The sequence below is a fragment of the Pseudomonas sp. PDM05 genome, assembly GCF_014851685.1.
Taxonomy (GTDB): Bacteria; Pseudomonadota; Gammaproteobacteria; order Pseudomonadales; family Pseudomonadaceae; genus Aquipseudomonas.
The window spans coordinates 1-228469 of sequence record NZ_JACVAC010000008.1 but is presented as its reverse complement, the minus strand read 5'-3'; the positions used below and the strand labels follow the sequence as shown (position 1 = coordinate 228469).

Sequence of the window (228469 nt, the reverse complement as noted above, 5' to 3'; positions counted from 1 at the left end):
CAGGGCGAAGAGTTGGGCATGACCAACCCGGGCTTCGACCGCATCGAGCAATACCGTGATGTGGAGACCCTGAATATCTTCCGTCTCAAGCGCGATGCGGGCGAGTCCGAAGCCGTGAGCATGGCTGCGATCATGCAGAAGTCGCGGGACAACGGGCGTACGCCGATGCAGTGGAATGCCGGGGCCAACGCCGGTTTCAGCCGCGGCGAGCCGTGGATTGGTATTGCGGCCAATGCCTCGACGATCAACGTCGAATGCCAGCTGGATGACCCGGATTCGGTGCTGCATCACTACCGTGCGCTGATCGCCTTGCGTCGCCACGAGCCGCTGATCCAGCACGGCGTCTATCGCCAACTGCTGCCAGACCATCTCCAGGTCTGGGCCTACCTGCGCGAAGGTCACGGCGAACGCCTGCTGGTGCTGAACAACTTCTACGGCAAACCCTGCGAAATCCAACTGCCTGACAACGTGCTCAACGCGGCGACCGAGCAACGCCTGCTGATCAGCAACTACCCCGACTGCCCGCAGCGAAGCGCGGCGGTGGTGTTGCGCCCCTACGAATCGTTTGTGCTGCACCTCAAGGACTGAGACCCGCTGTAACCCCGTGTGGGAGCACGGGGCGCTGCAAAAACCATAATAAAAATTCGGAGTGCGTCATGAAAACAACAATAAAACTGGGCCTCGTTGCGTCCTGCCTGGGCTTGCCCTTCGGTGCGCAGGCGCTGGAATTTGCCGGTTACCTGCGCAGCGGCGCAGGCACTTCAACGGGCAGCGGTCCGCAACAATGCTTCCAATTGCCGGGGGCGCAATCCAAGTACCGCCTGGGTAACGAATGCGAACAATACGCCGAGCTGGAACTGCGTCAGGACCTGCTGACCCTCGACGACGGCTCGGTGCTCAGCGTTGATGCCATGGCCTCGCTCTATAACAAGTACGACCGCGAGCTCAAGTTCCAGGGCGAGAACAACGGCTCGGCGCGCATGCCGCAGATGTATGCGCAGTGGTCCAACCTGCCCAGCCTCAACGGCGGCTCGATCTGGGCCGGGCGGCGTTACTACAAGCGTAACGACATCCATATCTCCGACTTCTACTACTGGAACCAGAGCGCCACGGGCGGCGGCATCGAGGACGTGCTGATCGGCGACCTCAAGTACAGCTATGCGATTTCCCGCAAGGACAACCTGTACCAGAAGGAATACGCCACCCGTCACGACTTCAACGTTGCCGGCTTCAAGACCAACCCTGGCGGTGAGCTGGAACTGGGCTTGAGCTACATCGAAAAAGCCGGTGGGCGCGACACCAACAGCGGCTGGGCGCTCACCGCGCAGCACGTGCAAAAACCTTTCCTGGGCGGCAAGAACAAGTTCGCCTTGCAGTACGGCGAAGGCCCCGGCACCGGGCTCGGCTACACCGGCAATACATTCCTGGATAACAGCAGCAAGAGTTATCGCGCCGTGGAGTTTTTCGACTGGCAGGTGACTCCGCGTTTCGGCGGGCAGATCGAGGCGGTGTACCAGAAAGACATTCGCCCCGGCAGCCAGGACCAGACCTGGATGTCTGTCGGCGTGCGTCCGGCGTATGCCATCAGCGAGCAGTTCAAGCTGGTCACCGAGCTTGGCCATGATCAGGTCGATGCCAGTGGCGGCACGCGCAAGCTGAGCAAATTTACCTTTGCCCCGACCTGGTCACCCAAAGGCCCGGATTTCTGGGCGCGCCCGGAAGTGCGTTTGTACTACACCTATGCAACCTGGAACGAAGCGGCCAAGCGCGCGGCGAATGAGCTGGCGGCAGGGTCGGCGTTGTCCGATACCGGGTCGTACGGTACGGCGCGGCATGGGTCGAACTTTGGTGTGCAGGTCGAGTACTGGTGGAAGTAAGTATGTGGGTGTACGCGGACTAATAATGTGGGAGCGGGCTTGCTCGCGAATGCGGTGTATCAGCTATGTATTCGGTGACTGACACACTGCATTCGCGAGCAAGCCCGCTCCCACATGTTGATCTCCGCCGCCCCAGGGATTTGTATCCAACCGATGATTTTTACAGAACAAAACAACAGGTGAAGTCATGACCACAACTCAACCCCTGGAACTGCTGGCACCGCTGTCCGGCGTGCTGCTGGCACTGGACTCGGTGCCCGACCCGGTCTTCTCCAGCCGCCTGATCGGCGATGGCCTGTGCATCGACCCGACCTCGCAGACCCTCTGCGCACCGTTGGCCGGGGTGATCAGCAATATCCAGGACAGTGGGCATGCGGTCAGCATCACCGATGACCACGGCGTGCAGGTGCTGATGCATATCGGCCTGGACACCGTGAACCTCGCAGGCAAAGGTTTCACCCGCTTGGTGCAGGAAGGCCAGCGCGTGGAAGCCGGGCAGGCGCTGATCGAATTCGATGCCGATTATGTGGCGCTCAATGCCCGCAGCCTGCTGACCTTGATGCTGGTGGTCAGCGGTGAGCCGTTCACCTTGCTGGCGAACGGCTCGGTCGAGATGGGCCAGCCGCTGTTGCAGTTATCCCCAGCCGCGCCGGTTGACGCAGTGGATGAGGAGGAGGGCGATGCGCTGTTCTCCAAACCGCTGACGCTGCCCAACGCCAACGGCCTGCATGCGCGCCCGGCGGCGGTGCTGGCCCAGGCGGCCAAGGGCTTCAAGGCGAGCATCTACCTGCACAAGCAAACCCAGAGCGCCAACGCCAAGTCGCTGGTGGCGATCATGGCGCTGCAAACCGTGTACGGCGACACCTTGCAAGTGAGCGCCGCGGGCGAGGATGCCGACGCGGCGATCAAGGCATTGGTGGCGCTGTTGGCTGACGGTTGCGGCGAGACGGTCGCGGCAGCGGCCGAAGTGATTGCGCCGGTGTCATCGTCGACACTATTGCGCGGCGTGTGCGCGTCGCCGGGCTCGGCGTTTGGCCAGGTGGTTCAGGTGGCTGAGCCCGAGTTGAGCATCACCGAGCAGGGCGCTGGTGAAGCGGCCGAACGCGCCGCATTGCAGCGTGGCCTGCGGGCCGCCAACGCAGCGCTGCAAGCGTTGCAAGACAAGGCCGCCGGTAGCGCCCAGGCGGAGATTTTCCGTGCTCACCAAGAGTTGCTCGAAGACCCGACATTGCTTGAGCAATCCCACGACCTGCTGGCGCAGGGCAAGAGCGCCGCGTTTGCCTGGAACAGCGCCACGCTCGCCACCGTCCAGTTGTTCCAGGGCCTGGGCAATGCGCTGATCGCCGAACGTGCAGCGGACTTGGCCGACGTTGGCCAACGCGTGCTCAAGTTGATCCTCGGCATTCAAGACAGCGCCTGGGACTTGCCCGAGCGCGCGATCCTGATCGCCGAACAGCTGACGCCCTCGCAAACCGCCAGCCTCGACACGCGCAAGGTGCTGGGGTTTGTCACCGTCGGCGGCGGCGCCACCAGTCACGTCGCGATCCTCGCCCGTGCCCTCGGCCTGCCGGCGATGTGTGGTGTGCCGCTGCAAGTGCTGGCGTTGGCCAATGGCAAGCAGGTGCTGCTGGATGCCGACAAAGGTGAGCTGCACCTGGAGCCGAACCTGGCTGAAATCGAACAGCTGGAGGCCGCGCGCCAACAGCAAGTACTGCGTCGCCAGCGCGAAGTGGCGCAGGCTGGATTAGCTGCCACTACTCGCGATGGGCATCACGTTGAAGTCACTGCCAACGTCGCCTCGTTGCAAGAAGTCGAGCAGTCGTTGACCCTGGGCGGCGAGGGGGTTGGCCTGCTGCGCTCCGAGTTCCTCTACCTGGACCGCAATCGCGCGCCCAGCCCGGAAGAACAGGCGGGCACCTACACCGCCATCGCCCGTGCCCTGGGCACTGAGCGCAATCTGGTGGTGCGTACCCTGGACGTCGGCGGCGACAAACCATTGGCCTACGTGCCGATGGACACCGAGACCAACCCGTTCCTCGGCTTGCGTGGCATTCGCCTGTGCCTGGAGCGCCCGCAGCTGCTGCGCGAGCAGTTCCGTGCAATCCTCGCCAGCGCCGGTTTTGCGCGCCTGCACATCATGTTGCCGATGGTCAGCCTGCTGTCGGAACTGCACCAGGCCCGCACGATTCTTCAGGAAGAAGCGCTGGCGCTCGGGCTCTCTGAACTGCCGAAACTGGGCATCATGATCGAAGTGCCGTCCGCCGCGCTGATGGCCGATGTGTTTGCGCCCCATGTGGATTTCTTCTCCATCGGCACCAATGACCTGACCCAATACACCCTGGCCATGGACCGCGACCACCCGCGCCTGGCCAGCCAGGCCGACAGCTTCCACCCGGCGGTGCTGCGCTTGATCGCCACTACCGTCAAGGCGGCCCATGCCCATGGCAAGTGGGTCGGCGTGTGTGGGGCGTTGGCCTCCGAAGCACTGGCGGTGCCGGTGTTGCTCGGGCTGGGGGTGGATGAATTGTCGGTCAGCGTACCGTTGATCCCGACCATCAAGGCCACCGTGCGCGAGCTGGACCTGGCCGACTGCCAGATCATCGCCCGTCAGGTGCTGGGCCTGGAAGAAGCCGCCCAAGTGCGTGAGGCGTTGCGCCTGTACCACGCGGCCACCGTTGAAACCTCACCTGTCGTGGAGCTTTGAACATGTTCGAGAAATTGCAGCGGGCGTTCTGGAAGGCGTTGACTCCGGATTTGATTGCCGAGACGGTCGCCGCGCCTGGGGTGTTGTCAGCCGAAGTGCTGAATGCGTTGGGTGGGGCGGACAATCTCAAGTCGCAGCAGCGGGTGGCACTGACGCGGGTGAGGGTGCAGTTGTTGGATATGGCGAGGCTGGATGCCGCGGCGTTGAAGGCGGCGGGTGTGCCAGCGGTGATGGTGCTGACGGGGGGCGTGGTTCACCTGCTCACCGGCCTCTGAACCAGATGGAGATTCAAATGTGGGAGCGGGCTTGCCCGCGAATGCGCCGTGTCAGTCTCTACATGTGCCGACTGACCCACCGCTTTCGCGGGCAAGCCCGATCCCACAGGTGATTGGTGTTGCTGGGCTGTCAGCGCTCGGCTGGAGATCCCCCTCACACCGCCAATCCCCTGTGGGAGCTGCCGAGCTTTAGCGAGGCTGCGAAGGCGGCGGCACTGTTGGTAGAGGTGTTGGCTGAACCACCGCTTTCGCGGGCAAGCCCGCTCCCACATTGGTTTGTGGTGTCTGGGAGAGTGCGTGCTTACAGTTGGGGGTTGTCTTCCGGCGGCTTGGTCTTGTTCACGCCCGGCACATGCAGGTTGCCTTCGACCACCTGGTTGCCCTCCAGCTGCGGCTGGGTCACCCAGGTCAGGATGTCGTAATAGCGCCGGATGTTCGCCACAAAGTGCACCGGCTCGCCACCCCGGGCATAACCGTAGCGGGTCTTGCTGTACCACTGCTTCTGCGACAGGCGCGGCAGCATCTTCTTGACGTCCAGCCACTTGTTCGGGTTCAGGCCTTCGCGCTTGGCCAGGGTGCGCGCATCTTCCAGGTGACCGGTGCCGACGTTGTAGGCAGCGAGGGCGAACCACGTACGGTCCGGCTCGGCGATGCTGTCGTCCAGTTCATCCTTGATCTTGGCCAGGTACTTGGCGCCGCCCATGATGCTTTGCTTGGGGTCCAGGCGGTTGGACACGCCCATGGCCTGGGCGGTGTTCTGGGTCAGCATCATCAGGCCGCGCACGCCGGTCTTGGAGGTGACCGCTGGTTGCCACAGCGATTCCTGATAGCCGATAGCCGCCAATAAACGCCAGTCGACCTTTTCTTCCTTGGCATAGGCCCGGAAGTGTTTCTCGTACTTGGGCAAGCGCTGCTGCAAGTGCTGGGCGAAGGTATAGGCGCCGACATAACCGAGTACATCAACGTGCCCGTAGTAGCGGTCTTTGAGCCGTTGCAGAGTGCCGTTCTTCTCGACCTTGTCCAGGTAACTGTTGATCTCGTTGAGCAGGCTGTTGTCTTCACCGGCGGCCACGGCCCAGCTCTGGTTGCTGGCGTTGCCGAGGTCGAACGCCACGCGTACGTTGGGGAAGTAGACTTGGTTCATCGCTACTTCGTTGGAGTCCACCAGGGTCAGGTCGATTTGCCCTTCGTCCACCATGCGTAGCAGGTCGACCACCTCAACGGCGTCGGATTCTTCATATTCGATTGCAGGGTTCTGCTGTTTAAGCGCCGCCAGTTGTTCGGCGTGGGTGCTGCCCTTGAGCACCATGATCTTCTTGCCCACAAGGTCCGCCGCATTCGTCGGGCGGGACTGGCCGTTGCGGTAGATGATCTGCGGGGTCACTTCAAGATAAGGGTGGGAGAAGCGCACCTGCTGCTGGCGCTGCTCGCTGCTGACCAGGCCGGCGGCGGCCAATACCGGGCCGTTGGTCTTGCCCAACTGGCCGAACAGGTCATCGAGGTTGTCGGCGGTCTCGATCTGCAACTTGACGCCCAGGTCATCGGCAAAACGCTTGACCAGTTCGTATTCGAAACCGGTTTCGCCGTTGCGGTCCTGGAAATAGGTCGCCGGGCTGTTCCGGGTAATCACCCGCAATACGCCATCCTCCTTGATTCGCTCGAGCGTGCTGGGTTTATCAACACAGGCGCTGAGCATCAGGAAGAGTCCGGTTGCGATGAGCCATTTGGCGCACCGCGGGCGCAAAGCAGTAGGGGAGAACATCTGCGCAGTATACGCAAACGGCCCACGGCGCCATATCTCGACAGCGCGGGACTTGTCTGCTAGGTGCCGAAAAAGCGTGCTGCAGCCCGCAGAAATGCGGGTTGGCGGGTGATTGTGACGGTTAAAATAACTGCGCCGAATGCCCTGGATAATGCCCCGATAGCGTGCAAACCATGCCAACTGACGTTCGGCAGCGGCCAGCGGTGCCGTTTCGGGTGCCGTTGGCGATGGTTTACGCTAGAATGCACGGCCTCAAAGCACACCCCCTTCCCGAGGCTGTCCCGAAGATGTTGATCCTGCGCGGCGCTCCTGCCCTTTCTGCCTTTCGCCACAGCAAACTCCTTGAGCAACTGAGCCAGAAGGTTCCAGCTGTTACAGGCCTGTACGCTGAATTTGCTCACTTCGCCGAAACCACCGGCGTATTGACCGCCGACGAACAGCAAGTGCTGGCACGCCTTCTGAAGTACGGCCCAAGCGTTCCCGTTCAAGAGCCGACTGGCCGCTTGTTCCTGGTTCTGCCACGGTTCGGCACCATCTCGCCTTGGTCGAGCAAGGCCAGCGACATCGCCCGCAACTGCGGCCTGGAAAAAATCCAGCGCCTGGAGCGTGGTATTGCCTTCTATGTCGCCGGCCAGTTCAGCGACGCCGAAGCCGAGCTGATCGCCAGCAGCCTGCACGACCGCATGACCCAGATCATCGTCGGCCAGCTGGAACAGGCCGCCGGTCTGTTCAGCCACGCCGAACCCAAGCCGCTGACCGCGATTGACGTGCTCGGTGGTGGTCGCGCCGCCCTCGAGAAGGCCAACACCGAACTCGGCCTGGCCCTGGCCGACGACGAGATCGACTACCTGGTCAACGCCTTCAACGGCTTGAAGCGCAACCCGCACGACATCGAACTGATGATGTTCGCCCAGGCCAACTCCGAGCACTGCCGTCACAAGATCTTCAACGCCAGTTGGGACATCGACGGCGAGAGCCAGGAAAAAAGCCTGTTCGGCATGATCAAGAACACCTACGTGATGCACAGCGAAGGCGTTCTGTCGGCTTACAAGGACAACGCCTCGGTCATCGTCGGCTCCGTCGCCGGCCGCTTCTTCCCGGACCCCGAGACCCGCCAGTACGGCGCGGTGCAGGAGCCGGTGCACATCCTGATGAAGGTCGAGACCCACAACCACCCGACCGCGATTGCCCCGTTCCCGGGCGCAGCCACCGGCTCCGGCGGCGAGATCCGCGACGAAGGTGCAACCGGCCGTGGCGCCAAGCCAAAGGCAGGCCTGACCGGTTTCACCGTGTCCAACCTGCAGATCCCGGGCTTCGAACAACCGTGGGAAGTGCCGTACGGCAAGCCTGAGCGCATCGTCACCGCGCTGGACATCATGATCGAAGGCCCGCTGGGCGGCGCTGCGTTCAATAACGAATTCGGCCGTCCGGCGCTGACCGGTTACTTCCGTACGTTCGAGCAGTCCATCACCACCCCGCGTGGCGATGAAGTGCGCGGCTACCACAAGCCGATCATGTTGGCTGGCGGCATGGGCAACATCCGTGAAGAACACGTCAAGAAAGGCGAGATCCTGGTCGGCTCCAAGCTGATCGTGCTCGGCGGCCCGGCAATGTTGATCGGCCTGGGCGGCGGCGCAGCTTCCTCCATGGCCACCGGCACCAGCTCGGCAGACCTGGACTTCGCTTCCGTACAGCGCGAAAACCCAGAGATGGAACGCCGCTGCCAGGAAGTCATCGACCGTTGCTGGCAGTTGGGTGACAAGAACCCGATCAGCTTCATCCACGACGTCGGCGCCGGCGGCTTGTCCAACGCCTTCCCGGAGCTGGTCAACGATGGCGACCGTGGTGGCCGTTTCGAACTGCGCAACATTCCAAACGACGAGCCGGGCATGGCCCCGCACGAAATCTGGAGCAACGAATCCCAGGAACGCTACGTGCTGGCTGTTGGCGCAGAAGACTTCGCGCGCTTCCAGGCCATCTGCGAACGCGAGCGTTGCCCGTTCGCCGTGGTCGGCGAAGCGACTGCCGAACCGCAACTGACGGTCACCGACAGCCACTTCGGCAACAGCCCGGTGGACATGCCGCTGGAAGTGCTGCTGGGCAAAGCCCCGCGCATGCACCGTTCGGCCGTACGTGAAACCGAACTGGGCGACGATTTCGACCCAAGCACGCTGGATCTGTCCGACAGCATCGAACGCGTGCTGCACCACCCGGCCGTGGCGAGCAAAAGCTTCCTGATCACCATCGGCGACCGCACCATCACCGGCCTGGTTGCCCGTGACCAGATGGTCGGTCCGTGGCAGGTCCCGGTGGCTGACGTTGCCGTCACCGCCACCAGCTTCGACGTCTACACAGGTGAAGCCATGGCCATGGGCGAGCGCACGCCGCTGGCCTTGCTGGACGCCCCGGCGTCGGGCCGCATGGCCATCGGTGAGACCCTCACCAACATCGCCGCGTCGCGCATCGGTAAATTGTCTGACATCAAACTGTCGGCCAACTGGATGTCCGCTGCCGGTCACCCGGGTGAAGACGCGCGCCTGTACGACACCGTCAAAGCCGTCGGCATGGAGCTGTGCCCTGAGCTGGGTATCACCATTCCGGTGGGCAAGGACTCCATGTCCATGGCCACCCGTTGGAACGAAGACGGCACCGACAAGAGCGTCACCTCGCCGCTGTCGCTGATCGTGACGGGTTTCGCGCCCGTCACCGACATCCGTCAGACCCTGACCCCGCAACTGCGCATGGACAAGGGCACCACCGACCTGATCCTGATCGACCTGGGCCGTGGCCAGAACCGCATGGGCGCGTCGATCCTCGCGCAAACCCATGGCAAGCTGGGCAAGCAGGCGCCGGACGTCGATGACGCCGAAGACCTCAAGGCCTTCTTCGCGGTGATCCAGGGCCTGAACGCCGACGGCCACCTGCTGGCTTACCATGACCGTTCCGACGGCGGTTTGCTGACCAGCGTCGTCGAAATGGCCTTCGCCGGTCACTGCGGCCTGAACATCGTGCTCGACAGCGTTGCCGAGGATAAGTCCGAGATCAACGGCATCCTGTTCAACGAAGAACTGGGCGCGGTGATCCAGGTTCGCCAGGACGCCACCCCGGACGTACTCGCACAATTCAGCGCCGCTGGCCTGGGTGATTGCGTAGCCGTGATTGGTCAGCCGATCAACAACGGCCAGATCGACATCGTCTTCAATGGCGACACCGTATTTGAAGGCCAGCGCCGTCTGCTGCAACGCCAGTGGGCCGAGACCAGCTACCAGATCCAGCGTCTGCGCGACAACGTGGAGTGCGCCGAGCAGGAATTCGACGTGATCCTGGAAGAAGACAACCCGGGCCTGAGCACCAAGCTCAGCTTCGACGTCAACCAGGACATCGCCGCGCCTTACATCAAGAAAGGCATCCGCCCACAAGTGGCGGTACTGCGTGAGCAGGGCGTCAACGGCCAGGTGGAAATGGCGGCTGCGTTCGATCGTGCCGGCTTCAATGCGATCGACGTGCACATGAGCGACATCCTCGCCGGTCGCGTTGACCTCAACGAGTTCAAAGGCCTGGTAGCCTGTGGCGGTTTCTCCTACGGCGACGTGCTGGGTGCCGGTGAAGGCTGGGCCAAGTCGGCCCTGTTCAACAGCCGTGCGCGCGATGCGTTCCAGGGCTTCTTCGAGCGCAACGACAGCTTCACCCTGGGCGTGTGCAACGGTTGCCAGATGATGTCCAACCTCAGCGAACTGATCCCGGGCAGCGAGTTCTGGCCGCACTTTGTGCGCAACCGTTCCGAGCAGTTCGAAGCCCGTGTCGCCATGGTGCAGGTGCAGGAGTCCAACTCGATCTTCCTGCAAGGCATGGCCGGTTCGCGCATGCCGATCGCCATCGCCCACGGTGAAGGCCATGCCGAGTTCGAAAGCGAAGAAGCGTTGCTGGAAGCCGACCTGTCCGGTTGCGTGGCCATGCGTTTCGTCGACAACCACGGCAAGGTCACCGAGACCTACCCGGCCAACCCGAACGGCTCGCCGCGCGGGATCACCGGCCTTACCAGCCGCGACGGTCGCGTCACCATCATGATGCCGCACCCGGAGCGTGTATTCCGCGCCGTGCAGAACTCGTGGCGCCCGGAAGAGTGGAACGAAGATGGCGCCTGGATGCGCATGTTCCGCAACGCTCGCGTGTGGGTGAACTAAGACGGTGTACAAGCTCGCCTTCTTTGTGCCCGACAGCCATGTGGAGACGGTGAAGACCGCCGTCTTCGCAGCTGGCGGCGGGCGCATCGGCAGCTACGACAGCTGCGCCTGGCAAGTGCTGGGCCGGGGCCAATTCCGCGCGATGGACGGCAGCCAGCCGTTTATCGGGCAAGTGGGCCAGGTTGAAGTGGTTGACGAATGGAAGGTTGAGCTGGTGGTGGCGGATGAGTTGATCGCGGCTGTTGTGGCTGCTTTGAAACTCAGCCACCCGTACGAGACACCCGCGTATGAAGTGTGGCAGTTGGCGGATTTCTGATTCGCATGCTGCAAAAACAACAAACCCGCTGGGCCAGTTTGGTCAGCGGGTTTTTTGTTGTCTGCTAGGGCCTCATCGCAGGCAAGCCCGCTCTCACATTCGACTGTATTCCCACATCAACATGTGGGAGCCGGGCTTGCCCGCGATGGGGCCTGCCCTAGCACCTCAGACCTTTCCGACAAGCCTTTCAGGTTGTCCCTCGGAACCTGCCTCAATAGCCTTTAACGGTCGCTGTCGGTTCAGTGATCGGGATCTGAATTCGAGGCCCGTCCAGCAACATTGCTTACGGGTTTGACATTCAATGATGGCATTTCCAGATACCGTCGTTCCGCGCATCAAGACAAGTACTTCACTAGGACGAGCTTTGGTTGCGATGTTCAAGTCCATCGAAGAGGAATTGATGCTTGAAGGCGCCAAGCCGGGTGCGGTCAAGGTGATTGTTTTCGGCGGCTGCGCTGTTCACTTATATACGCACCATCGTATTTCCACGGATGTGGATGCGGAGATTTATTCCTCGGATTGTCGAAACACACTGCGCCTTCAAACCCTACTGGCAGAGTTTCCTGAACAGTTTTTCGATGAGCACTCTGGCCGTGTCATGGAGCTGAACTATGACCTTCAATACAACACCGGTTTTGGTCCGCTTCACGAAGACTATTGGGAGCGAAGTATCCCATTGGAAGACTTTTCGCTTGAATCCGCGCTGCACCTGCATATTGCGGCACCTATCGATATTGCGATCTCAAAGTTGGGTAGAGCTACAGAGCAGGACGTGAGTGACATCATGGCGTTGCTCCGGGCGGGCTTCATAGTGACCACTGAGCTCCGTCGGCTGGCAATGCAGGCGATTGATATGTATGTTGGCAACAAAGAGCAGCCTAAATCTATTCTGACCAATATCTTGCACGAATATCTGGAGACTGCAGATGGCGAAGCCTATTAATGGTCCCGTCCTCTCGTCCGCCTTGGACACACTGGTCAAATGCCCGTTGAATCAGGCGGATGACGATGCGCTGGTGAGTGCCGCAAAAGCTGTCTGGTACTCGGACGCGAATCTCGTCGGTGAAGTGAAAAACTTTCTAGATGCTCACTCCTGCGAACTGGAACTTCGTCGCGCGGGGTATCTGCTGGAGCGCTTCACACGTTTTTCGTGTGTGACGGATAGCCGAGTTTTAGAAGCAATGCGTGCTATCGAGCTGTTTTCGGCGACTGCTTCCAAACAGGATGTGAAGCCTTTGGGCGTTGTTGCACTGCGCAGCCGTCGTGATGAACTGGCGGTGTCCTGGGGACTGAGTGAGGGGTTGGGTTTGAAGGTCCAAGCGCTGATGCCTTTTCAGACTCGTCATTACGAAGCGGAGCACCGTGGGGCGTCTGCCTAGACGTTCGTTGCGATTAGAGAGCCCGGCTTAGGCCGGGTTTTTATTGTTTGCGATTTTTTCAGCTCGCGAATATTTCCGACAAGCCTTTCAGGTTGTTCCTCGGAACTCGCCTCAATAATTTTCGCCAGTCGCTGCTAATTCAGCGACCGGGACTGCAAGCCTGAAAAATCACCAGAAGCCTATTCCATCTGGAGTTTAATGATGATCAGCGACAACTTGCTAACCGGTTCAATCTCATCTCAAACCGAGTCCCACCACGCTGGTGATTCACCTTCCGACCAAATCTTCACTGTACTACCCAATCTGAACACGAAGCCCTGCTCGCCAATGCTTCCCAGCACCTTGCGTCAGTGCAGGCGCTGATGGGCCATTTGGCTTTTGAAGTCGACGGTGCCCAGCGAGACATCGCACTGGCAGTTCACCGGATGCTCGAAGGTATCCAATTGATGGTGGGTTGGGGTGTTGGACTTGAATGAGATTCCTGGTCTCAACACTCCAATCGCCAGTTAAGGCCAATCGCAGGCAAGCCAGCTCCCACATTTTGAATGTATTCACAGATCATAAATGTGGGAGCCGGGCTTGCCCGCGATGGGGCCTGTTCAGGCAATGATCAATCAAGCACCAGCCCCAACCTGCCGACCACTGACCAACCGTTCCAACGCTTCACCCAACCCCGACGCCTTGTCGCCGATCAGCAAGTGCCAAACACCGCTATCCAATTGGCTCACGCCTTGGCAACCCAGCGCAGTCAGGTCAGCCTCGGACAGCACCGAGTCATCCCCCAGCTCCACCCGCAATCGAGTCATTGCCACCGCTTCCAACTGCCGTACATTCGCCCGGCCACCCAATGCATCCAGCCATTTCTCGGCCTCCTGCACGTTCACCGCGACCGGTTTATCCACAGGCACAACCGTCACCGGCGCACTGGCAACAAACGCAGGCATCGCCAACCGAATCTCATCGGCAATGCTATCGGCCATCGGCCCCACCACCACCTGAAGGCTCCCGCCATTCCCCGGCCGTACAACGGCCATGGCGCCCAACGCTTTCAAGTCCGCATCCACTGCTTTATTGCGATCGACCATGTCCAGGCGCAGACGTGTGGTACAGGCACCCACGCTCAGCAAATTGGCGGCACCGCCCAGCGCCCGGATATAGGCGCTGGCGCGCTGGTTATCGGTCATCACTTCAGCCTGCACTGCCTGGACATCCTCACGCCCCGGTGTCTTCAGGTTGAAACGACGAATGCAGTAGTTGAACACGCTGTAGTAGATCGCCGCGTAAGCCAACCCCACCGGGAACACCAGCCAGCCATTGGTGGACTTGCCCCAACCCAGCACCATGTCGATAAACCCACCGGAGAAGGTAAACCCGAGGTGGATATTCAACATGTTGGTGACCGCCATCGACAGCCCGGTCAACAGCGCATGGATCAAGTACAGGAACGGCGCGAGGAACATGAACGCAAATTCAATCGGCTCGGTCACCCCGGTCAAAAACGAGGTCAGCGCCATCGACAGGAAAATCCCGCCCATCACCTTGCGGCGCTCCGGTAATGCATTGCGGTACATCGCCAGGCACGCCGCGGGCAGGCCGAACAGCATGACCGGGAACATGCCGGTCATGAATTGGCCGCCTTTGGGGTCGCCGGCGAAGTAGCGCGTCAGGTCGCCCGTCACCATGGCGCCGGTCGCGGGGTCGGTAAAACTGCCGAACACAAACCACGCCATATTGTTAAGGATATGGTGCAGCCCGGTAACGATCAGCAGGCGGTTGAACACGCCGAACACAAACGCCCCCAGGCTGCCGCTCTCCATCAGCAACACGCCAAAACTATTGATGCCATGCTGGATCGGCGGCCAGATCAAACCAAAGATCACCCCCAGCCCGACCGCGCTGAACCCGGTGACAATCGGCACAAACCGGCGCCCGCCAAAAAACGCCAGGTACTCTGGCAGCTTGATGTCCTTGAAGCGGTTGTACAGCCCGCCGGCCATCAGGCCGCTGGCGATACCGGCGAGCATGCCCATGTTGATGCTGGTGTCCATCACCTTGAGGGTGGAGATCATCACCAGGTAACCAATCGCCCCGGCCAGACCGGCGGTGCCGTTGTTGTCGCGGGCAAAGCCCACGGCAATACCGATGGCGAAGATCAGCGCGAGGTTGGCGAAAATCGCCTGCCCCGCATCGTGCATCACCGCGATGTTCAACAGGTCGGTGTCGCCCAGGCGCAGCAGCAGGCCGGCGATGGGCAGGATCGCGATCGGCAGCATCAGCGCACGGCCAAGGCGTTGTAGGCCTTCGATGAAATGTTGGTACATGGCGAGTCTCCTTTTTTCTTGTTGTTGTCAGCTCAGCGGCCAGTGGTGTTGACAGGCTTGGCGAACCGCCTTGGCGCTGCTCAGGTCGAGCAGGCCCTGGCTCAGTTGCCGGCATTGCGCCGCGTCCAGGTGGCGGACGCGGTCCTTGATTTCACCGATCTGCGGCGGGCTCACCGACAGCTCGCTGACGCCCAGGCCGATCAGTACCGGCGTGGCCAGCGGGTCGCAGGCGAGGGCGCCGCACACGCCGACCCAGCGCCCATGCCTGGCCGCGCCGGCGCAGGTCTGGGCGATCAGCCGCAGCAACGCCGGGTGCAACGCGTCGACCCGCGCGGCGAGGCCTGCATGGTCGCGGTCCATGGCCAGGGTGTACTGGGACAGGTCATTGGTGCCGATGGACAGGAAGTCCGCATGCTTGGCCAGTTGCTCGGCCAGCAGCGCGGCGGCGGGCACCTCGATCATCACGCCGAGTTCCGGGCGTTGGGTCAGTCCGAGCTCTACGCAGAGTTCGTCCAGGCGCTGGCGGATCTGCAGCAGTTCATCCACTTCGCTGACCATCGGCAGCAGGATGCGGCAGCGCGCCAGCGGCGAGACTTGCAGCAGTGCGCGCAGTTGCTGATCGAGCAGCTCGGGCCGCACCTGGGCCATGCGGATGCCGCGCAAGCCCAACACCGGATTGGCTTCGACCGGCAGCGGCAGGTAGTCGAGCTGCTTGTCGCCGCCCACATCGATGGTGCGGATGATCACCGTCTTGTCGCCCATGGCATCCAGCACGGCTTGATAGGCCTGGCGTTGCTCCAGCTCATCCGGTGCGGTGCGACGCTCGACAAAGAGGAACTCGGTGCGCAGCAGGCCGACGCCATCAGCACCGTTTTCGTACGCCAATTGGGCCTCGGCGCTGGAGGCAACGTTGGCAGCGACTTCGATGCTCACGCCATCGGTGGTGCGTGCCGCTTGTCGGGCCTGGGCCTGTTGCTGTTGGCGGCGCAGTGTCTGCGCGTCGCGCAGCTGGTGCACTTCGGCGTGGCGCGCTGCGCTGGGGGCCAGTTCCAGGCGGCCGTTGGCAGCGTCCAGTACCACGCGTTGGCCGTGGGGCACGTCGAGTAGTTCGGCTCCCAGCGCGACCACGCAGGGCAGGCCTTTGCCTCGGGCGAGGATTGCCACATGGGACGTCGCACCGCCTTCGGCCATGCAGATGCCGACGGCGTGTTGTGCGCTCAACTGCAACAAGTCCGAGGGGGTCAGTTCGTGGGCGCTGACAATGGCGCCGGGCGGCAGTTCGAAATGCCAGGCTTCACCCAGCAAGGCGCGCAACACACGTTGTTGCAGGTCGCGCAGGTCATTGGCGCGCTCGGCAAACAGTGGTTTGCCCAGGCCCAGCAACACCGCGCATTGGGCCTGGATCGCATCGCGCCAGGCGTGGGTGGCGGCGCTGCCGTGTTCGATGGCGCGGGTGGCCGCGTCGAGTAAGGTCGGGTCTTCCAGCAGGGCCAGGTGGGCGGCGAAGATGTCTTCCTCGTCGACGTTCTTGCGCTGGCGGGCGTGGTCGAGGGTGCTGCGGATTTCGCTACGTACCTGTTCCAGTGCCGTGTCCAAGTGTTGCAACTGTTCGTCGGCGGAGTGCTGGCCGGGGTCTTGCGGCAGTTCGATGCCGGTCAGGCGCACCAATGGCCCGCACACCAGACCGGGGGCCGCGCACACGCCTTGCAATACACCGGCTTCGCGGTTCGCGCGGCGCGGCGTGATAGTCACCGGCGCGTGAGGTTCTTCGCCGACCGCCACTGACAACGCCGCGACCAATGCCTGCAACGCCGCCGCCGAATCCTTGCCGCGGCAGGTGACGCGCACCTCATCGCCTTCACCAATCCCCAGCCCCAACAGCCCGATCAGGCTGTCGCACGGCGCCGATTTGCCGGCGAAATGCAGCTGTGCCTGGCTGCTGAAACCCTGGGCCGCCTTGCGGATCAACGCCGCCGGACGCGCATGCAAACCGCCCCGGTGGGTGATGCGCACACTGGCGCTGCTTTCGCTCGCGGCGTTATCCACAGGCGCTTCAACCGCAGCTGCCGAGCGCGCCACGATCTGCAGCAACGGCTCACCGACCTTGACGGATTTTCCTGCGACCGAGCGTAGTTCAAAGTGCTCGCCGTTGGTCAGGATAATCAGGCTGACCAGGCTCCTGCACTGCCGCGCAATGCGGTCCAGATCAAACTGTATCAACGCCTGTCCCTGGCTCACCCGTGCACCGTCCTTGACCAGCAGCGCGAACCCTTCGCCATTCAGCTCCACGGTGTCGATGCCCACATGCATCAACACCTCGGCGCCGTTGTCGGCACGAATCGTCAGGGCATGCCCGGTGCGGGCGACGTGGATGATCACGCCGTCACAGGGCGCATGTAGGCAGTCGTTGAGCGGGTCGATGGCAATGCCGTCGCCGATGGCGCCGCTGGCGAACACTTCGTCGGGAACGTCGCCGAGGGCAAGTATTGGCCCGCTTAACGGGGCGCTGAGGGTCAATTCATTATTGTTGTAGGACATCGGCACGGTACTCATCAGGAAAACGCGGCAATCGACTCAGTGAGTGCGAGTGACTTTGCTCAGGTGGCGCGGCTGGTCCGGGTTCATGCCCCGGGCGACGGCGAGGCCTGCGGCCATCACGTAGAAACTCTGGATCGCCAGGATCGGGTCCAGGCTCGGGTGTTCGGCGCGGTTCAGGGTCAGGTCGCGCTCGGCGATGTCGTCCGGTGCAGCCAGCAGCACGCGGGCGCCGCGTTGGCGCATATCGGCGGCCAGGCTCAACAGGCCGGCTTGCTCGGCGCCGCGTGGGGCGAAGACCAGCAGCGGGTAGTTGTCGCCAATCAACGCCATCGGGCCGTGGCGCACTTCGGCGCTGCTGAAGGCTTCGGCCTGGATCGCCGAGGTTTCCTTGAGTTTGAGTGCGGCTTCCTGGGCGATGGCAAACCCGGCACCACGGCCGATCACCATCAGTTGCTGGCAACCGCGCAGGGCTTCAATGGCTGCGGACCAGTCCTGCCGGGCCGCTTCGCGCAGGCCGTCGGGCAGTGCCTGGCAGGCTTGCAGCAAATCCGCTTCGCCGTTCCAGTGGCCGACCAACTGCGCGCTGGCGCTGAGGGTGGCGATAAAGCTCTTGGTGGCGGCGACACTCTGTTCCGGCCCTGCGCACAGCGGTACGTGAAATTCGCAGGCGGCCTCCAGCGGCGAGTCTTCGGCGTTGACCATCGAGATACTCAGCGCGCCGCGCTTGCGCAGCAGGCGCAGGCTGTTGACCAGATCCGGGCTCTGTCCCGATTGAGAGAAACCGAACGCCACCTGGCCGCTGACCTTCATTGGCGCTTGCAGCAACGTCACCACCGACATCGGCAACGAGGCGACCGGAATGCCCACATGCTGCATTGCCAGGTAGGCAAAGTAGCTGGCGGCGTGGTCCGAGCTGCCGCGCGCGATGGTCATTGCCACTTGCGGCGGCTGGCGCCGCAGGCGCCCGGCGATTTCCTCGAGCAGCGGCTGCAGGCGTTGCAGTTGGGCGGCGACGGCGTCGCAGGAGGCCAGGGCCTCTTCAAGCATTTTTGAAGTCAATGGTTTCTCCTTCGACCATTACGTCGGTGAGTTGCAGGGAGCGGTCCAGGCGCACGCAGTCGGCAAAGCTGCCGGGTTGCAGGCGGCCGCGTTCTTCCAGGCCCAGGTAGTCCGCCGGAAATTGCGACAGGCGTTGTGAGGCTTCGCTGATGGGCAGGCCGATTTTCACCAGGTTGCGCAGCGCCTGATCCATGGTCAGCGTACTGCCGGCCAGGGTGCCGTCGGCCAGGCGCACGCCGCCCAGGCATTTGGTCACGGTGTGGCTGCCCAGCTTGTATTCGCCGTCGGGCATGCCGGCGGCGGCGGTGGAGTCGGTGACGCAGTACAGGCAGGGGATCGCGCGCAGGGCCACGCGCATGGCGCCGGGGTGCACGTGCAGCAAGTCGGGAATCAGCTCGGCGTACTTGGCGTGGGCCAACGCGGCGCCGACGATGCCTGGCTCACGGTGATGCAGCGGGCTCATGGCGTTGTACAAATGGGTGAAGCTGCTGGCGCCGGCGGCGAGGGCGGCGACACCTTCTTCGTAGCTGCCCAGGGTGTGGCCGATCTGCATGCGGATGCCGCGTGCGCTGAGGGCGCGGATCAAGGCGTCATGGCCGGCGATTTCCGGGGCGATGGTGATCACGCGGATCGGCGCCAGGCGCAGGTAGGCTTGCACTTCATCCATCAACGCGGTGTGGGCGAAGTTGGGCTGGGCGCCGAGTTTTCCCGGATTGATGTAGGGCCCTTCCAGGTGAACGCCAAGTACCCGGGCGCAGCCTGTAGGGCGTTGCTCGCAGAAGCTGCCGAGTTGCTCGAGCACACGGGAGATCTCGTCCACCGGCGCGGTCATGGTCGTAGCCAGCATTGACGTGGTGCCAAAGCGCACGTGGGTGCGGGTAATGGTCTGGAAGGCGGCAACGCCTTCCATGATGTCCTTGCCGCCACCGCCGTGCACATGCAGGTCGATAAAGCCCGGCAGCAGGTAGGGCAAATCGTTGCTGGCCGGGTCGCAAGGCGCGCCGTCGATGGCGACCACCTTGCCGTGTTCGTGCACCAGGCGGCCGCGCATCCAGCCGTGGGGCGTGAGGATATTGTCTTCGGACATGGCAGTTCTCTAAGGCCGCAACTCGGCGGCAAAGTCATAGCGGCGCAGCTCTGCGACAAAGTCGTAGTAATCGTTGCGGCAATAGGTGTCGGTGATTTCAATCGGCGTGTTGTCGGCGGTGTAGCCCACCCGGGTCATCAGCAGCATGGCGGTGCCGGGGGCGATGCCGACCAGCTTGGCGAATTCGTCCGAGGCGTTGATCGCCTGGATGTGTTGCAAGGCGCGCACGATGGGTTTGCCAATGCCTTCCAGGTATTCGTACAGCGAGCTGCCGACCACCTGTGGGTTGGGCAAGACGGTGGCGGGCATGGCGGTCATTTCAATGGCCATCACCGTGTCGTCGGCTTTGCGCAGGCGCTTGAGGCGCGCGACTTTGTCGGTGGGCGACAGGCACAGGCGGATCAGTTCTTCGTGGGTCGGCGGGGTGATGTCGCGCTCCAGCCATTGGGAGCTGGGCACGAAGCCCTTGAGGCGCAGCATCTCGCTGAAACCGGACAGGCGTGACAACGGCTGTTCCAGGCGCGGCGTGATAAAGGTGCCCGAGCCTTGGCTGCGGCGGATCAGGCCTTGGGCAAACAGCACTTCCAGGGCTTTGCGGGCGGTGACCCGCGAGATGCTCAACTGCTCGCACAGCGCACGTTCCGAGGGCAGCGCCTGTTCGGACGTCCACTGGCCGGCATGGATCGCCGCTTCCAGTTTGCGCGCCAGTTGCAGGTACAGCGGCGTGGATTGCTTGTCGTCGGGGCGCAGGGCCAGGATGGGGTTCATCGTTCAGGTTTCCGATGCGGTTATTGGAGTGTTGTCGCCCGGTATTGGCCGGAAATTAATACCACTTAAATACCATGTCAATGCAGCCAAAATGGTACAGGCCAGGGTTTTAGAGCCCTGTAGTAGGGCTTATTTTCAAGTGGTATTAGAGAGGTCTTTGTTGCGCGCAGAGCAGCGCAGCCCGGCGCGGTGAACTGGTATTCACCGGCGGGCGTGATCTGAGGTGGGATTTTTTTTGAATTAATTTACGAACGGTCGACGATTACGGACGAATCTCGATCAGGGTGCCGTCCTTGACCAGGTTCCACACTTCCCGCATGTCGACGTTGCGCATGCCGATGCAGCCGTCGGTCCAGTCCAGGGTGTGGAACCACTGCTCCGGGTATTCTTCGGTGTCGGGGGTGCCGTGGATCATGATCATGCTGCCGGGCTTCACGCCTTCGCGGCGGGCGCGTGCGGCGTCACTGATATTGGGGTAGGAAATGTGCATGGCCAGGTTGAAGCGCTCGCTGGTCTTGCGCCAGTCGAGCCAGTACAGGCCCTCCGGCGTGCGGCGGTCGCCCTCGACCAGTTTTTGGCCCTTGGGGTTCTTGCCGAGGGAAATGCGGTAGGTCTTGAGGGGCTTGCCGTCGTTGATCAACTGCAATTGGTGGGCGGACTTGAGGACCAGGACTTTTTCGACGGTTTTGCCGCCGATGGTTTCTACGGTGGAGGCTGATGACAACGTAGCGAACGACAGGCAGATAAGAGCGAGCAACAAACGCATTAAAACGGTTTCCCTGAGAAAAAGTGCTGCCTGGAATTATTTGGGCGACGGCATCATCGGCGGCACCGCTTCGCTGCGCACCGGGAACTGCTGTTGGCGGCGGTCGGCGAAAAAGCATTCTAAGGTACGCCCGACCGTGCGGAAAGCCAGCTCGGACCAAGGGATGTCGGCTTCGTCGAACAGCTGCACTTCAAGGCTTTCGGGGCCTGCGGCGAAATCCAGGTCGACCAGTTCGGCACGGTAGAAGATGTGCACCTGGTTGATGTGGGGCACATCGATCAGGGTGTAGATGCTCAGGTTGCACACACGGGCGCAGGCTTCTTCCAGGGTTTCGCGGGCGGCGGCCTGTTCGACGGTCTCGCCGTTTTCCATGAAGCCGGCGGGCAGGGTCCAGTAACCCAGGCGCGGTTCGATGGCGCGGCGGCACAACAGCACTTTATCGCCCCACACCGGCACGGTGCCGGCCACGATATTGGGGTTCTGATAATGAATGGTCGAACAGTGATCACACACAAAACGCAGGCGGCCGTCGCCGTCGGGGATGCGTTGGGTGACCGGTTTACCGCACTGGCTGCAGAAATTCATGCTGGGGTTCCTGGAAAGTGCGTCTATCTTGGCGTGGAGGGCAGGGCGCTGCAACAAGTTGTCGTTTAGCGACACCGACAGGGTTTTGGGGTTGGGCACCCGCACGCTTTGGTGCATGATGCAAGGTAGCCAACAGACCGAGATGACTCATGCTGGACGAGCTACTTCGCCGGGTAAGCAATCACACCCCCCACACGCTGGAAACTGACGGACGTTTCCCCGAGGCCGCGGTGCTGGTGCCGATTACCCGTAGTGACGAACCTGAGCTGATCCTGACCCTGCGCGCCAGCGGCCTGTCGACCCACGGTGGCGAAGTGGCCTTCCCCGGCGGGCGCCGTGACCCCGAAGACCCGGACCTGATCTTTACCGCCTTGCGCGAGGCCGAAGAAGAAATCGGCCTGCCGCCCGGCCTGGTGGAGGTGATCGGCCCGTTGAGCCCGTTGATTTCCCTGCATGGCATTCGGGTCACGCCTTATGTCGGCGTTATCCCCGATTACGTCGAATACCTGGCCAACGACGCCGAGATTGCCGCCGTTTTCAGCGTGCCTTTGGAGTTCTTCCGACAGGACCCGCGTGAACATACCCACAGGATCGATTACCAGGGCCGCAGTTGGTACGTGCCCAGTTATCGGTTTGGCGAATACAAGATCTGGGGCCTGACGGCGATCATGATCGTCGAGCTGATCAACCTGCTCTATGACGACGCCAAGATCAGCCTGCATCAGCCCCCCAAGAGCTTCATCAATAGCTAAAAGCCATCGTTTGAATGGCATGCCGTGAGGACACACCATGAAATACCGCCTGGGCGACGCCCGCGTCGAGACGCATCCCCACAGCTGGGTGGCCCCCAATGCCACGCTGGTGGGCAAGGTCAAGCTGGAGGAGGGCGCCAACGTCTGGTTCAACGCGGTGTTGCGTGGCGACAACGAGCTGATCCTGATTGGCAAGAACAGCAACGTGCAAGACGGCAGCGTGATGCACACCGACATGGGCTACCCGCTGACCCTGGGCACCGGCGTGACCATCGGCCACAACGCCATGTTGCACGGCTGTACCGTCGACGACTACAGCCTGATTGGCATCAACGCGGTGATCCTCAATGGCGCCAGGATTGGCAAGCATTGCATCATCGGCGCCAATTCGCTGATCGGCGAAGGCAAGGAAATTCCTGACGGCTCGCTGGTGATGGGTTCGCCGGGCAAGGTGGTGCGTGAGTTGACCGAGGCGCAGAAGAAGATGCTGGAAGCCAGCGCCGCGCACTATGTGCACAACTCGCAGCGTTATGCGCGTGACTTGGCTGAGCAGGAAGAATGAACCCGATCGAACGCTCCGTTGCCTCGCCGTGCGTGAGTATTTGTGCGCTGGATGACGACGATATCTGTACCGGCTGCCAGCGTACGGTAGACGAGATCACGCGCTGGGGGCGCATGGACAATGCCGAGCGCCGTGTGGTGTTGGGGTTGTGCCATGAGCGTGCGGTGGCGGGGGGGATGGTGTTTATGGTTTCGGGGAAATCTAGCGCCTGATAGATTGCTTTCGCGAGCAAGTCCGCTCCCACAGTTGACCGCATTCCTACAGAATAAACGCGGTCCAAATGTGGGAGCGGGCTTGCTCGCGAAGGGGCCCGCCCCGACGACATATTTCCAATTGTGAAGTACCCTGTGCGGCATAACCCACAGGTCCACTTTCCCATGCTCTTCCTGATCGCCTACATCAGCAGCGTCGTGCTGATCAACTTCGCCTTCTCCACCGCCCCGCACCTGGATGTCATCTGGTCCGCCTGGGGTGGCCTGGTGTTTATCCTGCGCGACATGGTGCAAACCCGCTTCGGCCACGGTGCAATCGTCGCCATGCTGGCGGCGCTGGTGCTGTCCTATGTCACGTCCGACCCGGCGATCGCGCTGGCCAGCGCCACGGCGTTTGCGGTGTCCGAGTGCATCGACTGGCTGGTGTTCAGCATCACCAAGCGTGCGCTTCACGACCGCCTGTGGATAAGCTCGGCGCTGAGCATTCCCCTCGATACCTTTATCTTTTTCGGCTTGATCGGTGCGCTTACCCCGGCCGTCGCGGGCACGGCGCTGGTGTCGAAATTCGCCGGGGTCACGGTGGTGTGGCTGATCATGGCCTGGCGCGTGCACAAGCGAGCTGTCGCCAACTGAGGCCAATTCTTGCAGTTCATGTAAAATGCCGGCCTTTCTCCCCATGATCCGCTCCCCTGAGGACCTGAGATGACCCGAATCGGAACTCCATTGTCGCCAACCGCGACCCGCGTTTTGCTGTGTGGCTGCGGTGAGCTGGGCAAGGAAGTGGTAATCGAGCTGCAACGCCTGGGCGTTGAAGTGATTGCCGTGGATCGCTACGCCAATGCGCCGGCCATGCAGGTCGCGCACCGCAGCCACGTGATCAATATGCTCGACGGCGCCGCCCTGCGTGCGGTGATCGAGGCCGAGAAGCCGCACTTCATCGTGCCGGAAATCGAAGCCATCGCCACCGCCACCCTGGTAGAGCTGGAAGCCGAAGGCTTCACCGTGATCCCGACTGCACGCGCAACCTCGCTGACCATGAACCGCGAAGGCATCCGTCGCCTGGCCGCTGAAGAGCTGGACCTGCCGACCTCGCCGTATCACTTCGCTGATACCTTCGAAGACTACAGCAAGGCCGTCCAGGACCTGGGCTTCCCGTGCGTGGTCAAGCCGGTGATGAGTTCGTCGGGCAAGGGCCAGAGCCTGCTGCGCAGCACCGACGACGTGCAGAAAGCCTGGGAGTACGCCCAGGAAGGCGGGCGCGCCGGCAAAGGGCGGGTGATCATCGAAGGCTTTATCGACTTCGACTACGAGATCACCTTGCTGACCGTGCGCCACATTGGCGGCACCACCTTCTGCGCGCCGGTTGGTCATCGTCAGGAGAAGGGCGATTACCAGGAGTCCTGGCAGCCACAGGCCATGAGCCCGATTGCCCTGGCCGAATCCGAGCGCGTTGCCAAGGCGGTCACCGAAGCATTGGGTGGCCGTGGTCTGTTTGGCGTGGAGTTGTTTATCAAGGGCGATCAGGTGTGGTTCAGCGAAGTTTCGCCGCGTCCCCATGACACGGGTTTGGTGACGTTGATTTCCCAGGATCTGTCGCAGTTCGCCTTGCACGCGCGGGCAATTCTCGGCCTGCCAATTCCATTGATCCGCCAGTTCGGACCTTCGGCTTCGGCGGTGATTCTGGTGGAGGGGCAGTCGACCCAGACTGCATTCGCCAACCTTGGCGCGGCCTTGAGCGAGCCGGACACGGCGTTGCGTCTGTTTGGTAAACCGGAAGTGAATGGCCAGCGCCGTATGGGCGTGGCGTTGGCGCGGGATGAGTCGATTGAAGCGGCTCGGGCTAAAGCGACCCGTGCTTCCAAGGCTGTTGTAGTAGAGCTGTAAACCGCGTCGCGCCCTTCGCGAGCAAGCCCGCTCCCACATTTGACCGCATTCTCATGCTGGAACTCGGTCAAGTGTGGGAGCGGGCTTGCTCGCGAAGGCGATCTATCAGGCGACTTTATTCAAATCGTTATCCCGCGTCTCTTTCAGGCACAGCACCGCAATCAAGCTAAGCAACGCTGCCGCCGACACATACCCACCGACATAGCTCAGCCCGCCCATCGCCACCAGCTTGGTCGCGAAGAACGGCGCCGCCGAGGCTCCCACAATCCCACCCAGGTTATAGGCCGCCGAAGCGCCGGTATAACGTACGCGGGTCGGGAACAGTTCCGGCAGCATCGCGCCCATCGGCGCAAAGGTCACGCCCATCAGGAACAGCTCTAGCGCCAGGAACAGCGCCACAGCCCAGGTCGAACCGTGGGTCAGCAGTGGTTCCATGGTGAAACCCGACAGGATCGCCAGGATTGCGCCGACGATCAGCACCGGCTTGCGCCCGTAGCGATCACTGGCCAAGGCCGCCAGTGGCGTCGCCAGGCCCATGAACAGCACCGCGAAGCACAGCAAGCCGAGGAACGTCTCGCGGCTGTAGCCCAGGGTGGACACGCCGTAGCTCAGGGAAAACGCCGTGGTGATGTAGAACAGCGCATAACACACCACCATCGATGCGGCGCCCAACAGTACTGGCAGCCAATGCTGGCTGAACAGCTCCACCAACGGCACTTTGACTGGCGCTTCTTTGGCCACGGCATTGGCGAACACCGGGGTCTCGTGCAGTTTGAGGCGCGCATACAGGCCAACCATCACCAGCGCAGCGCTGAGGATGAACGGGATACGCCAGCCCCAGCTGCGGAACTGCTCGTCGCTCAGGCTCATGGCCAGGATCAGGAACAAGCCGTTGGCCGCCAGGAAGCCGATCGACGGGCCCAATTGCGGGAACATGCCGAACCAGGCACGTTTGCCTTTCGGTGCGTTCTCGGTCGCCAGCAAGGCTGCGCCGCCCCATTCCCCGCCCAGGCCAAGGCCCTGGCCGAAACGCAGCACACACAGCAGGATGGGGGCCCAGGCGCCGATGCTGTCATACCCCGGCAGCAAGCCGATCAACGTGGTGCACACGCCCATCAGCAGCAGCGAGGCCACCAGTGTGGATTTGCGCCCGATACGGTCTCCGAAGTGGCCGAACAACGCCGAACCCAGCGGGCGGGCGATGAAGGCGATACCGAAGGTCAGGAACGACGCCAGCATCTGCGCGGTGCCGGAGGTCTGCGGGAAGAACACCGGGCCAATCACCAGTGCAGCGGCAGTGGCATAGATATAGAAGTCGTAGAACTCGATGGCGGTGCCGACGATGCTCGCCGTGGCAACCCGCGCGGTCGAGTTGGTCGGTGCAGCGGTCGCCGCTTCGTTATAGGTGGTGCTCATGAAGGTATCCCTGGCAGTCAGTGCGCGTTTGGACGCGGATTATTATTGGTCGAACACCCATGGATCAGGGTTGTGTGCGGGGCCGCTCGGGATGGGGGCGGACACCGGTCAGACACGGTAATGCGGCGCCTGTCCGCTTGGAGTGCGGGTAGCACGCGGACGGGTGGGGCTCTGGTAGGCCGCAGGGATTATAGGAAGGGGTTTGGAGATACAACAAGAGGGACTGATGCACCGCAAACCAAATGTGTCAGATAGTCAGGCGGCGACCGGCACGCGATTGGTGTGCCAGATCAGCACCTTGCTCACCCGGTTGTCCTCGGTCTCGAGGATCTCCAGGCGATAGCGGCCGATCTTCAGGCACACCGCGCAATCGGGGATGGTTTCCAGTGCTTCAGTGACCAAGCCATTGAGGGTTTTGGGCCCGTCGCTGGGCAGGTGCCAGTTCAGGCTCTTGTTCAACTCGCGGATCGATGCGGCGCCATCGATGATATAGCGACCGTCCGGTTGCGCCTCGATATGCGGGTTGTCCGCGCTCTGCTCGCTTTCGAATTCGCCGACGATCTCTTCGAGGATGTCTTCCAGGGTCACGATGCCCAGCACTTCGCCGTATTCGTCCACCACCATGCCCAGGCGCCGTTGCTGCTTGTGGAAATTCAGCAGTTGCAGTTGCAGCGGTGTGCTCTCCGGGACGAAGTAGGGCTCGTGGCAGGCGGCGAGCAACGCTTCTTTGGTCAGGCTGGCGTCGGGCAGCAGGTGCTGGATCTGGCGGGTGTTGAGCACCGCTTCCACTTGGTTGATGTCGCTGTGGAATACCGGCAGGCGTGTGCGTTGGGAGCTGCGCAGTTGCTCGATGATCGCTTCGATCGGGTCATCCAGGTTGATGCCGTCCACTTCGCTGCGCGGTACCAGGATGTCATTGACCGTGATGTTGTCGAGGGCGTGGATGCCGGGCATGCCAGGGGGACGGTCTGCGTCGGCCTGGGGCTCGGGTTCGTCGTCGTGATCAGGCAGTGGCTCGTCGCTCTTTTTCACCACGCCGGTCTTGCGGGCGAACGGGCGCAGCAACAAGAGGCTGATGCCGTTGAGCAGCCAGGCCAGGGGATAGAGGATTTTCAGCGGCACGCCCAGCAGCGTATTGCCAAAGCCGAGCACCGCCTGCGGGTAGCGGGTGGCGAGGGCGCGGGGCAGGTAGTCGGCGAGGACCAGCAGGAGTGCACAGGAGATCAGCCAGCCCAGCCATGGACCGTTCTGCGCCCAGGCATAGATCGCCAGCAGCGTGCAGAGGATCACCACTGCGGCACGACACAGGCTGTTGCACAGGATCAGGCTATTGCGCGGAAAGTTCAGGCGCGCGGCCGCCTTGTCGCCCTGGCGAGTGCCCGGGCGCAGTGCCAGCAGGTGCTGTTGCGCGGCCTCGATAGCGGTAAACAGCGCCGCCCATAACACCAGCAAGGCGACTACCGCGAGCATCGGCCCCAAGGGCAAGTTGTCCATGATCGCGGTCCGTCAGATATGCAGGATGTATTCACGAACCAGCTTGCTGCCGAAATAGGCCAGCATCAGCAGGCAGAAACCGGCCAGGGTCCAGCGGATCGCCTTGTGCCCGCGCCAGCCGAGACGGTTGCGGCCCCACAGGAGCACGCTGAACACCACCCAGGCCAGGCACGCCAACAGGGTTTTGTGCACCAGGTGCTGGGCGAACAGGTTTTCGAAGAACAGCCAGCCAGAAATCAGCGACATCGACAGCAGCGTCCAGCCGGCCCACAGGAAACCGAACAGCAGGCTTTCCATGGTTTGCAGCGGCGGGAAGTTCTTGATCAGCCCGGACGGATGCTTGTGCTTGAGCTGGTGGTCCTGCAGCAGCAGGAGCAGGGCCTGGAACACCGCGATGGTGAACATGCCGTAGGCCAGGATCGACAGCAGGATATGCGCGAGGATACCCGGCTCCTCATCGATCACCGGTACGGTGCCGGTCGGGGCGAATTGCGCCAGCAGCACCGTCAGCAAGCCGAGGGGGAATAGCAGGACCAGCAGGTTTTCCACCGGGATGCGCGAGCAGGCGATCAGCGTCAAGGCGATCACGGCGGCAGCGATCAGGCTGGCGGCACTGAAAAAATCCAGGCCCAGGCCGACTGGCGTCATCAGGTGGGTAAACAGGCTGGCAGCGTGAGCCAGCAGGGCAAGGACGCCAAGGCCGACCAGCAGGCGTTTGTCCGCCTTGGTGCCTTGGGCCAGACGAGTGCCCTGATAGAGAGTCGCAGCGGCATACAACACGGCGGCGGCGAGGCTGGATAGCAAACTGGGTGACAAAGGGAGCATAAATCCTGTTAGGCAAGCCCGAAAGCCGCTGAGTTTGGCATACCCCCGCGTAACACGAAAGACTCTCAGGCCAGACAGCGGGTGTGCACGGCGACAGTCTTCGCTATAATCCGCGACCTGCCCACGCCGCAGGCTCGCCAAGCGCTGTTTTTAATAGCGATTTATCACAGCCTGGGCCGCCATGACCTCGGTCTACCAATGCACTTCGCTGAATAGGGCCTGAAAGGATCGCGCATGTTTGAAAACTTGACTGACCGTCTCTCGCAGACGCTGCGCCACGTAACCGGCAAGGCCAAGCTGACCGAGGACAATATTAAAGACACCCTGCGCGAAGTGCGCATGGCGTTGCTGGAAGCCGACGTGGCGTTGCCTGTGGTCAAGGACTTCGTCAACTCGGTCAAGGAGCGCGCGGTCGGCACTGAAGTGTCCCGCAGCCTGACTCCGGGCCAGGCGTTTGTAAAAATCGTCCAGGCTGAACTCGAAAGCCTGATGGGCGCGGCCAACGAAGACCTGAACCTCAGCGCCGTGCCACCGGCTGTCGTGCTGATGGCGGGCCTGCAAGGTGCGGGCAAGACCACCACTGCCGGCAAGCTGGCGCGCTTCCTTAAAGAGCGCAAGAAGAAGTCCGTGATGGTCGTGTCGGCCGACGTATACCGTCCGGCGGCGATCAAGCAGCTGGAAATGCTTGCGGGCGAAGTGGGCGTGACCTTCTTCCCGTCCGACCTGAGCCAGAAGCCGGTCGACATCGCCAACGCGGCTATTAAAGAAGCCAGGCTGAAATTCATCGACGTGGTCATCGTCGATACCGCCGGTCGCTTGCACATCGACGAAGAGATGATGGGCGAGATCAAGGCGTTGCACGCTGCGATCAACCCGGTCGAGACGCTGTTCGTGGTCGACGCCATGACCGGCCAGGATGCGGCCAACACCGCCAAGGCCTTCGGTGACGCACTGCCGCTGACCGGCGTGATCCTGACCAAGGTCGACGGCGACGCCCGTGGCGGTGCCGCGCTGTCGGTGCGTGCCATTACTGGCAAGCCGATCAAGTTCATCGGTATGGGCGAGAAGAGCGACGCGCTCGAACCGTTCCATCCGGAGCGTATCGCTTCGCGTATCCTCGGCATGGGCGACGTGCTCAGCCTGATCGAGCAGGCCGAGGCCACGCTCGACAAGGACAAGGCCGACAAACTGGCCAAGAAGCTGAAGAAGGGCAAGGGCTTCGACCTCGAAGACTTCCGCGACCAGCTGCAACAAATGAAGAACATGGGCGGCCTCGGCGGCCTGATGGACAAGCTGCCAAACATCGGCGGTGTGAACCTGGCGCAAATGGGCAATGCCCAGGGCGCGGCAGAGAAGCAGTTCAAGCAGATGGAAGCCATCATCAACTCCATGACCCCGGCCGAGCGCCGCGACCCTGAGCTGATCAGCGGTTCGCGCAAGCGTCGGATCGCCATGGGTTCCGGCACCCAGGTGCAGGACATCGGTCGCTTGATCAAGCAGCACAAGCAGATGCAGAAGATGATGAAGAAATTCTCCGCCAAGGGCGGTATGGCCAAGATGATGCGCGGCATGGGCGGTATGTTGCCCGGTGGCGGCATGCCGAAAATGTAAAGAATTCGAGCGGGGGCCTGGCTCCTGCTCCGACCCACAGGGATGTGGGATCTCCAGCAAACCCGCCGTTGGCGGGGGCTGACTCGCCGTTTTAATCGACGGCTCTATAGCAGATCTGAATGGCACGCCTATAGGCGCCAGAAAAAGACATTTGCAAAAGTCCGGATATTCCTTAGAATATGCGGCCTTTCGGGCACCTATGCCCGCTGTGCATTTAGATTTGCAGCACCGACTACAGGAACGATGTTCACATGCTAACAATCCGTCTTGCCCTTGGCGGCTCCAAAAAGCGCCCGTTTTACCACTTGACCGTAACTGACAGCCGCAACCCACGTGACGGCTCTCACAAGGAACAAGTTGGCTTCTTCAACCCGGTTGCTCGTGGTCAAGAAGTCCGTCTGTCCGTGAACCAAGAGCGCGTAGCCTACTGGCTGAGCGTTGGTGCACAACCATCTGAGCGTGTTGCTCAGCTGCTGAAGGACTCGGCTAAGGCCGCAGCCTGAGCAATATGAACGCGACGCCAGCTGTTGCTGATGATTTGATCGTTATCGGCAAGATTTACTCTGTTCATGGCGTTCGCGGCGAAGTGAAGGTGTATTCCTTTACTGATCCGACTGAAAACCTGTTGCAGTACAAGACCTGGACGCTCAAGCGCGAAGGTAGTGTGAAACAGGTCGAGCTGGTCAGTGGACGCGGGAGCGACAAGTTCCTGGTCGCAAAGCTCAAGGGTCTTGATGATCGTGAAGAAGCTCGTCTTCTGGCCGGTTATGAGATCTGCGTGCCGCGTAACCTGTTCCCTGAATTGACCGACGGCGAGTACTACTGGTACCAGCTGGAAGGTCTGAAGGTTGTTGATCAACTCGGGCAATTGCTCGGGAAAATCGATCATCTTCTGGAAACCGGCGCCAATGATGTAATGGTGGTCAAGCCTTGCGCTGGCAGCCTGGATGATCGCGAACGCCTGTTGCCGTATACCGAGCAATGCGTGTTGGCCGTCGACCTGGCAGCGGGCGAGATGAAGGTGGAATGGGATGCGGACTTCTAAGCGTGGCTAATCTGCGCATTGAAGTGATCAGTTTGTTTCCCGAGATGTTTTCCGCCATCAGCGAGTACGGCATCACCAGTCGGGCGGTGAAACAGGGGCTGTTGCAGCTCACCTGTTGGAACCCGCGAGACTACACGACGGATCGACATCACACTGTGGACGATCGCCCATTTGGCGGTGGCCCGGGCATGGTGATGAAGATCAAGCCCCTGGAAGACGCATTGGCCCAGGCCAAGGCTGCAGCGGGGGAGAAGGCGAAGGTGATTTACCTGTCCCCTCAAGGCCGTCAGCTGAAACAGGCTGCGGTACGCGACATGGCGAATGAGGAAGCACTGATCCTGATTGCCGGTCGCTATGAAGGCATTGACGAGCGCTTTATAGAGGCTCATGTCGATGAAGAGTGGTCGATTGGGGACTATGTCCTGTCTGGCGGCGAGCTGCCGGCGATGGTCCTGATAGATGCGGTTACACGACTGCTGCCTGGAGCTTTAGGGCATGCGGACTCCGCGGAGGAAGATTCCTTCACGGATGGTTTGCTGGATTGCCCGCACTACACCCGACCGGAGGTGTATGCGGATCAGCGTGTTCCCGACGTATTGCTAAGTGGCAATCACGCACACATCCGGCGTTGGCGTTTACAGCAGTCCCTTGGTCGGACCTATGAACGACGCGCCGATCTTCTGGAAAGCCGCTCGCTTTCTGGAGAAGAGAAGAAGCTGCTCGAGGAATACATCCTCGCGCGGGACGATAGTTAACAACGTATCGATGGTAGGTCCATTGACTTACCTTAGGAGCACAGCATGACTAACAAAATCATCCTTGCACTCGAAGCAGAGCAGATGACCAAAGAGATCCCTACCTTTGCCCCGGGCGACACCATTGTCGTTCAGGTGAAAGTGAAGGAAGGCGACCGTTCGCGTCTGCAAGCGTTCGAAGGCGTGGTAATCGCCAAGCGTAACCGTGGTGTGAACAGTGCTTTCACTGTTCGTAAAATCTCCAACGGTGTTGGCGTAGAGCGTACTTTCCAGACCTACAGCCCGCAAATCGACAGCATGGCCGTCAAGCGTCGCGGTGACGTACGTAAAGCCAAGCTGTACTACCTGCGTGACCTGTCCGGTAAAGCAGCTCGCATCAAGGAAAAACTGGCTTAAGTCCAGCTTCCCGATGCAGAAAAAAGCAGCCTACGGGCTGCTTTTTTGTGCCTGAAATTTGTCTATTTGCCGGTATTTGTCCATGACCTCCCGCCTCGAAGAAATCCAGCGCCGCACCGACCTGTCCGTCACCCATGTGACCAAGGCCGTGTTCCCGCCGACCACCAACCACCACAATACGTTGTTCGGTGGCACCGCCTTGGCGTGGATGGATGAAGTGTCGTTCATCACGGCCACCCGTTTCTGCCGTCTCCCACTGGTCACGGTCTCCACCGACCGTATCGACTTCAACCACGCGATCCCGGCGGGTTCCATCGTTGAGTTGATCGGTCGCGTGATCAAAGTCGGTAACACCAGCCTCAAGGTCGAGGTGGAAGTGTTCGTCGAGAGCATGAGTGCTGATGGTCGTGAAAAGGCGATCCAGGGTGTGTTCAGTTTTGTGGCCATTGATGCCGATAAGCGACCAGTGCCAGTGCTGCCTGGGTTTGTAGACTGATCTGGAACCGCGTCGCGGCCTTCGCAGGCAAGCCTGCTCCCACATTTGATCGGTGTTGGATGCAAATCAGTGGCCCAACACAAAACCCTGTGGGAGCTGGCTTGCCTGCGATAGGATCTGACAGACACTCCAGTAATCCACCTGAGCCCCCATGCCCGCCATTGACCACCCCTTGATCGACCGCTTCCTCGATGCCCTTTGGTTGGAAAAAGGCCTGTCGGACAACACCCGCCAGGCTTACCGCAGCGACCTGGCCCTGTTCAATGGCTGGCTACAGGAAAAAAATCTCGAACTGCTCAACGCCGGCCGCGAGCTGATCCTCGACCACCTGGCCTGGCGCCTGGAACAGAACTACAAGCCACGTTCCACTGCACGATTCCTCTCCGGTGTGCGTGGTTTTTATCGCTATCTGCTGCGGGAAAAGCTGATCGCCCTCGACCCCACCCTGCAAGTCGATATGCCCCAACTTGGCAGACCATTGCCCAAATCCCTGTCGGAAGCTGACGTGGAGGCCTTGCTCGCCGCCCCGGACCTGAGTGAAGCCATCGGCCAGCGCGACCGCGCCATGCTCGAAGTGCTGTACGCCTGCGGCCTGCGGGTGACTGAGCTGATCAGCCTGACCCTGGAGCAAGTGAACCTGCGCCAGGGTGTGTTGCGGGTGATGGGCAAGGGCAGTAAGGAGCGGCTGGTGCCGATGGGCGAGGAGGCGATTGTGTGGGTCGAGCGCTATATGCGCGATGCCCGCGGCGAACTGCTCGGCGGGCGCCCCAGCGATGTGCTGTTCCCCAGCCTGCGTGGCGAGCAGATGACCCGCCAGACCTTCTGGCACCGCATCAAGCACCAGGCCAGGGTTGCCGGGATCGGTAAGACGCTGTCGCCCCACACGTTGCGCCATGCATTCGCTACGCATTTGCTCAACCACGGGGCGGATTTGCGTGTGGTCCAGATGCTGCTCGGCCACAGCGACTTATCCACCACCCAGATCTACACCCATGTGGCACGCGCACGTTTGCAGGATATGCACGCCAAGCACCACCCGCGAGGCTGAAAACGTCCAATTTATCCGGCCACGGGCTGCCCTGCGGCCCAACTGTGGTAGGCTTTGCCGGTTAGCAAAGGGGACGACCCAGACCTGTGTTGCCAAGCAGTGTTACTTCCCGTCCCTGCATCTGCCTTCAGGAGTTCCCATGCGCTTGACCCAGATTATTGCCGCCGCAGCCATTGCGTTGGTTTCCACCTTTGCCTTCGCCGATGACGCTGCCGAGCAGACCATCCGCAAGAGCCTGGCCAACCTGCAGCTCGATACCCCGATCGAAAGCATCAGCGCCAGCCCGATGGCAGGCCTGTATGAAGTCAAGCTCAAGGGCAGCCGCGTGCTGTACGCCAGCGCCGACGGCCAGTACATCGTCCAGGGCTACCTGTTCCAGTTGAAGGATGGCAAGCCGGTCAACCTGACGGAAAAAGCCGAACGCCTGGGTGTTTCCAAGCTGATCAATGGTATTCCGGTGGCCGAGACGGTGGTGTACCCGGCCATCGGCGAGACCAAGACCCATATCACCGTGTTCACCGACACGACCTGCCCGTATTGCCACAAGCTGCACGCCGAAGTGCCTGCGCTGAACAAGCTCGGCGTGGAAGTACGCTACGTAGCGTTCCCGCGCCAGGGCCTGGGTTCGCCGGGTGACGAGCAGTTGCAAGCGGTGTGGTGCTCGGCCGACAAGAAAGCCGCCATGGACAAGATGGTCGACGGCAAGGAAATCAAGGCGGCCAAATGTGCCAATCCGGTTTCCAAGCAATTCGCCTTGGGCCAGTCCATCGGTGTGAACGGTACGCCGGCCATCGTTTTGGCCGACGGCCAAGTGATTCCGGGCTACCAGCCAGCACCACAAGTTGCCAAACTGGCGCTCGGTGCCAAATAAATCAGTATCGTCGAAACGTCGACGATCAAGGCGCGCTGACACGTCGGCGGGTCGTTAATTGCAAGCCGCAGTCGTGCGGCTGTTTTCCACGGCCGACCTAGCGTCGGCCGTTTCATGGGGAGTTCTTCAGTGAAACCGGTCAAAGTAGGCATCTGTGGGTTAGGGACCGTCGGTGGCGGCACCTTCAACGTACTTCAGCGTAATGCTGAAGAAATTTCCCGCCGTGCAGGTCGCGGGATTGAAGTGGCGCAAATTGCCACGCGTTCGCCAAAGCCTCAGTTCGAAACGACCGGTATTGCGATTACCAACGATGTCTTCGCCGTTGCCACCAACCCCGAAATCGATATTGTCATTGAGCTGGTCGGCGGCTACACCGTGGCCCGCGAGCTGGTGCTCAAGGCCATCGAGAACGGCAAACACGTGGTCACCGCCAACAAGGCGTTGATCGCCGTGCACGGCAACGAGATCTTCGCCAAGGCGCGCGAGAAGGGCGTGATCGTGGCGTTCGAAGCGGCGGTGGCCGGTGGTATCCCGGTGATCAAGGCGATCCGGGAAGGCCTGTCCGCCAACCGTATCAACTGGGTGGCCGGCATCATCAACGGCACCGGTAACTTCATCCTCACCGAAATGCGCGAGAAGGGCCGCACCTTCGAAGACGTGCTGGCCGAAGCCCAGGCCCTGGGTTACGCCGAAGCCGACCCGACCTTCGACGTGGAAGGCATCGACGCCGCGCACAAGCTGACCATCCTGGCGTCCATCGCCTTTGGTATCCCGCTGCAGTTCGACAAGGCCTACACCGAAGGCATCACCAAGCTGACCACCGCGGATGTGAACTACGCCGAAGCCCTGGGCTACCGCATCAAGCACCTGGGCGTTGCGCGCAGCACCCCGGCCGGTATTGAGCTGCGTGTGCACCCGACGCTGATCCCGGCGGACCGCCTGATCGCCAACGTCAATGGCGTGATGAACGCCGTGATGGTCAACGGTGACGCCGCCGGCTCCACGCTGTTCTACGGCGCCGGTGCCGGTATGGAGCCAACCGCTTCGTCGGTGATCGCCGACCTGGTGGACGTGGTGCGTGCCATGACCAGCGACCCGGAAAACCGCGTACCGCACCTGGCCTTCCAGCCGGATTCGCTGTCGGCCCACCCGATCCTGCCGATCGAAGCCTGCGAAAGCGCCTACTACCTGCGTATCCAGGCCCAGGATCACCCGGGCGTACTGGCTCAGGTCGCGAGCATCCTGTCGGAGCGCGGTATCAATATAGAGTCGATCATGCAGAAGGAAGTCGAGGAGCAAAACGGCCAGGTGCCGATGATCCTGCTGACCCACCGCGTGCTCGAGCAGCACATCAACGATGCCATCACCGCCCTGGAAGCCCTGCAAGGCGTGGTCGGCCCGGTGGTGCGCATCCGCGTCGAACACTTGAACTAACCGATTTGTTCCAGGGGCCCCGTACGTGCGGCGGCCTCTGTTCGAGAATGTTTTAGAGGAGCCAGTCATGCGTTACATCAGCACCCGCGGCCAGGCACCGGCCCTGAATTTCGAAGATGTCCTGCTGGCAGGCCTTGCCACCGACGGCGGCCTGTACGTGCCGGAAAACCTGCCACGCTTCACCCAGGAAGAAATCGCCTCGTGGGCCGGTCTGCCGTACCACGAGCTGGCGTTCCGGGTGATGCGCCCGTTCGTCACCGGCAGCATTCCGGACGCGGATTTCAAGAAGATTCTGGAAGAGACGTACGGCGTGTTTTCCCACAACGCTATCGCCCCTCTGCGCCAGTTGAACGGCAACGAATGGGTCCTGGAGCTGTTCCACGGCCCCACCCTGGCGTTCAAGGACTTCGCACTGCAACTGCTGGGTCGCCTGCTGGACTACGTGCTGCAAAAGCGCGGCGAGCGCGTGGTGATCATCGGCGCCACCTCCGGTGATACCGGTTCGGCGGCCATCGAAGGCTGCAAGCACTGCGAAAACGTCGACATCTTTATCCTGCACCCGCACAAGCGCGTGTCGGAAGTGCAGCGTCGGCAGATGACCACCATCTTCGGCGAGAACATCCATAACATCGCCATCGAAGGCAACTTCGATGACTGCCAGGAAATGGTCAAGAACAGCTTCGCCGACCAGAGCTTCCTGAAGGGCACACGCCTGGTGGCGGTGAACTCGATCAACTGGGCGCGGATCATGGCCCAGATCGTCTATTACTTCCACGCCTCGCTACAGCTGGGTGGCCCGGCCCGTTCCGTGTCGTTCTCGGTGCCGACCGGCAACTTCGGCGACATCTTCGCCGGCTACCTGGCGCGCAACATGGGCCTGCCGATCAACCAGTTGATCGTCGCCACCAACCGAAACGACATCCTGCATCGCTTCATGAGCGGCAATCAGTACGTCAAGGAGACCCTGCACGCCACGCTGTCGCCGTCCATGGACATCATGGTCTCGTCGAACTTCGAACGCCTGCTGTTCGACATGCACGGTCGCAACGGTGCAGCCATTGCCGGCTTGATGGACACCTTCAAGCGCGGCGGCGGTTTCAGTGTGGATGAAGAGCGCTGGACCGAAACCCGCAAGCTGTTCGACTCCCTGGCCGTGGACGACGCGCAGACCTGCGAAACCATCGCAGAAGTCTATGCCCAGACCGGCGAGCTGCTGGACCCGCACACCGCCATTGGTGTGAAGGCCGCCCGCGAATGCCGTCGCAGCCTGGACATTCCGATGGTGATCCTGGGCACCGCGCATCCGGTCAAATTCCCGGAAGCGGTGGAGAAGGCCGGTGTCGGCAAGGCCCTGGAATTGCCGGTGCACTTGGCTGACCTGTTCGAACGTGAAGAACGTTGCACAGTCTTGGCCAATGACCTGAAGGCTGTGCAGACGTTTGTGAGCCAGCACGGAAATCGTGGCAAGCCGCTCTGATTCAATAGCTTTGCGAGGTTGCTCAAGCCCGTCTTCGTGACGGGCTTTTTTATTGGGGCAAGCCATACCCATGGGTTAACGACGTTTTTTGTTTTTGGCAGGCCCGGCCGAGCGCTATGAGAATAGCTTCTGCGCGACCACTATTACGCTGCCGACAGCGGCATAAAAGCCTGTTGCGTAAGTATTTATGTGCGCCGTTTTTTGCCTGTCATGTAGCAAGCGCATGCTGGAATCCGTCACCCGTGACGCCCCCATAAAGACGATAAAGCGAACTTTCCTACGTCACAAACAGTCACTTAGGATAGATGCAGCTCCCGTTGAAACGATTGTTCCCGAACTATTGAGTGGTGATCGAGATGGAAAGTATCAGCCTATTGCTCGAAGAAGCACTGAGCCCTTATCAGGTTACGCTGACCACCTCTGGTGTGCAGGCCGAGTGCCTGGTAACCGTGAAGAACCCTGCTGGCGCCATCGTGGTCGAGCGTGAAGTCGACCGCGCCCAATTGATGGACAAGCGCGTGCTGGTGGATGTGGTGGATTGCCTGCTGCGCGACATCAAGATTGCCGAAGGGCGCCTGGAGCCCTCGGTCATTGCGGCCTTGCGCAACGCAGCCCAGACCCGCAGCGCCGCCGTTGCATGAAGAATTGTTTAATCATGGAAACTTCCTACGGCATGGCCGGTCAGATTTCGTAACAGCAAGAGCAAACATTGTGCTCCGGTGTTTGTGCCTTGCTGTACTGGTCTTTGTAGGCCACGTTTAACCCCGAAGTGTCTCCCCACTCTTCGGGGTTTCTTTTTGCCCGGGATTTGTCACTGCTCCGGGAAGTCCTGGAAAAAGCTCGGGTTGTCCCGCAGGTAACGTTCGCGCATGACCGGGTCCAGCCACGACGCATACGATTGCTGCACCTGCTCCAATGGAATCTCACGCAGCACTTGATTGATTCGCGCTATGGCCTGGCGACCCAGGGGTGTATCCGAGCAGGCAATGTGCGTGTGTTGGTAAGGTGCTGTGCCCTTGATGGGATAGAAGCTCAGGTCGTCGGTGGCAATGCCCTGTTGCTGGGCGTGGTAGCGGATCTCCGGCCAGTAACCCAGTACCGCCTCCAGGCGTCCCAGGCGCTGCATTTGCAACAGGCTGCCCAAGGCATCGTTGCCGTAGTGAAGGGCGAGCGTGTGGGTATCGGCGTGCTTGAGCTGCTCATCGATGACCGGTCCGTAGCTGCGCTCCGCGATCGCGCCCACCCGTGTCTTGTGGGCATCGAGGAAGGCCTGCAGGTCAAACTGGCCCTCGATGATGTAGGGCTTCATCGCGTCCAATTGGCTGTGCCGGATCGCGATGCCATTGCTGGCAACCACAAATGCCTGGCTGGAAAACACGATGTACTTGGCGCGATCTGGCGTCCACAGCAATGACGGGTCGCAGGTGAACGTAGGTTCGCGCAGCATCTGCATGCCACGCGCGCGATTGACGTGCTGCACCTGATGCCGGTACTCCGGCAAGTGTTCGATGAGAATCGGCAGCAACTGGTCCAGCGCGCCCTGGCCTTTGCCCGGCCCCTCGAAAATGGTCAGCGGCGGCAAGTCGCGCAGCAGCCAGATCAAGGTGTCTTCGGCATGCGCCGTTGCAGGCAGCCCACCCAGTATTGCGCAAGCGAGGCACCACTGGATGAACCAGCATCTGCACCGGTGGGCCATCAGATCGCGCCTTCCTCACGCAAACGCACAATGGCGGCAGCGTCGTAGCCCAGTTCAGCGAGTACCACGCTGTTGTGTTCACCCAGTTGCGGCCCGACCCATTCGCAACTGCCTGGGGTGTCCGACAGTTTCGGCACGATGCCTGGCATCTTGAAGTCCTTGCCGCCGGGCAGTTTGGCCTGGAGGAACATTTCCCTGGCGAGAAATTGCGGGTCGCCCAGCATGTCTTCGGCGCTGTAGATGCGACTGGCGGGTACCTCGGCGTTGTTCAATGCTTCGACCACCTGATCCAGCGCAAGCGAATTGACCCAGCGATCAATCACGCCATACAGCTCGTCGCGGCGGCTGTCGCGCCCGTCATTGCTGGCCAGTTGCGGATCATTGGCCAGGTCTTCGCGACCAATGGCCAGCATGAACCGCTTGAAGATCGCATCACCGTTGGCGCCGATCTGTACGTGCTTGCCATCGGCGCTGGTATGGATCGACGACGGTGTAATGCCCGGCATGATGTTGCCGGTGCGCTCGCGGATAAATCCGAAGACATCGAACTCGGGGATCATGCTTTCCATCATGGCGAAGATGGCCTCATACAGCGCCACGTCCACCACCTGGCCCAGCCCGCCATTCACCTCGCGATGACGCAGCGCCATCAACGCGCCGATCACCGCCCACAGCGCGGCAATCGAGTCGCCGATGGAAATCCCCGTACGCACCGGCGGGCGGTCCTCGAAGCCGGTGATGTAGCGCAGGCCGCCCATGGATTCGCCCACCGCGCCAAAACCCGGCTGGTCTTTCATGGGCCCGGTCTGGCCAAACCCCGACAGGCGCACCATCACCAGCTTGGGGTTCAGTGCATGCAAGGTTTCCCAGCTCAGGCCGAGCTTTTCCAGCACGCCGGGGCGGAAGTTTTCGATAAGGATGTCGGCGTCGGCCAGCAGCTGTTTAAGGATCGCCAAACCCTGTGGGTGCTTGAGGTTCAGCGTCAACGACTGCTTGTTGCGCGCCTGCACGAACCACCACAGCGAAGTGCCTTCATACAACTTGCGCCATTTGCGTAACGGGTCGCCGCCGTCCGGGGATTCGACCTTGATCACCTCGGCACCGAACTCGGCACAGATCCGTGACGCAAACGGGCCAGCGATCAGGGTGCCCAGTTCGATGACTTTCAGCCCGGCAAGTGGTTTGGCGGTAAACGACATGAGGATCCTTGCAAACATGAGACGGTGGTGTGATGCCTTTTAACATAGGCGAGCGGCCCAGGGATAAGGATGATGCAGCGCAGTATTCGTTGAATGGCCTCGCCATCGGTTAGACTGGCCGCCTTTCCCTGTCTCTAGAAGTCCGTTCATGGCCCAGCCGTCCACGACCTACAAATTCGAACTCAATCTCACCGATCTCGATCGTTCGGTGTACGAGAGCGTCAAACAGACCATCGCCCGGCATCCTTCGGAAACCGAAGAGCGCATGACCGTGCGCCTGCTGGCCTACGCCCTCTGGTACAACGAACAGTTGTCGTTCGGTCGTGGCCTGTCAGATGTAGACGAACCAGCCCTGTGGGAAAAAAGCCTGGATGACCGGGTTTTGCATTGGATCGAAGTTGGCCAGCCTGATGCCGACCGCCTGACCTGGTGCTCGCGCCGCACCGAGCGCACCAGCCTGCTGGCCTATGGCAGCCTGCGTGTGTGGGAAGGCAAGGTGGTGCCGGTGGCGAACAACCTGAAGAACGTGCACATCGCAGCTGTGCCGCAGGACGTCCTGGAGATCCTGGCCAAGGACATGCCGCGCGTTATCAAGTGGGACGTGATGATCAGCGAAGGCACGATGTTCGTGACTGACGACCGTGGCCAGCACGAAGTGCAGCTGCAATGGCTGGTCGGCGAACGCGGCTGAACCTGCAGCAGCAGGCAGCTCCCACAAAGGGCCTGTGCCGTTTTCACTATTGCTGTTTAACCGTTGTATCGAAGAGAAGCCTTCCTCACCCCATGCGTATCGATCCCCGCCCGTTGCCCGCCGTCCTGCCGTTTCTCGGTGATCTGCCACCGCTGTTGACCCGCCTCTACGCCGCACGCGGGGTACAGTCCGAAGCCGAGCTGGATAAAAGCCTGGCGCGGTTGATTCCCTATCAGCAGCTCAAGGGCATCGACGCGGCGGTGGATTTGCTGGTGACGGCCCTGGAACAGCGCCAGCGCATCCTGATCGTCGGCGACTTTGACGCCGATGGCGCCACTGCCAGCACCGTGGGCACCCTCGGCCTGCGTTTGCTCGGTGCGGCCCATGTCGATTACCTGGTGCCCAACCGCTTCGAATACGGCTACGGCCTGACCCCGGAAATCGTCGCCGTGGCCTTGCAGCGCGAGCCGCAGTTGCTGATCACTGTGGACAACGGCATTTCCAGTGTCGAAGGCGTGGCGGCGGCGAAAGCGGCGGGGCTGCAAGTGTTGGTCACCGACCACCACTTGCCGGGCGATGAGCTGCCGGCGGCGGATGCCATCGTCAACCCGAACCAGCCAGGTTGCGAGTTCCCCAGCAAGGCCCTGGCCGGCGTGGGGGTGATCTTTTACGTGCTGATGGCCCTGCGTGCGCGTTTGCGCAGCCTGGGCTGGTACGAGAACAAACCCCAACCGAACATCGGCGAGTTGCTCGACCTGGTGGCCCTGGGCAGCGTGGCCGACGTGGTGCCGTTGGACGCCAACAACCGCATCCTGGTGCACCAGGGCCTGGAGCGTATCCGCGCCGGGCGTGCGCGGCCAGGGATCAAGGCGATCCTCGAAGTGGCCAAGCGCGACGCGGCGCGCATCACCTCCACCGACCTTGGCTTTATCCTCGGGCCACGCCTCAACGCAGCCGGACGCCTGGATGACATGAGCCTGGGCATCGAGTGCCTGCTTACCACCGACTTCGCCGCCGCGCGGGAAATGGCGGTGCAACTGGATGGCATGAACCAGGACCGCAAATCCATCGAACAAGGCATGCAGCGCGAGGCCCTGGCCCAGCTCAAGGACTTGCCGGTGGAGTCGATGCCGTACGGTTTGTGCCTGTTCGACCCGGAATGGCACCAGGGCGTGATTGGCATCCTGGCGTCGCGCATGAAGGAGCGCTACTTCCGCCCGACCATCGCCTTCGCCGATGCCGGTGATGGCTTGCTCAAGGGCTCAGGGCGCTCTGTACCGGGCTTTCACATCCGCGACGCGCTAGCGGTGGTCGCGAGCCAGCATCCCAACCTGATCGCTAAATACGGCGGCCACGCCATGGCGGCGGGGCTGACATTGCCCGAGGAAAATTTCCCACTGTTTGCCGAAGCCTTTGATGCTGAAGTGCGTCGGCAACTGCGCGAAGAAGACCTCACCGGGCGCCTGCTGTCCGATGGCACCCTGGCAGTCGAAGAGTTTCACCTGGAACTGGCCCGCGCCTTGCGCCACGCCGGCCCGTGGGGGCAGCACTTTCCCGAGCCGTTGTTTCACGGGGTGTTTCAGTTGGTGGAACAGCGCGTGGTAGGGGAGCGGCACCTGAAGGTGGTGCTCAAGAGCGAATGCGGGTCGGTGAAGCTCGATGGCATTGCGTTTGGGGTGGACCGCGAGGTGTGGCCGAATCCGACGGTGAAGTGGGTGGAGCTGGCCTACAAGCTGGATGTGAATGAATTTCGGGGCAATGAAACGGTGCAACTGATGATTGCGCACATCGAGCCACGCTAGACCTTAATCACACCACGAAACAAATGTGGGAGCGGGCTTGCTCGCGAATACGGAGTGTCAGTCAAAGTTGCTGTGACTGATCTACCGCTTTCGCGAGCAAGCCCGCTCCCACATTGGGTTTTGCGTATGGCGCAGGATTACTCGGCCTTGGCCTGGTGCTTGACGATGATGTCCACCAAGCGCTTGGCCAGCGCCGGGTAGTTCTCATCAAAGTGATGCCCACCGGGTAGCTTCAAGGCTTCGCCTACAGCGGTTTTGTCGGTGCAGCCACTCTCGTCGACTTCTTCCGCACCGTAGATGCACACCACCTTCTCCGGCGGCAGCTTGGCCATTTCCGGGCCGGTCGCGGCTTCCTTGCCGGCGTTGCCCAGCCAGCCTTCCACTTCGATTTCAAAGCTGCCGGTACGGGCGAATGCCAGCAGGATGATCGCATCTACCCGTTGCTGTTCGTTTTCCGGCATGCGGTTGTAGATCGCTGGCAGCACGTCGGCACCGAACGAGTAACCGGTCAGCACGAAGCGCTTGGTGCCCCATTTTTGCCGGTAGTGCTGCATCAGCTCGGTGAGGTCCTTGGCGCTTTGTTCCGGGGTCTTGTGCTGCCAGTAGTAGCGCAGGGTGTCGATGCCGACCACCGGGTAGCCGATCTTGGCCATTTCACCGGCCACGTCACGGTCCAGGTCGCGCCAGCCGCCGTCACCGGAGAGGAACAGGGTCACGGTGTCCTTGGCCTGGCCAGCGGGCACTTCGACCACCGGGATCGCCAGGCCGCCGTTGTCCGAGCCCACCAGTTGCTTACGCAGCTCGTTGTTCAGCACTTGCGGGTAATGAATGTCGTAGTCGCTGATGCTGGTGGTGGCGCGCGGTGTGTCGCGTACGAAACTGGCGCTTTCATCGTCAGGGTTATCGTTCCAGGCCACCAGCCAGTTGCCGTGGGCCGAAGTTTTCGGCAGTGGGTCCTTGCAGCCTTCCTGCACCAGGGCGAAACCGACGGAGATGGCATTGGCCTTGTCGTCGTTCTGTGTCGCCAGCCAGCGCCAGGCGAGGGCTGCGCCAGGGCCGATGCCGCTGACCAGGGTGGCCGGGCCTTTGAGCTGGGCCAGGGCGCCTTGCAGCGCTTGTTCCTGCAACTTGCAGTCATCCTTTGGCAGGATCACTTGGACGATTTGTGCTTTGCCGCCCTGGCTCAGGGCAATCAGTTGGCTGTCGGTCAGGGTTTCTTCGGCCATCACGGCCACCGCTACGCGAGCTTTTGGCGTGCCGTTCGGGGTTACGCGGGTGATCGCCGAACCGTCGGCCTGGGGCAATTGCTCCAGGGTCGGCTGCGGGGCAGGGCGGCTCCAGTACCAAAAGCCAGCGCCCGCGACCAGGGCGAGCAGCACTACCAGGGCCAATACATACCGCCAGGAACGTCGAATCATCAGCGTTTCACCAATCCAGTCAAGCCGCCCGCGATCAGGGCGGCGGTATCGGCCAGTGCCACCAGCGGATCAAGTCCTGCGGGCACGGCCATGTAACGGGGTTCCCAGTCTGGCTGGAACTTGTCTTTGAAGCGGCGCAAACCTTGGAAGTTATACAGTTGCTCGCCACGGCGGAACACCATCGAACCCAGGCGCTGGGTCAGCGGTGCGCCGCGACGTGGCTGCAGGCCCGACAACGGCACCATGCCGAGGCTGAAGCGGGCGTAGCCATGACTCTTATAGTGTTGAATCAGGCCGACCATCATGAACTCCATGGTCAACTTGGGTGCGTCCGGGTGGGCACGCATCAGGTCGAGGCTGGCCAGGTCATGGTTGTACGTCTCGAGCAGGTTGGCGAAGGCCACCGGGCGCCCTTCGAAGCGAATGATCGCAATGCGAAAGTGCTTGAGGTAGTCGTCGCTGAAACGGCCCAGGGAAAAACCCTTTTCCCGCACGTTCTTGCCGGTCAGCCAGGCGTCGGAAATGACTTTGAGCTCATCCATCGGCGCGGTGCCCGGTTCATGGATCTCCAGGGACAGGCCGTCCCGGGTGCCACGGTTCCAGGTGTAGCGCAGGTCCTTCATCTCTTTGCCCTTGGCTTCCAGGTCAAAGCGTTTCAGGTCGACGCGGGCTTCCTCGCCCAGTTTGATCGCGGTCAGGCCGATGTCCATGTAGTACGGCAGGTTTTCCGCACGCACCTGATAGAACACCGGGCGGGCGTGGTGGATGTCGCATAGGTCACGGAATTGCCAGATCATTTCGGCGCGAGGTTGGGTCGGGCCGATCGGATCGTACAAGGCTACCAGGCTGCGGCCACGACGGGCGTACATGAGGAAAGCTTCATCATTGGGATGAAACAGCAGCGCCTTGTCGCCGGTCAGCGCCAGGCCGCCGTCGGGCTGGGACGAGGCCATCAGGATCTTGCTGGCGCGCTCCAGTTCGTCAGGTGTCGGCAGGTGGATCACCGGGCGCGCAGTACGCAGCAGCCAGGTCAGGGACACAATCACCAGCAACACGGCGGCGCCCAGCAGCGAGCGCAGGCCGCGGGGGGCGTTGGCGTCCAGGGTGAACTGCCACCACAGCTGATGGCTGTACGGTACGTCCTGGTAAGCGAACAGCAGCAGCCAGATCGACGCCCCGAGCACACAGACGCTGGCCACCAGGTACAGCGGCGAGAACGGCAGTTCGGTGAGGCGGCTGGCGCGATAGAACGAGCGTCGGAAGATCGCCAGCAGGATCGCGGTCATGGTCATCAAGCTGGCTTCTTCCCAATCGAAGCCTTTGAGCAGCGAGAGCAGGGCGCCCGCCAGCAACAGCACCATGGTCAGCATCCAGGCGGCCGACAGGCGTCGACGCAGGCCCTGGGCCAACAGCAGGCACAACACGCCGATCAGGCTGGCGCCAAAGTGCGAGGCGTCAATCAGGCGGTGGGGAATCAGGAAGCCGATGTTTTCCAGGCGTGAGTCGATTTCTGGCGTGGCGCCGGAAAACAGCAGGACCACGCCGGACAAAAAAACCAGCACGGCCAACACCGGTGCCGCGAGGCCTGAGGCAACCCGCAGGCTTTGCTGGGTCTGGAACAGGCGCTGGGCTTCGTTGACCAGCAGGAATACGCAGGCGATCAGCAGCGGCAGCACCACGTAGATCATGCGGTACAGCAGCAGAGCGGCGGCCAGCGGCGCGGCGCCGAGCTTATCGGCAAAGGCCGCGAGCAGGATGGCTTCGAAAACCCCCACACCCCCCGGCACATGGCTGAGCACACCGGCGGCCAGGGCCAGCAGGTACACCAGCAGGAACGGACCAAACGGTGGCGCTTCCGGCAGCAGCATATAAAGGACGGTGGCGGCAGCGGCGACGTCGAGTGCGGTGATGACCAGTTGCAGGAAGGTCAGACGCGCGCCGGGCAGGCGCAGGGTGCGACGGCCGATCTTGACCAGCAGGTTGTCGGCAAACGGTTGCTCCGGCAGGCGGCGGCGATAGAGGCCGACGCACAGTGCGATCGACAGCAGCAGCACCGCACCGGCGACACCGCCGAGCAAACCTTGCGACAAATTCAGTGCCGTGGCCGCGGCGGGCAGGTTGCTCAAGGTGGCCAGGGCGGCGAGAGGGGGCAGGGCACAACCGAGCGCCAGGCTGGCGAACACGGTCATGCGGGCGACTTCCGAAGCGCCAATACCGTGGCGAGCATACAGGCGGTAACGCACCGAGCCGCCGGAGAGCATCGACAGGCCAATCGCGTTGCCAATGGCAAAGGCGGTGAAACCGCCATGGGCCAGGGTCTTGGCCGGTAACTTCACCCCGGCATAGCGTGCGCCGGAGAATTCGTAGCCCAGCAGAATGACGAACCCGGCCACCGCTGCGGCAAACGCACCCATCAGGGCAGGCTTGGGCACTTCCAGGATCGAGTCGTGGAGAGCGTAGAGATCCAGTTCCAGCAGCAAGTGTCGGCAAGCGATCAGGGCGATAGCAAACAGCAACAGGGTGACGGCCAATCCGATGGGTTGGCGGTATTTGCTCAACAGATCCAGCCAGCGCAAACGGGTGGGAGTGATCGGTTGTTCTGCTGTGACGGTGTCTTGTGGTTCAGACGAGTTGGCGCGCATCAATCACCTCGTGGATTGTGCGCGACAGGATGGAGGTATCCAGCCAAGTTACCAATCCCTATGGACAAAATAATTACAAATATTAACGCGTATCGCCGGGGGCGGCGACTGCGGCCATTGGTCGTAGAGGATTAAGCATAGCGTGCGATGAAATGGACTCTACAAACCGTGTACGGTTTCATGAAAGATGCCATGTCATTGTTTCAGAAGAACTTTTTCACCGGATACAAAAAAGGCCACTCTTTCGAGTAGCCTTTTTTGATGTTTGGTTGCGGGAGCCGGATTTGAACCGACGACCTTCGGGTTATGAGCCCGACGAGCTACCAGACTGCTCCATCCCGCGTCTGTGGGCGGCATTCTACAGCCAAGCGGCGGGGTGTCAACCGTTAATCAACTAATGGGTCAAATAAGTGTGAATTGACGGTCATCGGTTGGCCGTGCGCGGTAAGTGCGCGATGGGGAAAGACTTTTTTGTCTTACAATTTTCATACATACCCAAAACAGGCGCGCACAAAAAAGGCCACTCTTTCGAGTAGCCTTTTTTGATGTTTGGTTGCGGGAGCCGGATTTGAACCGACGACCTTCGGGTTATGAGCCCGACGAGCTACCAGACTGCTCCATCCCGCGTCTGTGTGTCGGCATTCTACAGAGGATCGCTGGGGTGTCAACCGCTGAATTGAAGAAAAGCGCTTGTGGTTCAATCGCTTAGTTCTCCATGAAGGCCTCTGGAAGCGCTCCAGGCCAGTGTGGCCGAGGGTTTCAGCTCTATTGGGATGCCGAATTCGATTGAGAAAATAAATTCATCTGGGATATTTCCTACCGCTTAAGCGGAAGATTCAAACTACTGGTGCTATATACAGGGGTGAGTGCGATACTGGCGATCCGTTGAATCAACCCTCTGTTTATATGACGCAACGCAAAATCATCCACGTCGACTGTGATTGCTTCTACGCTGCCATCGAGATGCGTGATGACCCGAGCCTGGCGCAAAAGCCGCTGGCGGTCGGTGGCTCGGCAGACAGGCGAGGGGTGATCGCCACCTGCAACTACGAAGCCCGGGCCTATGGCGTGCGTTCGGCCATGTCTTCACGCCACGCCCTGAAGCTCTGCCCGGACCTGACCATCGTCAAGCCGCGCATGGACGCCTATAAGGAAGCGTCGAAGGAAATCCAGACGATCTTTCGTGACTACACCGACCTGATCGAACCGCTGTCGCTGGATGAGGCCTACCTGGATGTCTCTGATAGCCCACACTTTGGCGGCAGTGCCACGCGTATCGCCCAGGACATTCGCCGCCGGGTTTCCAACCAGCTGCACATCACCGTGTCCGCAGGCGTAGCGCCGAACAAATTCCTGGCCAAGATCGCCAGTGACTGGAAGAAGCCCAACGGCCTGTTTGTGATTACCCCCGACCAGGTCGAAGACTTTGTCTCGCAGCTACGGGTGAGCAAGTTGCACGGTGTGGGCAAGGTCACCGCCGACAAGCTGGCACGCCTGGGTATCGAGGATTGTCTGCAACTGCGGGAATGGAACAAGCTGGCACTGGTGCGCGAATTCGGCAGTTTTGGCGAGCGGCTCTGGAGCCTGGCCCGTGGGATTGATGACCGGGCAGTGCAGAACGACAGTCGCCGGCAATCGATCAGTGTGGAAAACACCTACGATGTGGACCTGCCGGATCTCTCAAGCTGCCTGGCAAAACTGCCTGAACTGATGGAAACCCTGGCTGGGCGCATGGCGCGTATCGACAGCAGTTATCGTGCGGGCAAGCCGTTCGTCAAGGTGAAGTTTCATGACTTTACCCAGACTACTTTGGAGCAGGCGGGGGCAGGGCGGGATCTGGAGAGTTATCAACAGCTGCTGACGCAGGCGTTTAATCGGGGTGGGAAGCCGGTGCGGTTGTTGGGGATTGGGGTGCGCTTGCTGGATCTGAGCAGCGGCAATGAACAACTCGAATTTTCCTGGTAAAAACCGGATAGAACTGTGGGAGCTGGCTTGCCTGCGATAGCGGTGGATCAGCCAGTTATATGCAAGCTGGCTCACCGCAATCGCGGGCAAGCCCGCTCCCACATTTTTGATATTTAGCTGTCTTAAAGTTTTAGCGAGCCCCAGGGTCCGCCACCAACCGCCCCGCATCCTTGGTCAACGCCTGCAAAAACTCCTGCTGCAACTCGGGGTCATTGCGCGTCAGTTCGATCAGGCTTTGTTCCAGCTCGCTGGCTTCTTCCTCCAGGCCCAACTCCGACAGGCGTTTGACTCGGTGCACCCACTGGTTCACTTCGTCATCCTCCAGGTCGTCATAGATCAGGCCGTGGGCTTCGAGCAACTTGCCGCGCAGGTTGCTGCTGATCGCCAGGGTCGAGTCCGAATGCACGTCGTCCTGGCCATCTTCCACACTGATTTTCAGGGTGGTGACGCGGTTCAGGTCTTGCTCGGCAAATGGGCTGTCCAGCAGGTTCAGGCGCAGGACGCCGTTACGGTCGGTGGTCAACTCATGGGTTTGCTTGCCAGCGGTAACCTGTACCGGACGTTCGCTCCAGGGCAGGCTCGAATACTCCACGCGCTTGTCGCGCTGGACTTCATCGATACCCGCCAGGTTCTGTTGCGCACGGCCGTGGGATTGCACGTTCATGAACGGGTTGAGGCCGTCCACGCCGTAGGTGAGCCAGTCGCGGGTCACGCTGGCCGGCAAGTTGCCAAGGGCGAAGATATTCACCACGTTGGCGCCCGCGCCGGCCACCAGGGCGACGGCACCCAAAGGCATCTCATAGAGTTTGCGCCAGGGCTGGTAGGGGGTGTAGCGGTCATAACGACGGGTGACTTCGAACTCGGTGACCTCAAAGGTCTTCTGCTCGTGAATCCGGACCCGGCGTTGCGGCAGCTCCAGCACTTTGGGTTCGCCTACATCAATCTGCAGGCTGTGGTCGAGCAACTTACGCTCGACCCGCTCCTCGTGCTCACTGCGTTGCGACATCTGGTTGGCGCAGCCGCTGACCAGCAGGGCGCCGCACAAGGCGGCGCCCCCCAGGGCTCTGGTGTTTCGCTTGAACATGACTTCTCTTGATCTGGTTTTCAGCGACGAATACGCGCCTGAAGGAAAGACAGCACGTCAGCCACCGGCAACGGTTGGGCTTCGGCTTCGGTCCGGCTCTTGTATTCCAGATTGCCATCGGCCAGGCCACGGTCACTGACCACGATCCGGTGCGGGATGCCAATCAGTTCCATGTCGGCGAACTTGATGCCCGGGCTGGTTTTCTTGTCCCGGTCATCCAGCAATACTTCAAAACCGGCGGCCGTCAGCTCGGCATACAGTTTGTCGGTGGCTTCGCGTACCAGCTCGGTCTCATAACGCAGGGGGACCAGGGCGATCTGGAACGGCGCCAGGGTGTCGCTCCAGATGATGCCGTTTTCGTCGTTGTTCTGCTCGATGGCAGCGGCAACCACGCGGGAAACGCCGATGCCATAGCAGCCCATTTCCAGGATCACCGGCTTGCCGTTCTCGCCCAGCACTTTGCAGTTCATCGCCTGGCTGTATTTGTTGCCCAGCTGGAAGATGTGCCCGACTTCGATGCCGCGCTTGATTTCCAGGGTGCCCTTGCCATCCGGGCTCGGGTCGCCGGCGACGACATTACGCAGGTCGGCCACGGTCGGAACCGGCAGGTCACGTTCCCAGTTCACGCCGAAGTAGTGCTTGTCGTCGATGTTCGCGCCGATACCGAAGTCGCTCATCAGCTCGACCGAACGGTCGATGATGATCGGCAGCGGCAGGTTCAGCGGCCCCAGGGAGCCGGCACCGGCGCCGATGGCGTCGCGCAGTTCGGCATCGGTGGCCATGACCAGCGGGCTGGCCACGCCAGGTTGCTGGGCAGCCTTGATTTCGTTGAGTTCGTGGTCGCCACGGATCACCAGGGCGATCAGCTTGCCTTCTTCTTCGGCGCGCACGATCAGGGTCTTGATGGTCTTTTCAATCGGCAGATTGAATTTCTCCACCAGGGCCGCGATGGTCTTGGTATCCGGGGTGTCCACCAGGCGCAGTTCTTCGGCCGGCGCCGGGCGGGACGTTTCCCGTGGCACGGCTTCGGCTTTCTCGATGTTCGCCGCGTAGTCGGAACCGTTGCTGAACACGATGTCGTCTTCGCCGGATTCGGCCAGCACGTGGAACTCGTGGGAACCAGCGCCGCCGATGGAACCGTTGTCCGCTTCAACCGGGCGGAATTTCAGGCCCAGGCGCGTGAACACGTTGCAGTAGGCCTGGTGCATGCGGTCGTAGGTGACCTGCAAGGACGCCTGGTCAGCGTGGAACGAATAGGCGTCCTTCATGATGAATTCGCGGCCGCGCATCAAGCCGAAGCGTGGGCGGATCTCATCACGGAACTTGGTCTGGATCTGATACAGGTTCAGCGGCAGCTGCTTGTAGCTGCTCAGCTCGTTGCGCATCAGGTCGGTGATCACTTCTTCGTGGGTCGGGCCGGCGCAGAAGTCGCGGCCGTGACGATCCTTGAAGCGCAGCAACTCAGGGCCGTACTCTTCCCAGCGCCCGGATTCCTGCCACAACTCAGCCGGTTGGGTGCTCGGCATCAACACTTCCAGAGAGCCGGCGGCGTTCATTTCTTCGCGAACGATGGCTTCGACCTTGCGCATCACCTTCAAGCCCATGGGCAACCAGGTGTACAGGCCGGAGGCCAGTTTGCGGATCATACCGGCACGCAGCATCAGTTGATGGCTGATCACGACCGCGTCGGAAGGCGTTTCTTTCTGTGTGGCGAGCAAATATTGACTGGTACGCATGGTAGGCCGTTGTCGGTTGCTTGGACTTGAAATGACTTGGGATTGTACGGGCGCAAGCTGTCGGAGTACAGGCATCCGAACGCAGAGGGGGATGTGGGAGCGGGCTTGCCCGCGAATGCGCAGTGTCAGGCGCTAAATCCGTTACTGACCCACCCCATTCGCGAGCAAGCCCGCTCCCACAGGTTCAGTCTTCTACCGGCGGGTTCAACCGAATCCGTCGATTCTCCTGGAACCAGTGCAACGCGATCAGAAACAGCGTTGGCACGCCCAGCATGCAGGTAATCAGGAAGAAGTTGTGATAGCCGAACTTCTCCACCATCACCCCCGAGTACCCGCCGATCAGGCGTGGCAGCAGCAGCATGATCGAGCTGAGCAGCGCATATTGTGTGGCGGAGAACTTGAGGTTGGTCAGGCTCGACAGATAGGCCACGAACGCCGAAGTGGCGAGGCCGGAACTGAAGTTATCCAGGGAGATGGTGAAGATCAGCATCTGCAGGTCCGGGCCCATGTCGGCAAGCATCACGAACAGCAGGTTGGTGCCGGCCGAGGCGATCCCGCCGATGAACAGGATCGGCAGGATACCGAACCGCACAATCAGCAAGCCGCCCATACCGGCGCCGAGCAGGGTCATGATCAGGCCGAAGATCTTGCTGACTCCGGCGATCTGGTCCTTGGTGAAGCCCTGGTCGATGTAGAACACGTTGGCCATCACGCCCATCACCGTGTCGGACATGCGATAGGTGGCAATCAGCCCGAGCAGCAGCAGCGCCTGCCAGCGGTAACGCAGGATAAAGTCGTTGACCGGCGTCAGCACCGGCGCCAGGCCGCGACGGCCCATGGCTGACAGGCACAAGGCGGTGAGGGTGATATAGAGGATGGCGCGCAGGAACGCGCGGTCGTCCATCAGCAGGTCCCACACGCTCATGCCGTGGAACAGCACGCTGTCGAAATCGGTGTTGTACAGCTGGGTGAACATCGCCGGCACCGACACCAACAGCACGATCAGCACGAATACCGAGACCAGCTGGTGCACAAAACTGTAGCGTCCGGCTTGCAACTGTGTGCGCAGTGGCACGTTCGGTTCACGCATGAACAGGGTGGTCAGCAGCGCAGGCACCATCAGCACGCCAAACAGCACATAGGTGCCGAGCCACGCCGAGTGTTGATAGTTGAACCCGGTAGAGCCGAAACCTTCGGCAAAGAACAGTGCGCCGGCCGTGGCCAGCAGGGCGGCGATGCGGTAGCCGGACATGTAGCTGGCGGCCAGGGCGGCCTGGCGGGTGTCGTCGGCGATTTCCAGGCGGTAGGCGTCGACGGCAATGTCTTGGGTGGCGGACGCGAAGGCCACCACGACCGCGATGGCGATCAGCCAGGACAAGTGTTTCTGCGGGTCGCAGAAACCCATGCCGATCAATCCGAGGATCACCAGCGACTGGGCCAATACCAGCCAGGAACGACGACGTCCGAGTTTGCCCAGCAGCGGCAGGCGCCATTGGTCGAGCAGTGGCGACCAGACCCATTTAAAGGCGTAGGCCAAACCGATCAGGCTCGCATAGCCGATGGTTTCGCGAGCCACTCCGGCCTCACGCAACCACACAGAAAGCGTCGAGAACACCAACATGTAAGGCAGGCCGGCGGCAAAGCCGAGCAACAACAGGACCAACGTCGAGGGGCTGGCATAGGCAGCGAGCGCGGCGCGCCAGGTTTTACGGGGCATGGGCTGGAGTCTGCCTCAGGTTTGCGGAAACAAAGCGCGCACTCTAACCGCTGTGCTCTACCGGGCGCCAGCCATGACGCTGAATATCCACGCGATTGTTCAGGATACTGACACCTTCGCTGCGTAAACGCGCACGTTGTTCGTCGCCCGAGGCGCTGCCCACCGGCAGACTTATCCGACCGCCGGCACCCAACACCCGATGCCAGGGCAGGCGCGTGTCTTCGGGCAACTGGCTGAGGGTGCGTCCGACCCAGCGTGCGGCGCGGCCCAAACCCGCCAGATGGGCCAGCTCACCGTAGCTCACCACGCAACCTTCAGGCACTTGGGCCAGCGTCAGGTATAGCGCGGTACGGCGCATTTCGGCAGGGCTTTGCGGCGTATCGGCGGGTTGATTCACTGTGGCGCATCCGTTGAAAACATCGGTCTTATTGTAAGAAACGTCTGTAAACGTGCCGATGAGAATTGAACTCAATATAAATCCTTGAGTCAGTCCTAGCTATCTAACACGATAACGCGCCCTTTTCGCCAATCCTGAGCTCCGAATCCGCTTATGTTGTCCAGAACCCTGCTGTGCCTTGCTGTTTTCAGTGCTTCCACGCCCTTGCTGGCTGACACCGTCTGGTTGAAGAACGGTGACCGCCTGAGCGGCAAGATCAAAGTCTTCGACGGTGGCAAGCTGCTGATTCAGACCGACTACGCAGGCGCCATCCCGGTGGACTGGAAGCAGGTGAAGACCCTGGAGAGCGACCAGGAGTTGCTGGTCAAGCAGGATGCCTACACGGGCGAGAAGGCCAAGTCCCTGAGGGCGGCAGAGGATGGCAAGGTGGTGCTGGCCAACGGCGAGGCGCCGAAGACGGTCGATTTGGCCAGCATCCAGCAGATCATCAAGCCCAAGCCGGTCATCGAAGACCTGGTATGGAAGGGCAATGTCGACCTGGCGCTGGACTACAAGCGCGCCGAGAAAGACACCAATGACTACGACATCGACTTCAAGACCAGCGCGCGGCATGGCCAATGGCGCCACACCGGGCAGGGCGAGTACAACCGCGAGTTCCAGGACGACGTGACCACCACCGACAACTGGGCGCTGGAATATGACCTGGACCGCTTCCTCACCGAACACTGGTTCTGGCAGGGCCGTTTAACCTACAAGCGCGACAAGGTTGAAGACCTGTCCCGCCAGCGCACCGTCGGTACAGGCCCGGGCTACCAGTTCTGGGATGATGAACTGGGCGCGTTCTCCCTCGGCTCGCTGATCAACCGCACCGATTATGAATATGCCGAGGGCGGCAAGGACCATTTCTACTCGGCAGCGATGAAGTGGAACTACAACCGCTACCTGGTGGGCAAGACCGTCGAGTTCTTCACCATGGGCGAATTGGGCAAGCCGATCGACGGGCCGATCGATTATTCCCTGGATGCGGAAATGGGCCTGCGCTACAAAGTCACCGAATGGGCGTCCCTCAACCTCAAGGCCGAGCGCGACATCATCAGCGGCGACTCCGACAGCAGCCTGAGCAAGACCCGCTATACCGCCGGCTTCGGCGTGGCCTGGTAATAAGGCTGCACAAAACCCGCTTGGCAACCTTCGCCGATATTGATTACCTTGTGTTGAGATCCATTCCCATATGCCATGGGCGGCTGAATACCCGAGGAGTCATACGTTGAGCGCACAGGTTGCCAAGAACGCCCGAGAGCTGTTGCTCAAGGAATACCGTGGGGCTCTCGCCACACAATCGAAGGCCATGCCCGGTTTTCCCTTCGGCTCCGTGGTGCCGTACTGCCTGGACGAGCAGGGCCGCCCGCTGATCCTGATCAGCCGCATTGCCCAGCACACTCATAACCTGCAAAAAGACCCCAAGTGCTCGCTGCTGGTCGGCGAGCGCGAGGCGGACGACGTGCAAGCAGTGGGGCGCCTGACCTACCTGGCCGAGGCCGAAAAGATCGACGACCCGGCGGCGATCGAAGCGGCGGCAGAGCGTTATTACCGTTACTTTCCCGACTCGGCCAACTACCACAAGGCTCACGACTTCGACTTCTGGGTGCTCAAGCCCGTGCGTCATCGCTACATCGGCGGATTTGGCGCGATTCATTGGGTTGATCAACTCACCCTGGCCAACCCGTTCGCCGGCAAGGCCGAGCGCAGCATGATCGAGCACATGAACAGCGACCACGCCAAGGCCATCGCCCACTATGTCGCCTTGGCCGGCTTGCCTACCTCCGAACCTGCGCAACTGGCCGGCATCGACAGCGAAGGCATGCACCTGCGTATCGGCCAGTCGTTGCATTGGTTGCCCTTCGCGGAGTCTTGCAATACGCCGACACAAGTGCGCGAAGCCTTGGTTTCATTGGCTCACGCCGAGGTCTGGCCGAAAAAAACAGTGGCCAGCGCTTGAATTCACGAAACGGCGACGTCATCTAAGGTGGACTAGCAAGGCATTCTTGCGTTGAGGAACCATTTGATGCGCCCTTTTTTATTGCTCTTTCTGCTATTTCCAGTGTTGGAGCTGTTCGTCTTCGTTCAGGTCAGCGGAGCCATCGGGTTTTTCCCGGCGCTGCTGCTGATCATTCTCGGCTCGATGCTTGGCGTGCTGGTGCTGCGCGTCGCCGGCCTGGCCACTGCGCTGCGTGCCCGTGAGAGCTTGAACCGTGGCGAGCTGCCAGCCCAGACCATGCTTGAAGGCCTGATGATGGCCCTGGCCGGCGGCTTGTTGATCCTGCCGGGTTTCGTCAGCGACGTCGTTGGCCTGGTGTTGCTGTTGCCGTTCTCGCGCAAGTTGCTTGCCGGCAAGATGCGCCAGCGCGCCGAAGAGGCAGCGCTGCGCCAGCGGGCTTTCGCCGACGACCTGCAACCCCGTGGCGGCCCGGCCCCGCGCCAACCGCTGGGGCGTGAAGGGGATGTGATCGAAGGCGAGTTCGAACATCGCGACAGCAAATAACCGCTTCTTTGGCACGGCACCTTCGGGTGCCGTGTTGCTTTCAGCCGTCGGCACACGTAAAAAATTTCCGCCGAGGCCCCTTGTAATCGGCTTGTACGCCCTTATGTAACGGTCACCGCAAGGTTTCTGGTGGCAACACCAGACAGACTTCCGCGTCTTGCTTGGCGAGACGCGACCGGCACAGCCGGAATACAACCCGCCGGTACTGATACCGGCCGATGAAAAACACAATTAGGAGAGATCGACAATGAGCAAGCTTCGTCCTCTGCACGACCGCGTCGTTATCAAGCGCAGCGAAGAAGAAAAGAAAACCGCCGGCGGTATCGTTCTGCCAGGTTCGGCTGCTGAAAAAGCCAACCACGGTGTGATCGTCGCTGCAGGCCCAGGCAAGACTCTGGAAAACGGTGATGTTCGTGCGCTGGCAGTTAAAGTCGGTGACAAGGTTGTATTCGGTCCTTACTCCGGCAGCAACACTGTGAAAGTCGACGGCGAAGACCTGCTGGTTATGGCTGAGAACGAGATTCTCGCCGTTCTGGAAGACTGATTTCCCCGCTCATTTTCCCGTTACTACAAAGTATTTAAGGAATATCGATCATGGCTGCTAAAGAAGTTAAATTCGGCGACTCCGCCCGTAAGAAAATGCTCACCGGTGTCAACATCCTGGCTGACGCAGTAAAAGCGACCCTGGGCCCTAAAGGCCGTAACGTGATCATCGAGAAGAGCTTCGGCGCTCCGACCATCACCAAGGACGGCGTTTCCGTCGCCAAAGAAATCGAACTGGAAGACCGTTTCGAAAACATGGGCGCGCAGCTGGTCAAAGACGTTGCCTCCCGTGCCAACGATGACGCAGGCGACGGCACCACCACCGCCACCGTACTGGCTCAGTCGATCGTCAACGAAGGCCTGAAAGCCGTCGCTGCCGGCATGAACCCGATGGACCTCAAGCGCGGTATCGACAAGGCGACCATCGCCGTTGTTGCCGAGCTGAAAAACCTGTCCAAGCCATGCGCTGACACCAAGGCTATCGCTCAGGTAGGTACTATCTCTGCCAACTCCGACAGCTCCATCGGCGACATCATTGCCGAAGCCATGGAAAAAGTCGGTAAAGAAGGCGTGATCACCGTTGAAGAAGGCACTGGCCTGGAAAACGAACTGTCGGTTGTAGAAGGCATGCAGTTCGACCGTGGCTACCTGTCCCCGTACTTCGTCAACAAGCCAGACACCATGGTTGCCGAGCTGGAAAGCCCGCTGATCCTGCTGGTCGACAAAAAGATCTCGAACATCCGCGAAATGCTGCCAGTGCTGGAAGCCGTTGCCAAAGCCGGCCGTCCACTGCTGATCGTTTCCGAAGACGTTGAAGGCGAAGCCCTGGCGACTCTGGTTGTGAACAACATGCGTGGCATCGTTAAAGTCGCAGCCGTCAAGGCTCCAGGCTTCGGCGACCGTCGCAAGGCCATGCTGCAGGACATCGCCGTTCTGACCGGCGGTACCGTTATCTCCGAAGAGATCGGCCTGAGCCTGGAAAGCGCCACCCTGGAAAACCTGGGCAGCGCCAAGCGCGTGACCATCTCCAAGGAAGCCACCATCATCGTTGACGGTGCTGGCGTTGAGCAGGACATCCAGTCGCGCATCACCCAGATCCGCGCCCAGGTTGCCGAAACTTCGTCCGACTACGACCGTGAAAAACTGCAAGAGCGTCTGGCCAAGCTGTCCGGCGGCGTTGCAGTGATCAAGGTTGGCGCTGGTTCCGAAGTTGAAATGAAAGAGAAGAAAGCCCGCGTTGAAGACGCCCTGCACGCTACCCGTGCAGCCGTTGAAGAAGGCGTGGTACCTGGCGGTGGCGTTGCGCTGATCCGTGCTCTGGAAGCCCTGGTTGACCTCAAAGGCGACAACGCTGACCAGAACGTCGGTATCGCTGTTCTGCGTCGTGCCGTTGAATCTCCACTGCGTCAGATCGCTTCCAACAGCGGCGACGAGCCAAGTGTTGTGGTCAACGAAGTGAAGAACGGTAAAGGTAACTACGGTTACAACGCTGCGACCAGCGAATACGGTGACATGGTTGAGATGGGTATCCTGGACCCAACCAAAGTAACCCGTTCGGCGTTGCAGGCTGCTGCTTCTATCGCTGGTCTGCTGCTGACCACCGAAGTTGCGATTGCTGACAAGCCAAAGGCTGAAGGCGCTGGTGGCGGTATGCCAGACATGGGCGGCATGGGTGGCATGGGCGGCATGATGTAAGCCAGCCTTACCCCCGCACTGAAAAAGCCCCGCCTGCAGTGATGCAGGCGGGGCTTTTTTGTGGCTTGTGGCCAGTGTCTAGACTGTATGCACACATCAAACTGTGGGAGCTGGCTTGCCTGCGATAGCATCGCCTCGGTATCTACTGATACACCGAGTTGCCTTTATCGCAGGCAAGCCAGCTCCCACACAAGCCAGCCCCCCCACAAGCCAGCCTTAGCGTTCGCTCAACTGCGGGGTCGCATCCTTGGGGCCCTTCCAGCTCAACAACTGCTGCTTGAACCCATAACTGGCTGCCTGGTAGTAGGTGATCGCTCGCTGGATCAACGGATCATCGCTGCCCACCCGCGACTCCTGGCTCTCACCCAGGGCCTGGTCGTGGCGGCGCAAGCCCTGGCGTGGGCTGAGGATCGCCAGGTCCTTACCGTCAAACAAGCCCAGGTGCTGATAGTTGCCGACCACCACGCGCGGTGGCAGTGGGTTGTCCTGCAACAGGTTGCGGCCAAAGAAGGTCGATTCGTAGCTCAGGTTGATCAACCCCAACAACGTCGGCGCAAGGTCGATCTGGCTGGCCAGTTGCGCGGACTCCCGAGGGTCGATCAGCTTGGGTGCATAGACGAACAGCGGAATCTGGTAGTTGGTGATGGGCAGGTCTTCCTTGCCCGCGCTGCCGGCGGTGTGGTCGGCGACGAACACGAAGATCGTGTTATCGAACCAGGGTTTCTGGCGCGCCGCCTGCAGGAATTCGCCGATGGCGTGGTCGGTGTATTTCACTGCGCCGTCACGACCGTTGCCGGACTTGATGTCGATGCGCCCGTCCGGGTAGGTGTAGGGGCGGTGGTTGGAGGTGGTCATCAGTTGCAGCAAGAACGGTTGCTGCCTGGCGTAGTCGGCATCGGCCAGTTTCAGGGTTTGTTTGTAGAGATCTTCGTCGGCCATGCCCCAGGCGTTTTTAAACGAGATTTCCGCTTCCGGCACGCTGCTCTGGTCCACTACCCGATAACCGTTGCCGCTGAAAAACGCGTTCATGTTGTCGAAGTAACCGCGCCCGCCATAGACGAACACGCTGTCGTAGCCAATGGCACTGAGTTGCTGGCCGAGGCTGGCGAAACCGCTTTCGCGGCCAATGCGCTTGACGATCGAGCGGCCGGGCGTCGGAGGGATCGCCAGGGTGATCGCTTCCAGGCCGCGGTCGGTGCGAGTGCCGGTGGCGTAGAAGTTGTTGAAGTACAGGCTTTGCTTGCGCAGGGCGTCGAGGTTGGGCGTCAGGTTGCGTTCATCGCCGTTGCTGCCCATGTACTTGGCGCTGAAGCTTTCGATGGTCACCAGCACGATGTTGGGTTTGCGCAGCGTGCCGGGGTTGTCGATGGCGCGGCGAATATCCAGCGGGTCTTTGCCGATGAAGCGTGCATTGGGCTCGCTGAGTTCGGCCCGCAATTGCTGGGCGACTACATCTGCCGGCAGTGTTTTGTAGAACTGCGGGTAGTCCAGCTCGTTGTTGCGGAAGGCGGCGAAAAACTGATACGGGCCGTTGCTGGCCAGTTCGTTGTTGTAGGCATTGCCGCCTTGGGTGCGCGGGCTGTCCTGGCTGATCAATTGCAGGCTCAGGCCCGTGATGACCAGCAGGCTCAACGCAGTCACCAGGCGCCCACGCAGTGGCGGCAGCGGCGCGTTCATCGCCGCGTTGAACGGCTTGCGCAGGACCAGGCTCAACACAATCGCGAGCATCGCCAGCAGGCTGAGCAGTTTGCCGATCGGGTAGGACTCCAGCAGGTTGTTCAAGACCTCGTCGGAATACACCAGGTAATCGACGGCAATAAAGTTGAAGCGCACGCCGAATTCATCCCAGAACAGCCACTCGGCCACCGAGGTAAACAGCATCGCGAACAGGCTGACGCTGAGCACCGCTTGCAGGAACCAGCGATGGCCACGGCGGCGCCACAGCGCAGGCGGGCAGAGCAGCAGATACAGGCCCAGCGGCAGGGCGGCGTAGGCGAGGAAACCCAGGTCGTACAGCAGGCCCACACCAAACACCGGCAGCAGGTTGCCGCTGACTTCATCGAGGTGAGTGATGAGCAACACGCCACGCGTGAGCAGGAAAACCAGGAGCCAGGCCCCGGTTACAAGCAGCAAATAGCGCATAGGCGCGGTTTTGAGAAACCCCATGTCCAAATTCCTTATATCGATGGGCGGCGATCTTCGTGCTGACACTGTAGTCAGTTTGTGAAGCTATAGTGAAAAACTCGTTGTAAGGTTAAATCAGTTGAAATCCTTTATCGACCGGTCTTTCAGGTCTATCCCTGAACCACACTTGGCCTTAAGCTGCGCGAGCCAACACGGCCGTTACCGCGTACGGAGACACTGCCCATGCGAATTCTATTGGTTGAAGACAACCGCGATATTCTGGCCAACCTGGCCGATTACCTGGGGCTCAAAGGCTATACCGTTGACTGTGCGCAGGACGGCTTGTCGGGCCTGCACCTGGCCGCCACCGAGCATTACGACCTGATCGTGCTCGACATCATGCTGCCCGGTATCGATGGCTACACCCTGTGCAAACGCCTGCGCGAAGACGCCCGTCGCGACACGCCAGTGATCATGCTCACCGCGCGCGACCAACTGGATGACCGGCTGCAGGGCTTCAAGTCCGGCGCCGATGACTACTTGCTCAAACCCTTTGCCCTGTCGGAGTTGGCCGCGCGCATCGAAGCCGTACTGCGCCGCGCCCAGGGTGGCGGGCGGCGTGCCCTGCAAGTGGCCGACCTGCATTACGATCTCGACACCCTGGAAGTCACCCGCGAAGGGCGCCTGCTCAAGCTCAACCCGGTCGGCCTGAAGCTGCTGGCGGTGCTGATGCAAAAAAGCCCGCATGTACTGCGCCGCGAAATCCTTGAAGAAGCCCTGTGGGGTGATGACTGCCCTGATAGCGACAGCCTGCGTAGCCACGTCCACCAATTGCGCCAAGTAATCGATAAACCGTTCGCCAAGCCATTGCTGCAAACGGTGCACGGTGTCGGTTATCGCCTGGCCGAGGGGCGTGATGGAGTTTAAGCAAAGCCTTGCCCAACGGATCATCATCGCCTTTGCCTTGATGAGCGCGTTGGTCGCGGGGGCCTTCGCCATGGGCATCGTTGCGACCGTGCACCTGGTGGAAGAGAAATTGATCTCGGCGGGCCTCGGCGGTGACTTGCAACGTCTGCTGCTGATGGACAGCGTCGAGGACTGGAACCACCGCCCCGAGCCGGACCAGCTGTTTTATTTCAGCGGCGGCCCCGGTGATTTCGACCTGCCCAAGGATCTGCGTCACCTTGAGCCCGGCTTCCATGAAGTGTTCCGTGAGTCGCTGTCGTACCACGCCATGGTCGAAGTGGTGGACGGTCGGCGCTACGTATTGCTGCAGGATCAAAGCGATTTCGAAGAGCGTGAGCGCGTACTGTTTGCCGTCGTGTTGGTGGGCTTTGTGCTCAGCCTGGCCCTGGCGGTATTCCTCGGCTGGGTGCTGGCGCGCAAAGTGATGGCGCCGGTGGTGCGTCTGGCCCGCCAGGTGCGTCATCGCGACCAGTTGCTGGGCCTTGCACCGCCCCTGGCGCCGGACTACGCGGCCGATGAAGTGGGCGAACTGGCCGTGGCGTTCGATGCCACGCTGGGGCGTTTGCGGCAGGCGTTGTCTCGCGAGCAGTTGTTTACCAGCGATGTCAGTCACGAATTGCGCACGCCGCTGATGGTGCTGGCCAGCTCCTGTGAATTGCTGCTGGAAAACCCCGCCATCGACCAGCGTGGGCGTAACCAGGTGGAGCGGATCGCTCGCGCCTGCGCGGAAATGCGCGAACTGGTGCAGACCTTCCTGATGCTGGCCCGGGCCCAGCATGACGATGGCAGCATGTCGCCTCGGGTGACCCTCAAACAGGTGGCCGACGACTTGCTCGGCCTCTGGCGCGAACCTATCGAGTGCAAGGGCCTGGAGTTGATCTACCAACCGGGCAACCCGCTGGATACCCGCTACAACGCGACCTTCCTGCACGCGGTGATGGGCAACCTGCTGCGCAATGCCTTGCACTACACCGAGCACGGCTTTATCCGCCTGACGCTGGAGCCCGAAGGCTTCGTGGTGGAAGACTCGGGCGTCGGTATCCCGGAAGACAAACGCGAAGCCATGTTCGAGCCCTTCGTGCGTGGCAGCGAGAAGCGCGGCGAAGGCCTCGGCCTGGGCTTGTCGCTGGTGCAACGGATCTGTGAGAACCAGGGCTGGAGCGTCAGCTTGAGCACCATGGAACCCAACGGCTGCCGCTTTCATGTTGAGCTGAGCCAGGTCAAGTCCTGAGGGCCAGGCTTGCCGTTATGCTGCGGCAAGCTTGCGTCGAATTTCGGCGAACATGGCCCAATGATACTGAATGTGTCTGTAAAGTCTTGAAATGTATGGGATTCGACAGGACAACTTTTTCACAAACAGTTGACCTGATGATCACAGTAGGGTGCTTAAGGTTGTAGGCATCAGCTACTGGAGATCCGTTGATGTCTTCCCCGATCAAGCTCGAATTTTCCGATAAGTACGACGATCAGCACGCCCAAGAATATTTGCTCAAGCATCAGGACAATCTGGCTCGCCGGTTGTCCCACAAACGCGACGAGCAATTGGCCCGTGGTGCGTTGGCCATGGCTGGTGAGCCTGGGCTGGTGCTGGACCTGCCTTGTGGCGCCGGGCGTTTCTGGCCGCTGTTGGCCGAAAAACCCAACCGCGTGATCATTGGTGCGGACAATTCCGAATCGATGTTGAAGGTCGCAATGGCCGCCCAACCCGCCGATGTGGTGAAACGGGTACGACCCTTGCAGACATCTGCCTTTGATATCGATTTGCCGGATAACTCGGTCGACAGCATTTTCTGTATGCGTCTGCTACACCATATTGGTGATCCGGCGCATCGGGTCGCGATACTGCGCGAGTTTCAGCGGGTTACGCGCGACAGCGTGATCCTTTCATTGTGGGTCGATGGCAATTTCAAGGCCTGGAAGCGTAAGCGTCTCGAAGAAAAACGGCGTGGCGAAGGTGAGCAAGAAGGTTACCAAAACCGCTTTGTGTTACCAGCTGCTACTGTTGAAGACGAATTCGAACAGGCCGGTTTCCGCGTTCAGGAATCTCTGGACTTCATGCCGCTCTACGCCATGTGGCGAGTGTATGTACTGAGAAAGAGGTAACAGGATGGCAGTTGAGTGCGTAGCGGGCAGTCACGTAGCTCCGGAGGAGAGATTTGATTTTTTCTGGCGCCAGCAGGGCGAATGGGTCGAGGAACCCAATCGTCGGCGCGGCGGTGAAAGTGGCGTGCAACGGGTGACCGGTCCTAACGGCCACTTGCTCTACAGCAAGCGCCAGACCGGCCACATCTACCGCAGTTGGCTGCATCCCTTCGGACGGCCCACCGTGCTGCGTGAGCGTGATGCGCTCAAGGGCCTGCGCTCCCTCGATGTGCGCGTGCCGGACCTGGTGTTTTGCGGGGCGCGTCGCGACCCCGAGCACCAATGGAAAGCACTGTTGGTGACGGCCGCCCTGGATGGCTTCGATGAAATCGAAAACTGGTATGCCGCCGGTGGCCGCGAACAGTACGGCGAATTGGTTCACGAACGTGTGCTCAAGGAGTTGGCCGGCACGCTGGTGCGTATGCACAAGGGGCGCTGGCAGCATGGCTGCCTGTACATCAAGCACATCTTTATTCGTGTCACCGGCGAAGGCGACTCGGCCAATGTGGAGATTGCCTTGCTGGACTTCGAAAAATGCCGACAGCGGCTGACCGCTTATCGCGCGGCTTCCCACGACATGCAGCAGTTGCGGCGCCATTCGTCGTGGAGCAGCGCTGACTGGAACAAACTCAGCTACTTTTACGAGACGGCGTTTGGCAGCGCTATCAAGGGTTTAACCAGATGAAGCTAGAAATAGCACGAGGTCTGTTCCTGGTTGGGGCGCTGGGCGTTGCGGCGCTCGCCCTGGCGGCGTGGGAACAACCTCGCACACAAGTGCTCAGTGCCACGCAGGGTGGCGCGCAATGCCTGTTGCCGCGCGTTGCCAAGGCGAGCACGGCGGTCAAGCCTGATCATGAATTGTTGCTGTTCATGTTTGGGATGTCTCAAGGCATGAGGCCGCAAAGTTGAAACGATTCAACCCCCCCCCGAATAAGGCCTCGCACTGCGAGGCCTTTTTTTTGCCTGTAGTGAGCGGGCTTGCCCGCGCCGGGTGGCGAAGCCGCCCCAAATCCCGGCACCTCGGTCTTTCTGATGCACCGCGGCGTACCGTTTAGGGCGGCTTCGCCACCCAGCGCGGGGCAAGCCCGCTCACTACAAGGTTCGGGTCAGGGGGATTGGCCCGCAGGACAAGGTTCAGGGCTTATCAGGTCTGGCCAGCAGGGTGTAGACGCACGGCAGCACAAACAGCGTAAACAACGTGCCAATCGACATCCCCGTCGCAATCACCATGCCGATGTCAAACCGGCTCACTGCCCCGGCGCCAGTGGCGAGGATCAGCGGCACCATGCCGAACACCATGGCGGCGGTGGTCATCAGCACTGGGCGCAAGCGAATCGCCGCGGCTTCTTCCACGGCCTGGCGAGGTGTCAGGCCCTTGTCCTTGCGCAGTTGGTTGGCAAACTCGACGATCAGAATCCCGTGCTTGCTGATCAGCCCGATCAAGGTGACCAACCCCACCTGGGTATAGATGTTCATGCTCGACCAGCCGAGGAACAGGGGAATCAACGCCCCGCAGATCGACAACGGCACCGTTACCAGGATCACCAGCGGGTCGCGAAAGCTTTCGAACTGCGCCGCCAGCACCAGGAAGATAATCGCCAAGGCCAGGCCAAAGGTCACCCACAGCGCCGTGCCTTCCTGGATAAATTGCCGGGATGCGCCGCTGTAGTCGAACGCGTAGCCGGGCGGTGTTTCTTCGATGGCAATCTGGCGCACCGTGTCTATCGCTTCACCCATGCTGACAATCGGGAAACCCGAGATCAGCGCCGAGTTGAGCTGCTGGAACTGGTTCAACTGCCGAGGTCGGGCGCGGTCGGAGAGTGTAATCAGCGTCGACAATGGCAGCAGCTCACCCTTGTTATTTTTCACGTAGTAATTGTTCAACCAATCGGGATTGTCACGGTAGGCGCGTTCGACCTGGGCTATCACCTTATAACTGCGCCCGTCCAGGGTGAACCGGTTGATCTCCGCCTCCGCCAGCAACGTCGCCAGGGTGCCGCCAAGGTCCTGCATCGACACGCCCATCTGCGCCGCCTTGGCGCGGTCGATGTCGACCACGATTTCAGGTTTGTCGAACGCCAGGTCGATGTCGACAAACGCGAACTTGCCCGACTCCATCGCGCGCTTTTTCACCCGGTTGGCCACCTCCAGCAACGACTCGTAATCGTTGGCAGTGTTGATCACAAAGCCGAACGGCAAGCCTTCGCCCGTGCCCGGCAGGGACGGCAGGTTGAAGCCGAACACTTGCAGGCCGGGAATCTGCTCCAGGCGGTGCTGCACCTCGGGGAGGATTTGCATCTGGGTGCGGCTGCGCTCGTTCCATGGCTTGAGCAGAAAACCGCCGATGCCCGATTGCACGCCGTTGAAGCCGTTGATCTGGAACGACGAGTAGTACTCCGGGAACTCCTTGAAGATTTTTACGAACTCGTCGGTGTAGGTGTTGAGGTAGTCCAGGTTGGCCGGTTGCGGCGCGCTGGCCATCATGAAAATGATGCCCTGGTCTTCATCCGGGGCCAGTTGCGACTGGGTGAACTTGAGGAACACCGGGATCAGGCCCAGCACGATCAACGCAAACACGATCACCACCGGGCGCGTGTTCAGGGTGCCGTGCAGCAGGCTTTGGTAGCGACGCTTGAGGCCGTCGAAAATGCGGTCGAGGCGATGGGCGAGGCCGGATGGGTTTTCGTCATGGCGCAACAACAGCGCGCACATCATCGGCGACAAGGTCAGGGCAATGATGCCGGAGATGATCACCGCGCCGGCCAATGTCAGCGCGAACTCCTTGAACAGCGCCCCGGTGAGTCCTTCAAGAAAACCGATGGGCGCATACACCGCCGCCAGGGTGATGGTCATCGACACCACCGGCAGGGCAATTTCCCGCGCACCTTCGAGCGCCGCATCCAGGGGCGTCTTGCCTTCCTCGATATGCCGGTGGATGTTTTCCACCACCACGATCGCATCGTCCACCACCAGGCCGATGGCCAAGACCATCGCCAGCAGCGTCAGCAGGTTGATCGAGTAGCCCATCAACTGCATGAAAAACAGCACGCCGATCATCGACAACGGGATGGTGATCACCGGAATCACCACCGAGCGCAGGGCGCCGAGGAACAGAAACACCACCACGATCACGATCAGCACCGCTTCGAACAGGGTCTTGACCACCTCGTTGATGGACGCCTGGATAAACAGCGTGGCGTCGTAGGCAATTTCTGCCTTGAGGTTGGGCGGCAGCTGGGATTCCAACTGCGGCATGATCTTGCGCACTTCCTTGATCACCTCCAGCGGGTTGGCGCTGGGCGTCGCCTTGATGCCGATGTACACCGACGGCGTGCCGCCGAACGAGCTGATGGCGTTGTAGTTTTCCGCGCCCATTTCCACCCGTGCCACATCCCGCAGCAGTACGCGGCTGTCGCCGTCGGCCTTGACAGTAATGGCGCCAAACGCTTCGGCGGACTTGAGGTCGGTGTTGGCGTTGATGCTGGTGACCACGAACTCGCCCTTTACCTCGCCAGCGGCGGAGAGAAAGTTGTAGTGGCGCACCGCATCGGTGATGTCGCTGGCGCTGAGGCCGAAACCGGCGAGTTTCACCGGGTCGAGCCAGATGCGCATGGCGAACACCTGGTTGCCGAGGATCTCCGCTTCGGCCATGCCCGGCAGGGTCGCGAGCTTGGGCTGGATCACCCGCGACAGGTAGTCGGTGATCTGCGGGTTGCTCAATTGCTCGCTGGAGAAACTGATGTACATCAGCGCCGAGGCGTCAGCGGCCTCTTTGCTCAGCACCGGGTCTTCGGCGTCCTGGGGCAGCTTGTTCTTTACCTCGTTGGCCTTGGCCAGCAGCTCGGTGAACAAGCGGTCGCTGTTGGAGCCGATGCGCGCGTAGATCGAGATCACCGAGAAATTCTGCCGACTGACCGAGGTCATGTAGTCGATGCCCTCGGCGCTCGCCAGGCTTTGCTGCAACGGTTGGGTGATGTAGCCCTGGATCGTTTCGGCGTTGGCACCGGGGTAGGCGGTGGTCACCGTGATCAGGGCGTTTTCCATGCTCGGGTATTGGCGCAGCGGCAACTTGCTGTAGGCCTGCATGCCCAGTAATACGATCAGCAGGCTGACCACCATGGCCAGCACCGGACGGCGGATAAAGGCGTCTGTGAACTTCATGGCTCAGTGCCCTGCCGGCAGGTTTTTGTCCGGGCTGATGGCGATGGGCGTGCCATTGTCCAGCTTGAGCTGGCCGGCGCTGACCACCTGCTCGCCGGCTTTGAGGCCCTTGCTCACCAACACCAGGCCAGCGCGGCGCTCACCGGTCTCGACAAAGCGCCGCTCGGCGATCAGCACGGGCTGGCCGTTGGCGTCTTTTTCCGGCGTGCCGTCTTCGGCCTTTTTCTCGGCCACGGCGTACACCGAATTGCCGTAGAGGGTGTAGGTGATCGCGCCCTCCGGCACCACGACTTGCGCGGTCGGATCTGGCAGCAACACGTCCAGGCTGGTGAACATACCGGGCAGCAACTTGCCGTCCGGGTTGGCCAGGGTGGCGCGCACCAGCACGTTGCGCGTGGTGTTTTCCACCTTGGGGTTGATCGCGCTGATATTGCCGGGGAACTGCTGGCCTGGCCAGGCCGAGACTTGCACCTGCACGGCCTGGCCGAGGGCGATTTTGGGCACCGATTGTTCGGGGACGTAGAAGTCGACGTAGAGGCTGCTGAGGTCCTGCAAGGTGGCGATCACCGTGCCGCTGGCCAGGTAGTCGCCGACGTCCACCTGGCGAATGCCGATGGTGCCGCTGAACGGCGCGACGATGTGTTTCTTCGCCAGTGACGCCTTGAGCTGATTGACCGTGGCCTTGTTCTTTTGCAGTTGTGCAGAGAGGCGATCGAACTCGCCCTTGGAGATTGCCTGGCTGCCCACCAGTTGGCTGCCGCGTCCGTAATCGAGCTGTGCCAGGCCCAGGTCGGCCTGGGCGGTTTCCAGCAGCGCGCTTTCCACCGCGCTGTCGAGTTGCACCAGGGGCTGCCCGGCCTTGACCTTCTGCCCGGATTCGAACTGGATGTCCTTGACCGTACCGGCCACCTCCAGGCTGAGGTTGACCCCTTGCAAGGCCTTGAGCGTGCCCACCGACGGCAGGCGTTGCTGCCATGGCTGCTCGGTCGCGGTGGCAACGGCCACGCTTACGGCGGGCTTGGGCTTGGCAAAGACCTGGATCTGCTGGTAGATGGAAAAGGCTTTATAGCCCCCCAGCAGCAGGACAATGAACAGCACGACAGCAAACATGATCAGCATGCGACGGCGCAGCATATTCCGATTCCTTGGAAAAACTGGGACAGACGAAGACAGACAAGTCCGGAACATTACTCCAGGTATTGAGGGGTTTCCAGCCGGTAAACCTGACAGGTAATGGGGCCAGTGCTGGCCCCTTCCAGGCTGCGCGGGTCAGACCAGATGCAGATGGTTATCCCAGAGCCCTGCCGGCAATTCCAAGGGTTTTGCGACCAATTGCGTCTGGCGGCAATCGTAGAAGCGGCAACGTCCCTGGCCGGAGGTGACGACAAAGCCGTCGGCCACCGCACCCACGCCGGCACAGTCCGGCAACGGCCCGTCCAGGCGCAGTGCACCGCTGTCCATGTCCCAGATAAAGAAGCGATTGCCACGCGGTGCGGTCAGCGCCACCAGGCGCAATTCACTGTGCACGGCAACGCTGGCGGTGTAGTGCCCCATGGCCTGCAACTGCTCGTCGGCCACCGGGAACGCCACGAACGGCTGTCCCGGCCGCTTGATCGCGAGCAGCTCGGAACGCTCCTGGGATGGCCCCATGAACTGCTGGCCGGTGAGGATGGTGCCGTCGCTGGCGATCCCCATGTGGCGCACGCTGTTCATCTGCTGGCCGAGGGTTTCCTTGCTGATCAGCGTGCCGTCGCGCTGCATCAGCACCAGGCTGGGCTCCATGGCGTTGAGGTTCATTTCCACACGGCTTTCGGCTTCGGTGCGGATGCCACCGTTGGCCACCACCAGGGTTTCACCGTCGGGCATCCACGACACCTGGTGCGGGCCGATGCCGTGGGTGGATATCTCGCCGCTGTGCACCAGGCGCTCGCCTTCGAATTTGTACACACCGAGCAAGCCACGGCCGGGGTCGGACGTGTCGTTCTCGGTGGCATACAGCCAGTCGCCGCTCTTGTGGATCACCGCGTGGCCATAGAAGTGACGATTGGCATGGGAGGTGATGGTCTGCAGCAGCGTGCCATCGCGCAAATCGATCAGGTAACTCTCGGTGCCCGGGCGACGGGCGACGAACAGTGCAATCGGCAGTGTCGGGTGGTTGATGATGTCGTGGCAGCGCTGGCCGACCTGGGTGGCAAACACCTGCTTGCCGTCCAGGCGAAATCCTACGGCGTAGTGCTTGCCGTCGCCATCATCCCGCGCTGACAAGAGCAGCGGGCCCTTGTCCTTGCTTTTGAACAGCGTCCAGCCCCCTAGCGTGAGAGCACTGAGCAGCACACTGCCAATGGCCAAAGCCTGTCGCCTGAGCATCATCAGTCACCGTCGTTGGCGTTAAAGCCCAGTTGGATACCCAACGCCTTGGCCAGATCCCCCTCGTGCAGGCGGTGCACGACGTTGAGGCTGTCATAGAGGTCGTTGAGCTGCTGGCGCCCGGCGTCATCGCCCAACAGCTCGTTGAGGCTGCGCTGGTTGCTGGCGAACAGTTTCAGGGACGCGGCGTAGGCGGCGTCGATCTTGTCGGCCAATGGCTTCTGGTCGGACGGCAGCAGGCCACGCAGGCCTTTATTGTCGACGCCGACCCAGACGGTCTGGGCCGCCGCGAGGCTGGCTTCGAGGCTTTGCAGGGACGACTGGCTGCGCCACGCATCGGCCTGGAACGGCTGCGGGATGCCCTTGGTCTGGCGGCCCATCGGCGTGCCGAGTTTCTTCTTCAGGGTGTCGAGTGCGGTCACTTGGACGCGCAGCAGGTCGGCGATGGCTTCGTGGGAATCAGCGTAACGCTGGTTCGGAAACTTGCTCATCTGCGCGAGCATGCCGTCGGTGCTGTTCCAGCTCGCCAGGATCTCCTCGGCGAGGGCTTTCTGGCGCTCGCCGATGGCCACCAGCAGCGGGCAGTAACGGGCCTTTTGCGCTTCGTCGGCGAGGTCGGTCTTGGCGTCATAGAGGATGTATTCGTAGGCCGACAGGCCTTGCACCACCACGCTGGACTTGGCCAGGGCGGCGCCGTCGATCTGCGGCTGGGCGGTCACGAGTTGTTCAACCTGACGGCCGACCAGGTTCTTTTTGTCTGGCCAGAACTGCACCTGCCACGAACGGTTGCCCTCGGCCAGCGGGCCGATCAGCAGCGGTTGCAACTCGGCCCAGGCTTTTTGCGCGTGGAGGAAATCGGCGCGGGCGGTGTCCAGGCTCTCTTTGCCCTGGCAGTAGGCGAGGGCGCTGACGGCCAACTGGCGGTCGGCTTCGACCCAACGGCTGTAGGTCGGCAGGATCACTTGCTTGGCGATGGCCGCCGAGGTCACGGCTTGCGGGTCTTGCGGCGAGCAGGCGCCCAGGGCGAGGGCGGCCAGGCTGGTGAACAACAACTTGGGACGGAACATGTCGAGCTCCCTTCTGTAATTGGGGCGAAGCTTATAAAGAATTCAGGAACGCCAGCAACGCAGCGCGCTGCTCGGCATTAAAGGACAACACATGCTGCTGCGCCGCTTGTGCTTCACCGCCGTGCCACAGCACGGCTTCCAGCAGGTTGCGGGCGCGGCCGTCATGCAAGAACTGGGTATGGCCACTCACGGTCTGCGTGAGGCCGATGCCCCACAACGGCGCGGTGCGCCAGTCGCGGCCACCGGCTTTGAATTCGCTGCGGTTGTCGGCAAGGCCTTCGCCCATGTCGTGCAGTAGCAGGTCGCTGTAGGGGCGGATCACCTGGTTGGCCAGTTCAGGTTCGGCGGCATTGGCGGCCGTGGTGAACACGGGTTTGTGGCAACCCTGGCAACCGGCGCTGTAGAACAGGTTCTTGCCGGCGAGCACTTGCGGCGTGTCGACGTCGCGACGCACCGGCACGGCGAGGTTGCGGGTGTAGAACAGCACCAGGCGCAGGATGTTGTCGCTGACTTCCGGCTCGCCATCCGGGCCATCGCCGTTGGGCGCCTGTTTGCAGGCCACTTGGGCATCGGTGCAGTCATCAAAGGGTCTCAGGGACGTGGTGAGGCCCATATCACCAGAAAACGCGTGAACATTTTGTTGATTGAGGTTCGGTTGCCCGGCTTTCCAGCCAAAACGCCCGAGCACGGTTTTTTGTTGCGCGTCATCCCAGACCTGATTGGCACGGCCGACGATGGTGTCTGCGTCGGCGGTGTCCGCGCTGGTGTTGCGCAGGATGTCGGCGTCGCTGATGGCTTCGAGCAGGCCCAGGCCGATCATCGGCGGGGCGATACGCGCGGAAAAACGTGTGTCCGGGTGCATCGGGCCGTAGCCGAGCTGGGTGATCTGCAGGTTTGGCTTGCGCAACTCGACCACCGTGCCGTCGTTGAACGTCACGTTGACCGGCGTGTAGTCGACTCGCACCTTGCCTTCCGGCACGACGCCGGGCACTGCCATGTCCTGCAATTGGCCGCCGTAGACGGGCTCGGGCACCACGCCGGCTTGCTCGATCAGCTTGGCGTAGGCTGGCGCATCGGGGATCGACAGGCGCACCAGCATCGACACCGCGTTGGCCGCGTCGGGCAACGGCGGATGGCCGCGACCGTCCTTGATATGGCAGTTCTGGCAGGCATTGGTGTTGAACAGCGGGCCCAGGCCATCACGCGCGGTGGTGGTGGACGGCGCGATTACCCAGGGGCTGCGAAAGAAGCTGTTGCCGACGCTGAAATCCAGGCGACGTGTAGGCGACAGGTTGGCCGAGGGTAGGGAAAACGCGTTCTGGTCGCGCTTGTTCACGGTCGCAGCGCCGCCCGCCCGTGATTCACCCGGCTCGGCCTTGGTAAACCTGGGCGCGTCGTCGCAGGCGGTCAGGCTCAAGGCCAACCAAGCAGCGGACACGGGAAAAAGCCAACGGGACATCGAATTTCCTGAACGGCGGGCAAAAATAAGGTCGCAAAGTCTAACAGGGCAGGGCCGAATGAATAAGAGCAATTATCGTTTGGTGGGTGGTGCCGCATTCCCGCTAGAATGACCGCACATTTTTTTCTGGAGGTGGCCAATGCAGGCTCTCGACGCTTTGCTCAACCGTGTTTCCGTGCCGCGATTGTTGGAACCTGCGCCGACCCAGGAGCAGCGCGACGTGTTGTTCGCCGCCGCCATGCGCGCGCCGGACCACGGCCAGTTGCGCCCTTGGCGGTTCCTCACCGTCGAAGGCGCCGCTCGCGAGCAGATGGGCACGTTGCTGGCCGAAGCGGCACGCCTGCAAGACGCCGACGCCCCGCAAGCACTGATCGACAAGGCCCAGAACGGCCCGCTGCGTGCGCCGTTGGTGGTGGTGGTGATTGCGCGTTTGCAGGAGCACTTCAAGGTGCCCAAGTCTGAACAACTGCTGGCGGCGGCCTGCGCGGCCCATGGCATTTTGCTGGCGGCGTACGCCCAGGGGATTGGCGCGGTGTGGCGCACCGGCGAATTGTCCTACTCGGCGCATGTGGCCAAAGGCTTGGGGCTGACGGCGGATGAGGAAGTGATTGGCTTCCTGTACCTGGGTACGCCGCAGAATCCGCCGCGTACGGCGGCGAAGGAAGATGTGGCGGCGTTTGTCCAAGCCTGGCCCGGTCATTAAGACCAACGTGATCTAAATGTGGGAGCGGGCTTGTGTGGGAGCGGGCTTGCTCGCGAAGGCGGTGGATCAGTCAGAGATGAATTGACTGACACGCCGCCTTCGCGAGCAAGCCCGCTCCCACAAAAGCCCCGCACCCACAGGGGGGGCCATTGTTCTTGGGGTTGGGGACTAAACCCTGAACTGATCCATCAATTTCATCTGCTGGCTGGCCAATGCATTCAGTTGGCTGCTGATCGCCGCCGACTCGGTGGCCTGGCCGGTGAGTGTCTCGGTCACCGTACGGATCGCCGAGACGTTGCGGTTGACCTCTTCGGCCACCGCGCTCTGTTGCTCGGCGGCGCTGGCGATTTGCAGGTTCATGTCGCTGATCACCGTCACCGCATCACTGATCTTGCCCAGCGCCTGCACCGCCTGATGGATTTGCCCGGCATTGCTCTGGGCCTGGTTCTGGCTCGAGTGCATGGTTGCCACCACGCCACGTGTGCCGCTCTGGATACGTTCGATCACCAGGCGGATTTCCTCCACCGAGTCCTGGGTGCGCTTGGCCAGGTTGCGCACTTCGTCGGCCACCACCGCAAAACCACGCCCGCTTTCGCCGGCGCGTGCCGCTTCAATCGCCGCGTTGAGCGCCAGCAGGTTGGTCTGTTCGGCAATGCTGCGGATCACTTCCAGCACTGAACCAATCTGCTCGCTGTTGAGCGCCAGGGCTTCAACTTCACCCACGGCCTTGCTGACCTCTTCGGCCAGGGTGGTGATGTCGCGGGTGCTCTGCTCGATGATCGACAGGCCTTCCCGCGCCGACTGGTCCGCACCGCGTGCCGCGCTGGCGGCATTGGAGGCGCTGTTGGCGACGTCATGGGCGGTGGCGCTCATTTCATTCGAGGCGGTGGCTACCTGGTCGATTTCGCGGAACTGCACCTGCATGCCTTCGCTGGTCTGGCGCGCGATGGCCGAGGATTGGTCGGCCGTACCGCGTGCCTCGGTGATGCTTTGCTTGATCTGCGCGATGGTCGGTTGCAGCTTGTCGAGGAAGCGGTTGAACCAGTTCGCCAACTCGCCCAATTCGTCTTTTTTGCTATAGGTCAGGCGTTGGGTGAGGTCGCCGTCGCCGCTGGCGATGTCCTTGAGCATGGCGGCCACGCTGTTGATCGGGCGGGTCACGCCGGTGGCGGTCAGCCAGATCAGCAGCAAGCCCAGCAGGCCAGCGGCGGCGGCCACCAGCAGGGCCTTGAGCGTACCGGCTGCCTGGGCGTTGTCGAGTACCCCCTGCAACTTGACGCTATCGGCGAGCATCACCGCTTTTGGCAGCTTGATCACCACGCCCCAGGCTTTGGCGTCGGCAACCGGCTTGACCGGGTACACGGCGCGGATGGTGTCAGCCTGTTCGCGGATCATGGGTTTATCACTGGCCAGCAACTGCACGATTTCCTTGCCCTCGGCGCCGAGGGTGTCGACCAGGTTCTTGCCGACCTTGGCCGGCTCGCCGCTGTAGGCGGCAATCAGGCCGGTGCTGGAGAGAATCTCCAGGTGCGCTGCGCCGTTGAACAGGTCCTTCTGCGCGGCGTCGGCGGTTGCTTGCAGGGCGGTGAGGGCGATGTCGACACCGATGACGCCGATGAGTTTGCCCTCCACGATCAGCGGCGAGGCGATGGTGGTCATGAGTACCTTTTTGCCGGCCACCGTATCCTCATACGGGTCCAGCAAGCAGGTATTGCGGGTGTCCCGTGGGCAGGTGTACCAGATGTTGTAGGGCGTACCGTTGAGGGTGAGGGTGGTCTTGTTCAGGTCTTCTTCGACCATGATGGTGTTCAAGCCTTCACCGCCGGCACGGCTCCAATAGCTGGAGAAGCGTCCTTTTTCGTTGGAGACACGCGCCTTGTCATCGACGAATTCGCTGTCTTTGCCGTCGAGGCCGTTGGGTTCGAATGACAGCCAGAAACCCAGCACTTTGCTGTTGCGATCGAAGGTGGTTTTCAGGCTCTGGTTGATTTCTTCGCGCAGTGCGCCGGCTTCCAGGCCACGCTTGCTGGCCATGCTGCGCAAATCCTTGATTTGGTCGGCCAGCGCGGTCAGCGCCATCAGGCTGTCGCCGAAGGTTCTTTGCAACTGCACCGCTTGCTCGGCGGCCCTGGCTTGCAGCAGTTGTTCCACGCTGGCGGTGAGCATGCGCGAGCTTGAATCGCTGACCAACAGATCATTCTGGTTGGTGTTGTAGATATTGATGCTGACGACCAGCGCTATCACCCCCAACAGGCAAAGGCCGGACAGCAGCACGATTTTCAGGCGGATGGAGAGGGTGTTGAACATAGGCTCACTCGCGAGTGGAGTTGTTGGAAGGCACGCAGTGCAGGCCAAATCCCTTCAGCGCTATGTCTGAAACATCGGCGTAACAAATTTAATCATGAGCAGCAGGCGATGAGCGGTAGGCAAACGCCTACAGCCTGCGTTACGCAGGCTGTGCGAGTCGTTCGGGGCGTGACCAGATCCACAGGTTGCCCAGGCTCATTCCGGCAATCGCCAGGTAGATCGGCCAGCCGTGATCGAGTATCACCAGCATCAGGCCGGCGCACAGCAGCATGCTCACGGTGGCGCTGACCTTGGCGCGCCGGGCGATGATCTTGCCGTTGCGCCAATTGAACAGGATCGGCCCGAACAGGCGGTGGTTCTCCAGCCAGGCGCTGAGGCGTGGCGAGCTTTTGGTGGCGGCCCAGGCGGCCAGCAGGATGAATTCGGTGGTGGGCAAACCCGGCACGACAATCGCGATCAACCCAATGCCCAGGCTGACGTAGGCCAGCAGGCCGAAGAGGAGCCGGGCGATTTTCGAGGTGGATTGGGTTTTGCCGGTCATGGGGGGGTCACAGGGATTCAATATGAAATGAGACCAGAATGTGGGGGCGGGCTTGTGTGGGAGCGGGCTTGCTCGCGAAGGCGGTGTGCCAGTCGACATCTTTATCAACTGACAGACTGTATTCGCGAGCAAGCCCGCTCCCACACAAGCCCGCTCTCACATTTTTGATTGCATCCCAACCAAGGGTCAGGCCAGTTCAGGGGCGCTAGCGTACGCCTGTTCCAGCAATACGGTGAAGCGTACAAACGCATCCACAGCACCTTTTTCCACCGCGGCTTCTTCTTCAGCACTGAACTGCAGCGCGTCGAGGGTGCGGGTGAAGCGCTTCCAGCCTTCGGCGCGACCACCGGCGGGCTCGCCCAGGTGACGGGCACCGAAGGTTTCGCTCAGGCCCAGGCCTACCGCGCGCTTGATCAGGAACGCGGCGCCCAGCTTGGAGCCTTCGGACACGAACAGCCAGCCCAGGGCTTCGGCCTTGCTCGGGTTGCTCACCGCACCGGCCACGGGTGCGGGCACTTCCGTGTCGAGGTCGGCCAGGTCCAGCTTGGCGGCGTCGGCACGGCAGCGCTCGGCCAGGTCCGGGATGAGCTTGATCAGTTCGGCATCGGTGTACAGGGCCACCAGTTCCGACTGGAACAGGTACTGCGCGACCACGAAACGGGCGAAGTTGGCCTGGGTTTCGAACGGAGCGTGGGCTTTGACGAGGGCATCAAGCTGGGCGTGTGGCGCGTGGGTGATCTGGTTCAGGCGCTGGGAGCGCAGGTGTGGGCGTTCTGCGGTAGCTGTAGCGGTCATGGAAAAGTCCTTGAGAAGGGGAGCGCCTTGTTGCTCTTAAAGAGAGCCGTTATCAAATAGACGAACAGGAAGACGCGGCACAGTAAAAAAACCTCACCCCGTCGATGAAATTTCGACGAGGTGAGGCGGGTGCTATCAGATGTCCCAGATCAGGTTGATCGCAAAGTTGCGGCCAGGCTGGGTCAGGCGGTCGATGTTGGCGGGCGCGGTCACGCCGGCTTCGCCGATGCTGTCGAAGCTGCGCACGTCATCCCAGTTCCAGTATTTCTTGTCGGTCACGTTGTACAGGCCACCATTGATGGTCACGTCGTTTGTGACTTTGTAGAAACCGGTCAGGTCGACGATGCCAAAGCCTGGGGTCTTGAACGGGGCCTTGGTGGTGTCGCCATCGGGTGAGAAGAAGGTCGCGCTGTCGACACGGTTCTGTTTCTTGACCAGGGTCCAGCTGACCAGCGCACCGTAGTTCTGTTGCTCGTAGCCCAGGCCGAACACGCCCTTGAGCGGGTTGACGCTATTGATCGGCTCGCCGGTGTCTTCGTTGCGGCCGTAGGCATAGGCCACCGAACCCAGGGAGTACAGGCCCTGCGGCGCGCCGAAGGCGTCGAGGTTCAGGCGCCCCTTGGCTTCCACGCCCTTGATGGTGGCGCGCTTGATGTTGCTGGCCTTGAAGGCGGTGCCGGTGGGGGACAGCAACGCGGCGTCTTCGTTGATGAAGTCGCGGTACTTGTTATAGAACACCGCCACGTCGAAGTTGCCCGATTCGAAATTGCCACGCAGGCCGGTTTCGAAGCTCTTGCTGCTTTCCGGCTTGAGGTCCGAGTTCGGTTCGACCACGTAGCCTTGCTGGATATTCTCGAAGCGCCCGTACAGGGCCTTGGCCGACGGGGTGCGGAAGCCTTCGGCGTACTGGCCGAACCAGGTGTAGTTATCGGTCAGGGCGTAGGTCAGGCCGAATTTGGGCGATACGCGGTGCCAGGTCTTGTCGCTGTCGTCGTGGGCGTAGATGCGGTTCGGGTCGGTGGCGTTGAGGAAATCCTCGGTCAGCTTGGGCTTGAGCTGGGTGTAGTCATAACGCACGCTCGGCAGGAAGGTCCAGTCGCCCCAGCTGATCTGGTCCTGGGCGAACAGCGCGTAGGTGTTGATGGTCGGGTCCGGGAAGTCGCTGGCCGGCGTGACTTTGTCCGAGGCGAAGCTGCTGGGGCCACCGACGGTCGCGCAGTAGGTGCTGACGGTCAGGCAGGTGGCGCTGCCGGTACGCGAGCCGGTGACTTTGGCCTGTTTGAGGGTGGTGCCGTAGGTCACCACGTGGTCGGTGTCACCGATGGCGAAGGCTTTGTCCAGCTGGGCGTCGAAGATCCATTGTTTTTCCTGGTAGAGCGTCTCGCGCTCACGCAGCAGGTTGCGCGCACCCGACACGTAGTGTTCGGCGGTGCTCTGGTCGGTCTTGGCGATCTGGTAGTTGAGGCTGGTCTTGATGTGATCGGCAAACGGCGCGTCGAGGGCGAAGGTGTTTTCCAGGCCGAAGCGTTCACGGCTGATGGTGTCGTTGCCCGAGCGTGCGCGGTACAGGTTGCTGTTGAAGCCGGTGTTGAACGGGCCGCCTACCGCACTTTTCTGGTTTGTATCGCGGTCGTCCTTGTACTTCTCGTAGGTCAGCACCAGGCGGTTTTCGTCGCCGTAGTTCCAGCCCAGCTTGGCCAGGACGTTGGTGGTGCGCGCGTCTTCCGGGTTGGCGCCGGTGCGGGCCAGGCCGGTGGCATTGTTGCCGTCGTAGGATTCGGTCTCGTGGCCGTTGCGCTGGCTCAGGTGCAGCAACCCGTCGAAGTCCTGCACGCGGCCGGCGACGGTGCCGGAGGTCAGCCAGCTCTCGTCGGCGGAACTGTAGCCGGTCTTGAGGCGGGCGCCGACGTCCTGGCCGGGCTTGATGATGTCGTCCGGGTCGAGGGTGAAGTAGCTCACTGCGCCGCCGATGGCGCTGCTGCCGTACAGGGCTGACGCCGGGCCGCGCAGGATCTCGACGCGCTTGACGATTTCCGGGTCGACGTAGTTGCGACGGGTTTGCGCGTAGGGGCCGTTGGAGAAGTGATCGGGCACTTCAACGCCGTCGACCTGGGTGAGGATGCGGTCGCCGTCGATGCCACGGATGTTGAAGCCGGCATTGCCGGAGCGGGTACCTGCGCCGCCGACGGAGACGCCGGGCTCGTAGCGCACCAGGTCGCGGCTGTTGCCGACGTTGAGGCGGTCCAGCTCCTGGCGATCATGCACGCTGACGGTGCTGGGTACGCTGTTCACATCCTGTTCGTGGCGGGTGGCGCTGATGGTCACTTGTTGCAGGTTGAGGGTACTGCCGGCGGCGCGCTTTTCCAGGACGATATTGTTGTTGCCCAGTTTGCGGTAGCTCAGGTTGGTCCCCACCAACAGCTGGTCCAGGGCCTTTTCCGCTGACAGCGGGCCGCGTACGCCGGGGGACGAGACACCCTGGCCCAGTTCCGCCGGCAGGCCGACTTGCCAGCCGGTGACGCCGGTGAAGGCATTCAGCGCCGAGACCAGCGGTTGCTGGGCGATGCTGAAGTTGTAGTTGCCGTGGCTGCGTGGCGCCGGTTCGGCGGCGCTGGCGCTCATCACCGGCGCGCCGGCCAGCAGAATGGCGGCGGTCAGCAAGGACAAGACGGGCGAAGAAGACCGGCGATTGAAACGAGAGGACATCGAGAGCGCTCCGGAGTACGAATCTTATAGTTGCGAACCGAACCAAATAGGAATCAGTTGCATTGGCTAAGACGAGACGTACCGTCGCGGGCTATCGAGTAAAAATAATTCTCATTTAGTTCAGGATCACCAGCGCGGGGTATTCCGAGAGCTTGGCCGAAGTGATGTGTGCCAGGGAGCGCACCACATCCAAGGGCTGGTCGAGGCGGTAGTTGCCGGTCACGGCGACGCTGGCGAGCTGCTCGTTGTTATTGACGATCCAGCCGGGGTAGTAGCGGCGCAGCTCGGCGAGCACTTCGCCCATCGGGCAGTTTTCAAAGATCAGCCGGCCCTCGACCCACGCCAGGTCCTTGTCTGCATCCAGCTTGGCCGGTGGACCGAAGCCCTTGGGGCCGATGCGGATGCTCTGCCCGGCGCTCAGGCGCACACGGGCGTCGTCGACGGTGTTGCTCAGGTCCACGTCGCCGCGTTGTACTTGCACCTGGGCCTCGCCGTTGAGGTAGCGCACGGCGAAGGCCGTGTCGCGCACGCTGGCGCGCACCGGGCCGGCGTCGATCTCCAGGGGCAGGCCACGGTTGGGCGCGATCTCGAAAAACGCTTCGCCCTGATACAGGCGGGCAACGCGTTGGTGGTCCTTGATGCTGCTGGAAAACGCCGAGTTGGTGTTCAGCAGCACTTTCGCGCCGTCGTCGAGTTGCAGGCGCTGGCGTTCGCCGACCACGGTCAGGTGGTCGGCTTGCAGGCGCACCGGCAGATTGCTGAAGCTGAACAGGCCGATCAGCAGCACGGCGGCGGTGGCCAGGGGTTTCCAATGCGGTTTGAGCCGGCGCCAGGCACTCGGCTTGCGCGGCGCGGCGAGGGCGACGGCAGCGCTGTGCACCGGCGCGCCCCCCCAGGCGGCCTGGGCCTTGGCGAAGGCGTGGACGTGGGCCGGATCGCTGGCCAGCCAGGCCTGGAACTCGGCCTGCTGCCCAGGCTGCGGGCACTGCAAGGTGATCAGCCAGTCGAGGGCCTGGTCCATAGCCGTGTCTTGCAACACCTCATGAGCCAGCTCATGGGGGCGCAGTTTATTCGGGTCCGTCACGGTGTTCCTCGGGTCTTCGCCACGTTTTATTGATCTTTCCTACAGCTGAATCGGGTGAAGCTTAAGGCCGATCCAGCCTTTCGGCCACACCTACACAGATGGCCATGATCAACTTCAGTTCCTTTTGCACGGTGCTCAAGGACACGTCCAACTGATCGGCAATCTCCTGGTAGCTGCAACCGTGCAGGCGGCTGAGGATGAAGATCTGCTGCTGGCGGGTGCTCAACTGGCCGAGGCTGACGCTCAGGTGTTCCAGCAGTTGCTCGGCCTGGGTCGCGTCTTCGGGCGTACTGATGGGGGCGGCGACGCTTTGCAGGACATCCAGCGGGACATCTTCCTGCAACGTACGGGCCTGGATCCTGCGTGAGCGCAGATGGTCCAGCGCCAGATTGCGCGCGGTTTGATAGACGAAGGGTTCGAGGTGGTCGATCGGCCGCTCGCTGAGGGCGCGGGTGACACGCAGGTAGGTTTCCTGCAAGAGGTCCTCGGCGGTGCTGTGGTTATTCACCATCCGCTGCAAGGTGCGTAGCAGAATCACCCGTTGGGTGAGAAAGACTTGGTTGAAGCGAGATTGGCTCACAGGGGTACCAGACCGATTTGCAGTTAATGATAATGCTTATCATCAACTTAAATGGCAAGTAGCACTTTCTGCGGGTTTGCGCCGAAGCAAGGAGGTTGCACACAACCCATGTGGGAGCGGGCTTGCTCGCGAATACAATCTGTCAGTTGATAAAGATGTCGACTGACCCACCGCCTTCGCGAGCAAGCCCGCTCCCACACAAGCCCCACACAAGCCAACTCCCGTGGGGATTTCTACTGGGCCGTTATTCGGCGTTGCACAGCGCCAGGCAGTTATCCAGCATACGGTTGGAGAACCCCCACTCGTTGTCATACCAGGCCAGCACTTTCAGCAATTTGCCAGTGGACTTGGTGTGATTGGCATCGAAAATCGACGACAACGGGTTGTGGTTGAAGTCGCTCGAAACCAGCGGCAGGGTGTTGTAACCGAGGATTTTCGAGTGCTGGCTGGCTTCCTTGAGCAGCGCGTTGACTTCTTCGGCCGTGGCTTCCTTCTTCAACTGCACGGTGAGGTCGACCAGCGACACGTTGATCACCGGCACACGCACGGCCATGCCGGTCAGCTTGCCTGCCAGTTCCGGCAGCACCAGGCCGACGGCTTCGGCGGCGCCGGTCTTGCTCGGGATCATGTTCTGGGTGGCCGACCGCGCGCGGTACGGGTCGGTGTGGTAGACGTCGGTCAGGTTCTGGTCGTTGGTGTAGGCATGAATGGTGGTCATCAGGCCGCTTTCGATGCCCAGTTCGCGGTGCAATACCTGGGCAACTGGCGCCAGGCAGTTGGTGGTGCACGAGGCGTTGGAGATGATCTGGTGGGATTGGCGCAGAATGTCGTGGTTCACCCCGTAGACGACGGTGGCGTCCGCGCCCTTGGCCGGTGCGGAAATGATCACCTTGCGTGCGCCGGCGGTAATATGGGCGGCAGCCTTGGCGCGGTCGGTGAACAGGCCGGTGCATTCGAACACCACGTCGATATTCAGCGCGGCCCACGGCAGTTCGGCCGGGTTGCGAATGGCACTGACAGCGATCCGGTCACCATTGACGGTCAGGCTTTCCTGATCGTGGGCGACCTCTGCTTCGAAAGTGCCATGTACGGTGTCGAATTTGAGCAGGTGGGCGTTGATCGAACTGTCGCCCAGATCGTTGATGGCGACGATCTGCAAATCCTGGCGGTAGCCTTGGGTATACAGTGCGCGCAGGACATTACGGCCGATACGGCCAAAACCATTGATTGCGATACGAAGAGTCATTGGAAAGTGCCTGTCGTCGATTTGTTGTAAGAATTACAAGATTATTCGCATAAAAATAGAAAACAAGCCTTTTTAGTGGCAATATTTTGTTCAATCTACAACGAGTGACCTGAATCAACTGGTCCGATGATTCAAACGACACCCTGCCATCCCATGGTTAGCGGGCGTTTGATCAGCATAGACACTCAGGTCGCCACATCCGTTAGCCTGGAGTTCTACACATGCATCCCCGCGTTCTTGAGGTCACCGAACGGCTTATCGCCCGTAGCCGCGCCACCCGCGAGGCTTACCTTGCGCTCATTCGCGGCGCAGCCAGCGACGGTCCGATGCGCGGCAAGCTGCAATGCGCCAACTTCGCCCACGGCGTGGCCGGTTGCGGCACTGAAGATAAAAATAGTCTGCGCATGATGAATGCCGCCAACGTGGCAATTGTTTCGTCATATAACGACATGCTCTCGGCGCACCAGCCGTACGAACATTTCCCTGAACAGATCAAGAAAGCCCTGCGCGAAGTGGGCTCGGTCGGCCAGTTCGCCGGCGGCACCCCCGCCATGTGCGACGGCGTGACCCAGGGCGAGCCCGGCATGGAGCTGAGCCTGCTCAGCCGCGAAGTGATTGCGATGTCCACGGCGGTAGCGCTGTCCCACAACATGTTCGACGCCGCGCTGATGCTGGGCATCTGCGACAAGATCGTCCCCGGCCTGATGATGGGCGCGCTGCGCTACGGTCACCTGCCGATGATTTTCGTGCCCGGCGGGCCGATGCCGTCCGGTATCTCCAACAAGCAGAAAGCCGACGTGCGCCAGCGCTACGCCGAAGGCAAGGCGACCCGCGAAGAACTGCTGGAATCGGAGATGAAGTCCTATCACAGCCCCGGCACCTGCACCTTCTACGGCACCGCCAACACCAACCAATTGCTGATGGAAGTGATGGGCCTGCACCTGCCCGGCGCCTCGTTCGTCAACCCGTACACGCCGCTGCGTGACGCGCTGACCCGCGAAGCCGCGCACCAGGTCACGCGCCTGACCAAGGCCAACGGCAACTTCATGCCGATTGGCGAGATCGTCGACGAGAAGTCCATCGTCAACTCGATCATTGCCCTCAACGCCACTGGTGGCTCGACCAACCACACCCTGCACATGCCGGCGATCGCCATGTCGGCGGGCATCATCCTGACCTGGGACGACATGGCCGACCTCTCCGAGGTGGTGCCGACCCTGTCCCACGTGTATCCAAACGGCAAGGCCGACATCAACCACTTCCAGGCGGCTGGCGGCATGTCCTTCCTGATCCGCGAACTGCTCGAAGCCGGCCTGCTCCACGAAGACGTCAACACCGTGGCGGGCAAGGGCCTGAGCCGCTACACCCAGGAACCGTTCCTGGTCGACGGCGAGCTGATCTGGCGCGACGGCCCGATCGAGAGCCTCGACGAAAGCATCCTGCGCCCCGTGGCCCGCGCGTTCTCGCCGGAAGGTGGCTTGCGCGTGATGGAAGGCAACCTCGGCCGTGGCGTGATGAAAGTCTCGGCCGTGGCCCCTGAGCACCAGATCGTTGAAGCGCCGGCGGTGGTGTTCCAGGATCAGCAAGACCTCGCCGATGCCTTCAAGGCCGGCCAGTTGGAAAAAGACTTCGTCGCAGTGATGCGCTTCCAGGGCCCGCGCTCCAACGGCATGCCCGAACTGCACAAGATGACCCCGTTCCTCGGCGTCTTGCAGGACCGTGGTTTCAAGGTTGCGTTGGTGACAGACGGGCGCATGTCCGGCGCCTCGGGTAAGATTCCCGCCGCGATCCACGTCAACCCCGAAGCCCAGAGCGGCGGGCCACTGGCGCGGGTGCGTGATGGCGATATTATTCGCGTGGATGGCGTCAAAGGCACCTTGGAGCTCAAGGTGGACGCCGAAGAATTTGCAGCGCGCGCGCCGGCCACGGGCCTTCTGGGCAATAACGTGGGAGCCGGTCGCGAGCTGTTTGCATTTATGCGCTTGGCCGCAAGCTCCGCAGAGCAGGGCGCCAGCGCCTTTACCTCTGCCCTGGAGACGCTTAAGTGAAGCTTGCGCTGGTCGGTGATATTGGTGGAACCAACGCGCGTTTTGCGTTGTGGCGCGATCAGGAGCTGCATTCGATCCGCGTGCATGCAACGGCGGACTATGCCAGCCCTGAGGATGCGATCAAGGTTTACCTCAAGGAAGAAGGCCTGCACATCGGCGACATCGGCGCGGTGTGCCTGTCTGTGGCCGGTCCCGTGAGTGGCGATGAATTCAAGTTCACCAACAACCATTGGCGCTTGAGCAGGGCGGCTTTCTGCAAGGCCTTGCAGGTAGACGAACTGCTGCTGGTCAATGACTTCTCGGCCATGGCCCTCGGCATGACCCGCCTCAAACCCGGCGAATTCCGCGTGGTCTGCGAAGGCACGCCGGAACCGTTGCGCCCGGCGGTAGTGATCGGCCCGGGCACCGGCCTGGGCGTCGGCACGCTGCTGGACCTGGGGGGCGGGCGTTTTGCGGCGCTGCCGGGGGAGGGCGGCCATGTCGACCTGCCATTGAGCAGCCCGCGAGAGACCCAGCTGTGGCAGCACATCTACTCTGAAATCGGCCATGTCAGCGCCGAAACCGCCTTGAGCGGCGGCGGCTTGCCGCGTCTGTACCGGGCGATTTGTGCCGTCGACGGGCATACCCCGGTGCTGGAAACCCCCGAAGCCATCACGGCCGCAGGCCTGGCCGGCGACCCGGTGGCGATGGAAGTGTTGGACCAGTTCAGCATCTGGCTGGGCCGCGTGGCCGGCAACAACGTGCTGACCACGGGCGGGCGCGGTGGTGTGTATATCGTGGGCGGGGTGATACCGAGGTTTGCCGACTTCTTTATCGCCAGCGGTTTCGCCGAGAGCTTTCGCGACAAAGGCTGCATGAGTGACTATTTCAAAGGTATTCCGGTGTGGTTGGTGACGGCGCCTTATTCCGGGTTGACTGGCGCGGGCGTGGCGCTTGAACAGGCATTTGCGTAGGCCGCGATGGCCTCTTCGCGAGCAAGCCCGCTCCCACATTCTGGTGTGTGAACACCTTCAAGTCTGGGAGCGGGCTTGCCCGCGAAGGGGGCCTCAAGGGCAACAAATGACTTAAGCTTGGCCATAACAACAAGGAGGCCCCCGTGAGCGTAATCAGTAAATCCATTCTCCTCGTCGACGACGACCAGGAAATCCGCGAATTGCTGCAGACCTACCTCAGTCGCGCCGGCTTCCAGGTGCGTGGCGTGCCGGATGGCGCGGGGTTCCGCCAGGCGATGAACGAGGCGCCGTGCGACCTGGTCATCCTCGATGTGATGCTGCCGGACGAAGACGGTTTCAGCCTTTGCCGCTGGATCCGCCAGCACCCGCGCCAGGCGCAGGTGCCGATCATCATGCTCACCGCCAGCTCAGACGAAACCGACCGTGTGATCGGTCTGGAGCTGGGCGCCGACGATTACATCGGCAAGCCGTTCAGCCCCCGCGAGCTGCAAGCGCGGATCAAGGCGCTGTTGCGCCGTGCGCAGTTCGGCCAGGAACAACGCGGCAGCAGCGATGTGCTGGCGTTCGATGAGTGGCGCCTGGACATGATCAGCCACCGGCTGTTCCACGTAGACGGCGAAGAAGTGATCCTCTCCGGCGCCGACTTTGCGCTGCTCAAATTGTTTCTCGATCACCCGCAACAGATCCTCGACCGCGACACCATCGGCAACGCCACCCGTGGCCGCGACCTGATGCCGTTGGACCGTATCGTCGACATGGCCGTCAGCCGCCTGCGCCAACGCCTGCGCGATACCGAAAAACCGCCGAGGCTGATCCGTACCGTGCGTGGCAGCGGTTATCAACTGGCAGCCAGCGTGGTTGCCGGCAATGCCCACTGAACATCTGAGCGAACGCCGTCGCCGCTTCCCGGTACCGCGCTCGCTGCTGGGGCGCATGCTGCTGCTGACCTTGCTGGTGGTGTTGTTTGCCCAGGCGCTGTCGAGCGTGATCTGGGTCTCGCAACTGCGCGCCACCCAGCTTGAAGGCCTGGTCACCAGTGCCCGCAGCCTGGCGCACTCGATGACGGCCAGCGTGAGTTATTTCCGTTCGTTGCCGGTGGCCTATCGCCCGTTGGTCCTCGACCAATTGCGCAGCATGGGCGGCACACGGTTCGTGGTGACGCTCAATGATCGGCCGCTGGACATGCAGGTCTTGCCGCAAACTCCGCGCAAACAGGCGGTACTGGAGGCGGTGGATGAAGTGCTGCGCCAGACCCTGGGCGCCGACGTGCACATCTCGGTGGAATTCGTCAGCGCCGAAGACTTGCGCATCTTCAACGCCGGTTTGAAACTCGACGAGTTGCCACGCTCATGGGCGCATTACGCGCTGACCCTGGAGCCGGTGAACCCGCCGGTGCTGGTCACCCAGATCCAGCTCGCCCCTGGCGAGTGGTTGTACATCGCCTCGCTGCTGCCCGAGCCCTACACCAGCCTTGAAGAACAGGGCCTGCCGTCCCAGCAAGTGTGGTTTATCGTGCTCACCAGCGGCTTCTTGCTGCTGTTTATCGGCCTGCTGGTGCACTGGCAAAGCCGGCCGCTCAAGCGCCTGGCGCGGGCGGCGCGGGACATGTCCCTGGGCGCCGACGTCGAACCCGTGGCCGAAGGCGGCGGCAGTGAAGTGGTCGAAGTGGGCCGCGCCTTCAACGCCATGCGCGAGCGCATCAGCCGTTACCTGACCGAGCGCAGCCAGTTGTTCAGCGCTATTTCCCACGACTTGCGCACCCCGATCACACGCCTGCGCCTGCGTGTGGAGTTGCTTGAGGACGAAAACCTGCAAGCCAAGTTCGGCCGCGACCTGGATGAATTGGAGTTGCTGGTCAAAGGTGCGCTGCAATGCGTGAAAGACACCGACATCCACGAAAACATCGAGCCGGTGGACCTCAACCACGTGCTCGACTGCCTGGTCGAGCCGTACCTGGCGCCGAACGGCAACGGCCGCGTGACCCAGCACGGTCGTGCGCTGAGTACCTATCCGGGCAAGCCGCTGGCGCTCAAGCGTTGCATCGGCAACCTGATCGACAATGCGTTGAAGTACGGGCAGAACGCGCATTTGCACATCGAAGACGATGGCGCGCAGTTCATCCTGCATGTGGATGATGAAGGGCCGGGCGTGCCGGAGCAGCGCTTGGAGCAGGTGTTTGAGCCGCACTTCCGCTTGGCTGGGCAGCAGCAGGGGTACGGGCTGGGGTTGGGGATTGCGCGCAATATTGCCCACAGTCATGGCGGCGAGGTGAGTCTGCAGAATCTGCGCGAGGGGGGGCTGCGCGTGACCCTCCAGCTGCCTCGTGGCCTGGATTAAAAAACGCCGCAGCTCAAAATGTGGGAGCGGGCTTGCTCGCGAATGCAGTGGATCAGTGAATATATTTTTGACTGACACACCGCATTCGCGAGCAAGCCCGCTCCCACATTTTTGATCTCTATTGAATCAGATGCTTTGGCGCAGTCTGGCCAGGTCTCTCAAAGGCGGCGCGCCGAATAACCGGCTGTATTCGCGGCTGAACTGCGACGGGCTTTCATACCCCACCCGATACCCCGCCGCCGAGGCTTCCAGCCCTTCGGCAATCATCAGTCGGCGCGCCTCCTGTAACCGCAGCTGCTTCTGATATTGCAGCGGGCTCATGGCGGTAATCGCCTTGAACCGATGGTGCAAGGTCGAGACGCTGAGGTTCACTTCCTTGGCCAGGTCATCGATGCGCAGCGGCTGTTCATAGTTGCTGTTCAACCAGGTGATCGCCTGGCTGACCCGATGACTCTGACTGTTGGCCACGGCGATTTCATACAGGCGATAGCCCTGCGGCCCACGCAACAAACGGTAGAGGATTTCCCGGTTGATCAGCGGCGCGAGCATGGCGATGTCTTTGGGCGTATCCAGCAGGCGCGCCAGGCGCAGCACCGCGTCGAGCAACGGGTTGTCGATGCGGTCGACGTACATGCCGCGGGCGGTCGGACGCGACGGCACACCCATCGGCCCGGCTTCGGCGATCAGCGCGGTGAGTTGCGCCGGGTCGATATTGATGCGCACCGACAGGTTCGGGTCTTCGGGCGTGGCATCGATGATCCGCCCGGCGACCGGCATGGCGACCGAGAACACCAGGTAATTGAGCGGGTCATAGGCAAAGATTTCATCGGCCAGGCGCACTTCCTTGCTGCCACTGGCGAGGATGCACAACGCGGGCTCCACCAGCACCGGCATAAAGTCGCGTGGGGTGTTGTGGCGGTTCAGGTAGAGCGAAGTGATCGCGGTGCCGTAGGAACCGTCCTCCCAGGTGTGCCGGTGGACGATGCTGGCCAGTTCGGCACGCTGTTTTTCCATCTCGGCATCGAGGGGCGTGGACTGATGTTCAGCTGACGACATGGGGCGTCCTCTACAGGCTTTTTTGATGGGCTCAGCTTAGCGGCGACTTTTCAAAAAGTGTTACGTCGATTCTGCACAATCCTTGCCTGATCCTGCGATACGTCACGAATCAGGCAAGCAGCGGGGCTGTCATCTGCCTGAAACACTGAGTCTGCGGTGCTCATCTCTCCAGCGCCCCGGACCTGCGCACTACGCTTCTCGCAGGATTGTGCAATAAGCCGGCAGGAATAGACTAACCGCGCCGAGCGCCGCGCCGTTATCTTTGATCCTGTGGCAACACGCCCTCACCGTGCTTGCCGAGCATCACTTCTCAACGGGAGAGTCGAACATGTCCACCCCCATTCCCGCGAGCCATATGGCCTTTATCCGCGCCCGCAGCGGGTGCAGCACCGAACTCGGTGCACGCTTGAGCAGTTTGATCGAACCGGGCCGCCAGGCTCAGGGTTGCCTGCAATTCTCGTTGCAGCAGTCCCAGGTTGACGCCGATGTGTGGCTGGTCTCGGGCTTCTGGAGCAGCGAGCAGGCGATGAGCCTCTACTTCAACTCACCGGCCTTGATGATCTTCACTGAGCTGTTGAACGACATGGTGATCCGCAGTATGGATTTCCAGACATTCACCGATGCATCCGCCGCCAACGCCTATGGCGAGTACCTGCAACTTGCCGGCTAAATCAGGTTTAGAATGGCCGACTTTCCATTGGCCAGGACCTGCAACATGGCACGTAAAGAGTTTGCCCACCACGAAGCCGTTTCCGCCGTAGTGCCGGGAGAGGGTGGCTACAGCGCCGCCGTCGCCGTGAAGGCACTGGATGGCATGGGCGCACCGCGCTTTCACAAGATCCTTGATGGACAGAAGTTCAAGACGGCGTCCGATGCTGACGATGCGGCGGCACTGCAGCTTGAGCGGTTGATTGCTGTGGATGAAGAAGGTCAGCTGTCCTGGGCGCCTGCCACAGTCTAAATAACACTGCTGATCCAAAGGTGGGAGAGGGTTTGTGTGGGAGCGGGCTTGCTCGCGAATGCAGTCTGTCAGTTGATAAAGATGTCGACTGATACACCGCCTTCGCGAGCAAGCCCGCTCCCACACAAGCCCTCTCCCACAGTTTTGATCGCATTTCAGTCAGGGTTTGGTGGCCCCTGGGCGGTACATCTTGAACAGGGCTTCCGGGCCCAACTGGAAGTAATCTGCCGGCCCACCGCCACGCAAGATCGGCTCGGCGGCGGCCGTGTCGTAGACGCCATCCTTGAGCAACCACTTGGCAATATGCACCGCGACCACCTCGCCGAGCACCAGCCAGCTCGGCACCCGTTCCTTGTCGGCCCGTTGCAGCTGAATAATCTGCGTCACCTTGCATTCAAACGACACCGGGCTCTCGCCGACCCGTGGCACGGCAACGATTTTCGAAGCCACCGGCGTCAGCCCGGACAACTCGAATTCATTCACCTCAGGCGATACCGCTGCGCAACTCTGGTTCATCTGCTCGGCCAGCGGGCGGGTCGCCAGGTTCCACACGAACTCGCCGGTCTGCTCGATATTGTTCAGGCTGTCTTTGCGCCCGACGCTGGAAAACCCAATGATCGGCGGAATGTAGTTGAACGCATTGAAGAAGCTGTAAGGCGCCAGGTTCAAGCGGCCTTCACGGTCCTGGGAGGAAATCCAGCCGATGGGCCGTGGGCCGACGATGGCATTGAACGGGTCATGGGGCAGGCCGTGGCCGTTGGCGGGTTCGTAGAAGTGGATGTCGTCGGGCATGGCCGGGGTTCCTGCGATTGAGTGCGGTGAGGTGGCCATACTGCAAGGCATGGCGGTGAATTTCCATCGGCGATATGGAATTTTCATACAGCGCCCACCTATTTTTCACAGCTACACGTTCAGTCTGCGCGGCAGGTCGACGCCCCCTCATAAGTCGGCCAGTTCAAAGACTGAGCATTGGAGCTTTTTACCCCCCATGAACAAACTTCCTCAGATCACCCTGGCGTTCTGGGTCATGAAAATCTGCGCAACCACCCTGGGCGAAACCGCCGGGGATTTGCTCTCGATGACCCTGAATGTCGGCTACGCCCTCAGTTCGATGATCTTGATCAGCGTGTTCCTTGTCACCCTGGTGACGCAACTCTGGTCGAAAACCTACAACCCGGTGCTGTACTGGATCGTGATTCTGTCCACCAGCACGGCCGGCACCACCATGTCGGACTTTATGGACCGTACCTTGGGCCTGGGCTACGCAACGGGGTCGATGATCCTGATTGTGATCCTGATGATCATCTTCGCGATGTGGCACCTGAGCGGCGATTCGCTGAACGTGAACAAGGTGCAGACGTTCCGTGGCGAGTTGTTCTACTGGATGGCGATTCTGTTTTCCAACACCCTGGGCACCGCACTGGGCGACTTCCTGGCGGACGATTCGGGGCTGGGTTTTGCCGGCGGTGCGTTGTTGATCGGCTCGACCATTGCGGCCGTGGTGGCGCTCAAGTACTTCACGCGGATCTCGTCGGTATTGTTGTTCTGGGTGGCGTTTGTGTTGACCCGCCCGTTTGGCGCGACACTGGGCGACTTCCTCACCAAACCCCATGAAAAGGGCGGGCTGGATTTCGGCACGATTGGCTCGTCGGCGGTGCTGGCGGCGGTGTTGGTGGTGATGATTGTCGGGGCGTCGTATGCGCAACGCCGGTATGGACGTGACCGCATTAGCCCGGCGATACAAAACTAAAATGTGGGAGCGGGCTTGCTCGCGAATGCGGTGGATCAGTCAAAATATCTGTGTCTGATACACCGCATTCGCGAGCAAGCCCGCTCCCACACAAGCCCGCTCCCACATTTAGAACTGCATTCAGCTGTTAGTCAGTGGTAATCCGCGAATGCTTGCGCGTGTCCTTCATGGTCACGTAGACCACCAGCGACACCGCGATGCACGCAGTCACATACCAGTAGTAACCGGTTTCCATGCCGATGCTCTTGAACCACAGCGCAATGTATTCAGCCGTACCGCCGAAGATCGACACCGTCAGCGCATACGGCAGGCCCACGCCCAATGCACGGATTTCAGTAGGGAACAGTTCGGCCTTCACCACCGCGTTGATCGAGGTGTAGCCGCTGACGATGATCAGCGCGGCCATGATCAGGAAGAACGCGCCCCACCAGGTCTGGATGGTGTGCAGGGTTGTGAGGATCGGTACGGTACACAGGGTGCCGAGGATACCGAAGGCGATCAGGATCGGCCGCCGGCCAACCTTGTCCGACAGGGCGCCGACCAGGGGTTGGATGCACATGAACAGAAACAGCGTCGCCGCCGAAATGGTGGTGGAGTCGGAAATGCTCATGCCGACGGTGTTCACCAGGTATTTCTGCATGTAGGTGGTGTAGGTGTAGAACGCCAGCGTGCCGCCCATGGTCAGGCCGACCACGGTCAATACTTCCTTGGGGTGACGCAGCAAGGTGCGCATCGCGCTTTCCTTGGCTTTTTCCTTCTTGGTGAACGACTCGGTTTCTTCCATGCCGCGACGCAGGTACAGCGCAACGACCGCGCACAGCGCGCCGATGGCGAACGGGATGCGCCAGCCCCAGGCGTACAGCTGCTCGGTGGTGAGCACTTGTTGCAGCACGATCAATACCGCCAGGGCAATGAGCTGGCCGGAAATCAGGGTCACGTACTGGAAGCTGGAGAAGAAACCGCGACGTTCCTTGGTCGCCATTTCACTCAGGTAGGTCGCGGAGGTGCCGTACTCGCCACCCACGGACAGGCCTTGCAGCAAGCGCGCGAGCACCAACAGGATGGGGGCGCCGATGCCGATGGTGTCATAGCCCGGCGTCAGGGCGATCAGCAGCGAACCGAAGCACATCAACAGTACCGAGGCCATCAACGCGGCCTTGCGGCCTTTGTAGTCGGCGTACATGCCCATCAACCAGCCGCCGATCGGCCGCATGATGAAGCCCACGGCAAAGATCGCGGCGGTGTTCATCAGTTGCGCGGTGGAGGAACCGGCGGGAAAAAAGGCTTTGGCGAAGTACAGCGAGAATGCCGCGTAGACGTACCAGTCGTACCACTCGACCATGTTGCCGACCGAGCCGCTGAAGATCGATTTGATCCGGCTGGAGGTGGTGCGTTCTTTTGCCGGCGCGGCCGCCGACCCCAGAGGCAGGGCGTTGGAGTTATCCATTGAAGGATCCTTCATCTAGTTGTTTTTATGGAGCGTGCCTGGGCACAGCCTGGTTGGGGCTATAGCAGGAGCTGTGCCAGGTGGATGAAGGCCCGGTCTAGAAGGGTTTGGTGGATTTTTTGAGCGGAAAGTCGCTGATGTTTTGTGAGGGGTGAGCGGAAATCCGCTTATGGCGGCTGGCCTTTTCGCGGGCAAGCCCGCTCCCACAGTTGACCGAGTTCAAAATTTGGAATGCAGTCAGTGTGGGAGCGGGCTTGCCCGCGAAAAGGCCTACAGGTCGCTAGAGAAACATCTCCCGCACCAACCCATGGCGCTGCATCTTTTCATTGAAGGTGCGCCGCGGCAGTTGCAGCTCCGCCAGCACCGCCTTGATGTCACCTTTGTGCCGCGTCAACGCCGCCTTCAAGCAATGGGCTTCGAACGCTTCCTGCTGCGCCGCCAACGATTGCCCGGCCTCGATGCCTTCCGGCTCCGGCTCGCCCAACCCCAGCACCTGGCGTTCGGCGACGTTGGCCAGCTCGCGCACATTGCCCGGCCAGTCGTGGCTGAGCAGGCGCCCCAACTGCGCGCCGCTCAAGGGCTCGATACTGCGGCCGAGGCGCTCGGCGGCACTGTGTGCAAAGTGGTCGAACAACAGCGGAATATCTTCACGCCGCTCACGCAACGGTGGCAGGCGCAGTTGCGCGACGTTCAACCGATAGGCCAGGTCTTCACGGAAACGCCCGGCGCGCGCTTCTTCCAGCAGATCGGGTTTGGTCGCGGCAATAATGCGCAAATCCACGTGGATGCTCTGGTTGGAGCCCAAGCGCTCCAGCTTCTGCTCCTGCAACACCCGCAGCAGCTTGACCTGCTGGGCCAGGGGCATGCTTTCGATTTCATCCAGGAACAGCGTGCCGCCGTGGGCGTATTCCAGTTTGCCGATGCGTTTGCCCTGAGCGCCGGTAAACGCGCCGCTTTCATGGCCGAACAGCTCGGCCTCAAACAGTTGCTCGGGGATCGCCGCGCAGTTGAGCGCCACAAACGGCTTTTTCGCGCGCGGGCCGAAATCATGCAGGCAGCGCGCAACCAGCTCCTTGCCGCTGCCGGTCTCGCCGCGAATCAGCACATTGACCGGCAAGCCTGCCAGGTCCAACACCTGGCGCCGCAGGTTCTGCAACCCCCGGGACACGCCGAGCAGGCTCGATTCAAGCTGGGCCTTGTGGTCAGCCTGTTGATGCAGGCGCCGGTTTTCCAGGATCAGCCCGCGCTTGTCCAACGCCCGGCGCAGGCTGTTGAGCAGGGCGTCGGGGCTGAAGGGTTTTTCCAGAAAGTCGTAGGCACCGTCGCGCATGGCTTCCACCGCCATCGGCACATCGCCGTGGCCGGTGAGCAGGATCACCGGCAGGTCGGCATCGCGGCGTTGCACTTCGGCGAGCAACTCCAGGCCGCTGAGGCCGGGCATGCGCACATCGCTGAGGATCACGCCGGGGAAGTCCCTGGGCAACTGCGCCAGGCATGCCTCGGCGCGGCTGAACAGCTGCACCTCAAAGCCCGACAGGCTCAACCACTGCTCCACGGCCGTGCGGATGCTGGCTTCGTCATCGACCACAATCACCGCGTTCAACATAGGTCGGGCGTCTCCAGCGCGATTGGCAGCGTCAGGGTAAACACCGCGCCGTCGCCACGGTTGCCGGCGATCAGGCGCCCGCCCAATTCGTGCACGATGGCGTAGGACACCGCCAGCCCCAGGCCCAGCCCATCACCCACCGGCTTGGTGGTGAAGAAGGGGTCGAACACGCTGTTCAGGTGCTCTTCGGCGATCCCGCCGCCGCTGTCGCTGACGGTCAGTTGCCACAGCTGCTGGTCGGCGTGCAGGCGGATTTCCAGGCGTTTGCGCGGCTTGTCGGCCATGGCGTCGAGGGCATTGCGCAGCAGGTTGATCAGCACCTGTTCCAGGCGGATCGCGTCGCCGCGGACCCAGGCCGGGCGGGTCAGGTCGAGTACCACGCCGATGCCTTCATCACGCAGGCGTGCGTCGAGCAGGTGCAGGGATTGGTCGACCACCATCGCCAGGTCCAGGCGTTCGCGCAGGCCGCTGGGGCTCTTGCGGGCGAAGGTCTTGAGGTGGCCGGTGAGCGCGGCCATGCGTGTGAGCATTTCGTCCAGCGGGGTCAGGGCCTTGTAGGCATCGTCCACACGGCCGTGGTCGAGCAGCAGGCGCAGGGTGGCCAACTGCATGCGCTGGGCGGTCAGCGGCTGGTTGATCTCATGGGCGAGGGCGGCGGACATCTGCCCCAGCGCCGCCAGCTTGGCCGATTGCACCAGGCCATCCTGGGCGGTGCGCAGCGCCTGGGTGCGTTCTTCCACCAGGCGCTCCAGCTCTTCGCGGCTGCGCTGGCGCAACCGGGCCAGGCGCCAGCGCTGCGTGAGGAACAACACCAGGAACACCAGGGCCAGCCAGGAGCCCGCGGCGGCCAGGCCGGCGTTGCGCTGGTCTTCAAAGGCGAATTGCGGTTTGCGCAGCAGGTGCAGGGTCCAGCCTTCGGCTTTGAGCGGCAGGGATTCCCAGATGTAATTGGCGTTGCCATCGGGGCCGTTGACGCGCATCAGGTGGCTGTTGTCGTCAAAGCGCTGCAAGGGCTGGGTGTCCAGCGGTTCCAGGTGTTTCTTGTCGTATTGGCGGGTGGCCTTGAGTTCGGCCAGGTCGGTTTCCGACAGCGGTCGCAGGTTGCGGTAACGCCAGCCTGGCTGATTGGCGATAAACACGATGCCGCGCGCGTCACTGACCAACAACAGGTCATTGCCCTGGGCCCATTCGCGCTCGAGCTCGGGGAATTCCAGCTTGACCACCATGGCGCCGAGGAACTGCTCGTGTTCATCCACCACCGCGCTGGAAAGGAAGTAGCCCGGCACGCCTGTGGTCACCCCCACCGCGTAGAAGCGTCCCGTGCCCTGGCTTTTGGTCTGGCTGAAATACGGCCGGAACGCGTAGTTGTGCCCGACATAACTGCTCGGCAGGTTCCAGTTGCTGGCAGCCACCGCGAGGCCGTTGCGGTCCATCAACTCCAGGGTCGATGACTGTGCGGCGCCGTTGATGCGTTCCAGTTTGCGGTTGAGCACATCCTGGGTTGCGGGCTCCAGCGGGCCTTTCAACGCGCTGATCATTTCCGAGTCCAGCGCCAGCACGGCGGGCAGGGCGCGGTAGCGTTCGATCAAGGTGTGCAGGGAATTGGCGTACAGCGCGAGTTGCTGATTCGCACGAGCCGCATCGTCCACCAGGGCTTGGCGTTCGGCGTGGCGGGTGGCCAAGGCGGCGGCCAACAGCGCACCGGCGATGATCAACAGGGAATAGAAGGTCAGGCGCAGGGGGCGAGGGATCACGATCATACGGTGATGAACAGGCGCAGTGAGGGGAGTGCACCATATCATGCGTGCCTTGAATCTTGTGACGAATGGGTTTGTGTGGCAGCGTGCCAGCCATAAAAAAGGCGACTGGGCCGTGTAGCCGCAGTCGCCATTTTTTAGGGCAGGGAAGTGCTTATTGCACTTCTACCGCCAGGCTTTCACTGATCTTTTTCTGCCAGATGGCAGGACCGGTGATGTGCACGGATTCGCCCTTGCTGTCGACTGCAACGGTGACCGGCATGTCTTTGACGTCGAACTCGTAGATCGCTTCCATACCCAGTTCGGCGAACGCAACCACGCGCGACTTCTTGATGGCTTGCGCCACCAGGTAGGCAGCACCGCCGACGGCCATCAGGTACACGGCCTTGTGGTCCTTGATCGCTTCGATCGCAGTCGGGCCGCGCTCGGATTTGCCGATCATGCCCAACAGGCCGGTTTGCTCGAGGATCTGACGGGTGAACTTGTCCATCCGCGTCGCGGTGGTCGGGCCAGCCGGGCCAACCACTTCTTCGCGCACCGGATCAACCGGGCCGACGTAGTAGATGAAACGACCCTTGAGGTCCACCGGCAGGGTTTCGCCCTTGTTCAGCATCTCGACCATGCGCTTGTGCGCGGCGTCGCGGCCGGTGAGCATTTTGCCGTTGAGCAACACGGTTTCGCCCGGCTGCCAGCTCTGCACTTCTTCCGGGGTCAGGGTGTCGAGGTTGACGCGACGGGCCGATGGGCCGGCTTCCCAGACGATTTCCGGGTAGGCGTCCAGCGGTGGCGCTTCCAGCGACGCCGGGCCCGAACCGTCGAGCACGAAGTGCGCGTGACGGGTGGCGGCGCAGTTGGGGATCATGCACACCGGCAGGGAGGCAGCGTGGGTCGGGTAGTCCATGATCTTCACGTCGAGCACGGTGGTCAGGCCACCCAGGCCCTGGGCGCCGATGCCCAGTTGGTTGACCTTCTCGAACAGCTCCAGGCGCATCTCTTCGATACGGTTCTGCGGGCCGCGCTTTTTCAGCTCGTGGATGTCGATGGATTCCATCAACACTTCCTTGGCCATCACCGCGGCTTTCTCGGCGGTGCCGCCGATGCCGATACCGAGCATGCCCGGTGGGCACCAGCCGGCGCCCATGGTCGGAACGGTCTTGAGCACCCAGTCGACGATCGAGTCGGACGGGTTGAGCATGGCCATTTTCGACTTGTTCTCGGAACCGCCACCCTTGGCCGCCACGTCCACTTCCACGGTGTTACCCGGGACGATGGAGTAGTGGATGACCGCAGGGGTGTTGTCCTTGGTGTTTTTACGCGCGCCTGCCGGGTCGGCGAGGATCGATGCACGCAGGACGTTTTCCGGCAGGTTGTAGGCGCGACGCACGCCTTCGTTGATCATGTCGTCCAGGCCCATGGTGGCGCCATCCCAACGTACGTCCATGCCTACGCGCACGAACACGGTAACGATACCGGTGTCCTGGCAGATCGGGCGATGGCCGGTGGCGCACATGCGCGAGTTGATCAGGATCTGGGCGATGGAGTCACGGGCCGCTGGCGATTCTTCGCGCAGGTAGGCTTCGTGCATGGCCTGGATGAAATCAACGGGGTGGTAGTAGGAAATGAATTGCAGGGCGTCGGCAACGCTCTGAATCAGGTCGTCTTGCTTGATCACGGTCATGAGTCGCGCTCCTCTATAAGGGAACATTCAATAAAGGTGGCTTCAGTGGGGTGCATCGGTCGGCTGAAGCCACCTTTCCAAGGCACGCCAATGGTGCAGGCGCGACGCTAAAAAGGCGCGGCAGTATAACCCGGCACGGTGGCCGATACACCCGACTATGGTCAAACTGTCGCAGGCATGATTCCCTGTGCCCATCCCCTGTGATTGAGACCTTTATATGCCTGAACTGCACGTCGGCGAACGCCACTGGTCGGTCGCCACCGGCAGCAATCTGTTGGATGCGTTGAATCAGGCGGGTGTGGCGGTGCCCTACAGTTGCCGCGCCGGCAGTTGCCATGCGTGTCTGGTGCGGTGTACCGGCGAGGTTTCCGATCGGCAGCCGGATGCCTTGAGCCCGGCCCAACGCCTGGAGGGTTGGCGGTTGGCCTGTCAGTGCCAAGTCAGCGCGGATCTGCGTGTCGAAACCTTTGATCCGGTGCGTGACGGTTTGGCGGCGCAGGTCGTGGGCGTCGATTGGTTGAGCTCGACGGTGCTGCGCCTGCGTCTGCAACCGGAACGTGGGCTGCGCTATCGCGCCGGCCAGCATCTGGTGGTGTGGGCGGGGCAGGTGGCGCGGCCTTACTCGCTGGCGAGTTTGCCGCAGGAGGACCCGTTCCTGGAGTTTCACCTCGACTGCCGTCAGCCTGGGGAATTCACCGATATTGCCCGTCAGTTGCAACTCGGCGACGGTTTGCGTCTGGGCGAGTTGCGTGGCGGCGCGTTGCAATATGATCCGGACTGGCAAGCCCGACCGTTGTGGCTGCTGGCGTCGGGCACGGGCCTGGGCCCATTGTGGGGGGTATTGCGTGAGGCGCTGCGCCAGGATCACCAGGGCGCCATCCGCGTGATTCACCAGGCCCATGATGTCGCCGGGCATTACCTGGCCGAACCCCTGGCAGCGCTGGCCGCGCAGCATCCGAACTTGACGGTGGAGCTGTGGACGGCGGCGCAGGCGACCCAGGCATTGGCGCAACTGCGGCTTGTTTCGCGGCAAACCTTGGCCTTACTCTGCGGACACCCCGCCCATGTCGACGCGTTCTCCAAGCGCCTGTTCCTGGCGGGCCTGCCGCGCAATCAACTGCTGGCCGACGTGTTCCTGCCCCGTGGTTGAGCGCTGAACTCCACAGCCGCGAGAATCGCCATGACCGACGCCATCCTGCAGCACCGCGAACGTGGGCTGCTGACCTTGCAGCTCAATCGCCCCGACAAGAAAAACGCCCTGACCCGTGGGATGTACACACAGTTGGCCAAGGCGCTGGAGTTGGCCGATGCAGATCCAGCCATTCATGCGGTGCTGATCCAGGGCAGCAGCGAGTGTTTTACCGCCGGCAATGACATCGGTGACTTCCTCGAGCAACCGCCTGCCGACCTCGACAGTCCGCCGTTTCACTTCATGCAAAGCCTGCTCAACTGCCGCAAACCGGTGATCGCCGCAGTGGCGGGCGCGGCGGTGGGGATCGGCACCACGCTATTGCTGCATTGCGACCTGGTCTATGTCAGCCGGGATGCGCGGTTGCGCATGCCGTTCGTCAACCTGGGGCTGTGTCCGGAGTTTGGCTCGAGCCTGATCCTGCCGCGACTGCTGGGGCATGCGAAGGCGGCAGAACTGTTGCTGTTGGGTGAGGGGTTCAGCGGTGAGCAGGCGGCGGCGTGGGGGATTGCGACCGAGGCGCTGGGCAGTGGCGAAGCGGCGTTGGCCAAGGCGCGGGAAGTGGCTGCGCGTTTCGAGACGCTGGCGCCGGGGGCGGTGCAGGTGACCAAGCAGTTGATGAAAAGCGTGGATCGCGAGCAGTTGCGGCGGGTGATTGAGGAGGAGGGCGCGTTGTTTACCCAGCGGTTGAGGTCGCCGGAGGCGGTTGCGGCGTTGTCGGCCTTTATCACTGGGCGATGATGCTTGGGTGATTGGTCTGGCCTCAAGGGGATCGCGGTCAAACTGTGGGAGCGGGCTTGCCCGCGATGAGGTCCTCTGTCGCCACACAAAAACCCAGGCATAAAAAAGCCCCGAACCAGTCGGGGCTTTTTCATTCAGCAGTCACTCAGACCATTGGGTCGCCAACGTGCAGAATCTTCATGCCGTTGGTGCCGCCAGTGGTGTGGTAGCTGTCGCCCTTGGTCAGGATGACCCAGTCGCCTTTTTCCACGACGCCGCGCTTGACCAACTCGTCGATGGCCGCCTGGCTGACTTCGTGCGGCGGCAGCGATGCCGGGTCGAACGGCACGGTGTACACACCACGGAACATCGCCGCGCGGGCCTGGGCTTCGCGGTGTGGGGTGAACGCGTAGATCGGCACCGAAGAACGGATGCGCGACATGATCAACGGCGTGTAGCCACTTTCGGTCAAGGCGATGATCGCCTTCACGCCCGGGAAGTGGTTGGCGGTGTACATGGCCGCCAGGGCGATGCTCTGGTCGCAGCTTTCAAACTCTTTGCCGATGCGGTGGCTGGAGGTCTTGCTGGTCGGGTGCTTTTCAGCGCCGACGCAGATACGCGCCATCGCTTGCACGGCTTCCAGTGGGTACGGGCCGGCGGCACTTTCAGCCGAGAGCATCACGGCGTCGGTGTAGTCGAGCACGGCGTTGGCCACGTCGGACACTTCGGCGCGGGTCGGCATCGGGTTCTGGATCATCGACTCCATCATCTGGGTCGCCACGATCACCGCTTTGTTGTGGCGGCGTGCGTGCAGGATGATCTTCTTCTGGATACCGATCAGCTCGGCGTCACCGATTTCCACACCGAGGTCGCCACGGGCAACCATCACGGCGTCGGAAGCCTTGATCAGGCCATCGAGGGTTTCGTCATCGGCCACGGCTTCGGCGCGTTCGATCTTCGCCACCAGCCAGGCGGTGCCGCCGGCTTCGTCGCGCAGTTTACGGGCGTATTCCATGTCGGCTGCGTCGCGCGGGAAGGACACGGCGAGGTAGTCCACTTCCATTTCAGCGGCGAGCTTGATGTCGGCCTTGTCTTTTTCAGTCAGGGCAGGAGCGGTCAGACCACCGCCGCGCCGGTTGATGCCTTTGTGGTCCGACAGCGGGCCGCCGATAATCACGGTGCAGTGCAGTTCGGTCGGGGTAGCGGTGTCGACGCGCATGACCACGCGGCCGTCATCCAGCAGCAGTTCGTCGCCGACGCCGCAATCCTTGACCAGGTCCGGGTAATCGATACCCACGACTTGCTGGTTGCCTTCGGTCAGCGGGTGGCTGGTGGAGAAGGTGAACTGGTCACCGATCTTCAGCTCGATGCGCTTGTTGGCGAATTTGGCGATACGGATTTTCGGGCCTTGCAGGTCACCCAGCAACGCCACGAAACGGCCATGCTTGGCCGCGAGGTCACGCACCAGCTTGGCACGAGCCTTGTGCTCGTCCGGGGTGCCGTGGGAGAAGTTCAGACGGGCGACGTCCAAACCAGCCAGAATCAGCTGTTCGAGGACTTCCGGCGAGTTGCTGGCCGGGCCAAGGGTGGCGACGATTTTGGTACGACGGACGGACATGCACAGACTCCTGAGTTCAAGCGCTGAGGAAGGCTACTATGCTCTTTCGTTGTAGTCATTGTTCGTTTGCACTACTTATCGACGATTGACTTGTTTTCGCGGCGGCTGATTACGAACAACCTTGAAGATTTTCGACGAGGGGTCGATACATTGCACAAGACAGGAGAACCCCCATGCGAATTTTGCTCGTTGCCGCCCTGGCCGTCAGTGTTGTCGGCTGCACCCGCTGGTCGATGGACCACCACTTGAACAACGCTTATCGCGCCTACAAGGTCGGCGATTGCGAGCGCGTCACCCTGGAATTGTCCCAGGTCGACCGCGAGAGCCGTACCCGGCGTTATGTGCAGCCGGAGGTCTCGATGTTGCGTGGGCAGTGCCTGGAGCGCCAGAAATTGTTTGTCGACGCCGTGCAGACCTATCAGTTCATCATCAATCAGTATCCGTCGAGTGAGTACGCCTACCGTGCCCGCGCGCGGCTCGATACCTTGCAACAGCTAGGGCACTACCCTGGAGCAAGCACCGCCCAGACGCGCCCGGCCTCGCTATGATGACATTCGTCATTTAATAACTGGCCCGTTGCCAGTCTTGGGCTATCCTTCGGATGTTCGTTTGTACAAGTTTCTATTCGAACGAATGAGGGACCCGGATTCGGCAGTTGTCTGGTGACACAAGGTTGTATGTTGTCACTCCGATATCCAGGGAGAGCGAGAGATACGCGCTCGTTCCGAATCACTGGCACGGCCAGATTAATGGCCATTGGATGGCGAGCTCACCATGTTTACCGACCGACGGATCGAGCGGCATCAGCTACCTTGTTTTCTGCAAGTATTCAACCGCCTCACTGACAAGCCCATCGGCTTTTTGGGTAACGTCTCGGCAGACGGGCTTATGTTGATCAGCCTGCTGCCCATGATGGTCGACGCGGACTTCGAGTTGCGCTTGAAGATTCCCGTGCCTGGCGACACCTTTGAGGCTATTGACCTGACGGCGACCTGCTTGTGGAGTCATGAAGACATCAACCCGCAGCATTACGATTCCGGGTTCAGGGTGCTCCAGGCGCCCGAGGAATATGGGCAACTGATCAGCGTATTGATGCATTACTTCAGTTTCGATCCTTTGCAGGCTTCAGCCTAGCTATCGCGTGCTGTCGGCCCGGTTGGGGACTGCCCCTTGCCGAGGCCGTGCGCTCTGTTCTCAGAGTACGCCCGCTTTCTTCCAGCCCAGGTAGCGTGTCACCAGGGCTGGGCCAAGCTCCGATGGTGGAGTGTCCAATACCGACAGGCCATGGGCGCTCAAGCGGTCATGCAGTTCATCCCGGGTATTGAGGTAGTCGACGGTGCCGCTGTAGGCCAGGGCTTCGGGCAAGGTTTGCACGGGGACCTGGCGCAGTTGGTCGAGTACTTCCTCGCGCAGACTGGCCACCAGCACCCGGTGTTGGCGGCCGATGCGCTTGGCCGCGGTCAACAAAGCCTCATCGTCCTCATCCCGAAGGTTGGTGACCACAATCACCAGGGCGCGGCGTTTTTGTCGGGCCAGCAGTTGGCTGGCCGCGGCCTCGTAGTCGGCTGTGCGTCGTGTCGTGTCCAGGTCGTAGACTGCGTTGAGCAGCAGGTTCAACTGGCTGCTGCCCTTGACCGGTGCCAGGTAGCGCGACTGTTCACCGGCAAAGGTGCATAAGCCCACCGCATCGCCCTGGCGCAAGGCTACATAGCTGAGCAGCAGGCAGGCATTCAGCGCATGGTCGAAGTGCGACAGCTCGTCGTCCTGGCTGCGCATGCGTCGGCCGCAATCAAGCAAGAACACGATTTGTTGGTCGCGCTCATCCTGATATTCCCGGGCGATTGGTGTGCGTTGCCGTGCAGTCGCCTTCCAGTCGATCTGGCGCAGGCTGTCGCCCTCGCGAAATTCGCGCAGTTGATGAAACTCCAGCCCCAATCCGCGTCGCTGATGCTGCCGAACGCCCAACTGGCTCAGCCAGTTGTCCACTCCCAGGAGCTGTGCACCATAGAGTCGGGCGAAATCCGGGTAGACACGTGTGGCGTCGTTGACGTCGATCAAGCGCCGCACCGCCCATAGCCCGAGGTGGCTCGGCAGGTGCACCTCGCAACGAGTGAAAGTGAAATGCCCGCGTCGCAAGGGGCGCAGACGATACCCCAGCTCACTGCGTTCACCCGGTCGCAGCGCGATGGACTGCGGCATGTTCTCTACGCTCAGGCCGTCGGGAGCATGGTCGAATACCTGCACGGTCAGGGGCTGTGGCGAGTCGTGTTCCAGCGTCAGGCGCACCTCGCCCCAGCGGCCCAGCGCCAGGCTGCCGGGCATCTGCCGTTGCACGCGTGGGGAAGGGCGACGGCGCAGGCGCGCGGCATCCAGCAACGCCAGCAGCAAAAGCGCCAGCAGCAGGCCCCAGGCTATCGAGTACAGGGTGTCGGGCACCTTGAACTGCAACGCGGTCGCCGCGCCGAGCAGGGTGTTCAGGCCAAGCAGCACTGCGAGCCAGGTCAACAGCAGGCGGGTCGGTTTCATGGGCGGTTCATTGCCGAGGTGCCGGGATCTGGTCGAGCATTTGCTTTAGCACCTGGTCCACGTCCAATCCGTCGATGTCCAGTTCGGGGGCGATACGCACCCGATGGCGCAATACCGCCAGGGCGCAGCCCTTGATGTCATCCGGGGTGACAAACTCACCGCCGCGCAACAGGGCCCTGGCCCGGGCGCCGCGTACCAGGGCGATGGACGCCCGGGGGCCGGCGCCAATGGTCAATCCTGGCCAACTGCGGGTGGCGCGTGCCAGGCGCACGGCATAGTCGAGTACCTGCTCGTCGAGGGGCAGTTCGCTGGCGATCTGTTGCAATTGCAGCACATCTTCAGCCTGCAACACGGTACGCAGGGGCTGTACATCAAGCATGTCGGCGCGGGATGAGCGCGTCACTTCGCGCACCATGTCCAGCTCTTGTTGTGCATCGGGATAGTCCATGCGGACTTTCAGCATGAAGCGGTCCAGCTCGGCTTCGGGCAGGGGGTAGGTGCCTTCCTGTTCGATCGGGTTCTGGGTCGCCAGCACCATGAAGGGTTGGCCGATGGGCAGCGCTTCGCCTTCAAGAGTGACCTGACGTTCTTGCATGGCTTCGAGCAGCGCCGCCTGGGTCTTGGCCGGGGCGCGGTTGATCTCGTCAGCCAGCAGCAGATGGGTAAACAACGGCCCCTTTCGCAACTTGAACTGCTCGGTGTGCAGGTCGTACACGGCATGGCCGGTGACGTCGCTGGGCATCAGGTCCGGGGTGAACTGGATACGCGCGAATTCTCCACCGAAACACCGCGCAAGGGCGCGCACCAGCAAGGTCTTGCCCAGGCCGGGAACGCCTTCGAGCAAGACATGGCCGCCGGCGATCAGCGATGTGAGGACATCATCGATCACCTGATCCTGGCCAATGACCGCTTTACGTAGTTCGACACGCAGGGCCTGTGCCTGCCGACTGGCCTTTTGCAGGCTTTCGGTCGTCAGGGCAGTTGCCGGGGAATATTCGCTCATCCATTCCGGAGCCTTGCTAACTGTTAGTAATGAATTATCTTCCATAAATCAATCACTTACTCAATCTAACGGTTTTAGATGACCTTCTAGCCAGTACGCATTCATGGTATCTGTGCTCCACCGAATGAGCAGAAGCTATATGGCCGGAAGCTTCATTGTTAGAAGTGGCGGATCTATTAGTGCAGGATCCTGGCAGAGCCAATCTCTAACGTATCATCTCGAACCAGTGATGGTAGATGACCGGTGTCCTTCTGCATCGTACCTCCATGCTAATTCATCCCGCCGGCTGCAGGAGTTGCCAGAGGCTGGGTGAGCATAATTTCGGTACGGGCTTTTGGCCGCAGCTGCAGCCACTTGCACCTAGGGTGGATCAGTACCACAACTGCGTCTAGCATGGTTGGACGAGTACGACACGCTGATCCCGGCTCCTCATCGTTCCGCCGTACCGTATGGGGCCAAGCGCTCGCTAAACTCTGACTCACCCAATCTCGGCTACTGGCTCAAACCTCCTTTAGAGTGCTAGCGGTAAACCCGCTCCATCCTCTTCATTCATCCCACCCCCCAGACTCGGTAGCATTAATCCTCTTCCAGTACCGATGTACGGTCGATAGAGCCAGGCCGGTCTCCCGTGCAATCTGCGATTGATTCATTCCTGCCGTCTTAAGCGTGCGAACGACGCTTTCGCTCCCCTTGTTCTGAGGTTTTCCAGGCTTACGGTGGGCGACCTCTCCATCAGCTAGCTGTTCAGCGAGAACTCCAAGACCTCCTTCTTTCTCAAACGCTCGCAGCTGATTCAAAGCAGCATCCATGAGGATGGGGTAGGGGATATTTTGCTGTTGGGACATACATAGAGCTAGGAGGGCTAGAGGGCTTATTCGAAGGCCCTCAGAAAGGCTTTCGAACTTCTCAAGAGTAATGCTTGTTTCGCCTCGCTCGAGGGCGCTGAGTTTGGATTTCACGGAGGCGTCAGAAAGGTCTTCGTGCCGAAGTTGACGCTGCTTACGCAGTGCTCGGATGGCGCCCGCGAGTGCGATTCTAAGCTGCATGGCTCACTCAAAAGTCAGGATATAGCCACACAGGAGGGTTTCCGTTAAATACCAAAATGAGGTAGTATTGCGCATATAGCGGCCCAATACGGCCCATAGCGAGGCTTCCGTAAGTTCATTTTGGCAATTTATGGAAATTAGATGAGAGCGTTTCGCTAGCCAGGAAGACCAGCGCGCGTACTTTCCAGCAAGCCTCTTTTGCGCAGGCGTACTACTCGTAAATGATTTCGGAGGCAGCACATGGTTGGAGTGGTCGAGGCGGGGCTTTTGGGAGACCCCGAGGTTTCTCTAGTTGGCTCAGAACTTAGCCTCGAAGAGGCGATGTCTGCAGCTAGAAAGCGCTACAAATGGATGCCCCTCTGCGCCGTAGAAGAATGGACAATCCTAGACGCCATCGTCACCGACGACGAGCGAGCTAAAGTAGCCGCCGCAGGCTGCCAACCAATCTTCATGTTTGCCCACAAAGTTGTCGACGATGAGCAGCGCCGTTTCGAACCAGGTCATTGGGTGCGCTCAAGCATGGGCACCGCTTTCAAAGAAGGCTACCTATTCGAAACACGCAACTCCGTCTACGTTTTGCTCGGGCCAGGCCACCGTAAGTCTGCTTCTATCGAAGCGATATTTTCCCTTTTCTGATTACCCACCGGTTCTGCTGGGCAACTGACATGCTCCAGCAGCTTGAGGCGACACATGTTCAGAACCTTAGACAACGACCTGATAGGCGTCCCAGGAATGTTCGGGGAAGGCGTGTCCCATTGGCGCGGAGTCTCAAGGCTGCTCCGAACGCCTTGGTATCACTTAACCCTTAGCGTCGAAAACGAGGGGCGGCTCAGCGAGTGCGCGGTGATGATTGACGACACCCACCAGCTTCAAAAAATGTTGGTAAGCCAAGGTGCGGATTTAGCTATCACCGAGATTATGGCTGTGACGCCATCTTGGATGAATAAGTCCGGGGGCTGGCAGATGGAGCGGTTAACCAGAATAACCGTAGGTGAGGACAGGTCTGGTTCTGAGGTTTGCTTGTTGGAAGTGGCTAAGGGCGCGGTGTATCACACCTCACACCAGCGAGACTTCAAGATTGAAGCACTGTCCAATCTGAGGCCCGTCTTTCTCTCAAGCATGATTCAGGGACATTGAGATTACCAGCAATACTGCACGGTACCAACGCGTCTGGTTCCGTGCCAAATTCCTGATAACGACTTGCGAAATAGCACCGGAGCGCAATGATGCTCGACACCATAGATGTAAATTTCCACGGAAAGCGCCATACAGATTTTGATCTCAAGCGAATTGTAAAAGCTCAGGAGCAAGGCTTCGAGGTGCCAGTGACCGCCTATCTCTGCGGTGTCTCCATCAGGGCTAGAGCAGGCATAGGTGTTGTTTTTGGCCACAAGAGAAAAGACCAGTATGGGCGGTTTGGGGATGGTCATTTGATCCGCACTTCTGATGTGGTCAAGATCGAGCGTGAAGGCCGGTTCTGGGTGATGACAACCGTAAATTCGCGGTACGTGCTAGCTACGTTCCAGCGTGACAATGGGCGTGCGAGCCTTCGCCAGTTTCTGCGGTTGTCCAGGGGGCATCACCATCTGTCCCCGCACGTGTTGCAGTAGGGGAGTGGTTGTCCGGGACAGTCGAGGACTGAAGGAGTCGATGGGTATATGTCCGCCATGGTCTTGAAAGCGGGCGAGGTGATCTCTATCGCATCTGGTATCTATGAAGCGTACGACAGAGACAGCCCTTTCACGGTCATGCGAGACTTCGTTCTCGAGCTATTTGTAGACAAGACTAAGGATGCATTTAAGGTGACATGGAGGTGCCTGGACTCGTGTATGAAGTCCCTGGATGCTTCCCGCCCAAGTCGTGACTTCCGTAATGCCGTGCCCAAAAATCTACTTAGGCGGCTTAAGTGAGTTCGGGCTGGGAGAGGAGAAAGACGACCATTTAAGGTGTCCTACCGTACCCCTGCTCGCAGTTGTTAGCTACCACTATGGCTGCAGTGCTCTGTAGATTGTTTTTAGTCTCAACAAAAGCTCATCGAACGTAATAATTAATACGTCACGCAGGCTGTTTCGGTAACATTCAAAGGAGATTTTCTTTGAATCTTCAACCGGATTTCGTCCTATAATTATGACTATGGGGACAGATACTGCATTGACACGTTCTGTAAGTTTGTTAGCCAATGAAAAGAAATTTTGTTGAAGAGACATTTTTTGGCTTAGTGCCTGACTCACAGAGCCGCTTAGCTCCCTTGATGGTGCATATACGGACGCGCGGTATTCAGTCGAAGATAAAAGTTCTTTCGAAGGAGCCTTGATTTCGATAATTGCTAGACTGGAGGTAGATTCTGATGCCATTACGAAATCGCTAAACTGGCCGCCTTGTCCATTAAATCCTTTGCCACCAACATACGGTTTTTCTCCAATGATTTTGACTGGGTAGCCGAAAGCTAAGTCCAGTATAAAAATATTTTCGGCCAGGAATTGCTGCCAGCGTTCCTCATTGCTATTCGCATCAAGTAGCTTTTCAAAAACCGTGATTAGCTCACTCAAGGTAACGAGTTCAATATCGGCTTTTAGTTTATAGAGGGCTCTCCGTTCATCCTTGGCAAGTGGGGGAAGATTTTTTTCCACCAGATCAACCACTGTTTTTCGGTCACGCTGGGTTAGAGAAGGGCTAGTGCTTCCCAACGCCACCAGTTCGGCCAAGAGATCAGGGGGGAGCTTTCTTGCTTTTGCAGGATATTTATTGGGCATGGATTCATGGAGCAACGATGAATAGCAAAGCAGTTGCATATCGCTCCTGCGCTCGCGACTGTATTTACCATCAAGCTGATCTATTTTTGCCCTGAGAGTTTCAAACCGTTTCTCACTGAGGAAAAACACATCCCCCTCAGCCTCCGGCGCGCAAGGCTCATTGCCACTTATGACCATGATGGTGGTGATTTCGTCAATATCTTCAATAGCGTAGGGTATGTATCTATAGTCGTAGAGGATGCCTAATCCAAATCTCCAGTCTTTGATGAAACCCTTAGGAAGTTTTTTAAGTAGCTCTTCAAGTCCATCTTCTTCGAAAGGTAAGTTTCCGGAAACGTTATCGTCGAAAACAATTTTGGTTATGGTGTTATACTTCGGCTCTCCGTAGTTTTGTTTTCCTATCCTGGCTTGTAGTGGGTATGTTATAACTATGTCTCTGTGTGCTTCGATAATAAGCAACCAGGTGAGATCTCTCCCGTTATAGTTCGGCACGTCGCGATAATAGATTTTAGAAGACTCGGCGTGCTCTAGGTCTTTCTCGGATCGCCCAGTAATAATGTTTTCGTTAGCGTCCAGTAGCTCAAATTTAACGAACGGGCCACCGTCATTTCGAAGCTGCATTGCGTATTCAGAGGGCGTCATTGAAGGCATAAAAGATCCATTGTTGAGGTTCTCAGTTTTTTTTGCGCTCTGCGAAAAAATGTTCTGGTGAGAAATAGATTTTTCCGCGCGCACGAGTACACGCCACATAGAGCTTGTTTTTAGTTCTGGGCTTCATTTTATATAGCTGCCCATTTAGGTATTGCTGCCACTGAGTTTCGCTCAGGATAATGCAAACGTCCTCGTAGTGATCTAGACCCTTGCATGCTCCCCAGTTATTTGAATGACATTCGTAGCGGTGGTGCGTATCGTAGAATAGTTTTACAGTGCTGTTGTCGCTGCGAATAAAATCAGCAGAAGTCTGATCTTGAATATTTATTATTTCAGTATGCTTTTGATTGGCCGGGTAAATCTCGATCTTGAGGTTTTCCCTGATGAAATCGCAAACTGTTGTTCCGCATCTCCAGCTTTCCTTGAGTGTTTCCTTGTCGACCTCGTATCCCGCTGTCGTAAATCGTTTTTCATATTTTTCTATGTCTTTATGAAGACTGCAGTTGATGTTTCCATCTCGACTGGTGTCAAAGGTGTGTTGGTAAAAGTCACCAACTAAAAGCATTTCTATCTTGGCAGGAGATAGGGCCATCAAAAAATTAAAGTCGTTTGCAGCAAAGTCCTGAACTTCATCGACAAAGATTTGATCGTAGAACCGCTCCAAGCGTTTTATGACGTCCTCGTATGACCTGGTTTGATCGAGAAATTTCGCAAGTCTGTTGTAGTAGAGCCGTCCACTGGAGTGGCGGTAGTGAGACATTTTGTCTCTGGCCCGAGTTACCGACTCTGCAGGCAGCTTGAGATAGAGGCCTTTGGTTTTCATTTTCTGCTGGAGCATTGGGCGGTAACAGAAACCATGCAGAAATGAAAAATAGGTCATAACACTGATGTGGCTTGGAATATACCCAAATTTTTCCATCACCTTGTTTCGGAGATGCTTGTAGTTGTTTTCAGTGTAGGTTATGAGGATGGCGCGTTTGCCTGCGTTCAGTCTGTTGATAATCTCGCTAGTTTTCCCAGATCCAGCGACCGCAAAAATTACTCTCTTATCCATGATACTGCCTCCTTGATGTAGTCGGGAGCAGTTAGGTTTTGATGATTATCTTCGAGCAGCGCGAAGGCCGCCTCTGCCTTGTTCTTCAACATGTAGTCCTGAACGCTTAGCGTCTTTCGATCCTTGCCGAAGAGCTTGTCGCAGATTTCTTTGTTGTCTAGGTACAGACCGACCTCGAAGGTATAGCGCTGGCCATCCTTGTCAGAGAACATTTTGGCGTTGTCGGATGTGTGCCCTTCGTAATTTTCTACGCAGTTCTGTTCATAGTTTCTGTCGTTGTCCCTGATCGCTGCGACCTTGATGTTTAAAAGTCTCGCGAGTTCCAGATAGCGCTTGAAGCTAGTGCCGCCAATCGAAATGATGTGGACTTGGTCGGCTTGGGGTGTGCAGCCACCAGAGATGCGTTTGTATAGTTCCTCCATCAGGATGAACTCAGCGTCACCTTCGACCAAGATGACCTTCTTTGAAAGGGCAAACTCCAGCACATTATTATCTGGCGCTTTCATAAAGAACCCTGCGGTCTTAGGAGAAAGCGCTTTTAGTCGGCCTGTATTTTGAAGAGTCCCGAGCAGTAGTGCGTTACGGAGATCGAGCCTGGAGCAGATGTGGCTGCTGTGAGTGGCGATGAAAAGCTGTGTTGATCCGGTATGAGATAGCTGTTCGACCAACCTTTTCATGTTGGAATGGCTGAGGTGATTCTCAGGCTCCTCAAGCAGCAACACATCAAGGCCTCCTTGCACATCGCGTCGACCTAAAGCGAACTCAGTTTTGATAAAACATTGTGCGCCCTTGCCTCGATTTTCAATCGATATCCCGTCTTGGGTAATGACTAAATCCGTTTCCAAACTCGCCCGTATGCTGCTGCGGATCCCAAACGCATAAGGAGGGAATTTTTTATTGAGTTCAGCTAGCTGTTTGTCCCGGAAGCCTTCCTTGCCTCTCCTGTAAAGGTTCTCAAGTCTGTGTCTCTCGGGAATTTCTGTATTGAGGCCGAAGACCGCTCTTGTGTACTCTCTGGCGGCATATTCACTATCGATCCGAGAACTGTCCAAGTGAAGGTGCTTGAACGGGCGCCGATAGCTGTTGAACGGCTCTCCGGAAAAGGTATGGAAACTGACGGAGTAATATTCAAAAGGAAAGTTTTGGGGGTCGTCCTCTAACATCTGTTTGATCGCAAGATGGTAGTCATCTAATACTGCTATTTTCATCCGTATGCCATCGTAATCGTCACCTGCCTGGTTCTGTCGACCATTCCAATAAGGTTGATCACCCTCTTGCAGGAAAACGTCGACTATCACCACTGGCAAGTCCGAGACTTTCCTCTCGCTATTGAGGAAAGCTAGGACTGCCTGGCGGTTGATGAGTGCTTCAAGTCCTAGTGTCTCTACCCGGCTTCGACTAGCGCCATTCACTAAATCGATTGCGAGCAATACGGTACTTTTGCCTGTTTCGTTATCACCGATGAGCACATTCGTCCCAGGGTCAAAGTCCATCAGGAGAGAAGAAAACTGCTTGAAATTTTGAAGCATCAGTTTGGTGATCGCCGGCATCTCTAATCCTTGTTCGGAGCTTCAATAGTCTGGACACTTGATCGCCCAGGTTGATGCGGGCTTCTGTGATCTGCTCGAGGTGGCATCGCTCGACGAGGCGGAATCTGAAGCTGATAGCCTATTGATACCTAATTTCTCGACTGGGATCGAGTGCTGAAAACCAAAAGACGTTACAAAGTTATAGAGGCGCTAGGGTGGAGGTGAGGGAAACCATTGAGCGAACTGGTTTAGCGCTTTGCTTCTATACGTCCGGCGTTTGATTAGCGCAGGGGCTGCTGTGCCCCATTGCGATGCTTCGCTAGGCGCCTGCGCAAGCCTAGAGGCACCTTGGCTGTCGATTGGTTTCCCTAGGCAGGGTCAGCTAACCTGACTCAGCTCCTTCTCCCGTCTAAGGGGCGTTGGCCGCTATCAACCCAAGGAAGAATTATGTCAAAGGCAAAGCTCCCCCCAGAGTCCGAGGTAGTTTCCTGGCTAAAACAGATCATCGAGAATGAGGAGTTGCTCGAGTCGATCACAGGGCAAGAAGTGATCACATCCTTGACGGACACTGTTATTCAGGAGCATTTCCTTCCGTGCTTTGGCATCGATTACATCTCTCGACGAGCCTCAGCGGAGGCAGCAGACTTTGTGCTGAGTCGCTTGAGTTTGCTGGAAATCATATCGATCAACACCAGCATTTCATTGACCACTGGAGAGGTGCTACGCCCGGACATTCTTTGTTTCAATCCTGAAACCAAAACGCTGGTGGTATTTGAGGTCAAGCGAGCGAGCGAAACCGAGCGTCAAACTGTCACTGAGCTTGCAGGGTACGAACAGGAGCTTCGAAACATGCTTCCGTTCCTAGGCGGTTTCGACGTGTGCTTTGTAGTCGTAGCGGCTGACTGGTCGACACTTCTTGTTCATGCCGTTGGCAGCATGAACGCCTGGTCTGGTAAACAATGCTTGGCACTCAAACTGACCAATGATGACGCGGGATTCGGCTTGGTAGCTCATCTTCCTGAGGCCTGGCACCTAACCGGTAGTACAAATCTCCCGGTAGAGGCACTTCCCTCAATCGATCTTTATCTCGCTTACAAAGGTATCGACGATGGTTTTGAAGCCGACCAAGACGATGTCGATTCCGTCAGGGAAGATGACGATGACGTAGCATCGCCCCCGAGGGTTGTTCTTACCGCCATGGATGTGATCTCACGGGCTGGGGATAGGGCTGGATCGCATGGTTTTATGATGCTTTGGCGTGACGTAAATGGCTTTGGCCGTGGTCGCTGGTGCATCACCCTTGCGGCCATTGATCCTTACACAATGCACGCCTGGTGCCGAGACAATGGTCTGCCGCAGAGAGAATCGGAAGCAGCAGCTTTTCTTCATGAGCGCAGAGGTGACCTATTGGGGCAAACGCCCACGACTGTCTATGACATTGCTAAAGCTGCATTTCCGATACTCAAGGAACACTTTGATCCCGAGTTTGGCGGGGATTTCCATTGGCACCTGAAGACACGCCAGTATCGCCATAGAGCTGTACCAACGAGGTTTGATTTCTGGGGTAGCCTCGGACAGCACGCCCGCGAATTTGTGTGCAATCCTGCTGTTCGGAACAATTACATGCCCTTTGTAGGATTCAACCAGTTGGATTGGACGGATCCCGCAGTTGCGATGACGCTAGTGACGAACCTATCACAGGGAAATCCGTTTCCAAGAGGGGTAATCAAGTGCAGCGACGCGTTTTTGGTCGGACGCGTGCTCGGGGATCTCCTAGGTGCAGCCTTCAACACTGCTCCTGATAAGGAGCTAGCGGCGAAATTTGAGCCCTTGGTGGAGTGGGCTCAGTTGGAGGCGCTGCGGTTCGCGATAGAGATGAAGCAAATGTACGACATCACGGAAGAAATAATTACGCCAATGCCCATGCTTTCTAGAGATCCAGCTAAGCGCATGCAGGCCACGGTAGAGCTAGCCCAATGGGTTAGCACGGATCTCATCAGTAATCGGCATCCGTTCCACCAAGCATGCTTTGATCTCGGTTACCGACACGCTTGGCTATTTAACCTGCTGGCGGCGCAACACGCCGATCAGGCTGACCCGAGCGAGTATGAGGCAGCAGCATCAATCATCCGCAATATTGTCATGGGGCTGCTTTCTCGTGCGGAGGGTAGTCAAGGGCAAATGTTCCAATCCTCCGGGTTCGTAGATTTTATGGCTTTCCTTGATCCGTATTTTGCCACTGGGGTCAACCTGAGCAATGCGCGAGAAATGAATGAAGTGATTGAGGCTATCCCAACTGATGAGCTGCTGGCGAGGTTCCCAAAAGCTCTCGTGAATGGCGCAGATTCCATAATCCCCGTAGTCCTACACAGGACTCGTGCGCCTTTCCCCGTCCGAGTTGATTGGGAATGGCTGAAGGGCGGTATCAGGGCGTTGTTTGAAAGTGGGGATCATTGCCCCGCTATCATTTTTAGTCAGGATGGAATGGTAGGCAGTTGTCGTCTGATGGAGCCTTTCAGGCTACTTTCTCCTATCAGTGATCCCGACGTGGAGGTGTATGTCCTTGATGAGTCGTCTGCAGTGAATATCGCGATCAAGATGACGTGGAGTGAGGTGAAGGATTTTCACGACAAGCGTAGTCAGGACTATGCCCAGCGTGATTGGGCCTTATCAAAAAGCTCTTTCCAGTGACATAGCCGCCAGCGCAATCCGTAGTCGTATCACCAAAGCGAATATCCTGGCCCATCATGTGCTCAGACCGGATGAGTCCCATGATCGCAAACATCGGTTATGCTGCGTAGCGATCCGGCGAACAACCATCTTAAGCACCCTGGTGCCCATAGACCAATCCGGTTCTCAACCTGATTATTGTCTATGGACACAAGCTAAATGTGCTTCCAACCCTCTCTGGTTAAGATAAGTGCATACTCCATAAGTTTTTTCGAGCGGGATGGATTACTTTCAAAGCATCTCAGCGCTAGGTGTTGTGCTTTAGCGATCCGGTCTAGCACTAACTTTTTTCCGGCCTCAATCGTCTGAATCTGATCAAGCTTGCAATCTATGATCATATTTTTTGCGCGGTCGGCTTTAGGGGCGTTGGCCTTTATTATGTATATCCAAGACTCCATGATTTCAATGTTTTCGAAGTAGTCATCGAAATATGGATGGATCCAGCGAAATTCACCTGCATGAGCAGTTAAGCCTAGGGCCGTAGCAGTTGTAGCGTCACCCATATCTTTTGTAGATTTTTGCATATTACATGGGTGACATGCTATGGCTAAGTTTACCGGGGAAAAAGTCCATTTACGGTATTTTTCTTTAGACTTGTCGAGGTAGTGCTCGATGTCTTCTGCAGTATTTCGTCTCTCTACTGATATTTTTCTTCTGCAGTATACGCATCTTCCCTGTTGCTGCCTTCTGAGTAATACTCTGAGAGATTGCTTAAGTGGCGCAAAGTTTGTATTGCTCCATTCGATTTTTCCTTCAATGTACTTTGTTATTTCAGTAGCGTGCCTCTTTATCACGTATCGATGATGTGGGTATAGCTTTCCAGGGCCAAATATCATGAATATCTTTCCCTAAGTTCATGGATGCGAGTCAGGGTGCTGAAAAGTGGGTCGTCTTGGTCAAGTTTGATATTTTGATTTAAAAGGGTGTCAGCTGCCTTGATGAAAGGTGCCGGATTTATGTTTGCATCCATTAACGTGCTCAAACATTCCTGTATCAACACTGCTACGGATAGCGATCTAGGCGAATTTAGACCGAACTGTTCTGAAAGGACAGTGTCTGTATTTCTACCATATAGTTCGGATTTTATCCAAGGGTCGTCAGAAGGTAAGTTGCATATAAGGCTGGAGTCGTTTGGAGCGCTGGAGACAATTAGTGGAGAGTGGGTGGCGATAACAGTGGTGCACTCATCAGCCATTTTTCCTATGATTGTCACCATGTCCTGTATTATTTTAGCCTGCCATTGTGGGTGAAGTGAGTTTTCTGGCTCATCGAACAAAACAAGTGTCCCGTCTCGTACGCAAAAACACAGTGCAAGAGTGGTGAGTAGGTATAGTCGCTCGCCTGAACTCAGGTTGGACAAGTTCAGCTCTTCACCATTTTTTTGGAGCACTAAATCAAATAGAGATACCTCGCCATTAGACATGCTGACGAGCCGGTCTTCGGTTTCGTATGTTTGTTCTAGCGTGCTTGATAACTCTATGATGATATCTAATTCGGGTGCGCGGGCATTGTATTTTATTCGTGCCCCTCGTTTGTAGGCAGTTCGAGAGAAGCGGAGTCCTAACTTCCTGCTAAATCCAATTTCTTCTAAAACATTTCCAGCTAGTTCGCCGGAAATGCCGTTGCAACCCTCGCCGATTATGTAGTGTGCTAGTAACCTAAATGGAGCTTTTTCCGAAAGTATATTCCCTTTTGCTTTGTTGCCAAAGTAAAGATAGCTACATTTTAGATTGTCAGCATCCCCTTGAAGCGGGAACCGATCATATGCAGTTCCAGAAAGGCAAATTATACGCCTGCAGTATTCTTCGGCTGATCCGTATTTGATCAATGATCTGAGGTATCTTGATTTGCCTGTGCCGTTTACGCCGGTTATTATATGGAAGCTTCCTCGGTGCGGAGGATGGCGGTAGTTTTTCTTGTTGTTTTTTTCTGCTGACTGTAACAGGTCTTCTTCGTTTAGCGAGGGTGTGTATAGAACCTCATCATGTATGTACAGTGAGGTAGGGATCTCATGTGTTAGTCGGTTTCTTTCAGACTGAATGTGTTTGTAGCGCTCCTGAGTCAGAGCGGTATTCAGGATTTTGGATGCTTTTGTATATTCTAAATGGGCGCGAGCTATCTTTGAATCAAGCTTTACGATATCGGAATTTATTTTGGCCTGCAGTAACGAATAGCGGGTCGCTGCTTTCTGTCCTGACGCAACCCCTGAAGGTGTCGCGGCTCGAGATGCATTCGACATCGAAGCTAATCTTTTTTGCTCTGCTTCGGCTGCTTGAAATGCCAGCTTTGTCCTTTGTACTTGTAGATCGGCGATTTCTTTTCGGCGCCTAACCACCTCATCACGGTAATGCTCTGAATTCATCTTTTGATATCCCCCCTCTACACGCCGCCCAATTGTTCATATAGAAAAGCTAGGTATTAGCTTTCGGCTAAATCTTTTGGTCTTAGGTGACGTTAAATTCGCCACCCCTGATGCCCCAAAACATCTTGATTGTTATCGACGTTTATTTCGCTCCTGCTGACTCAATGGCGGCTCCTTGTCGCGTCTTTGGTACTCTGTGGTTGGTGGCGGGCTTGGTATTTTCTGCTCGCTACTTTGTGGCTTTTTTTCATTTGTCATGCGATTAACTCCCTGATGATTGTAAGCACGGCGAGTAGAGCAAATGCGCCCGCTCCGATTGTGATTTCCTGGTAGGCCAAATCTAGCGGCTTCGACTTTTCGTCGATAGCCGTCTTGAGGATCTCGAGGGTATCGACATAGCAATTATAGATGTGTGCTTTTTGCGCCTCGTCATCAACGGCCTTCAAATATTCTGCCGTTTCGCGACTCGAGGGCAGGCTTGGATAGGCCTTGATACTTAGGGCGCTGAGTGCGTGGCCCCAAGCACAGGCAATAGCGAACGCTGCCACGGCAAATGCTACGAACGCACTCACGGCCAGCGGAGTCTGTACCTGAAAGATAATCCCATTTTTCAACGCCGCTAAAGCGCTAAGCCCAGCAACCAAAACTGACACTGCGGTGAAAAATTTAGCGCTTTTATTCTCTACCTGATCGAAGCGACTTTGCTCTTCTTTGAATCTGTCTTTCAGGTACGAAATCGTTTCATCCATTGAAGCGCTAACCTCATGTTAAGCGGCTCATAGACGCCATCGCCCATGGGCATAATCACGGTATAGTAGCGATATGGAAGCATCCGCAGAAAGGGATTTGTTATGAGCACCGATCAGTACCGTACGCAGGTAGCCAATATTCAGAAAAGCATTGCCAAGCTTCAAGGCGAAAAAGCCCAGAAGGTCGATGCCGCTGCGAAAGCAGGTAAGAAAAAACATGACGCCTTGGCGGCAGCAGCACGCACATCTTCGGCGTCGACCGCCACGTCTAAACTCCGGGAAGCGACTAGGTACGCCAGTGAGCAGGCCAAAGCCGAGACAGAGGTTGGCAAAATTGAAAAGAAGGTTGCCGATGAGCATAAGAAACTCGTCGCCGCACAGAAGCGTCTTGAGGATGAGCTGAAGCGAGAGCGCAAGCGTCAAGATACTGCGCACGCTAGGCGAATCACGGAAGAAAAGAAACTTATGGCTGAACAGAAACGCACCGCCGTCCAGCAAGAGCGTGTACTTCGCGACCTAAGCGAAGGCCTTTCAAGGCACGAAAATCTGCACGTTCAAACCGCTCTGGAGATCGAGCGCCTGAAGGCTCTCCCAGAGAAGATCACCGTCGTTTTCTTCGCCGCTGATCCTGGCAGCGACTCCACAACCAAGCTTGGACTTGATGAAGAGGCCCGCCTAATCGGTGAGCGGATCCGTGCATCAGAACATAGAGATGTTCTGGTTTTTCACACAAGGTGGGCGGTGCGACCGCGAGATGTGCTTCAAGCCATTAATGAATTGCAGCCAACCGTGGTTCATTTCAGTGGCCATGGAACAAGAGCAGATACGCTTGTGCTACAGGACGATCAAGGAAATGAAAAACACGTCACCAAAGAGGCCATCGTCAGTGCCATCGCACTTGGTGCGGAGAGTGTAAAGCTAGTGTTCTTTAATACCTGTTTCTCCTTCAACCAAGCTCAAGGTTGTTTACATCACGTACCCGCGACCATCGGCATGAACAGAGATGTCGGGGATTTACCTGCACGGGTTTTCTCTGCGCAGTTTTATTCGGCGATTGGTTTCGGGCTTTCCATCACCAAGGCATTCGAGCAGGCTAAAGCATTGGTGGCAATGGAGACGCCTGGTGAGGAATCGATACCTGAACTTTATGTCCAAGAAGGTTTGACTGAAGAGATGCTGACGCTCGTTAGGCCGCCTTCACTTTAAACAGTGGGCCAGCTGTTCTGATTTGACCATCACGCTGCGTTGGTATGACCGGTAGAGAGCGACCCGAGGCCGCCCTTCAGAGAGGCCTGCAATCGTCCAGAACCGTTCACTCAAAGTACAAACTGCTACCTACCAAGCACGGAAATTGTGGCATTAAAAAAGGCTACGTAGCCAATTTCTCCCTTTACCTGTCTATAACTTCATAGTTTATGGTTTACGCCATGGGACGAGGGAAAGGTCATGTATCGCATTTCTGAATTGGCGCTGAAAGTGGGATTGAGTCGCTCTACGCTGCTCTATTACGAAAAGTTGGGTTTGATCTCATCCAAGCGGCAGGCCAATGGTTACCGCGCATCCTCAGAGCATGATCTTCAACAGCTGAAGTTGCTGCAGCAGCTTCAGGCTGGTGGACTGACTCTAAAAGAGTGCCAAGCGTGCTTGGACACCCGTTAGACAGGTCGTTGTTGCTTGAGCGTTTGCAGACCTTGGAGCAAGAAATTGCGGAAAAACAACAATCCAGAGATCTGCTCGCCGCGATGCTGGGAAAGTCGTCAATGCGTGGCTGTCCTCGATGCCCTGGTGTAGTCTGAACAGTCCAGAGGGAGTCCCAATTTTATGATCGAACAGCTCTTCAAAGCGCTACATCACTACAACGAAGCATACCGTGAACTGATCAACGAAAAAGCGATGCGGCACACGCCTGATCACGGCGACTTCGAGGTCTTTATTCAATCTGCGCTCAAGCTTACAAAGTCTGAAGACTGGGGCTTCATTTGCTCATCGATGGACATTATCAACGACAGCCTTTTAGGCATTGAGCATTTTTGCAAGTATGGCCTTGATGGCCCCACGAAGTATGACGACTTCGGAGAAAAATACATCCGCTTGTATGGCGTCTTGAACGCCACGTACATCCAGCAACAAGCCCTGCTCAACCTACACCGGATTGCAAACGTCATGAACCTTCGTGACATTGAGAGCAAAGTGGCAAACCTTCAGGTACGTGAAGTCAGGAATAAACTTGGCGCGCATAGTGTCGATTATGCTAATCGCGAAGCTGGAAGCACTGAAAGCTTTGTTCCAGTTCGATTTACCCTTTCAGGTATGCGCTGTGATTACTACAACAATACAACGCTACAACACACCGAAGTAGATCTAAAAGTAATTCTCGGTGAGCATATCGAACTGATGAATGATATGTATGACGCCATATATCGGAAGTCAGTTAACACAATATATAAATCCAACAAAGATAAAATTGAAGAACTTCTAGAGAAAATCGACGATGCCAAGGTACTACTAAATGGCGGCATCGTCATGAGAACACCGGACGGGAAAAGAATCTTTATTACAGCATTCGAGTCAGATAAATAGGAGTAAGGCTCACAATCACCTAGACGTAATAGAGGTAAACCTATCCAGGAGAAGGGTTAGCTCTCCATCATATGATGTATCTTCTGTCGCCTCCAAGAATCCAACCATGATTGCTAAAGTAGGCTGCGTACAAAAGTTAGCTGCACTAAATACCTCATCTTTAGTGCCAGGCCCAAACCTGTAGCCACTCCACGTGTTATTTTCCTTGTCGGAAACTATATAGCGCTTAAGAGAAGATGCTGAATAGTGCATGGCATCGTCGGAAAGATGCTTGTACATTAGGTAATGGTTAGAGAGCGACGACATTTCGGCAATGTCTTTCCAGTTAAGATGGCGGCCCTTTTCCCCAGATATTCGTTCATCCATCGCGGCTTCAACGTCAGCAGTTAGGGAATAACTGCCATTTTTTAAAGCTACCGCCTGACCCCGTTTGGCTGCTAGGTTGTCGTGTTTCAGTAATGGGATGAACTTATCCGGATTATCTATCAGGGCACCGATACAAAATGAATTCTCATATAGACACCTGGCCATGATTCTTGCTTCTACTACCATGCCGCGCTCAAGATTCATGACTGCCGACTGAAAATTGCTCAGTGACCTAATGGCAGAGAACATGGTTAGCACCTTTACGTCCATGGTTTTACCGTGATGCTTTTCAAATCCTGAGATGACTATCTTTTGCAGGAGCTGGTTGATATCCCTGAGCAGAGAAAACCACTCAGGATTTTCACCAGTAACATGATCAATAGTTTCTTGTATGTCGCCATTCAGAAATCCATGGATATTAAATCCGGTATGCCCTGTCGCATCGGTGCTCAAATCGATCTCCATTCCTGATGATTGCATAATCAGCTTAGGGTAGCAAAAGCTAAGGAATTCGTGGCCTGCATTCAAGCATTACTAGGCAGATGCTCCATTCTTCCTGCGGATCAAGCGCAATGTCGGAACCTAGCCCCCCGGTTGAGCCGGGGGGGGGGGATTAACAGTGGGGATAGGTGGTGAGGATGATCGGGATTGGTTGAGTTGTTGGCGCGGTAGGTGGAACGATGGCTACAGTGATGTTAACGGCCAGAAGAATGACAGCCTGAAAGCCTCCAGGCATTGTTAGGAAGCATCCTTTCGTTCAGTATCTTCAGATTTAGTCTTAAAACTATTCAGCTAATGTCGCTGAAGTCACAAAATTCAAATGCACGGAATAATTTTTGCTGACTGAGATGTGTTGTGTAAAATGATTTTAATGCGGTGAATATGTCGTAATCAGGCTCGCTTATACGCCAGTTTAGTACAAGGTATTTGTCGTAAAATATGTAGACGTCCTCCCCATGTTCTACGTGTTTAGGGTTCTTATCAACTAGCTGAGCAAGATTCTTGCTTTCCAATAGGGTAATAATACTTTCGAAGGAGGAGCGTTCGTCTGCAGTGAGGTAAAGCTCGAGCTCTTGGATGTTTATTTCAACTTGCCAGCTCTGCCATCCTGGTTGAGATGCGTACTGGATCGTTTTTGCAATAACGTTCCTGGCTATCAATGGTAATTGTGAGTAGTGTTGCGTAAACTCATGTATTTGCTTCAAAACTATGTTGCCGACAATCGTTGGGTCGCCTAGGCTATTCCAAAGATTAAGATGGGTGATAAAGTTGGATGGTTCACTCTGGGGTATCGAATAGGAATTGTAAGCGTAGCTGCTAGCTGGTTGTTCACGTGTCTGGGGGAACCAAGCGCTTAAATTTGATTGGACTTCATTTTTTATGTATGTAATTGCTTCATTATTTAGAGATGAGATATCTCTTAAGAGTTTAGGGGTTGCAATTGTCTTTATGGTATATTCGCGATAGCTATTTTGCTTTGGTGTATAGATTTCTGTTGATATGAATAGAAACCAAATCTCTTTGTTGGTTGAGATTTCGTTTGTTATTACTTTGTCAATTGTTGTGGTGATCTTTTGCCAGTTTTGAGTTGTGGTCACCTGAACGCCGATTCCACCGCTTCCTTCTTGCCAATCAATAGCGGGGAAGTTTTTGTGTGTGTGGTTCAAGTTTGTGAAGTTTTTACCGTAGGTTATGTTTACGATGCGTAGTAAAGAGTCTTCGGCACCTTTTGCTTCGTCGAGTAAATTGTTCTGCGCCTGAAAAGTTACATATGATGCATATGATAATAGAGTGCTGGAAATAAGCTCTAGGTTACGACCCCGATCTGTAAGCATTACGATAGCTCCGTTAGTCAGGCCCGAATAGTACCAAAGGTAAAATCTTAGATAAATGGCATAGTGCTACTTCGCGGGAGCGAAAGATTATCGGCTGGTTGCCTTTTGGACGGTTTGTGGCATAGATGAGTTGAACCGTCACACTGCCGCGAAAGGTGGGGATTCAGCCGAGTCTCTCTAGCATCCTAAGCCGCAGGCTTTGCCGCCAGGGAGGTTTGGTGCCCCTCTACATCACAGACTTCATCGACGGCTGAATCTGCGGCGTTGAATGATGGACTTTACTCCATCGAGCCATCACCTGCCTGAGAGGATGCGCCTGCCAGCGATATGGGCTCATGCTTACACAGTCTGGAGGTAACGATTGTCAGCCAGAAAGCAACCACTGGATGACTTGAATACAATTGTCATGATGCCAGATTGGCATAACTATTGGCAGCGAAGATATTAGCTTGCCCAAAGTTTGGCAATATTGGGTGCAAGATTACAATTGCGGGGATTTTGTATGGCTAAGAAGCCTGCAGTACCCGAACCCGAAATTCTTACTCTGGTCGAATAAGGTTACCCTCGCCCACGACTGCACAAACTCATAATCCAAAACTTTAGGTAAATTGCGTCAGTCCCGGTAGAGATTGAACTGGATGACATTGTTGTATTAGTTGGCGCCAATAATGCATGCAAAATTAATATCTTGCGAGCTTATGAAATTGTCGCTTCTGGTCAAAGCTTAGAGATGAATTGCAATAACCTGCTTAACTCAATACGGAATCAAGCAGGTATTCTGGGTGTTTGTCAAAGAAACGGCTCTGGGTTTCTATAAAGTCGGCAGGAATAGCGCACTTCGAAATAATATGGAGTGTATTTTTCTCGAACTCGGTACCGTTGTAATCCATGGAGGCGAATCGATTCCACTCTTCGCCGTTTGAGCAGAGTAGATCGAACAAAACAATTTCTTTGCTAGAGTGGCACGTGTTACGCATCTCACTAGCAATTATAGGAAGACTAGCAAGGGGGTTCTCATAACTGGTAGCGGTGACTACCGTCATGGTTCCTGTCCTAGTTTCTAGTCTTCGTATGTCAAACATTTGGTGTACCAATATTTAGCTATACAGATTCTTGATGTGGACGTAAGCCTCATCACACAATGCCACGGCGTGAGTGATGTTGCTAATCACCCGGCTCGCGGAAGCCATTTCTTCCATGTGGAACAAGCCGTGGCGTTGCTTGTTGAAAAACGTATAAGCATTGCCAAAATCTCCCGTCAGTTTAGCATCATCCACGTGACCATGGTATTCCTGCTTGAGGTTGAACTGGTTACCGGTCTTGGCGAAGAAACCGCCAAAGCTATCTTCCTGATGTGAAAGGTTTTTCTCGGAAAGTCTCTGTTTGATTGCACCTTCAAGGCTGCGGAGCTCTGGGTAGACCAGCATGCAGTAGTCCGGCAGCGTTGGGCTCGCCAGCCTCACGCAGAGGCTTGCGAGCAGGAGCTTGCGGGTGGTTATTGGCAGACTGGCGAAGCAGGTACCAAAGCTAGCCTTGAGCACACTCTCCGCGACCTCGGCGCAGACGAACTCGGAGCGATTTTCGTCCTTTTTGAACAGGATGCTCTCGAGGGCGTTGATCTCCAGGATCTCGGTGAGCAAATAGCTCAACTGCTGATAGCAACTGAGTGGACGGCCTTGGATCTGCAGCTTGTTGGTGGTCTCATGCTGGGTGACGGTCAGCTCGTCGGAGTGCTTCTTGGACTTGAGCTTCCAAATATGCCGCCGGTCAAGGCCTGTATACGAGTCGATCCCAATGTCCGCTTCGGCTGATTCGGTGAGTTCTTTGATCAGTGCCTCGGCATCAGACAGATCGATGCCTTTGATAGCAAGGTTGATCGTCACGAATTCATCAGGGTGGATCGTTTCGTAAAGAGCGTCCGCTAGCTTCTGGCCGAGCTCTTGGTTCTTCCCCACCTTGTATTGCAGGGTGGACGCACCGTTGTTCGTGAAGAAGATGTCAAGCGTTGCGTCTTCAATCCCTGTACTTCCAACGACTACACGCAGGCCGGAAGTCCCAGGTTTATCGCCATACGCCCTGAGCTTCAGTCCATTTTCTCCGAGGAAGCGGTGAGTCGTTTCTTCAATGATGCACCGTTTCAGGTTGATGTTTTTGTAGTCGCGTTCGGTCACGTCACAGTCCTTTGCAAGGGTTCGGTAGAGCAGGGAGACCGGAAATATGGCACGACGAGAACCAGGCGTCCAATAGGCAGCCAGCCTGATGCGAGCGCATCACTGTCGTAGATCAACAGGATGGGGAAGCACAGAACGTTCAGCATTTCGTCCACTGGGGCGTTGCGGTGTAAGGCTTTTTTTAAGACTTCGGCATTAAGCTCGTGATGGTGCGGCTCACACAAATTGATGACAATCTCGCACTCCTTCGAAAGCGCTGTCTCCGAAATGGTGGAGTGCGGTTCACCGACAAACTTACCTTATTCTGTCGATGCTTCGCGGGATGAGCGAGCATTTAATGAACGTTGGAATTTTTGTAGTGAACGATAATGTTGTTGAGATGATAATCAGATTTTATTTTTAGCAGTTGTTCTTTGATTTTGGCGTCAATTATTTTATTGATAATTGGGTGTGTGTTAAAGTTCTGGCGAATAAAAATTAGATAACTTGAATCCAGCTCTTCAATAATCTTGACCAAGGTCGGAAGATTGTGAAGTTCTGGTGCCTCTCCGAGAAGGCAGCTCTTGAAGGTATGAGTGTGCATGTCGGCCTCTAAGCTAATAAATAAAGTTGGCCGAATTAGTAGCGTCTTGAGGTAACAGTCAGCGTCACTTGTCGCTACTGTTCGGCTGAATTGTTGAAGCGGTTTTCAGCAGTTTCATTAATTGCTTAGGCCTGAGCAATTTGGTAAGCCTAGGGCTAGGTATAGCCTATTTTTTTCACCTTGACAAATTCCATTGTGCTCCAGGCTGGCATCGCCGACGTTGGCAGCGCTTTCTTCATGGCGGATCAGTCTGATATGTCTCATTGACCAAATACCCTCCAGTTTTGTCCCGCCTGTACGTGACGAAATGCGGCTTCTGCTAACACAGCCCCGGCATTTTCAGAGTTCCGCTATGATGGCTTTCTGTCCGACCTCTAGATTTTGCTGCAAGGATCGAATGCTCATGACGCCCCCAAAATACGAACTTCATCTCTTAGGTTGGCATGGTTTTCAGCAACTTTGCATGGCAGTAGCCTCAACAGTTTTGGGCCAAACAGTCGAGACGTTTCTTGAAGGAAATGACGGAGGCCGCGATGGTGGGTTCAAGGGGACGTGGTCTCCTCAGCCAAACGAAGTGTATGCAGGCGAATTCGTCATCCAGTGCAAGTTCACATCGCGCCGTGATCACAATCTCACTCTATCTGACGTGACTGGTGAGCTTGAAAAGGTGCGCAGACTCGTCGCCAAAGGAAAGTGTGATGTCTATGTCCTGATGACAAACGCAAGCTGGACAGGGGATAGCAATCTCAAAATACGGTTGGCGTTTGAGGATGCTGGGGCCAAGCACGTGCTTTTGCTGGGTTCTACCTGGATCTGCGAGAAGATCCAGCTGAACAGTGATCTGCGCATGAACGTGCCCCGACTCTATGGTCTTGGCGACCTTAGTCAGATATTGGATGAGAGACGGTACAAGCAGACGAAGGCGTTGCTGACGGAGCTTCCCGACCTTTCAAAGCTCGTGGTGACGGGCACCTATCGCAAAGCGCTTCAAGCCCTTCAGCAGCATGGCTTTGTTCTGTTGGTTGGAGAGCCCGCAGCAGGTAAGACAACGATTGCCTCACTCATGGCCATGTGTGCGATGGACAAATGGGAAAGCCTAGTATTGAAGCTGGAGAGACCTGAGCAGATAAGAGATCACTGGAATACTGAAGAAGCATCGCAGTTCGTATGGGTTGATGACGCTTTCGGAGCGATGCAGTACGAAGCAGACTTGGTGATGGAGTGGAACCGGATTCTTCCCGCTCTCACGACCATGATCCGAGGTGGGCATCGGATAGTTCTGACCAGCCGTGACTACATTTACAACAGCGCACGACGTGACCTCAAGAAAACAGCATTTCCCCTGATGGAAGAGAGCCAGGTTGTCATCGACGTGAAAGAGCTGACCTCCCAGGAAAAGTCAGAAATCCTCTACAACCATGTGAAGCTTGGAAACCAACCACAGCGGGTTCGGACGGTCTTGAAGGAGTTTCTTCCTGCAGTGGCAGCTCACAGCCGGTTCGCTCCCGAGACTGCTCGGCGCTTGGGGAGCATTGAATTCACAAAAGCGCTAAAAATTGACCAGAAAAATATCGACGAATTTGTCGCGAAGCAGGAGCGATGGCTCGTCGAGACGATGCAGGGAATGGATGACGAGAGCCAGGCCGCACTTGCTCTTCTCTACATGAAGCATGGAGCAATCGAAAGCCCGGTGAGTCTGTCTAACGGCGAGATGCAGACAATTGAGAGGTTGGGCGGTAGCCAGGCGGGGTGTATCCGAGCTCTTGAGAGCCTCCGAGGTAGTTTTCTTCAGATGGCAGATACAGCTGATGGACGTTTCTGGCGATATAAGCATCCTACGATTGGGGATGCGTTTGCGTTGATACTCGCTCAGAGTCCTGAACATCTGCAGATCTTTGTGGATGGAACACCGATTGAGCGGTTGATGGAACTGGTGACATGCGGCAACGCAGGGGTTCAAAACGCTACGATTTTGCCTTCAAGTATGTTCGCAGAAATCGCGAATCGGTGCTGTGAATACGTTGCATGCGAGGGCGACATGGAGCGCACGAGGCGGGGAAGGCTGTATTCTTTTCTGCAGCGCAGGACAAACGACGTGTTCTTGGACATCTACTCGAAAAATGATGGAAAGCTGCACTCCAGCTTGGTTCGTGACTTCGCGATAAACCTGTTCACGAGGTCGTCTGATCTAGCTCTCCGCCTGCTACGGCAAGGGCTTTTACCTGAGTCAGCAAGAGAAGCGATTTCCACCAAGATTCGGGACTTTGTCTTTGATCATGATGAGCTCGGGCACATCTACGATAACGAGATGCATGAGTTCTTCACTAACCACGAGCGTGAAGACTTCTACAGCGATGTACAGAAATATGTGCTGCCTGACCTGGACAGGGTTCGCAAGTCCCTGCAGGAATCGTATTGCTACGAAAATGATCCTGATAACCATTTTTCTGATTTTATTGGTGAGCTAGAGGGTATTTACGCGGCCTTTCCGGGATGGCCCGGTATCGAGGATGTGGTCGATACCCAGCGGCGTCGAGTTGACGATTGGGTGAGTGAGGTCTCGCAAGAGCGGTATGAGGAACCAGCAGTCGGACGGAGCGATTTGATTCGGCCCACTGCAACGGGGGGAGGACGTGACATCTTTGACGATGTAGATCTTTAAACCAAAACCAGGTAATCAAGGGTAAAGACACCCGATGGTTTGACAGGCGCATGCACGACGCTAAGAACGGGGTGGTTATCGCGAAGTAGCCCGACAGATATCGCAGACCTTTTCAGCCCTATAAGGAAGTCACTCGTACTGTCGTTCGGATCGACGACCCAGCAAAATGTAATTCTTGGACGTGCCCAGTTTCTTCGCCTCAGAAGTCGCAAGGCAAATGTTCAATAGTTCCGCCCTGAGCCACATCTCGATCTCGACGTCAATTTACGCTTTATCGCGGGAGCCTCGGGGGCCTCCAGTGCGGTCGTACTCAGCTGCCAGCAGATACCCTGCTGGTTCGCAGCGGCGATTACCTTGTGGAGGATATTCACAACTTCCAAGAATTCACCATCGAGCCTTAAGGTTAACGGAGACGACTGGGGTAGGATTCTAGGCGAGCAAAGGCTCGGCAATGAGCTTGATCGTGCCATCATCGACCGGTGGAAAGTGGTGGCGCGAGCAGCAACATTCGGAGCACCCAGAGTCGCCCGTCTGCTGGCGATTTCTCCAGAAATACAACTGCACAAGGAATGATCAGGTGCTGAAGCCCATCCGCAAAGAGCCGAGCGTGAATGAGAGCGAGCGCATTCTCTCATCCATTGTCCAGAATAAGTTTTTCAGTCTTTGGTGCTACCCCAGCCTGTTTCGTTCGGTAGGGAACGGCAAGGAGCTGGCTGACCTTACGATTTACTTCAACAACCATCTCATCCTTTTCTCAGACAAGGGCCATGTCAAATTCCAAGACGATAGGGATGTTCATATCGCTTGGAAACGATGGTATCGGGGCGCAGTCAAGGAATCGGCCAAACAGCTGCATGGCGCTGAGAGTTTCATTAGGAACTACCCTCACAGAGTCTTTCTCAACAACAAGCTTGAAGATCCTTTTCCATACGATTTGGCGAATCCCGACTTGAAGATCCACTTGGTCGCAGTCACTCGTGGAATTGGCGACCATGCCAAGAGCTTTTTTGATTCGATAGCGCTTGGTAGTAGTGGAACGTTAGGGTATGCGTATCAGGTCGCTGAAGATGTGTTGATCGAAAAGCCTTTCTTCGTGGGGGATGTCGACCAAGCCAAGACTTTCGTGCACGTGCTCGACGAGAGTGGAATTCACCTGCTTCTCGAGGAGCTGTGTACGCCGCCAGATTTTATTCATTATCTGGAAACCAAAGAGAAGACAATTCGCAGTCGACGCTTTTTGTTGAGCGCTGGTGAAGAGGAAACGCTCGCGTCTTACCTTCAGGAGGACGGCGGTAACGGCTTTGGGGATCTGCGGCTTCCTCTTGTCCACCAAGGGCATTGCTTCCAAATTCCGGAAGGCGAGTGGCGACATTACAGGCAGACCGTAGCCTATGCGCTGCGCCATGGACACAAACAGAAAGCAAAGCTATGGAACGAGATAATCGCTCGTTTTGCCAATGCCATCACGGATGCGTGTGTTGGAGAGGCTAGCGACCTCCCTTTCATCGACCATGCTAATGCGGTTCAGGTTCTTGCCTCTGAAAATATGTATTCCAGCAGCTTTCTAGCGTCTGCTTTATTTGAAAAATTTAGCAGCGTACCTGAAGGTGCTCGCTCTGCTCGAACAGTCCCGTCCATTAGCACTCCAGGTCGAATGTATGTTTTCGTATTTTTTCCTTGGGATGATGATTATGTTTCATACGATGAGTATAGGCAGGAGCGGACAGCGTGTATGCAACTGTACGCACATGTTGCTCGGTACAAGTTTCAGAAAGCTAAGGAAATTCTGATTTTCGGTGCGGACACAAGAGGCCGACCAGGTGGCTCTGAGACGATTTTCGCTATAGATGCGACGGTGCCGATGACGGGCAATGAGCGGATGATGGCCCAACAGATTATGAAAAACCATCAAGTTCTGGACAATGTTTCAGAGAGGATGATCAAAGTTTCAGATTTTTCTGAAGGTGTTAGGCGAAATGACATTTGCCCATGCGGGTCTAAGAAAAAATACAAAAAATGCTGCATGAGTTCTGGCTTGTCTTAAAAATCCGTATGCGTCCGGCCAAGTCATCTACCCAGCCCTTCAAGGCCAAGACATGGTGTCCACTTAAAATTAGGTGGACACCATCACCTTTGGCGTTGGGGTCAGGAAGGTAAGGTGGCCGGACGCTTACTTCGCGTCGGTCTCATCCCAGCCCTGAACACCTACAGTCACCATCACACCTTGTCGCTTGCGTACATTTCCAAAGCCCGGCGCAATGAATTTTTGATGTGGTCGCGAAGGTAAGGCGGTTCTAGGACTTCAATCTCGTCTGCATTGCTAAGCAAAAACAGTCTCAGCCCTTGGGTATCTTGAATTGAGCATTTCAAGATTGTACCGATAGGGGTGTGTTCGATTTTTTGAGTCTCACTTAGCTGGTTTTCAGTGAGGCGGTTCAGGAGATTCGCTTCAAGACGCAGCCTCAGCTCAACAGGAGCTTCCTCATGAATGGTATTTAGATCTCTCTGCACTACGAATGCGCCGACGCTGTATCCCTCTGGCTCAGGGGTATCTTGCCAATAGGTCTTGATGTTAACCATCCTATGAAGCATGAGCACGCACTGCTTGCCTGGCCCATTGCTGCTGTACTTCCCGCGCAGGGCATCCCGCTTAGGCATCTTACCGTCAGACCACTGCTCAGATTCGACGTAGGCCGACAGATAAACATTGGAGTCTTGGAAGGAGAGCGCTAGCGGCCTCAAAATATATGTGCATTCGAGATCACCAACATCGCGTGGCTTATAGACGACCTCTAACGTCTGGCCATCGAGCATGGCCGCTTGGATGAGCTCAAGGTGCGCCGGATCGTAAGCACCAGGCAGTAGGGTGATGAAGCGAGTGCCCGTAGTGATTCTGCCCTGGCCGATCAGGTCGTGTTTTGAGTTTCGGCTTATTACCCCTAGCGCGTAATCTCGAAGCTCCACGAGCTGGTCGGTTACCACTTTGAACCCGAAGCGCTCGGCATGCTGCAGTATGGCCACCAGCGTCATCGATTCAGCGGGTGTCAGCACGAGATCTAAGCGAGCTTTTCGCAGTTTCCACCGGTAGGATTTTTGACCTACTGGTTTTTCACAGGTGATCAGTCCCTCCAAAGCAAGGATCTGCAGGTCGCGCAATGTGGTTTTAAGGTGGGGAACCTGTTCAATCCAATGTGTCAGCTGAGCGTGAAGCTCCTCAGTAAGCAGGAAGCGACGCTCCCGCAGCAGCATACCTAAGAGTGCCTTGCGTCTATCTTCCTTGGAAATTTTCTTAACCATAGCGAACTCACAGACAAAATCTGTCCTTATTGTGAGTCAGTATCACTTTGCCAGCAAGAAAACCCATCGAACTTAATGGAGCATTGCATGAAGATTAAGGTCTCGCACCGGAAGTACCCCGCTTACAAAGACCGCGCTGAGGTCAATGCTTTCATTGAATGGCTGGCTGATCAGTTGGGGTCTAACAAGCCTTTAGAGCATCATTACACCAACCGCCAGACCAGCAAGATCTGGCAGTTCTCCAGTCTTCATGACGCTTTTGAGCAGTACGAATGGAATCACCCAGGGGTGGCCCATCTCAATGTCAGTGCGGGCAGTTGTGGTAATAGCAACGCTAAAGCCCTTGAGGCTCTAGCCGCTGACCTCAGCGCGGCTGCATGCGACGACTCAATGCTGCGGGGAACCCAGGCCACCATGTCTTGGGGTGGTGTTTCTGCTAAGAACAACCGCTGGCTTGGAGAGAATCAAGTGGGTTTGGCAGCGATGATCGAGCAGGTTGCGGAGGTTCTGCGACATGGAGATCTGGATAGCCCTAAATTCTTCAGCGATCTGCGCTTCAATGCAGGCATGACTAAGGTCTATTCGTTGATCTGCGAGAATTTCATCATCTACGACAGCCGAGTCGCTGCTGCTATGGGCTGGCTCGTCATGAAATACTGCTGTGACAGAAAACTGACCTCTCTCCCTGACGGGCTTCGTTTCCCTTGGGCGCCGGCAAAGGAGGCTCAGAACACTGTTGCGCCTAAGAACCGTGATCCGAGTTTGGAATGTGACTTTAAATTTCCCCGGCTGCGGCGAGGTCATCACCACGCACTCTGGAACATGCGGGCGAGTTGGGTGCTCAGCGAAGCCTTGGCTCATCCATCGGCGCGCGCGAGCCGCTTCCATGAGGGGTTCGGGAATCCTCTTCGTAAACTTGAAATGGGCCTTTTCATGATCGGGTACGACCTAGGCCACCGAGTCGGGTGAGCGAGGGGATGGGGGCATGAACGACCAACTTAATCTGGAGGCGCTGATCCTGGCATCGGTTGGATCGGGGATTTCCAAGTCCTTGTTGAGGAGCCGAATAGCCGAGCAGGTACCACACGTATCTTGTCGAGAGCTTGATGATGCGCTGGTGGAGCTCCAATTATCCGGCGCACTGCATCAGTTTTACACTGAGGCGGAAGATGTTTGGGCTGTTGGCCCGGGCGAGGAGGACGTCTTCGAAGACTTCAGTCCCGAAGTGATTGAGCAGATCCTCAACCCCGGAGAGTTTGTTGAAATAGATGTCGATCAGCTACTCGCTGAGCTGGACGCCATGATCGCTAGGGCCCGGACGAAATAGTTCCAGGGTTAGGCTGGGGAATGGTATGGAGTGTCCGGTCGAACTGGTTCCAGTCAATGCTCAGCAGCCGTTGGACTGCCGGGATAACGCTCAGAGATTAACCGCCTAGGGCGGTTCAATGAGTGGCTCAGGTTATCCGGGCCCCTCGCTCCGGTTTATGCGCACCGTGCTGTCAGTGGTAAAGGCTCGATGTTCCAGTTACTGCGAACCGCATCCCGGCGATCTCGAGCTTTTCGACGATGGCCGTCTTGTCGAAGTCCATGGCTTTAAGCTCTCTAATGACGTCCGCATTTCGAGGTCGCGTGGGCGGTCGCGGCAGGGAGGTTCACCTTCGCGGCTGTGAGGTACGATAGATTATTATGCGAACGAGGGGGCTAAGGTGGCGCAGGTCATCACAGTAAACGCCCGGCTGCGTAGGCGTATTTGATCCTTTCAAAAGGCTCTGATCGATCAGGCAGGGTCACGTGGGACGGAAGTGTCCAGCTTTTGAGGCATCCGGAGGCGGATGATATCGGCAACGTGACGCTCCCGGAACTTCCCCATCACGCGCTGCTTGATGCCCGCATCTTAGCCGACCTTTATCGTCGAATTACTGACGGTTCGAATCGAGGCACTGAACATGGCTGATGATCTTCGTACGCGTGAGTCTGTTAGGCGCAAAGCCCTCTGGACACTTTTGCACCTGGTGCCGGGCGACCCACAAGCTGTCGCTATTTTGAATGTGCTTGACGACATTGAAGACCAAGAGCGCGTTAACTTAAACCAGAGTCATCCACATCTCGATATTGATGCTGTCCGCAAAGCAGTCCTGATTGAGCGCCACAGTTCCGGTATCAACATCGTTGACGAGGCCAGTATTCCACAGCCGTGGCGTGAGCGTTTTCTACAAGCGAGCATCGGCTCGACGCGCTTGGTCGATGGCCCGTACGCCCATGACTGGGACAAATTTCTGACTCAATGGCAGGCTGAAATGAAGCACTTGGATGCTCACATCTCTGCAAGGCGTGAGCGTCAGCGTTAAGCGTCGGAGGGCACCTTCGATTGTCTACTTTGGACAGTGCTGACTATACTGGCAACACTAAATATCTGAGGTGTTACATGTCCCGTCTCGCTGAATTCCGCGCGCTTGAACAGCAGCTTGCTGCCCAATTGGCAGAGCTTGAAACACTGAAAAACGATGATGGCCTGAAGCGTGAGATCGAGTTCGAGAAGAAGCTCCGCGATCTTCTGGGCGAGTATGGCTACAGCCTGCGCAACATCGTCGCGATTCTCGATCCGCAATCTTCTAGCCGCCGCGCTCCTGCAGTCGCTGAGACCAAGGGTGTCCGCAAGGCTCGCGCCGTCAAGGTTTACAAGAACCCTCACTCAGGTGAAGTGGTTGAGACCAAGGGTGGCAATCACAAAGTGCTGAAGGAATGGAAAGCCGAACATGGCTCCGATACGGTCGAGAGCTGGCTGGCCCAGTAAAATCTGTTGAGTACAAATGGAGGGCCCTGCGGGGCCCTTCTTTATGGGGATAGGAAATGCTTCAGCGCTTGAGTTGGCAAGGAGCTTCAGGACTGCAGTCGACTACTACTACTTCCGATCATCTCCTTTCGGAGTACATAGAGAGGATTGCCCTTACCTCTGCTGACTTCGCGTTGCCTTGAAGTCCAGGGTAAATTCTTGAATGGCTAAGCCCCATAGCATCAAGATCCGCCATCGCGAAACCCGACTCACTCACCGGGACGAGGTATTTTTTCAACCCCCATTCATCCCCTTCGCATTGGGCTACATAGTCCTCAATCGAACGAGCAGGGCTTTTCAAGTGAGTAAATCTGCCATGTTGGTTTCGGATGCGCTCGTTTCCGAAACTTGGGACTTTTACAATCGCGCATCCATTGCTGTCCTCCCATATGTGATGTGTCGAGTCCAATACCCAAATCGCCACATTAGACTCTATTGGCTTGCCGTGTCTAATGTGTCCGCTAAAGGCAAAGAAAGCTGCTACGTAGGGGCTCTCGCTCCAGTCCAATAGCCGCGTAGGTAGCCCGTTATGTTGGCCTAAACTTAGCATCATCAGTCGGTCATTTCGAACGTCTACAGGAAGGTCTTCAAGTTCACACTCCCGAATAAATCCATCCAAAACTCTCTCTGCAACTGCGACTTTATTAGCTCGCAGACCGTTGTAGTCTTCAAACCAGCGGTCAAAAGTAGATGCTAGCTTCCAGCTTTCGCCGCCTTGTCCTCGAAACAGAAATTGGCCTTTTTGGAAGGTGCCTAGCGGAAACAAATCACCAATTATCTTATTTTTGAAATCAGACCAGCCTGAGCATTCCACTGTTGTTACTATCATTTCAATCCTTGAAGAATGGTGTCGGAGCGATGAAGGTAGCCAAGTGACAATCCCCTGTCCATAACCGAATGGATCAACGACGCAAGCGGAGCGCGCAGGCGTGCGGTGTGGAAGCTCGAAGGGCCGAGACGCTGGCTTTGCCAAGGCTCGGTTTACGACAACCTTTCCCCTTAGGGGCACGCATAACATCGCTGCAGTGAAACGCACAATCGACGAGCTTTCGTGGAGAAAATCCGATAGGGATGACGGACGATGACGACACAGTTTATTGCGACATTCAAATGCCCTTGGCGCAGGGCAGAGAGCTTCTGAAGTTGGTGAACACACTCAGGGAGTCGAAAGCCTACCCGACCTTAGATAGAGTCTTTGAGCGCATGCAGGATGAGCTCAGCACCTCAATCGATATCATCGAGAACCCACCGAGCTGGGGGCCATGGCGTCAGTGAATAGACCTCCATTGAGCAGCATTTTAACATTTCTGAACCCCTGTGAATGGGCTGTGGCTGCAAGCAGGTTGCCTGCTCACTGCCGTTATTTTTGAACCAGGTCTTTGTATAACTCTCGCGCCGCAAGGATCTGATCCCTGATTTCCTCGGGGTGAATGCGCATGCCACCGCGAGGCGTTACCTGAAGCGTCTTTAGGCGGTTCGCAGCTTTAATGAACTCACGTTCTTCCGCCTGAATCCACGCGGGGCGCTTGTCTTTCCAAAATAGCCAACCCATTTGCCCGGCCTCATCTTTGATCGGATGCTCAGCAGTATGTGGGAGCGGTAGCCAATGTCCAAGCAAGAAGGTGAGTCGGATCGCTCTGCAAGCGGAGCGCGCAGACCATGATGGTCGAAGAGCGTAAGGATGGAAGCCCGAAGGGCTGAGGCCCAGCGTAGCGGGGCTCGGTTTACGACAGCCGCTCCCGAAGGGATACGCCCGACCGCCTTGATTAAAGTTTACCGAAAAGCCCGTTGATCAAATGACCGAGGCATTACGCCCTGCGCGCAAAGATCGTATGTCCCGCGCAATGCCACCTCGTCACCAGACGACACCCTGGCATGGGTAAAAATTGTCGACAGAAAGCGTTTCCTTTCGCCGTTCCCGAGCTCAGACCAAATCCTTGGCTGCCCTTGTGCATCAGGGATCGCCAGCCGGTTGAGGAGATACTCTTCCAGGCTGTGAAGCCGTTGCTCTCCATCGACCAGAATCTCGCTGTTCTCCGCCAATGCCCTGCCAGTGCTCGCAGGCTCGCACCAGTCGTTTGTAAGATAGCTTCCCAGGTCTAGCCCCGCCCAAACAGCGGTAATGAAACGAGCCTGCTGGCCGACGTTCCACTGCACGCAGCGCGCCCATGTTGGTACGGGTGTGCCCATGACAAATCGTGCAGCCCATGGAAACCTATCGCGAGCGGAGGAGGGGTCTACCAAATACTTTTCCCAGTGACCTACCAGAACATCAATTGGGTAATGACTGACGGTTGTAGCCAGAACCCGCAGCGGCATCTGGATGCGTAATTCAGACGGTTCGTCGTCGGCATAGCGTTGAAAAATAGAAGTCATGGTACTCACTGGTGGCTACAAATAGGTGGAGGTGCTGGAGTCAAAACGGGCGCATCGCCAAGCGTCGACAGTCGCGATGATCAACACCTCTCGTTCGATGGAAATGTCGATCTGGTCGCTGTCGACCAGTGCATGTGCGTAGCCCTCTACATAAGCTGCTGCTTTATCAAATGCAGAAAGGGTTTCTGAAGACTTGATGACGCGGATCAGACGTTGCCAGGCATTGCGCTGGCGGTTGCCCAGGATCGTCTTGGGAAACGAAATGGCGGCACCCAAACGCTGTGCGTAGTCGTCGGTTGGTGGGATCAAAGCGATTCGCTCGAAGGGATACATACCTATGACAAACGGTTGGTTTTAGAAAACCTTGAGCCTGATGCGACATTTTTTTGCAGGCGGGGGGGCATCCAAGCCAAGTCTGATCACTAAAAGCAAGCGGAGCGCGCAGGCGTGAGGATGGAAGCCCGGCAGGGCCAGGACAACGGCGAGTATCGCCGGGCCTGGTTCACGACAGCCGGCCCGCTAGGGCACGGCATAAATTAAACGTGGCCCCTGCCAAATCATCACTTCTGAGTGCTTGATTTCGGAATGCGCAGATACTTCATCGTCATCCCGCTAACCTGATGTCCCATGTTTTGCGCTATCCGCTCGCGAATATGTTTCGCAGCAACGTGGAGCATGGATTGGCGAATGGAGGATGCACGCCTCTGAGATGGATTAGCTATGGCCTCTCGCAGATAGACTCCAATAATCCGATGCATTTGCTCGAGCGACATAGGGACATTGCTGTCTTTCGGAGAAGGAAAGAGGTAACCGATTGGAGGAATCTTCGCTTGGCGCACGTACTGATCAATAAGGGTACTGAATACGGGAGGCATAAATAGCTGACCACTACGACTGCGCGTTTTAAAATTCTTGATCCGTAGGAGAGAGTGCTGGTCAGTAGTGTAAACGTCATGAGCTTTCACGTTTAACAGTTCAAGCGGGCGAATACCTTGCAGCAAACCCAGGCACAAACATTGGTCATGAAGACTACCCTTGCGCTCTACAACCTCCCAAAAGCTTTTCAGTTCTTCTTGGCTGATGGGATCTGCTGGTGGCTTCAGAAGCTCTGCACTCAGATCGTCGCGTAAGTGTGCGGGACGCTTCGACTTCCCCTGATTGGCAGCCACAGCCAGGTCATTGGCTGGCCCTGTGATTAACTCAAAGACGGACTGAGAAGCGAGAGTACCGGCCTGTTGTGAGCGTGAAGTCTGGAACACGGTAAGCTCGTGTAGGGGCAGCAAACTTACCAAGTGGTTGACGTCGCGCTCGCTCATGTCAGTTACTTTCTTCGACTGACAGAAATCGGTAATAGAGTTACTGATCCCGTCCCTGACTTCATCCTGAGTAGGCACGGCGACAGTCTTGGCGTGCTCATTAGCCGATTTTTGCAGATCATGAAGATCCTGATAGCCAAGACCCTTCGAGAGGATTTCTTGCGAGGATGCGAGGGATAGGGAAAAAGTGCTCCGCCAATTGCGCTGGAGCTTTTTGGCGATACGGTTGAAGCCGTATTTGACACGAAGGTCGGCAAGAGAGATTGGTACGCGCATAGCATCCTCCAATTCGCCAGCGGTGTCGGCTGCCCTCTGACTATTGTCGGAATGCATGTGAAGCAGAAGAGGTGAAGCACCCTGTGGCTATACCGCCTTGGCGAACCGACCGCCCGATCTCGACTAGGGAACCGAGGCGGTCAAGTTAGCATATTCGTAGCGCTTGTCTATTGGATCAAATGGACAACCTAGATGCGTCCACGTGACTGATAAGGCAAGCGGAGCGCGCAGAGCATGAGGATGGAAGCCCGCAGGGCTAAGACTCGTCGTAGACAGCGTTGGTTAACGACAGCCGTCCGATCAGGGGTATGCCACGGCAACAGTAGCTTCGATGACTATTCGGATTCGTTTGATGTCAATGAACGGAGGACTTCGTCAGATGCGAGATTTATCCATGCGGGTGGACGAAACCAGTTCAACCACGTTTCGCTCTTTCACCTTAGCCTTTAGGGTATCGTTCTCGTACAGCAGCACCTCATTGATGGATGCGAGTCTGGCGAGCTTGGCCTGAAGCTCCTCAATCTCATGACGGTAGCCCTTAGACTTCTGACGCTCGGCAATCAGATCCTGATGTTTTACATCTCGCATGGCACGACTAGATCGCCCCTGGATCTGTCGTATCTCCTCAGCGATTGCTGGGTAATGATTATGGATGAGCGCCGTCGATACTCCGGCCTCACGGGCCACAGCGGCGATGGTCACCTTAGTTTCACCGGTACGAGCCCGACCTTTTTGGATGGCATAGATGGCTAGCTTCAGATCCTTCGCTCGATCCTCAGCAGGCTTGTAATTGGATGATTTATCCTTGCTCTTCATGCACTCAGATCCTCAGGAGGTATACCCAGTTGTACTAACACCTCCCGGCAGCGGTTCAGGTCGCGCTCCACGCGTAGCCGACCTCCTTCACCAATGTCCTTGCAGAGCAGCAGCTCTTTCAGATCATCGTAGAGTCGCTGGTAGATGGGGGCGTGGATACTCCCGATCACCGAGTGGTCGCAGCCAGTGCAGCGGGTGCGTTCAAGGGTATTGCCAACGCAGCCGTCATTGTCCGCTGTACACCAGGCGTGGCCATTGCTGCGTATGGCTGTACTCCCGGAAATGGATTTCAGCATAGAGGCGCGATCTTTGAAGATCAGCAGGTTCTCCGGCTCCCGCTTCCACCCCTTGATGGAGCGTCCATAGCCTCCTGCCAACGATTCATCGCCCATCCAGTTGTCGACGACGCCGAGTTTGATGTCCTCCAGCTCATCTTGGATTTCCGAGTACAGTTCAAGATCCAGATGCTGTCCCCAGCTGTCGTCCATGGCGTAACCAAGTGTCATGTCCAGTGACCAGTGCGCGTAATGCTCCTTGAGGTAGCGTAGGTCGCCGAAGCGGCTGTGCGCTGCATAATTGGCGAATTTACGCCGGAATTGGTGGCTGGCGAGCTTCCAGTTAAATCCGCAATCTGTGGCGAAATCTCTAAGGTAGCCGTTCCAGCTATCAGTGCTCAGTGTTCGAACGGTGTTGTCATTTTTCGTCGGTAGACCCAGAAAAAGGGAATGAGCGTGCTTTTTCGCTTCTGTAATTTGCGGATCTTGCGTGTTGATGCGGCGACGATGATTTATTTCGGCGGCTATCTTCGCTTGGTACGGCGCTGCCCAGTGTTCCATGACGCGAATAGCGCGCACAGCGGCCTCCGGGATCATCCAGTCATGCATTCCCTCATCTGTCTTCTCTGACTTAGAACGCATCCAGTGATAGATCGTCCCCTCATCGTCTTCGGTGCGGTGATGAGCACCGGATTGCAGGTTGGCCAGCTCATGGTTACGACAACCAGATGTGCTTGCCAAGACGATGTAGCAGGCGGTGCGCAGGCTTATTAGTGACCTATTGAATTTCCTCAAGCCGCCTTTCCAGCCCATAGAGTTCAAGTACCGGGTTTTGGCATCGTAGATACCTCTATCACTCAGACTTTTATGCTTTTCTGCGGTAGTTTGGAGGCCATCCCGCAGTTCGAACATCGACATGCCACGCTCCACTTGCTGGTGAGCCTGTTCGAATAAGGTGCAAAAAATGTCATCAGGGATCAAAGGAGTTCCAGCTCCGGGTATAAACCCGATCCTTCCAGCTATTGCTCTTGAGGACGAGTCCGGCCACGGGTGCTGTAGAATTTTATCATCAGTGAATTGGCTGAGCTCGTAGATCGTCTCCACCGCATCAAAGCGAGCCTGCAAAGCTCGCTTTGACAGCGGCTTTTTCTTGTAAATTTGCATATGGGCCCTGCAGGCCGCGACATAAGTAGCCGCAATCGTGGGGCTTACTGCACCTAAGTGATCAAGCTTTAAAGCTTCTAAGTGCCGTAGGAACGGTGATGAACCATTGAAAAGATCGGTTATCGTCGATCCCTTAGGCCGCTCAGACCCGCTACGACCTCGTCTTAGATAACGATAAAACATTGCCTTCACAACGGCGCGGAATGCTGGTGGCACTGAGCTGAAAGTGATTCGTCTCTGTTGAAACGAAACATTGTTGGGAAAACCGGTAAGCTGCCAGATATCGTCACCGTATCTGCTGACAATGACCCAGTGTCCATCCACCAGGGTGGTGGCAACGATCAATTTGTCACGCTCTGCGTTGGAAAGCCCACGTATATCGTCAGGCTGAGAGGTGATGTCCGGCCAGGGTATTTCTTCTGAGATGTTGTCGCTCATGAAAATACCTCCAGGCTGGAAATGATATCTACTGACCAGAACGGGTGTGGTTGGGTACGAGCGCGCTCACGGGCGGCTTCCACGGTTGCAGCCTTAAAGGTGCCACGGCGCAGTCCCTCAGCTACGATGTAACGGTCAACTAGGCGAGGGATGTGCGCGAGTTCACGTGCCCAGCGCCGCTTGTCCATGCGGGTGCGCTCACTCAACACTCGGAAGTAGAAGCTGAACAGCTTGTAGAGGTCTTCGGCGGTCACCGCGTAGTGCTTACAGCGCAGGCAGTTCATGAAATTCATGCACGTCGCTCCCTCACGTTTCGGGGCGAACTGGCCGTTGACAGGATCTCCGCAGCGGCCCAATGGACTTTCTTTGTAGGTTGCCCCAATAGTCGCGGTTAGCAGCTCATCCACCAATAACTCACCCATGAACCGCCAGTTTCGACGGGCATCTTCACTGGGTGCTAGGTAGTTTTGGTCGGCTACTCGCGGAGTGTTACCAAGAGCATACGCAGTGGTTGCGAGATCTCCATTGGTTAGCTCAAAGATGCGGTTTGCAAAGGTCTTCCGCAGTCTGGAAATGTTAATACGCAGAGGCTTTCCATCGCAGTCCTTCAGATCATATTCGGCGACAAGCTTACCAATACCGCGATGCAGCATTGCCATCTGCAGTCCCGTAACGTGTTGCCCTGTTTTAGAAGTCCGGCTCCGGTACAGCCATACACGCCCTTTGATATCGTCAGGGGCCTCTGAATCCAACGACTCGGTTAATGCCATGACTCGCCGAATCAGTAGTTCCACGTTGACTCTGACGCTAGGCATTGCCTCCAGCATACGCTCAGCTTTTGATTGGGCTCGCAGTGCTACCTTGTTGGTGTTGTAGCCACGCCGCTTCCATAGCACCAGGAAGACGGTGCCGTCTTTTGGATGTGGACGCAAGCAATTGCGATCCATCTCTAGCAACGGAGTAGCATTCCGTCCTGTGTGAAGTGCTACGACTAGCACCGCATAGATCAACAGGTCGCTGGTTGGCGTTATGCCGTCACTCCATATCGGCTTAATGGCCTGCCGCAATGCAGCTGTAAACTCTTTTCGCTCACGCTTGGATAGAGCTGTCTCGCCTTTGGTCTTGCGGTTGGAGTTTGGAAATGGATTGCGCGGAAAGGTGGCATCATCACCAGACACTACTAATGGAAAAATGCCGCGTCTCCCGATGGCAAGAAGCACCGGCTTGGTCTGCGTGTAGTAAGACTTCTGCCCAGTGCTAGTAAGATCTTGGTCAGAAATATGCCTAAGAAAACCGTCGATTAGGTTTCGATTTATGTCGTTCAGCGTCAACTCACGCTCGATAGCAAGCGCCAGGAGCGCACAGTAATTCAGAAAGCGAGCTAGCCCATTTGTGCAGTAAGTCACGATAGTTGAAGTAGAAAGGTTGCCATCCTGCCCTGCTAGGAAACGTTCAATTTGACGTTGACAGACGTAGGTGATCGCATCAAATCCAGAACCGTACCACCGTGCAAAATCGAAGTTCCGGCTGGTGGTCGAGTTGGGCCCGAACGTGATTAGCGTGATCGCTGGAGGGATGGCCTCAGGGAGAATGACTACATGACCTGCCGCGTCGATCTTGTGCTCGACTTGGGGGACGCTGAGGTCAGTTTTGGTAAATACCTTCCTCCTACCCATCAGAGTTCTTCCGTCACTTCGTTCAACTCGTCGTCATACGCCAGCACCGCTTCGTCCGCCAATTCATTAATCAGGTGCAGGTACACCATTGTGGTCTGAGCAGAGCTGTGGCCAAGCTGCCGCTGAAGGAATACTAGGGGATCAAGGCCTTTCTGTGGGTTGCGTTGGAGGTTCACTAGGGTGTGAGTCGCGTAAGTGTGTCGCAGCATGTGCGAATGGACTTCGATACCAACCCGTTTCCCAGTCTTGACAATGATCCGATTCAGGCTTTTTCCGGAGCTCCCGTAAGGCTCCCCAAAATGATTGAGGAGGAGTGCCTTCTGACTTTTACCCAAAGACGCGCGCTCGCCACGCAGTTTGGTCACATAGCGGTAGAGTTCGGCCATAAGCTTACGACTCATCCAGATATCTCGCTCTTTGCTGCCTTTGGTTTCCATACCAGAGCCGTCGACAGGATCAAGTCGAATGCGGAGATTGCGTTCGGTTCCTCCAGCCTTATCAGGGTCGAAAACATACGCCACCGGGAAAGTCGCCAGTTCGTTACGGCGCAAGCCTGTGCGCAGTGCCAATTGAATCATGATTCGGTGGTGTGGATTCTCCGCTTTGGTGAGAAGCGACTTGGTCTGGGACATGCTTAGGAACTTGGGAAGAGGCTTGTGACGACGCGGCATTACATCGTTTGCCAAGGCTTTGCCGCCACTGGCATCAACATGCTCAAGGAGGCTCGTGTCGCGCGGAACGGTGCGTTCTTCGTGACCAAACGGTAGGCGCCTCACCCAGCCTTTATCCAAAGCGAATTCGTAGAACTCGCAGATGTACGTCAGTCGTTGACGGGTAGTGTTGCGCGCCAGTTCGCACGTCACTAGGCAGTAGTCCCTGTAAGCAGCCACGAGGCTTTTGGCCTCACCACGGTCTACGTCTCGCCAATCAAGATCGTGGGCTTGTAGGAAGCTGAAGTAGTCGTACAGCGCTCGCCCTGTACTCGGCCAAGATTCCTTGGAGCCGATGTCTCCGCGAAGGAGGTAGTAGCGGAAGAATTGATTGGCTTGGCTGCAGCTCTCCATGGAGTCCCACAGCAGAATCGGAAACCCTTGGTAAGGTTGTCCAGCTATCATGAAATCCTTCGTGCCCCACACAAGCTCCATCTTTCATCCTGTCGTCGACCAATCAATCTGTGGCTCTGTCTACGTGGACTGTGTGACGGCTTCTAGAGCAAAGCCCCCCACTCCCCATCCTGCAGAGCTAAGATTGTAATCACATAGATCTAACGATGGCAACGCTCCGGATCATAGGGCGTTCCTGAGGGTTTGCAGGCTGGCCACCTGACGGCTGAAATCGGCGCTGGTGAGCCGTTTTGCCGGGAGGGGGCCGAGGGCCTGGCTGATGACGTGAGAAGGTTGGCGCGTCAGGTGTTCGAGCACCTGCTGCTGTTCTGCGGAGTCGAGGTGTTCAAAACCTGGGTGACGCCGCCTTGCGGCGCGCAGGATGTCGCGCTGCAACGCACGCAGCAAAGCACCCTGGCCGCCGCGGCGGAGCAGGAAGTCGGCGCTCGCGTTCAGGTGTTCTTGCAGTTGCCGGCGTGCCTTGGGGGCCGGCGCTTGTATCGGACCTTGGCGCATGCCGACGTGCCAGAGTGCCAGGGCGAGCAGCGCAGCGAGCGCGACCAACGCCTGGGGGAAGTAGCGGAGCAACAGGGTGAACAGGTTGTCCACGTCGCTGTTGAACAGCAGGGTCACCGCGGTGCCTTGGTTGAGATACCACAGCAGCCAAGCGTTGTCGTACTTGCCGATGTTCGGGTTTTTCCACAGGTCACTGTCAGTGATCACCGTCACACGACCATGCCCGAGATTGAGTTGCATCAGGTGGCTGGACTGGGCGCTATTGGCAGAAAACTGTGCCAGATGCTTGGGGTCGGTGAGGTTGAAGTCGGTATCGAAACTGAAATAGGCCGGTGCGGTTTCGTTGTCGACATAGAGCTTGGTCAGGTCTGGCGATTTCTGTTTTCGCGCAGGTATGGGCTCGTCAGGTTCGTCGCTCAATGCCTGGTGAATCTGCAGGTGATCCAGCAGCAAGTCGCCGCTGTTGCCGGTTTCTTCATCCCAGAGCGCTTCAGCCACCAATAGCAGATGGCCGCCGGACCTGGCCCAGTCCAACAGCTGCTCGGCCTGGCGTGGTGTCATGTTGCTGCGCTCGCCCAGCAACAGCAGGCTGTTGTTTTTGGCTGGCAGGGTCTTCAGCCTCTCAAGGCTATTGGCGTGTTCGACGCCCAGGCCTTGCTGGCGTAAAAAGTGTTCCGCTGCCAGGTAGGGGTTGGCTGCGGCCTCGGGTGAGGGGCCGCGGTCTATGACTTCATCGTAGGGGATCGCTTTGTTTCCGACATAGACAAGGCCTGCCCCCAGCAGGCACGTCAGCAGCGCTACGATGACCCACAATAAAGTCCGTTTCATCGGGCTGCCCCCGCGTTGAACAAGGTGCGCCAATCACTGCACAGTTGCTGTTGAGCCTGGGCCGGGGGCAAGCGGTGGCCGTAGGCGAGGTTTTGCCAGTGCCGGGTCAGCTCATCGCTGAATGCCAGCAAGTGCGGCTGTTGCAGACGATGGATGCGTTCCAGGACCTGGCCTTCCGTATCGGCGCTTTTCAGTGGCAGGTTGAAGTCATGCAGCAACCGGCTAAGCAAACCTCGATAGAGCAGGCCGAGTGCTTCCCGTGGCTGTGTGGGCCAAAGTTGCTCGGCCGTGCTGGCGATGTCGTCGGGCAAGGTCTCGACGCCCAGTTCCAGGCCGAACAGTTGCGTGGGTATCGGTTTGGCGGGTTTTGATTGGCGTGAGCGGCGCCGGCTGACAAAGGCGTGCAGCCAATCGCGATAGCGCCAGATGAGCAGGGCAATACCGGCGGCCAACAGGCTCCACAGCAGCACTTCCATGCCCAAGGCGACGTGTTTGAGGGTATCGCCGTTGAGGTTGTCCAGCCATGCCCGCAACCAGGCCGGCAGTTTGCCGTCGCCGTGTGCCTTGCTCTTAGTGGCGGGTTTCTCATCGCCGAAACGATAGCGCGTGACGGTTTCCGGATTTTTGAACGGTGGCTTCTCCAGCAATGTCTTGATCGACTGGCTGGCGGCCTGGGTTGTCACTGGTTTGGGCGGGGAGACGTCCTCGGCCATGGCGGGGCGGCTGAATGGGCTCAGGGCCAGCACCGTCACCAGTACCAACAACGGCACTACGCTGCTCAGGCGTTCGCGCAGGCGGCGGAATACCAGCTCCAGGTCCCAAGCCTCCAGCACGGTACGGCGGTTGAGGTACAGGCTGAAGCCGCACGCGACATACATCGGTTCCCAGAACACCAGGATCAGGGCATAGAAGGCATTGCCCAGGTGTTCCAGCCAGAGCCCCTCGGAACCCGTGGCCAGTGCCATTCGCTGCCAGTCCCAATCCAGTTCGAGCTGCTGGGGGATGAGTAGATAGAACAGGGCCATGCAGCCGAACCACAGGCCTATTTCCAGATGCACCCCAATAATGGTCAGCCAGCGTCCGGCCCAGGCGCTGCGTTGCTGCAAGACGCCCAGGCGTTTTTGGCGGTCGGGACCATCCAGGCCTTCGAGTTGACTGACCGGCATCAAAAAGCTGCGACTCAGGCTGAGTCGCCGCCAGGTCAGGCTGGCCAATAGCTGGCCTTTGAGCAGTCGCGGCCATTGGCTGACGGCCTGCCTGGCGCTGGGTGTCTCTGCGAACAGGGCTTTCGACAAGATATACAGCGGCAGACGATCAAAGGCCGGCTTCAGCCACCAGAACACCAACACAGCCGTGGAGGGATACTTCCAGAACAGTGCGGTCAGCAACGCGAAAACCGGCAAGGTCACCATCGCCCAACTGCCCATCAGCAGCCAGCGATGTTCCTGGGCCATCCGTACTCCAAGGTCCATGGCTTCCCATGGTGTGCGGGGGCGGATCACCACGCTGGCATTACTCAGGCGCATGGCGAGTCCGTCCGGCAAAGATCAGGTAAGCGGCCACCAGCAACCAGAGCAGGGTGCCCACCAGGTATTTGAGCCATGGCGCAACGCTGGTGGTGGAAGACCAATAGGCTTCGATGAACGCGGCGATCAGCAGGAACACCATCACGCCGCACAGCATCTGCACGCTTTGATGCGCCGCCAGCCGCAGGGATTCGCCTCGCGTCAGTTGACCCGGGGCGATCAATGCCCAGCCCAGTTGCAGCCCCGCCGCGCCGGCCAGGGCGATGGCGCTGAGTTCGAAGGCGCCATGACCGATCACAAAGGACCAGAACGTCTGGCCAAAGCCTATTTCGGTGAGGTGGCCGGAGATCGCACCGATGATCAGGCCGTTGAAGATCAGGAAGAACACACTGCCCAGCCCCAGCAACAAACCGGCGGCGAAGGTCTGGAACGCGATACCGATGTTATGCATCACGTAGTAGCCAAACATCATCCAGTCCTCGCTGGAAGCACGTTCGGCCGCGCGCCCGAGGCGGCTGGCCTCGGGGTTGTACATGCTGTGCATCTCGGCTACCTGCTGGGGGCCGACGATGCTGTAGATCAGGTCGGGAAACAGGTACACCAGCAGTGCTACACCGGCCAGGCTGCCGAAGAACAGCAGGCTGGCAACCAATACAAAGCGCCACTGCGCGCGAACCAGGCGTGGGAAGTCGGCCAGGATAAAACTCAGGACCTTTGCGCCCAATTGGCTGCGATGGCGGTAGAGCTGTTGATGGCCACGCAAGGCCAGTTGTTGCAGGGGGTCCACCAGATAACTGCTGTAGCCGCGCTCCTGAGCCAGGGCGAGGTGTTGGCACAGGCGCCGATACTGGTGGGGGAAGTCGGTCACGTCAGCGGCCTTGGCCTTGCCTTGTTCCAGCTGGGTCAGTTGTTCGGCGAAGGCATGCCATTGCGGCTGGTAACGGCTTTCGAACAGGCTCTGTTTCATGTTGGCCCCAACAGGCCGCGAGCCACGCCGTTGAGTTGTTCGGCGGCACGTGCCGGCGACACTTGCAGGGGCGTGGCGAGAATGGAGGCCAGTTCGTGGACCCGCTCGGCCGACAACTCACCCTGGCGTTCGGCAAAGCCAAGGATGGCGCGTTGCTCGCTGAGGTCCAAGGCAAAGGGCAGGCGCAAGGCCGCAGCCGCGGGGACATTGGGACGGGGCAGGGGATGCTCGCGGTAGATCACCAGCGTACCGGCGGCGAGGTCGCCGAGTCGTTTGAAATGGGGGTGCTGCAGGCAACTGATGGCCCCGAGAAAGTAGCCGAAAGGCAGCATGTCGACAAAGCGCAGCAGGTTGCGGATCAACGAGGCGGACCAGCCGATGGGCGTGCCGTCATCCTGTACCACGCGCAAGCCCATCACCTGCTTGCCGGGGGAGCAGCCCTGGTTGAGCACTTCGAACAGCACCATGTACCACCAGCTGACCAGGAACAGCAGCAGCGAACCGATGCCGATGCCGATATTGCCGAGCAGCGCCAGGGGCACGACGAGGATTCCCATGACCAGCCCACGCAGGCCCAGGTCGAACCCGAAGGCCAATGCACGGGGTACCAGGCCGGCTGGGCGCAACGGCAGGTCGATGCCTTCCGGGGTCTCGATCTGGTAACGGGTGTCCAATGGGGCTGATGGCATCGCGATCCTTGGCAGTGCAGTGTGGCTGAGAGAGACGGATGCTAGCAGTGTCGGCGCTGGAAGCAACCATTCAAGGTTTTACTGGATGTTTGTACAGGGTCGATGGCGCTGGCTTCGAATGCCTTGCAGCGCCTAGACTTTGCCGATCTTCAGCACAGGAACAGCCCGTGACCTCCATTTTCTGGTACGACTATGAAACCACCGGCATCAATCCGCGCAGCGATCGCCCCCTTCAGGTCGCCGGTATCCGCACCGATCTTGAACTGAACGAGATCGGGCCGCCGGTCAACCTATACTGCCAACCCAGCGACGACATCCTGCCGCATCCTGCTGCATGTGCGATTACCGGCATCACCCCCGGCATCCTGGCGCAAAAAGGCTTGGCCGAGGCCGACTTCATGACGCGGGTGCACGCCGAACTGGCTGCCCCCGGTACTTGCGGGGCCGGTTACAACACCTTGCGGTTCGACGATGAAATGACGCGCTACAGCCTGTATCGCAACTTCTTCGACCCTTATGCCCGCGAGTGGCAAGGCGGCAACAGTCGCTGGGACTTGATCGACGTGGTGCGCACCGCCTACGCCCTGCGTCCGGAAGGTATCGAATGGCCGCAGCAGGACGGCCGTGTCACGCTCAAGCTTGAACGCCTGACCGCCGCCAACGGGATTGATCATGGCCAGGCCCACGATGCCTTGTCCGACGTGCGTGCCACCATCGCGCTGGCCCGGTTGGTACGGGAGAAACAGCCCAAGCTGTATGACTGGCTGTTCCAGTTGCGCAGCAAACAGCGGGTGATGGACCAGGTGCGCCTGCTGCAGCCGATGGTGCATATCTCCGGACGTTTTTCGGCCGAGCGTCATTACCTGGGCGTTGTGTTGCCATTGGCTTGGCACCCACGCAATCGCAATGCGTTGATCGTCTGTGACCTGGGTCTCGACCCTCAAGACTTGCTTGACCTTGATGCCGAAACCTTGCGTCAGCGCCTCTACACGCGGCGTGACGAACTCGCTGACGGGGAACTGCCTGTGCCCCTCAAATTGCTGCACATCAATCGCTGCCCGGTGGTGGCTCCGTTGAATGTGTTGCGGGCGCAAGATCGTGAACGCTTGCACTTGGATATGGACAGTTACCAGGCGCGCGCGCTGCGGCTAACTGACGCACAGGAAGTTTGGCGCGACAAGTTGGCGAGCATTTATGCCGAGGAAGAATTCGCGCCGACAACAGACCCGGAGCAGCAGCTTTATGATGGTTTTATCGGCGATCGCGATCGGCGCTTATGTGAACAAGTACGCAACGCTGAACCTGCGCAACTAGCACATCAGCAGTGGCCGTTCGACGATCATCGCCTGCCCGAATTATTATTTCGCTACCGTGCTCGCAACTTTCCCGAGACCTTGAATAACGAGGAGCAACAACGCTGGAAATTATTTTGCCAGCAGCGTTTGTCGGACGCTGAGCTGGGCGCGCCGATTACCCTTGAGGGATTTAATCAGGCACGCCTGGAGTTGGCGGCAAGTGCCACGCCGTATCAGTTGCAGGTGTTGGCGCAGTGGCAGGAATATGCCGACGCTTTAGCGGCCCGGTTCAATTTGTAATCGGGGCCCTAGAGTATTTTCAGGCAATAAAAAACGCCAGCGAGCTGGCGTTTTCAAAGTGTCGCGTATCAGGCCGCAGCCCGATGGGGCTTAGCCCAGCAGGGTAGCCCAACCTTCAACCACGTCACCGCCCCACTTGGCTTTCCACTCTTTCAGAGTCTTGTGGTTGCCACCTTTGGTTTCAATCACTTCGCCGTTGTGTGGGTTCTTGTATTGCTTGACCTTGCGAGCACGTTTGGTGCCGGTAGTTTTCACGGCGCCACGTGGAGCCTTAACTTTCGACTCTGGGTCCAGCAGCGCGATGATGTCACGCAGGGACTTGGAGTATTCACCCATCAGGGTGCGCAGTTTGCCTTCGAATTCCAGCTCAGTTTGCAGCTTGTCGTCTTGGGACAGGTTCTTCAAACGGGCTTGCAGCTCTTTGATAGCTTCTTCGGTGGCACGGTATTCGTTGATCAGGGACATGTGGACTACCTTATGTAGAGCGCTGATTGACAGGAAGTGGGGCAATAATAGTCAGGCCAAATCCTCAAGTAAACATTTAAGGGTGTATTTATGTGAATTGCGTTGAATGTTTGTGGCAATGCAATGCGTTGGAGTTAATTGATAGGGCATACGCGGCAAAGATAATCTACGTAAGAAAAGCATAATTGCCCGATTTTGCGCGTGAGCGTTCATATAGCGCTGGTAAAACCTTACGCTATTAAGGGGCGTATCGGTGCCAGGCCACCAGAATAAGCCTCGACGGATACTGCAGTTTTTCTGCGTAGTGGCTAGAATGGCGGCCTTTGCGAAGTTCTGGAGTTTTCCCCTAATGCGCACTTTTCGGCTGGTGATTGCTTGCCCGGACCGGGTTGGTATCGTTGCCAAAGTCAGTAATTTTCTGGCCTCCCACAACGGCTGGATCACCGAGGCGAGCCATCACTCGGACAATCTCAGCGGTTGGTTCTTCATGCGTCACGAGATTCGTGCCGACTCGCTGCCCTTTGGCCTTGATGCCTTCCGCGAGGCGTTTGCGCCGATTGCCGAAGAGTTTTCGATGAGCTGGCACATCACCGACACCGAGCAGAAAAAACGCGTGGTGCTGATGGCCAGCCGCGAATCCCACTGCCTGGCGGACTTGCTGCACCGCTGGCACAGCGATGAGCTGGACTGCGAGATCGCCTGCGTGATTTCCAACCACGACGACCTGCGCAGCATGGTTGAGTGGCATGGCATTCCGTACTACCACGTGCCGGTCAACCCGCAGGACAAGGAACCGGCGTTCGCCGAGGTGTCCCGCCTGGTCAAGCAGCACGAAGCCGACGTCGTGGTGCTGGCGCGCTACATGCAGATCCTGCCGCCGGAGCTGTGCAGTGCCTACGCTGGCAAGGTGATCAATATCCATCACAGCTTCCTGCCGTCGTTTGTCGGCGCCAAGCCTTATCACCAGGCATCGCTGCGTGGTGTGAAGTTGATTGGTGCGACCTGCCACTACGTGACCGAAGAGCTGGACGCCGGCCCGATCATCGAGCAGGACGTGGTCCGCGTGAGCCACAGCGACAGCATCGAAGACATGGTGCGTTTCGGCCGTGACGTCGAGAAGATGGTGTTGGCCCGTGGCCTGCGTTACCACTTGGAAGACCGCGTGCTGGTTCACGGTAACAAGACTGTGGTGTTCTGATCACCGAGTGGTGATTGAAGAATGAAGGGCCTGGGCGTTAAATCGTCCCAGGCCCTTTTTTTTGCCTGCCCTCAAGGAGTGGACCATGAGCGATCCGTTGGACAAAGCCACATCCAAAGCCCCGGCTACGCTGGGGGAGGGTTGTTTGAGCCGCTATGACCCGGATGACCTCGACAGCGAGGACGGCACCGATTTTCCCGGTGCCGCCGAACTGTGGGCGCGTGAGCAGGGCAAGCCTGCACACGGGTCAGATGCGGAAGCTGCCGACCAACTGCTTGAGCCGCCCGGCCTGTTGCTCAAGGTCGGCACAGGCACGCAAGGTTGACTGCAGGTTTTCCACACCTTCCTGGTTGAGGGTGTTGATTTCGGTGATGTCCATGTTGATCGACTCCACCACCGAGGTCTGTTCCTCGGTGGCGGTGGCGACCGACTGGTTCATGCCGTCGATTTCGCCGATACGTTGGGTCACGCTGTTCAGGCGTTCGCCGGCGAGGTTGGCAATCTCCACGCTGTCCTGGCTGTGACGCTGGCTTTCGCTCATGGTGCTGACCGAGTCCCGCGCACCGACTTGCAGCTCTTCGATCATGGTTTGCACCTGTTGCGCCGATTCCTGGGTGCGATGGGCCAGGTTGCGCACTTCATCGGCGACCACGGCAAAGCCACGGCCAGCTTCCCCGGCGCGGGCGGCTTCGATGGCGGCGTTGAGCGCCAGCAGGTTGGTTTGCTGGGAGATGCTGGTGATGACTTCGAGAATTTGCCCGATGTTCACCGTTTTGCTGTTAAGTGCTTCGATATTGGTGCTCGAAGCGCTGATCATCGCCGATAGTTGCGTCATCGCCTTGATGTTGCGCTCCACCACTTGCTGACCATCTTCCGCCAGGCTGCGCGCATCGCTGGCCTGGCTGGAGGCCTGCGCGGCGTTACGGGCGATTTCCTGGGCGGCGGCCCCCAGTTGATTGATGGCGGCAGCCACGCTGTTGGTGCGGCTGGCCTGTTCGTCGGAATTGACCATGGATGAGTTGGACGCGCTGACCACACGCAGGGCCACTTCATTGACCTGCCCGGTGGCCGAGGACACTTCGCGGATCGACGTATGAATACGCTCGACGAAGCGGTTGAACGCGTTGCCCAGGGTGCCGAATTCGTCGTGGTTCTGGATGGTCAGTCGGCGCGTCAGGTCGCCTTCGCCATCGGCGATGTCCTGCATGGCGCGGGTCATCAGGTGCAACGGTTGCAGCAGCACACGGATCAGCATGCCAAGCAGGGCGATGATGATCACCACGGCAATGAGGGTGGCGATCACCGCCGAGGTGCGAAATTCGCTGAGCATGGCGAAGGCTTTGTCTTTATCCACCGAAATGCCGAGATACCAGTTCACCGACGGCAAGCCTTTGATCGGTGTGAAGGTGACGATGTTGTCCTTGCCGTTGGCCTCGACCTCGCTGAAGTCGCTGCTGATTTTCGGGGTGTTTTTGGGGTAGACGTCGGCCAGGGTCTTCATCACCAGGTTTTTGTCCGGGTGCACCAGAACCTTGCCGTCGGCACTGACCAGGAAGGCGTAGCCCATGCCGCCCAGGTCCAGCGCGCCAATGTTATCCACCAGGGTTTGCAGGCTCAGGTCACCGCCCACGACGCCGATGCTTTGGCCGGACTTGATGCTGGGGGTGGCGATGGAAATGATCAATTTGCCAGTAGCGGCGTCGATGTAGGGTTCGGTCAGGGTCGAACCGTTACTGCTCTGGGCGCCCTTGTACCAGGGGCGAACGCGGGGGTCGAAGCCGTCCGGCATTTTGGTGTCGGGGCGGATGGTGAAGGCGCCCGTGCTGTCGCCTACGTAGGTTGCCATGAACGAGGAGGTCAGGGTTTTCTGATCCAGCAGGCTGCCGACCACACTCGGCTCGGGGTTGATGGCGATGTTCTGTGCGGCGTTTTCCACCAGGGCAATGCGCCCGGTGAGCCAGGTTTGAATGTTGCCTGCGGTGACGTCGCCCATTTCATTCAGGTAGCTGTTGAGGTCGTTGCGAATGGCGTTGCGTTGCAGGTAGTCGTTGTAGAGGGTAAACAGCGCGAATGCGGCGACGACGATAAGGGAGGCTGCAAGCAGGATTTTGTGGCTGAAGCGTAGATTTTTATTCATGGCTTGTAGGGTCCGCTAAGGTCTTAATATCCGATGCGCGTCCTTGTGGGAGGCGCAGAATGGCAGCGTCAAAAAAGGTGTGATATTGCTTGTGATAGCTCCGCTGGCTCCTGTGGGAATTATCTGACCTATTTTTAGACTTTGTGGGTCTCACATCTGTCTGTATCGACCTCGCGCTATTAAAGCTTAATCATGGGAGACAAAATGTCTGACTCCACGCAACTCCTGATCGGCGCAGACCTTGAAGGCCAGCCCATCGCCCAGGCCATGCGCCTGGGCAATCGCCACGGGCTTATCGCCGGCGCCACCGGCACGGGCAAGACCGTCACCTTGCAGCGTCTGGCCGAGGCGTTCAGCGATGCCGGTGTGGCGGTGTTTGCCGCTGACATCAAGGGCGATCTGTGTGGCCTGGGTGCCGCCGCCAACCCCCAGGGCAAAGTGGCCGAGCGCATTGCCGGCATGCCTTTCCTTAACTACACCGCCAAGGCTTATCCGGTCACGTTGTGGGATATACACGGGCAGTCCGGTCATCCGTTGCGCACCACCATCAGCGAAATGGGCCCGTTGTTGCTTGGCGCCCTGTTGGAGCTGACGGACAGCCAACAATCGGCGCTCTACGCGACATTCAAGGTGGCCGACCGCGAAGGTCTGTTGTTGCTGGACTTGAAGGACCTCAAGGCGCTGCTCAACCACTTGCGTTATCACCCGGAGTTGCTGGGCGACGATGCCGCGTTGATGACCACCGGCTCCAGCCAGGCGCTGTTACGGCGCCTGGCGGTGTTGGAGCAGCAGGGCGCCGAAGCCTTGTTTGGCGAACCGGCCCTGCAACTTGAAGATATTCTGCAACCCGCCAGCGACGGACGGGGGCGCATCCACCTGCTGGACGCCAGCCGCCTGGTACACGAGGCGCCGAAGGTCTACGCGACATTCCTGTTGTGGCTGCTGGCGGAGTTGTTCGAACAACTGCCAGAGCGTGGCGATGCAGACAAACCGCTGCTGGCGCTGTTTTTCGATGAGGCGCACTTGTTGTTCGCCGACACGCCCAGGGCCCTGCAAGAGCGCTTGGAACAGGTGGTGCGGCTGATTCGTTCGAAAGGGGTGGGGGTGTACTTCGTCACCCAGTCCCCGGGTGACCTGCCGGACACGGTGCTCGCGCAGCTCGGCCTGCGTATCCAGCACGGCCTGCGCGCGTTCACCACCAAAGAGCAGAAGTCTCTGCGGGCGGTGGCAGATGGTTTCCGACCGAACCCCGCGTTCGATGCTCTGGCGGTGCTGACCGAGTTGGGCACGGGTGAGGCGTTGGTGGGCACCTTGCAGGAAAAAGGCACGCCGGAAGTCGTCCAGCGCGTGTTGGTTGCGCCGCCGCAATCGCGTATCGGGCCGTTGAGCGAGGTTGAACGCGTGGCATTGATCGCCAGTTCGCCGTTGCAGGGGCGCTATGACAAGCCGATCGATCGCGAATCAGCCTACGAAGTGCTGATGGCGCGCAAGGAGCTGGGGCCGACCGAGGAGGCCAAGCCGGCCGAAGAAGAGCCGAGTTTTACCGACAAGGCCGGAGCGTTTCTGGGAACGGCAGCGGGCAAGGCGTTGAAATCCGCCATGCAGCAGGCTGCCAATCAGATGGGGCGGCAGCTGGTGCGGGGGTTGCTGGGGTCGTTGCTTGGCGGCAGCAAGCGCAAGTAACGGCTCAGGCCTTGGGCTTGGCGTGGGCGGCGAGCCGCTCAAGCGCTGCGCGCAGGCCTGGATCGCTGATCCCGTCGGCCGTTGCCTGAATGGTTTCGGCCGCGTTTTCCGACAGATCCATGGTGTGCCCCACCGCGCCCTGCTGGACGGTGGGCGGTTGCACCTTGAACTGGATGCGCGTCAGGCTGGCGAATTCATCAAATGCCATCAATTGACGTTGCAGGCGCTTCTGTTGATAGCGCAGGCGGGTGGCCCAATGGCCATCTGTGACAATGAGTAGCAGGTTGCCCTCGCGCCACGACGCCACATGACAATGTTCCCGTGCGGCCGGTTGCAGTTGGCTTTCGACCAGGCGCTGCAGATGGCCCAGGCGTTGTGCATGGCCAAAGATGGCTTTCAACGGCTTGGCTTCGCGAAGCAACGCGCCGGGAGCGCGGGCTGTAAGGGGGCGAAATGCCATTATTGGACACCTAAAGTAACAGAGCGGCCATCTTAGCAGAAAGCGCCTGTACGCCCCCAAGCCATGCGCTGAAGGGGTAAAGCCCGTGAAATCAATAGTTAACTTCTGTGCTCCATGGGTTGAAGTTCCGGTAAAAGCCCTTATTTTAAACAAGCCCTCTCACCGCCCCATGCCTGCATCAGGGAACAACGCCACTTTCCTCACCCACGATTCCGGGTAGAATGCGCGTTCGCATGCGGCCGTGAGGGCTGCTCGGGCCACTCACGGTGCGCCCTCCATCCCTATGTGTGGAAGAACCTGCCGATATGTTTGCGCCTTTGTTAAAGAAACTTTTTGGAAGCAAGAATGAGCGCGAAGTCAAACGCATGCTCAAGACGGTGCAGCTGGTCAATGCCTTCGAAGAGCAGATGGTTGCCCTTTCGGACGAGCAATTGCGCGCCAAGACCGAAGAGTTCAAGGCCCGCATAGCCAAAGGTGAAACCCTCGACAAGCTGCTTCCCGAAGCCTTTGCGGTCGCCCGTGAAGCCGGCAAGCGTGTCATGGGCATGCGCCACTTCGACGTCCAGTTGATCGGCGGCATGACCTTGCATGAAGGCATGATTGCCGAAATGCGTACCGGTGAAGGCAAGACCCTGGTGGCAACCCTGGGTGTTTACCTCAACGCACTGTCCGGCAAGGGCGTGCACGTTGTGACGGTGAACGACTACCTGGCTCGCCGGGACGCCAACTGGATGCGCCCGCTGTATGAATTCCTCGGCCTGACCGTCGGCGTTGTCACGCCGTTCCAGCCGCCGGAAGAGAAACGCGCCGCCTACGCCGCCGACATCACCTACGGCACCAACAACGAATTCGGTTTCGACTACCTGCGCGACAACATGGCGTTCAGCATGGAAGAAAAATTCCAGCGCGAACTCAACTTTGCCGTGATCGACGAAGTCGACTCCATCCTCATCGACGAAGCCCGTACCCCGCTGATCATCTCTGGCCAGGCCGAAGACAGCTCGCGCCTGTACACCGAGATCAACAAGTTGATCCCGCGCCTGGAGCAGCACATCGAGGAAGTCGAAGGCGTGGTGACCAAAGAAGGTCATTTCACCATCGACGAGAAGACCCGCCAGGTCGAACTCAACGAAGCCGGTCACCAGTTCGTCGAAGAAATGCTGACCCAGATCGGCGAGCTGGCCGAGGGTGAAAGCCTGTACTCGGCGCACAACCTGGGCCTGCTGACCCACGTGTATGCCGGCCTGCGTGCCCACAAGCTGTTCCATCGCAACGTTGAATACATCGTGCAGGACGGCCAGGTTGTGCTGGTCGACGAGCACACCGGCCGTACCATGCCGGGCCGCCGTCTGTCCGAGGGCCTGCACCAGGCCATCGAAGCGAAGGAACACCTCAACATCCAGGCTGAAAGCCAGACGTTGGCGTCCACTACCTTCCAGAACTACTTCCGTCTGTACAACAAACTGTCCGGCATGACCGGTACGGCCGACACCGAAGCGTTCGAATTCCACCAGATCTACGGTCTGTCGGTGGTGGTTATCCCGCCGAACAAGCCACTGGCGCGTAAGGACTACAACGACCTGGTGTTCCTGACCGCCGAAGAGAAGTACGCGGCGATCATCAACGACATCAAGGACGGCATGGCCAAGGGCCGCCCGATCCTGGTGGGTACCGCCACCATCGAGACTTCCGAGCACGTATCGAACCTGCTCAACAAGGAAGGCATCGAGCACAAGGTCCTCAACGCCAAGTTCCACGAAAAAGAAGCCGAGATCATCGCCCAGGCCGGTCGTCCGGGCGCACTGACCATCGCCACCAACATGGCGGGTCGTGGTACCGACATCCTGTTGGGCGGCAACTGGGAAGTGGAAGTCGCGGCCCTGGACAACCCGAGCCCCGAGCAGATCGCCCAGATCAAGGCCGACTGGCAGAAACGCCACCAGGCCGTGCTGGAATCCGGTGGCTTGCAGGTGATCGCTTCCGAGCGTCACGAATCGCGCCGTATCGACAACCAGCTGCGTGGCCGTGCCGGTCGCCAGGGTGACGCCGGCTCCAGCCGCTTCTACCTGTCCCTGGAAGACAGCCTGATGCGCATCTTCGCCTCGGACCGCGTGAAGAACTTCATGAAGGCCCTGGGCATGCAGTCCGGTGAAGCGATCGAGCACCGTATGGTGACCAACGCCATCGAGAAGGCGCAGCGCAAGGTTGAAGGGCGCAACTTCGACATTCGTAAACAACTGCTTGAGTTCGATGACGTCAACAACGAACAGCGTAAAGTGATCTATCACATGCGTAACACGTTGCTGGCCGCCGACAACATTGGCGAGACCATCGCCGATTTCCGTCAGGACGTGCTCAACGCCACTGTCAGCGCGCACATTCCGCCGCAGTCGCTGCCTGAGCAGTGGGATGTGGCCGGTCTGGAAGCAGCGTTGAAGAGCGATTTCGGCGTGGATCTTCCGGTTCAGCAATGGCTGGACGAAGACGACCACCTGTACGAAGAAACCCTGCGCGAAAAACTGATGGCCGAATTGCTGGCCGCGTACAACGAGAAAGAAGAGCAGGCGAGTGCCGAAGCACTGCGCACCTTCGAGAAGCAAATCGTACTGCGCGTGCTGGACGACCTGTGGAAAGACCACCTGTCGACCATGGACCACTTGCGTCACGGCATCCACCTGCGTGGCTACGCCCAGAAGAACCCGAAGCAGGAGTACAAGCGCGAGTCGTTCACGCTGTTCTCCGAACTGTTGGATTCGATCAAGCGCGATTCGATTCGCGTGCTGTCCCACGTTCAGGTGCGTCGCGAAGACCCGATCGAGGAAGAAGCTCGCCTGCGCCAGGAAGCCGAGGCACTGGCTGCGCGCATGCAGTTCCAGCACGACGAAGCGCCGGGCCTGGACGCCCCTGAGGTGTTGGGCGAAGAGGTCGATGTGGCCTTGGCTCAAACCCCGGTTCGCAACGACCAGAAACTGGGCCGCAACGAGCTGTGCTACTGCGGTTCGGGCAAGAAGTTCAAACACTGCCACGGCCAGATCGAATAAGATTTCGCCCTGACGCTGCAACACCTTGCGCCGCGACCGGCCTGTGCCGTCGCGGCGTTTTGCCATTAATTTCACCGTCGCTTACGACGGCACAGACATCACCTATTTTTTAAGGAGCGCATTCATGGCTGTTGGTCTTGGTCCTTTGCCCACTTTGCACCCGGTTGCCGGTTTTGAACTCGGTATCGCTTCGGCCGGCATCAAACGCCCAGGGCGCAAGGATGTGGTGGTGATGCGCTGTGCCGAAGGCTCGACCGTCGCCGGTGTGTTCACCCTCAACGCGTTCTGTGCCGCGCCGGTGATCCTGGCCAAGCAGCGTGTTGCCGGGACTATCCGTTACCTGCTGACCAACACTGGCAACGCCAACGCCGGCACCGGCGAGCCTGGCCTGGTAGCGGCTGCGCGTACCTGCGCCAAGCTGGCCCAACTGACTGGCGTGGACGCCAGCCAAGTGCTGCCGTACTCCACCGGCGTGATCGGCGAGCCGCTGCCCGTCGAGAAGATCGAAGGCGCACTGCAAGCCGCGCTGGACGACCTGTCTGTGGATAACTGGGCCGCCGCCGCCACCGGCATCATGACCACCGACACCCTGCCAAAAGGCGCCAGCCGCCAGTTCGTGCATGATGGCGTGACCGTCACCGTGACCGGCATCAGTAAGGGCGCGGGCATGATCCGTCCGAACATGGCCACCATGCTCGGCTACATCGCCACCGACGCCAAAGTCTCCCGCGACGTGTTGCATAGCCTGATCCTCGACGGCGCCAACAAGTCGTTCAACCGCATCACCATCGATGGCGACACCTCGACCAACGACTGCTGCATGCTGATCGCCACCGGCCAGGCCAACCTGCCGGAGATCACCGAGGCCAGCGGCCCGCTGTTCGCGGCGTTGAAGCAGGCGGTGTTCGAAGTGTGCATGGACGTGGCCCAGGCCATCGTGCGTGACGGCGAAGGCGCAACCAAGTTCGTCACCGTAGAAGTCAACGGCGGCGGCAATCACCAGGAATGCCTGGACGTGGGCTACACCGTGGCGCACTCGCCGCTGATCAAGACCGCCCTGTTTGCTTCCGACCCGAACTGGGGCCGTATCCTTGCGGCCGTCGGTCGTGCCGGCGTGCCAGACCTGGACGTGAGCAAGATCGACGTGTTCCTCGGTGACGTCTGCATCGCCAGCCGTGGCGCGCGTGCCGAAACCTACACCGAAGCCCAGGGCTCGGCCGTGATGCAGCAGGAAGAAATCACCATCCGCATCGAGCTGGGTCGCGGCGATTGCAGCGAAACCATCTGGACCACTGACCTGTCCCACGAGTACGTGAAGATCAACGCGGAATACCGCACCTGATCGCAGAGAGGATGAACGCGGTGAAACGAGTGCATGTAGCAGCAGCGGTGATCCGCGGTGTCGATGGCAGGATTTTGCTGGCGCGCCGCGCAGACACTCAGCATCAGGGCGGCCTTTGGGAGTTTCCCGGTGGCAAGGTGGAGGCCGATGAGTCGGTCGCCACCGCGCTGTCCCGCGAATTGCAGGAAGAACTGGGTATCCAGGTCACCACGGCGCGGCCGCTGATCCAGGTGCAGCATGACTACCCGGACAAGCAGGTGTTGCTGGATGTCTGGGAAGTCTCGGCCTTTACCGGCGAGCCCCATGGTGTGGAAGGGCAACCGCTGGAATGGGTGGCGCCCCGGGACCTGCCGAACTATGAGTTCCCGGCGGCCAATGCGCCGATTGTGGCTGCGGCGCGTTTGCCTGCCGAGTACCTGATCACTCCTGGTGAGCTGGAAACACCGACACTGTTGCGTGGCCTTCAGAAAGCCATTGCCGGGGGCATCAAGCTGGTTCAACTGCGTGCGCCCAACGGCTACGACCCCAAGTATCGTGACCTGGCGGTGGATGCGGTTGGCCTGTGTGCCGGCAAGGCGCAATTGATGCTCAAGGGCCCGTTCGAATGGTTGGGGGATTTTCCTTCAGCCGGCTGGCACATGACCTCGGCGCAATTGCGTAAATACGCCAGCAAAGGTCGACCGCTGCCTAAAGATCGTTGGTTGGCGGCGTCGTGCCACAACGCTGAAGAGCTGGCGCTGGCGGAATTGATGGATGTGGATTTTGTCACGCTGTCGCCGGTGCAACCGACCCAGACTCATCCTGACGCGCAGCCGTTGGGTTGGGAGCAGGCCGCGCAGTTGATCAGCGGCTTCAGCAAGCCGGTGTTTCTGTTGGGTGGGGTTGGGCCGGCCGAGCGGGAAAAGGCTTGGGGTGCTGGGGCTCAGGGTGTGGCCGGGATCCGGGCATTCTGGCCTGAGGTTTGATGCTGTTCTGACTGGCCTCTTCGCGAGCAAGCCCGCTCCCACACTTGACCGAGTTCCGACATGAGAATGCGGTCGAATGTGGGAGCGGGCTTGCTCGCGAAGGCGTCAGATCCGGCACTGATTAATCAATGGGGTTTAGCGGCTGCCTGCCACAAAACCTCAGCAACACCCTGGCGTTTGGCAATAATCCGCGCCGCCACGAACAACAAATCCGACAACCGATTGATATACGCCAACCCCACGCCTTCCAGTGGCTCAATCCCATTCAACTGCTGACACCGCCGCTCTGCACTACGCGCCAGGCTGCGGCACACGTGTGCCTGGGCGATCAACGCCGAGCCACCGGGCAGGATGAAGTTTTCCAGCGGCCCGACCTCCTCGTTCCAACGATCAATCGCCGCTTCCAATCGGTCCACTTCCGCCGCATTCAGCACCTTGTACACCGGCATGGCCAGTTCACCGCCGAGGTCAAACAAGCGATGCTGGCACGGCGTAAGCACTTCGATCACATCTTTGAGTTGTGGGTGTTTGCCGCTCTGTTCTTCCAGATTGGCCAGCAATAGCCCCAGTTGACTATTGAGCGTATCCACCTCGCCAATCGCCTCCACGCGCGGGTGGTCCTTGGGCACGCGGCGGCCGTCACCGAGGCCGGTTTCGCCCTTGTCGCCGGTGCGGGTGTAGATCTTCGACAGGCGAAAGCCCATGGTCATTGCTCCAGTTGGGTGAGTTCGTAAGGCGGCAGTTGGCTGCCCGCCAGGGGCAGGCGCAAGGTGAAGCAAGTGCCTTGGCCGAGGGTCGATTGCACTTCCATCTGGCCCTTGTGGTTGTTGGTGATGATGAAGTACGACACCGATAGCCCAAGCCCGGTGCCCTGGCCGATTTCCTTGGTGGTGAAGAACGGCTCGAATGTGCGTTTGCGCACGTTTTCGCTCATGCCGATGCCGTTGTCTTCCACCTGGATCTCCGCCCACGGTGGGTTGAGGCGCGTGCGCAGGATGATGCGTCCGGGCTCGCGGTCGTCTTCACGCAGGTGAATGGCCTGGGCGGCGTTCTTGAGCAGGTTGAGCAACACTTGCTCAAGCTCGTTGGCTGTGCCGGGCACGGGGCCCAGTTGCGGGTCGAACTGGCGGACGATGGCCTGGCCCTTGAAGTCGAAGCCGATGGTCAGGTCGAAATCATTGCCAGCGATTTCCACGGCTTGATCGATCAGCGCGGGCAGGTCGCAGGGCGCCATCTGCCGGTTGCTGCGGCGACTGAAACTGAGCATGTGGGTCACGATTTTCGCTGCGCGCGCGCCGGCCTGCTGGATGCCGTCGAGTAGTTGCGGCACTTCACGGCTTTGCAGGTAGCGGTTCACCGTGTCCAACTCGACGCCGACCTGTTCGGCGTGTTCGAGGTTCTTGGGCAGGTCCGGTGACAAGCGGCGGCGGATGTTCTGCACGTTATGCAGGATCGCCCCCAGTGGGTTGTTGATCTCATGGGCCATACCGGCGGCCAGCCCGCCGACCGAAAGCATCTTCTCCGACTGCACCATCATTTCTTCCAGGGACAGGCGCTGGGTGATGTCGTCGATGCGGATCACCACCCCGCGCCCGGCGCCGCCCATCAGCGGGTAGAAGGTCAGGGCGTAGTGTTTGGGCTCGTCGTCCTTGATCCAGGTAACGCGCTCGATGCGTTCCACGGTGTGCTGTTCCACTGTGGCCTTGATCTGCGGCAGGTATGGCTTGAGCGGCTGGAACGCAAGGAAGATCGGTTGGTTCAGCGCTTCATCCAGGCGTGTGCCGGAGAGCGCGCTGGCCTCCTGGTTCCACTGGGTGACGTAGAGCTGTTCGTCGAGGGCGATCAGGGCCGACGGCATGGAGTCGATGATGCTGTTGAGGTAGTTCTGGAAACCCGTGAGCTTTTTCTCGATCTTGCTGCGCACCTGTACTTCGAGTTCCAGCTTGCGGTTGGTGTGGCGGGTTTCTTCGGCCAGGCCCTGGGCTTGGGCGTAGGCTTCCTGGGAGTCGTCCCGCGCGCGCTTGAGCTGCTGCTCGCGGGCTTCGATGCGCGACAGCATGGTGTTGAAGGCTTCGGCCAGGCTGCCGATTTCATCGTGGTTGCCGCGCCCGGCACGCAAGGCGTAGTTCTCTTCGCGGGTAACCTGGCGCGACAGTTCTTCCAATTCATGGATCGGCCGGGTGATCAGGCGTTTGATCTGCCGGGCGATGACCAGCCACAACAGCACACTGAAAATCAGGATGCCCAGGCTCGCGGTCAAGGTGCCGGTATAGAACGCTACCGGCAGCTCGCTGCTGGCGACCAGCAGCAAATGCCCGGATGGCTGGCCCGGACGGGGCAGGGTAATGACTTGGTTGCTGCGAAACTCGGTGGCGCGCCAGGCCTCGATATGCCGGTAGTTGTCCGGCAGGTGCAGGCGGTCGCCATGTTGCAATTGCGCCAGGCGGTTGCCTTCGCTGTCATACAGGGCGGCGGCGCGCAGCGGTGAGTAGCTGGTCAGCTCGTTGAGCAGGGCGTCGGCTTTGGCCGGGGATTCCAGGGCTTCGGCGGCCAGGGCCGGGTTGGAGACCAACCGACCGATGGCTTGGAGTGCCTGGGGGGCCATGCTCTCCTGGGAGATCCAGTAGGCGGCGCTGATAAACGTGAGGTTGGCCACCAGCAATACAGTGGTCAGCAGCACCAGCAGGGCGGCGAGCAGTTTCTGCCCGACCGGTAGATTTTCAAGACGCTGGCGCAGCGGCATCAGGGTTTTCCCAGGTGATAGACAGGCGGGCAGGGTAGCGCGTGGTTCAGTCGCGGGGCAATCCGCGTGCATGCAACTGCTCGACCAGGCGCATTTGCACTTGTTGCAGGTGCGGCAGATTCAATTGGTGACGGGACGCCGCCTGGCAAGCATAGCCCAACAGGTAGCTGATTTCGGTGCGCCGGGCGTTGGCCACGTCTTGGTACATCGAGGAGTAATTGGCTGCAGTCGCCTGGATCACCCGTACCACTTCGCTGTGCAGGTCTTGTGCGGCGACGGGCTGGCCGCAGCACTCGAGCAACTCGCTCAATTCCGCGCAGAGGGTCGCGACCTCACAGGCGTGGGCCTGCAAGCCGCCGTTGCGGCATTGGTAAAGCACCGTCAGCGGATTTATCGCGCAGTTGAGTGCGAGCTTGCGCCACAGGCGGGTGAGGATGTCGGTGCTCCATTCGTGAGGGATTCCTGCAGCCTGTAGGTCTTCCAGCCACAGCGGCGGGGTGGGATGCCTGGCGTCACCCAGCCAGGTGTAGCCGTGGCCGGCGAACACCACGCGCCAGTCGCCGTCGCGAAACGCGCCTTCGGTACTGGAGGCATAGATGCAGCGGGCCTGGGGTAACTGGGTGGCAACGGCGTCCTGGCTGCCGAGGCCGTTCTGCAGCAGGATCAGTTCGGCGTCTGGCGCGAGCCGATGTTGCAGCTGTGCGACGGCGCTTTGTGCGTCGTAGGCTTTGCACGCCACCAGCAGGCGACGGATTGGCTCTAGGTTGTCGGGCGTTTCGGCGATCACCGGGTAGGTGTGTGCCACATCATGCTCCACCAGGGTCAGACCAGGTGTCGCCTGATAGCTGGCCAGGCGTGCCGCATCGCGCAGGATCAACCGCACGGGCACGCCCGCACGGGCCAGCCGCGTGGCCCAGAGGGTGCCAAGGCTGCCGGCGCCGAGAATATGCCAGGTGGTCGACATCAGATTTTGCTCCGTAGGGTCGCCCGCAGTGAACGAGGCGAAAGAACCGCTATAATGCTCCGGCATTTTAGCTCGGGCGCGCTCCATCTCTACTGAGCCCGCCCCTTATATTGGAGAAATGACATGCCTTCGTTCGACGTGGTATCCGAACTGGACAAACACGAAGTCACCAACGCCGTCGAGAACGCCGTCAAGGAACTGGACCGTCGCTATGACTTGAAAGGCAAGGGCAGCTTCGAATTCAAGGAAAAGGAACTGACCGTCAACCTGACCGCTGAAGCCGATTTCCAGCTGGAAGCGATGATCGAGATCCTCAAGCTGTCGCTGGTCAAGCGCAAGATCGATGCGCAGTGCCTTGAAATCAAGGATGCCTACGCCTCCGGCAAGCTGATGAAACAGGAAGCCGTGCTCAAGGAAGGCATCGACAAGGAGCTGGCGAAGAAGATCGTTGCTCATATCAAGGATGCCAAGCTCAAGGTCCAGGCTGCCATCCAGGGCGAGCAGGTGCGTGTTACCGGCAAGAAGCGTGACGACCTGCAAGAGGCCATCGCGGCCCTGCGCGCCAAGACCTTCGACATGCCGCTGCAGTTCAATAACTTCCGCGACTGATGGCACCTCGCGGAACCTGGGGGCGTTTTTGACGTCCCACGCCCCAGAATCCGTGCCTACACTTGAGCCCTACGGGGCTCATTTGCGTTTTTAGGCAGTCAATAAAGCCGCACATCCGCCACACAGGAGAAGCTACATGGATTTGAACGCTGAAATGGATCACTTGATCAAGACCTCGCAGTCGTGGGTCCCGATGATCATGGAATACGGCAGCCGGGTGCTGCTGGCCGTCCTCACCCTGGCCATCGGCTGGTGGCTGATCAACATATTGACCCACCGTGTGGGGCGCCTGCTGGCCCTGCGCAATGCGGACCTGGCCCTGCAACACTTCATCACCAACCTGGCCAACATCGCGCTGAAAGTCATGCTGATGGTCAACGTGGCGTCGATGATCGGCGTGGCAACCACCTCGTTCGTCGCCGCGATTGGTGCCGCGACCCTGGCCATCGGCCTGGCACTGCAGGGCAGCCTGGCGAACTTCGCCGGCGGCGTGCTGATTCTGCTGTTCCGCCCGTTCCGCATTGGTGACTGGATTGAAGCCCAGGGTACTTCGGGTACGGTCGACAGCATCCAGATCTTCCACACCGTGCTGCGCACCGGCGACAACAAGACGGTGATCATCCCGAACGGCAGCCTGTCCAACGGCATCATCACCAACACCAACCGTCAGCCGACCCGCAAGGTGGTGTTTGATGTGGGTGTGGATTATGACGCCGACCTGCAGAAGGCCCGTGAGGTACTGCTGGATCTGGCGAAAGACCCGCGCGTGCTGGCAGACCCGGCCGCGGTAGCGGTGGTTTCGACCTTGGGCGACAGCTCTATCACTGTGTCCCTGCGTTGCTGGACCAAGACAGCGGACTATTGGGATGTGATGTTCATGTTCAATGAACTTGCCCGTGACCGCTTGAAAGCGGCGGGGATTGATATTCCGTTTCCACAGCGGGTTATTCGTGTGATGCAGGAAACTGCAGCTAAATAATACCAGGTCAATTGCGCCGAACTTGGCTGACAGGTCAGGTTCGAAGCAGCGAGTTTAATCTCGTTAGTTAGCTTGCTAGTTATTTATTCGCTGAAACAATACTGCAATAAAAAAGCCGCTCCCTTGTTTGCAGGGGAGCGGCTTTTTATTTAAGGCCGAAGCCTTACGTCATCGTTGTAATCAAGCAATCAATTACAGGATGTTCAGCGGGTATTGCGCGATCAGACGCAGTTCGTCGAGCGAACCCGAGTAAACCTGATCAGACGAGCGATAGGTCGCTTGACGTACGCGCAGGCTCAGGTCTTTGGCTGGACCGCTCTGGATCACGTATTTGGCTTCGATGTCGCGTTCCCACTCTTTACCGTTGCTGGTGCTGGCGATGTTGGCGCCGGTACCTTTCACGTAACGGGTCATGAAGCTCAGGCCAGGAATACCGAAGGTAGCCATGTTGAGGTCATAACGAGCCTGGTAGGACTTCTCGCCTTCGGCGTTGAAGTCGGAACGGGCGATGGAGTTGGCCAGGAAGATCGTGCCGCCGCCGTCTACGCCGTAGGCGTATTGGCCGTCGCCGGTGACTTTCTGGGCTGCCAGGGTGAAGGTGTGAGCGCCGAGGGTGTAAGCACCCTGCAAGCTGAACGCACGGTTGTCGAGCTTGCTGCCGTCCTTGTCGGAACGTACCAGGCCAGCACCTTCGCTCTTGGTGTCGTAGATGTTGAAGTCTACGGCTACGGATTGGTCATCGCTCAGGGCGTGGGTCCAGTTCACGTTGGCGTAGATCTTCTTCCAGTAATCTTCCACTTTCGAGTAGTAGAGGCTGGTGGTGAACTCTGGGGTCCAGGAGTAAACGCCGCCGACGAAGTTGGCATCACGCAGGCCACGCTTGGAGCCAGGCTCGGAGCTGCTGATACTGTCCTTGTAGGTCTGGTCCTGGGCAACGATCGAGGTGAAGTGACCGGCTTCCAGTTTCAGATCTTTGATGTCGGTGCTGGTGATGGAAACGCCTTGCGGCAGTTCCGGCAGCAAGCGGCTGTCATCGGAGGCGAATACTGGAGCGGTGGTGTACTGATCGCCGACCTTCAGGACCGTGTTGGAGATACGGAACTTAACGGCAGCGCCGCCTTTGGAATAGTCGTCTTCCGAACGGCCGTCGGAGCCTTGAGGGAACAGGCCGGTACCGGCGCGACCCTTGCCGCTGTCGAGTTTGACGCCCAGCAGGCCGATCACGTCTACACCGACACCGATGGTGCCTTGGGTGTAACCCGAGCTGAACAGACCGTGGAAACCAAGACCGGTTTCTTCGATACGGCTTTGAGTTGCATCGTGGTTACGGCGGTCACGGCTGAAGTACAGGGCCCGGGTCAGAATGCTGGCCGTGCTGTCTTCGATAAAGCCCTTGGAGTCGTCCTGGGCGGACGCCATTGCGAACTGCGAGGTGCCTGCTGAAACAGCCAGGGCGATCATGCTCCACTTCATCACGCGCATCGTGATTTGCTCCTTTGGTTTTTAGGAAGAGTACTGCCGTCCCACCTGTATTTTTGTCTGGGCGGCTCTTTCTTTTTGTGTCGGCGCAAAGTTATATCACGCTGACAATACTTGGCGATACTTGCCTATCTTTCCTTTCAGCTTCTTTACGAGGCTGTCGCAAATTGCTAGATCCATGTCGCAAATTCACAGTCCTGAATGTAGCGGGACTGACAACTTCAATGCTGTTTCCAAGCTTTTTAAAAGTTTGGATTCTTCCTGGTTATACATTGAAACGCTGCTGTTCTTATCGCGTAACACCTGCTTCCAGGCGGGTGTCGTTGTCGACGATGTGAGGTTGAATGCAACAAGCGTGCACAAACCGGTAACCGAATGTCATTTTTTCGTGAAAGCCGTTATCTCAATGTAAAAACCGCATAAGCACGGGGTTTTTACGCCGTTTGGTTTGGGCTTGACGCCGGGCCATTACACCTGAACGGGGCCGCGCAAAACTTGCTCCAGAGCAAAACGTTACCGGTTCACCCCGAGAGTGGGTAATCGGCGGATCGCTTTGAGGCACAGGTGGGTCATTTTGGTGCGTCCCGCTGAGGCCCGACCTAGCGTAGTTGAAATATCCGCCTGCATCGAAAAGGTGCAGTTGTTTTTCTCGGGTTGCATCGCCTCTTCTGCATGGCGGGCCATTCGAAGGTATGCTGGGCGCCTGAAACTGACCTGCCAATACGGAGTGCCCGCGGTGTTCGCCTTAGACCAACGCCTGCAACAAGATACGCTGACCCTCGGGGATTTCCCCTTGTGCCGCCTGCTGCTGTCCAATGATTCGAATTACCCGTGGTTCATTCTTGTGCCGCGTATCAACGGTATCAGTGAAGTGTTTCAACTGGGTGTCGCCGATCAGCAGACGCTGTGGCAAGAGACCACAGCCCTGGCACAACTTCTCAATGAAGGTCTGGCGGCGGACAAGATGAATATCGGCGCCCTTGGTAACGTGGTCAGTCAGTTGCACGTGCATGTGATCGTGCGCAAGCGCGATGACGCTGCCTGGCCTGCGCCGGTGTGGGGCAAACACCCCGCCGTGCCATACACCGCGGAGCAGGTTGCGGCCATTCGCGCCAGGTTGCGCACGCTGTTGCCGGCCGACTTCATCTTTACCCAGGGCTGAACCATGGATCTGCAAGACCGCGTCAACGACCTGGAAAGCCGCCTGGCGTTTCAGGACGATACTATCGAAACCCTCAATGACATCCTTGTCACCCAGCAACGGGCGGTCGAGCGTTTGCAATTGCAGATGACGGCACTGCTCAAGCGCCAGGAAGAAATGGGCGGCCAGTTCGAGACCTCCGAAGAAGAAGCGCCGCCGCCTCATTACTAAACAGGCGCGCAATAAAAAACCGCGATCCAGTGTGCACTGGATCGCGGTTTTTTTTTGCTGCGAAGGCGTGGATCAGCGACGCGGCAGGGCCGCAATCACGTCTTCGGCTTGCAGGCCTTTGTCGCGGTTCATCACGGAGAACTCCACGCGCTGGCCTTCCACCAGGACACGATGGCCTTCGCCGCGAATGGCCCGGAAGTGGACGAAGATGTCGTCGCCCGAATCACGAGAAATAAAGCCGAAGCCCTTGGACGTGTTGAACCACTTGACCGTCCCGGTATCGCGGTTGGTCATGTCGTAGTTTTGCGAAGCGGCTGCAGGCGACGAACGGTAGAAACTGATTGCCAGGTGCAGAACGATGGCAACCACGGCAATTACCAGGCTGAGCAGGATGGCCGGGTGGCCACCGACTTCAGGCATGGGTGCCAGGAGGGTGAGGGTTTGTACGACAACGGTCAGTACCAGCAGTGCGCTGACCAGGTTTTGCAGTTGATGACGTGTGCCTTTGTTCCAGTAAGGGATCACCGGTGCCAGCGTCAGGTTAAGAAGGCCGAACAAGGCCAGGTACAGAGCGTCATATTGTTGCAGGTAGGGCAGGCTTTCAGGCTGCAGGCTCGGGATAAAGGACAGCAGCAAAGCTGCAACGCCCGTTAGCAGGTGGACGATTTTCAACATTTTGATTAACTCACGTTAAGACGGATCACAAGGAAGAGCTGACTGGCACGGTTCGCTTCTGAACAATGGGAGGCGTTGAGCACGTGCGCGGGTATCAGCCTATGTAACGTGCCGCAAACATTAACGGCAGCCACACGCCGCCTATTTAACAGCAAAGGCTGTGCCTACTCAAATCAAGCATTTGCGGGTGTTGCAGGAGGCGCGGCGTTTATGCGGCAAACGCTTGTCCTAGACAGGTTTGGGTGTTTTGAGGGGTATTTCAAGAGTCTGCCTGCGCGCTGTAGCGCTTGCCCCACGCCGCCTGGCGAGCGGCAGAGGGGCGATTTGCCGCAGGTCACCGGGGTGTGTCGGGCTGCACAACACCGGGTCTCTTGCTAGAGTGGTCCTGCACCTGATCAATGAACGCTCGTCAATTGAAGGGGAAAAACATGGCAATCGATATTGGTATCAGTGAAGCAGACCGTAAATCCATCGTCGATGGGCTTTCGCGTCTGCTGTCCGATACCTACGTACTGTATCTGAAGACCCACAACTTCCACTGGAACGTCACGGGCCCCATGTTTCGTACGCTGCACTTGATGTTTGAGGAGCAGTACAACGAACTGGCGCTGGCGGTGGATTCCATTGCCGAACGTATCCGTGCCCTGGGTTTCCCGGCGCCGGGTGCCTATTCGATCTATGCTCGCCTGTCTTCCATCAAGGAGGAGGAAGGCGTGCCCAGCGCTGAAGAGATGATCAAGCAGCTGGTGGCGGGCCAGGAGGCGGTCACTCGTACCGCGCGTGGCATTTTTCCATTGCTCGACAAGGTCAGCGATGAGCCGACTGCCGACCTGCTGACCCAGCGCATGCAGGTCCACGAGAAGACCGCGTGGATGTTGCGTTCCCTGCTCGAAAACCAGTAGATACCTGCTTCGAGCGGCGCCACCCTGGCGCCGCTCGCTTGTTTCCCTGCGCTTCCTGGCGTTGTCCTACGACTATCAACTCCGCGTCTTCTGGCCGCTCTGCTCGTCCTGCTGTTTTATAGGCCCACTGTCCAACGGGAGTACCCCGTGGGCTGTTGTTTGGCAATGGAGTGTCAGGTGTATGTCACGCGGAGTGGGTAATGGAGTGATGGAGGCCTGTGGTTTCCATAAGATAAAGGTCGATCCCTTTGCAAAGGGATTCGACATGGGGCTGTCCAAGCCCTTGTCCCGATCGGTCAGGCTCAATGGGTTTTCCACGTGCCTGCGGCTTGAGCAGATCTATTGGAATATCCTCACGGAAATTGCCAGGATCAATGCCTGTTCGGTCAGTGCGTTGCTGTCGTATGTCGATCGGGAAGTGCATTTGCGTTACGGGGGGGTGAAGAACTTCAGTGGTCTGGTCCGTGTGGTGTGTGTGGTTCACGCATTGAAGGGCCATGTTGTGCCGCCGAACCCCGAGTAGCACGGCGGCCCCGAGGACGACCCGCTGCCCTGGCGGGCCGTGCTTAGGGCAGAAAGCCGGCTGCGCTGCCTTGATTTACCATATATAATCCCGCGCTTTGCTGCGCAGGCCGGGGCTGTTCTCCAAGGGCCAGGCGTGGCGCAGTAATGATCTGATCGCCGAGACATCGCCATGCCCATGTACGACTATCAATGTGCTTCCTGTGGTCATCAGTTGGAAGCCATTCAGAAGATCAGCGCAGCACCGTTGGTCGATTGCCCAGCCTGCCAGGCGCCGGAACTCAAGAAGATGTTGTCCATGCCGGGCTTCCGCCTGAGTGGCAGCGGCTGGTACGAGACCGATTTCAAGACCGGCTCGAAGAAGAATCTGGCGGGCGGCGACAAAGCAGACTGAGTTGAACTCTACGCGCAGGCTCCTGCATTATCCGTCCCCTGCTTTAATGTACGGTGACGAGGCAGGCCTCCACCGAATTTCGAATTACGAGAAGTGAAACCACTACCATGATGCGCAGCCACTATTGCGGCCAACTGAACGAGACCCTGGATGGTCAGGAAATCACCCTTTGCGGATGGGTTCACCGTCGCCGCGACCACGGCGGGGTGATCTTCCTCGATATCCGTGATCGTGATGGTCTGGCCCAGGTGGTGTTCGACCCGGACCGCGCCGAAAGCTTCGCCGCCGCCGACCGCGTGCGCAGCGAATACGTCGTGAAGATCACCGGCAAGGTTCGCCTGCGTCCGGCCGGTGCCGTGAACGCGAACATGGCCTCCGGTGCGATTGAAGTGCTGGGCTATGAACTGGAAGTGCTGAACGAGTCGGAAACCCCGCCGTTCCCACTCAACGAATACTCCGACGTGGGCGAAGAAACCCGCCTGCGCTACCGCTTCCTGGACCTGCGTCGTCCGGAAATGGCCGAGAAGCTGCGCCTGCGTTCGCGCATGACCACCAGCATCCGCCGTTTCCTCGACGAGAACGGCTTCCTGGACGTGGAAACGCCGATCCTGACCCGGGCCACCCCGGAAGGCGCGCGCGACTACCTGGTGCCGAGCCGTACCCATGCCGGTTCGTTCTTCGCCCTGCCGCAATCGCCACAGCTGTTCAAGCAACTGCTGATGGTCGCTGGCTTCGACCGTTACTACCAGATCGCCAAGTGCTTCCGCGACGAAGACCTGCGCGCCGACCGCCAGCCCGAATTCACCCAGATCGACATCGAGACCAGCTTCCTCGATGAAAACGAGATCATGGGCCTGACCGAAAAAATGATCCGCAACCTGTTCAAGGAAGTGCTGGATCTGGAATTCGGCGATTTCCCGCACATGACCTTCGAAGAAGCCATGCGCCGCTACGGTTCCGACAAGCCAGACCTGCGCAACCCGCTGGAACTGGTAGACGTGGCCGACCAGCTGAAGGAAGTCGACTTCAAGGTGTTCAGCGGCCCGGCCAATGACCCTAAATGCCGTATCGCCGCCCTGCGCGTACCTGGCGGCGCAAGCATGCCGCGCAAGCAGATCGACGACTACACCAAGTTTGTCGGCATCTACGGTGCCAAGGGCCTGGCTTACATCAAGGTCAACGAGCGTGCTAACGGTGTTGACGGTCTGCAATCGCCGATCGTGAAAAACATCCCGTTGGACAACCTGAACGCGATCCTCGATCGCGTTGGTGCAGTCGATGGCGACATCGTGTTCTTCGGCGCCGACAAGGCCAAGATCGTCAGCGAAGCCCTGGGCGCGCTGCGGATCAAGCTGGGTCACGACCTGAACCTGCTGACTTGCGAGTGGGCCCCGATGTGGGTCGTTGACTTCCCGATGTTCGAAGAGAACGACGACGGCAGCTTCAGCGCCTTGCACCACCCGTTCACCGCGCCGAAGTGCTCGCCGGCCGAGCTGGAAGCCAACCCGGCTGGCGCGCTGTCCCGCGCCTACGACATGGTTCTGAACGGTACTGAGCTGGGTGGCGGTTCGATCCGTATCCACCGCAAGGAAATGCAGCAAGCGGTGTTCCGCCTGTTGGGCATCAACGAAGCGGAACAGGAAGAGAAGTTCGGCTTCCTGCTCGACGCCCTGAAATACGGTGCGCCGCCCCACGGTGGCCTGGCGTTCGGCCTGGACCGTCTGGTGATGCTGATGACCGGCGCCCAGTCGATCCGTGAAGTGATCGCCTTCCCGAAAACCCAGAGCGCTGCGGACGTCATGACCCAGGCTCCGGGTGTGGTGGATGCCAAGGCACTGCGCGAACTGCACATCCGCCTGCGTGAGACACCGAAGGCTGAGTAAGGCTGCGGCGTGAAAGCGCATTGAGTTCTACGCAGTCTAAAAAAGGCGCATCTTCGGATGCGCCTTTGCGTTACAAGGGTTGCATCCTGCCTGGGGCAGGGTTGACAAGGTTTCTACAGAATTTCGGAGTTGTGTTATGGCTGGCCATTCCAAGTGGGCGAACATCAAGCACCGCAAAGAGCGTCAGGATGCCAAGAAAGGCAAGATCTTCACCAAGTGGATTCGCGAGCTGACTGTCGCCGCCCGCCAGGGCGGTGGTGACCCGGGCTCCAACCCGCGCCTGCGCCTCGCGCTGGACAAGGCCCTCGGCGCCAACATGAGCCGCGACATCATCGACCGCGCCGTGGCCCGTGGTGCCGGCGCTGCCGATACCGACGACATGGTCGAGCTGACCTACGAAGGCTACGGCCCGGGCGGTGTGGCGGTGATGGTCGAGTGCATGACCGACAACCGCAACCGCACTGCGGCGGCCGTGCGCCATGCGTTCAGCAAGTGCGGCGGCAACCTGGGCACCGATGGTTCAGTGGCTTACCTGTTCGAGCGTAAAGGGCAGATCACGTTCGCGCCGGGTACGGATGAAGACGCGCTGATGGAAGCGGCGATGGAAGCGGATGCGGACGACGTGGTCACCAACGACGATGGTTCCATCGACGTGTTCACCTCGTTTGCCAGTTTCTACTCCGTGCGTAACGCCCTGGAAACCGCCGGTTTCAAAGGTACCGACGCGGAAATCGTGATGCTGCCGACCACCAGCGCCGAACTGGACCTGGATGGCGCACAGAAAGTGCTGAAGCTGCTGGATATGCTCGAAGACCTGGATGATGTGCAGAACGTCTATTCCAACGCCGACATCCCGGAGGATGTGGCTGCACAGCTAGTCTGAGGTATGACGTCGATCAAAATGTGGGAGCGGGCTTGCCCGCGAATGCGGTGTACCAGTCGCTGAAAATGTTGACTGATCCACCGTCTTCGCGGGCAAGCCCGCTCCCACATTGGATCTCCTTAGTATCAAAAATTGTTTTACCCAAACCGCAGGCGTTATGACTTTAATCCTAGGTATCGACCCCGGTTCGCGCATCACCGGTTTTGGCGTGGTGCAACAGACCCCGCGTGGCTGCATCTATGTCGCCTCGGGCTGTATCCGCACCGGGGCGGGCGAGCTGGCCGAGCGCCTGCAGATTGTTTATCGCGGCGTGCGTGAAGTGATCCAGACCTATGGTCCGGTGACCATGGGCATCGAAAAGGTGTTCATGGCCAAAAACGCCGATTCGGCACTGAAGCTCGGCCAGGCCCGTGGTGCTGCCATCGTCGCGGGTGCCGAAGAGGGCATGGAGATCGCCGAATACACCGCGACCCAGGTCAAGCAGGCCGTGGTCGGCACCGGCGCGGCGAACAAGGAACAAGTGCAGATGATGGTCATGCACATGCTCAAGCTCACCGCAAAGCCACAAATCGACGCCTCCGACGCACTGGCCATCGCCATTTGCCACGCGCACACCCGTTCCAGCCTATTGCCTCACGGCCTGGGTACTGCACGCAGTCGTGGCGGGCGGCTGCGTCTCTGATAGCATCAGCGCAATCGTTTTTCCCGGTCAGGCCTTTTATCTGACCTCAAGCTTTAAGGATTTGAACCGTGATTGGACGCTTGCGCGGCACCCTGGCTGAAAAACAGCCGCCGCACCTGATTCTGGATGTAAACGGGTTGGGGTATGAGCTGGAAGTGCCCATGACCACCCTGTATCGCCTGCCGTCGGTCGGCGAGCCGATTACGCTGCACACCCACTTGGTGGTGCGCGAAGATGCGCAATTGCTCTATGGTTTCATTGGCAAGCGCGACCGTGATTTCTTCCGCGAGCTGATTCGCCTCAATGGTGTCGGGCCGAAGCTGGCGCTGGCGTTGATGTCGAGCCTGGAAGTGGATGAGCTGGTGCGCGCCGTCTCGGCCCAGGACACGTCGGCGCTGACCAAGGTGCCGGGGGTTGGCAAGAAGACCGCCGAGCGCTTGCTGGTCGAACTCAAGGACCGCTTCAAGGCCTGGGAAGTCGTACCGAGCATGTTCGCCCTGGTGCCGAACCAGCCGGATATGCCGGCGGCCCAGGTCGCCAGCGCCGAGAGCGACGCTGTCAACGCGCTGATTTCCCTGGGCTACAAGCCCCAGGAAGCCAGCAAGGCCGTGTCGGCCATCAAGGACAAGAACCTGAGTGCCGAAGATATGATCCGCCGCGCCCTGAAGGGAATGATTTAAGTGATTGAAGCTGATCGTCTGATTGCGGCCACCGGTCCGCGTGACCGTGAAGAAGTCCAGGACCGCGCCATCCGCCCGTTGAGCCTGGCCGACTACATTGGCCAGCCCACCGTGCGCGAGCAGATGGAGCTGTTTATCCAGGCGGCGCGCGGGCGCAGTGAGTCCTTGGACCACACGCTGATCTTCGGCCCGCCGGGCTTGGGTAAAACCACGCTGGCCAACATCATTGCCCAGGAAATGGGCGTGTCGATCAAGTCCACGTCCGGCCCCGTGCTGGAGCGTCCGGGTGATCTGGCGGCGTTGTTGACCAATCTTGAGCCCCACGACGTGCTGTTTATCGACGAGATTCATCGTCTGTCACCCATCGTCGAGGAAGTGCTGTACCCGGCGATGGAGGATTTCCAGCTCGACATCATGATCGGCGAAGGCCCGGCGGCCCGCTCGATCAAGCTCGACCTGCCACCCTTCACCCTGGTCGGCGCCACCACTCGCGCGGGCATGCTGACCAACCCGTTGCGAGACCGTTTCGGCATTGTTCAACGTCTAGAGTTCTATAGCACCGCAGACCTGGCGACCATCGTCAGCCGTTCGGCGGGCATTCTCGGTTTGCCCCTGGACCCGGAAGGTGCGTTTGAAATCGCCCGTCGTGCCCGCGGTACGCCACGAATCGCCAACCGTCTGCTGCGTCGCGTGCGTGACTTCGCCGAAGTGCGGGCCAAGGGGCATATCACCAAGGCCGTCGCCGACCTGGCCTTGAACCTGCTGGATGTGGACGAGCACGGCTTCGATCACCAGGACCGACGTCTACTCTTGACCATGATCGAGAAGTTCGACGGCGGCCCGGTGGGCGTTGACAGCCTGGCGGCTGCCATCAGTGAAGAGCGTCATACCATCGAGGATGTGTTGGAGCCTTACCTGATCCAGCAGGGCTATATCATGCGCACGCCGCGGGGGCGCGTGGTGACGCGCCACGCCTATCTGCACTTCGGGCTAAACATTCCGTCACGATTGGGTGAGATGCCCGTGGTAGACGAATTCCTTGATGCAGTGGACGATTAAAAAGGTCACACCAGTCGATTTATCTGAGGTTTGTGCTGTCCTAGTGGCTGGTGTCGTCATTCAGTCGTTAGAAATGTTTCATAGAATGAAAAAACAGTTGCCCAGCCAATTGGCAACCTGAGGAGTAAGCACTAGAGTATGCGCGCGCAAAACGGGGATCAGTCGTTCGCACATCGCTGTCGCGTTTATTACGAGGACACCGATGCGGGCGGCATCGTGTATTACGTCAACTATCTCAAGTTCATGGAGCGGGCTCGCACCGAGCGGCTGCGGGAGCTGGGCTTTGCCCAATCCCAGCTGGCAGGGGAGGACCTGTTGTTTGTCGTGCATTCCAGCGAGGCGCGCTATTACGCGCCGGCGCGGCTCGACGACGAACTGCTGGTCAGCGCTGAAGTAATCGAATTGAACCGTGTCAGCCTGCGCTTCAAACAGCAGGTCAGGCGGGCAACGGATGCAACGCTGCTCTGTGAGGGGCAGTTCCTGGTGGCCTGTGTGCGCACCAATAGTTTGAAACCCCGGGCCATTCCCGAAGCTCTACGTGCGGCCTTTGCCGACGTAAGCGGCGCGGGTAAACAATCAAAGCAGGAGATTTAGCGTGGAACCTACCGTCGTCGACCATTCCTCCATGTGGAGCCTGGTCAGCAATGCCAGTGTCGTGGTTCAACTGGTGATGCTGATCCTGGTAGCCGCATCGGTTACCTCTTGGGTCATGATTTTTCAGCGCAGCAACCTGCTGCGTGCCGGTCGACGTGCCCTGGAGAGCTTTGAAGAGCGCTTCTGGTCGGGTATCGACCTGTCCAAGCTGTACCGCCAGGCGGGCAGCAACCCGGACCCGGATTCGGGTGTCGAGCAGATCTTCCGCGCTGGCTTCAAGGAATTCTCCCGTCTGCGCCAGCAGCCAGGCGTCGACCCGGAAGCGGTGATGGAAGGCGTGGCCCGTGCCATGCGCGTCGCCATCTCCCGCGAAGAAGAGAAACTGGAGCAGAGCCTGCCGTTCCTCGCCACCGTGGGTTCCGTGAGCCCGTACATCGGTCTGTTCGGTACCGTGTGGGGCATCATGAACTCCTTCCGTGGCCTGGCCCAGGCTCAGCAAGCGACCCTGGCCACCGTGGCCCCGGGTATCGCCGAAGCCTTGATCGCCACTGCGATCGGCCTGTTCGCTGCGATCCCGGCAGTCATCGCCTACAACCGTTTTGCCGCCCGCGGCGAAAACCTGATTGGCCGTTACTACACCTTCGCCGATGAATTCCAGGCGATCCTGCACCGTAAAGTGCACACCAGCGAAGAATAAGCAGGTACCTCCCGATGGCTTTAATCACTCGAGCTCGAACCAAGCGCAAGCCGGTCGCCGAGATGAACGTAGTGCCTTACATCGACGTGATGCTGGTGCTGCTGGTGATCTTCATGGTGACCGCGCCGATGCTCAACCAGGGTGTGAAGGTTGACCTGCCCAAGGTTTCCAGCGAAGCCTTGCCCCAGGACAACAACACCCAGGTGCTGACCATTTCGATCAAGTCCGACAAGACCTATTACTGGAACCTTGGCAGCGAAGTCGACACTCAGAAGCAACAGGACAAGGCCATGACCTTGCCGGCGATGACCGATGCGGTGACCAAGATCATTCGCGCCGGCAACGAAGGCGGCAAGCACACCCAGGTGTTTATCCGGGGTGACAAGGCAGTCGACTACGGATCCGTCATGGGTGCCATGGGCGGGCTGCAGAAGGCCGGCGTCGGTAACGTTGGCTTGATTACCGAGGCGCCCTGATGCAGCAACAGCGAGAGCCGTCCGCCTCGGAAAGCTACTTCTGGCCTAGCGTCTGGGCAATTGCCCTGCACGTCCTGGTGTTTGGCATGCTGTTCGTAAGCTTTGCCATGACCCCGGACTTGCCGCCAGCCAAGCCGATCGTGCAGGCGACCCTGTATCAGCTGAAATCGAAAAGCCAGGCCACCACCCAGACCAATCAGAAGATTGCAGGTGAGGCCCAGAAGTCGGCTGCGCGCCAGACTGAAGTCGAACAGATGGAACAGAAGAAGGTCGAGCAGGAAGCGGTGAAGGCTGCTGCGGAACAAAAGAAAGAAGAGGCGGCTCAAAAGGCCGAGGAATCGAAAAAGGCTGACGAAGCGAAGAAGGCCGACGAGGCGAAAAAGGCTGATGAAGCCAAAAAAGCCGAGAAAGCTGCCGAAGCTAAAAAAGCCGAAGAGAAACAATTGGCTGATATAGCCAAGAAGAAATCTGAAGAAGAAGCCAAGAAAGCTGCCGAAGAAGAGGCCAAGAAAAAGGCCGCTGAAGAAGCCAAGAAGAAAATAGTCGAAGACGCGAAGAAGAAAGCCGCCGAAGACGCCAAGAAAAAAGCTGAAGCAGACGAGGCGAAGAAAAAAGTCGCCGACGACGCGAAGAAGAAAGCTGCCGCCGATGCCTCCAAGAAAAAGGCCCAGGAAGCAGCACGTAAATCCGCCGAAGAGAAAAAGGCCCAGGCCCTGGCAGATTTGCTTTCCGACACGCCGCAGCGTCAGCAAGCCTTGGCCGATGAACGTGGTGACGAAGTCGCGGGCAGTTTCGACGACCTGATTCGGGCACGGGCAGCGGAAGGCTGGACACGTCCACCTTCGGCACGCAAAGGCATGACAGTAGTGCTGCAGATCGGCATGTTGCCGGACGGCACGGTGACTTCGGTCAGCGTGGCCAAGTCCAGTGGCGATGGTTCGTTCGACAGTTCGGCGGTTGCAGCGGTCAAGAACATTGGCCGGTTGACCGAGATGCAGGGAATGAAACCAAGCGACTTCGCTCCCTATCGTTCATTCAAGATGACATTCACACCTGAGGATCTAGCCTTGTGAGAAACCTTCTTCGAGGAATGCTTGTCGTTATTTGCTGTATGGCAGGGATAGCGGCGGCGGATGAAAAGAACATCCTGGTCACCAGCGGTAGCGATCGGGCCACCCCGATTGCGGTAGTACCGTTCGGCTGGCAGGGCGGCAGCGTGCTGCCGGACGACATGGCCCAGATCGTCAGCGACGACCTGCGCAACTCCGGCTACTACGCGCCGATTCCGAAAGGCAACATGATCAGCCAGCCGAACCAGGCCAGCGAAGTCGTGTTCCGTGACTGGAAAGCCGTGGGCGCGCAGTACCTGATGGTCGGTAATATCACGCCGGCCGGCGGTCGCCTGCAAATCACCTACACCTTGTTCAACGTGGCCACCGAGCAGCAGGTCCTGACCGGCAGCGTGTCGGGCACAGCCGAGCAAATCCGCGACATGGCCCACTACATCTCGGACCAGTCGTTTGAAAAGCTCACCGGCATCAAAGGTGCTTTCTCGACGCGTCTGCTTTATGTAACGGCTGAGCGTTTCTCGGTAGACAACACCCGCTACACCTTGCAGCGTTCGGACTACGACGGTGCTCGTGCAGTGACCTTGCTGCAATCGCGTGAGCCCATCCTGTCGCCGCGTTTTGCGCCGGACGGCAAGCGTATTGCCTACGTGTCCTTTGAACAGAAGCGTCCGCGTATCTTCGTCCAGCACATCGATACTGGCCGTCGTGAGCAGATCACCAACTTCGAAGGCCTCAACGGTGCGCCAGCCTGGTCGCCGGATGGTTCGCGCCTGGCGTTCGTGCTGTCCAAGGACGGCAACCCGGACATCTACGTGATGAACATGGCTTCGCGTGCGATTACTCGCGTGACCAGCGGCCCGGGTATCAACACCGAACCGTTCTGGGGTAAGGATGGCTCGACCATCTTCTTCACCTCCGACCGTGGCGGCAAACCACAAATCTACAAGGCGAGTGTTGGTGGCGGTGGCGCGGAACGCGTGACTTTTATCGGCAACTACAACGCCAACCCTAAACTTTCGGCTGATGAAAAGACGTTGGTGATGATTCACCGTCAGGATGGTTTCACTAATTTCCGGGTTGCGGCCCAGGATTTGCAGCGCGGAACCGTAAAAATCCTCACAGATACCAACCTTGATGAGTCAGCCACTGTTGCGCCCAACGGCACCATGGTAATCTACGCCACCCGCCAGCAGGGCCGGGGAGTCTTGATGCTCGTGTCCATTAATGGACGCGTAAGGCTCCCACTTCCTACCGCTCAAGGCGAAGTCAGAGAACCATCCTGGTCCCCTTACCTGAACTGACGCGGCGCTACAAGATTTGCTTAACACACTGGGGTTCATTAGGAGTTTCACGATGGAAATGCTGAAGTTTGGTAAGTTTGCTGCTCTGGCTCTGGCTCTGTCCGTAGCCGTTGGTTGCTCGTCTAAAGGCGGCGACAATGCCGGTGAAGGCGCAGCTGTTGATCCAAACGCTGGTTACGGCGCTAACACTGGTGCAGTTGACGGCTCCCTGAGCGAAGAAGCTGCTCTGCGCGCTATCACCACTTTCTACTTCGAATACGACAGTTCGGACCTGAAACCAGAAGCCATGCGCGCTCTGGACGTTCACGCGAAGGACCTGAAAGCTAACGGCGCTCGCGTTGTTCTGGAAGGTAACACCGACGAACGTGGTACTCGTGAGTACAACATGGCACTGGGCGAGCGTCGTGCGAAAGCCGTTCAGCGCTACCTGGTACTGCAAGGTGTTGCTCCAGGCCAACTGGAACTGGTTTCCTACGGTAAAGAGCGTCCAGTTGCTACTGGCCACGACGAGCAGTCCTGGGCTCAAAACCGTCGCGTCGAACTGCGTAAGTAATTCGTCATGCGAACGTGCCGTCGTGCTCTGACTGTATTGGCTCTCAGCCTCGCACCGCTTGCGGTGTGGGCTGCGGTTCCTGTGGAAGATAGCAACTCTGGCTATAACAATAGCGGGAGCAGTTATCCGCCAGCAGGTTATGGCACGAACGGCGCCTATGCGGGGGGAGCGGCTACGTCCGCTCCCTCGGCACAGGGCGAACTGTTCAACCAGCTGCAACGCATGCAGGATCAATTGGCGCAGCAACAAGGCACCATTGAAATTCTGCAGAACGAAGTGCGCCAGCTGAAGCAAGAAGGCCTGGAACGTTACCAGGATCTTGATCGACGCATTGGAGCCGGTGTTACACCTGCCGCAACTCCTGATAATTCTTCCGCCGGTGGTGCACCTAGTGCTGCCATCGGTGGTGCAGCAGCGGGGGCGGCTGCCAGCCAAGCCCCTGCCGCGAGCAGCGAACCGGGTGATCCGGCGAAGGAAAAGCTGTATTACGATGCGGCGTTCGACCTGATCAAAGCCAAGGATTTCGATAAGGCCAGCCAGGCATTCAGCGCTTTCCTGCGCAAATACCCAAACAGCCAGTACGCGGGCAACGCCCAATACTGGTTGGGCGAGGTCAACCTGGCCAAGGGTGACTTGCAGGGCGCAGGCCAGGCATTTGCCAAGGTCAGCCAGCTCTATCCCAAGCATGCCAAGGTGCCGGATTCGCTGTACAAACTCGCTGACGTAGAACGCCGCCTGGGTCATACCGACAAGGTCAAAGGCATTCTGCAGCAAGTGGTTGCCCAGTATCCGGGGACTTCCGCTGCCCAGTTGGCCCAACGGGATCTGCAACGCTTGTAGGCAAAGCAGCCCGTTCAGAAGAAACCCGCGCCTGGCGCGGGTTTTTTCGTTAGAATCCACGCCCTTTTATGAAACACGCTTCTTGGGGTCTACGCGTTGGCGGGGTCTCATGAAGTGCCTGACGGAGGCGGACAGCCTGTTTAGCTGTTACGCCCGTGGCGACTATGCAAGACACATTACGTATCACCGAAGTTTTTTACTCTTTGCAGGGTGAAACGCGCACCGCTGGCCTGCCCACAGTATTTGTGCGCCTGACCGGTTGCCCGTTGCGCTGCCAATACTGCGACAGCGCCTACGCTTTCAGTGGTGGCACCGTGCGTACCCTCGACGACATCCTCGAACAGGTTGCCGGTTACCGGCCGCGCTACGTCTGCGTGACGGGCGGCGAGCCGTTGGCGCAACCCAATGCCATCCCTTTGCTCAAGCAGCTGTGCGATGCCGGTTACGAGGTGTCCCTGGAAACCAGCGGCGCCCTGGATATTTCCGCGGTCGACCCGCGGGTAAGCCGGGTAGTCGACCTCAAGACCCCGGACTCCAAGGAATCGCACCGCAACCGCTACGAGAACATCGACTTGCTGACGGCCAACGATCAGGTCAAGTTCGTTATCTGTTCCCGTGATGATTACGATTGGGCGAACTCCAAGCTGATCCAGTATGGCCTGGACCGTCGCGCGGGCGAGGTGCTGTTCTCTCCAAGCCACCACGACCTGAACGCACGCGACCTCGCCGATTGGGTGGTGGCGGACAATCTACCGGTGCGCCTGCAATTGCAGTTGCACAAATACCTTTGGAACGACGAGCCAGGACGCTGACATGACTGAGCACACCAACGATCAAAAACGCGCCGTGATTCTCCTGTCCGGCGGCCTCGACTCCGCTACCGTGGTCGCGATGGCGCAGGCGCAAGGCTACAGCTGCTACACCATGAGCTTCGACTACGGCCAGCGTCATCGCGCCGAACTGAACGCTGCCGCCCGCGTCGCCCGCGACATGGGCGTGGTCGAGCACAAGGTGATCGGCTTGAACCTCAATGGCATCGGCGGCTCGGCGCTCACTGACAGCAGCATCGACGTACCGGAAACACCCGGCGAAGGCATCCCGGTCACTTACGTACCGGCCCGCAACACCGTCTTCCTGTCCCTGGCCCTGGGCTGGGCTGAAGTGCTCAACGCCCGCGACATCTTTATCGGCGTCAACGCGGTGGACTACTCCGGTTACCCGGACTGCCGCCCAGAGTTCGTCGAATCGTTTGAACGCATGGCCAACCTGGCGACCAAAGCCGGTGTAGAAGGGCAGGGCTTCCGCATCCTGGCGCCGCTGCAAAATCTCAGCAAAGCCGATATCGTCAAGGCTGGCGTAGGACTTGGCGTCGACTATTCGCTGACAGTTTCCTGCTACCAGGCAGACGATGACGGCCGTGCTTGTGGGAAATGCGACAGCTGCCGACTGCGTGCAGAAGGCTTCCAAGCGGCCGGAATTACTGACCCAACGCGTTATTTCTGATTTTTTTAAAATAAGGTGTTGAATAATCCTTAGAAATCAGTATTATACGCGCCACCACACAGCGGGTCGTTAGCTCAGTTGGTAGAGCAGTTGGCTTTTAACCAATTGGTCGTAGGTTCGAATCCCACACGACCCACCATTTTTGGCGGTTTAGAAAATCCGGAAGGCCCACGCAAGTGAGGATTTCCGGGTTTTTTTTTGCTTGCGATTTAGGTAAGCCTGCGTAGCTGGACGATTTAGCCAAAGCCGATAGCCCATGTGAGGAAGGCCCAATGCGTCACCTAAACCGCATGACCCGCGCATTCCAAACCACGCCCCTCGGCGACCTAATCTTCTATTTCGACCCCCGCTATCAGCCTGAACTCTCCACGCTGGTCCAGCGCTTCCTCGCCGCACCGGAACAACACACCACCCTCGACATACCCGAGGCCACGCGCGGGGTGTTCCTGCTGGAGGGCGAGCGCCGGTGGGTGTTGAAGCACAACAAGCTTGAGCACTGGAAAAAACAGCTGCAGAACTACCTGGGGCTAAAACGTGCATTTGGCCTGCATGACCTGACCAACGAGTTCATCAACCTGTCCGTGGTGTCCACCAAGTCAGCCAGCGTGCCGCGCGTCGCCGGGTTCGGCTATAAAGCGCGCTTTCCGTTCCTGAAAGAGGAGTACCTGCTGGTGGGCTTTTTTGATGATCATTGCAGTGTGGATGATCGTCTTGTCGCGCAACCTGAACAGGCCGCTGCACTACTGCCACAGGTGTTCCGACTGTTTGCGCAGATGCTCGCCGAAGGGTTTGTGCACATGGACCCCCACCCCAAGAACATCTTGATCGCGCCGGACGGTCAGCTGCGCCTAATCGATTTTGAGTGCTGCGCGCATTCGGTTATCGATCATGACTTCAGCCTGGGTTTCTCCATGGGTTACTTCTATCACTTCTGGATCAAGCGCTTCGTCAGCCTCGAAGCCTATCGTGCGCTCTGTGAGCGTTACCTGGTGGACGAGCAGCCGAATCTGCAACGGTCCATCTTCGACCCCGTATTCGAACGCTTCCTTACCCGGAAAGTCTCGCGCACCACGCGCTACAGCATCCTGACCAACCCCAAGGCCCAGGCAGCCTTCAAACGGACTCCCGCCACGCACCCTTGACGGGCTCAGCGCCGTTTGCCAAACACCGACTTGGGCGGTTTGCCAAAAAACCGCGTAAACGCTGCGCTGAAGTTATTCGGAAATTTGTACCCCACCTGATAAGCCGCCTGGGCCACCTGACAGCCACTTTCCAGCAAGGTGTAGGCCTTGCGCATGCGGATCTCGTTGAGCATGCGGTGCGCAGTGGAGTTGAAGCGGTAGTGCAAACCTTCCTTGAGCTTGAACTCGTTGAGCCCGACCGCCGCGCAGAGATAGGGGATGGTCAGCGGCTGGTCCATCTGCTCGATCATGATGTCGCGCGCGCGCTCGAGTTTCTCGATGTCGGTCGCGCTGAATTGCAGGCTTTGCGAGAGCGCGTCGGGGCTCAGTAGCTTGAGCTGTTCGCAGAGCAGGCTCAGGGTGTGAATGTGCATGTCCAGGGTGCCGGTCACGCCGTGGTTGAGGTAGCGGGTCAGGGCGCTGGCATGGCTGGCGCTGGCGGCCGAGGTTTTCTGGAATGCCAGTTGGCGCACGTTGCCGTTGCCGAGGATTTGCTGGGTGCGCTGCTCGCCGATGTATTTGTTGAGCATGCTCTCGCCAATCAACAGGCGCAGTTGACCGGCAATCCGCAGCGGCCGCTCATTTGATCCTCAGTTTGATTGAAATAGGGAGACGTTCATGAAGGCAACGTTAGGCATTTGCTTGATTACCCTGGCGCAGCCGTTGATTGAGGACGTGACGTTTGTCATCGAGCACTTGCAGGCCGGTTTGCAACCGCTGCCGCGCACCGGCCCGGGCTTTTCCGGCGGGTACGGGCGCGCCTTGATGGGCGGCGGAGATTGATCCACGGGTGGTCTGAGGGCCGCGTCATGGGACAAAAAAAGGGAAGCTCCGCTGCTGGGGCTTCCCTTTTTTTGCCCGACAGACGCACGTGCAAACGCCAGATTGGGCTTTTGAATCGATTGGATATTCTGTAGCCTTGCGCGGCTTCTGTTTCAACCGTGCTTGATGAGCAAAAACACTTCGTCCGGCGGCGCCCGATGGGCTCCAGAGCCGGTGGTACACTCGACTTTCGCGCTACTGCGCCTGCAGGTCTTGCGAACATGACGCAAATTTCCGAACGCCTACTGGTTCAAGCCCACCTCGACGCCAAGCAGCCCAAGGCCCTCAGCGCCGATGAAGAGGCGAGCCTGCGCGCCGCCATTGCCGCCGAGCTCAAAGCCCAGGACGCGGTGCTGGTTGCCCACTTCTATTGCGACCCGGTGATTCAGGCCCTGGCCGAAGAAACCGGCGGCTGTGTCTCCGACTCCCTGGAAATGGCCCGCTTCGGCGCCGCCCACCCGGCCAAGACCGTACTGGTCGCCGGCGTGCGGTTCATGGGCGAGACCGCCAAGATCCTCACCCCCGAAAAACGTATCCTCATGCCGACCCTGGAAGCCACGTGCTCCCTGGATCTGGGCTGCCCGGTGGACGAGTTTTCCGCGTTTTGCGACCAGCATCCCGAGCGCACGGTGGTGGTCTACGCCAACACCTCGGCGGCGGTCAAAGCCCGCGCCGATTGGGTGGTGACGTCCAGCTGCGCGCTGGAAATCGTCGAGAGCCTGATGGACAACGGCGAGACCATCATCTGGGGCCCGGACAAGCACCTGGGCACCTACATCCAGCGCCAGACCGGTGCCGACATGCTGCTGTGGGACGGTGCATGCATCGTCCATGAGGAGTTCAAGTCCAAGCAGCTGGAGGACATGAAGGCGCTGTACCCGGACGCCGCGATCCTGGTGCACCCGGAATCGCCGACGGCGGTGATCGAACTGGCCGACGCGGTGGGTTCCACCAGCCAACTGATTGCCGCCGCCCAGCGTTTGCCGAACAAGACATTTATCGTGGCGACCGACCGCGGCATCTTCTACAAGATGCAGCAGCTGTGCCCGGACAAGGTGTTTGTCGAAGCGCCCACCGCCGGTAACGGCGCGGCATGCCGCAGTTGCGCGCATTGCCCGTGGATGGCGATGAACACGCTGGAGCGCACATTGCAGTGCCTGCGTGAGGGCAGCAACGAGATCTTCGTTGAGCCGTCGGTGATTCCGCATGCGGTAAGGCCGCTCAAGCGCATGCTGGATTTCACCCAGGCGGCGCGGTTGAAGCTTGCCGGTAACGCCTGACCTGAGGCGAACTCGGCCAAAAATGTGGGAGCGGGCTTGCTCGCGAAGGCGGAGTGTCAGTCGATATATTGATTGACTGATACACCGCCTTCGCGAGCAAGCCCGCTCCCACATTTGGATCTTCATTTGGTCGGGGTTATTTCTTCTGCTTCGGTATCCGCACCAACTGCGTGTCCGAATAGATGTCATGCCAGCTGCGCTTTTGCTTATCAAACAGCGACCAGACAAACCCCAGCCCCACGCACAGCCACGACGCAATCGACACCACAAACCGCAGCAGCGCCTGCCACAGGCTGATCCGCGAGCCGTCGGCGTTCTGCACGCGCACGCCCCACACCTGCATGCCCAGGGTCTGCCCGGAATGGGTCCAGAACTTGGCGAAGAAGCCAAACAGCACAAAAAACAGAATCGTCGACAGCAACGGATCGCCGTCCAGCGCACCGGATTCGGTCAGGGTGCGCATCTTGGCTTCGCCGATAAACGCCATCCACACCAGCTTGTAGATAAACGCGGTGACGATCAGCAGCGCGGTGCACAACAGGAAGTCATAGAACATCGCTGCCAGACGACGGCCCAGGCCAACGGCGGGAAATTCGCCCTGGGGGCTCAGCAGGGATTTGGACATGGCAGGGCTCTCTGGAGAAAAAAGCCATAGTACGGAATAACGCCCATAAAAAAGCCCCTGATGTCATATCAGGGGCTTTTTGTCGCAGGAAGGATCAGCCTTCTGCTTGTACTTCGTCTGCTTGCAGGCCTTTTTGGCCCTGGATCGAGACGAAGGTCACTTTCTGGCCTTCTTTCAGGCTCTTGAAGCCGTTGCCCTGAATAGCGCGGAAATGCACGAACAGATCCGGGCCGCTTTCTGGAGTGATAAAACCAAACCCTTTTTCGTCGTTAAACCACTTGACGGTGCCGCTCTGACGTTTGCTATCCGACATTTTCTTATTTCCTTGACGCTAAAAATTAATGACAGCCTCTTTCGCATGAAAGAGTACTGGACTGGATTGCAGGAAAGTAAGACGTCGAACGGGTTGTAGCGCAACTACTTCAGCTACTGCCCAGGTCCAGGTTCAAAGCGACCCATGCAAACACAGTGGGCAAACTCTACGCCAACTAATAAGTAAAATACAAGCCCTGACAAAACCCCAGCGTTTGCTCGGTTTTATGACACTTTGGTGGCTGTTCGGGACTGGCCTTATTCGATAGAGTTGATCACTTGTTATAGGATATTCCTTAATGTATTGACTATCGTCAATGCACTGTTTTATGGCGGTTGCGTTACAAATTAGTGCGCATTAACGCAACCGCGTTACTTATAGGAACAGTTACTCAGCCACGATAGTAACGCTGTGGGACGAATGGCGTTTTACTTACACGAAGAGGCACCTTTTTCCCACGTACCAACGCAGAGACTTCAGTGTCCAGCGCGATGAATGCGCTGTCCAGGTAACCCATGGCGAGCGGGCCGCCGAGGGTCGGACCAAAACCGCCGCTGCACACGCTGCCGATCACGGTGCCGTGTTCGTCGACGATCTCTGCGCCTTCACGTACCGGCGTGCGTTCTTGCGGCAGCAGGCCCACACGCTTGCGGCTCACACCGGCTTGCTGTTGGGTGAAGATGCGGTCGGCACCCGGGAAGCCACCGGCACGCGCGCCGTCGGCGCGGCGGACCTTGGAGATCGCCCACAGCAGGCTGGCTTCGATCGGCGTGGTGTCGGCGTTCATGTCATGGCCGTACAGGCACAGGCCGGCTTCCAGGCGCAGGGAGTCGCGGGCGCCCAGGCCGATGGGCTGGACTTCGGTCTCGGCCAGCAGGCTGCGGGCCAGGCTTTCGGCGCTGGCAGCGGGTACGGAGATTTCAAAACCGTCTTCACCGGTGTAGCCCGAACGGCTGACATAGCAGTCCACCCCCAGCAGGCGCAGGGAGGCGAACTGCATGAAGGTCATCTTGGTGACTTCCGGCGCCAGGCGCGCCAGCACCTTTACCGCCGCCGGACCTTGCAGGGCGAGCAGGGCGCGTTCTTCGAACAGCGGTTCGATGCTGCATTGTTCGCCAATGTGTTTGCGCAGGTGCGCCAGGTCCTGGTCCTTGCAGGCCGCGTTGACCACCAGGAACAGTTCGTCGTTACCCAGGTTGGCCACCATCAGGTCGTCGAGGATGCCGCCCTGCTCGTTGGTGAACATCGCGTAGCGCTGCATGCCGACCGGCAGGTCGATGATGTCGACCGGTACCAGGGTTTCCAGGGCCTTGGCGGCATTCGCGCCGGTGAGGCGGATCTGGCCCATGTGGGACACGTCGAACAACCCGGCCTGTTCACGGGTGTGCAGGTGTTCCTTCATCACGCCCAGTGGGTATTGCACCGGCATGTCGTAGCCGGCAAAGGGCACCATGCGCGCGCCGAGTTCGATGTGCAGGGCATGCAGTGGGGTTTTCAACAGGGTTTCGGTGGACATGTTCAGCTCCTGAAAAACGTGCTGGCGCGCCTTGAGGCGTCAGCACTCGATAATGTTGACCGCCAAACCGCCACGGGCGGTTTCCTTGTATTTGCTTTTCATATCGGCGCCGGTCTGGCGCATGGTGCGGATGACCTTGTCGAGGGACACAAAGTGCTGCCCGTCGCCGCGCAAGGCCATGCGTACCGCATTGATGGCTTTCACCGAGCCCATCGCATTGCGCTCGATGCACGGCACCTGCACCAGCCCACCAATCGGGTCGCAGGTCAGGCCGAGGTTGTGTTCCATGCCGATTTCGGCGGCGTTTTCCACCTGGGACACCGTGCCGCCCAACACCTCACACAGGGCGCCGGCTGCCATTGAACAGGCCACGCCGACTTCGCCCTGGCAGCCGACTTCGGCGCCGGAAATCGAGGCGTTTTCCTTGTACAGAATGCCGATGGCGGCAGCGGTGAGCAGAAAGCGCACCACGCCGTCTTCGTTCGCGCCGGGGATAAAGCGCATGTAGTAATGCAGCACCGCCGGCACGATTCCGGCCGCACCGTTGGTGGGCGCCGTCACGACGCGTCCGCCATTGGCGTTTTCTTCGTTGACGGCCAGGGCGTAGAGGTTGACCCAGTCCAGTACCGACAGCGGATCACGCAGCGCCGATTCCGGGTTTTTGCACAGCTGGCGATGCAACGCCGCCGCGCGGCGCTTGACCTTCAAACCGCCGGGCAAGATGCCTTCATTGCGACAGCCCGCAGCCACACAATCTTGCATCACCTGCCAGATCTTCAGCAGCCCGGCGCGGGTTTCGGCTTCGGGGCGCCAGGCACTTTCGTTGGTCAGCATGACCTGGCTGATGGACAGCCCGTAGGTCGTGCAATGCTGCAGCAAGTCTTTACCGTGTTTGAACGGGAAGGTCAGCGGGGTGGCATCTTCGACGATACGGTCGGCGCCGGCCGCGTCTTCATCCACCACAAAACCACCACCGACCGAGTAGTACTCGCGGCTGCGGATCTGGATATGGGCGGCGTCGAAGGCACGAAAAATCATGCCGTTGGGATGGTAGGCGAGGGGTTTGCGAATCATCGCCAGGTGTTCTTTCTCGTTGAACACGATGCTGTGTTCGCCGAGCAGATTGAGGCGGCCGTCCTTGCGCATCTGCGCCAGGCGCGTGGCCACGGTTTCGGTGTTGACGGTGTCCGGGTGTTCGCCTTCCAGGCCCAGCAACACGGCCTTGTCGCTGCCGTGGCCTTTGCCGGTGGCGCCCAGCGAGCCGTAGAGTTCCACCTTGACGCAAGTGGTGGCGCTCAGCAGGTCGTCACGCTTGAGCCCCTCGACGAATCGAGCGGCGGCGCGCATCGGTCCGACGGTGTGGGAGCTGGAGGGGCCGATGCCAATCTTGAACAGGTCGAACACGCTTAAAGACATGGTTGTTCTCCGGTTTCTTATTATTTTCTGAAGGCCCACTCGGTTAAATGTGGGAGCGGGCTTGCTCGCGAAAGCGGTGGGTCAATCACAGTTGTATCAACTGATAGACCGCATTCGCGAGCAAGCCCGCTCCCACATTTTTGACCGAGTACAGCCTCAGGTTACGCGTAGCTCTCGATGGAAGGGCAGGCGCACACCAGATTGCGATCACCAAACACGTTGTCCACGCGCCCAACCGGCGGCCAGTACTTGCCTTCGATCAACGACGGCACCGGGTACACCGCTTGCTCGCGGGTGTACGGGTGCGTCCATTCACCGACCAGTTCAGCGGCGGTGTGCGGGGCGTTTTTCAGTGGGTTGTCGTCCTTGTCCAGGGTGCCGTTTTCCACTGCGCGGATTTCTTCGCGGATGGCGATCATGGCGTTGCAGAAGCGGTCCAGTTCTTCCTTGGATTCGCTCTCGGTCGGCTCGATCATCAAGGTGCCGGCCACCGGGAACGACATGGTTGGCGCATGGAAACCGAAGTCGATCAGGCGCTTGGCCACGTCATCCACGCTGATGCCGCTGCTGTCTTTCAATGGGCGCAGATCCAGGATGCATTCGTGGGCGACCAGGCCGTTGCTGCCGGTGTAGAGGACCGGGTAGTGCTCTTCCAGGCGACGGGAAATGTAGTTGGCATTCAGGATTGCCAGCTGCGAAGCGCGCTTGAGGCCCGCACCGCCCATCATGCTGATGTACATCCAGGTGATCGGCAAAATGCTCGCGCTGCCGAACGGCGCCGCGCACACCGCGCCTTCCTTGCGTTCCATGGCCGCGTGGCCCGGCAGGAACGGCGTGAGGTGCGCTTTGACGCCAATCGGGCCGACGCCCGGGCCGCCACCGCCGTGGGGAATGCAAAAGGTCTTGTGCAGGTTCAGGTGGGACACGTCGCCGCCGAACTTGCCCGGTGCGCACAGGCCGACCATGGCGTTCATGTTGGCGCCGTCGATGTACACCTGGCCGCCGTTGTCGTGGATGATCCCGCAGATTTCGCGGATACCTTCTTCGAACACGCCGTGGGTGGACGGGTAGGTGATCATCATTGCGGCGAGCTGATCGCGGTGCTCGATGGCCTTGGCGCGCAGGTCTTCGATGTCGACGTTGCCGCGGGCATCGCAGGCGGTCACCACCACACGCATGCCGGCCATGTTGGCGGTGGCCGGGTTGGTGCCGTGGGCCGACGACGGGATCAGGCAGATGTCGCGGCGCGCATCGCCACGGCTCTGGTGATAGGCGCGGATCGCCAGGAGGCCGGCGTACTCACCCTGGGAACCGGCGTTCGGTTGCAGGGAGATCGCGTCGTAACCTGTGGCCGCGCAGAGCATGGCTTCCAGGTCGGAGGTCAGCTCCAGGTAGCCGGCGCTCTGCTCGGCCGGGGCGAACGGGTGCAGGGCGCCGAACTCGGCCCAGGTCACCGGGATCATTTCGCTGGCGGCGTTGAGCTTCATGGTGCACGAGCCCAGCGGGATCATGGTGCGGTCCAGCGCCAGGTCCTTGTCGGCCAGTTTGCGCAGGTAGCGCATCAGCTCGGTTTCCGAGTGATAGCGGTTGAACACCGGGTGGCTGAGCACCGGCGATTGGCGCAGCAGCGCGGCGGGCAGGGTGCTGTCGACGCTGGCGTTGAAGTCCGGCAGGGCCTTGCCGTCGGCGAAGATCGCCCACAGCGTTTCGATGTCGGCCTGGGTGGTGGTTTCATCCACGGAAACGCCAAGACGCTCAGCGTCTACCACACGCAGGTTGATGCGCTGGGCGCGGGCCTTGTCATGCAGGGCCGCGGTGTGGGCGCCGGTGTTGAGGGTGAGGGTGTCGAAGAAGTTTTGCTGCTCGGCCTTGAAACCCAGGGTAGCCAGGCCGTTGGCCAGGATCGCGGCCAGCTGGTGCACACGCTGGGCAATCTGGGTCAGGCCTTTGGGGCCGTGGTACACGGCGTACATGCTGGCGATGTTGGCCAGCAGCACCTGGGCGGTGCAGATGTTCGATGTGGCTTTCTCGCGGCGGATATGTTGCTCGCGGGTCTGCATGGCCAGGCGCAGGGCCGGCTTGCCGAAACGGTCGACGGACACACCGACCAGGCGGCCGGGCATGTCGCGCTTGAACGCATCCTTGGTGGAGAAGTACGCCGCGTGCGGGCCACCAAAGCCCAGCGGCACGCCGAAGCGTTGTGCGCTGCCGATGGCCACGTCGGCGCCGAACTCGCCCGGCGGGGCCAGCAGGGTCAGGGCCAGCAGGTCGGCGGCCACGGCCACCAGGGCGTTGGCGGCGTGGAAGCGCTCGGTCAGTGCGCGGTAGTCGAACACGTCGCCATTGCTGGCCGGGTATTGCAGCAGGGCGCCGAAGAACGGGCTGACATCGGTCAGTTCGCGTTCGTCGCCCACCACCACGTCGATGCCCAGTGGCTCGGCACGGGTGCGCAGCACGTCGAGGGTTTGCGGGTGGCTGTGGATCGAGGCGAAGAAGGCGTTGCTGCCCTTGTTCTTGCTCAGGCGCTTGCAGAAGGTCATGGCTTCTGCAGCGGCGGTGGCTTCGTCCAGCAGGGAGGCGTTGGCGATCGGCAGGCCGGTAAGGTCGCTGATCAGGGTCTGGAAGTTCAGCAGCGCTTCCAGGCGGCCTTGGGAGATTTCCGGCTGGTACGGCGTGTAGGCGGTGTACCAGGCCGGGTTTTCCAGGAGGTTGCGCAGGATCGGCGCCGGCGTGTGGCAGTTGTAGTAGCCCTGGCCGATGTAGGTCTTGAACAGTTGGTTCTTGCCGGCGATGGCCTTGATCTTGGCCAGGGCCGCGGCTTCGCTCAGGCCGTCTTCCAGGCCGAGTACGCTGGTGCCCTTGATGCTTTCCGGGATCACGCTGGCGCTCAGGGCTTCGAGGGAGTCGAAACCGAGGCTGGCGAGCATGTGTTGCTCGTCTTGCGCGCGCGGGCCGATGTGGCGGGCGATGAATTCGTTGGCGGTGCTGATGTTAACGGTCATTGCGCGCTCCTCAAGCTTCGGCGTTGGCTTTGATCAGGCGGTCGTACGCGTCCTGATCCAACAGTTTAGCTACCGCGTCGGCATCGGCCGGTTTAAAGCGGAAGAACCAGCCTTCGCCCAGCGGGTCTTCGTTGACCAGTTCCGGGCTGTCGCTCAGTTTGTCGTTCACTTCCAGCACTTCGCCGGTCAGGGGCATGTACACGCCGCTGGCGGCCTTGACCGATTCCACGGTGGACGCTTCGGCGCCTTGCTCGTAGGCCTGCAACTCCGGCAGTTGCACGAAAACCACGTCACCCAGCGCGTTCTGCGCAAAAGCCGTGATACCCACGGTGACGCTGCCGTCAGCTTCGGCGCGCAGCCATTCGTGATCTTCGGTGAAACGCAACTCGCTCATGAAAACTCCTCAGGGCCAGAATCGTCTGGTGGACGGGATTGGAATAATGAGGAGTTGCTTAGCAAGAACGCGGCCAAAGTTATTAAATTGTTATAAAACAACGACTTAGTGAATTTGGTTATAGCGTTATGCATTTCGCCTGTAGCGATTTCGATACAGCTGGACCCGTTAAAAAAAGCCTATGTGGATCAAAGCCTTGCATGGCACGCAAAAAACAGGGTTGTAGCGAAATCGTTACGCTGTAGCGCTTTCAGTACACGGAATGTCGTTCCTGGACCAAAAATGGGCAGGCATTCCAAATGTGGGAGCATTCCACATTTGGATTTTGTGGGTTCAGGGCTTGTTGGGAATGCCGTACTTGCGCAAGCGATGGGCAATCGCCGTATGGGAGGTCTGCAAACGGCTGGCCAGTTGGCGGGTCGAGGGGTAGCTGGTGTAGAGCGTTTCCAGCAGGTTGCGTTCGAAGTCTTCCATCGCCTGCTCCAGGCTGTCGACTTCGTTGTCATTCTGGCGGGCCACCGAGGTGCCGGCGATGTCGAGGTCGCCGATGTCCACCAGGCTGCTTTCGCAGATGGCGGCGGCGCGGAAGATCACGTTTTGCAACTGGCGCACATTGCCCGGCCAGCGGTTGCCCAGCAGCGCCGGATAGGTGCCGGGGGCCAGGCGGCAGACCGGGCGCTGGATCTGCGCGCAGGCCTGCTGCATGAAGTAGCGCGCCAGCAGCAGGATGTCCTGGCCCCGTTGGCGCAGCGGCGGCACTTCGACGTTGAGCACGTTGAGGCGGTAGAACAGGTCTTCGCGGAAGGTGCCTTCGCTGACCATCTTTTCCAGGTCGCGGTGGGTGGCGCTGAGGATGCGCACGTTGACCTTCACCTCACGGTCACCCCCCACGCGACGGAAACTGCCGTCATTGAGAAAACGCAGAAGCTTGGCCTGCAGATACGGCGACATCTCGCCGATTTCATCGAGAAACACCGTGCCCTGGTTGGCCAGCTCCATCAGCCCCGGCTTGCCACCGCGCTGGGCGCCGGTAAACGCGCCCGGTGCGTAGCCGAACAACTCGCTCTCGGCGAGGTTTTCCGGCAACGCCGCGCAGTTCAGTGCCAGGAACGGTGCACTGTGCCGCGCACTGATGGCGTGGCAGGCCCGCGCCACCAGTTCCTTGCCCGTGCCGGTTTCGCCCTGGATCAACAGCGGCGCATCCAGCGCCGCCACCCGCTGTGCGCGGGCCTTGAGGGTGCGGATCACCGGGGACTCGCCGAGCAGCGCATCAAAGCCTTCGGCGTGGTCGTGGTGCAGTGCCGACAGTTGTTCGCCGATGCGGTTGGGTTGGTACAACGTCAGCAGGGCGCCGGCGTCTGTGATCGGCGTGGCGTCCAGCAGCAGGGTCTGGCCGTTGACGCTGATTTCGCGCAAGGGCAAACGAAAGCCCTGCTCCAGCAAGGTCTCCAGCAGCTTGGGGTCGTTGAACAGTGCGCTGATGCTTTCCCCGGCCGGTTCGCGGCCGTACAGGGCGATCAGTGCCGGGTTGGCCAGCAGGATCGTGCCCGCGCTGTCCAGCGCCAGCACCGGGTCGGTCATGGCGGCCAGCAGGGCGTCGAGTTGCAGATGGCGACGTTGGCCGGGAAGGATGTCTACCACGGTGACGGCTTGCACGCCATGCACGCTGAACAACGCATCACGCAGTTCTTCGAGCACATCAGCGCTGAGGGTCGGCGCGTCGATATAGACGTTGGGCGGCACCATCTCCACCGCATCCAGGTTGAGATTGCGCCCACCGAGCAGGGCCAGGACTTCCTGGGTGATGCCGACGCGGTCGATGAAGCTGACGTGGATACGCATGGGATGGCGCTTGGTTCTGGGATGCGAAGGGTGCCAAGTATGCCTTGGAGCGAGGGTAGAGGTGAAATCTCACATGGGATGAAGATCCAAATGTGGGAGCGGGCTTGCTCGCGAATGCGGTGTATCAGTCACTGATGTGCTAACTGATCGACCGCATTCGCGAGCAAGCCCGCTCCCACAGGGGATTTACGCTGTGCTTACTCTAAGTGCTCAGGTTTGACCGGATCACCTGGCTTCACATCCAGTTGACGGCGCACATCCTCGAACATCAAGTCGTACTGCTTGTGCATCGAGCCGTTGAGCACCGCCACCTTTGGCATGCCGTACTTCTGCGCAATGTTCATCGCATGCCGGGCAAAGTCGAATGCCTGGTCCTTGGGCAGGAAAAACTCCTCTTTGATGTCCTTGCCCTGCACCGAGCCATGCAGCTTGAAGAGCATGCCCTTGCCTTCCTTGGGGTCCTGGCTGACTTCATAGTCGATGCACAGGTTGTAGCTGTAGTCATTGGCATTGAGTGCATGACGTTCAACGTGCAAGTGACCCGGTTCAAAGGTGGCCATCGGCGTTTCTCCTCAACTTCACAGGTAGGTAATGCCAGGCTTTGCCGTGCTGATGCGTGTACCGGCGCTGCCCTGGACGATCGCTTCGATGTCCGAGAGTGAACCGATGACTGCGGTTTTGCCAGTCTTGCGGGCGAACTCGCAGGCCGCTTGCACCTTGGGCCCCATGGAGCCGGCGGCGAAGCCGAGTTTCTCGATTTCGTCGGGGTGGGCATGGCCGATGGCTTTCTGGGTCGGCTTGCCGTAGTCGATAAAGGCCGCGTTGACGTCGGTGGCGATCACCAGCAGATCGGCGTCCAGTTGCGAGGCCAACAGCGACGAACACAGGTCTTTGTCGATCACCGCCTCAATGCCACGCAGTTTGCCGTCTTCGCCATACATGGTCGGGATGCCGCCGCCGCCAGCGCAGATCACGATGGCGCTTTTTTCCAGCAGCCACTTGATCGGGCGGATTTCAAAGATGCGTTTGGGCCGCGGGCTGGCGACCACACGGCGGTACTTGTCGCCATCCGGCGCAATGGCCCAGCCTTTTTCGGCGGCGAGCTTCTGCGCTTCGGCCTTGGAATACACCGGGCCAATCGGTTTGGTCGGGTTCTGGAAGGCCGGGTCCTTGGCGTCGACTTCGACCTGGGTGAGCAGGGTGGCGAACGGCACCTCGAAGTCCAGCAGGTTGCCCAGTTCCTGTTCGATGATGTAGCCGATCATGCCTTCGGTCTCGGCGCCCAGCACATCCAGCGGGTAAGGCGAAACCTGGGTGTAGGCCGCCGCCTGCAACGACAGCAGGCCGACTTGCGGACCATTGCCGTGGGCGATCACCAGTTCGTTGCCAGAATGGATCTTGGCGATCTGTTCGGTGGCGATCCGGATATTGGCGCGTTGGTTGTCCGCGGTCATGGGTTCACCACGGCGGAGCAGGGCGTTGCCGCCCAGTGCAACGACGATACGCATACAGAGTGTCCTTCTGAAATTCATCGTTGTGAACACGGTGCAAAAAATGTGGGAGCAAGCCCGCTCCCACAGTTGACCGCATTCCTTCAGTTACAGGTCGGCGAGGGTGGAGACCAGGATCGCCTTGATGGTGTGCATGCGGTTTTCCGCCTGCTCGAAGGCAATGCACGCCGGCGACTCGAACACGTCATCCGTCACTTCAATGCCATTGGCCAGGTGCGGATACTGTTCGGCAATCTGCTTGCCGATCTTGGTATCGCTGTTGTGGAACGCCGGCAGGCAGTGCATGAACTTGGTGCGTGGGTTGCCGGTGGCTTTCATCAACTGGGCGTTCACCTGGTACGGCAGCAGTTGCTCGATGCGTTCAGCCCAGGCTTCCACTGGCTCGCCCATGGACACCCAGACGTCGGTGTGGATGAAGTCCACGCCTTTGACCGCAGCTTTCGGGTCGTCGGTGAGGGTGAGGCGTGCGCCGCTTTCTTCCGCGTATTTTTTGCAGCGGCTGACCAGGTCATCGTGGGGCCACAGCGCTTTCGGTGCGCAGATGCGTACGTCCATGCCGAGTTTGGAACCTACCAGCAGCAGCGAGTTGCCCATGTTGTTGCGTGCGTCACCCAGGTAGGCGTAGCTGATCTCGTGAATCGGCTTGTCGGCGTGTTCACGCATGGTCAGCACGTCGGCGATCATCTGGGTCGGGTGGTATTCGTCGGTCAGGCCGTTGAATACGGGCACCCCGGCGAACTTGGCCAGTTCCTCGACGATTTCCTGCTTGAAGCCACGGTATTCGATGGCGTCATACATGCGCCCGAGCACGCGGGCGGTGTCTTTCATGCTTTCTTTGTGGCCGATCTGCGACGAGCCCGGGTCGATGTAGGTGACGTTGGCGCCCTGGTCATAGGCCGCCACTTCGAAGGCGCATCGGGTGCGGGTCGAGGTTTTTTCGAAGATCAGCGCAATGTTGTTGCCCTTGAGGTGCTGCTGTTCGGTGCCGGTGTACTTGGCGCGCTTGAGGTCGCGGGACAGGTCCAGCAGGTAGCGCAGCTCGCGCGGGGTGTGGTGTTCCAGGCTGAGCAGGCTGCGGTTGTGGATGTTGAACGCCATGATGATTCTCCTTGGATTCGGTAATCGGCCCGGTCGGCGCGGGATATGCGCCGCCGGGTGGATGGTCGTTTAGTAGTCGATAGGGTCGCGGATGATCGGGCAGGTCATGCAGTGGCCGCCGCCACGGCCCCGGCCGAGTTCACCGGCGCTGATGGTGATGACTTCCACGCCGGCCTTGCGCAGCAGGGTGTTGGTGTAGGTGTTGCGGTCGTAGCCGATGACCACGCCGGGCTCCACGGCGACCACGTTGTTGCCGTCGTCCCACTGCTCGCGCTCGGCGGCGAAGGCGTTGCCGCCGGTTTCCACTACCCGCAGGGCCTTGAGGCCAAGGGCAGCGGCAACGGTGTCGAGGAAGTTGGTTTTTTCGCGTTGGATGTCGATACCGTGCGGCTTGCTTTCGTCAGGGCGCAGGGTGAAGGCGACGATCTGGTTGACCACTTCGGGGAAGATGGTCACGAGGTCGCGGTCGCAGAAGCTGAACACGGTGTCCAGGTGCATCGCGGCGCGGGATTTCGGCAGACCGGCAACGATCACCTTCTCCACCGCCTTGTTCTTGAACAGGTTGCGCGCCAGCTGGCCGATCGCCTGGTGGGACGAGCGCTCGCCCATGCCGATCAACACCACCCCGTTGCCGATCGGCATCACGTCGCCGCCTTCCAGGGTGGACGCGCCATGATCCTTGTCGGGGTCGCCATACCAGACCTGGAAGTCGGCGTTGGTGAACTCGGGGTGGAATTTGTAGATGGCCGAAGCCAGCAGGGTCTCCTGACGTCGCGCCGGCCAGTACATCGGGTTCAGCGTCACGCCGCCATAGATCCAGCAAGTGGTGTCACGGGTGAACTGGGTGTTGGGCAGTGGCGGCAGGATGAAGCTGGCGTGGCCGAGGAAGTCGCGGAACATTTCGATGGTCTTGCCGCCGAACTGGCTCGGCAGGTCATCGGCCGAGACGCCACCGATGAGGAACTCGGCGACCTTGCGTGGTTCCAGGCTGCGCAGCCAGGAGCCGACTTCATTGACCAGGCCCAGGCCGACCGTATCGGCAGTGATCTTGCGTTCCAGGATCCAGTCCAGCGCTTCAGGGATGGCAACGATGTCGGTGAGCAGGTTGTGCATTTCCAGCACATCAATATCCCGCTCGCGCATCTTGGTCACGAAGTCGAAATGGTCGCGCTTGGCCTGGGCCACCCACAGCACATCATCGAACAGCAGTTCATCGCAGTTGTTGGGCGTCAGCCGCTGGTGGGCCAGGCCTGGGGAGCACACCATGACTTTGCGCAGTTTGCCGGCTTCGGAATGTACGCCGTACTTCACTTTTTCCGTGGTCATTACAGATCCTCCAGTTATCAACAATTACAAGGTCAGGAAACCGTCGTAGAGCCCATAGGCCGCCACCAGGGCGCCAATGACTACTGCGGCGAAGATCAGCTTCTCGACGTTGGTGAAAATCGGTTTGCCCAGTTCACGCTTGGCCTTGGCGAACAGGATTGCGCCGGGGGCGTAGAGCAGGGCGGAGAGCAGCAGGTATTTGGTACCGCCGGCGTAAAGCAGCCAGATCGCATAGATCAGGGCGACGGCGCCGATGAACAGGTCTTTCTGGCGCTCCTTCAGGGCGTTTTCGTAGGTCTCGCCGCGCACCGCCAGCAGCAGGGCGTAGGCCGCCGACCACAGGTACGGCACCAGGATCATCGAGGTGGCGAGGTAGATCAGCGACAAGTAGGTGCTGGCGGAGAACAGCGTGATCACCAGGAACACCTGCACCATCGCGTTGGTCAGCCACAGGGAGTTGACCGGCACGTGATTGGCGTTTTCCTTGCGCAGGAACTCCGGCATGGTGTGGTCCTTGGCGGCGGCGAACATGATCTCCGCACACAACAGCACCCACGACAGCAGCGCACCCAACAGCGAGATGATCAAGCCGACGCTGATCAGCACCGCGCCCCAGTGGCCCACCACGTGTTCCAGCACGGCGGCCATCGACGGGTTCTGCAGCTTGGCCAGTTCCGGTTGGGTCATGATCCCCAGGGACAGCACGTTCACCAGCATCAGGAACAGCAGCACGGTGATAAAGCCGATGACAGTGGCCTTACCCACGTCCGAGCGTTTCTCCGCGCGGGACGAGAAGATGCTCGCGCCCTCGATACCGATGAACACCCACACGGTGACCAGCATCATGTTGCGCACCTGGTTCATCACGCTGCCCAGGCTCGGGTTTTTCACGCCCCAGATGTCGGCGGTGAAGATGTCCAGCTTGAACGCGAACAGTGCGATCAACACGAACAGCACCAGCGGCACGACCTTGGCGACGGTGGTCACCAGGTTGATGAACGCTGCTTCCTTGATCCCGCGCAGCACCAGGAAGTGCACGGCCCATAGCAGCACCGATGCGCCGATCACGGCTGCGGGGGTGTTGCCTTCGCCGAAGATCGGAAAGAAGTAACCGAGGGTGCTGAACAAGAGTACGAAGTACCCCACGTTGCCTAGCCAGGCACTGATCCAGTAGCCCCAGGCCGACGAGAAGCCCATGTAGTCGCCGAAACCGGCCTTGGCGTAGGCGTACACGCCGCCGTCGAGGTCGGGCTTGCGATTGGCAAGGGTTTGAAAGACGAACGCGAGGGTCAACATGCCAATGGCGGTAATGACCCAACCGATCAACACCGCGCCCACATCAGCACTGGCGGCCATGTTTTGCGGCAGTGAGAAGATCCCGCCACCAATCATCGAACCCACGACAAGTGCAACCAGTGCGCCAAGCCTAAGTTTTCCAGGAGTTTCAGACATTGCGTGACTCCAATGCAGGAGAAGAGAGACCACAGAATAAATCCGTGAGCTATTCAAACAGCTGACTCAGATCACTTCATTGGCACATTCCATTGTGAATTAATGACTTAGGATGGAATCCCATTGGCAATGAAAAGCTCCGAAAGGTGCTTTCCAGAGCGGCTCCTCCGTTATTGTTAATTAATAAGTCAGGGGGTTGGACGTTTGAAGCTAGACCGTTTTCACGGATGTGCAAAATTTTTGTACGATGTTTTGCAAATCTTTCAGAATTGTAAAAGTTGATGGTGTATTTAAAATTAAAATAAGACTAAATGTGTCTTTTTTTGACATGCCATTGCGTTATGAACAGCCGAGTTTTATTTGCTATCGCTATTAAGCGCTACACTCATTTGCGCCCGTAGTTGAGTGCACAGTTGTCAGCTGATTTTTGTTTTAGCTAGGAGTCTGCATGTCCCAACCGGCCCAGAAGCTTCGACTCAGTGCCCTCATCGCCCTGGTGGTGGGGTCAATGATCGGCGGCGGAATTTTTTCCCTGCCACAAAATATGGCCGCCCGTGCCGAGGTGGGTGCGGTGTTGATCGGCTGGGGAATTACCGCCATCGGTATGTTGACCCTGGCGTTTGTGTTCCAGACCCTGGCCAATCGCAAGCCTGAACTGGATTCAGGCGTGTATGCCTATGCCAAGGCGGGGTTTGGCGACTACATGGGGTTTTCGTCGGCCTGGGGCTACTGGATCAGCGCATGGATGGGCAACGTCGGTTACTTCGTGTTGCTGTTCAGCACCCTCGGTTACTTTTTTCCGGTGTTTGGCCAGGGCAATACGCCGGTGGCCATCGGCTGTGCGTCGCTGCTGCTGTGGGCCGTGCATTTCCTGGTGATGCGCGGGATCAAGGAGGCGGCGTTCATCAATCAGATCACCACCGTGGCGAAGATCGTACCGTTGGTGATGTTTATCGTGATCGCCGTGGTGGCGTTCGAGGCCGACATTTTCACCCGTGACGTCTGGGGCCTGGGCAATCCGAAACTTGGCACGGTGGTGGATCAGGTGCGCAACATGATGCTGGTCACCGTGTTTGTGTTCATCGGCATCGAAGGTGCCAGCGTGTACTCGGCGCGCGCCGAAAAACGCTCGGACGTGGGCCGCGCCACCTTGATCGGTTTTCTCGGTGTGCTGGCGCTGTTGGTGCTGGTGAATGTGTTGTCATTGGGGATCATGAGCCAGTCGCAGCTCTCGCAACTGCAAAACCCCTCCCTGGCGGGCGTGCTGGAACATATCGTCGGGCCTTGGGGGGCAATGGCGATCAGCATCGGCCTGGCCGTGTCGTTGCTCGGCGCATTGCTGTCGTGGGCGCTGCTGTGTGCCGAAATCCTCTATGCCACGGCCCATGACAAGACGATGCCGGCGTTTTTGAAGAAGGAAAACACCAATCAGGTGCCGGTCAACGCGCTGTGGCTGACCAACGTGATGATCCAACTCTTCCTGGTGATCACGCTGTTTTCCCACAGCACCTACACCACGTTGATCTATCTGGCTTCGTCGATGATCCTGGTGCCGTATTTGTGGTCGGCGGCGTATGCGGTGCTGTTGAGTGGGCGCGGGGAAACCTATGAAGGTGAACAGGGCCGACGCATGAAGGATCTGCTGGTGGGCTTGATCGCGCTGGGGTATGCGGTGTGGCTGCTCTATGCCGGCGGGTTGAAATACCTGCTGCTGTCGGCGCTGTTGTATGCGCCGGGGGTGATTCTGTTTGCCCTGGCCAAGCGCGAGCAGGGGCAGCCGTTGTTCACCCACATGGAGAAAGGCATTTTCAGCTGCGTGATTGCGGGGGCGGGGTTGGCGGCGTATGGGTTGTACAGCGGAGTGTTGAGTTTGTGAGGGGGTGACGGTAATGGCCTCTTCGCGGGCAAGCCCGCTCTCACATGTTGACTGCGCCGCCTATCCAATGTGAGAGCAGGCTTGCCTGCGAAGGCGACCTTCAGGTCACCACTGCGCCCGATGTGAACCCAGTTCCCCCGCCGGCAAATCCCACTGCAACGGTGAGCCGCTGATACTCAGCGGCGCCAGCAACCGATGGGCCTGGCCCCACGCCGTCTGCTCCACCAGCAAACCCTGATCGCCCGGCGTTTCGGCACGCAACGCCGGTTGTTCCGGCACCTGTCCAGCTTCCATCAATAACCTCGCCGTGCGTGCCAGTGACAACCGCGCCGAGCCACCGCGTCGGGTCTTCAATCGTTCACTCAAGGCTTGGATGGCCGCGGCCGCCATCAAATACCCCGTGGCGTGATCCAGCGCCTGCACCGGCAGTGGCACCGGTTTGTCCGTGTGTTTCCAGGCCATGCCGGCGTCTGCGATGCCGCTGCTCATCTGTACCAGGCTGTCGAAGCCCCGGCGGTTGCGCCATGGGCCGCTCCAGCCGTAGGCGTTGAGGCTCACGTCGATCAGGCCGGGGGCGAGGGTCTGCCACTCGCTGGCGGTGTAGCCCAGGTGTTCAAGGGCATCGGCGCGGTAGCCGTGAAACAGGATGTCGGCGTCCTTGAGCAAGGCTTCGAAAACCTGTCGGCCTTGCGCGGTTTTCAGGTCCAGGCGGGCGCAGCGTTTGCCCAAGGTCATCTCCGGGACGACACCGGGTTCGTTCCAGGTGGGCGCGTCGATGCGCAACACATCGGCACCCAGGCCGGCAAGAAAACGACTGGCCACGGGACCGGCCAGCACGCGGGTCAGGTCCAGCACCCTGATGCCCGCCAGCGGGCGCGCCACCGAACCGAGCCAGGGCTGGTCGGTGGTGGTGTCGAAGGTCTGGCGCTGCACCAGCGCTTCGGCGTTGACGGCCAGCCCCTGGGGATGTGCCTGCCAGGCCTGCCAAGTGCGCATCTGCGCGGCGCACCCGCCCTCATCGACAATCGCCTGCTCCAATTCTGCGGCGTTCCACGCGGCGACTTTGGCGGCCATCGCCTTGCGCTCGGCAACCTGGCCCAACACGCGTTCGGCGGCGGCACGGTGATGGGGGGCGTTGGTGTGCAAGCGTATCCAGCCATCGGCGCTGGGGTAGTCGCCGGCCACCGGGTCCCACAGCGGCGGCACTTGCCAGCCCAGCGGGCGGAGCGAGGACGCGAACCAGAAGGAGGCGAGGCGTCGGTCCACACTGACGTTGGGCAGGCGCCCGGTCTGTTGCTGGATCAACTGGGCCACGGCCTGGCCAGCGGCGCCGAGGCTGGCGGCAGCCAGTTCGGTGACAGCGAAGGTCGAGGGCAGGGCACCGGCCTCGGTCAAGGTCAGTGGGGTGTGCGGCAGATCGAGTGCGGCTTGGATGGGTGTCAGCAAGTCAGTCATCAAAGGCCCTCCGTAAGAGAAGGGCCACTATAAGAGATGATCAGGCCGGTGTGACAACTCCAGGTTCCAACGGCAGGTCGATGCTGGCGATAAAGCCGCCGTCAGGGTGATTGGCCAGGGTCAGGCTGCCACCATGGCGCTCGGCGGCGCGGCGCGCAATCGCCAGGCCCAGGCCATGGCCTTGGGCGGTCTGGCCGGGGGCGCGGTAGAACGGTTCGCCCAACTGGCTGAGGTGTTCGGCATCGACGCCGGGACCGTGGTCGCGCACGCTGATCAGGATGCGTTCGCCCTGGCGTTGCGCAGCCAGCTCGATGGGCTGTCCCTGCGGATTGAAGCGCTGGGCATTGCGCAGCAGGTTGTCCACGGCGCGTTCGATCATGGTCGGCCAGCCTTTGAGCTGCAGGTCGGGCGCTGCACTCAGTTGTACGAGCTGATCCGGCGCGCCGAGTTGGGCGTCCTTTTGCAGGGTCTTGAGCAATGCACTGAGGTCGATGTCTTCGGCGCTGGCGTTGTCGGCATCGACGCGCGCCAGCACCAGGATTTCGCTGATCAAGGCTTCGAGGCGATCACATTCGCGGGTCAGGCGAGGCCAGAGCTTTTCTCGTTCTTCGGGGCTGGCGCGTTCGGCCAGGGCCAGGGCGATACGCAGACGGGCCAGGGGCGAGCGCAGTTCGTGGGATACGTCGCGCAGCAATTGGCGCTGACTGCCGATCAGGCTTTGCAGGCGCGCGCCCATGCGGTTGAAGTCGGTGGCGAGTACACCGAACTCATCGCGGCGGTTGGCCAGTTGCGCCAGGCTGTTCTGCTGGTAGGTGGCTTGGCCGAGGTCGTGCACCGCACCGCGCAGGCGGCTGAGGGGGCGAGTGATGGACAGCGTCACCAGCAGGCTGAACAGCGTCAGTACCACCAGCGCAATCGCCAGCGCGCTGAGCGGCCACAGCAGGCTGTTGCGGTGCCAGGCATCCAGTTCCGGGTGGGGAATGCGGTAGATCAGCAGGTAGGTGTCGCCGGTTTTTTCGCTGGTGTATTCGGCCGTCAGGCGGCGCCAGGGCAGGTGGCCGTCCTGGCTGTCGTTCTGGCGGGCCTCGAAGGCGGCGGCGCGGCGCGGGAAGGTGCCGCGTACCACCGGGTCGCCGCTTTCGTTCAGCACTTGCACGTCGATGTGGTACTGGCGCTTGCGCTGTTGCAGCAAGTCCTGGGCGGCGTCTTCGCCTTGGGATTCGTAGAGCTCGGTCCACTCTTGCGCCAGGTTGTTGAGGCCAGGGTGGCGGCTGAGAATCCAGGCATCTTGATTGAGCATATGCCCAAGCAGGATCGACAACCCGGCAACCAGGGCGATGGCCAGCCAGAAACTGGCCAGGATCCGCCAGAACAATGAACGCACAGGAAACCCTCAAACAGGAAAAGCCCAGTGGCGGTGGCCACTGGGCTGGGAGCGTTAACGCGTGGGCATTATTGCGCTTTTTGCGGCTGTTGCGCTTTCCAGGCCTGGAATTCCTTCCACTCGGCACGACGCTCGGCTTGTTTCTTGACGATCTCGTCGAACTTCTTCTGCTGGTCAGGCTTGAGTACCGCGCGGATGTCCGCCTGGGTTTTCTGCTTGCTGGCGGCAATTTCGTCCTGCATGGCTTTCTGGTCAGCGGCTGGCAGTTTGTCCAGGTACTTCTTGGTCAGGTCTTTGCGAGCGTGCCATTGGTCGCCCATCAACTTGCCGATCTGCTGGCGCTGTTCCTTGCTCAGGTCCAGTTGGCTGAAGGGGCCGCCTTTGCCACGCGGACCGTGTTCACCGCCGTGGCCCGGGCCGCCCATCATGTGGCCTTCCGGACCGCCCATCGGGCCTGGGCCTTCAGGCATTGCTGCCATGGCGACGGTTGGCAGGGCTGCGGCGAACATCAAAGCGATAAGGGTCTTGCGCATGGTGATTCTCCTGTCTCTATTCCGGTGAGTCCGGATGTGAGTAGATTACGGAGATCAAGGTCAGCGGCGGTCAGGGGAGCGTAAAGCTTGGGTAAAGAGGGTTTTGGTCGGGTCTGACAAAAACTAGCGCGTCAGAACACCGCGTGTGGGAGCGGGCCTGCTCCCACAGGGACAGCGGATGGCTTAAAGGCTGTAGTAGTAGCCGCGGCTACGCAGCGCCATGATCCGTGGCCGGCCATCGGGGTGCGGGCCGATCTTCTTGCGCAGGTTGCTGACGTGCATGTCCAGGCTGCGATCGTAAAGGGTCAGCTTGCGGCCCAGGGCAATCTGCGCCAGTTCCTGTTTATCCAGCGGTTCGCCGGGCTGACGCAGCAAGGCTTCGAGCAGGCGGCTTTCGGAGACGGTGAGGGTGAATTCCTGTTCGTCGATGCTGACTACACCGCGCACCGGGCTGAAGCACAGGTCGCCCAGTTCCATCTGCGTGGAGACCGCGGCCGGGTGGCTGCGGCGCAGCACGGCGCGCAGGCGGGCGGTGAGTTCGCGGGGGTCGCAGGGCTTGGCCAGGTAATCGTCGGCGCCGAGTTCCAGGCCGAGGATGCGGTCCAGCGGTTCGCCACGGGCCGACAGCATCAGCACTGGCAGCTCGGGGTGGTCGGTGCGCAATTGCTTGAGCAGCTCGAGGCCGCTGCCGTCGGGCAGCATTACGTCGAGCACCACGGCGGCGGGCGCACTGTCGGCCAGGGCTTTGCGCGCACTAGAGCCGTCATGGCAGGCGCGCACCTGGAAACCTTCCTGGCTCAACCAACTGCTCAGCAGCTCACAGAGCTCCTGGTCATCATCTATCAGTAACAGCTCGCTCATGACTCACTCAATTTAGCCATTGTCGACGGCGACGGTGCCCACCACTGGCGAAGATCCCGCACAGCAAGGCGATCAATGCGACGGCCCCGCCGGTGACAAACCACTGTTGTTGCTCGGTCAGCCAGCGGGTCAAGGCGCCGCCCTGTGTCTCTTTGAGTTGCTGGGCCAGGCGTTGGTTCTCTTGGCGAAGACGACTCAATTGCGCGCTTTCGCGGGCGGCGTCCGCGTTTTGCAGTTGCTTGCTCAGTTCATCGCGCTGGCGTTCGCTTTCTTTCAAGCGTTGCTGCAACTCGGTGATCTGGCTGCCGGCACTCAACGACAGAGGCGTCGAATTGCCGGTGTTAGGGGTTTCTTCAGCGTGGGCCGTAGCCCCGATCGTTAACACTACCAACAGACACAACTGACGTAAGCGCATCGGAACTCCTGATTCCACACGAATATTCAGAACGTTGTCGGCAGGTTACCGAGAATAATGAGCCATTGGGAGTGTGCCGAACGCAATAGGTTCGGCACGGACCCCGGTCAAGGCAGGACTTGCTTGAACGGCTTGATCACCACGTCGGCATAAACGCCGGCCGCGACATACGGATCAGCCTTGGCCCAGGCTTGGGCATCGGCGAGGGAGGCGAACTCGGCAACGATCAGGCTGCCGGTGAAACCGGCTTCGCCCGGGTCGTTGCTGTCTACCGCCGGGTGCGGGCCGGCCAGTACGATGCGGCCTTCGGCTTGCAGCTGCTTGAGGCGCTCGACGTGGGCCGGGCGGACGCTCAGGCGTTTTTCCAGCGAGTTGGCAACGTCGGTGGCAATGATGGCGTAGAGCATGTCAGTCCTCGGTTTTTGGCGTGGTGGGGGCGGCGTCATGCAGGTGGCGCGACAGGTAGATGCCCTGGCCGACCAGGAACAGCACGGTCATGCCCAGGCTGCCGAAGACCTTGAAGTCGACCCAGTAGTCCTGGAATGTAAACGCGACGAACAGGTTGGCGGCGCCGCAGAAGATGAAGAACACGATCCAGGCGATGTTCAGGCGTGTCCACACCGGCTCCGGCAGGGTCAGCGCGTGGCCCATGATCCGCTTGATCAGCAGGCGGTCACCGATGAAGTGGCTGCCGATAAACACCAGGGCGAACAGCCAGTTGACCACCGGCGCTTTCCATTTGAGGAAGGTTTCGCTGTGGAAGGCCAGGGTCAGGCCGCCGAATACCAGGCAGGCGACCAGGGTCAGCCATTGGCTTTTTTCCAGCTTGCGCTGGGAGATGAAGATGGCGCCGTAGACGACGATAGAGCTGATGATCAGTACGGCGGTGGCGCTGTAGATGCCTCCGAACGAGAGCTGGTGACCGGCGATATCGATGACCCTGGGGTCGAGCTTGGTAACGATGAAAAACAGCAACAGCGGGATGAAGTCGATGAATTGTTTCACAGTAAGAGCCAGAAGCTGGATGTGGCGGCATAATAACAAACATCCTTGGTAGCGAAAGCGCCAGCTGACTTGAGGTTACACACTCCCGTGAATGTTGATTTGCACTGCCACAGCACGGCCTCCGACGGCGCCCTGGCGCCCGCGGTACTGGTTGCGCGTGCGTTTGAAAAAGGCGTGCGAGTCCTGGCGTTGACCGACCACGACACCCTCGAGGGCCTCGATGAAGCCCGCACGGCGGCGCAGGCGCTGGGCATGCAACTGGTCAACGGCGTGGAATTGTCCTGCACCTGGGGCGGCGCCACCATTCACGTGCTCGGCTACGGTTTCGATCAAACAGCCGCGCCGCTGGTGGCCGCCATTGCGGCGTTGCATGATGGCCGCTGGCTGCGCTCCGAAGAAATCAGTCGCAAACTCGGCCTCAAAGGCATGCCCAACGCCCTCGACGGCGCCCGTGCCATCCAGCAGGAGCTGGGGGACAGTGGCAACGCCCCGGCCCGGCCGCATTTCGCCGACTGGATGGTGCGCGAAGGGTTTGTCAAAGACCGCGCCGAAGCTTTCCGCAAATGGTTGGGCGCCGGCAAGCTGGGCGACGTCAAACAACACTGGCCGACCCTGGAAGACACGGTCGAGACCCTGCGCGCCTCCGGCGCCTGGGTCAGCCTGGCACATCCATGGCATTACGATTTCACCCGCAGCAAGCGCCGCAAGCTGATCAGCGACTATATTGGAGCAGGCGGCCACGCAATCGAAGTGGTCAACGGGCACCAACCCGCCGAACAGGTGGGCAGCCTGGCGATCCTTGCCCGCGAATTTGGTCTGCTGGTCAGCGCCGGCAGTGACTTTCATGGCCCAGGTGGTTGGTCCGAAATCGGCGAGTATCGCCAGGTACCTGATGACCTGCCGCTCTTGTCGGGGCGATTCAAGCATGACCCCATTACTGCCACCGTCTGAACAGGTAGAACACGTGAGTCAATTCTTCCAGATTCATCCGGAAAACCCCCAGGCGCGCCTGATCAAACAGGCCGTGGAGATCATTCGCGCCGGCGGCGTGGTGATCTATCCGACGGACTCGTCCTACGCCATCGGTTGCCAGATCGGCGACAAGGGCGCGGTCGAACGTGTACGCCGCCTGCGCCAGTTGGATGACAAACACAACTTCGCGCTGATCTGCAGCGACTTGTCCCAACTCGGGCTGTTCGCCAAGGTCGACACCGGCACGTTCCGCCTGCTCAAGGCCCACACGCCGGGGCCCTACACCTTCATTCTCAACGCCACCCGCGAAGTGCCGCGCCTGTTGCTGCACCCGAAGAAGCGCACCATCGGCCTGCGCGTACCCGAGCACCCCATCGCCCTGGCGCTGCTGGCCGAGCTGGGTGAGCCGTTGATGAGCGTGTCGCTGATCATGCCCGGTGAAACCGAGCCGCTGGAAGATCCGTACGAAATGCGCCAACTCCTGGAAAAACAGGTCGACCTGATCATCGACGGTGGCTTCGGCGGCAACAAAGCCTCCACCGTGATCAACCTGGCCGATGGCGAGCCGGAAGTGATCCGCGTCGGTTGCGGCGATCCGGCGCCGTTCATGGTCGAGGCCTGAATGTCCGCTGTGCAAACCGTTGATCCCCAGGCCGGCGCCCAGCAGGAACTGCCATTTGCCATGGTCTATGGCCAGGCGGTCATGGAAATGCCCCTGGACCTGTACATCCCGCCGGACGCCCTGGAAGTCTTCCTGGAAGCCTTCGAGGGCCCGCTGGACCTGCTGCTGTACTTGATTCGCAAGCAGAACATCAACATCCTCGACATCCCGGTGGCGGAAATCACCCGCCAGTACATGGGCTATGTCGAGCTGATGCAGTCGGTGCGCCTGGAGTTGGCCGCCGAGTACCTGGTGATGGCCGCGATGCTCGCCGAGATCAAGTCGCGCATGCTGCTGCCGCGTTCGGAGACAGTGGAAGCCGAAGAAGACGACCCGCGTGCCGAACTGATCCGTCGCCTGCAAGAGTACGAGCGTTTCAAGGCTGCTGCCGAAGGTATCGACGGTCTGAGCCGTGTCGGTCGTGACGTGGTGGTGCCCAAACTGGATGCGCCCGAGGCCCGCGCCCGAAAGCTGTTGCCGGATGTAAGCCTGGAAGAATTGTTGATGTCCATGGCCGAGGTGCTGCGCCGTGGCGATATGTTCGAGAGTCATCAGGTCAGCCGCGAGGCGCTGTCCACCCGCGAACGCATGAGTGATGTGCTCGAGCGCCTCAAGGGCGGCGGGTTTGTGCCGTTCGTCGAGCTGTTCACGAAAGAAGAAGGGCGTTTGGGGGTAGTGGTGACCTTCATGGCGGTCCTTGAATTGGTCAAGGAATCCTTGGTCGAGCTGGTCCAGAATGAGCCTTTTGCGGCTATCCACGTGCGGGCGCGAGCCGAATAAAGAGCTGAATCGATGAATCTGACTGAACCCCGCGAACTGGCCCCGCTCCTGGAGGCTTTTCTACTGGCCTCGGGTAAGCCCCAATCGTTGGAGCGCCTGTTCGAACTGTTTGAAGAAGCCGAGCGCCCTGAGCCGCCGGTGTTCAAGAAGGCGCTGGAGATTCTGCGCAAATCCTGCGATGGCCGAGCCTTTGAATTGCGCGAAGTTGCGTCAGGCTATCGCTTGCAGATCCGTGAGAAGTTTTCCCCGTGGGTCGGCCGACTCTGGGAAGAGCGCCCGCAGCGTTATTCGCGGGCGATGCTGGAGACCATGGCGCTGATCGCCTATCGCCAACCGATTACCCGGGGCGAGATCGAGGACGTACGGGGCGTGGCGGTCAACAGCCATATCGTCAAGACCCTGCTGGAGCGCGAGTGGATTCGCATCGTCGGCTACCGCGACGTGCCCGGCAAACCGGCGATGTTTGCCACCACCAAGGTGTTTCTCGACCACTTCAACCTGAAAAACCTCGATGACTTGCCGCCGTTGGCCGAACTGCGCGAGATGGAAGCCGAGCCGGTGCTCGACTTCGACGACGCGCCGGTGCCGGCTGGCTTGCAGGAGCTGGCCGATGCCAGCGCCGAGCCGGAAGAGCCGAAGGATGAAACCAGCTTCCATACGCTGTTGCTGGAACTGGATGACATGGAGCAGGGCATCAAGACTGACTTTGACGACCTGCTGCGTGATGGTGCCGTTGAGCCTGAGGCCCTGGAAAATACTGAGCCTGAGCCCGAAACCGAACCCGAACCCGAGGAAGACATCCTGGGCGTTGCCCAAGCCCGTGAAAAACTCCTGGCCGCCGTCGCCGCCCTCGAACAGCCGGCCTTGAGCGACGAAGAAGCCGAAGCCCGCGCGCTGGCCGAAGCCATCGAAGCGGAACGCCGCGAACTCGAAGACTGATTCAATCTCACAAACACTGCTGAACCCCCTGTGGGAGCGGGCTTGCTCGCGAAAGCGTTCTATCAGTTGGCTTATGTGGTAACTGACACACCGCATTCGCGAGCAAGCTCGCTCCCACATGTTGATCTGCTGTGGGCCACTGGTCGGTGCAAGGCAGGCGACTTTGCCTTTATCGACTAGTCTCTGATGCGCAACCCGCGCCATACGCGTATGATTCGCGACCCTTCGCCGACCTCTTCGGCCAAGACCCCGCTTTCAACACTCTTCAGGCCACGCCTGAATCGACCCACCGGGAGGTGCTTAAGATGAACGACAAAGACCAGAACGACAGCCAGGAAATCGGCCCAGCAGGCGAAAAACTGCAAAAGGTGCTGGCGCGTATCGGCGTGGGCTCGCGCCGCGACGTCGAAGCCTGGATTACCCAGAAGCGCATCAAGGTCAACGGCGTCGAGGCCACCCTCGGCCAGCGCGTCGACCTGCACGATGCAATCACCATTGATGGCAAGGTCATCAAGCGTGAAGAGGCCGCCGAATCGGTGCGCCGCGTGATCATGTACAACAAGCCCGATGGCGAGATCTGCACCCGTGACGACCCGGAAGGCCGTCCGACCGTGTTCGACAAGATGCCCAAGCCTAAAGAAGGCCGTTGGATCAACATCGGGCGCCTGGACATCAACACCACTGGTTTGCTGATGTTCACCACCGACGGTGAACTGGCCAACCGCCTGATGCACCCGTCCTATGAGATGGACCGCGAATACGCCGTGCGTGTACGTGGCGAAGTCGATGACGAGATGATCGAGCGCTTGAAAGCTGGTGTGGTCCTCGAAGACGGCCCGGCCAAGTTCACCGACATCAAGCAGGCTCCAGGCGGCGAAGGTTTCAACCACTGGTACCACTGCGTGGTGATGGAAGGCCGTAACCGTGAAGTCCGTCGCCTGTGGGAATCCCAGGGCCTGGTGGTCAGCCGCCTGAAGCGCGTGCGTTTCGGCCCGGTGTTCCTGAACTCCGACCTGCCGATGGGCCGCTGGCGCGAAATGAGCCAGTACGAAGTCGACATCCTCAGCGCCGAAGTCGGCCTGACGCCGGTCGCCATGCCGCAGATGAACGCCAAGAGCAAAGACAAGCTTGAGCGTATGCAGCGTAAATCGTCGCGTCCTGTGGCGCGTACCGAGCGTGTTGCGCGCACGCTGCGCCCAGCGTTGAATGCACCGGCCACCGGCGGTCGTATCTCCCGTGAGCCGCACATCGAAGGCGAGCGCCGCCCAACCGCGCCATCGCGTCAGGAAGGCGAGCGCGCTCCACGTGCACCGCGTCCGGCTCCGACGGGTGGTCGCAGCAACCGTGGTGAAGCCGAGCGCCCGGCCGACAACGCCAGCACCAAGCGTCCAGCCAAGCCGGCGGCGAACAAGCGCCCTGGCCCGAAACTGGTCGCGGACGAGCCGTCGGGCAAGCGCCGTGGCGCGCCGGCCGGTTCGGGCCAGCGTCCTGGTTTTGGTCGCAAGAAGCCGCAGTGATGTTTTAAGCGCGGCCTGAAAACGCCAACCCTCGGGTTGGCGTTTTTTTTTGCCATTCAAAAAATGTGTGTGGGGGCTCCCCAGCGCTGCTGATAGCGGGATTCAGAAGGCAAAGCTGCCATCAAACACCGGCTTGTCATCCAGTGCCAACACCCCGCTGGCGAAGATCAGGTCCAGATGGTGGCTGCCTTTCTGCCCGCCGCCCAAGCCCAAGTGCAAGCCGCAGTGGCGCTCCTCGAAGCCCGCATTGCGCGCATACAGATCCTTGACCCCTTCATTGGTGCCAATCCCCAATTCCTCCACGCGCCGGTTCGACGGGTTGGCGTTCAGGTACTTGTTGAAATCCTCCACCAGCCCCGGCACATCACTGGCCACGCTGCACACCGTCGAATTTTCGATCCACAACTGCAGTGGCGATTGCAGCACGCCGTACTTGCGCGCAAACGGGATGGTGCTCAGGAAAGTACCGACAAACCGTACCTGGCCATTGATGGCTTCGCTGTGGGTGGCGATTTCGCCGGGCGCCAGGTCGTGGTTGCCGACGCCGTTGATATTGGTCCACTTGCGCACGCTGCTCAGCGGCGCCTGAAGGCGTGAACCGTGCTTGTCGGTAAAGCTCAGCACCTGGGCCTGGGACAGGCGCCGGATCAGCGTGGCGTTGAGGTCGGCGATGCGCTGGGGCTCGACGCTGAAGGTGTCGTAGAAGTAGTCGCCGTAATCCTTGAACAGCAGGGACTTCTGCCAGTGCTCCGCCATCACCCCTTGCAGGTCGCGGATAAACGCCGGGCCTTGGGCGCTGGGGTTGGGCAGTGTCGACGAGTCGTACAGGAACAGGTACAGGTCGCAGGTTTCGATGGCCTGGGCCAGGGTCTCGCTGCTGGCCAGATCCAGGCGCTGCACCTGGAAGTTGAAACGCGCGGCGCTGGCGTGGGTGATGGCCAGGGCAATCGCCTCATATCGCGCAGTGTGGCCCAGCAGTACGGTGGGGCAGCTCAGGCCGGCGAGGGCCGGGTGGTGGGCGAGGTAGTAAAGAAAGTGTTCGACAGCGCGGGCCTTGTCCATGACGGGTGTCCTTGTGTGCCTTGGGTAAGGGGAGGGCAGGTGCCGTGCACAGCACCTGCCGGGAGCCTGTCGGGCGTTACGGCCACATCGCGGTGCCAAACGGCACCACGGCGTCGGCTTGCATCATTTCCACGGCGGCCTCATGGGTAGGGGCTTCAAACCAATCGTCGAGTTGCAGTTCGGTTTCCAGAGCGTTTTCCAGTGTGTGCATGCTGTCTCTCCTTGAAGGCATTTTCAGAATGGCTTGCCGACCGGCAAGTGGTTTGAACCTAGGAGAGAGTGTTTCAGAAAGCAAAAAATTTAATGACACGGTTCCATTGGCGATTTTTGTTGTGGTTTTCCAAGGGGATTTTTTCCTGAGGAAATACAGCAGGCTGGGGGGGCTGATTTTGAACGAATCGGCGACCGCCAATTTTTCTAAAACTGACAGCCGTAACGTAGGTTTTCCGCGCTGTAACGATAAATTTACGAGTCTGTGGCGGGTTCATTGGCGTAGCGGTTGCCGTAAGGAATACCTGACAGTTCGTCGCACGCACCATTCGAGAGCGGCCCCAAGCAGTCGAGCGGTGTACAATGCGCCGCGTTTTACTGTGACCCCTCCTTGCGCAACCACGCGAAAGGCCAAGACCTCAGGGTTTGCCTACCCTGATCACTCCGTTTGGCTACGAGCCGGACGGGTTCGATTTCGTCACAGATAAAAACAAACAGGTGACGCATGACCCTTAGAACGACGCTGTACTCCTGGTGCCTGCGCTGGGGTTTGAGCGGGGCTGCTTGAGTCGAGATTCACGGCAGCTACGTGTATTCAACATCATCAAACCTTGCGTGAGACCCTTTTCATGAGTGGACCCCATTCCTCTTCAGGCGAGCTGAAACGCGGCCTGAAAAATCGTCATATCCAGCTGATCGCCCTCGGTGGCGCCATCGGTACCGGCCTGTTCCTCGGCTCGGCCGGGGTGCTCAAATCCGCCGGCCCGTCGATGATCCTGGGCTATGCCATCTGCGGCTTCATCGCCTTCATGATCATGCGCCAGCTTGGCGAAATGATCGTCGAAGAGCCGGTCGCCGGTTCCTTCAGCCACTTTGCCCACAAGTACTGGGGCGGTTTCGCCGGCTTCCTGTCGGGCTGGAACTGCTGGATCCTGTACATCCTGGTGGGCATGTCGGAGCTGACGGCCGTCGGCAAATACGTGCATTACTGGTGGCCGGAGATTCCGACCTGGGTCTCGGCGGCGGCGTTCTTCGTGTTGATCAACCTGATCAACCTGGCCAACGTCAAAGTCTTCGGTGAGGCCGAGTTCTGGTTCGCGATCATCAAGGTGGTGGCCATTGTCGGCATGATCGCCCTGGGCAGCTACCTGCTGGTCAGCGGCAGCGGCGGCCCGCAAGCTTCGGTGAGCAACCTGTGGGAACACGGCGGCTTCTTCCCCCACGGCGTTGGCGGCCTGGTGATGGCCATGGCGATCATCATGTTCTCCTTCGGCGGCCTGGAAATGCTCGGTTTCACCGCTGCCGAAGCCGACCAGCCACGCACCGTGATCCCGAAAGCGATCAACCAGGTGATCTACCGCATCCTGATTTTCTACATCGGCGCGCTGGTTGTGCTGCTGTCGCTGACCCCGTGGGACAGCCTGTTGACCACCCTCAACGCGTCCGGCGATGCCTATAGCGGCAGCCCGTTCGTGCAAGTGTTCTCGATGCTCGGCAGCAACACCGCTGCGCACATCCTCAACTTCGTGGTCCTGACCGCGGCACTGTCGGTGTACAACAGCGGCACGTACTGCAACAGCCGTATGCTGCTGGGCATGGCCGAGCAGGGCGATGCGCCTAAAGCGCTGGCCAAGATCGACAAGCGCGGCGTGCCGGTGCGTTCGATCCTCGCCTCGGCGGCAGTGACGCTGGTGGCGGTGCTGATGAACTACCTGATCCCGCAGCACGCGCTGGAACTGCTGATGTCGTTGGTCGTGGCCACGCTGGTGATCAACTGGGCGATGATCAGCTTCTCGCACTTCAAGTTCCGCCAGCACATGAACCGCACCGGCCAGGTGCCGTTGTTCAAGGCGCTGTGGTACCCGTACGGCAACTACATCTGCCTGGCGTTCGTGGCGTTTATCCTGGTGGTGATGCTGATGATCCCGGGCATCCAGGTGTCGGTGTACGCGATCCCGGTGTGGGTGGCGTTTATGGCGGTGTGTTATGGCATCAAGAACAAGCGCAGTGCCGAAGCGGTGCAAGCCTCGGCGAATGCGGCGTTGAAATAAGCCAACGCCCGAAAACACGGAACCCGGCGCTTTGCCGGGTTTTTTGTGGGCGCTGGCGGGTTAGACTCGCGCCTCGTTTTAATGCGTGACCGGCACAGCGGTCCTTTACGCCTGATCGGCTTGGATTTGAGCGGTTTTCGCCTCAATGATGCCAAACTGTTCAAAGGCGCCGTGATTTCCAAAGCCCAGGCGTCGATGTTGTTGTCCGAGTGGGGCTTGTCCGTTGCTTAGGGTTTTTGATTGATGCTGGTGATTTCCAACAATGTGCACTTGCCCGATGCCGAGATCGAGCTGACCGCCATTCGCGCCCAGGGCGCCGGTGGGCAGAACGTCAACAAGGTGTCGAGCGCGGTGCACCTGCGTTTTGACATCCCGGCGTCGTCGTTGCCGGAGTTCTACAAGGAGCGGCTGCTGGCGCTGCGTGACAGCCGCATCACCAGTGACGGCGTGCTGGTGTTGAAAGCCCAGCAGTATCGGACCCAGGAGCAGAACCGCGCGGATGCGCTGGAGCGTCTGGTGGAGTTGATCCTCAGTGCCACCAAGGTCGAGAAGAAGCGCCGCCCGACCAAGCCGACGCTGGGCTCGAAAAAGCGTCGCCTCGAATCCAAGACCAAGCGCGGCAACATCAAGGCCGGGCGCGGCAAGGTCGACTTTTAGTCGCCGCGCGTTTCGCGGGCCTTGGGCGCCTGGCGGTACAGGTAAACGCTGAGCAGCAAGCCACAGAGGGCAGCGAGGGCGGCGAACAGGAAGATCGATGCAAAGCCAAAGCCGGCCGCGACCGCCCCAGCCAGCGGTCCGGTGATCCCCAGGGACAAGTCGATGAACAACGAGTAGGCGCCCACCGCCGAGCCACGGCTGGAGGCGGGTACCAGGTTGACCGCCTCCACGCCCAGCGCCGGAAACACCAGGGAAAAACCGAAGCCGCTCAATGCCGCGCCCGCCAGGGCCAGGTTGGCGTCCGGCGCCAGCCATAACAACAGCAGGCCAAGGATCTCCACCGACAGGCAGGCAATCGCCACGCGAAAGCCGCCGATGCGGTTGATCAAGTTGCCAAACAACAGGCGCGCACCGATAAAGCTCGCGCCGAACAGGCTCAGGGCCCACACCGCGTTGTCCCAGTGCTGGGTGGTGTAATACAGGGTGATAAAGGTGGCGATGGTGCCGAATCCGATCGAGCCCAGCGCCAGCGCGCAACCGTGGGGCAGCACGCGGCCCAGCACGTTCATGAACGGCAGCCGCACGCCTGCGACGATGGGCGCGGCTTCCTTCTTCCAGGCCAGCAGCAGGCCGATGACGGCGAGCAGGATGATGCTGACGCCCATGCTCCACAGGCCCAGGCTTTTCACCAGCAACACGCCCAACGGTGCGCCGACGGCCAGGGCGCCATAACTGGCGATACCATTCCACGAAATGACCTTGGCCGTATTGGCCGCGCCGACACGGCCGATGCCCCAGCCGATGGCGCCAGAGCCCACCAGGCTTTCCGCGCTGCCCAGCACTAGGCGCCCGATGAGCAGGCTGCCCAGGCTGATCGCCGGCAGGCTGGAAAACCACGCGGCCAGCAGCATGAACACACCGCTCAGGCCACAGCCGACCAACCCGATCAATACCGCGCGCTTGCTGCCCAGGTTGTCGATGATTTTGCCGGCATACGGGCGGCTCAGCAGGGTGGCCAGGTATTGCAAGCTGATCACCAGGCCGGCGATAACGGCGCCGTAGCCCAGTTCACTGTGGACATAGCCGGGCAATACGGCGAGGGGGATGCCGATATTCAGGTAGCCGATAAAGGTAAACAACACGATGGAAACAACTTGCAGCGTGACCGCCATGGGGCGCTGGGTATCTGGCATGGGAGAGGTCCACAGTCGCAGCAGGTAAAGATAGGCTGCTAATGATACCGATGGTTTGGCCCACGCAGGGCGGTAAATTCCAAAAACGTCAGATCAGAAAGACGTCAGGACTTGGACGGGGCGAGCAATTGGGTGGTGACCAGGGCGGCCAAGGCGTTTTCCTGGGTGCCAAAGCGCTTGAGCAGCAGGGCTTGTTTGTCCGCGCTGAGGCGGTTCCAGACGTCGACCATCTGCAAGGCAGCGTCGAGGACGGCGGTATCCGGGTTATCTGTCATGGTGTCTATCCAGGTCTATTCAGGCAGTGTGGAAAGCGCGCAAAGCTGCGCTTTCCACACGGTCTGTTACGGCGTCAGCCCTGGCTTTTGCCGTCGACTGGTTTTGCTTCTTTGGCCTCAGGCTGCTTTGGGCTGGCCTGCTGCGGTGTTGGCTGCTCAGTTTCGTGCAGGCTTGGGAAGGGGAGATTAGGTATCTCGTGCATCGTCGTCGCTCCTCGCAAGGTCTGTTTTTTCAATCGCAGGTGATTCCGCGCTCTCAAAAAGCCTTGGCAGGATACAGCACTGCAAATGACAAAAAGATTTTTCTGTCGGCGGATGTCGGAACTTTGATCATTTAACGCAAGTGACATGGGGTCACACGTCTAGAACGGGACTTTGCCGAGGATCATGTCGCGATACATCACGAAATCCCCCAATAAGCTGTAGAACGGGTGCTTGAAGGTCGCCGGGCGGTTCCTTTCGAAGAAGAAGTGGCCGATCCAGGCAAAGCTGTAGCCGGCAATCGGTATGGCCAGCAGCAACGCCAATGAGCCCCGACCAATGGCATAGGCCAGGATGCCGATCACCAGGGTGGTGCCGATGAAATGCAGGCGCCGGCAGGTACTGTTGGCATGCTCGCCCAGGTAATACGGGTAGAACTCAGCAAAGCTATTGAATTGCTTGATATTTTCCACGATTGCCGGCCCTTTGATTGTTGTGCCGCCCAACAGATGTTCGGCGGGGAGCTTATTTGAGTCTAGAGTGATCAGTGGTAACGGCCAGTGACAATAGATGCCACTTTAGTATCCTTGGCTTTCCTGGCTGCCGTTTAAGCCTGCTTTATTAAGAAGACGCCATGAGCGAACGAACAACTTCTGCAAGCTGGGCGATGGGGATAGTCAAGGCATTGGAAATGGATGGCCTGGACTGCCGGACGCTGTTCAAGCAACTGGGCCTGGATTACGCCGCCCTGAATGACCCCGATGCACGGTTTGCGCAAGACTCCATGACCCGCCTGTGGCAGCGCGCGGTGGAACTGTCCGGCAACCCGGCAATTGGTCTGAACATGGGCAAGGTGGTGCGCCCGGCCTCGTTTCATGTGGCCGGGTATGCGTTGATGTCGAGCAACACGCTGGCCGAGGGTTTTATGCGCCTGGTGCGTTACCAGCGGATCATTGCCGAAAGTGCCGACCTGAGTTTCCGCCTGCTACCTGAAGGCTATGCGCTGATTCTGACGGTGCATGGCGATCACTTGCCGCCCACCCGGCAAAGCGCCGAAGCCTCGCTGGCCAGTGCTCTGGCGCTGTGCGGCTGGCTCAGCGGCCGCACCCTGCAGCCGCGTAAAGTGCTGTTGCAAGGCGATCACCCGGTGGACCTGGGGCCGTACAAACAAGCCTTCCATGCCCCGCTGGAATTCAACGCGGCCTACGATGCACTGATTTTCGAGCAGGCCGACATGGAGGCGCCGCTGCCCACCGCCAACGAGGCCATGGCGCTGCTGCATGATCGGTTTGCCGGTGAGTACCTGGCGCGCTTCTCGGAAAGCCGCGTGACCCACAAGGCCCGGCAGGTGCTGTGCCGCCTGTTGCCCCAGGGCGAGCCCAAGCGCGAAGTGGTGGCGCAGACGCTGCACCTGTCCCAGCGCACCCTGCAACGGCGATTGCAGGAGGAGGGCACCAGTTTTCAGACCCTGCTTGATGACACCCGTCGCGAACTGGCCGAGCAATACCTGGCGCAACCGAGCATGACCCTGCTGGAAATTGCCTACCTGTTGGGGTTTGCCGACCCGAGCAATTTCTTCCGCGCCTTCCGTCGCTGGTTCGATGCCACGCCCGGTGAATACCGGACGCGGTTGCTCGAAGCGTCGACGGTCAGTGGCGCCAAAACGCCGGAATACACAGAACAAAGACCGTAATGATCTCCAGTCGGCCGAGCAGCATGCCGAGCGACAGGATCCACTTGGCCGCATCCGGCAGGCTGGCGAAGTTGCCGGCCGGGCCGATGGTTTCCCCCAGGCCCGGGCCGACGCCGGACACCGTGCTGGCCGCGCCGGTCAGCGCGGTCATCCAGTCCAGGCCGAGCAGCGACAGTGCAAGGGCGATGGCGCAGATGGTGATGGCGAAGAAGAACGAAAAAGTCAGGATCGAGCGTACGATTTCTTCGTCGAGACGGTGGCCGTTGTACTTCTGCTTGATCACCGCGCGAGGGTGAATCAACTGGTTCAAGTTGGCCTTGAGCAGGATGTAGGCGACCTGGAAGCGGAAGATCTTGATCCCGCCCGCCGTGGAGCCGGAGCAGCCGCCGATAAAGCCCAGGTAGAAAAACAGCATCAGTGAGAAATTGCCCCACAGGCTGTAGTCCCCCAGTGCAAAACCTGTAGTGGTCACCACCGAGGTAACGTTCAGCGCCACGTGGCGCAGGGCGTCCAGCCAATGCAGGTCGGTGGTCCACCAGTACCAGGTGCCGAGCACCAGCCAGGTTACCAACAGCAAGCCGAGCAAGCCCTGCACCTGCTGATCCTTGACCAGCGCCTTGCGGTTGCCGCGCAACGTGGCGACATACAGGGTAAACGGCAGGCTGCCGAGGATCATCACCACCACCGCGACCCAGTGCACCGCCGGTTGTTTCCAGTGGGCCAGCGACTCATCGGAGGTGGAGAAACCGCCGGTGGAGATCGCCGACATCGCGTGGTTGATCGCATCGAACAAACCCATGCCGGCCCACCAGAACGCCAGGCTGCCCAGGATGGTGATGCCCACGTACGCCGCCACGATCAGGCGCGCCACCATGTGCGAGCGCGGCATGACCTTTTCCGAGCGGTCCGAGGATTCGGTCTGGAACAGACGCATGCCACCGATGCGCAGCAGCGGCAGGATCGCCACTGCCATTCCGATAAAGCCGATACCGCCGAGCCAGTGCAGCAGCGAGCGCCACATCAGGATGCCCGGCGACATGCTGTCCAGCCCGCTCAATACGGTGGAGCCGGTGGCGGTGATGCCGGACATGCTTTCGAAAAACGAGTCGGTGTAGCTGATGTGCTGGGTCAGCAGGAACGGCAGCGCGGCAAAGATGCACACCACTACCCAGCTTGTGACGGTGAGCAGGTACATGTCCCGTGGGCGCAGGTGCACGTGTTCGGGGCGACCGGGGATGACCAGGGCCAGGCCGGCGAGAAAAGTGATCATGCTGGCCCACAGGAACGAGGGCAGGTCGCGGGTGCGTTCGAAGATCACCAGGGTGGCCATGGGCACCACCATGGCGATTGCGAGGGTGATCAGGAAGATGCCGATGATGAAACCGATGATGCGTAGGGTCGGCAACGCCATGAAGTGAGCTCGGGTGATTGGGCAGAGGCGCCATTCTACCTGGGGTGCAGGTCTTGTAAACCGGCCCCTTCAGGCGGTACCGAGCAAATGGGGGAGTGGGCTTGTGTGGGAGCGGGCTTGCTCGCGAATGCGGTGGGTCAGCCAAATATCCAGTGACTGATACAGCGCATTCGCGAGCAAGCCCGCTCCCACATGGGGTTTGTGGTGTTTGATGCAGGCATAAAAAAGGCGACCCGAAGGCCGCCTCATTCAACTCGGCGTTGATCAGAACTCGTGATCAGCGTTGTCCGGGTTCAGGTCGCTGATGCCCAGCTTGCCCGCCGCCGCTTCGATCGAACCGGTCTGCTTGACCAGCGCCGCGATGGCGTCACGTACGATCTGGTTGCCCGCATCGTTACCGGCCGCGATCAACTGGTCGTAGTGCTCACCCTTGTTGGCGTGGTCAACCATGACCTGGATCTTCGCTTCGGTCGCTGCCAGGTCTGCCTTCAGCGCGCTGTCGGCAGCCGGGTCGACCTTGGCCACCAGGGACGACAGGCTGGCGCCGGTCAGCTGGGTGCCGTCGGTGCGGGTGTATTCGCCCAGGTAGACGTTGCGGATGCCCTTGGCGTCGTAGAAGTGCGAGTTGTGGGTGTTGTCGCTGAAGCAGTCCTGCTCGTCTTCCGGCGAGTTGGCTTCCAGGGACACTTTCATACGCTCACCAGCCAGTTCGCCGAGGGACAGGCTACCCATGCCGAACAGCATTTTGCGCAGGCCGTCGGTGGCCGGTTCAGCCTCCAGGGTGGCGCGGTAGTTGTCGGCGACGTTTGGCTTCCAGTTGCCGACCATTTCTTCCAGGTCGCTCACCAGCAGTTGGGTCACGGCGCTCAGGTAGGCGCGGCGACGCTCGTTGTGGCCGCCCGTGGCGCCGTCGCCGGTCAGGTAGTCCGACGCTGGACGGTTGCCGGCGCCAGGGCCGGTGCCGTTCAGGTCCTGGCCCCAGAGCAGGAATTCGATGGCGTGGTAGCCGGTGGCGACGTTGGCTTCGGAACCGCCCAGCTCGTTGAGGCTGGCAAGTTTTTCCGGGGTGATTTCCTTCACGTCGACCTTGTCTTCGCCGACCTGGACTTCAGTGTTGGCGACGATGTTGGCGGTCGCGCCTGGGTTACCCAGGGCGTGTTCGTAGGACTTGTCGACGTAGTCGATCAGGCCTTCGTCCAGCGGCCATGCGTTCACCTGGCCTTCCCAGTCGTCGATGATGGTGTTGCCGAAGCGGAACACTTCGCTCTGCAGGTACGGGACGCGTGCGGCAACCCAGGCCGCGCGGGCGGCTTTCAGGGTTTCGTCGTTCGGCTTGGCGAGGAACGCGTCGATGGCGGTCTGCAGGGTTTTGGCGGTGGATTCGGCGTCGCTGTAGACCGCGAACACCATGTCAGCGTAATGCGCGACCACGGCCTTGGCAGCCGCTTCGTCGACTTGGCCGGCAGGGGTGGCAGCCGCTGGAGCGGTAGTGCTGGCAGCCGGGGTCGGCGCCTGTGGCGCGGCGGCCTTGTCTTTACCTTCGCCGCAACCGGCGAGAGAAATGGCAATGGCCAGCAGACTGGCGGTGGCCAGGGGCATACGAATCATGGCGAACATCCTGCTTCGGTTGTTGATAGGGCGCGCGGGGGGGAGCGCAAAACTGCGACATAATGCGAAAGATTTGCATTTTGTGTAAAGGCTTAAACGCGGGAAATATTCAGTATCGTTTTCTCGGTTCAAAGAATCGCGGCGTTATTGCGCTCTGACTGTTTCAGATACGCGGCCAATTCCCGCGCCGGCAGCGGTTTGCTGTAGTGATAGCCCTGCCCCTCATGGCAACCCTCGGAGATGATGTAGGCCTCTTGTTCCGCGGTTTCCACGCCTTCGGCGATCACCTGCATGCCCAGGCTTTTACCCAGCTGGATAATCGCCCGCACGATGGTGGCATCGTCGTCGTCATCCAGCAGGTCCTGGACGAAGCTCTTGTCGATCTTGATCTTGTCCAGGGGAAGGCTTTTCAGGTAGCTGAGGGATGAATAGCCGGTGCCGAAGTCGTCAATCGCGATCAACGCTCCGGAGCGGCGCAGGCTCAGCAGGTGTTGGGCGGCGGTGCTGATGTCTTCCATCAGGCCGGTTTCGGTGACTTCCAGCTCCAGGCTGCGCGGCGGCAGGCGGTAGATCTGCATCAGGTTGTTGACCACTCGCGGCAACTCGGTGTGGTGCAACTGCACGGTGGACAGGTTGACCGCCATGCGCAACTCGGTGAAACCCAGGTCATGCCATTCGCGCAACTGCCGGCAGGCCTGGTCCAGTACCCATTCGCCAATTGCGATGATGGTGCCGTTCTGTTCGGCCAATGGGATGAACAAGTCAGGCGGCACCAGGCCATGTTCCGGGTGCTGCCAGCGGATCAACGCTTCGACGCCCACCACACGGTGGTCGCGGTAGCTGATTTGCGGTTGGTACACCAGGTGGAACTGGTTGCGACTCAAGGCGTCGCGCAGGTCTTTTTCCAGTTCGCGGCGGCGGCGCATTTCGCTGTCGACGCTGGCGATATAGAACTGGTAGCGGTTGCGTGACCGGCTCTTGGCCAGGGTCATGGTCTGTTCGGCTTTTTGCAGCAGCTTCTCGGTGCTGTCGCCATCTTCCGGAAACAGGGTGATGCCTATAGTGGCGCGCAGGCGGATCTGTTCGTGGTCGAGGGCGAATTCCGCTTCGAGGTCATCGAGGATGCTTTGCGCCAACTCCGCGGCTTCGTAGGGTTGGTCGATGTCGGCCTGCACCAGGGCGAACTGGTCGCCCCCCAGGCGGGCGAGGGCGCCGAGGCGGCCGCTATGGGCGCGCAAACGGTCGGCGAGGGCCAGCAGCAATTGGTCGCCGGCCTGGTAGGTGAACTGCTCGTTGACGCTCTTGAAGTCGTCCAGGCCCACGCACAACACCGCCACGCGGCGCTGTCGGCGGCCGGCGTCGATGAGGATCTTGTCCAGTTGTTCCTGCAGCTTCTGGCGATTGGGCAACCCGGTCAGGAAGTCGTACTGCGCCATGCGACGCAGGCTGCTCTCGGCCTCGTGACGCAGGTGGGTGTTGCGCTCGATGGATTCGAGCAACTGGTTGGCGGTATTGATCCACAGCCCCAGTTCATTGCGTTCATGGCCTTTGAGCTGGGGGATCTTGTGTTCGCTGGGCCGGTCCGGGTTGATCGACGTCAGGTGCTCGATGATCCGCGACAACGGCTTGGTCAGCAGCCAGTGGTAGACCAGGTACAACACCAGGCCCATCGCCAGGGCCCGAAGCACTCCGGAGATAAAGATAATCACCGAGCTGACAATAAAATCCTTGCCGTACGTGGCGGTGTCGAGGGTGATGCTCAGGTCGCCGTAGTACTCGCTGTAGGGACCTTTGCCCACCAATGCCGTGGTGAACGTGCGTTCCTGGCCAAGAATCAGGTCGGTCAGCCAACGGCTGGGGGATTGCTGCAAGGCGCGGCTTTTTTCCGCGAGCATGGTTTCGTTGGGATGGCCGATGGACGCCATGCGTACCGCATCGTCTTGAAACAGGCCCTCAATGACCTGCATTCCCATCTCGCGGTCCAGGCTGTAGACGGCCTGGGTCGAGGGGTCGCGGAACATGTCGAGGATGCGCTGGGCATCGCTGGCCACGGCCTGGCGCGTTTTGTAGGCATCAAAGACGATCTGCGCCACGCTCAGCGCTACACCCACGACCAGGGCCGACAGCAGCACGACCCGTAGCAACTTCACCGACAAGCTGTTTTTGAGTTCCAGCTTCAAAGGGGGATTCCTTGTTCCATGCGGGTAGCCTCAATATGCCATGAGTATTGGCAATCTGAGGGTGGCAGTCAAAGGGACATTCGGTTAAGCGGGAAATGTTGAGAAAAGTGGAACCCAGCTCGCGGAAATTGCCACCCACGCGGTGAGGGGAATGAGCCTCTCGTTGAATACTGGAGTACTTATTTATGGTTATGGCATTGGCAGGATTAGCGTTGCCTGCAGTGGCTGCGGCTGCGGCCCCTATGGTTGGGCAGGGTTTTAAAGTGTTAGGGGATGTTGGCGGGCAGTTCGTAAAAGGCGCGTTAAGCGCGGTCTTGGGTGGCACGGGTCTAGGGCAGTCAAATTCAACAATCAACTATGGGGTCGGCAACAATAACCAAAACATAATGGAGCTAATAGGCCGCCATATGGTGGAGAATTCCTCGAGGCGTTAAGCCCACATATTCCCTGGCATGCCCCGTGCGATAGCGGAGTCAAAAGCCGCAGGAGCAGGATCGGATTGGTCCTGCTCCTGCCCTGGCGCTATCGTTTATTTAATGAAACTGATCGTCTGCTGAGCCTTGTTGGTCAGGGCGGCGAACTGTATCGGTTCGGTGGATTCGCTCTTTGGACTCTCTGCGCCGATTTTCTTTGCTACTGCGTCGGCTAAGGGTTGGATCAGTGGTGCAATAGCTTTTACCACTTCGCCAACGACAGGAATTGCGGCTTTCAATAGATCGCCACCCAGCGAGATTGCGGAGGCTGCGCTTATTGTCATTATGATTTCTCCGATAGGTTAAGGGGTCGTATCCGGTACAAACCGGGGACATCGTTTACATATCTAACCGGGGACATGGTTTACAGGTTAATACGCATGATCAGGAGGTAACTGATCATGCCCTGGAACCAAGAGTCTCCCATGGATCAACGAATCAAA

General features: G+C 59.2%; 208 protein-coding genes, 3 tRNA genes and 3 pseudogenes (1 of these 214 cut by a window edge). 105 read left to right on the top strand and 109 right to left on the bottom strand.

Annotated elements, in window-relative coordinates; genetic code table 11:
- The 4 genes from treC to IB241_RS17800 form a co-directional block, all read left to right on the top strand.
- On the top strand, positions 1-588 hold the 3' end of the coding sequence (gene treC, locus IB241_RS17815) for an alpha,alpha-phosphotrehalase (protein WP_192299547.1). Its footprint begins 1059 nt before the window's first position; the window shows 588 of its 1647 coding nt (coding positions 1060-1647); the start codon falls outside the window, past its left edge; it ends in the stop codon at positions 586-588.
- A 68-nt stretch (positions 589-656) separates the two neighbouring features.
- A complete protein-coding gene (locus IB241_RS17810) occupies positions 657-1877 on the top strand; it encodes a maltoporin (protein ID WP_192299546.1) in 1221 nt (406 codons plus the stop codon).
- A 187-nt stretch (positions 1878-2064) separates the two neighbouring features.
- Positions 2065-4581 (top strand): phosphoenolpyruvate--protein phosphotransferase, encoded by a 2517-nt coding sequence (gene ptsP / locus IB241_RS17805; RefSeq protein ID WP_192299545.1) that lies wholly within the window; start codon positions 2065-2067, stop codon positions 4579-4581.
- A gap of 2 nt (positions 4582-4583) precedes the next feature.
- Positions 4584-4856 carry a PTS transporter subunit EIIB gene (locus IB241_RS17800; RefSeq protein WP_192299544.1) on the top strand — a complete coding sequence of 91 codons (273 nt, stop codon included), beginning with the start codon at positions 4584-4586 and terminating at the stop codon, positions 4854-4856.
- A 301-nt stretch (positions 4857-5157) separates the two neighbouring features.
- Here the strand turns inward: IB241_RS17800 and mltF are convergent, their stop codons facing one another.
- Positions 5158-6618 carry a membrane-bound lytic murein transglycosylase MltF gene (gene mltF / locus IB241_RS17795; RefSeq protein WP_192299543.1) on the bottom strand — a complete coding sequence of 487 codons (1461 nt, stop codon included), beginning with the start codon at positions 6616-6618 and terminating at the stop codon, positions 5158-5160.
- Positions 6619-6905: 287 nt separating this feature from the next.
- Between mltF and purL the strand changes: the two genes are divergently transcribed.
- The 5 genes and pseudogenes from purL to IB241_RS27550 all read left to right on the top strand — a co-directional run bounded on the left by purL (position 6906) and on the right by IB241_RS27550 (position 13007).
- Positions 6906-10802: a phosphoribosylformylglycinamidine synthase gene (gene purL / locus IB241_RS17790; RefSeq protein WP_192299542.1), complete on the top strand. Its 3897-nt coding sequence runs from the start codon at positions 6906-6908 to the stop codon at positions 10800-10802.
- A 4-nt stretch (positions 10803-10806) separates the two neighbouring features.
- Positions 10807-11118, top strand: coding sequence for a YqfO family protein (locus tag IB241_RS17785; protein ID WP_192299541.1), 312 nt, complete (start codon positions 10807-10809; stop codon positions 11116-11118).
- A 304-nt stretch (positions 11119-11422) separates the two neighbouring features.
- Positions 11423-12061 (top strand): DUF6036 family nucleotidyltransferase, encoded by a 639-nt coding sequence (locus tag IB241_RS17780; RefSeq protein WP_192299540.1) that lies wholly within the window; start codon positions 11423-11425, stop codon positions 12059-12061.
- Positions 12045-12497, top strand: a complete 453-nt coding sequence (locus IB241_RS17775; protein ID WP_192299539.1) for a hypothetical protein — start codon at positions 12045-12047, stop codon at positions 12495-12497. The genes IB241_RS17780 and IB241_RS17775 overlap by 17 nt, the downstream gene beginning before the upstream one ends.
- Positions 12498-12698: 201 nt before the next feature.
- Positions 12699-13007, top strand: a pseudogene (locus IB241_RS27550) (DUF6124 family protein).
- A gap of 104 nt (positions 13008-13111) precedes the next feature.
- Here the strand turns inward: IB241_RS27550 and nagE are convergent.
- The 7 genes from nagE to IB241_RS17740 form a co-directional block, all read right to left on the bottom strand.
- Entirely contained in the window at positions 13112-14818 is a 1707-nt protein-coding gene (gene nagE, locus IB241_RS17770) for an N-acetylglucosamine-specific PTS transporter subunit IIBC (RefSeq protein ID WP_192299538.1), read from the bottom strand.
- A gap of 27 nt (positions 14819-14845) precedes the next feature.
- Complete coding sequence (gene ptsP, locus IB241_RS17765; RefSeq protein ID WP_192299537.1) at positions 14846-17356, bottom strand: phosphoenolpyruvate--protein phosphotransferase; 2511 nt, start codon at positions 17354-17356, stop codon at positions 14846-14848.
- A 36-nt stretch (positions 17357-17392) separates the two neighbouring features.
- Positions 17393-18403 carry an SIS domain-containing protein gene (locus tag IB241_RS17760; RefSeq protein ID WP_412547879.1) on the bottom strand — a complete coding sequence of 337 codons (1011 nt, stop codon included), beginning with the start codon at positions 18401-18403 and terminating at the stop codon, positions 17393-17395.
- On the bottom strand, positions 18396-19502 hold the full coding sequence (gene nagA / locus IB241_RS17755) for an N-acetylglucosamine-6-phosphate deacetylase (RefSeq protein WP_192299535.1): 1107 nt from the start codon (positions 19500-19502) through the stop codon (positions 18396-18398). Before nagA ends, IB241_RS17760 begins: the two co-directional genes overlap by 8 nt.
- Before the next feature lie 9 nt (positions 19503-19511).
- Positions 19512-20270, bottom strand: a complete 759-nt coding sequence (locus tag IB241_RS17750; protein ID WP_192299534.1) for a GntR family transcriptional regulator — start codon at positions 20268-20270, stop codon at positions 19512-19514.
- A gap of 262 nt (positions 20271-20532) precedes the next feature.
- Positions 20533-21036, bottom strand: a complete 504-nt coding sequence (locus IB241_RS17745; protein ID WP_192299533.1) for a L,D-transpeptidase family protein — start codon at positions 21034-21036, stop codon at positions 20533-20535.
- A 36-nt stretch (positions 21037-21072) separates the two neighbouring features.
- Positions 21073-21621 carry an NUDIX hydrolase gene (locus tag IB241_RS17740; RefSeq protein WP_192299532.1) on the bottom strand — a complete coding sequence of 183 codons (549 nt, stop codon included), beginning with the start codon at positions 21619-21621 and terminating at the stop codon, positions 21073-21075.
- 149 nt (positions 21622-21770) lie between these two features.
- On the opposite strand from IB241_RS17740, the gene IB241_RS17735 reads away from it, so the two are divergent.
- The 5 genes from IB241_RS17735 (at position 21771) to purT (ending at position 25031) form a co-directional block, all read left to right on the top strand.
- Positions 21771-22373 (top strand): CoA pyrophosphatase, encoded by a 603-nt coding sequence (locus tag IB241_RS17735; RefSeq protein ID WP_192299531.1) that lies wholly within the window; start codon positions 21771-21773, stop codon positions 22371-22373.
- Between the two features lie 37 nt (positions 22374-22410).
- Positions 22411-22935, top strand: coding sequence for a gamma carbonic anhydrase family protein (locus IB241_RS17730; RefSeq protein ID WP_192299530.1), 525 nt, complete (start codon positions 22411-22413; stop codon positions 22933-22935).
- Positions 22932-23147 (top strand): DUF1289 domain-containing protein, encoded by a 216-nt coding sequence (locus IB241_RS17725; protein ID WP_192299529.1) that lies wholly within the window; start codon positions 22932-22934, stop codon positions 23145-23147. Before IB241_RS17730 ends, IB241_RS17725 begins: the two co-directional genes overlap by 4 nt.
- Before the next feature lie 165 nt (positions 23148-23312).
- On the top strand, positions 23313-23780 hold the full coding sequence (locus IB241_RS17720; RefSeq protein WP_192299528.1) for a VUT family protein: 468 nt from the start codon (positions 23313-23315) through the stop codon (positions 23778-23780).
- Between the two features lie 69 nt (positions 23781-23849).
- Positions 23850-25031 carry a formate-dependent phosphoribosylglycinamide formyltransferase gene (gene purT / locus IB241_RS17715; protein WP_192299527.1) on the top strand — a complete coding sequence of 394 codons (1182 nt, stop codon included), beginning with the start codon at positions 23850-23852 and terminating at the stop codon, positions 25029-25031.
- 105 nt (positions 25032-25136) lie between these two features.
- On the opposite strand, the gene IB241_RS17710 is transcribed toward purT, so the two are convergent.
- The 3 genes from IB241_RS17710 to IB241_RS17700 all read right to left on the bottom strand — a co-directional run bounded on the left by IB241_RS17710 (position 25137) and on the right by IB241_RS17700 (position 28766).
- Positions 25137-26447, bottom strand: coding sequence for an MFS transporter (locus tag IB241_RS17710; RefSeq protein WP_192299526.1), 1311 nt, complete (start codon positions 26445-26447; stop codon positions 25137-25139).
- Between the two features lie 255 nt (positions 26448-26702).
- Complete coding sequence (locus tag IB241_RS17705; protein ID WP_192299525.1) at positions 26703-27941, bottom strand: transporter associated domain-containing protein; 1239 nt, start codon at positions 27939-27941, stop codon at positions 26703-26705.
- A 12-nt stretch (positions 27942-27953) separates the two neighbouring features.
- Entirely contained in the window at positions 27954-28766 is an 813-nt protein-coding gene (locus IB241_RS17700) for an inner membrane protein YpjD (protein ID WP_192299524.1), read from the bottom strand.
- A 234-nt stretch (positions 28767-29000) separates the two neighbouring features.
- On the opposite strand from IB241_RS17700, the gene ffh reads away from it, so the two are divergent.
- The 11 genes from ffh (at position 29001) to IB241_RS17645 (ending at position 38540) form a co-directional block, all read left to right on the top strand.
- Entirely contained in the window at positions 29001-30377 is a 1377-nt protein-coding gene (gene ffh, locus IB241_RS17695) for a signal recognition particle protein (RefSeq protein WP_024077237.1), read from the top strand.
- 251 nt (positions 30378-30628) lie between these two features.
- A complete protein-coding gene (rpsP, locus tag IB241_RS17690; RefSeq protein ID WP_045059142.1) occupies positions 30629-30880 on the top strand; it encodes a 30S ribosomal protein S16 in 252 nt (83 codons plus the stop codon).
- A gap of 5 nt (positions 30881-30885) precedes the next feature.
- Complete coding sequence (gene rimM / locus IB241_RS17685) at positions 30886-31422, top strand: ribosome maturation factor RimM (protein WP_017736776.1); 537 nt, start codon at positions 30886-30888, stop codon at positions 31420-31422.
- Positions 31404-32177 carry a tRNA (guanosine(37)-N1)-methyltransferase TrmD gene (gene trmD, locus IB241_RS17680; RefSeq protein ID WP_192299523.1) on the top strand — a complete coding sequence of 258 codons (774 nt, stop codon included), beginning with the start codon at positions 31404-31406 and terminating at the stop codon, positions 32175-32177. The genes rimM and trmD overlap by 19 nt, the downstream gene beginning before the upstream one ends.
- Before the next feature lie 45 nt (positions 32178-32222).
- Complete coding sequence (gene rplS, locus IB241_RS17675; protein WP_003175895.1) at positions 32223-32573, top strand: 50S ribosomal protein L19; 351 nt, start codon at positions 32223-32225, stop codon at positions 32571-32573.
- An 82-nt stretch (positions 32574-32655) separates the two neighbouring features.
- Positions 32656-33069, top strand: coding sequence for an acyl-CoA thioesterase (locus IB241_RS17670; RefSeq protein ID WP_192299522.1), 414 nt, complete (start codon positions 32656-32658; stop codon positions 33067-33069).
- Between the two features lie 151 nt (positions 33070-33220).
- Complete coding sequence (gene xerD, locus IB241_RS17665) at positions 33221-34117, top strand: site-specific tyrosine recombinase XerD (protein WP_192299521.1); 897 nt, start codon at positions 33221-33223, stop codon at positions 34115-34117.
- A gap of 139 nt (positions 34118-34256) precedes the next feature.
- Positions 34257-34988, top strand: a complete 732-nt coding sequence (locus IB241_RS17660) for a thioredoxin fold domain-containing protein (protein WP_124525023.1) — start codon at positions 34257-34259, stop codon at positions 34986-34988.
- A 129-nt stretch (positions 34989-35117) separates the two neighbouring features.
- Positions 35118-36422: a homoserine dehydrogenase gene (locus IB241_RS17655; protein ID WP_192299520.1), complete on the top strand. Its 1305-nt coding sequence runs from the start codon at positions 35118-35120 to the stop codon at positions 36420-36422.
- Between the two features lie 67 nt (positions 36423-36489).
- Positions 36490-37899 (top strand): threonine synthase, encoded by a 1410-nt coding sequence (gene thrC / locus IB241_RS17650; RefSeq protein WP_192299519.1) that lies wholly within the window; start codon positions 36490-36492, stop codon positions 37897-37899.
- Positions 37900-38255: 356 nt separating this feature from the next.
- Positions 38256-38540, top strand: a complete 285-nt coding sequence (locus tag IB241_RS17645) for a DUF3509 domain-containing protein (RefSeq protein ID WP_192299518.1) — start codon at positions 38256-38258, stop codon at positions 38538-38540.
- A gap of 170 nt (positions 38541-38710) precedes the next feature.
- Here the strand turns inward: IB241_RS17645 and IB241_RS17640 are convergent, their stop codons facing one another.
- Both IB241_RS17640 and IB241_RS17635 read right to left on the bottom strand, forming a co-directional pair.
- On the bottom strand, positions 38711-39595 hold the full coding sequence (locus IB241_RS17640) for a TIGR02285 family protein (protein ID WP_192299517.1): 885 nt from the start codon (positions 39593-39595) through the stop codon (positions 38711-38713).
- Positions 39595-40794, bottom strand: a complete 1200-nt coding sequence (locus IB241_RS17635) for a CaiB/BaiF CoA transferase family protein (RefSeq protein ID WP_192299516.1) — start codon at positions 40792-40794, stop codon at positions 39595-39597. Before IB241_RS17635 ends, IB241_RS17640 begins: the two co-directional genes overlap by 1 nt.
- A 148-nt stretch (positions 40795-40942) precedes the next feature.
- Between IB241_RS17635 and IB241_RS17630 the strand changes: the two genes are divergently transcribed.
- Together IB241_RS17630 and recJ are read left to right on the top strand one after the other, a co-directional pair.
- On the top strand, positions 40943-41485 hold the full coding sequence (locus IB241_RS17630) for a YaeQ family protein (RefSeq protein ID WP_192299515.1): 543 nt from the start codon (positions 40943-40945) through the stop codon (positions 41483-41485).
- Positions 41486-41577: 92 nt separating this feature from the next.
- Positions 41578-43287 carry a single-stranded-DNA-specific exonuclease RecJ gene (gene recJ, locus IB241_RS17625; protein WP_192299514.1) on the top strand — a complete coding sequence of 570 codons (1710 nt, stop codon included), beginning with the start codon at positions 41578-41580 and terminating at the stop codon, positions 43285-43287.
- Between the two features lie 137 nt (positions 43288-43424).
- Here the strand turns inward: recJ and IB241_RS17620 are convergent, their stop codons facing one another.
- The 4 genes from IB241_RS17620 to IB241_RS17605 form a co-directional block, all read right to left on the bottom strand.
- Positions 43425-44705 carry a virulence factor family protein gene (locus IB241_RS17620; RefSeq protein WP_192299513.1) on the bottom strand — a complete coding sequence of 427 codons (1281 nt, stop codon included), beginning with the start codon at positions 44703-44705 and terminating at the stop codon, positions 43425-43427.
- Complete coding sequence (gene mprF / locus IB241_RS17615) at positions 44705-47347, bottom strand: bifunctional lysylphosphatidylglycerol flippase/synthetase MprF (protein ID WP_192299512.1); 2643 nt, start codon at positions 47345-47347, stop codon at positions 44705-44707. Before mprF ends, IB241_RS17620 begins: the two co-directional genes overlap by 1 nt.
- Before the next feature lie 266 nt (positions 47348-47613).
- Positions 47614-47690 (bottom strand) — tRNA-Met (locus tag IB241_RS17610).
- A 207-nt stretch (positions 47691-47897) separates the two neighbouring features.
- A tRNA-Met gene (locus tag IB241_RS17605) sits at positions 47898-47974 on the bottom strand.
- 279 nt (positions 47975-48253) lie between these two features.
- Here IB241_RS17605 and dinB point away from each other — a divergent pair.
- Positions 48254-49312: a DNA polymerase IV gene (dinB, locus tag IB241_RS17600; RefSeq protein WP_192299511.1), complete on the top strand. Its 1059-nt coding sequence runs from the start codon at positions 48254-48256 to the stop codon at positions 49310-49312.
- A gap of 130 nt (positions 49313-49442) precedes the next feature.
- Here the strand turns inward: dinB and IB241_RS17595 are convergent, their stop codons facing one another.
- The 4 genes from IB241_RS17595 to IB241_RS17580 form a co-directional block, all read right to left on the bottom strand.
- Entirely contained in the window at positions 49443-50396 is a 954-nt protein-coding gene (locus tag IB241_RS17595; protein ID WP_192299510.1) for a hypothetical protein, read from the bottom strand.
- A gap of 20 nt (positions 50397-50416) precedes the next feature.
- Entirely contained in the window at positions 50417-52132 is a 1716-nt protein-coding gene (locus IB241_RS17590; RefSeq protein WP_192299509.1) for a proline--tRNA ligase, read from the bottom strand.
- Between the two features lie 184 nt (positions 52133-52316).
- On the bottom strand, positions 52317-53849 hold the full coding sequence (locus IB241_RS17585; protein WP_192299508.1) for an AmpG family muropeptide MFS transporter: 1533 nt from the start codon (positions 53847-53849) through the stop codon (positions 52317-52319).
- Between the two features lie 43 nt (positions 53850-53892).
- A complete protein-coding gene (locus IB241_RS17580) occupies positions 53893-54207 on the bottom strand; it encodes an MGMT family protein (RefSeq protein WP_017139745.1) in 315 nt (104 codons plus the stop codon).
- A 192-nt stretch (positions 54208-54399) separates the two neighbouring features.
- Between IB241_RS17580 and IB241_RS17575 the strand changes: the two genes are divergently transcribed.
- The 5 genes from IB241_RS17575 to groL all read left to right on the top strand — a co-directional run bounded on the left by IB241_RS17575 (position 54400) and on the right by groL (position 59026).
- Positions 54400-55407 (top strand): DUF481 domain-containing protein, encoded by a 1008-nt coding sequence (locus IB241_RS17575; RefSeq protein ID WP_192299506.1) that lies wholly within the window; start codon positions 54400-54402, stop codon positions 55405-55407.
- A 106-nt stretch (positions 55408-55513) separates the two neighbouring features.
- Positions 55514-56245 carry a HugZ family protein gene (locus tag IB241_RS17570; RefSeq protein ID WP_192299505.1) on the top strand — a complete coding sequence of 244 codons (732 nt, stop codon included), beginning with the start codon at positions 55514-55516 and terminating at the stop codon, positions 56243-56245.
- 66 nt (positions 56246-56311) lie between these two features.
- Complete coding sequence (locus tag IB241_RS17565; protein ID WP_192299504.1) at positions 56312-56788, top strand: FxsA family protein; 477 nt, start codon at positions 56312-56314, stop codon at positions 56786-56788.
- 247 nt (positions 56789-57035) lie between these two features.
- Entirely contained in the window at positions 57036-57332 is a 297-nt protein-coding gene (gene groES, locus IB241_RS17560; RefSeq protein WP_124525003.1) for a co-chaperone GroES, read from the top strand.
- Positions 57333-57382: 50 nt separating this feature from the next.
- Positions 57383-59026, top strand: a complete 1644-nt coding sequence (gene groL, locus IB241_RS17555) for a chaperonin GroEL (RefSeq protein WP_192299503.1) — start codon at positions 57383-57385, stop codon at positions 59024-59026.
- Between the two features lie 216 nt (positions 59027-59242).
- Here the strand turns inward: groL and IB241_RS17550 are convergent, their stop codons facing one another.
- Positions 59243-61192, bottom strand: coding sequence for an LTA synthase family protein (locus tag IB241_RS17550; protein ID WP_192299502.1), 1950 nt, complete (start codon positions 61190-61192; stop codon positions 59243-59245).
- Positions 61193-61393: 201 nt separating this feature from the next.
- Here IB241_RS17550 and colR point away from each other — a divergent pair, with 201 nt between their 5' ends.
- The 5 genes from colR (at position 61394) to IB241_RS17525 (ending at position 65167) form a co-directional block, all read left to right on the top strand.
- Positions 61394-62077, top strand: coding sequence for a two-component system response regulator ColR (gene colR, locus IB241_RS17545; protein ID WP_016975511.1), 684 nt, complete (start codon positions 61394-61396; stop codon positions 62075-62077).
- The gene (locus IB241_RS17540; RefSeq protein ID WP_192299501.1) at positions 62067-63347 is read left to right on the top strand and encodes a sensor histidine kinase; all 1281 of its coding nucleotides are present in this window, start codon (positions 62067-62069) and stop codon (positions 63345-63347) included. Before colR ends, IB241_RS17540 begins: the two co-directional genes overlap by 11 nt.
- A 191-nt stretch (positions 63348-63538) precedes the next feature.
- On the top strand, positions 63539-64219 hold the full coding sequence (locus IB241_RS17535) for a class I SAM-dependent methyltransferase (RefSeq protein ID WP_192299500.1): 681 nt from the start codon (positions 63539-63541) through the stop codon (positions 64217-64219).
- Between the two features lie 4 nt (positions 64220-64223).
- Complete coding sequence (locus tag IB241_RS17530) at positions 64224-64943, top strand: lipopolysaccharide kinase InaA family protein (RefSeq protein ID WP_192299499.1); 720 nt, start codon at positions 64224-64226, stop codon at positions 64941-64943.
- Positions 64940-65167 (top strand): hypothetical protein, encoded by a 228-nt coding sequence (locus IB241_RS17525; RefSeq protein ID WP_192299498.1) that lies wholly within the window; start codon positions 64940-64942, stop codon positions 65165-65167. Before IB241_RS17530 ends, IB241_RS17525 begins: the two co-directional genes overlap by 4 nt.
- Positions 65168-65392: 225 nt before the next feature.
- On the opposite strand, the gene IB241_RS17520 is transcribed toward IB241_RS17525, so the two are convergent.
- From IB241_RS17520 to IB241_RS17500, 5 genes are all read right to left on the bottom strand, one after another.
- Positions 65393-68419 (bottom strand): multidrug efflux RND transporter permease subunit, encoded by a 3027-nt coding sequence (locus IB241_RS17520; RefSeq protein WP_192299497.1) that lies wholly within the window; start codon positions 68417-68419, stop codon positions 65393-65395.
- 3 nt (positions 68420-68422) lie between these two features.
- On the bottom strand, positions 68423-69553 hold the full coding sequence (locus IB241_RS17515; protein ID WP_192299496.1) for an efflux RND transporter periplasmic adaptor subunit: 1131 nt from the start codon (positions 69551-69553) through the stop codon (positions 68423-68425).
- A gap of 135 nt (positions 69554-69688) precedes the next feature.
- Positions 69689-70786 carry a DUF1513 domain-containing protein gene (locus IB241_RS17510; RefSeq protein ID WP_192299577.1) on the bottom strand — a complete coding sequence of 366 codons (1098 nt, stop codon included), beginning with the start codon at positions 70784-70786 and terminating at the stop codon, positions 69689-69691.
- Between the two features lie 2 nt (positions 70787-70788).
- Positions 70789-71853 carry an imelysin family protein gene (locus tag IB241_RS17505; RefSeq protein WP_192299495.1) on the bottom strand — a complete coding sequence of 355 codons (1065 nt, stop codon included), beginning with the start codon at positions 71851-71853 and terminating at the stop codon, positions 70789-70791.
- Positions 71854-71884: 31 nt separating this feature from the next.
- A complete protein-coding gene (locus tag IB241_RS17500) occupies positions 71885-73312 on the bottom strand; it encodes a di-heme oxidoredictase family protein (protein WP_192299494.1) in 1428 nt (475 codons plus the stop codon).
- Positions 73313-73451: 139 nt separating this feature from the next.
- Between IB241_RS17500 and IB241_RS17495 the strand changes: the two genes are divergently transcribed.
- Positions 73452-74015 carry an NAD(P)H nitroreductase gene (locus tag IB241_RS17495; protein ID WP_192299493.1) on the top strand — a complete coding sequence of 188 codons (564 nt, stop codon included), beginning with the start codon at positions 73452-73454 and terminating at the stop codon, positions 74013-74015.
- Positions 74016-74183: 168 nt separating this feature from the next.
- Here IB241_RS17495 and IB241_RS27975 read toward each other — a convergent pair whose 3' ends face one another.
- The 8 genes and pseudogenes from IB241_RS27975 to gap all read right to left on the bottom strand — a co-directional run bounded on the left by IB241_RS27975 (position 74184) and on the right by gap (position 83274).
- Positions 74184-74939, bottom strand: coding sequence for a methyl-accepting chemotaxis protein (locus tag IB241_RS27975; RefSeq protein WP_412547878.1), 756 nt, complete (start codon positions 74937-74939; stop codon positions 74184-74186).
- A gap of 102 nt (positions 74940-75041) precedes the next feature.
- Positions 75042-76049, bottom strand: a pseudogene (locus tag IB241_RS27970) (HAMP domain-containing protein); the annotation flags it as partial.
- A gap of 412 nt (positions 76050-76461) precedes the next feature.
- Positions 76462-76863, bottom strand: coding sequence for a YbaN family protein (locus IB241_RS17485; protein WP_192299491.1), 402 nt, complete (start codon positions 76861-76863; stop codon positions 76462-76464).
- Positions 76864-77049: 186 nt separating this feature from the next.
- Positions 77050-77658 (bottom strand): biliverdin-producing heme oxygenase, encoded by a 609-nt coding sequence (locus tag IB241_RS17480; protein WP_192299490.1) that lies wholly within the window; start codon positions 77656-77658, stop codon positions 77050-77052.
- A 135-nt stretch (positions 77659-77793) separates the two neighbouring features.
- Positions 77794-80364 carry a TonB-dependent receptor gene (locus IB241_RS17475; protein ID WP_192299489.1) on the bottom strand — a complete coding sequence of 857 codons (2571 nt, stop codon included), beginning with the start codon at positions 80362-80364 and terminating at the stop codon, positions 77794-77796.
- Between the two features lie 115 nt (positions 80365-80479).
- Positions 80480-81448: a FecR family protein gene (locus IB241_RS17470; protein ID WP_192299488.1), complete on the bottom strand. Its 969-nt coding sequence runs from the start codon at positions 81446-81448 to the stop codon at positions 80480-80482.
- Positions 81449-81509: 61 nt separating this feature from the next.
- Positions 81510-82028 (bottom strand): RNA polymerase sigma factor, encoded by a 519-nt coding sequence (locus tag IB241_RS17465; protein WP_192299487.1) that lies wholly within the window; start codon positions 82026-82028, stop codon positions 81510-81512.
- A gap of 244 nt (positions 82029-82272) precedes the next feature.
- Positions 82273-83274, bottom strand: coding sequence for a type I glyceraldehyde-3-phosphate dehydrogenase (gap, locus tag IB241_RS17460; RefSeq protein WP_192299486.1), 1002 nt, complete (start codon positions 83272-83274; stop codon positions 82273-82275).
- A 221-nt stretch (positions 83275-83495) separates the two neighbouring features.
- Here gap and edd point away from each other — a divergent pair, with 221 nt between their 5' ends.
- The 4 genes from edd (at position 83496) to IB241_RS17440 (ending at position 88612) form a co-directional block, all read left to right on the top strand.
- Positions 83496-85322: a phosphogluconate dehydratase gene (gene edd / locus IB241_RS17455; RefSeq protein ID WP_192299485.1), complete on the top strand. Its 1827-nt coding sequence runs from the start codon at positions 83496-83498 to the stop codon at positions 85320-85322.
- Positions 85319-86275 (top strand): glucokinase, encoded by a 957-nt coding sequence (locus IB241_RS17450; protein ID WP_192299484.1) that lies wholly within the window; start codon positions 85319-85321, stop codon positions 86273-86275. The genes edd and IB241_RS17450 overlap by 4 nt, the downstream gene beginning before the upstream one ends.
- A 143-nt stretch (positions 86276-86418) precedes the next feature.
- Entirely contained in the window at positions 86419-87153 is a 735-nt protein-coding gene (locus IB241_RS17445; RefSeq protein WP_192299483.1) for a response regulator, read from the top strand.
- Positions 87143-88612, top strand: a complete 1470-nt coding sequence (locus IB241_RS17440) for an ATP-binding protein (protein WP_192299482.1) — start codon at positions 87143-87145, stop codon at positions 88610-88612. Before IB241_RS17445 ends, IB241_RS17440 begins: the two co-directional genes overlap by 11 nt.
- Before the next feature lie 126 nt (positions 88613-88738).
- Here IB241_RS17440 and IB241_RS17435 read toward each other — a convergent pair whose 3' ends face one another.
- Positions 88739-89668 carry an AraC family transcriptional regulator gene (locus IB241_RS17435; protein ID WP_192299481.1) on the bottom strand — a complete coding sequence of 310 codons (930 nt, stop codon included), beginning with the start codon at positions 89666-89668 and terminating at the stop codon, positions 88739-88741.
- 328 nt (positions 89669-89996) lie between these two features.
- On the opposite strand from IB241_RS17435, the gene IB241_RS17430 reads away from it, so the two are divergent.
- On the top strand, positions 89997-90338 hold the full coding sequence (locus IB241_RS17430; protein WP_192299480.1) for an antibiotic biosynthesis monooxygenase family protein: 342 nt from the start codon (positions 89997-89999) through the stop codon (positions 90336-90338).
- A gap of 12 nt (positions 90339-90350) precedes the next feature.
- Entirely contained in the window at positions 90351-90629 is a 279-nt protein-coding gene (locus tag IB241_RS17425; protein ID WP_192299479.1) for a hypothetical protein, read from the top strand.
- Positions 90630-90788: 159 nt separating this feature from the next.
- Here IB241_RS17425 and IB241_RS17420 read toward each other — a convergent pair whose 3' ends face one another.
- The gene (locus IB241_RS17420; RefSeq protein WP_192299478.1) at positions 90789-91421 is read right to left on the bottom strand and encodes a flavin reductase family protein; all 633 of its coding nucleotides are present in this window, start codon (positions 91419-91421) and stop codon (positions 90789-90791) included.
- Between the two features lie 196 nt (positions 91422-91617).
- Here IB241_RS17420 and IB241_RS17415 point away from each other — a divergent pair, with 196 nt between their 5' ends.
- On the top strand, positions 91618-92379 hold the full coding sequence (locus tag IB241_RS17415; protein ID WP_192299477.1) for a hypothetical protein: 762 nt from the start codon (positions 91618-91620) through the stop codon (positions 92377-92379).
- A gap of 127 nt (positions 92380-92506) precedes the next feature.
- Here the strand turns inward: IB241_RS17415 and IB241_RS17410 are convergent, their stop codons facing one another.
- From IB241_RS17410 to IB241_RS17395, 4 genes are all read right to left on the bottom strand, one after another.
- The gene (locus IB241_RS17410) at positions 92507-93826 is read right to left on the bottom strand and encodes an MFS transporter (RefSeq protein WP_192299476.1); all 1320 of its coding nucleotides are present in this window, start codon (positions 93824-93826) and stop codon (positions 92507-92509) included.
- 280 nt (positions 93827-94106) lie between these two features.
- Positions 94107-95432 carry a sigma-54-dependent transcriptional regulator gene (locus tag IB241_RS17405; protein ID WP_192299475.1) on the bottom strand — a complete coding sequence of 442 codons (1326 nt, stop codon included), beginning with the start codon at positions 95430-95432 and terminating at the stop codon, positions 94107-94109.
- Positions 95426-97192, bottom strand: coding sequence for an ATP-binding protein (locus IB241_RS17400; protein WP_192299474.1), 1767 nt, complete (start codon positions 97190-97192; stop codon positions 95426-95428). The genes IB241_RS17405 and IB241_RS17400 overlap by 7 nt, the downstream gene beginning before the upstream one ends.
- 151 nt (positions 97193-97343) lie before the next feature.
- Positions 97344-98867 carry a fumarate hydratase gene (locus IB241_RS17395; protein ID WP_016971118.1) on the bottom strand — a complete coding sequence of 508 codons (1524 nt, stop codon included), beginning with the start codon at positions 98865-98867 and terminating at the stop codon, positions 97344-97346.
- Between the two features lie 217 nt (positions 98868-99084).
- On the opposite strand from IB241_RS17395, the gene IB241_RS17390 reads away from it, so the two are divergent.
- Positions 99085-100017 (top strand): iron-sulfur-binding ferredoxin reductase, encoded by a 933-nt coding sequence (locus IB241_RS17390; protein ID WP_192299473.1) that lies wholly within the window; start codon positions 99085-99087, stop codon positions 100015-100017.
- A 30-nt stretch (positions 100018-100047) separates the two neighbouring features.
- Positions 100048-100797 carry an enoyl-CoA hydratase-related protein gene (locus IB241_RS17385; RefSeq protein ID WP_192299472.1) on the top strand — a complete coding sequence of 250 codons (750 nt, stop codon included), beginning with the start codon at positions 100048-100050 and terminating at the stop codon, positions 100795-100797.
- 145 nt (positions 100798-100942) lie between these two features.
- On the opposite strand, the gene pyk is transcribed toward IB241_RS17385, so the two are convergent.
- A complete protein-coding gene (gene pyk / locus IB241_RS17380) occupies positions 100943-102394 on the bottom strand; it encodes a pyruvate kinase (protein WP_192299471.1) in 1452 nt (483 codons plus the stop codon).
- Positions 102395-102567: 173 nt separating this feature from the next.
- Between pyk and IB241_RS17375 the strand changes: the two genes are divergently transcribed.
- Complete coding sequence (locus IB241_RS17375; RefSeq protein WP_192299470.1) at positions 102568-102942, top strand: tetratricopeptide repeat protein; 375 nt, start codon at positions 102568-102570, stop codon at positions 102940-102942.
- Positions 102943-103168: 226 nt separating this feature from the next.
- Complete coding sequence (locus IB241_RS17370; RefSeq protein WP_192299469.1) at positions 103169-103528, top strand: PilZ domain-containing protein; 360 nt, start codon at positions 103169-103171, stop codon at positions 103526-103528.
- 60 nt (positions 103529-103588) lie between these two features.
- Here IB241_RS17370 and IB241_RS17365 read toward each other — a convergent pair whose 3' ends face one another.
- The 3 genes from IB241_RS17365 to IB241_RS27965 all read right to left on the bottom strand — a co-directional run bounded on the left by IB241_RS17365 (position 103589) and on the right by IB241_RS27965 (position 106969).
- Positions 103589-104920: a DUF58 domain-containing protein gene (locus IB241_RS17365; RefSeq protein WP_192299468.1), complete on the bottom strand. Its 1332-nt coding sequence runs from the start codon at positions 104918-104920 to the stop codon at positions 103589-103591.
- A 7-nt stretch (positions 104921-104927) separates the two neighbouring features.
- Positions 104928-105923 (bottom strand): AAA family ATPase, encoded by a 996-nt coding sequence (locus IB241_RS17360; RefSeq protein ID WP_192299467.1) that lies wholly within the window; start codon positions 105921-105923, stop codon positions 104928-104930.
- A gap of 545 nt (positions 105924-106468) precedes the next feature.
- Positions 106469-106969 carry a transcriptional regulator gene (locus IB241_RS27965; RefSeq protein WP_154972626.1) on the bottom strand — a complete coding sequence of 167 codons (501 nt, stop codon included), beginning with the start codon at positions 106967-106969 and terminating at the stop codon, positions 106469-106471.
- A 240-nt stretch (positions 106970-107209) separates the two neighbouring features.
- Here IB241_RS27965 and IB241_RS17350 point away from each other — a divergent pair, with 240 nt between their 5' ends.
- The 3 genes from IB241_RS17350 to IB241_RS17340 all read left to right on the top strand — a co-directional run bounded on the left by IB241_RS17350 (position 107210) and on the right by IB241_RS17340 (position 108579).
- Positions 107210-107605 carry a DUF6957 family protein gene (locus IB241_RS17350; protein ID WP_192299466.1) on the top strand — a complete coding sequence of 132 codons (396 nt, stop codon included), beginning with the start codon at positions 107210-107212 and terminating at the stop codon, positions 107603-107605.
- A 54-nt stretch (positions 107606-107659) separates the two neighbouring features.
- Positions 107660-108106, top strand: coding sequence for a hypothetical protein (locus IB241_RS17345; RefSeq protein ID WP_192299465.1), 447 nt, complete (start codon positions 107660-107662; stop codon positions 108104-108106).
- An 89-nt stretch (positions 108107-108195) separates the two neighbouring features.
- Positions 108196-108579, top strand: coding sequence for a hypothetical protein (locus IB241_RS17340; protein ID WP_192299464.1), 384 nt, complete (start codon positions 108196-108198; stop codon positions 108577-108579).
- Positions 108580-108954: 375 nt separating this feature from the next.
- On the opposite strand, the gene IB241_RS27795 is transcribed toward IB241_RS17340, so the two are convergent.
- The 3 genes from IB241_RS27795 to IB241_RS17325 are packed head-to-tail and all read right to left on the bottom strand — an operon-like array spanning position 108955 to position 112977.
- Complete coding sequence (locus IB241_RS27795) at positions 108955-110457, bottom strand: Shedu immune nuclease family protein (RefSeq protein ID WP_192299463.1); 1503 nt, start codon at positions 110455-110457, stop codon at positions 108955-108957.
- Positions 110396-111427, bottom strand: coding sequence for an AAA family ATPase (locus IB241_RS17330; protein ID WP_192299462.1), 1032 nt, complete (start codon positions 111425-111427; stop codon positions 110396-110398). The genes IB241_RS27795 and IB241_RS17330 overlap by 62 nt, the downstream gene beginning before the upstream one ends.
- Positions 111412-112977 carry an ATP-dependent nuclease gene (locus tag IB241_RS17325; protein ID WP_192299461.1) on the bottom strand — a complete coding sequence of 522 codons (1566 nt, stop codon included), beginning with the start codon at positions 112975-112977 and terminating at the stop codon, positions 111412-111414. The genes IB241_RS17330 and IB241_RS17325 overlap by 16 nt, the downstream gene beginning before the upstream one ends.
- 426 nt (positions 112978-113403) lie before the next feature.
- Between IB241_RS17325 and IB241_RS17320 the strand changes: the two genes are divergently transcribed.
- Positions 113404-115647, top strand: coding sequence for a hypothetical protein (locus IB241_RS17320; protein WP_192299460.1), 2244 nt, complete (start codon positions 113404-113406; stop codon positions 115645-115647).
- Positions 115648-115841: 194 nt separating this feature from the next.
- Here the strand turns inward: IB241_RS17320 and IB241_RS17315 are convergent, their stop codons facing one another.
- From IB241_RS17315 to IB241_RS17305, 3 genes are all read right to left on the bottom strand, one after another.
- Positions 115842-116522 carry a hypothetical protein gene (locus IB241_RS17315; RefSeq protein WP_192299459.1) on the bottom strand — a complete coding sequence of 227 codons (681 nt, stop codon included), beginning with the start codon at positions 116520-116522 and terminating at the stop codon, positions 115842-115844.
- On the bottom strand, positions 116519-118048 hold the full coding sequence (locus IB241_RS17310) for an AAA family ATPase (protein WP_192299458.1): 1530 nt from the start codon (positions 118046-118048) through the stop codon (positions 116519-116521). Before IB241_RS17310 ends, IB241_RS17315 begins: the two co-directional genes overlap by 4 nt.
- 254 nt (positions 118049-118302) lie before the next feature.
- Entirely contained in the window at positions 118303-118797 is a 495-nt protein-coding gene (locus tag IB241_RS17305) for a hypothetical protein (protein WP_192299457.1), read from the bottom strand.
- Between the two features lie 102 nt (positions 118798-118899).
- Between IB241_RS17305 and IB241_RS17300 the strand changes: the two genes are divergently transcribed.
- From IB241_RS17300 to IB241_RS17290, 3 genes are all read left to right on the top strand, one after another.
- On the top strand, positions 118900-120003 hold the full coding sequence (locus IB241_RS17300) for a hypothetical protein (protein WP_192299456.1): 1104 nt from the start codon (positions 118900-118902) through the stop codon (positions 120001-120003).
- 240 nt (positions 120004-120243) lie between these two features.
- On the top strand, positions 120244-120456 hold the full coding sequence (locus tag IB241_RS17295) for a MerR family transcriptional regulator (RefSeq protein ID WP_225595559.1): 213 nt from the start codon (positions 120244-120246) through the stop codon (positions 120454-120456).
- A gap of 162 nt (positions 120457-120618) precedes the next feature.
- Positions 120619-121377 carry a hypothetical protein gene (locus IB241_RS17290; RefSeq protein WP_192299455.1) on the top strand — a complete coding sequence of 253 codons (759 nt, stop codon included), beginning with the start codon at positions 120619-120621 and terminating at the stop codon, positions 121375-121377.
- A gap of 15 nt (positions 121378-121392) precedes the next feature.
- Here IB241_RS17290 and IB241_RS17285 read toward each other — a convergent pair whose 3' ends face one another.
- The 5 genes from IB241_RS17285 to IB241_RS17265 form a co-directional block, all read right to left on the bottom strand.
- On the bottom strand, positions 121393-122196 hold the full coding sequence (locus IB241_RS17285) for a DUF5677 domain-containing protein (RefSeq protein ID WP_192299454.1): 804 nt from the start codon (positions 122194-122196) through the stop codon (positions 121393-121395).
- A 335-nt stretch (positions 122197-122531) separates the two neighbouring features.
- Entirely contained in the window at positions 122532-123578 is a 1047-nt protein-coding gene (locus IB241_RS17280; RefSeq protein ID WP_192299453.1) for an SMEK domain-containing protein, read from the bottom strand.
- 749 nt (positions 123579-124327) lie between these two features.
- Positions 124328-124621 carry a type II toxin-antitoxin system RnlB family antitoxin gene (locus IB241_RS17275; RefSeq protein WP_192299452.1) on the bottom strand — a complete coding sequence of 98 codons (294 nt, stop codon included), beginning with the start codon at positions 124619-124621 and terminating at the stop codon, positions 124328-124330.
- A 54-nt stretch (positions 124622-124675) separates the two neighbouring features.
- Complete coding sequence (locus tag IB241_RS17270) at positions 124676-125749, bottom strand: type II toxin-antitoxin system RnlA family toxin (RefSeq protein WP_192299451.1); 1074 nt, start codon at positions 125747-125749, stop codon at positions 124676-124678.
- Positions 125746-126018: a Hachiman antiphage defense system protein HamA gene (locus IB241_RS17265; RefSeq protein WP_192299576.1), complete on the bottom strand. Its 273-nt coding sequence runs from the start codon at positions 126016-126018 to the stop codon at positions 125746-125748. Before IB241_RS17265 ends, IB241_RS17270 begins: the two co-directional genes overlap by 4 nt.
- A gap of 717 nt (positions 126019-126735) precedes the next feature.
- On the opposite strand from IB241_RS17265, the gene IB241_RS17260 reads away from it, so the two are divergent.
- The gene (locus tag IB241_RS17260) at positions 126736-128994 is read left to right on the top strand and encodes a hypothetical protein (protein ID WP_192299450.1); all 2259 of its coding nucleotides are present in this window, start codon (positions 126736-126738) and stop codon (positions 128992-128994) included.
- Here IB241_RS17260 and IB241_RS27960 read toward each other — a convergent pair.
- Entirely contained in the window at positions 128991-129206 is a 216-nt protein-coding gene (locus IB241_RS27960) for an inositol monophosphatase family protein (protein ID WP_412547876.1), read from the bottom strand. The genes IB241_RS17260 and IB241_RS27960 overlap by 4 nt on opposite strands.
- A 239-nt stretch (positions 129207-129445) precedes the next feature.
- Between IB241_RS27960 and IB241_RS17250 the strand changes: the two genes are divergently transcribed.
- On the top strand, positions 129446-131038 hold the full coding sequence (locus IB241_RS17250) for an SEC-C domain-containing protein (RefSeq protein WP_225595556.1): 1593 nt from the start codon (positions 129446-129448) through the stop codon (positions 131036-131038).
- A 173-nt stretch (positions 131039-131211) separates the two neighbouring features.
- On the opposite strand, the gene IB241_RS17245 is transcribed toward IB241_RS17250, so the two are convergent.
- Positions 131212-132291: a helix-turn-helix transcriptional regulator gene (locus IB241_RS17245; protein WP_154972618.1), complete on the bottom strand. Its 1080-nt coding sequence runs from the start codon at positions 132289-132291 to the stop codon at positions 131212-131214.
- 87 nt (positions 132292-132378) lie between these two features.
- Here IB241_RS17245 and IB241_RS17240 point away from each other — a divergent pair, with 87 nt between their 5' ends.
- The 4 genes from IB241_RS17240 (at position 132379) to IB241_RS17225 (ending at position 135085) form a co-directional block, all read left to right on the top strand.
- The gene (locus tag IB241_RS17240) at positions 132379-133260 is read left to right on the top strand and encodes a hypothetical protein (protein ID WP_154972617.1); all 882 of its coding nucleotides are present in this window, start codon (positions 132379-132381) and stop codon (positions 133258-133260) included.
- Positions 133261-133276: 16 nt separating this feature from the next.
- Positions 133277-133618, top strand: coding sequence for a hypothetical protein (locus tag IB241_RS17235; RefSeq protein WP_154972616.1), 342 nt, complete (start codon positions 133277-133279; stop codon positions 133616-133618).
- Between the two features lie 619 nt (positions 133619-134237).
- On the top strand, positions 134238-134639 hold the full coding sequence (locus IB241_RS17230; protein ID WP_154972615.1) for a hypothetical protein: 402 nt from the start codon (positions 134238-134240) through the stop codon (positions 134637-134639).
- A 77-nt stretch (positions 134640-134716) separates the two neighbouring features.
- Positions 134717-135085, top strand: a complete 369-nt coding sequence (locus IB241_RS17225; protein ID WP_122868601.1) for a histone-like nucleoid-structuring protein, MvaT/MvaU family — start codon at positions 134717-134719, stop codon at positions 135083-135085.
- Between the two features lie 118 nt (positions 135086-135203).
- Here IB241_RS17225 and IB241_RS17220 read toward each other — a convergent pair whose 3' ends face one another.
- The gene (locus tag IB241_RS17220; protein ID WP_154972614.1) at positions 135204-135953 is read right to left on the bottom strand and encodes an FRG domain-containing protein; all 750 of its coding nucleotides are present in this window, start codon (positions 135951-135953) and stop codon (positions 135204-135206) included.
- Positions 135954-136195: 242 nt separating this feature from the next.
- Between IB241_RS17220 and IB241_RS27540 the strand changes: the two genes are divergently transcribed.
- A complete protein-coding gene (locus IB241_RS27540; protein WP_225595554.1) occupies positions 136196-136399 on the top strand; it encodes a hypothetical protein in 204 nt (67 codons plus the stop codon).
- A 498-nt stretch (positions 136400-136897) separates the two neighbouring features.
- Here the strand turns inward: IB241_RS27540 and IB241_RS17215 are convergent, their stop codons facing one another.
- The 11 genes from IB241_RS17215 to IB241_RS17165 form a co-directional block, all read right to left on the bottom strand.
- Entirely contained in the window at positions 136898-137500 is a 603-nt protein-coding gene (locus tag IB241_RS17215) for a hypothetical protein (protein ID WP_191626834.1), read from the bottom strand.
- Positions 137501-137515: 15 nt separating this feature from the next.
- The gene (locus IB241_RS17210; RefSeq protein ID WP_225595553.1) at positions 137516-137833 is read right to left on the bottom strand and encodes a hypothetical protein; all 318 of its coding nucleotides are present in this window, start codon (positions 137831-137833) and stop codon (positions 137516-137518) included.
- 227 nt (positions 137834-138060) lie between these two features.
- A complete protein-coding gene (locus tag IB241_RS17205; protein WP_154972613.1) occupies positions 138061-139092 on the bottom strand; it encodes a site-specific integrase in 1032 nt (343 codons plus the stop codon).
- Positions 139093-139467: 375 nt separating this feature from the next.
- Complete coding sequence (locus IB241_RS17200) at positions 139468-139908, bottom strand: TetR family transcriptional regulator (RefSeq protein WP_154972612.1); 441 nt, start codon at positions 139906-139908, stop codon at positions 139468-139470.
- Positions 139905-141785, bottom strand: coding sequence for an integrase (locus tag IB241_RS17195; protein WP_192299449.1), 1881 nt, complete (start codon positions 141783-141785; stop codon positions 139905-139907). The genes IB241_RS17200 and IB241_RS17195 overlap by 4 nt, the downstream gene beginning before the upstream one ends.
- Positions 141782-143461 (bottom strand): hypothetical protein, encoded by a 1680-nt coding sequence (locus IB241_RS17190; protein ID WP_191960024.1) that lies wholly within the window; start codon positions 143459-143461, stop codon positions 141782-141784. The genes IB241_RS17195 and IB241_RS17190 overlap by 4 nt, the downstream gene beginning before the upstream one ends.
- Positions 143461-144606, bottom strand: coding sequence for a tyrosine-type recombinase/integrase (locus tag IB241_RS17185; RefSeq protein ID WP_191960025.1), 1146 nt, complete (start codon positions 144604-144606; stop codon positions 143461-143463). Before IB241_RS17185 ends, IB241_RS17190 begins: the two co-directional genes overlap by 1 nt.
- Positions 144607-144747: 141 nt before the next feature.
- Complete coding sequence (locus IB241_RS17180) at positions 144748-145908, bottom strand: DUF4350 domain-containing protein (protein ID WP_192299448.1); 1161 nt, start codon at positions 145906-145908, stop codon at positions 144748-144750.
- Positions 145905-147434, bottom strand: a complete 1530-nt coding sequence (locus tag IB241_RS17175; RefSeq protein ID WP_192299447.1) for a DUF4129 domain-containing protein — start codon at positions 147432-147434, stop codon at positions 145905-145907. Before IB241_RS17175 ends, IB241_RS17180 begins: the two co-directional genes overlap by 4 nt.
- Positions 147421-148401: a stage II sporulation protein M gene (locus tag IB241_RS17170; RefSeq protein WP_192299446.1), complete on the bottom strand. Its 981-nt coding sequence runs from the start codon at positions 148399-148401 to the stop codon at positions 147421-147423. The genes IB241_RS17175 and IB241_RS17170 overlap by 14 nt, the downstream gene beginning before the upstream one ends.
- Positions 148398-149090 carry an RDD family protein gene (locus IB241_RS17165; protein WP_192299445.1) on the bottom strand — a complete coding sequence of 231 codons (693 nt, stop codon included), beginning with the start codon at positions 149088-149090 and terminating at the stop codon, positions 148398-148400. Before IB241_RS17165 ends, IB241_RS17170 begins: the two co-directional genes overlap by 4 nt.
- Positions 149091-149257: 167 nt before the next feature.
- Between IB241_RS17165 and sbcB the strand changes: the two genes are divergently transcribed.
- The gene (sbcB, locus tag IB241_RS17160) at positions 149258-150685 is read left to right on the top strand and encodes an exodeoxyribonuclease I (protein WP_192299444.1); all 1428 of its coding nucleotides are present in this window, start codon (positions 149258-149260) and stop codon (positions 150683-150685) included.
- A 90-nt stretch (positions 150686-150775) separates the two neighbouring features.
- Here sbcB and mvaT read toward each other — a convergent pair whose 3' ends face one another.
- Entirely contained in the window at positions 150776-151150 is a 375-nt protein-coding gene (gene mvaT, locus IB241_RS17155; protein WP_005790963.1) for a histone-like nucleoid-structuring protein MvaT, read from the bottom strand.
- Positions 151151-151499: 349 nt separating this feature from the next.
- Between mvaT and purU the strand changes: the two genes are divergently transcribed.
- Positions 151500-152348 (top strand): formyltetrahydrofolate deformylase, encoded by an 849-nt coding sequence (purU, locus tag IB241_RS17150; protein WP_192299443.1) that lies wholly within the window; start codon positions 151500-151502, stop codon positions 152346-152348.
- Positions 152349-152433: 85 nt separating this feature from the next.
- Complete coding sequence (locus tag IB241_RS17145; RefSeq protein WP_192299579.1) at positions 152434-152673, top strand: hypothetical protein; 240 nt, start codon at positions 152434-152436, stop codon at positions 152671-152673.
- Here IB241_RS17145 and IB241_RS27955 read toward each other — a convergent pair.
- Both IB241_RS27955 and IB241_RS27950 read right to left on the bottom strand, forming a co-directional pair.
- Positions 152596-153360 (bottom strand): methyl-accepting chemotaxis protein, encoded by a 765-nt coding sequence (locus tag IB241_RS27955; RefSeq protein ID WP_412547877.1) that lies wholly within the window; start codon positions 153358-153360, stop codon positions 152596-152598. The genes IB241_RS17145 and IB241_RS27955 overlap by 78 nt on opposite strands.
- Before the next feature lie 93 nt (positions 153361-153453).
- Positions 153454-154485 (bottom strand): annotated as a pseudogene (locus IB241_RS27950) (cache domain-containing protein); the annotation flags it as partial.
- 204 nt (positions 154486-154689) lie between these two features.
- On the opposite strand from IB241_RS27950, the gene IB241_RS17135 reads away from it, so the two are divergent.
- Entirely contained in the window at positions 154690-156168 is a 1479-nt protein-coding gene (locus IB241_RS17135; RefSeq protein WP_192299441.1) for a helicase HerA-like domain-containing protein, read from the top strand.
- A gap of 4 nt (positions 156169-156172) precedes the next feature.
- Here the strand turns inward: IB241_RS17135 and IB241_RS17130 are convergent, their stop codons facing one another.
- Positions 156173-156628: a DUF721 domain-containing protein gene (locus IB241_RS17130; RefSeq protein ID WP_192299440.1), complete on the bottom strand. Its 456-nt coding sequence runs from the start codon at positions 156626-156628 to the stop codon at positions 156173-156175.
- Positions 156629-156933: 305 nt separating this feature from the next.
- Here IB241_RS17130 and secA point away from each other — a divergent pair, with 305 nt between their 5' ends.
- The 3 genes from secA to IB241_RS17115 all read left to right on the top strand — a co-directional run bounded on the left by secA (position 156934) and on the right by IB241_RS17115 (position 161976).
- Positions 156934-159669 carry a preprotein translocase subunit SecA gene (gene secA / locus IB241_RS17125; RefSeq protein WP_192299439.1) on the top strand — a complete coding sequence of 912 codons (2736 nt, stop codon included), beginning with the start codon at positions 156934-156936 and terminating at the stop codon, positions 159667-159669.
- 124 nt (positions 159670-159793) lie between these two features.
- A complete protein-coding gene (gene argJ / locus IB241_RS17120) occupies positions 159794-161011 on the top strand; it encodes a bifunctional glutamate N-acetyltransferase/amino-acid acetyltransferase ArgJ (protein ID WP_192299438.1) in 1218 nt (405 codons plus the stop codon).
- A 20-nt stretch (positions 161012-161031) separates the two neighbouring features.
- Positions 161032-161976, top strand: a complete 945-nt coding sequence (locus IB241_RS17115; RefSeq protein WP_192299437.1) for a Nudix family hydrolase — start codon at positions 161032-161034, stop codon at positions 161974-161976.
- A gap of 125 nt (positions 161977-162101) precedes the next feature.
- Here IB241_RS17115 and IB241_RS17110 read toward each other — a convergent pair whose 3' ends face one another.
- Genes IB241_RS17110 through IB241_RS17100 form a run of 3 tightly spaced genes read right to left on the bottom strand, consistent with a single transcriptional unit; the run spans position 162102 to position 165683 of the window.
- Positions 162102-162680 carry a cob(I)yrinic acid a,c-diamide adenosyltransferase gene (locus tag IB241_RS17110; RefSeq protein WP_192299436.1) on the bottom strand — a complete coding sequence of 193 codons (579 nt, stop codon included), beginning with the start codon at positions 162678-162680 and terminating at the stop codon, positions 162102-162104.
- Between the two features lie 2 nt (positions 162681-162682).
- Positions 162683-164719 carry a sensor histidine kinase gene (locus tag IB241_RS17105; protein ID WP_192299435.1) on the bottom strand — a complete coding sequence of 679 codons (2037 nt, stop codon included), beginning with the start codon at positions 164717-164719 and terminating at the stop codon, positions 162683-162685.
- Between the two features lie 46 nt (positions 164720-164765).
- Positions 164766-165683, bottom strand: coding sequence for a putative 2-dehydropantoate 2-reductase (locus IB241_RS17100; RefSeq protein ID WP_192299434.1), 918 nt, complete (start codon positions 165681-165683; stop codon positions 164766-164768).
- A 123-nt stretch (positions 165684-165806) separates the two neighbouring features.
- Here IB241_RS17100 and IB241_RS17095 point away from each other — a divergent pair, with 123 nt between their 5' ends.
- Positions 165807-166292 (top strand): YajQ family cyclic di-GMP-binding protein, encoded by a 486-nt coding sequence (locus IB241_RS17095; RefSeq protein ID WP_003175814.1) that lies wholly within the window; start codon positions 165807-165809, stop codon positions 166290-166292.
- Between the two features lie 136 nt (positions 166293-166428).
- On the top strand, positions 166429-167271 hold the full coding sequence (locus IB241_RS17090; protein WP_192299433.1) for a mechanosensitive ion channel family protein: 843 nt from the start codon (positions 166429-166431) through the stop codon (positions 167269-167271).
- A gap of 192 nt (positions 167272-167463) precedes the next feature.
- Here the strand turns inward: IB241_RS17090 and IB241_RS17085 are convergent, their stop codons facing one another.
- The gene (locus tag IB241_RS17085) at positions 167464-168753 is read right to left on the bottom strand and encodes an OprD family porin (protein WP_192299432.1); all 1290 of its coding nucleotides are present in this window, start codon (positions 168751-168753) and stop codon (positions 167464-167466) included.
- 733 nt (positions 168754-169486) lie between these two features.
- Between IB241_RS17085 and IB241_RS17080 the strand changes: the two genes are divergently transcribed.
- Complete coding sequence (locus IB241_RS17080) at positions 169487-169912, top strand: HIT domain-containing protein (RefSeq protein WP_192299431.1); 426 nt, start codon at positions 169487-169489, stop codon at positions 169910-169912.
- Positions 169913-169915: 3 nt separating this feature from the next.
- Positions 169916-170122 carry a SlyX family protein gene (locus IB241_RS17075; RefSeq protein ID WP_010208093.1) on the top strand — a complete coding sequence of 69 codons (207 nt, stop codon included), beginning with the start codon at positions 169916-169918 and terminating at the stop codon, positions 170120-170122.
- A 72-nt stretch (positions 170123-170194) separates the two neighbouring features.
- On the opposite strand, the gene IB241_RS27790 is transcribed toward IB241_RS17075, so the two are convergent.
- The gene (locus IB241_RS27790; protein WP_191956007.1) at positions 170195-170797 is read right to left on the bottom strand and encodes a cold-shock protein; all 603 of its coding nucleotides are present in this window, start codon (positions 170795-170797) and stop codon (positions 170195-170197) included.
- Positions 170798-171225: 428 nt separating this feature from the next.
- Between IB241_RS27790 and IB241_RS17065 the strand changes: the two genes are divergently transcribed.
- The 19 genes from IB241_RS17065 (at position 171226) to IB241_RS16975 (ending at position 185978) form a co-directional block, all read left to right on the top strand.
- A complete protein-coding gene (locus IB241_RS17065; RefSeq protein ID WP_122720393.1) occupies positions 171226-171699 on the top strand; it encodes a Dps family protein in 474 nt (157 codons plus the stop codon).
- Between the two features lie 181 nt (positions 171700-171880).
- Complete coding sequence (locus IB241_RS17060) at positions 171881-172222, top strand: ribbon-helix-helix domain-containing protein (protein ID WP_192299430.1); 342 nt, start codon at positions 171881-171883, stop codon at positions 172220-172222.
- Positions 172223-172393: 171 nt separating this feature from the next.
- Positions 172394-172615 carry an FmdB family zinc ribbon protein gene (locus tag IB241_RS17055; protein ID WP_010208103.1) on the top strand — a complete coding sequence of 74 codons (222 nt, stop codon included), beginning with the start codon at positions 172394-172396 and terminating at the stop codon, positions 172613-172615.
- A 107-nt stretch (positions 172616-172722) separates the two neighbouring features.
- Positions 172723-174498, top strand: a complete 1776-nt coding sequence (gene aspS / locus IB241_RS17050) for an aspartate--tRNA ligase (RefSeq protein ID WP_192299429.1) — start codon at positions 172723-172725, stop codon at positions 174496-174498.
- 136 nt (positions 174499-174634) lie between these two features.
- Entirely contained in the window at positions 174635-175381 is a 747-nt protein-coding gene (locus tag IB241_RS17045; RefSeq protein WP_192299428.1) for a YebC/PmpR family DNA-binding transcriptional regulator, read from the top strand.
- Between the two features lie 157 nt (positions 175382-175538).
- Positions 175539-176063 carry a crossover junction endodeoxyribonuclease RuvC gene (ruvC, locus tag IB241_RS17040; RefSeq protein WP_065908840.1) on the top strand — a complete coding sequence of 175 codons (525 nt, stop codon included), beginning with the start codon at positions 175539-175541 and terminating at the stop codon, positions 176061-176063.
- Between the two features lie 68 nt (positions 176064-176131).
- Positions 176132-176743 (top strand): Holliday junction branch migration protein RuvA, encoded by a 612-nt coding sequence (ruvA, locus tag IB241_RS17035; RefSeq protein WP_003193868.1) that lies wholly within the window; start codon positions 176132-176134, stop codon positions 176741-176743.
- Complete coding sequence (gene ruvB, locus IB241_RS17030; RefSeq protein ID WP_015885611.1) at positions 176744-177802, top strand: Holliday junction branch migration DNA helicase RuvB; 1059 nt, start codon at positions 176744-176746, stop codon at positions 177800-177802. It abuts the gene before it with no gap.
- 138 nt (positions 177803-177940) lie between these two features.
- Complete coding sequence (gene ybgC / locus IB241_RS17025) at positions 177941-178396, top strand: tol-pal system-associated acyl-CoA thioesterase (RefSeq protein ID WP_192299427.1); 456 nt, start codon at positions 177941-177943, stop codon at positions 178394-178396.
- 1 nt (position 178397) lies between these two features.
- Positions 178398-179093: a protein TolQ gene (tolQ, locus tag IB241_RS17020; protein ID WP_032890916.1), complete on the top strand. Its 696-nt coding sequence runs from the start codon at positions 178398-178400 to the stop codon at positions 179091-179093.
- A gap of 23 nt (positions 179094-179116) precedes the next feature.
- Positions 179117-179569 carry a protein TolR gene (tolR, locus tag IB241_RS17015; RefSeq protein WP_161549410.1) on the top strand — a complete coding sequence of 151 codons (453 nt, stop codon included), beginning with the start codon at positions 179117-179119 and terminating at the stop codon, positions 179567-179569.
- Positions 179569-180642 carry a cell envelope integrity protein TolA gene (gene tolA / locus IB241_RS17010; protein ID WP_159959465.1) on the top strand — a complete coding sequence of 358 codons (1074 nt, stop codon included), beginning with the start codon at positions 179569-179571 and terminating at the stop codon, positions 180640-180642. The genes tolR and tolA overlap by 1 nt, the downstream gene beginning before the upstream one ends.
- Positions 180643-180659: 17 nt before the next feature.
- Entirely contained in the window at positions 180660-181940 is a 1281-nt protein-coding gene (tolB, locus tag IB241_RS17005; protein ID WP_192299426.1) for a Tol-Pal system beta propeller repeat protein TolB, read from the top strand.
- A 52-nt stretch (positions 181941-181992) separates the two neighbouring features.
- On the top strand, positions 181993-182493 hold the full coding sequence (gene pal / locus IB241_RS17000) for a peptidoglycan-associated lipoprotein Pal (protein WP_003209827.1): 501 nt from the start codon (positions 181993-181995) through the stop codon (positions 182491-182493).
- 6 nt (positions 182494-182499) lie between these two features.
- Positions 182500-183333: a tol-pal system protein YbgF gene (gene ybgF / locus IB241_RS16995; protein WP_192299425.1), complete on the top strand. Its 834-nt coding sequence runs from the start codon at positions 182500-182502 to the stop codon at positions 183331-183333.
- Between the two features lie 164 nt (positions 183334-183497).
- Positions 183498-184145, top strand: coding sequence for a 7-carboxy-7-deazaguanine synthase QueE (gene queE, locus IB241_RS16990; RefSeq protein ID WP_159955528.1), 648 nt, complete (start codon positions 183498-183500; stop codon positions 184143-184145).
- 1 nt (position 184146) lies between these two features.
- Positions 184147-184836, top strand: coding sequence for a 7-cyano-7-deazaguanine synthase QueC (queC, locus tag IB241_RS16985; protein WP_192299424.1), 690 nt, complete (start codon positions 184147-184149; stop codon positions 184834-184836).
- A gap of 63 nt (positions 184837-184899) precedes the next feature.
- Positions 184900-184975 (top strand) — tRNA-Lys (locus IB241_RS16980).
- A gap of 133 nt (positions 184976-185108) precedes the next feature.
- The gene (locus IB241_RS16975) at positions 185109-185978 is read left to right on the top strand and encodes a phosphotransferase (protein ID WP_192299423.1); all 870 of its coding nucleotides are present in this window, start codon (positions 185109-185111) and stop codon (positions 185976-185978) included.
- A 5-nt stretch (positions 185979-185983) separates the two neighbouring features.
- Here the strand turns inward: IB241_RS16975 and IB241_RS16970 are convergent, their stop codons facing one another.
- Positions 185984-186547 (bottom strand): helix-turn-helix domain-containing protein, encoded by a 564-nt coding sequence (locus tag IB241_RS16970; protein ID WP_225595549.1) that lies wholly within the window; start codon positions 186545-186547, stop codon positions 185984-185986.
- An 88-nt stretch (positions 186548-186635) separates the two neighbouring features.
- On the opposite strand from IB241_RS16970, the gene IB241_RS16965 reads away from it, so the two are divergent.
- Both IB241_RS16965 and nadA read left to right on the top strand, forming a co-directional pair.
- Positions 186636-186800, top strand: coding sequence for a hypothetical protein (locus IB241_RS16965; RefSeq protein WP_192299422.1), 165 nt, complete (start codon positions 186636-186638; stop codon positions 186798-186800).
- 260 nt (positions 186801-187060) lie between these two features.
- Positions 187061-188119 carry a quinolinate synthase NadA gene (nadA, locus tag IB241_RS16960; RefSeq protein ID WP_032890946.1) on the top strand — a complete coding sequence of 353 codons (1059 nt, stop codon included), beginning with the start codon at positions 187061-187063 and terminating at the stop codon, positions 188117-188119.
- A gap of 136 nt (positions 188120-188255) precedes the next feature.
- Here nadA and IB241_RS16955 read toward each other — a convergent pair whose 3' ends face one another.
- The 12 genes from IB241_RS16955 to arcD (IB241_RS16900) form a co-directional block, all read right to left on the bottom strand.
- Entirely contained in the window at positions 188256-188744 is a 489-nt protein-coding gene (locus IB241_RS16955; RefSeq protein ID WP_192299421.1) for an RDD family protein, read from the bottom strand.
- Positions 188745-188838: 94 nt separating this feature from the next.
- Entirely contained in the window at positions 188839-189057 is a 219-nt protein-coding gene (locus IB241_RS16950) for a cold-shock protein (RefSeq protein WP_192299420.1), read from the bottom strand.
- A 391-nt stretch (positions 189058-189448) separates the two neighbouring features.
- Positions 189449-190573 carry a glycine cleavage system aminomethyltransferase GcvT gene (gene gcvT / locus IB241_RS16945; RefSeq protein WP_192299419.1) on the bottom strand — a complete coding sequence of 375 codons (1125 nt, stop codon included), beginning with the start codon at positions 190571-190573 and terminating at the stop codon, positions 189449-189451.
- 39 nt (positions 190574-190612) lie between these two features.
- Entirely contained in the window at positions 190613-191989 is a 1377-nt protein-coding gene (locus IB241_RS16940) for an L-serine ammonia-lyase (protein ID WP_192299418.1), read from the bottom strand.
- A 161-nt stretch (positions 191990-192150) separates the two neighbouring features.
- The gene (gcvP, locus tag IB241_RS16935) at positions 192151-194991 is read right to left on the bottom strand and encodes an aminomethyl-transferring glycine dehydrogenase (RefSeq protein ID WP_192299417.1); all 2841 of its coding nucleotides are present in this window, start codon (positions 194989-194991) and stop codon (positions 192151-192153) included.
- A 10-nt stretch (positions 194992-195001) separates the two neighbouring features.
- Positions 195002-195385: a glycine cleavage system protein GcvH gene (gcvH, locus tag IB241_RS16930; protein ID WP_192299416.1), complete on the bottom strand. Its 384-nt coding sequence runs from the start codon at positions 195383-195385 to the stop codon at positions 195002-195004.
- Between the two features lie 333 nt (positions 195386-195718).
- Complete coding sequence (locus tag IB241_RS16925; protein WP_192299415.1) at positions 195719-197227, bottom strand: sigma-54-dependent transcriptional regulator; 1509 nt, start codon at positions 197225-197227, stop codon at positions 195719-195721.
- 197 nt (positions 197228-197424) lie between these two features.
- Positions 197425-197787, bottom strand: coding sequence for a DUF5064 family protein (locus IB241_RS16920; RefSeq protein WP_192299414.1), 363 nt, complete (start codon positions 197785-197787; stop codon positions 197425-197427).
- 18 nt (positions 197788-197805) lie between these two features.
- The gene (arcC, locus tag IB241_RS16915) at positions 197806-198735 is read right to left on the bottom strand and encodes a carbamate kinase (RefSeq protein ID WP_192299413.1); all 930 of its coding nucleotides are present in this window, start codon (positions 198733-198735) and stop codon (positions 197806-197808) included.
- A 90-nt stretch (positions 198736-198825) separates the two neighbouring features.
- On the bottom strand, positions 198826-199836 hold the full coding sequence (locus IB241_RS16910) for an ornithine carbamoyltransferase (RefSeq protein WP_192299412.1): 1011 nt from the start codon (positions 199834-199836) through the stop codon (positions 198826-198828).
- Positions 199837-199905: 69 nt separating this feature from the next.
- Positions 199906-201162 (bottom strand): arginine deiminase, encoded by a 1257-nt coding sequence (gene arcA / locus IB241_RS16905; RefSeq protein ID WP_192299411.1) that lies wholly within the window; start codon positions 201160-201162, stop codon positions 199906-199908.
- Between the two features lie 24 nt (positions 201163-201186).
- Positions 201187-202614 carry an arginine-ornithine antiporter gene (arcD, locus tag IB241_RS16900; protein ID WP_192299410.1) on the bottom strand — a complete coding sequence of 476 codons (1428 nt, stop codon included), beginning with the start codon at positions 202612-202614 and terminating at the stop codon, positions 201187-201189.
- Positions 202615-203062: 448 nt separating this feature from the next.
- On the opposite strand from arcD (IB241_RS16900), the gene arcD (IB241_RS16895) reads away from it, so the two are divergent.
- Positions 203063-204490 carry an arginine-ornithine antiporter gene (gene arcD / locus IB241_RS16895; protein WP_192299409.1) on the top strand — a complete coding sequence of 476 codons (1428 nt, stop codon included), beginning with the start codon at positions 203063-203065 and terminating at the stop codon, positions 204488-204490.
- A 105-nt stretch (positions 204491-204595) separates the two neighbouring features.
- On the opposite strand, the gene IB241_RS16890 is transcribed toward arcD (IB241_RS16895), so the two are convergent.
- From IB241_RS16890 to IB241_RS16860, 7 genes are all read right to left on the bottom strand, one after another.
- Entirely contained in the window at positions 204596-205945 is a 1350-nt protein-coding gene (locus IB241_RS16890; protein WP_192299408.1) for a CoA transferase, read from the bottom strand.
- 40 nt (positions 205946-205985) lie between these two features.
- The gene (locus IB241_RS16885; protein WP_192299407.1) at positions 205986-207329 is read right to left on the bottom strand and encodes a sensor histidine kinase; all 1344 of its coding nucleotides are present in this window, start codon (positions 207327-207329) and stop codon (positions 205986-205988) included.
- A 68-nt stretch (positions 207330-207397) separates the two neighbouring features.
- Positions 207398-207862, bottom strand: coding sequence for an LTXXQ domain protein (locus IB241_RS16880; protein WP_192299406.1), 465 nt, complete (start codon positions 207860-207862; stop codon positions 207398-207400).
- 183 nt (positions 207863-208045) lie between these two features.
- Positions 208046-208723: a response regulator transcription factor gene (locus tag IB241_RS16875; RefSeq protein ID WP_192299405.1), complete on the bottom strand. Its 678-nt coding sequence runs from the start codon at positions 208721-208723 to the stop codon at positions 208046-208048.
- A 7-nt stretch (positions 208724-208730) separates the two neighbouring features.
- Positions 208731-209138 carry a translation initiation factor 2 gene (locus IB241_RS16870; protein WP_192299404.1) on the bottom strand — a complete coding sequence of 136 codons (408 nt, stop codon included), beginning with the start codon at positions 209136-209138 and terminating at the stop codon, positions 208731-208733.
- Positions 209139-209245: 107 nt separating this feature from the next.
- A complete protein-coding gene (locus tag IB241_RS16865) occupies positions 209246-209545 on the bottom strand; it encodes a YciI family protein (protein ID WP_010208140.1) in 300 nt (99 codons plus the stop codon).
- Between the two features lies 1 nt (position 209546).
- Positions 209547-210143, bottom strand: coding sequence for a septation protein A (locus IB241_RS16860; RefSeq protein ID WP_192299403.1), 597 nt, complete (start codon positions 210141-210143; stop codon positions 209547-209549).
- 87 nt (positions 210144-210230) lie between these two features.
- Between IB241_RS16860 and IB241_RS16855 the strand changes: the two genes are divergently transcribed.
- From IB241_RS16855 to rluB, 5 genes are all read left to right on the top strand, one after another.
- Entirely contained in the window at positions 210231-211094 is an 864-nt protein-coding gene (locus IB241_RS16855) for a PHP domain-containing protein (RefSeq protein WP_192299402.1), read from the top strand.
- 13 nt (positions 211095-211107) lie between these two features.
- Complete coding sequence (locus tag IB241_RS16850; RefSeq protein ID WP_192299401.1) at positions 211108-211737, top strand: L-threonylcarbamoyladenylate synthase; 630 nt, start codon at positions 211108-211110, stop codon at positions 211735-211737.
- Between the two features lie 120 nt (positions 211738-211857).
- A complete protein-coding gene (locus IB241_RS16845) occupies positions 211858-212556 on the top strand; it encodes a segregation and condensation protein A (RefSeq protein WP_177325347.1) in 699 nt (232 codons plus the stop codon).
- 12 nt (positions 212557-212568) lie between these two features.
- On the top strand, positions 212569-213495 hold the full coding sequence (gene scpB, locus IB241_RS16840; RefSeq protein WP_192299400.1) for an SMC-Scp complex subunit ScpB: 927 nt from the start codon (positions 212569-212571) through the stop codon (positions 213493-213495).
- A 305-nt stretch (positions 213496-213800) separates the two neighbouring features.
- Positions 213801-215012, top strand: coding sequence for a 23S rRNA pseudouridine(2605) synthase RluB (rluB, locus tag IB241_RS16835; protein ID WP_192299399.1), 1212 nt, complete (start codon positions 213801-213803; stop codon positions 215010-215012).
- Between the two features lie 102 nt (positions 215013-215114).
- Here the strand turns inward: rluB and IB241_RS16830 are convergent, their stop codons facing one another.
- Complete coding sequence (locus IB241_RS16830; protein ID WP_192299398.1) at positions 215115-216074, bottom strand: leucyl aminopeptidase; 960 nt, start codon at positions 216072-216074, stop codon at positions 215115-215117.
- Between the two features lie 76 nt (positions 216075-216150).
- Complete coding sequence (locus IB241_RS27670) at positions 216151-216285, bottom strand: hypothetical protein (protein ID WP_263864820.1); 135 nt, start codon at positions 216283-216285, stop codon at positions 216151-216153.
- 628 nt (positions 216286-216913) lie between these two features.
- Here IB241_RS27670 and IB241_RS16825 point away from each other — a divergent pair.
- Both IB241_RS16825 and arfB read left to right on the top strand, forming a co-directional pair.
- Positions 216914-218335 carry an amino acid permease gene (locus tag IB241_RS16825; protein ID WP_192299397.1) on the top strand — a complete coding sequence of 474 codons (1422 nt, stop codon included), beginning with the start codon at positions 216914-216916 and terminating at the stop codon, positions 218333-218335.
- Positions 218336-218578: 243 nt separating this feature from the next.
- Complete coding sequence (arfB, locus tag IB241_RS16820) at positions 218579-218992, top strand: alternative ribosome rescue aminoacyl-tRNA hydrolase ArfB (protein WP_192299396.1); 414 nt, start codon at positions 218579-218581, stop codon at positions 218990-218992.
- Here the strand turns inward: arfB and IB241_RS16815 are convergent.
- From IB241_RS16815 to IB241_RS16800, 4 genes are all read right to left on the bottom strand, one after another.
- Entirely contained in the window at positions 218989-220185 is a 1197-nt protein-coding gene (locus tag IB241_RS16815) for an MFS transporter (protein WP_192299395.1), read from the bottom strand. The two genes, arfB and IB241_RS16815, sit on opposite strands and share 4 nt — an antisense overlap.
- Before the next feature lie 104 nt (positions 220186-220289).
- Positions 220290-220460, bottom strand: a complete 171-nt coding sequence (locus tag IB241_RS16810) for a hypothetical protein (protein WP_192299394.1) — start codon at positions 220458-220460, stop codon at positions 220290-220292.
- Positions 220461-220534: 74 nt separating this feature from the next.
- Positions 220535-220810: a hypothetical protein gene (locus IB241_RS16805; protein WP_192299578.1), complete on the bottom strand. Its 276-nt coding sequence runs from the start codon at positions 220808-220810 to the stop codon at positions 220535-220537.
- A gap of 12 nt (positions 220811-220822) precedes the next feature.
- Positions 220823-221134, bottom strand: coding sequence for a DUF962 domain-containing protein (locus IB241_RS16800; RefSeq protein ID WP_192299393.1), 312 nt, complete (start codon positions 221132-221134; stop codon positions 220823-220825).
- 161 nt (positions 221135-221295) lie between these two features.
- Between IB241_RS16800 and IB241_RS16795 the strand changes: the two genes are divergently transcribed.
- Entirely contained in the window at positions 221296-222354 is a 1059-nt protein-coding gene (locus IB241_RS16795) for an AraC family transcriptional regulator (protein WP_192299392.1), read from the top strand.
- Here the strand turns inward: IB241_RS16795 and IB241_RS16790 are convergent.
- From IB241_RS16790 to IB241_RS16775, 4 genes are all read right to left on the bottom strand, one after another.
- Complete coding sequence (locus IB241_RS16790) at positions 222311-223765, bottom strand: TrkH family potassium uptake protein (protein ID WP_192299391.1); 1455 nt, start codon at positions 223763-223765, stop codon at positions 222311-222313. The two genes, IB241_RS16795 and IB241_RS16790, sit on opposite strands and share 44 nt — an antisense overlap.
- A gap of 264 nt (positions 223766-224029) precedes the next feature.
- Entirely contained in the window at positions 224030-225373 is a 1344-nt protein-coding gene (locus IB241_RS16785) for an imelysin family protein (protein WP_192299390.1), read from the bottom strand.
- 128 nt (positions 225374-225501) lie between these two features.
- Positions 225502-227553: a putative bifunctional diguanylate cyclase/phosphodiesterase gene (locus IB241_RS16780; RefSeq protein ID WP_192299389.1), complete on the bottom strand. Its 2052-nt coding sequence runs from the start codon at positions 227551-227553 to the stop codon at positions 225502-225504.
- Between the two features lie 529 nt (positions 227554-228082).
- Positions 228083-228310, bottom strand: coding sequence for a hypothetical protein (locus IB241_RS16775; protein ID WP_192299388.1), 228 nt, complete (start codon positions 228308-228310; stop codon positions 228083-228085).
- Between the last annotated feature and the right edge of the window lie 159 nt (positions 228311-228469).

What these genes read in the sequence shown, in the direction of transcription:
- IB241_RS17105 (WP_192299435.1), bottom strand. Translation starts at nt 164,719, where the DNA reads ATGCCGCTGCGCCAGCGTCTTGAAAATCTACCGGTCGGGCAGAAACTG.
- IB241_RS17375 (WP_192299470.1), top strand. Translation starts at nt 102,568, where the DNA reads ATGCGAATTTTGCTCGTTGCCGCCCTGGCCGTCAGTGTTGTCGGCTGC.
- IB241_RS17130 (WP_192299440.1), bottom strand. Translation starts at nt 156,628, where the DNA reads ATGGCATTTCGCCCCCTTACAGCCCGCGCTCCCGGCGCGTTGCTTCGC.
- IB241_RS17360 (WP_192299467.1), bottom strand. Translation starts at nt 105,923, where the DNA reads ATGAGCGAATATTCCCCGGCAACTGCCCTGACGACCGAAAGCCTGCAA.
- IB241_RS16975 (WP_192299423.1), top strand. Translation starts at nt 185,109, where the DNA reads ATGCGTCACCTAAACCGCATGACCCGCGCATTCCAAACCACGCCCCTC.
- IB241_RS17590 (WP_192299509.1), bottom strand. Translation starts at nt 52,132, where the DNA reads ATGCGTACCAGTCAATATTTGCTCGCCACACAGAAAGAAACGCCTTCC.
- IB241_RS17420 (WP_192299478.1), bottom strand. Translation starts at nt 91,421, where the DNA reads ATGCCCGACGACATCCACTTCTACGAACCCGCCAACGGCCACGGCCTG.
- arcD (WP_192299409.1), top strand. Translation starts at nt 203,063, where the DNA reads ATGTCCCAACCGGCCCAGAAGCTTCGACTCAGTGCCCTCATCGCCCTG.
- IB241_RS17530 (WP_192299499.1), top strand. Translation starts at nt 64,224, where the DNA reads ATGGCAGTTGAGTGCGTAGCGGGCAGTCACGTAGCTCCGGAGGAGAGA.
- arcD (WP_192299410.1), bottom strand. Translation starts at nt 202,614, where the DNA reads ATGTCTGAAACTCCTGGAAAACTTAGGCTTGGCGCACTGGTTGCACTT.
- IB241_RS17340 (WP_192299464.1), top strand. Translation starts at nt 108,196, where the DNA reads ATGCTCGACACCATAGATGTAAATTTCCACGGAAAGCGCCATACAGAT.
- nadA (WP_032890946.1), top strand. Translation starts at nt 187,061, where the DNA reads ATGACGCAAATTTCCGAACGCCTACTGGTTCAAGCCCACCTCGACGCC.
- IB241_RS17280 (WP_192299453.1), bottom strand. Translation starts at nt 123,578, where the DNA reads ATGCTTACAGATCGGGGTCGTAACCTAGAGCTTATTTCCAGCACTCTA.
- IB241_RS16785 (WP_192299390.1), bottom strand. Translation starts at nt 225,373, where the DNA reads ATGATTCGTATGCCCCTGGCCACCGCCAGTCTGCTGGCCATTGCCATT.
- IB241_RS16965 (WP_192299422.1), top strand. Translation starts at nt 186,636, where the DNA reads ATGAAGGCAACGTTAGGCATTTGCTTGATTACCCTGGCGCAGCCGTTG.
- IB241_RS17660 (WP_124525023.1), top strand. Translation starts at nt 34,257, where the DNA reads ATGCGCTTGACCCAGATTATTGCCGCCGCAGCCATTGCGTTGGTTTCC.
- ptsP (WP_192299545.1), top strand. Translation starts at nt 2,065, where the DNA reads ATGACCACAACTCAACCCCTGGAACTGCTGGCACCGCTGTCCGGCGTG.
- IB241_RS17810 (WP_192299546.1), top strand. Translation starts at nt 657, where the DNA reads ATGAAAACAACAATAAAACTGGGCCTCGTTGCGTCCTGCCTGGGCTTG.
- IB241_RS17350 (WP_192299466.1), top strand. Translation starts at nt 107,210, where the DNA reads ATGGTTGGAGTGGTCGAGGCGGGGCTTTTGGGAGACCCCGAGGTTTCT.
- IB241_RS16970 (WP_225595549.1), bottom strand. Translation starts at nt 186,547, where the DNA reads ATGCTCAACAAATACATCGGCGAGCAGCGCACCCAGCAAATCCTCGGC.
- xerD (WP_192299521.1), top strand. Translation starts at nt 33,221, where the DNA reads ATGCCCGCCATTGACCACCCCTTGATCGACCGCTTCCTCGATGCCCTT.
- IB241_RS17365 (WP_192299468.1), bottom strand. Translation starts at nt 104,920, where the DNA reads ATGAAACCGACCCGCCTGCTGTTGACCTGGCTCGCAGTGCTGCTTGGC.
- IB241_RS17730 (WP_192299530.1), top strand. Translation starts at nt 22,411, where the DNA reads ATGAAATACCGCCTGGGCGACGCCCGCGTCGAGACGCATCCCCACAGC.
- IB241_RS17750 (WP_192299534.1), bottom strand. Translation starts at nt 20,270, where the DNA reads ATGAACCCCATCCTGGCCCTGCGCCCCGACGACAAGCAATCCACGCCG.
- IB241_RS16825 (WP_192299397.1), top strand. Translation starts at nt 216,914, where the DNA reads ATGAGTGGACCCCATTCCTCTTCAGGCGAGCTGAAACGCGGCCTGAAA.
- IB241_RS17485 (WP_192299491.1), bottom strand. Translation starts at nt 76,863, where the DNA reads ATGACCGGCAAAACCCAATCCACCTCGAAAATCGCCCGGCTCCTCTTC.
- IB241_RS17135 (WP_192299441.1), top strand. Translation starts at nt 154,690, where the DNA reads ATGTCTGACTCCACGCAACTCCTGATCGGCGCAGACCTTGAAGGCCAG.
- purT (WP_192299527.1), top strand. Translation starts at nt 23,850, where the DNA reads ATGACCCGAATCGGAACTCCATTGTCGCCAACCGCGACCCGCGTTTTG.
- IB241_RS17055 (WP_010208103.1), top strand. Translation starts at nt 172,394, where the DNA reads ATGCCCATGTACGACTATCAATGTGCTTCCTGTGGTCATCAGTTGGAA.
- IB241_RS17505 (WP_192299495.1), bottom strand. Translation starts at nt 71,853, where the DNA reads ATGTTCCGTCCCAAGTTGTTGTTCACCAGCCTGGCCGCCCTCGCCCTG.
- IB241_RS17640 (WP_192299517.1), bottom strand. Translation starts at nt 39,595, where the DNA reads ATGGCCCACCGGTGCAGATGCTGGTTCATCCAGTGGTGCCTCGCTTGC.
- rpsP (WP_045059142.1), top strand. Translation starts at nt 30,629, where the DNA reads ATGCTAACAATCCGTCTTGCCCTTGGCGGCTCCAAAAAGCGCCCGTTT.
- IB241_RS17230 (WP_154972615.1), top strand. Translation starts at nt 134,238, where the DNA reads ATGGCTGATGATCTTCGTACGCGTGAGTCTGTTAGGCGCAAAGCCCTC.
- IB241_RS17575 (WP_192299506.1), top strand. Translation starts at nt 54,400, where the DNA reads ATGTTGTCCAGAACCCTGCTGTGCCTTGCTGTTTTCAGTGCTTCCACG.
- IB241_RS17060 (WP_192299430.1), top strand. Translation starts at nt 171,881, where the DNA reads ATGTCACGCGGAGTGGGTAATGGAGTGATGGAGGCCTGTGGTTTCCAT.
- IB241_RS17725 (WP_192299529.1), top strand. Translation starts at nt 22,932, where the DNA reads ATGAACCCGATCGAACGCTCCGTTGCCTCGCCGTGCGTGAGTATTTGT.
- IB241_RS16810 (WP_192299394.1), bottom strand. Translation starts at nt 220,460, where the DNA reads ATGACAGATAACCCGGATACCGCCGTCCTCGACGCTGCCTTGCAGATG.
- IB241_RS16920 (WP_192299414.1), bottom strand. Translation starts at nt 197,787, where the DNA reads ATGGCCACCTTTGAACCGGGTCACTTGCACGTTGAACGTCATGCACTC.
- IB241_RS17065 (WP_122720393.1), top strand. Translation starts at nt 171,226, where the DNA reads ATGGCAATCGATATTGGTATCAGTGAAGCAGACCGTAAATCCATCGTC.
- ptsP (WP_192299537.1), bottom strand. Translation starts at nt 17,356, where the DNA reads ATGTCCTACAACAATAATGAATTGACCCTCAGCGCCCCGTTAAGCGGG.
- ybgF (WP_192299425.1), top strand. Translation starts at nt 182,500, where the DNA reads ATGCGAACGTGCCGTCGTGCTCTGACTGTATTGGCTCTCAGCCTCGCA.
- gcvH (WP_192299416.1), bottom strand. Translation starts at nt 195,385, where the DNA reads ATGAGCGAGTTGCGTTTCACCGAAGATCACGAATGGCTGCGCGCCGAA.
- IB241_RS16955 (WP_192299421.1), bottom strand. Translation starts at nt 188,744, where the DNA reads ATGTCCAAATCCCTGCTGAGCCCCCAGGGCGAATTTCCCGCCGTTGGC.
- IB241_RS17370 (WP_192299469.1), top strand. Translation starts at nt 103,169, where the DNA reads ATGTTTACCGACCGACGGATCGAGCGGCATCAGCTACCTTGTTTTCTG.
- IB241_RS17475 (WP_192299489.1), bottom strand. Translation starts at nt 80,364, where the DNA reads ATGTCCTCTCGTTTCAATCGCCGGTCTTCTTCGCCCGTCTTGTCCTTG.
- IB241_RS17480 (WP_192299490.1), bottom strand. Translation starts at nt 77,658, where the DNA reads ATGACCGCTACAGCTACCGCAGAACGCCCACACCTGCGCTCCCAGCGC.
- IB241_RS17320 (WP_192299460.1), top strand. Translation starts at nt 113,404, where the DNA reads ATGTCAAAGGCAAAGCTCCCCCCAGAGTCCGAGGTAGTTTCCTGGCTA.
- IB241_RS27540 (WP_225595554.1), top strand. Translation starts at nt 136,196, where the DNA reads ATGACGGACGATGACGACACAGTTTATTGCGACATTCAAATGCCCTTG.
- IB241_RS16940 (WP_192299418.1), bottom strand. Translation starts at nt 191,989, where the DNA reads ATGTCTTTAAGCGTGTTCGACCTGTTCAAGATTGGCATCGGCCCCTCC.
- IB241_RS17185 (WP_191960025.1), bottom strand. Translation starts at nt 144,606, where the DNA reads ATGGAGCTTGTGTGGGGCACGAAGGATTTCATGATAGCTGGACAACCT.
- IB241_RS16805 (WP_192299578.1), bottom strand. Translation starts at nt 220,810, where the DNA reads ATGTCACTTGCGTTAAATGATCAAAGTTCCGACATCCGCCGACAGAAA.
- IB241_RS17435 (WP_192299481.1), bottom strand. Translation starts at nt 89,668, where the DNA reads ATGTCGTCAGCTGAACATCAGTCCACGCCCCTCGATGCCGAGATGGAA.
- trmD (WP_192299523.1), top strand. Translation starts at nt 31,404, where the DNA reads ATGGGATGCGGACTTCTAAGCGTGGCTAATCTGCGCATTGAAGTGATC.
- IB241_RS17175 (WP_192299447.1), bottom strand. Translation starts at nt 147,434, where the DNA reads ATGCGCCTGAGTAATGCCAGCGTGGTGATCCGCCCCCGCACACCATGG.
- IB241_RS17245 (WP_154972618.1), bottom strand. Translation starts at nt 132,291, where the DNA reads ATGGTTAAGAAAATTTCCAAGGAAGATAGACGCAAGGCACTCTTAGGT.
- pal (WP_003209827.1), top strand. Translation starts at nt 181,993, where the DNA reads ATGGAAATGCTGAAGTTTGGTAAGTTTGCTGCTCTGGCTCTGGCTCTG.
- IB241_RS17145 (WP_192299579.1), top strand. Translation starts at nt 152,434, where the DNA reads ATGAGCGATCCGTTGGACAAAGCCACATCCAAAGCCCCGGCTACGCTG.
- IB241_RS17295 (WP_225595559.1), top strand. Translation starts at nt 120,244, where the DNA reads ATGTATCGCATTTCTGAATTGGCGCTGAAAGTGGGATTGAGTCGCTCT.
- IB241_RS17565 (WP_192299504.1), top strand. Translation starts at nt 56,312, where the DNA reads ATGCGCCCTTTTTTATTGCTCTTTCTGCTATTTCCAGTGTTGGAGCTG.
- IB241_RS17100 (WP_192299434.1), bottom strand. Translation starts at nt 165,683, where the DNA reads ATGTCGACCACCTGGCATATTCTCGGCGCCGGCAGCCTTGGCACCCTC.
- queE (WP_159955528.1), top strand. Translation starts at nt 183,498, where the DNA reads ATGCAAGACACATTACGTATCACCGAAGTTTTTTACTCTTTGCAGGGT.
- edd (WP_192299485.1), top strand. Translation starts at nt 83,496, where the DNA reads ATGCATCCCCGCGTTCTTGAGGTCACCGAACGGCTTATCGCCCGTAGC.
- IB241_RS17495 (WP_192299493.1), top strand. Translation starts at nt 73,452, where the DNA reads ATGCAGGCTCTCGACGCTTTGCTCAACCGTGTTTCCGTGCCGCGATTG.
- IB241_RS17620 (WP_192299513.1), bottom strand. Translation starts at nt 44,705, where the DNA reads ATGATTCGACGTTCCTGGCGGTATGTATTGGCCCTGGTAGTGCTGCTC.
- IB241_RS17670 (WP_192299522.1), top strand. Translation starts at nt 32,656, where the DNA reads ATGACCTCCCGCCTCGAAGAAATCCAGCGCCGCACCGACCTGTCCGTC.
- IB241_RS16830 (WP_192299398.1), bottom strand. Translation starts at nt 216,074, where the DNA reads ATGGACAAGGCCCGCGCTGTCGAACACTTTCTTTACTACCTCGCCCAC.
- IB241_RS17090 (WP_192299433.1), top strand. Translation starts at nt 166,429, where the DNA reads ATGGATTTGAACGCTGAAATGGATCACTTGATCAAGACCTCGCAGTCG.
- IB241_RS17595 (WP_192299510.1), bottom strand. Translation starts at nt 50,396, where the DNA reads ATGTTCAAGCGAAACACCAGAGCCCTGGGGGGCGCCGCCTTGTGCGGC.
- dinB (WP_192299511.1), top strand. Translation starts at nt 48,254, where the DNA reads ATGACGCAACGCAAAATCATCCACGTCGACTGTGATTGCTTCTACGCT.
- IB241_RS16815 (WP_192299395.1), bottom strand. Translation starts at nt 220,185, where the DNA reads ATGCCAGATACCCAGCGCCCCATGGCGGTCACGCTGCAAGTTGTTTCC.
- arcA (WP_192299411.1), bottom strand. Translation starts at nt 201,162, where the DNA reads ATGACCACGGAAAAAGTGAAGTACGGCGTACATTCCGAAGCCGGCAAA.
- recJ (WP_192299514.1), top strand. Translation starts at nt 41,578, where the DNA reads ATGCGTATCGATCCCCGCCCGTTGCCCGCCGTCCTGCCGTTTCTCGGT.
- IB241_RS17700 (WP_192299524.1), bottom strand. Translation starts at nt 28,766, where the DNA reads ATGCTCCCTTTGTCACCCAGTTTGCTATCCAGCCTCGCCGCCGCCGTG.
- IB241_RS17215 (WP_191626834.1), bottom strand. Translation starts at nt 137,500, where the DNA reads ATGACTTCTATTTTTCAACGCTATGCCGACGACGAACCGTCTGAATTA.
- tolB (WP_192299426.1), top strand. Translation starts at nt 180,660, where the DNA reads ATGCTTGTCGTTATTTGCTGTATGGCAGGGATAGCGGCGGCGGATGAA.
- IB241_RS17170 (WP_192299446.1), bottom strand. Translation starts at nt 148,401, where the DNA reads ATGAAACAGAGCCTGTTCGAAAGCCGTTACCAGCCGCAATGGCATGCC.
- arfB (WP_192299396.1), top strand. Translation starts at nt 218,579, where the DNA reads ATGCTGGTGATTTCCAACAATGTGCACTTGCCCGATGCCGAGATCGAG.
- IB241_RS17775 (WP_192299539.1), top strand. Translation starts at nt 12,045, where the DNA reads ATGGCGAAGCCTATTAATGGTCCCGTCCTCTCGTCCGCCTTGGACACA.
- rimM (WP_017736776.1), top strand. Translation starts at nt 30,886, where the DNA reads ATGAACGCGACGCCAGCTGTTGCTGATGATTTGATCGTTATCGGCAAG.
- IB241_RS16795 (WP_192299392.1), top strand. Translation starts at nt 221,296, where the DNA reads ATGAGCGAACGAACAACTTCTGCAAGCTGGGCGATGGGGATAGTCAAG.
- gcvT (WP_192299419.1), bottom strand. Translation starts at nt 190,573, where the DNA reads ATGTCCACCGAAACCCTGTTGAAAACCCCACTGCATGCCCTGCACATC.
- IB241_RS17300 (WP_192299456.1), top strand. Translation starts at nt 118,900, where the DNA reads ATGAGCACCGATCAGTACCGTACGCAGGTAGCCAATATTCAGAAAAGC.
- IB241_RS17440 (WP_192299482.1), top strand. Translation starts at nt 87,143, where the DNA reads ATGCCCACTGAACATCTGAGCGAACGCCGTCGCCGCTTCCCGGTACCG.
- purU (WP_192299443.1), top strand. Translation starts at nt 151,500, where the DNA reads ATGCGCACTTTTCGGCTGGTGATTGCTTGCCCGGACCGGGTTGGTATC.
- IB241_RS17305 (WP_192299457.1), bottom strand. Translation starts at nt 118,797, where the DNA reads ATGGATGAAACGATTTCGTACCTGAAAGACAGATTCAAAGAAGAGCAA.
- thrC (WP_192299519.1), top strand. Translation starts at nt 36,490, where the DNA reads ATGCGTTACATCAGCACCCGCGGCCAGGCACCGGCCCTGAATTTCGAA.
- IB241_RS17330 (WP_192299462.1), bottom strand. Translation starts at nt 111,427, where the DNA reads ATGGATAAGAGAGTAATTTTTGCGGTCGCTGGATCTGGGAAAACTAGC.
- IB241_RS16875 (WP_192299405.1), bottom strand. Translation starts at nt 208,723, where the DNA reads ATGAGCGAGCTGTTACTGATAGATGATGACCAGGAGCTCTGTGAGCTG.
- IB241_RS17385 (WP_192299472.1), top strand. Translation starts at nt 100,048, where the DNA reads ATGACCGACGCCATCCTGCAGCACCGCGAACGTGGGCTGCTGACCTTG.
- IB241_RS17510 (WP_192299577.1), bottom strand. Translation starts at nt 70,786, where the DNA reads ATGCTCAGGCGACAGGCTTTGGCCATTGGCAGTGTGCTGCTCAGTGCT.
- ffh (WP_024077237.1), top strand. Translation starts at nt 29,001, where the DNA reads ATGTTTGAAAACTTGACTGACCGTCTCTCGCAGACGCTGCGCCACGTA.
- IB241_RS17780 (WP_192299540.1), top strand. Translation starts at nt 11,423, where the DNA reads ATGGCATTTCCAGATACCGTCGTTCCGCGCATCAAGACAAGTACTTCA.
- IB241_RS17515 (WP_192299496.1), bottom strand. Translation starts at nt 69,553, where the DNA reads ATGCTGCGCCGTCGCATGCTGATCATGTTTGCTGTCGTGCTGTTCATT.
- IB241_RS27965 (WP_154972626.1), bottom strand. Translation starts at nt 106,969, where the DNA reads ATGCAGCTTAGAATCGCACTCGCGGGCGCCATCCGAGCACTGCGTAAG.
- IB241_RS17165 (WP_192299445.1), bottom strand. Translation starts at nt 149,090, where the DNA reads ATGCCATCAGCCCCATTGGACACCCGTTACCAGATCGAGACCCCGGAA.
- IB241_RS17275 (WP_192299452.1), bottom strand. Translation starts at nt 124,621, where the DNA reads ATGACGGTAGTCACCGCTACCAGTTATGAGAACCCCCTTGCTAGTCTT.
- IB241_RS17735 (WP_192299531.1), top strand. Translation starts at nt 21,771, where the DNA reads ATGCTGGACGAGCTACTTCGCCGGGTAAGCAATCACACCCCCCACACG.
- arcC (WP_192299413.1), bottom strand. Translation starts at nt 198,735, where the DNA reads ATGCGTATCGTCGTTGCACTGGGCGGCAACGCCCTGCTCCGCCGTGGT.
- IB241_RS17585 (WP_192299508.1), bottom strand. Translation starts at nt 53,849, where the DNA reads ATGCCCCGTAAAACCTGGCGCGCCGCGCTCGCTGCCTATGCCAGCCCC.
- IB241_RS17190 (WP_191960024.1), bottom strand. Translation starts at nt 143,461, where the DNA reads ATGGGTAGGAGGAAGGTATTTACCAAAACTGACCTCAGCGTCCCCCAA.
- IB241_RS17180 (WP_192299448.1), bottom strand. Translation starts at nt 145,908, where the DNA reads ATGAAACGGACTTTATTGTGGGTCATCGTAGCGCTGCTGACGTGCCTG.
- IB241_RS17205 (WP_154972613.1), bottom strand. Translation starts at nt 139,092, where the DNA reads ATGCGCGTACCAATCTCTCTTGCCGACCTTCGTGTCAAATACGGCTTC.
- IB241_RS17630 (WP_192299515.1), top strand. Translation starts at nt 40,943, where the DNA reads ATGGCCCAGCCGTCCACGACCTACAAATTCGAACTCAATCTCACCGAT.
- argJ (WP_192299438.1), top strand. Translation starts at nt 159,794, where the DNA reads ATGGCTGTTGGTCTTGGTCCTTTGCCCACTTTGCACCCGGTTGCCGGT.
- IB241_RS17310 (WP_192299458.1), bottom strand. Translation starts at nt 118,048, where the DNA reads ATGAATTCAGAGCATTACCGTGATGAGGTGGTTAGGCGCCGAAAAGAA.
- IB241_RS17425 (WP_192299479.1), top strand. Translation starts at nt 90,351, where the DNA reads ATGGCCGACTTTCCATTGGCCAGGACCTGCAACATGGCACGTAAAGAG.
- aspS (WP_192299429.1), top strand. Translation starts at nt 172,723, where the DNA reads ATGATGCGCAGCCACTATTGCGGCCAACTGAACGAGACCCTGGATGGT.
- IB241_RS17760 (WP_412547879.1), bottom strand. Translation starts at nt 18,403, where the DNA reads ATGCTTGAAGAGGCCCTGGCCTCCTGCGACGCCGTCGCCGCCCAACTG.
- IB241_RS17210 (WP_225595553.1), bottom strand. Translation starts at nt 137,833, where the DNA reads ATGTATCCCTTCGAGCGAATCGCTTTGATCCCACCAACCGACGACTAC.
- IB241_RS17540 (WP_192299501.1), top strand. Translation starts at nt 62,067, where the DNA reads ATGGAGTTTAAGCAAAGCCTTGCCCAACGGATCATCATCGCCTTTGCC.
- IB241_RS17075 (WP_010208093.1), top strand. Translation starts at nt 169,916, where the DNA reads ATGGATCTGCAAGACCGCGTCAACGACCTGGAAAGCCGCCTGGCGTTT.
- IB241_RS17260 (WP_192299450.1), top strand. Translation starts at nt 126,736, where the DNA reads ATGACGCCCCCAAAATACGAACTTCATCTCTTAGGTTGGCATGGTTTT.
- IB241_RS17315 (WP_192299459.1), bottom strand. Translation starts at nt 116,522, where the DNA reads ATGATATTTGGCCCTGGAAAGCTATACCCACATCATCGATACGTGATA.
- IB241_RS17325 (WP_192299461.1), bottom strand. Translation starts at nt 112,977, where the DNA reads ATGCCGGCGATCACCAAACTGATGCTTCAAAATTTCAAGCAGTTTTCT.
- IB241_RS17635 (WP_192299516.1), bottom strand. Translation starts at nt 40,794, where the DNA reads ATGTCGTTTACCGCCAAACCACTTGCCGGGCTGAAAGTCATCGAACTG.
- IB241_RS17095 (WP_003175814.1), top strand. Translation starts at nt 165,807, where the DNA reads ATGCCTTCGTTCGACGTGGTATCCGAACTGGACAAACACGAAGTCACC.
- groES (WP_124525003.1), top strand. Translation starts at nt 57,036, where the DNA reads ATGAGCAAGCTTCGTCCTCTGCACGACCGCGTCGTTATCAAGCGCAGC.
- IB241_RS17240 (WP_154972617.1), top strand. Translation starts at nt 132,379, where the DNA reads ATGAAGATTAAGGTCTCGCACCGGAAGTACCCCGCTTACAAAGACCGC.
- rplS (WP_003175895.1), top strand. Translation starts at nt 32,223, where the DNA reads ATGACTAACAAAATCATCCTTGCACTCGAAGCAGAGCAGATGACCAAA.
- IB241_RS16910 (WP_192299412.1), bottom strand. Translation starts at nt 199,836, where the DNA reads ATGGCGTTCAACATCCACAACCGCAGCCTGCTCAGCCTGGAACACCAC.
- IB241_RS17045 (WP_192299428.1), top strand. Translation starts at nt 174,635, where the DNA reads ATGGCTGGCCATTCCAAGTGGGCGAACATCAAGCACCGCAAAGAGCGT.
- IB241_RS17520 (WP_192299497.1), bottom strand. Translation starts at nt 68,419, where the DNA reads ATGAAGTTCACAGACGCCTTTATCCGCCGTCCGGTGCTGGCCATGGTG.
- IB241_RS16775 (WP_192299388.1), bottom strand. Translation starts at nt 228,310, where the DNA reads ATGACAATAAGCGCAGCCTCCGCAATCTCGCTGGGTGGCGATCTATTG.
- IB241_RS27790 (WP_191956007.1), bottom strand. Translation starts at nt 170,797, where the DNA reads ATGTTGAAAATCGTCCACCTGCTAACGGGCGTTGCAGCTTTGCTGCTG.
- IB241_RS17395 (WP_016971118.1), bottom strand. Translation starts at nt 98,867, where the DNA reads ATGACCGTGATCAAGCAAGACGACCTGATTCAGAGCGTTGCCGACGCC.
- IB241_RS17415 (WP_192299477.1), top strand. Translation starts at nt 91,618, where the DNA reads ATGAACAAACTTCCTCAGATCACCCTGGCGTTCTGGGTCATGAAAATC.
- IB241_RS17580 (WP_017139745.1), bottom strand. Translation starts at nt 54,207, where the DNA reads ATGCGCCGTACCGCGCTATACCTGACGCTGGCCCAAGTGCCTGAAGGT.
- IB241_RS17740 (WP_192299532.1), bottom strand. Translation starts at nt 21,621, where the DNA reads ATGAATTTCTGCAGCCAGTGCGGTAAACCGGTCACCCAACGCATCCCC.
- gap (WP_192299486.1), bottom strand. Translation starts at nt 83,274, where the DNA reads ATGACTCTTCGTATCGCAATCAATGGTTTTGGCCGTATCGGCCGTAAT.
- secA (WP_192299439.1), top strand. Translation starts at nt 156,934, where the DNA reads ATGTTTGCGCCTTTGTTAAAGAAACTTTTTGGAAGCAAGAATGAGCGC.
- IB241_RS17390 (WP_192299473.1), top strand. Translation starts at nt 99,085, where the DNA reads ATGCCTGAACTGCACGTCGGCGAACGCCACTGGTCGGTCGCCACCGGC.
- ruvC (WP_065908840.1), top strand. Translation starts at nt 175,539, where the DNA reads ATGACTTTAATCCTAGGTATCGACCCCGGTTCGCGCATCACCGGTTTT.
- IB241_RS27955 (WP_412547877.1), bottom strand. Translation starts at nt 153,360, where the DNA reads ATGGTCAATTCCGACGAACAGGCCAGCCGCACCAACAGCGTGGCTGCC.
- IB241_RS17220 (WP_154972614.1), bottom strand. Translation starts at nt 135,953, where the DNA reads ATGATAGTAACAACAGTGGAATGCTCAGGCTGGTCTGATTTCAAAAAT.
- IB241_RS17225 (WP_122868601.1), top strand. Translation starts at nt 134,717, where the DNA reads ATGTCCCGTCTCGCTGAATTCCGCGCGCTTGAACAGCAGCTTGCTGCC.
- IB241_RS17235 (WP_154972616.1), top strand. Translation starts at nt 133,277, where the DNA reads ATGAACGACCAACTTAATCTGGAGGCGCTGATCCTGGCATCGGTTGGA.
- mvaT (WP_005790963.1), bottom strand. Translation starts at nt 151,150, where the DNA reads ATGTCCCTGATCAACGAATACCGTGCCACCGAAGAAGCTATCAAAGAG.
- purL (WP_192299542.1), top strand. Translation starts at nt 6,906, where the DNA reads ATGTTGATCCTGCGCGGCGCTCCTGCCCTTTCTGCCTTTCGCCACAGC.
- IB241_RS27975 (WP_412547878.1), bottom strand. Translation starts at nt 74,939, where the DNA reads ATGCAGGTGCAGTTCCGCGAAATCGACCAGGTAGCCACCGCCTCGAAT.
- IB241_RS17085 (WP_192299432.1), bottom strand. Translation starts at nt 168,753, where the DNA reads ATGCGCGTGATGAAGTGGAGCATGATCGCCCTGGCTGTTTCAGCAGGC.
- IB241_RS17645 (WP_192299518.1), top strand. Translation starts at nt 38,256, where the DNA reads ATGGAAAGTATCAGCCTATTGCTCGAAGAAGCACTGAGCCCTTATCAG.
- IB241_RS17550 (WP_192299502.1), bottom strand. Translation starts at nt 61,192, where the DNA reads ATGGGGTTTCTCAAAACCGCGCCTATGCGCTATTTGCTGCTTGTAACC.
- IB241_RS17535 (WP_192299500.1), top strand. Translation starts at nt 63,539, where the DNA reads ATGTCTTCCCCGATCAAGCTCGAATTTTCCGATAAGTACGACGATCAG.
- mprF (WP_192299512.1), bottom strand. Translation starts at nt 47,347, where the DNA reads ATGCGCGCCAACTCGTCTGAACCACAAGACACCGTCACAGCAGAACAA.
- IB241_RS17745 (WP_192299533.1), bottom strand. Translation starts at nt 21,036, where the DNA reads ATGCGTTTGTTGCTCGCTCTTATCTGCCTGTCGTTCGCTACGTTGTCA.
- IB241_RS16925 (WP_192299415.1), bottom strand. Translation starts at nt 197,227, where the DNA reads ATGCGTATCCACGTCAGCTTCATCGACCGCGTCGGCATCACCCAGGAA.
- IB241_RS17430 (WP_192299480.1), top strand. Translation starts at nt 89,997, where the DNA reads ATGTCCACCCCCATTCCCGCGAGCCATATGGCCTTTATCCGCGCCCGC.
- IB241_RS16950 (WP_192299420.1), bottom strand. Translation starts at nt 189,057, where the DNA reads ATGTCGGATAGCAAACGTCAGAGCGGCACCGTCAAGTGGTTTAACGAC.
- nagA (WP_192299535.1), bottom strand. Translation starts at nt 19,502, where the DNA reads ATGTCCGAAGACAATATCCTCACGCCCCACGGCTGGATGCGCGGCCGC.
- gcvP (WP_192299417.1), bottom strand. Translation starts at nt 194,991, where the DNA reads ATGACCGTTAACATCAGCACCGCCAACGAATTCATCGCCCGCCACATC.
- IB241_RS17405 (WP_192299475.1), bottom strand. Translation starts at nt 95,432, where the DNA reads ATGTTGAACGCGGTGATTGTGGTCGATGACGAAGCCAGCATCCGCACG.
- scpB (WP_192299400.1), top strand. Translation starts at nt 212,569, where the DNA reads ATGAATCTGACTGAACCCCGCGAACTGGCCCCGCTCCTGGAGGCTTTT.
- tolA (WP_159959465.1), top strand. Translation starts at nt 179,569, where the DNA reads ATGCAGCAACAGCGAGAGCCGTCCGCCTCGGAAAGCTACTTCTGGCCT.
- IB241_RS17400 (WP_192299474.1), bottom strand. Translation starts at nt 97,192, where the DNA reads ATGATCGTGATCCCTCGCCCCCTGCGCCTGACCTTCTATTCCCTGTTG.
- ybgC (WP_192299427.1), top strand. Translation starts at nt 177,941, where the DNA reads ATGCGCGCGCAAAACGGGGATCAGTCGTTCGCACATCGCTGTCGCGTT.
- IB241_RS16890 (WP_192299408.1), bottom strand. Translation starts at nt 205,945, where the DNA reads ATGACTGACTTGCTGACACCCATCCAAGCCGCACTCGATCTGCCGCAC.
- IB241_RS17710 (WP_192299526.1), bottom strand. Translation starts at nt 26,447, where the DNA reads ATGAGCACCACCTATAACGAAGCGGCGACCGCTGCACCGACCAACTCG.
- IB241_RS17800 (WP_192299544.1), top strand. Translation starts at nt 4,584, where the DNA reads ATGTTCGAGAAATTGCAGCGGGCGTTCTGGAAGGCGTTGACTCCGGAT.
- pyk (WP_192299471.1), bottom strand. Translation starts at nt 102,394, where the DNA reads ATGTCCGTCCGTCGTACCAAAATCGTCGCCACCCTTGGCCCGGCCAGC.
- colR (WP_016975511.1), top strand. Translation starts at nt 61,394, where the DNA reads ATGCGAATTCTATTGGTTGAAGACAACCGCGATATTCTGGCCAACCTG.
- IB241_RS17500 (WP_192299494.1), bottom strand. Translation starts at nt 73,312, where the DNA reads ATGTCCCGTTGGCTTTTTCCCGTGTCCGCTGCTTGGTTGGCCTTGAGC.
- IB241_RS27670 (WP_263864820.1), bottom strand. Translation starts at nt 216,285, where the DNA reads ATGCACACACTGGAAAACGCTCTGGAAACCGAACTGCAACTCGACGAT.
- IB241_RS16790 (WP_192299391.1), bottom strand. Translation starts at nt 223,765, where the DNA reads ATGGCGTTGCCGACCCTACGCATCATCGGTTTCATCATCGGCATCTTC.
- IB241_RS17705 (WP_192299525.1), bottom strand. Translation starts at nt 27,941, where the DNA reads ATGGACAACTTGCCCTTGGGGCCGATGCTCGCGGTAGTCGCCTTGCTG.
- nagE (WP_192299538.1), bottom strand. Translation starts at nt 14,818, where the DNA reads ATGTACCAACATTTCATCGAAGGCCTACAACGCCTTGGCCGTGCGCTG.
- IB241_RS16880 (WP_192299406.1), bottom strand. Translation starts at nt 207,862, where the DNA reads ATGCGCAAGACCCTTATCGCTTTGATGTTCGCCGCAGCCCTGCCAACC.
- IB241_RS17195 (WP_192299449.1), bottom strand. Translation starts at nt 141,785, where the DNA reads ATGAGCGACAACATCTCAGAAGAAATACCCTGGCCGGACATCACCTCT.
- groL (WP_192299503.1), top strand. Translation starts at nt 57,383, where the DNA reads ATGGCTGCTAAAGAAGTTAAATTCGGCGACTCCGCCCGTAAGAAAATG.
- IB241_RS17410 (WP_192299476.1), bottom strand. Translation starts at nt 93,826, where the DNA reads ATGGATAACTCCAACGCCCTGCCTCTGGGGTCGGCGGCCGCGCCGGCA.
- IB241_RS17345 (WP_192299465.1), top strand. Translation starts at nt 107,660, where the DNA reads ATGTTCAGAACCTTAGACAACGACCTGATAGGCGTCCCAGGAATGTTC.
- IB241_RS16870 (WP_192299404.1), bottom strand. Translation starts at nt 209,138, where the DNA reads ATGCGCTTACGTCAGTTGTGTCTGTTGGTAGTGTTAACGATCGGGGCT.
- IB241_RS17110 (WP_192299436.1), bottom strand. Translation starts at nt 162,680, where the DNA reads ATGGGCTTTCGCCTGTCGAAGATCTACACCCGCACCGGCGACAAGGGC.
- rluB (WP_192299399.1), top strand. Translation starts at nt 213,801, where the DNA reads ATGAACGACAAAGACCAGAACGACAGCCAGGAAATCGGCCCAGCAGGC.
- IB241_RS17250 (WP_225595556.1), top strand. Translation starts at nt 129,446, where the DNA reads ATGAGCTTGATCGTGCCATCATCGACCGGTGGAAAGTGGTGGCGCGAG.
- queC (WP_192299424.1), top strand. Translation starts at nt 184,147, where the DNA reads ATGACTGAGCACACCAACGATCAAAAACGCGCCGTGATTCTCCTGTCC.
- IB241_RS17525 (WP_192299498.1), top strand. Translation starts at nt 64,940, where the DNA reads ATGAAGCTAGAAATAGCACGAGGTCTGTTCCTGGTTGGGGCGCTGGGC.
- mltF (WP_192299543.1), bottom strand. Translation starts at nt 6,618, where the DNA reads ATGTTCTCCCCTACTGCTTTGCGCCCGCGGTGCGCCAAATGGCTCATC.
- IB241_RS17290 (WP_192299455.1), top strand. Translation starts at nt 120,619, where the DNA reads ATGATCGAACAGCTCTTCAAAGCGCTACATCACTACAACGAAGCATAC.
- IB241_RS17200 (WP_154972612.1), bottom strand. Translation starts at nt 139,908, where the DNA reads ATGAAGAGCAAGGATAAATCATCCAATTACAAGCCTGCTGAGGATCGA.
- IB241_RS16865 (WP_010208140.1), bottom strand. Translation starts at nt 209,545, where the DNA reads ATGCTCTACGCCATCATTGCCACCGACGTTGCCAACTCGCTGGAAAAA.
- IB241_RS17720 (WP_192299528.1), top strand. Translation starts at nt 23,313, where the DNA reads ATGCTCTTCCTGATCGCCTACATCAGCAGCGTCGTGCTGATCAACTTC.